Origin of the sequence: Bradyrhizobium sp. 35 (assembly GCF_023073215.1) — a bacterium.
Classification (GTDB): Bacteria; Pseudomonadota; Alphaproteobacteria; order Rhizobiales; family Xanthobacteraceae; genus Bradyrhizobium; species Bradyrhizobium canariense_D.
The window spans coordinates 1-226,064 of record NZ_JADPJC010000017.1 but is presented as its reverse complement, the minus strand read 5'-3'; the positions used below and the strand labels follow the sequence as shown (position 1 = coordinate 226,064).

The window sequence follows — 226,064 nt, the reverse complement described above, 5'->3', positions numbered from 1 at the left end:
CCATGTTCACGGCGGCGGTCGCAGGGCTCAGCCACGAGGCGCCGGTCAATGGCGGCGCGACCCGGCAGGCCTCGGTGCTCGCCGGTCTCGAAGCGCTCGCCAGGCACAAGCCCGACATTGTCCTGATCCACGACGCCGCGCGCCCCTTCGTTTCGGAAGGCGTGATCACCCGCGCGATCGATGCGGCCAGCCGCACCGGCGCGGCGATCCCCGTCGTTCCCGTCACCGACACCATCAAGATCACCGGCGAGAATGGCAATGTCGAGGACACGCCGGACCGGGCGCGGTTGCGAATTGCGCAGACGCCGCAATCCTTTCGTTTCGACGTCATCCTCGAAGCGCATCGTCGCGCGGCCAAGGACGGGCGCAGCGATTTCACCGACGATGCCGCGATTGCCGAATGGGCGGGATTGACGGTTGCAACCTTTGAAGGCGATGTTGCCAATATGAAGCTCACCACTCCCGAGGATTTCGTGCGCGAGGAAGCGCGGCTGGCAAGCCTGCTCGGCGACATCAGGACCGGCACGGGCTACGACGTCCACGCCTTCGGCGAGGGCGACCATCTCATGATATGCGGCGTGCGCGTGCCGCACACCAAAGGCTTCCTGGCCCATTCCGACGGCGATGTCGGCCTGCATGCGCTGGTCGACGCCATCCTGGGCGCGCTCGCTGACGGCGACATCGGATCGCACTTTCCGCCCAGCGACGCGAAGTGGAAAGGCGCCTCCTCCGACCAGTTTTTGCAATACGCCATCGAGCGCGTCACCCAGCGCCGCGGCCGCATCGCCAATCTCGAGGTGACCATGATCTGCGAGCGGCCGAAGATCGGCCCCTTGCGCGAGACCATGCGCGCGCGCATCGCCGAGATTTCCGGCGTCGACATCTCCCGCGTCGCGGTCAAGGCGACCACCAGCGAGCGGCTCGGCTTCACCGGCCGCGAGGAAGGCATCGCGGCCACCGCGAGCGCCACCATCCGTCTGCCCTGGAGTGTCTAGGCCATGGCCGGCAGCGACGCACGCGCCCTCTCCCGCTCGCTGCTCGATTTGTGCCGGATGCGCAAGCTGACGATCGCGACCGCGGAATCCTGCACCGGCGGCCTGGTGGCCGGTGCGCTGACCGACATCCCCGGCTCTTCCGACGTCATCGATCGCGGCTTCGTCACCTATTCCAACGACGCCAAGCGCGCGATGCTCGGCGTCGAGGTAAGCACGCTCACCAATTTCGGCGCCGTCAGCAGGGAGACGGCAACAGCCATGGCGGTCGGCGCGCTGGAGCGTGCCGGCGTCGATCTTGCAGTCGCTATCACCGGCATTGCCGGCCCCGGCGGCGCCACGCCCGGCAAGCCGGTTGGCCTCGTGCATTTCGCCGCCGCCGCGCGCGACGGACGCATCGTCCATCGCGAGCATCGCTTTGGCGCCATCGGTCGCACCGCCGTGCGTCAGCGCTCCGTGGTCGAGGCGCTGCGCATGCTGATGGATCTCGCCCGCGGCCCGCAAGTTACGGCCAAGCCGAAACGTGCCGCCGCAGTAACCCGCCTGCGCCCGCGCGTGACACGATCACCGCGCCGGCACGCGGTGAAGCGCAGGCCGCCGCGCTGACCGCGGGGGTGAGATCCCTCACGCAGCCGCGTTAAGCACTCACGTGATCGAGCACGCACTGCTTGATCGCGCTGTGATTGACGATGGCTGCGCCCCACACCAGCCCGTAGAGACTTGACCTTTCCCGCCATGCAGGTGACCTCGACGTCATTGCCGATGTGGAAGGGTCGAAACAGCAGCAGCATGACGCCGGCGGCGATGTTGGAGAGTGGGCCCTGTAATGCCAGACCAACGGTGAGAGATGCGCAACATTGCCCGTGCGATGACGCCGCTGGAGATCGAGCAGGCCGCTGCGTATTATGCCTCGCAGCCGCCGGATGTCGTGAAAGCGGTGGATTGAAATTCTGGCACGTTTGCCTTCCCATCGTCATTGCGAGCGCAGCGAAGCAATCCAGAGTCTCTCCGCAGAGGGATTCTGGATTGCTTCGTCGCAAGGGCTCCTCGCAATGACGGAGGAGAGAGCGTGCCCGTCCGCAACCACTACGACGACACCAGCTTCCGCCGTCCGTAGATCGCATCCGCCCGCTTCTCGAAGGCGATGGAAAATCGCGCGAACGCGGCGTCGAACATCGAGCCCATCAGGAGCGCCAGCATGCGGCTCTTGAACTCGTAGGCAAGGAAGAAGCCGACATCGCAAACGCTCTCGCCTTTGGGCTCGAACGTCCAACGGTTTTCCAGATTGCTGAAGGGACCTTGCAGATATTCGACCAGGATCTTCAAATTGGCGCGGTCGAGCGTCACGCGGCTGGTGAAGGATTCCCTGACCAGCTTGAACGACACCGTCATGTCCGCGACCAGCACCTCGGTGCCGTCGGGTTTCGCCATGCGCTGACGGACCTTCAGCGCACTGCACAGCGGCACGAATTCCGGGTAGCGCTCGACGTCAGCGACCAGATCAAACATCTCGGACGCGCTGTGATCGACACGACGCTTGCTCGAAAAATTGGGCATGGCGATTCAGCGGGCGCTTGCTGCCCGCGCGGCCTTCAGTTTCGCAAAATCCTCGCCGGCATGATGCGACGAACGGGTGAGCGGGCTCGCAGACACCATCAGGAAACCCTTGGTGTAGGCGACCTTCTCGTAGGACGAAAACTCGTCCGGCGGCACGTAGCGCATCACGGCGTGATGCTTGCGGGTCGGCTGGAGATATTGCCCGATGGTCAGGAAATCGACGTCAGCGGAACGCAGATCGTCCATCACCTGCTGCACCTCGTGGCGCTCCTCGCCGAGGCCGACCATGATGCCGGACTTGGTGAAGATGGTGGGATCGAGCTCCTTGACCCGCTGCAACAGCCGGATCGAATGGAAATAGCGCGCGCCCGGCCGCACCGTGAGATAGCACGACGGCACGGTCTCGAGATTGTGGTTGAACACGTCGGGCTTCGCCGCGACGACGACCTCCAGCGCCCCCTCCTTGCGCAGGAAGTCGGGCGTCAGGATCTCGATCGTGGTCGAGGGGCACGCGGCGCGGATCGCGCGGATGGTCTGGGCGAAATGCTCGGCGCCGCCGTCAGTGAGATCGTCGCGGTCCACGGAGGTGATGACGACATGGGCAAGGCCGAGCTTGGCCACAGCCTCGCCGACGTTCTGCGGCTCGGCCGCGTCAAGTGCATTCGGCATGCCGGTCTTGACGTTGCAGAAGGCACAGGCGCGGGTGCAGGTGTCGCCCATGATCATGAAGGTCGCGTGCTTCTTGTCCCAGCACTCGCCGATATTCGGGCAGCCCGCCTCCTCGCACACCGTATGCAGGCCGTTGGCGCGCACGATGTTGCGCGTGTCGGCATAGCCGCGGGTGTTGGGCGCGCGTACGCGGATCCAGTCCGGCTTCGGCGGCGAAGCGGAATCGGGCCGGTTCACCTTTTCGGGGTGACGTGGGCGCAGCGGGTTCGAGATGGTATCGACGATAACGACCATGGGGTGTCCGGTCTGACCAAGTCCTACCTAGTCGGTCTGGCCGGGCATCGCAACCCGGCTCGCACCGCTTCAGGGAACATGGCAGATATGGGCAATATCCTGCTCTGTTCTCTGGCGATTCTCACCTCGAATGGCTCCAGTCTCGAAGACCTCTACTCCTCGGCTCGGCAAAGCCCTGAAGCGTACCTTTTTCGCGCGCAGCGTCCACGAGGTCGCGCCCGATCTGATCGGTGCGACCATGCTGGTCAACGGCGTTGGCGGGATCATCGTCGAGGTCGAGGCCTATCATCATACCGAGCCGGCGGCGCACTCCTACAATGGCCCGACGCCGCGGAACCAGGTGATGTTCGGCCCGCCCGGCTTTGCCTATGTCTACCGCTCCTACGGCATCCACTGGTGTGTGAACTTCGTCTGCGAGGAAGAAGGCTCGGCCAGCGCCGTGCTGATCCGCGCGCTGGAGCCGACCCACGGAATCGCCGCGATGCGGCGGCGCCGCCATCTCCAGGATTTGCACACGTTGTGCTCGGGCCCGGGCAAGCTGACCGAAGCGCTCGGCATCACCATCGCGCACAATGCCTTGCCGCTCGACCGTCCGCCGATCGCGCTGCATGCGCGGACGGAGGACTTCGAGGTGGCGGCCGGCATCCGGATCGGCATCACCAAGGCGGTCGAGCTGCCCTGGCGCTATGGTGTCAGGGGCTCGAAATTCCTCAGCAAGCCGTTTCCGAAATAAGCTTACGACGCCTGCTTGAGCCGCTCCAGCGCCTCGAGCAGCTTGGCCTTGCGGGCGAGCGCGGCCTCGCGCTTCTCGCGCTCCTCCTCGACGACCTCCTCGGCCGCGTTGGCCACGAATTTCTCGTTGGCCAGTTTGGACTCGGCACGCTTGATGTCGGCGTCGGCCTTCCCGATCTCCTTGTCCAGACGCGTGCGCTCGGCGACGACGTCAATCACGCCCTTCAGCGGCAGCGCGGCCACCTCGCCGCGCACCAGGAGCTGGACCGCGCCGTCGGGCGCACGGTCGGCGAAGGAGATGTCCGACAGCCGCGCCATGCGCTTGATGACGTCGCTCCAGCGCGGCGCGCGCTCCTTCGTCTCGGCCGAGGCGCCTGCGAGCACCAGCGCCGTGAGGGTCGCCGGCGGGATGTTCATCTCGGCGCGCACCGAACGGATCTGCGTGACAAGGTCAATGACCCAGCCGATCTCGGCCTCGGCCGCGGGATCGGCGAAGTCGGCATGGTCGAAGATCGGCAGCACCCAAACCGGCGAGACGAGCGCGTCGGTCGGCCCCGTCGTCGCCGCGAGCATCGCAAGCTGCTCCGGCGTCGGCCCGGCCGGCTTCAGCGGCCACGGTGCCAGCGCGAGCAGACCGTCGCGCTTGGCCGTCACCTCCCACAGCTCCTCGGTGATGAAGGGCATGAAGGGGTGCAGCAGTTTCAGGATCTCGTCGCGCGCCCATGCCACCATGGCGCGGGTCTCGGCCTTGGCAGGGCTGTCGGGGCCGAGTAGCACGGGTTTTGCGAGCTCGAGATACCAGTCGCAATAGACGTTCCACACGAAGCGGTAGATGCTGCCGGCGGCGTCATTGAAGCGATAGGCCTCGATCGCCTCGGTCACCTCGCGCGTGGTGTGCGCACTCTCATGTGCGATCCAGCGGTTCAGCGTCTCTTTGACCTTCGCCGGCTCGAAGCCTTCGGGCACGGCGCAATGGTTCATCTCCGCAAAGCGCGACGCATTCCAGAGCTTGGTCGCGAAATTGCGATAGCCCTCGACACGGCTGGTGGCGAGCTTGATGTCGCGCCCCTGCGCGGCCATCGCGGCCAGCGTGAAGCGCAGCGCGTCCGCACCATATTGGTCGATCAGGCTGAGCGGATCGATGACGTTGCCCTTCGACTTCGACATCTTGGCGCCCTTCTCGTCGCGGACGAGGGCGTGGATGTAGATCGTCGAGAACGGCACCTCCTTCATGAAGTGCAGCCCCATCATCATCATGCGGGCGACCCAGAAGAAGATGATGTCGAAGCCCGTCACCAGTGCGTTGGTCGGGTAGTAGCGCTGCACTTCCGGCGCGTCTGCGGGCCAGCCGAGGGTCGAGAATGGCCACAGCGCCGAGGAGAACCAGGTGTCGAGCACGTCCTCGTCGCGCGTGATGAAGCCGTCCCGCTTGTTGCGGTCGAGCGCCATCTCGCGGCCCTGCTCGACCGTGATGACTTCCTGCTCGACGTAATAGCCGAGGGCGTGGCTGACGGCCTCCTCCTCGGTCTCGGCGACGAACACCTTGCCATCAGGACCGTACCAGGCCGGGATCTGGTGGCCCCACCAGAGCTGGCGCGAGATGCACCAGGGCTGGATGTTCTCCATCCACTCGAAATAGGTTTTTTCCCAGTTCTTTGGCACGAAGGTGGTTTCGCCCGAACGCACGGCGGCCATCGCGGGCTTCGCCAGCGTCTTGGCGTCGACATACCATTGGTCGGTCAGATAGGGCTCGATCACCGTGCCGGAGCGGTCGCCATGCGGCACCATGTGGGTGTGAGGTTCGATCCGCTCGACGAAACCGAACGATTCCAGTCGCTCGACGATGCGCTTGCGCGCTGCAAAGCGATCGAGCTTGTTGAACTCCTCGGCGAACTGCGAGGCACCTTCCGGCAGGTCGCGCAGATAATCCTCGTTGTCGAGGAGATCGAGGCAACCTTCCTTGTCGATGACGCTGATTCGGGCGAGGCCGTGGCGATTGCCGACCTCGAAATCGTTGAAGTCGTGCGCCGGCGTCACCTTGACCGCGCCCGAGCCCTTCTCCGGATCGGAATAATCGTCGGCGACGATCTGGATCTTGCGGCCGACCAGCGGCAGGATCACGTTCTTGCCGACCAGCTTCTGATAGCGCTCGTCGTCGGGATGCACGGCCACCCCGGTATCGCCGAGCATGGTCTCCGGGCGCGTGGTGGCAACGACGATGAAGCTCGAGGGATCCTCGGGGCTGAAGATCTTGCCCTCGATCGGATAGCGCAGGTACCAGAGGCTACCCTTGACCTCGGTCTGCTGCACTTCGAGATCGGAGATCGCGGTGAGCAGCTTGGTGTCCCAGTTCACCAGCCGCTTGTCCTTGTAGATCAGGCCGTCGCGGTGCAGCTCGACGAACACCTTGACCACGGCCTTGGACAGGCCCTCGTCCATGGTGAAGCGTTCGCGCGACCAGTCGCAGGAGGCGCCGAGCCGCTTGAGTTGGTTGATGATGGTGTCGCCGCTCTCGGCCTTCCACTGCCAGACCCGCTCCAGAAACTTCTCGCGGCCCATCTCGCGACGGCTGGGCTGCTGGCGCTCCATCAGCTGCCGCTCCACCACCATCTGGGTGGCGATGCCGGCATGGTCGGTGCCGGGCTGCCACAGCACGTCGCGACCGCGCATGCGCTCGAACCGGCACAGGATGTCCTGGAGCGTGTTGTTGAGGGCGTGGCCCATGTGCAGCGAGCCCGTCACGTTCGGCGGCGGGATCACGATGGTAAAGGGCACAGCGTCGCGGCGGTCTGGGCGGCCGGCCTTGAAGGCAAGGCTGTCCTCCCACACGACGGACATGCGGGCTTCGATATCGGCGGGCTGGTAATTTTTCTCGATCATGGCGCTGTTAGAAAGCCGCGCACGGGGTCCAAGTCAACGGACAAGTCAACGGAAAGCCAGGCGGCAACAGGGCTTTCCGGTCCGGTCGGGAAACAGAATATTACCCACAAGCAGGGCTTTATGAGGGCTCTGCGGCCCGATCTACCTGCCGCCGCGCGATACCCGCTCGATTTCGGCCTTCACGATGCGTTCGACCAGGCCCGGCAAATTGTCGTCCAGCCAGGATTTCAGCATCGGACGCAGCATCTCCTTGACCAGATCCTCCAGAGTTCGCGCATTGCTGCTGAGCACCGTGTGGGCCAGGGAATTGAAGGCGGATTCGACCGCGGAGACCGTCGATTGCGCCAGCATCGGCTGTTGGGGCGGCAGCGGCGGCGCATCGAAGTCCACGGGCGCATAGGATGCCGGCGTCGGACGCGGCGCCGGCGATTCGGCGAATTCGAGATCGTCGCGCGGCTCGACCTTGCGGAAGCTCGGCGGCGGCGGAGGCGGCGTCGGCTCCATCGCCAGCGCCATATCGTCGGTCAATTCCAGCACGTCGGGCTCAGGTTCGGGCTCCGGCTCGGGAGCACGGATTTCCGGCGCGGGCGTGGCTGCGTCGAGCCCCGCCAGCAGCGCGTCGATATCGTCCTGATTGTTGGATGCATCCACCTCGGGTGCGGCGGCCGGCGGCGCTGCCGGCTTTGCGGCCGGAGCCGGTGCCGGCTTTTCGGCGGCCGGTTTGGGCGGCGCGACCTTGGATGGCGGAATATCGTTGATCACCTGCGGCTTCGGTGACGCGGCGGGGGCGGCAGCTTTCTCGGGCTTAGCGGCATCCGCCGGCGGCGGCTTGGCCTCATCGTCGGCAATGATGCGCCGGATCGAGGCCAGAATCTCCTCCATCGAGGGTTCTGTGACCTTTGCAGGCTGCGTCATCTCCGACTCCACATCATCAACGCCCTCGCATGCGTTGTTTTACACCAAGCACGACAGGATTGGCCGGTTCCGGATGGGTGGCCCGACATTTTCGTCACGGCAGCCCGACTTGTCCCCAGATGACAGCTCAACGTGCAGCGGTGCGCCCCTGCCCTCGGCACTCATGCTTTACGCACACGGCATCGGATGCAGAGCGAATCGACCCGCATCCTTCTTGGCAAGGCTATGTCAGGGATTTTGCTGATTGCAAGCAAAGCACCGGTCGGCTTCGGCTATTTGCGAGGCCGACCGGATGATTACGGGACTCTAGCGTCCGTCTGGCGTGCGTACGCCGGCCCAGCTGTCGCGGACCTGATGGTAGTGCACGCTGGGATCGTAGACAGTGGTGTTGAGGCCGAGGACTTGCGGCGCGAGACGACCGACCGCGTTGAGCACCGAATAGGACGCCACCACGCGGTCATGCTGGGCAGTGACGAGCGCCACGCGCGCGTTGACCAGCGCCTGCTGCGCGTTGAGCACGTCCAGCGTGGTGCGCTGGCCGGCCTTGGCTTCCTCGCGCACACCGTTCAGCGCGATCTCGGAGGCCGTAACCTGCGCCTGCGCAGACTGCACCTGCGCCTTGCCGGCTTCCAACTGGCCCCAGGCCTGCACGACGTTGGCGCGGGTCTGATCGCGTGTGGTTTCAAGATTCAGGCGCTGCTGCGCCAAGTTCTCTTTCGATTGGCGGATCAGCGCATATTCAGCGCCGCCCTGATAGATCGGCACCGAGGCGGTCGCGATGGCGGAAGCGGTCGTCGTTCGGAAGACCGTCAGGGTCTGCTGGTACGACTGGGTGATGCCAGCCTGAACCGTGAGGGTCGGCAGCAGCGCGCCTTCGTTGATCTTGACCTGGAGATAATTGACGTCGATGCCGAACATCGATGCCGTGACGTTGGGGTTCTCCACCAGGCTGAGACCGACGGCGGAGGCGAGCGTCCCGGGCAGGAAACGATCGACCGGCGAGCCCGGCGCAAGGTTCGTCGGCTCGTTGCCGATGATCCGGCGGAAATTGGCACGCGTCGTCGTGAGATTCGATTCGGCCGTCAGGGCCTGGGTCCTGCCTGCCGCGAGCTGCGCTTCGGATTGCGCCACGTCCGTGCGCGTCACCTCGCCGACATTGAACCGATCGCGCGTTTGCTTGAGCGTCTGTTCGAGGACGCGCACATTGCTGCGCTGAACTTCGAGTGTGGCGGAGTCACGAAGATAATCCATGTAGCTGGTCGCAGCCTGCAGCAGGACCGTCTGCTCGAGCACACGCAACGCCTCGCGGGATCCCGAGACCTGGCTTTCCGCCACGCGCGTCCTGTTGGCGGTCTGATTGCCGTTATAGAGCGTCTGGTTGATGGTCAGGCTGGCGCTATTGGGCTGAAGGGGCGGGTCGCTATGGATCGGCACAGCCTTCTGCGTCTGCTGAATATCCTGATATTGATAGCCGGTGCTGAGATTGATCCCGACCTTGGGGCGATAGCCCGACAGCGCTTGCGGCACGTTCTCGTCAGTCGAGCGCACCTGGGCGCGCTGCGCGTTGAGCTGCGGATTGTTCTGATAAGCGCGCACCAGCGCAGCCTCGATCGTATCCGCCAAGGCAGGCGTCGGCGCGGCAAGCGCCAGCAGCAGGACCGAAACCGCTGCTCCGGTGAAGAGCTTCACCCCATGCATCCAAAAATTCCGTTCATTCTAACGCCCGGCTCGTGCCCGCGAGCTGGGTTACCGTCTACGAGTGGAGTCGTTGCCCCGCCGCAACATAGGACGCGGTCAAGCGCGACGGAACTACCTGAGGGGTGTTCTCGGTGGAAACTCTTCACGTGCAGCATCCCGGCCACACTTCTGATTCAGAACGGGATTTTAACGGGCCAAAGCCGTCAGAAGACGAAGGCGGCGGCCCGTTCCAGCCCCGGAAGGACCGGGGCTGCGGCATCGAACAGCGCCCGATGGCCGAATTCGCCGTGGGTATGGGTCACGATCATGGCTCGCGGCGGCCTGGATTCGGCCGAGACCCCCACCAGGCGCCCCCCCTCCTTGAGCTGCCCGAGCAGCCCTGCCGGGGTCACCTCGGTGGCGCCGTTGAGGACGATCACATCATAGGGACCTGCGGCGGCATCACCTTCGGTGCAGGCCGCGGCCTTGCAGGCCACGTTGGCCAACCCGAGGGCGGCGAAGGCGTCGTTGGCCTTTGCCGCCAGGCCCGAATCGCATTCCGTCGCGATGACTTTGCGCGCGAGCTTGGCGGTCAGCGCAGCGAGATAGCCCGTGGCGCAGCCGACGACCAGCACGTCGTCATCCTCGCCGATCTCGGCGGCCTGGAGCAGCTTGCCGGTCAGCTGCGGCTTGATCAGGAACCGCTTGGCGCCTCCCTCGCCGACGTCGAGATCGAGGTCGAGATACGCCAACGCCTGCCGGCTGGCGGGCACGAAAGCCTCGCGCGGAACCGTGAGCATGGCGTCGAGAACACGACGGTCGGTGACGTCACTGGTGCGCACCTGGCCATCGACCATTTTTAGGCGCGCCGTCGAGAAAACGGACATTTGCGGACCCTGCAAGGCGGACGATGCCGCGGACGAAAGTTGGCGGCATCTTTGGAACAGGCCCTGCGAAAACGCAACATGGCTTTGGCCCGCAAACCGGGCCCTTCCGCAACTCGCAACGTCGAGGGTGAGCCGCCTATTCGATCGTGACCGCGAGGCGGCCGATCAATGCGGCGACTTCGTCCAGCCGTGCCGAATCGTGGGTCTCGACCGCCCGCGCCAGACAGGCGAGGCATTCGTCGTCGCTGAGTTCGGGGATGTCCGCCGGCAGAATGGAGGGGGCCAGCGGGAAACGGTCGACCTGGATGTCTCGCATGGGAATCAGCTCCGTAAAGGACCGGCCTCTGGAAGCTCGATTTCAATTGAGTCGTTTTGGCGTCACCAGGGAGGATGCCGGCTCGCGACGGTACACATCTAATTGAGGATCTGCCGCAACGAGATCGCACGCCAGATCAGAGTCTGGGCCCAAGTTGCTGAAAATGAAGCGGAATTTGGCTCCCCGGGCTGGATTCGAACCAGCGACCATCCGATTAACAGTCGGATGCTCTACCGCTGAGCTACCGAGGAAAGGGCGAACCTGTCGTTCGCGCGCGGCTGCGTATAACAAAGCCGCTTGCGCTTGCAAAGGACGAATTCGCTATGTGGCACATTGCGGCGAGGAAGGGCACGCGGCCCCTCCTCCGCCTGGCCTCAGGTCAAGTTACTCGGCGACGAACGAAGTGGTCTTGGTGCCGGAATCGTAGCGCAGCCGGAGTGCCGTGAACTTGCAGAGGTTGACGTTCTTCCAGAGCACGGTCTCGTCATAGTTCTGCCAGTCGACGCGGACGTTCCAGACGCATCCTTCGTCGTCATCGTCGAACTCGACATAGGTGCTCGCCTGGTTCTGCAAAACCTTGTCCAGCTCGTTGTCCCATTCGTCCATGCCATCGTCCGGGGCGTTGAAGCCCAGGAATTTGATGGCATAGCCGGTCTCGTTGACGACAGTGACGTTGCGGGCGTCAGCCGCGTACGAAGGCGCGGCGGCAATCGATAGACCGACCGCGATCAGTGCAGACAGAAAATACTTCATATGAAATTCCCCCGATCGAAACGGGCTTTCGGTGCCTGACGTCGATCGGCGCAGGCGCCGCGGCAACCAATGGCGTTGCCTCGAAGGATTCGTCGGAGGCGCAATCGAAAGGTGCAAGACGCGATCGATCCGCCTCCGGCTCTCTGCACGACGCGAGACGCGCAGCGAGCCAATTCTTATTGATTCGAATTCTCCGCAGCAATGAACCGGCATTCATAGATCGCGGGGTTTGTTGTCTCCGGGGCGGGCGCCCGGCACCGCGCGAATATTCTTGTCGCAGACACAGCTTCGCGCCCTCGCGGCTTGGCTCGCCCGAGCTTTGCTTTGTTTCGTACACCCTCTTCGTCAGAGGGCGCAGGGAAGACCGGGTGCCGGCTGGCACCCACGGTCCACTGTGCGAAGGTTGAACTACAAGATTCTGCACAGCGGCATACAGGTGAAGCCCAACACACGGCCTTCCCTGCGCAGTGGTTTTACGGCTTATGCCGAGTTCTCCTCGGGGAGCGATGCACTATTGCCCCCGTCGCCTTGCGGATGGCTGATGCTGCGCGCCCGGTCGGGCAGCGACATCACCACAAGGCTTGACGCACAGACCCCGGGCGTCAGGACGACACGGTTTTGCCGTACGCTAATAGCACCGGTCGTGTGCGCGACGCCTTCGCTCACGGTTGCCCGCCCTGCAAAGCCCTTCGCGCCGATGTGACTAGCGTCCACCGCAGCTCACCCCGCGTTCGTGACGATCGCGATACGCCCCGCTGACAGGGATGAGGTGGCGACTGAATACGCCAAAGTCGAATTTCGGTAAAGTAGAATATTTTCGCGCGAGCGGATTGACCCGTCGTTTGGGTGTTTTGCCCGTCGGGCAACGCAAGGGCTTGTAGCCCGGATGAAGCGAAGCGTAATCCGGGGCCCTGTATCCGTTAAACGAATCCCGGATTGCGCTTCGCTCCATCCGGGCTACGGATCATCTCCTCACGGCCGGCGGCAGACCAGGTCGATCTCGATCAGCGCGTCGTAGGCAAGCCCGGTGACACCGACGCAGGTGCGGGCCGGCAGGCGGTCGGGCGGAAAGAACGCGCGATAAGTCTCGTTCATCGCGGTGTAGTCTTCCTTGAAACGCGTGAGATAGATGCGTGTCATCACGACGTGCTCGAAACCGAGATCGAGGCCCGCCAACACCACCTTCAAATTCTCCATCACCGCCCTCGTCTGCGCCACGATGCCCTCCGGCAGCACGCCCGGGATTTGCGGCGTGTCCGGCATCTGGCCGGTGACAAAGACAAAACCGTCGGTCTCCACCGCGTGGCTGAAGGGCGCGACCGGCTTGGGTCCGCCGCTGATCATGTGGAATTTCACTGGAGTATCCTTCGGTTTAAGGCGCGTCCAGAAACAGGCGCTTGCTGATGATCGCGTGCACGCCCCAATTGCCGTCGACCACCTGCGTGACGCCGAAGTCGACGGCGGCCGACATCAGCGCGATCGCCTCGTCCTCGCTCAACCCCTTCACGTTCATCAGGAAGCGTCGCATCTTGCGAAACGCATCTTTCATGGCGAGATCGAGCGAGGACTTTGCGTAAACCTCGCTCTGGCCCTGAGCGCCGAACTCGGCGAGGTAGTTGGGATGGCTGAATCCGGTCAGGACCCAATCAGATTCGGTTTCGATCAGGGGATAAGAGAGATCGGCGAAGGGTTGGCCGGAGAGGTCGGCCTTCTTGTGCAGGATCACCTCGAAGGTTCCGGTCATCGAGCATTCAATCGCGGTGCCGCTCAATTCGCCGTCGCCTTGCGTGGCATGGGGATCGCCGACCGATAACAATGCGCCGGGAACGGAGACCGGAAGATAGACGGTCGCCCCCTTCCCCAAGCGCCAATTGTCGAGATTGCCGCCGAAATAGGACGGCGGCACGGAGTCGATGAAATCGACCTCGCGCGGCGCCACCGCGATCACGCCGAAATGCGGGCGCAAGGGAATGCGGATGCCGTCGAGCACGGCGTGGCGGCGCTTCACGGTGCCGGGCAAGACCGGAACGCCGGGATAGTCGTAGGTGGCGTGCACCACGCCAAACAGGTCGGTCTGCGGCTCCCAGCGGTAGGAATACAGCGCGCGGGCATGCGGCGCATCGGTATCGTCCAGGATTTCGTAGATCGTCACGACCTCGCGCGGCTTCGGTCCTGAAAGAAATTCGTCGTAATGATAGCCCCACCAGGCCGCGACCGAGGAGCCGAACACGCGCCCTGAATGTTTCGGATGACGACTTGTGCGCGGTACGATGTCGAGGATCCGGACTTCCAGCACGTCGCCGGGCTGGGCGTCCTTCACCGACACGGGCCCCGTGCAGATGTGCACGCCAAAGCCTTCGCCGGCGCCGCGCCCGAATATGCTGGCATCCATCGGACCCGCGCCGCGGCGATCCACGTTCTTCCTCGCCTTGGTCCAACCGAATACACTTTCGGCGGCGGTATCGCCCGCGATCATCAGCTCAGGATCATCGGAGGCATGCTGCGTTAGCGTTTCGATCGTGATCGTATCACCCGAATTGATCTCGAGCTGCGGCTGTAACGCGCGACTGAAATATCCCCAATGAACACGGTGGGCTTCGATCGGAAGATGATGATGCTTGCGTTCGGCCGTTCTCGGCTCGTCGATGTCGGTTCGGGCGAGATTGCCGCGCGCCTCGGCGCTCGCCGGGTGCACGCGAAGCTGCGCCAGCGCATCCTGCGGCCAGCCGCGCTGACCGGCTATCCCCTGCTGGGTCGTCGCCCGCTCCGCTTCCTGCTGGCGAAACTCGCGCGGCGGCAGCCCGAAGCGATGGCGGAAGGCGCGGCTGAAATGCGCGGAATCGCCAAACCCATAGGCGTAGGCGATCTCCGAGATTGAGCGATGCGCCTCGGACGGATTGGACAGATCGGCCCAGGCGCGCTGCAGCCGCCGCTCGCGAACGTAATGAGTAAAGTTGTCGCCGACCGTCTCGAACAGCTTTTGCAGATAGCGCTCGGAAATCCCTTCGGCCTGCGCGACGCGCGCCGGCACCAGTCCGGGATCGTCGAGGCGGCGTTCGATGGTCTGGCAGATCCGGTGCAGGAGTGCCGACTGCGTCGCGCTCGATCCGGCGTCGGACGTCGAAGCCGCCAATTGATGGGCGAGTGTCAGCAGCAGATCGACGAGCGACTGCGTGACCGCATTCCATTCGGCATCGCTCAGCGTGTCGAGCGTGCGCGCGGTCGCGTCCATCAAGCGCGCGAAGACATCGGCAAAGCCGCTGGGCGGAACGACCCTGGGTTCGCCGAGCCGCGGCCTGCCCGAGAGGCGGCCGTGCAGCGCCTCCGAGGTCACCGACAGCACGACGGCGCGCATGTCGCGCTGGAATACGATGCTCCAGTCCCCGCTCCGCGGCAGCAGCACGAGATGGCCCACCGGAACGATGCGATGGCCGGCGGCGCTCTTGAGCACCATGCCGTCCTCGACCGGCATCAGCGCAATCGGCAGGTCTTCGTTGGCCTGCGGACGCGGACCGATGGTCTGGGCGCCGGCCGCCATGCGCGTCAGCGCAACGCCTGCGGCGTGGCGATGTGACGCCGTTGCGTGCCCATCCAGGAAGCAATGGCCTGCCGCCGGCTGCAGGCCGACCGCGGCGAGCACGTCCCGCCAGGCTTCGGGGCGGTCGTCTTGAGCGTAGGACTCGCTCGTGAAAGGACGGAAGCTCATCGGATCGACCCAGATTGCAGTGGATCGAAGCAACCTCTGTGCCAGACGAACGTGGTCATCCGTCGCAGCGAGGGGCCGCAAATGACGGTCTTTTGTCACGTCCTCATCCTGGAAATGAGCTGTTCTTCAAAGTGTTGGAGCGCGATGTCAACGTCGAGCACGATGTGTAGCCTGGATGGAGCGAAGCGTAATCCGGGGGCCTTTTGAGTCCGGCGTGACAAACCCGGATTGCGTTGCGCTCCATCCGGGCAACGGCCCATCAGTCGCACCGAAAGATGTTTTTGCGGATCGTGCCGTGAACTCCCCAATTGGCATCGACCACCTGGGTGACGCCGAAATCGGCGCCGACCGATAGCAGCGAAATCGCCTCGTCCTCGCTCAAACCGTGCACGGTCATCAGGAACCTCCTGAGCTTGCGGAACGCATCGCGCATCGCACGGTCGAGACTCGAGTGGTTGGCAATCTCGGTCTGTGCGTCGGCGCCGAGCGCGGCGAGGTAGTTCGGATAGGTGAAGCCGTAGAACGACCACGCCTGATCGGTCTCCAGCATCGGATGATCGAGACCTTCGAGGCTGGTGCCGGCGAGATCGGCCTTCTTGTGCAGGACGAACTCGAAATCGCCGGTCAGCGAGGTTTCGATCGCGGTGCCGCCAAGCTCGCTGTCGCCTTGCGCGGCGTGGGGATCGCCGACCGAGAAATAGGCGCCGGGGATCGCGACCGGATAGAACATCCGCGCCCCCTTGCCGATGCGCCAGTCGTCGATGTTGCCGCCGGTATAGCTCGGCGGGATCGAGCTGACGAAATCGGCCTCCGACGGCGCGAGCCCCATGGTGCCAAAATGCAGCCGTGCCGGCACCCTGACGCTTGTGAGGATGTTCTCGCGCTTCTTGATGGTGGCGTGATCGACGCGCACGCCGGGATAATCGATGGTCGGATGCACGATGCCGTCGGGGTCGGTCTGGGGCGTCCAGACGTAGTTGTAGACCGCTTTGGCGCAGGGCTCGCCTGACGTGTCGAGCTCGAAGATGGTGACGACCTCGCGCGGCTTCGGCTCCTCGATCAGATCGTGATAGTGAAAGCCCCAATTGGCGGCGATGTTGGAGCCGAAGCAGCGCCCGGCATGACAGGCGCTGCAGCTCGGCCGCGGCCGGATATCGAGGATGCGCACTTCGAGGATGTCGCCGGGTTCGGCGCCTTCGATCGCGACCGGACCGGTGAGGAGATGCACGCCGATCCCCTCGCCTGCTCCGCGGATGAACGGGCCTTCGGTCGGGCCCGAACCGCGCCGCCCGACGGCCTTGTGCTCGCGCGTCCATTGGAACACGCTCTCGGCGCCGGGATCACCCTGGATCATGCGCTCGTAGTCATCATTGGCGTGATGGGTCAGCGTCTCGATGGTGGCGCGATCCCCCGAGCGCAGGGTCAGGGCCGGCGCGACCTTCTTGGAGAAATAGCCCCAGTGGACGGTCTTCGGCGAAACCGGCAGCGTGACATGCTTCATGAGGTGGCCTCTTCTGGAAACGCGGTCTTGAACGGTGTGGGTGCGGCTCTCATCGCACCACCTCCGGAGTTTTGTCGGCTTCCATCACGCTGAGGAAACGCGCGGTCAGCGGATTGCGGGGGTTGGAGAGCACCTCGTGCGCGGGCCCCTCCTCGATGATCGTGCCGCCGCTCAGGAACGCGACGCGGTCGGCGACCTCGTCGGCGAAGCGGATCTGGTGCGTCGAGATGATCATGGTGAGGCCGTCATCGACGGCGAGCCGCCGGATCACCTCCAGCACCTCGCTGACGAGCTCGGGATCGAGCGCCGAGGTCGGCTCGTCCAGGAGCAGCACGCTGGGGTTCGGGGCGAGCGCTCGGGCGATCGCGACGCGCTGCTGCTGGCCGCCGGAGAGATGCCGCGGCAGCGCGTCGGCGCGGTGCGACAGCCCGACCCGCTCGAGCAGCTCGGCGGCGCGGCGATCGGCATCAATGCGGGTCATGCCGTGCACCCAGCGCAAGGGCCCGGCGATGTTCTCCTTGGCCGAGAGATGGGCAAACAAATTGAATTGCTGGAACACCATGCCGACGCCCACGCTTGCCCGCTCATTGGCGATCGCGCGGGGCGGCAGCAGCTTGCCGTCGTCGCCAAAACCGAGGCGGCGGCCGCCGACACGCACCGTGCCTCCGTCCCAGCTTTCGAGATGATTGATGCAGCGGAGCAGCGTGCTCTTGCCGGAGCCGCTGGGCCCGAGCAGCGCGACGACCTCGCCGACGCGTACGGTGAGATCGAGGCCGGCAAGCACCTTTTGCCCGCCGTAGCTCTTGGTGAGGTCCTTGGTCTCGACCGCGATGTTGTTGCGTGAAATCGTCGCCGCGCGCCGGGTGCGTTCCTCGCGGGTCAAGGCCAGCGGTGGCGTGTCGGTGAGCTCAGCCTGTGCAGGCACTTGGACGTCGACGATCGCTGCGGCAAGTTCGAGCTTGGTGGCGAGGTCGACGCGACGCCAGGGCAGGTAATCGGCGAGCCTGCGCTGGCGGCCCTTGGTACGATCGAGATCGAGCAACCATTCGACGAAAAGCTGGATGATGCTGATGGCAAAGGTCAGCACCAGGTATAGCAGGCCCGAGGCGAAGAAGATCGAGAAGAAGTCGAAGGTCGAGGACGCAAGCTGGGTCGAGCGCAGGGTCAGCTCCTGGACCGCGACCACGGAGGCGAGCGACGAATTCTTCAGCGCACTCACGGCCTCGTTGCCGAAGGCCGGGATCATGGTGCGGATCGCCTGGGGCGCGATCACCCGCCACATCAGGATCCGCGGCGTCATGCCGAGCGCCTGGCCGGCCGTCACCTGCCCGCGGTCGACACCGAGCACGCCGGCGCGCAGCATCTCGGCGATGAACGGCGCCTCGTTGCAGGCCAGCGCAAGGCCGGCGGCCAGCACCGCCGGCAGCTTGATCCCGATATGCGGCAACGCGTCGTAGGCGAACACCATTTGCAGGATCAGCGGCGTGCCGCGGAAGATCACGGTGTAGGCCCTGGCGATCGCCGCCAGCAGCCAGAAGCGGGAGAGCTGCATGCCGGCGAGGATCAATCCAAGGATCAATCCGCCGCCGAGCCCGAGGGCAGTCACCTCGAGGGTGAGCTCGATGCCCTCGAGCAGATACGGCATGCTCAGGTAATGGAGGAATAGCGACATCAGTCGGCCGTCAGAATGTCAGGCTCCTTGAAGTTGTTCACGTCGAGCCCATGCTTCTTCAGAAGCTCCATATGCGTGCCGGCCTTCTGCACCTCGATCAGGGCTGCGAGCACGGCGTCGCGGAATTTAGGCTTGTCCTTCGGGACGGCGATGCCGACCGAATACGGGATCGTCACCGCGGTCGCCTTCTCCAGCTTGTCCGGATAGGCCTTCACCGCGCTGTCGACGGTGTTGACGTCGTTGACATAGGTGTCGGCACGACCGGCGAGGATCGCCTGGATGCAGTTGGCGTTGTTGTCGTAGAGCTGGACGGTCGGCTCGGCCTTGCCGGCCTTCTTGCACTCAGGCATCAGCGTCTGGATCAGCGGCACCTCGACATAGCCGGTGTTTTCAGCGGCAGCGGCGCCGCACATCGACATGTTGATGCCGTTGATGCCCTTCGGATTGCCCTTGGCGACCAGCACGCCGTCGAACACTTTCGAATAGGTGATGAAGTCGGCGGCCTTGGCGCGCTCCTTGGTGGCGTAGATGTCGGAAATCACGATGTCGGCTTGTCCCGCGGCCAGCGTCGTCAGGAGCGCCGCGAACGTCACCGGCTTGTAGGTCAACTTGAAGCCGAGGCATTCGCCGATGGCTTCGCCGAGATCGATGTCGAAGCCGATATACTTGCTCGGATCCTTCGGATCGATGGTCTCATAGCCCGGCGTGTGCGGGTTGATGGCGTTGACGAGGGTCTTGCCCTTCCAGTCCGGATATTTGTCCTGGAGCGCGGCGCAGGCCGCAGGCGCCGCAGCCTGCGCGCTCAGGGGCGCGGCTGCCAGCGCGCCGAAAGTGACCGCGGCGCCGAGCGCGGCCTTGTGCCAAGACAGCGATGCACGTGCGTTCCCCCGCGCCTGGGGCAATACGGGTCTCTCCATCTCCAGCTCCTTCGAATTGTCATGGCAATGGCCATGTTCCAGATCGCGGAAGCGAGCCTAGGAGGAGAGCGGACCGGAAAGCTTGTCCGCGGGCGTACAAAAAATTGGATGGAGGGAGCCCGCCATTTGGGCAGGCAGCTGCTCAAAAACTGTTCGTGAATGCGGGACGCTGTAGCGCGCAATTGCGAATTCGGGGAAACCACATGATCTTGCGTGACGCCGCGATCTGCACGATCAGCGAATCATGCGGTGAGGTCATTTGACAGAGATGTGACAATCAAAGGACGCATCTGCGGCCGACATCCGAAGCACATCTCCCGCCGTCCCCAGCCTGTCCGCAGCATACCCACAGGTGTATCCACAGGACGACTATGCCGGATTCGCCTGCCCGCGCGAGCCACTTGCTGCGCACAAACCCACAGGGCCGGTATGTCAGCCGCCGGCCTGATCGAACACGATGCGGCAAGCCTCACTCAAGCTTGGCCTGTTACGGCGCAGGCAGGCCGTGATGGCGCGGACGTTGGGGATTTCGCCGGCGCAGAGCCGGTAGACGTCGGGGGTACAGGCCCGGCGCTGCTCGGGTGTTCCCTGCTGCGCATGGGCGGCGGAGGCAAACAGCGTCAGGAACAGCCCGACCGTCGAGGCCCGGCGCGCCCGGCTTTTCACGCCCGCAAATCGCAAGAACCGCGCCTTCATGACCAGTCTCCCGTCTGCTTTGCCCGACCGGCCTGTATTGGCCGGTGTGCAAAGGGGTAGGAGAAATAAACAGCGAAAGATGTGACATCCTTCACACTGCGGGCACCCCGGCAGGAACCTAAGTTTCCCAACGCGATTTCATCAATCGCTAACCAATCGGGACCCGATTGGCGGATCGTTAAAATGCGATCGATCGGCTCAACCGGGAAACAAACCGGCTTTGCGATATTGCGCCATCCGCGGTCCGGAGGGTGTGATGAGCGAAGCCGAATTCAACTTGCTGCTGGATGCCGTCCAGGACGCCATGGTCCATGAAGATCTGGCGTTCGTGCCGGGGGAGGATCTCGTGCCGCGCTCGTGGACGTATTACGCGAAGCCCAACGCCTCCGCGAAGCCCAAAGCCGCCAATGACAATGAGGGCGCCTGGCCCTTGGTGCCTTTCCCGGACGGCTGGTACGCGGCCTGCTGAAGCCAATTTCACCGTGAGCCGACGCGCCCGCGCTCCGCGGGCGTTTTGCTATGGCAGCTACGCGGTGAAAATCCCGCGTGATCGCGATCAGGTCTTGACCCGCTCTCCGCCGTCCTGCGGCGCCTGGTCGGGTGCGGCCGGCGGAAAGATGCTGTCATAGATCGCACGGGCCTCGCGGATGAGGCGGGCCCGCTCCAGCTCGGATTTCGGGACAAATCGGACGGTTTCGCTCACGTGCTCTCCAGCGCTCGATCGTTGGGATGCATCACTTCGCAGATGCGAAGACTATGCCAGCGGGCTGAATGGCGGGTTTCCGCCGGGCCCCGGGCAAACCCGGTGTGCGCGGCCAGCACGCATCGCCCGCGCGGGCCGATGGCAGCCGCGATACGATCGAATATTGCTGAAATATCAGGAGGTTGAGATGGAGGCCACGTCGGGACTCGAACCCGAGTAAACGGTTTTGCAGACCGGCGCGTAACCACTCCGCCACGTGGCCCCAACGAGGGCGGAGCAATATAGGGGATCACAGGTTTAGGCAACCCCGACCGGACCAGCTACGCCTTCGCGCCGCCGAGATATTGGCCGAGAATTTCATCGGTCGCGCCGGCGGCCACAATCCACCCCTCCTCCAGCAGGATCGCGCGGTTGCAGGTGCTCTTGATCAACTCGATGTCGTGCGAGGCGAGCACCAGAATGCCGGCGCGTACAACGATCTCGTCGAGCCGCTGCCGCGCCTTCTTGCGGAACTGCTGGTCGCCGACGCCGATCCATTCGTCGAGCAGCACGATCTCGCCCTCGACGGCGGTTGCGACTGCAAAGATCAGGCGCAGCATCATGCCGCTGGAATAGGTGCGCAGCGGCAGGTCGAGCCAGTCGCCCAGTTCGGTGAATGCGGCGATCTCCCCCCGCTTGGCGTCGATCTCGGAGCGCCGTGCGCCGATCACGAGGCCACGCCGCATGATGTTCTCGTAGCCGGTCGCTTCCTCGTCGAATCCGGCCGAGAGATCGAACAGCGGCAGACAGCGGCCCAGCACGTCCACGCTGCCCGACGTCGGATGGTAGATGCCGGCGAGCACCCGCAGCAGCGTGGTCTTGCCGGCGCCATTGGCGCCGATGATGGCGACGCGATCGCCGGCACGGATGTCGAGGTTGACGTCATTCAACGCGGAGACGATGTGCGGGGTCGCCGTGGTCCGCCGCAGTGTCATCGCGTTGACGAACCGGCTGCGCAGCGAGCGGTCGCGGAACGACAGCACCGGAAACCTTACCGAGACGTTGCGAAGCGCGATATGAGCTGCGGGGGTCATATCTCGTGCCTCACAGCCAATACGCCACACGATGGCGGTATTTCGCGTAGCAGCCGAGGCCGATGACGGCCACGACGGTCGCATAGATGACCCCGAGGAGCCATTGCTCCGCATCGGTCGACTGCGACAGTAGCGGCCTGCGCACCAGATCGAGCAGCGTCGCGAACGGATTGGCGCGGATCAGCCAATAAAACGCGGTGCCGCGCGCGCTGTCTTCGGTCCAGATGATCGGCGTCAGGAAGAAGACGAATTGCAGGCCGCTGACGATCGCCGAGCCGATGTCACGAAACCGCGCGCAGAGCATACCGAGCGCGACCGAGCCACCCAGCAGCACAGTGAGCAGGATCGCGAAGCCCGGTACCGCGAGCAGCATGCTCCCATGCAGCGGCCACGGCATCAGGAGATAGAGCAGGACGACGATCACCAGATGATGCGCGAAGATGAGGACGTTGCGCGCCATCATCTGGAGCACGTGCACGATCAGCGGCGCCGGCACCGCCTTGATCAAATGGCCTGATGCCACGAAGATGTGGGAACCTTCCTGGAGCGTCGTCGCGATCAGCGTCCAGACGATCAGGCCGACGGCAAAGTGCGGCAGAAAGCTCGTGATGTCCTGTCTGAACAGTGCCGCATAGACCGTGCCGACGCTGGCAATGGTCGCCGCGAGCGTCAGTGTGATCCAGAGCGGGCCGATCACGGTACGCCGATAGCGCAGCGAAACGTCCATCAGGGCAAGCGTGCCCCAACGATCGAACCGCGCCGCCTGGGCAAGGATCTCCTTGGCTGCAAGCTGAATGCGACGGCCCCTTCGTTTCCGGCGTTCCGATCGTGCGAGAGCATAGCAGATAGCGGCCTATTGGCCGACGGTCTCTATCCGCCCGCCTCTCGCGGGACAATCGGCCGTACGGATGATCCGGACCGGAGTCAGGCTCGCTTGACCCGCCGGACACCGCGCCGGCGGTCCTTCACCGGCGGCTTTGGCGCCAATTCGGGCATCTCGGTCTGGACCTCGCGGTAGCGGGTTAACATCCGTTCAAAGCTGGCATTCAGCGTCTCGGCGATGTCCGGGCGCTTCTCCAGAGCGGAGAGGATCGTCGCCGCAGCCTCGATGGTCGACAGTCCGTCCTTCCGAGGCTCCTTGCGCAGGCGCCCGTACCGCGATGGGGTGGTCGGGTTCAGGATGACGCGCTGGCATTTCAGCATCCACGGGTTGCGCCACCACAGGGCCTTGGCTTGGCTCCAGGTGCCGTCGAGCAGCACCACACCTTCGAGCTTGCCGAGGCGCGCGCGCTGGTTGTCCGCGACCTCGCTCTTGCGGTTGAGAGCCAGGATTTCGCCCTCGGCCTCGAGATCGGTGGCGTGCGCCGAGCCGAGATAGAGCACCGCCCAGTGCGAGGCGTTCTCGATGGGTTGCCCCAGCGCTTTCGACAGGCTCGGCCAGGACAGGCCGACCCGCAGCGTGGCACCGGCGAAATGCTTCGCAAGCAGCCGCGCAGTGCCGAGCGCCCTGTCCTGCTCCTGCGGATGCTGAAGGATCAGGAGCGAGAGCCGGTTCTTGATGGGCGTGACGCTGTCGCAGATGCACAACGGCATCGGCTTCTGGCAGTGCGGGCATTCGGGGATCGGATCGGCCGGCGCGGCGGCGGTGGGGTTCGACATAGTCGCCGCTATACGCTCTGCACGGCGGTTCAACAACCCGCCTATTCCGCCGGCGCGGCCAGCGGGCGCGGTTCGGAGCGGCGGCGCAGGCGGTCGACCAGCAGGTAGATCACGGGCGTGGTGTAGAGCGTCAGGATCTGCGAGACGAACAGCCCGCCGATGATGGTGATGCCGAGCGGACGGCGGAGTTCCGTGCCGGGCCCGGTCGCGACCACCAGCGGAATGCCGGCGAACAGCGCCGCCATCGTCGTCATCAGGATCGGCCGGAAGCGCGCCTGGCAGGCCTCGAAGATCGCCTCCGCCGACGACAGGCCGCGCTGGCGCTCGGCATCGAGCGCGAAATCCACCATCATGATGCCATTCTTCTTGACGATGCCGATCAACAGGATGATGCCAACGAAGGCGATCACGGTCAGTGGCGTGTTGGTGAGCTGCAAGGCCAGCAGCGCGCCAAGTCCCGCCGAGGGTAGCGTCGAGATGATCGTGAGCGGATGGGCGAGGCTCTCGTAGAGCACGCCGAGCACGATATACATCGCCACCAGCGCGCCGAGGATCAGGAGCGGCTGGCGGCCGCTGGTCTTGGCGAAATCGCCAGCATTGCCATCAAAACTGCCGCGAATGCCTTCCGGCATGTGCAGCTCCTCGACCGCGCGCTGGATGTTCTGCGTTGCGGCCTGGATCTGCACATCCGGCAACAGGTTGAACGACACCGTGGTCGATGGGAACGACTGCGAATGATAGACCGCGAGCGCGGCGAGCCCGCGCGTCGCATGCACCACGGCCGACAGCGGCACCTGCGCGTCGCCCGCGCCGGCGACATAGATGCGATCGAGGTTGGAGGGGTCGACCTGGAATTTCGGGTCGATCTCCAGCACGGTCATGTACTGGTTGCGCTGGGTGTAGATGATCCCGATCTGCCGCTGCGAGAACGCGTTGTTGAGCGCGTTGTCGATATCCTGGACGCGGACGCCGAGTGCGGAGGCCTTCTGGCGGTCGATCGACAAGGTCAATTGAAGCCCGCCGGGATCGCGGTCGCTGGAGATGTCGGTGATGCCTTCGACGCTCTCCATGCGCTTGGCCACGATCGGCGCCCACTTTTGCAACAGGCCGAGGTCGGTGCTGGTCAGCGTGTATTGGTAGTCGGAATCGCTCTGCCGTCCGCCGGCGCGCACGTCCTGGGCGGCGAACATGAACAGGCGGATGCCGGGCACCGGGTATAACGCCCGCCTGAGACGGTCGATCACCACCTGGGTCGAGACGTGGTCGCGCTCCTCCGGCGGCTTCAGGCTGATGAACATGGTGCCGCGATTGGAGGTCGCGCCGCCCGGTCCGCCGCCGCTGCCGACGGTGGAGCCGATGCCGGCCACTGCCGGATCCTGCATCACGATGTCGGCGAGCCGCTGCTGCAGGCTCAGCATCGACTGGAACGAGATGTCGGCCGAGGCGCGCGTCGCCCCGATGACGAAGCCGGAATCGTCGGTCGGGAAATAGCCCTTAGGGATCTTGATGTAGAGCGTAATTGTTAGGCCGATGGTGGCGAAGAACACCAGCAGCGTCAGCAGCGGATATTCCAGCACGGTGCGCAAGGTGCGGGTGTAGAACGCGACGATGCGCGACAGCGAGCCCTCGATGATCCGGTCGAACAGGGTCGCCGTGCCAGACGTGGTCTGGCGGATGTAATGGGCGCAGATCATCGGCGTCACCGTCAGCGACACCAGGGTCGAGACCAGGATGGCGAAGGTCAATGTCAGGGAGAACTCGCGCAGCAGCCGGCCGACGACGCCATCCATGAAGATCAGCGGCGTGAAGGCCGCGATCAGCGACAGGCTGATCGACACGACGGTGAAGCCGATCTGCCGGGCGCCGTCCAATGCCGCCTGGAGCGGGCGCATGCCGTGCTCGAGATTGCGGTACATGTTCTCGATCATGACGATGGCGTCGTCGACCACGAAGCCAACGGAGATCGCCAGCGCCATGAGCGAAAGATTGTCGATCGAGAAGCCCGCGACCCACATGCCGGCGCAGGTTCCGGCCAGCGCCAGCGGCACCGAGATTCCGGCTGCGATCGTCGGCGTGAGCCGTCGCAGGAATACGAACACGACGACCATCACGAGAATGGCAGTCGCGAGCAAGGTCCACTGCATGTCGAGCACGCTGGCGCGGATCGTACTGGTGCGGTCGACCAAGGTGGAGATATCGACCCCGGCCGGGATCCACTGCTTCAGCGCGGGGATCAGCGCCTTCACCCGGTCGACGGTATCGATGACGTTGGCATCGCCCTGCTTGGTGATCTGGATCAGCACAGCCGGCTGCTTGTTGAACCAGGCGATGGAACGGGCGTTACGGACGGAGTCCTCGATGTCGGCAACATCGGAGAGCCGGACGAAATTGCCCTTCGCGCTCTTGATGACGATGTCGCGGAACTCTTTCGCCGTCCGCATCTGCTTGTTGAGCGACAGCGTCTCGCTCTGGCGCTCGCCGTTGAAGATGCCGACCGGACCGAGCGGGTTGGCGTTGATAATCGCAGTTCGCACGTCGTCGGTGGCGATGCCGGCATTGGACAACGCGACAGGATTGAGCTGAATCCTGACCGCCGGCTGGTCGGCACCCGAGATCGTCACATTGCCCACCCCCGGCACCTGCGAGATGCGCTGCGCCAGCACGGTGTCGGCGACGTCGTAGACCGCGCTGGCGGACAGCGTCTTCGAGGTCAGCGCCAGCACGAAGACCGGCGCGCCTGCGGTGTTCGCCTTGCGGAAGCGCGGCAGCGTCGGCAAATCGCTCGGCAGGTCGACCAGCGACGCATTGATTGCCGCCTGCACGTCGCGGGCGGCTTTGTCGACGTTGCGGCCGATGTCGAACTGGAGCTGGATGCTGGTCGTGCCGAGTGACGAAGTCGAGGTGATCTGGCTGATGCCCGCGATCTCGCCGAGCCGCCGCTCCAGCGGCGAGGCAACCGTCGCCGCCATGACGGACGGGTCGGCGCCAGGACGGCTGGCCGAGACGAAGATGGCGGGAAAATCGATGTTCGGAACCGAGGCAACGGGGAGGAACTCGTAAGCCACGATACCCAGCAGGAACAACCCGATCGACAGCAGCGTGGTCGCGACCGGGCGGCGGATGAAGGGCTCCGAGATCGATGCCATCACTGCATCCCCTCGGTCGCGCCCGCGACGGGCGGACCGCCGGATTCGGCCGGCGGCAGCGCCTGCTCGAGGCGGCGGTTGATGCGGTCGAGGGCGAGATAGATCACCGGCGTGGTGTAGAGCGTGAGCAATTGGCTGAGCAGCAGGCCGCCGATAATGGAGATGCCGAGTGGGAAGCGCAGCTCGGCGCCGGTGCCGCTCTCGATCGCCAGCGGCAGCGCACCGAACAGGGCGGCCAGCGTCGTCATCATGATCGGACGGAAGCGCAGCAGACAAGCCTGTACGATCGCCTCGTTCGGCGACATCCCCTGCCCGCGCTCGGCCTCGAGCGCGAAGTCGATCATCATGATCGCGTTCTTCTTGACGATGCCCATCAACAGGATGATGCCGATCAGCCCGATCACCGAGAGATCCTGCCCGCACAGCATCAGCGCCAGGATCGCGCCGACGCCGGCGGACGGCAGCGTCGAGAGGATCGTGATCGGATGGATGTAGCTCTCGTAGAGCACGCCGAGCACGATATAGATCGTGATCACCGCGGCCAGCAGCAGCCAGGGCTGGCCGGCGAGTGCCTTGGCGAATTCGGCGGCGTCGCCGGCATAGACGCCGACGATGCTGTTGGGCATCTCGATCCGGGTCTCGATGGTCTTCACGGCCTCGACGGCATCGCCAAGCGCCGCGCCCGGCGCGAGGTTGAAGCTGAGCGAGATCGACGGGAATTGCGCCTGGTGCGAAATCGCGAGCGGCGCGGTGGTGCGCGTCAGCGTCGCCACGGCGGAGAGCGGCACCTGCGCGTTGGGCGCACCGGCGGTCGCGCTCGCCGCGCCCGGCAGATAAAGCTTCGACAGGATCGAGGGATCGCGCTGGTACATCGGCAGCGCTTCCAGCACCACGCGGTACTGGTTGGCCTGGCCGTAGATGGTCGAGATCTGGCGCTGCGCGAAGGCGTCGTTGAGCGTGTCGGTGATGCCCTGAAGGCTGACGCCGAGCTGGCCGGCGCGGGTGCGGTCGACCGTGAGCTGCGCCCGCAGACCGCCTTCCTGCGCTTCCGAGGAGACGTCGCGGAACAGCGGATCGCGCCGCATTTCGGCAACCAGCTTGCGCGCCCATTCCGACACCAAAGCGGCGTCGGTGCCGGTCAGCGTGTACTGGTATTGCGAACGGCTCGACTGGGTCGAGATCTGCACGTCCTGCACCGGCTGGAAATAGACGGTCATGCCGGGGATGGCGGCCACCCGCCCCTTCAGGCGGGTGATGACGACGCTGACATCGTCGCGCCGCTCGCCGCGAGGTTTCAGCGTCATGACAAGACGGCCGACATTGGTGGTCGGATTGACCGAGCCTGCACCGATCACCGAGACCACGCCGGTCACATCGGGATCGGCCTTGATGGCGTCGGCCGCCTCGGCCTGCCGCTTCTGCATCTCCGCAAACGAGACGTCGGGACCGGCTTCGGTCACCGCCGTGATCGAGGCGGTGTCCTGCAGCGGCAGGAAGCCCTTTGGCGCGACGACATAGAGCGCCAGGGTCGCGATCAGCGTGGCGAAAGTCACGACCAGTGTCGCGCGCTGGCGCTCCAGCACCCAGAGCAGCGTGCGGTGATAGAACCCGACGGTGCGGTCGATGAAGCGGCTGACCGCGGCAAGACCCGGCACTGCCAGCTCTTCATGGGCATGCTTCAGCAGGCGCGAGCACATCATCGGCGTCAGCGTCAGCGACACCACGGCGGAGGTCACGACCGCGATCGTCAGGGTCAGCGCGAATTCGCGGAACATGCGGCCCACAAGGCCCGACATGAACAACAGCGGGATGAACACCGCAATCAGCGATACCGTCAGCGAAATCACGGTGAAGCCGATCTCGCTGGCGCCCTTCAGCGAGGCCTCCATCGCGCTGTCGCCGTTTTCCATGTGGCGGACGATGTTCTCGATCATCACGATGGCGTCGTCCACGACGAAGCCGGTGCCGATGGTGAGCGCCATCAGCGACAGATTGTCGAGGCTGAAGCCGGCAAAATACATGATGCCGAAGCTCGTGATCAGCGACAGCGGCAGCGCCACGCCGGCGATCAGCGTGGCGCGTAGCGAACGCAGGAACAGCAGCACCACCAGCGTCACCAGCACGACGCTGAGGATCAGCGTGAACTGCACGTCGCGCACCGAGGCACGGATGGTGACGGTGCGGTCGGAGACGATGGTGAGGTTCACGCCGGCCGGAATAGCGCGCTGGACCTTTGGGATTTCCGCCCGGATCTGGCTGACGACGTCGATCACATTGGCGCCGGGCTGACGCTGGATGTCGATGATGACGGCGGGCGAGCCCTGGTACCAGCCGCCGGTGCGGTCGTTCTCGAGCCCATCGACGATCTGGGCGACGTCGGCGATCGTGACCGGCGAGCCGTTGCGGTAGGCGATGATGACAGGCTTGTAGGCGTCGGCGGCGGCGATCTGGTCGTTGGCGGCGATGATGTAGGATTGCTGCGCGCCGTCGAGCGAGCCTTTCGGCCCGGAGACGTTGGCACTGGCGATCGCGGTGCGCAGGTCTTCCATGGCTATGCCATAGGCGGCGAGCCGCGCGAGATCCGCCTGGATGCGGACGGCTGGCTTCAGTCCGCCGAGCACAGAGACGCGCCCGACGCCGGAAATCTGGCTCAGCCGCTGCGCCAGAAGCGTATCGGCGATGTCGCTCATCGCCCGCAACGAGATTGTGTCGGAGCGCAGCGCCAACGTCATCACCGGCGCATCGGCCGGGTTCACCTTGGCGTAGGTCGGCGGATAAGGCAGCGTCTTGGGCAGCACGCCGGCCGCCGCGTTGATCGCAGCCTGGACGTCCTGGGTGGCACCGTCGATGTCGCGGTTGAGATCGAACTGCAGCGAGATCTGGCTGACGCCGAACGAGCTCGTCGAGTTCATCGCCGACAGCGACGGGATCTGGCCGAGCTGCCGCTCCAAGGGCGCGGTGATCAGCGAGGCGATCACGTCGGGGCTCGCGCCGGGCAATTGCGTCGTCACCTGCACGGTCGGGAAATCGACCTGCGGCAGCGCGGACACCGGCAGCGCGAAATAGCCGAGCAGCCCGCCAATCAGAAGCGCGATGCCGAGCAATGAGGTCGCGATCGGACGGCGGATGAAGGGTTCGGAGACGCCCATGGGATGCGCCTGCCGCTCAGGCGGCTGTTGTCGGGATCATGGCTGCTTAGCTCCACTTCCCGATGCACCCGGACTTGACGGAGGCCCTGGTGCCGGTCCGGTCTGGCCCTTCTGGTCGCCTTCGCTGCTCTTGCGCTTGGCGCGGAACTCGCCGTCCTTGTCTTGTCCGTCCTTCTGGCCGTCTTTTGCGCCGTCCTTCTTTTGACCATCCGGCCCGCGCGAGCGCTTGCGCGGCGCGAGATCGGCCGACGGGGTCTGATCGTCGCGCCCGATGACCACCTTGGAGCCGTCGGACAGATTGGCAAAGCCCGTCGTGACGACCTTGTCGGTCGCCGACAGGCCACTGGCGATGACGGCGTCATGCTCGTTCTGCTGCGTCACCGTCACCGGCTTGGCCGAGACGATGTTATCCTCGCCGATGACATAGCTGAAGGTGCCGATCGGTCCGCGCTGCACGGCCGAGGTCGGCACCACCAGTGCCTGGGTCAGGGTCTCGACCTTGAGGCGGACATTGACGAACTGGCCCGGCCAGAGCTGGTAATTGGCGTTGGGGAATTCGGCCTTGAGCCTGAGCGTGCCGGTGGTCTGGTCGACCTGGTTGTCGATGCCGGTGAGCTTTCCGGTGTCGATCACTGTGAGGCCATCATTGCCGAACACGTCGACCGCGAGCGCGCCCTTCGACGCGGCGGCATTGACCCGCATGATCTGCTGCTGGGGCAAGCTGAACCACACCGCGATCGGCTGCAATTGCGTGATCACCACGAGGCCGGTGGTGTCGGAGGCGTGGATGATGTTGCCTTGATCGACCTGGCGCAGGCCGGCGCGGCCCGAGATCGGCGCCACGATCTTGGTGTAGCTCAGCGTCGCCGCCGCATTGTCGATCGCGGCCTGATCGGCCTTGACCAGCGCCTCGGTCTGCGCGACCAGCGCGCGCTGGGTGTCGGCCTGCTGCTTGGATCCGGCGTTGGACGCGGCGAGCTGCTCGTAGCGCGTGAGGTCGATACGCTGGTTGGCGAGCTGGGCCTGGTCCTGCGCCTTCTTGGCGACCGCCTGATCGTACGTCGCCTGATAGAGCGCCGGGTCGATCTCGCCGACCACGTCGCCTTTCTTGACGTCCTGTCCCTCGGTGAAATTGACCGCGATCAGCTTGCCGTCGACCTGCGAGCGGACGGTCACGGTGTTGAGCGCGCGGATCGCACCGACGCCGTCGAGATAGACGGGAACGTCCTGGATGCGGGGCGTCGCCGCCAGCACCGGCACCGGCAGATCCGGCCGTTGATTGCGGCCGTTCGCCTGCTGCGGCTGCTGGTGCCAGGTGGTCCAGCCGTAGTAGCCGAGCCCGCCGAGGATCGCCAGCGTGATCAGGGTCATGACGAAGCCGCGCCCGCGCGACTTCTTCGCCGTTCCCTCCTTCACGCCTTGCTTGGTATCCGGCTTAAAGAGCATTGACCGGTTTCTCCATCCTCGGCTCCCAGCCGCCGCCGAGCGCCTGATACAGGCTGACGATAGCAAGAAGGCGGGCAAGTTGCGCCTGCGACAGCGCGTCTTCCGCCTGGAACAGGGTCAGTTGCGTATTGAGCACGGTGACGATGTCGGCCGTGCCCGCGCGCAACTGCTGCTCGGAGAGATCGAATGCGCGGCGGGAGGCGTTGAGGACGTCACGCTGCAATTGCAGCCTGATCGTGGTCTGCTTGATCGAAAACAGCGCGTTGTCGACATCGGCAAAGGACTGGATGATGGTCTTGCGGTAAGTCTGGAGCAATTCGTCCTGCCGCGCCTTGGCAAATTCGAAATTGCCGAGGATCTTGCCACCGTCGAAGATCGGCTGCGTCGCGCTGCCGACGAGCTGGAAGAACGCCGCATGCGGCTGGAACAGCGAGACCAGGGCCGAGCTTTGATAGCCGCCATTGCCGGTGAGCTGGATGGTCGGAAAGAACTGCGCGCGGGCATTGCCGACGTTCGCTGTCGCGGAGGCGAGCTGGGCCTCCTGCCTGCGGATGTCGGGCCGTTGCGTCAGGAGCTCCGACGGCAGTCCCGGCGTCACGCGCGGAATCGCGATCCGGTTCAGCGAGCCGCCGAGCACGCGCACGCTCTCCGGCGGCCGCGACACCAGGACTGCAAGCGCATTGACGTTCTGGTCGAGCGTCTGGCGCAGCGGCGGCACCAGTGCCTTCTGGTTTGCGAGCACGCTCTCCTGCTCGGCGACGTCGAGGTCGGTGCCGGTGCCGGCCTTGCGCCGTTCCCTGACGGCATCGAGGATGCGTTGCGCGCTCGCGATGTTGCGCTGTGAGGTCCTGATGCGATCCTGCGAGGCCAGCACCTGGAAATAGGCGTTAGCGACGCCTGCAAGCGTGGTCAGCGCAACGACGTCGCGATCGAAGCGGTTGGCATTTGCCGTCTCTTCCGCCGTTTGCAGGGCGTCGCGATTTTGGCCCCAGAAATCGAGCTGGTAGCTCGCGCTCAGCGAAGCCTGGTAGTTGACGACCTCACGGCCGCCATTGGTTAGCCCCGAGGCGGAGGAACCGGAGGTGCGCGAATAGGCCTCCTGCCCGGTGCCGGACAGGCTCGGCAGCAGCGCCGCACCCGCCTGCCGCGCCTGAGCGTCGGCCTCGACGATGCGCGAAACGGCGGCGGCGATGTCGAGGTTGACGGTGTGCGCCTCTTCCATCAGCTGTGTCAGCTCCGCGGAGCGGAAGCTGCGCCACCAATCCAGCGACGGCGGCGCATCGGCCTTCCCGGCATATTTGTATTGCGTGGGAACGTCGAGCGCGGGATCAGGAAGATCCTGCGTCAGCACGCAGGCGCCCGAACCGGCGGCGAGGCAAGCGACCGCAAGCCAGCGCGCCGCACGTCGCGTCCGGGACGTCGCGCCTGGTGACCGCCGCACGGCGATCGCCGGAACACGTTGTGTCACATCCACCCCCCGCCGGGCAGATCGAACCGCCGCCGCGCGGCCGGATTAGCCGATTCGCAGCGCGGTCGTCGGGGGGCTTTGGACAACTCGTTCACAAGTGATGCTTTCGGCGAAATTGTGCGCCTCATACTAGCCGGACGCGGAACCGCGGGACAGTCCCGCAGTTGCGATGTGCCCCCCAAAGCGCGACGATCTTAGAGCTGAGAAAATACAAAAGGGTGCTGTCCTGCAGGTGTTTCTTGAATTTCAGGGCCGTTCCTGAGTGCGTTCGAGCTTACCAAGATTTCATGTGATACTGCCGCCACACCGACGCCAACCCCCTCCAATCCGCCTGCACCGCTCGCGATGCGGCTTCAGTCCGGCCGCGAAACCGGGCCTGGCCACTTTCGCGAGGTTGTCCATTATCGGAAAACGAATAAGCGTTCGTCGTGCCGATATCTTGACCGCCTCCCGCGTACTATCCGCACTCTTCGACGGCGACGGCTGACATCCAATGGAGGGTGCGCTGGCGACGACCCTTATCTTCCATGTTTTGGCAGAAGCCGGCCACATCCTCCTACCGATATCCCGCGGCGTAGCACAGCAGCAGCGGCGATCTCTCCTTCCAAATTTTCACTGCTTACGGGGATTTTCGCGGGTTTCGCCGCAGCGCAAAAGCCTTCCCCTTTGGCATTTCAAGCACTAGGTTCTGGCCAACCTAATCAACCCCTTGCCAGTGATTTCCCCTGACATGACCATCAAAAACGACGTTGTCGAAGCCATCGGCAACACCCCGCTGATCAAGCTCAAGCGCGCTTCCGAACTGACCGGCTGCACCATCCTGGGCAAGGCCGAATTCATGAATCCCGGCCAGTCGGTGAAGGATCGCGCCGGCAAATGGATGATCCTCGAGGCCGAGAAGCGCGGCCAGCTCAAGCCCGGCGGTCTCGTCGTGGAATCGACCGCCGGCAATACCGGCATCGGTCTTGCGGTCGTGGCCAGCGCCCGCGGCTACCGCACGCTGATCGTGATCCCGGAGACGCAGAGCCAGGAGAAGAAGGATTTTCTGAAGCTGTGCGGCGCCGAGCTGCTGGAATCGCCGGCCCTGCCCTATTCCAATCCGAACAATTACCAGCATGTCGGCCGCCGTCTTGCCGACGAGCTGCGCAAGACGGAGCCGAACGGCGTGCTGTTCGCCGACCAGTGGAACAACCTCGACAATGCGAAGGCGCATTACGAGTCCACAGGTCCCGAGATCTGGGAGCAGACCGGCGGCAAGATCGACGGCTTCGTCTGCTCCGTCGGCAGCGGCGGCACGCTGGCCGGCACCAGCCGCTTCCTGAAAGAGAAGAGCAAGGACGTCAGGATCGCCTGCGCCGACCCGCACGGCGCCGGCATGTATGAATATTTCAGAACGGGCGATGCCAAGGCGACGCCGGGCGGCTCGATCACCGAGGGCATCGGCCTCAACCGGGCGACCGCAATCGTCGAGAGCGCAAAGGTCGATGACGCCTATCTCATTCCCGATGCGGAAGCAGTCACGGTGATCTACGAACTGCTCCAGCACGAAGGCCTGTGCCTCGGCGGCTCGACCGGCATCAACGTTGCCGGCGCGATGCGTCTCGCAAAACAGCTCGGGCCCGGCAAGACGATCGTCACCGTGCTTTGCGATTCCGGCAGCCGTTACCAGTCGAAGCTGTTCAATGCGGACTTCATGCGCGCCAAGAGCCTTCCTGTGCCTGAATGGCTGGAGAAGCGCAGCAACATCAAGCTGCCGTTCGTCTAGAACGTTCCGGAAGCCGGCCGTCTAGCTCCAGTTCGAGCGAGACGATCCCTGCGACACCCGCGCGAGGCGCTCGTTCGATAGCGAAGGCTTGTTCGCGCGTGTGCGCGGCGGGAGGGGAGCGCCGTAGGAGCCCTCGCTGTCGCCGCTCGGCCAGAACATGAGCGCGAGCATCAGCGCGAGGTTGACGAGCGCGCCGACCGCCGTTGCCTGGTGCTCCTCCCCGATCGCCCAGGCCGGAAACCGGCCCGCGACGACATGGTCGACGATCATGAGCGCGAACCAGGCAGGCACCACGCAGACCGGATCCCAGCCGATGTCGCGGATGCGCATCGATTGCAGCGTGAGGGTCGCAACTCCGAAGAACACGATCGCGGCGATCATCGCCCAGCTCTTGGTGAGGTCTTCGGGTCGGATCGCGCCGGGCGAGGTGTTGTTCAGCACGGCCATTGCGATTGCAAAGCAGATCGCCGTCATCACGATCGCAAGCGCGACCGTCGCGAGGAAGAAATGCAATCGCCCGAGCCGGGCGTTCAAGCCGAAGACGAAACCGAGCATTGGCGCACCCTTTTGGCGCCACATGCCCAGAGATAGCTTTCGGAGCCATGAACCGGCACGGTCGCGCAGCGCCGCATGGTTTCCGGAGGACTAAGGTGGCCGGCGCAATTCGAGGCTACGCCCCAACCGGCAGGGTCAGGCGCCCCCGCTGCCTTCGACAGCCGCGGCACAATAGTCGCGCCAGAACTGGCGATAGCCCGCTTCGACCTTGCGCGTGTAGATTTCGACATTGCCGGCGGGAGACGCTGCGATCCGGGCCGGCAAGTCGCTGCGCAACCTCGCCAGATACGCCGGCTGCGCCGCATATTTGCAGGCGATCGCGGCATAGCCCTCGTCGTCCTCGGCGACCCAGTCGTCGAGACCGACCGCAGCCACGATCGAACCACCGGCACGCGACGAGGCGCCGTTGCCAAGCTTGGCCACGACCGGAACGCCCGCATAGAGCGATTCCCAGGTGCTGACGCCGCCGTTTTGCGGGAATGTGTCGAGCGATATGTCGACGTTCGCAAACGCCCGCAGGTGCTCGGGGCGCGGCGACGAGCCCAGGCAGGTGACATTCTCCTCGGCAACGCCCTGTGCCACGAACCGCGCGACCAGATTGTCGCGCAACATGGGATCGTCAAGCAGAGTATGCTTGATGATGATCTTCGAACCCGTCACCTCGCGCATCACTTTCGACCACACCCCGATGGCCTCGTCTGAGATCTTGTAGATGCGGTTGAACACGCCGAAGGTGACATGGCCGTTGCGGAGCATGGGCGGCTCCGATGCAGGTAGATCCAAAATGGGATCGATCGTGATCAGGCACGGCAGGTCGTAGACCTTTTCAGCCAGCAGATGGCGCGCCGATTGCGGAATGAAGACCGGATCCGCGAGCACGTAGTCCATGGTCTGAAGGCCCGTGCCCGTGGCGTGACCAAACCCGGAGACTTGGATCGGGGCCGGCTTGCGGGCGAAGACATGGAGCCTGTTGCCGGTCGTGTGCCCGGATACGTCGATCAGGATATCGACCTTGTCGGCCTGGATGCGATCGGCCAACTCGTCATCCGACATCTGCCAGGCGTCGACCCAGACATCCGCCGAGGACCTAAATGCGGCGGTCATCTCATCTCTTACCGGCGAGCACGAATAGCAGACGATCTCAAACCTGGCGTGATCATGATGGCGCAGCACCGGCAACAGAGCGAACGCCGCCGAGTGATGCCAAAACTCGGCAGCAACATAGCCGACCACGATCCGCCTGTCGGGATCAAGCTGCCGGGGGGCAAGAGTCCTTCGCGGCAACTTCGAGCCGATCGCGTCCCACCACTGCTTTCGTGCGGCCTGCTGAACCGCGAAATCGGCCTCGGAGAGATAGTCGAGGAAGAAGATCTTCCGGCCGATCAAGGATGCATCCGGCACAATGGCCAGCGCCGCATCGAGAAGCTCGATCGCCGACGCGATCTCTCCCTGATTTGCAAAACAAGCGCTCAGCAGCGCCATCGCGATCGCTGAGCTTGGATATTCCTCCAGCAACATGGTGCAGGCTAAAATCGCTTGCGCCGTGTTTCCCATGGCGAGCGCGACTTGTGCCTTCCCCTGCAAGGCCACCTCGAGCTTGGGCGCAAGCGCAAGGGCCGCGTCGAAATCCGCCGCCGCCTGTTCCAACCTCGACGTCTCAAGATTGAGCCGTCCACGGTTCGCCAGGATTTTCGCCGAGCCTGGCCTGATCGCGAGCGCCGCCTCCAGCGCGCCTTTGGCCTCGTCGAAGTTTTTGAGCTCGATATTGACCAAACCTTTGCCGACGAGCGCCTCGACGTTTCGCGGCTGAAACAACAGTGCGCGCTCGAAGCTCTGTTTGGCGCGATCAAGCTGGCGCAGCGCGAGCTCTGCCAGGCCGCGATTGCAAAGCGCATCGGCATGATCGGGCTTCAGCCCGATCGCGCGATCGTACATTTCGATAGCCTGCTCGACACGGTTTAGATGCAACAAGGTATTTCCGAGATTGGCCAAGGCCATCGGTAAGCTGGGCTTCAACGCGATGGCTCTCTCCAGGGACGTACGCGCGTCCTCATATTCCCCAAGTGCGAAATGCGTGGCTCCCAAATCGGAAAAAGCCTGTGCCGAGCGTGGGTCGACCGTCACGGCATGTTTGAGGGCCTGTTTCGCTGCCTCGAAGTGTCGGCTCGCGAACGCGCCCAAGCCAAGCAGGTGCAAGGCGCCGAAATGCTCCGGAAGTTCATTCAGGATCTGGCGGCAGAGCGCCTCGGTCTCCGCATACCGGCCCTGGCCATAGGCCGCATTCGCGGTCGAAATGATCGCGTCCGCCTGCTTCTTCAATTTCTTCTGCAATCGCGCGTTCTGGAACGCGCGCGCGCCGGCGCCGCTGCTCTGCAAGGATTCTCTCCGGAGGATGTCCGAGACGATTCTAGCTGATTCGCGGCCAGAGCCGCCGGTTTAGGCGGCCCGGCAATCCCCCGGAAGATGCCGGTGCCCAACCCGGGCCTCGCCTACGCAACGTCAGCGTTATCCGCGGCGGCGGCACAATAGTCGCGCCAGAACTTTCGGTAACCCGCCTCGAGCTCCCGCGTGTAGGTCTCGACATTTCCGGCGGGCGAAGCCGCGATCCGGGCGGGCAAATCCGCGCGCAATTTCGCCAGATAATCGGGCTGCGACGCAAACCTGCGAGCGATCTCGACATAACCATCGTCATCCTCGGCCACCCAGTCGCCGAGGCCGACGGCAGTCACGATAGAGGCGCCGGCACGCGAGGAGGCCCCGATGCCGAGCTTGGCCACGACGGGAACGCCCTTGTAGAGAGATTCCCAGGTGCTGATGCCGCCATTTTGCGGGAACGTGTCGAGGGACATATCGACCTGGGCGAAAGCCACCAGATGGTCGTCGCGCGAGGTGGTGCCGAGGCAGGTGATGTTCTCCTCGGTAACGCCCTGCGCCAGGAAGCGCGCGACCAGGCTAGCGCGCAGCAGGGGATCATCGAGCAGACCATGCTTGAGGACGATCTTCGATCCCGGCAGCTCCCGCATGATGCGCGACCACACACGGATCGCATCATCCGATATTTTGTAGATGCGGTTGAACACGCCGAAGGTGACGTAGCCGTTGCGGAGCATCGGCAGCTCCGAAGGCGCCAGATCCGAGACAGGCTCCATGGTGATCAGACACGGCAGATCGTAGATTTTCTCGGCAAACAGATTCCGAACCGACGGCGGAATGAAAATGGGATCCGCGAGCACGTAGTCCATAATCGGCATGCCTGTGCCCGTCGCGTGTCCGAAGCCAGTGGCCTGGATCGGGGCCGGCTTACGCGCAAAACACTGCAGCCTGTTACCGGTCGTGTGGCCCGAAACGTCGATCAGGATGTCGACATTGTCGGCTTGGATACGATCGGCGAGTTCGTCGTCCGAAAGCCCCCAGGCATCGACCCAGACGTCGGCCAATGATTTGAACATGGCGGTGTACTCGTCCGCGCCCGGCCATGAGTAGTAGCAGATGATTTCAAATTTAGTGTGATCATGATGGCGCAGCACTGGCAGCAGCGTGAGCCCCGCGGAGTGCTGCCGGAATTCGGCAGCGACATAGCCGACCACGATCCGCTTTTCCGGGTCCAGCGGCCGCTTCGGCAACTCCCTTCGCGGCTGCTTGGAGCCGATCTAGTCCCACCAGGATTTTCGCACCGCCTGCTGGACCACGAAATCGGCCTCGGCGCGGTAGTCCTCCAGGAAGATCTTTCCTCTGATCGCATCCCCATAGTCCGGCCGGACTGCCAGCGCGCGATCGAGATACTCGATCGCTGCGTCCATGTCCCCCTGGTTCGAATAAGAGAAGCCCATCAGCGCCAGCCCCACCTCGGAGCGCGGATTTTGCTCGATCAGGGCCGTTGCGGCTGCCATCGCCTGCGCGGTCTTTCCCATGACGAGGCAGGCCTGGGCCTTGCCGCGTAGCGCCAGCTCGAGCTTGGGCGAGATCGCAAGCGCCGCCTCGAAATCCGCAAGCGCGGGCTCCAGGCGCTGCAACTCGTAACTGAGCCGCCCGCGTTGGGCCACGATCCTCGGCGAGCCGGGCTTGATCGCCAGCGCCATGGCAAATTTGGCGGCCGCCTCGTCGTGGTGCCGCAGCTCCATGCTGACCATGCCGCTGCCGACGATAGCCTCGGCGTGACGGGGCTGAAACAGCAGGGCGCGGTCGAAGCTTTCCTTGGCGCGCATGATCTGTCCAAGCACAATCTCGACCATACCGCGATTGCAGAACGCGTCGGCATAATCCGGCTTGATCTTGATGGCGCGCTCATGCAGCTCGAGCGCCTGTTCGTACTGCCCCAGATGCATCAGCGTGTTGCCGAGGTTGGTCAGCGCGACCGCAAAATTCGGCTTTAGCGCGATGGCCCTCTCCTGGCACCGCCGCGCCTCTTCGTAATTGCCGAGATCGAAATGCACGGTCGCGAGGTTGTTATGGGCATCGTGCAGGCGCGGATCGAGCACAATCACGCGCTTGAGCAGCTGTTGCGCCTCCTCCAGGCGCCGGCCGTCATGCGCGCACATGCCGAGCAGGTGCAGAGCGTCGACATGATCGGGCAGCGCTTTAAGGATCTCCCGGCAGAGTGCGTCAGTCTCAGCATATCGGCCCTGGCCATAGGCGGTAGCCGCGGCGGAGAGGACGGCGTCCGCCTGCTTCATCAATTTCTTCTGCAATCGCGCGTTCTGGAATGCGCGCGCGCCGCCGCTGCTCTGCAAGGTGTCTCTCCGGAAGATGGCCCGGGGCAGAGTCTAACTGATTCGCAAGCCCGACCTGCCGGTCAGCTGGCACGGTGACACCCCCGGGATTTCCCGGGGCTCAGCGGCCCGGCGCTGCCGGTCCCCTACGCAACCTCGCTGCCTTCGACAGCCGCGGCACAATAGTCGCGCCAGAACTGGCGATAGCCCGCCTCGAGCTCCCGCGTGTAGATTTGGACATTGCCGGCGGGAGACGCTGCGATCCGGGCCGGCAGGTCGCTGCGCAACCTCGCCAGATACGCCGGCTGCGCCGCATATTTGCAGGCGATCGCGGCATAGCCCTCGTCGTCCTCGGCGACCCAGTCGTCGAGACCGACCGCAGCCACGATCGACCCACCGGCACGCGACGAGGCGCCGTTGCCAAGCTTGGCCACGACCGGAACGCCGGCATAGAGCGATTCCCAGGTGCTGACGCCGCCATTTTGCGGGAACGTGTCGAGCGATATGTCGACGTTCGCAAACGCCCGCAGGTGCTCGGGGCGCGGCGACGAGCCCAGGCAGGTGACATTCTCCTCGGCAACGCCCCGTGCCACGAACCGCGCGACCAGATTGTCGCGCAACATGGGATCGTCAAGCAGAGTATGCTTGATGATGATCTTCGAACCCGTCACCTCGCGCATCACTTTCGACCACACGCGGACGGCCTCGTCCGAGATCTTGTAGATGCGGTTGAACACGCCGAAGGTGACATGGCCGCTGCGGAGCATGGGCGGCTCCGATGCAGGTAGATCCAAAATGGGATCGATCGTGATCAGGCACGGCAGGTCGTAGACCTTTTCAGCCAGCAGATGGCGCGCCGATTGCGGAATGAAGACGGGATCCGCGAGCACGTAGTCCATGGTCTGAAGGCCCGTGCCCGTGGCGTGACCAAACCCGGAGACTTGGATCGGGGCCGGCTTGCGGGCGAAGACATGGAGCCTGTTGCCGGTCGTGTGCCCGGACACGTCGATCAGGATATCGACCTTGTCGGCCTGGATGCGATCGGCCAACTCGTCATCCGACATCTGCCAGGCGTCGACCCAGACATCCGCCGAGGACCTGAATGCGGCGGTCATCTCATCTCTTACCGGCGAGCACGAATAGCAGACGATCTCGAACCCGGCGTGATCATGACGGCGCAGCACCGGCAACAGAGCGAACGCTGCCGAGTGGTTCCTGAATTCGGAAGCGACATATCCGATCAAAATCCGCTTGTCCGGATCAAGCGTGCGGGGCGCCAACGCCCTTTGCGCCAATTTGGCGCCGATCGCGTCCCACCATTGCTTTCGCGCAGCCTGCTGAACCGAAAAATCGGCCTCCGGGAGATAGTCCAGGAAGAATATCTTGCGCCCGATCAAGTCCGCATAATCAGGCGTCATTGCCAGCCCGGCGTCGAGATGTTCGAGCGCCGTCGCGATGTCTCCCTGGCTCGCATAGCAGGAAGCCAGGAGCGCAATTCCGATGTCGGACCGCGGATTTTCCTCCAGCAAGGTCTCGACGGCCGCAATCGCCTCGGCCGTGTTGCCCTTGACAAGGTTGACTTGCGCCTTTCCCTGCAAGGCCACTTCGAGCCTCGGCGAAAGCGCCAGCGCCGCATCAAAGTCCGCGAGCGCCTGCTCCAGCCGCAACAGATCGAGATTGAGCCGTCCGCGCTGCGCCAGAATCTTCGGCGAATCCGGCTTGATCGCGAGCCCTGCCGCGATCGCCGCGGCCGCCTCTTCGTAGTGCCGGAGCTCGATGCATACCATGCCCCTGCCTGCGATCGCTTCCGCGTGACGCGGTTGAAACGCGAGGGCGCGATCGAAACTCTCCTTGGCGCGCTGGGACTGGCCTTCGATCAGCTCCGCCATGCCCCGATTGCAAAATGCATCGGCATAGTCCGGCTTCAGCCTGATAGCGCGATCGTGCAGCTCGATAGCCTGCTCGGCGAGGCCCATGTGCAGCAGCGTATTGCCGAGATTGGTCAAGGCGATCGGAGAATTCGGCTTCAGCGCAACGGCCTTCTCCTGGCATGCGCGAGCCTCCTGAAACTTCTGGAGGGTGAAATACACCGCCCCGAGATTACCATGGGCATCGGGCGAACGCGGATCGAGCACGGTCGCGCGCTCGAGCAGTTGTTGCGCCTCATCGAGCCGCCCGCCATCATACGCGCGCAGACCGAGCAAGTGCGCGGCGTCGAAATGATCCGGAACCTCCGTCAAAATCCGGCGGCAGAGTGTCTCGACCTCCGCGTATCTGCCCTGGCCGAGTGCCTGAACCGCGGCGGACATGAGTGCGTCCGCCTGCTTCTTCAATTTCTTTTGCAATCGCGCGTTCTGGAATGCGCGCGCGCCGGCGCTGCTCTGCAAAGTCTCTCTCCGGAGGATGGCCCGAAAAGAGCTTGGCCGATTCGCATGGTGCCAAGCTGGCGGGCCGGTTAGACCCGCGACGCCACCGGATTGCAGGTGCTCAGCGCAGGATCTGGCTCAGGAACAGTTTTGTTCGGGCGTGCTGTGGGGCCGCGAAGAACTCGTTGGGCGTGTTGGCTTCGATGATCTGGCCCGCGTCCATGAACACCACGCGGTTGGCGACCTCGCGGGCAAAGCCCATCTCGTGGGTGACCACCAGCATGGTCATGCCCTCCTCGGCAAGGTCGACCATGGTGTCCAGCACCTCCTTGACCATTTCGGGGTCGAGCGCCGAGGTCGGCTCGTCGAACAGCATCACCTTCGGGTTCATCGTCAGCGCGCGGGCGATCGCGACGCGCTGCTGCTGACCGCCGGACATCTGTCCCGGAAACTTGTTGGCCTGGTGCGGGATCTTGACCCGCTCCAGAAACTTCATCGCCGCAGCCTCGGCGTCCTTCTTGGGGATGTTGCGCACCCAGATCGGCGCCAGCGTGCAATTGTCCAGCACGGACAGGTGCGGAAACAGGTTGAAGCTCTGGAACACCATGCCGACTTCGCGCCGCACCGCATCGACGTGCTTGAGGTTCGGCCCGAGCTCGATGCCGTCAACGACGATCTCGCCTTCCTGAAACTCCTCGAGCGCGTTGATACAGCGGATCAGCGTCGACTTGCCCGAGCCGGAGGGGCCGCAGATCACGATGCGCTCGCCCTTCTCGACCGTAAGGTCGATGTCGCGCAGCACGTGAAACTCGCCGTACCATTTGTTCAGGCCGGAAATCTTGACGATGGGGTCGGACATGGTGACCTCGATCAGTTGCGGCGGTGAGCGTTGAGGCGGTGCTCGACGAAGAGCGAGTAGCGTGACATTCCAAAGCAGAAGATGAAGTAGATGATCCCGGCGAAGGCGAACCCGGTGAAAGCGGTCGATGGCGACGACCATTTCGGATCCGAGAACGACGCCCGAAGCGAGCCGAGGAGATCGAACAGCGCCACGATCGAGACCAGCGAAGTGTCCTTGAACAGCGAGATGAAGCTGTTGACGAGGTTCGGAATGACGTGGCGCAGCGCCTGCGGCAGCACGATCAGCGAGGTCGTCTTCCACCAGGACAGCCCCAATGCCGCGGCCGCCTCGCCCTGCCCGCGCGGGATCGCAGCCAGCCCGCCGCGGACGTTCTCCGCCTGATAGGCGCCCGTGAACAGAGAGATTCCAATCAGCGCACGCACGAGACCATCGACCGTGAAATTGCCCGGCAGAAACAGCGGCAGCATGTAGGTGGCAAAGAACAGCACGGTGATCAGCGGCACGCCGCGCCAGAACTCGATGAAGGCGATCGAGAAGATCCGGATCAACGGAATGGTCGAGCGGCGGCCAAGCGCCAGCGCAATGCCGATCGGCAGCGAGGTGACGATGCCGGTGACGGAGACCACCAGCGTCACCAGAAGTCCGCCCCACAGGTTCGTCTGCACGATCGGCAGTCCGCCGTGATCGAGCCCCATCAGCTTGATCACGATTGCGATGGCGGCGAAGGTGACGATGCTGGATGTGAGGGCCCGCCCCCCGGTGCGGAGGCCGCCGCCGAGAACGAAGGCGATCAGTGAGACGATCGCGGCAGTGATGGCGAAATCGGCCCAGACCGACTGGCCTGTCCCCTGCAACTGGTCACGCAGCCAGGTCAGCGGAAAGATCAGCCAGTAGATCGCGGTACCCACGAGCACGATGACATTGCCGACGACCCACAACAGCGGTGCGGCAGAGGAGGTCTTGCCGAGACCGAGCAGAGCCTGCCCGGCGCCGATGATGCTGTCGTCGAACAATTGCAGCAGGTCAGCGGTCCAGCTCAGGCCAAATCCCTTGATGCCGCCGCCATGCAGCAGAAAGAATGCGACCACCGGAAACGCAAGGAAGAACAGGCCAGCGTTCAATCCTTTCGACGGCAGTCGCGGAATGAGCAACGGCACCAACAGGACTACTGACAACACGAGCGTGAGGTTGACCCGCCAGCGTTCGGCTTCGGGGTAGAAGCCGTAGATCAGTTGCGGCAGCTTGGCCTGGATGTAGGGCCAGCAGGCGCCGACCGTAAAGCCGGCGTTCTCGGCGAGGCAGGCCGTGCGATCCTTGCCGGTCCAGACTGCATCGACCATCAGGAATTTGACGGAAGGAATGATGGTGAACCAGAGCAGCAAGGCGCCGACGATCGTGAGCAGGATGTTGGTCGGCGAGTTGAACAGGCGCGTCCGCACCAGGCCGACGAAGCCCGTGGTCTTCACCGGCGCGGGACGCTCATCCAGAAGATCCCGGCGAACGAAACTGGACGAGGTGATATCGCTCATGCGCCGAGACTCCGGCTGACGCGCCAACCGTAGACGCTCATGACGGCGCTGGTGATCAGCGAGATCAGGAGATACACGCCCATCGTCATGGCGATGATCTCGATGGCCTGCCCGGTCTGGCTCAGCGACGTGCCGGCGAACACGGAGACGAGGTCGGGATAGCCGATCGCGACGGCCAGCGACGAATTCTTGGTGAGATTGAGGTACTGGTTGGTCAGCGGCGGAACGATGACGCGCATCGCCTGCGGCACGACGACCAGGCGGAGCGTGGTGCCGCGGCTCAGGCCCAGCGACGATCCCGCCTCCATCTGTCCGCTGTGGACGGAGAGGATGCCCGCGCGCACGATCTCGGCAATGAAGGCGGCCGTATAGGTCGACAAGGCCAACGTGAGCGCCACGAACTCCGGGATGATCCGCGAGCCACCGGCGAAATTGAAACCCTTGAGCTGCGGCAGCTCGAAGCTGAAGGGCAGACCCGCTACCAGCATGGTGACGAGCGGCAGTCCGAACAGCAGGCCCAGCACATAGGGCCAGATCCGGATCACCTGACCCCGCTGGAACAGCGCCCGGCGCGCACGGATGCGCAACGCCACCGAAGCCACAATGCCGAGCGCCAGCACCACAAGAAAGGCCTCGAAGCCGCTCTCGCCGATCGGGCGGGGAATGACGAGACCGCGATTGCTGACGAAAGCTATGCCGAGCAGCGAAATGCTCTGTCGTGGATTGGGCAAGGCCGCGAGCACCGCCAGGTACCAGAACAGGATCTGGAATAGCAGCGGCAAGTTGCGGATGATCTCGACATAGATTTCGCCAATGCGCGCGAGCAGCCAGTTGGGCGACAGCCGGCACAGCGCGACGATGAAGCCGATCAAGGTGGCGAACACAATGCCCACCACCGAGACCACGAGCGTGTTGAGGAGCCCGACCAGGAATACGCGCAGGAACGTGTCCGAGCCGGTATACGAGATCAGCGTCTGATTGACGTCGAAACCGGCGTTGTTCGCGAGGAAGCCGAAGCCGGCGGCAATATGCTGGTTCTCGAGGTTGGCGCGGGCGTTGGAGACGATTTCATAGGCAATCCAGCCCAGGATCGCAGCGAAGGCAAACTGGACGGCGATGCCGTTCCAGCCTGTCTTGCCCCCCAGCACCCGCCTGATCTTCAGCGCGATCTGGGGCGGGGGTTTGCGAGCCTCGATGCTCATCGCCGCGAGCGCGGGTCAGGCCGGATCAGCGGATCGGCGGGGCGTATTGGAGACCGCCCTTGTTCCAGAGATTGTTGAGACCCCGATTGATACCGAGCGGCGAGCCTGCGCCGACATTGCGGTCGAACACTTCGCCGTAATTGCCGACGGCCTTCACGATGCGCACCACCCAATCCTTGCTTATGCCGAGCTGTTCACCGAAATTGCCATCGGTACCCAGAACGCGCTTCAGTTCAGGATTTTCCCCTTTCGCCTTTTCGTCGACGTTTTTCGCGGTCACGCCGAGCTCTTCGGCGGTGATCATGGCAAACAGCGTCCATTTCACGATGTCGAACCATTGGTCGTCGCCGTGGCGCACCATCGGACCGAGCGGCTCCTTCGAGATGATTTCCGGGAGCACCATGTGATCGCCGGGATTGGCAAGCTTCAGGCGGTTGGCGTACAGGCCCGACTGGTCGGTGGTGAAGACGTCGCAGCGCCCGGCCTCGTAGGCCTTGACCGTTTCGTCGTTGGTGCCGAACGCGATCACCTCGTACTTCATGTTGTTGGCCTTGAAGTAGTCGGCGAGATTCTGCTCGGTCGTGGTGCCGGTCTGGACGCAGACCGACGCGCTGTTGAGCTCGAGCGCCGAGTTCACCTTGAGCGACTTCTTCACCATGAAGCCCTGCCCGTCATAATAGGTCACGCCGGTGAAGTTGGCGCCGAGCGAGGTGTCGCGCGAGATGGTCCAGGTGGTGTTGCGCGACAGCACGTCGACTTCGCCGGATTGCAGCGCCGTGAAACGGTCCTTGGCGGAGAGCGGCACGTATTTGACCTTGGTCGGATCGTTGAAGATCGCCCCGGCGATCGCGCGGCAGACGTCGACATCAAGCCCGGTCCAGTTGCCCTTGTCGTCCGGCGAGGAGAAGCCGGGCAGGCCCTGGCTGACACCGCAGGACAGCATGCCGCGGTCCTTGACGGTCTTGAGCGTTTGCGCATCGGCGGCTTGGGCAGTCAGGCCGGCGGCGAGAGCGAGAGAGAGAGCCAGGGTTACGCGTTTCATGGGCTTTGGGCCTTTCAAAGTCGTCTCAAGGTCAGGAACGTTGTCTTTGCGATCGCCTCTGCCAGGGCTAGCCGTCTCAAGACCAGCCCCGCAAGAGTCATGCTGGAAATCCTTGCCGATCACCCGCCGATCCCGGGAGGCCCTGCCTTAATCCCCGCCGACAGGCGCCCGCCGTTACGGCTGTGGCGCTTGGTCCGGTCAGGCGATGGATCGAAGGTCGCGGCAGGCCCCTCAACATGCGGCGACTGAATAGCACCTGCGATAACAGAACGACTGGCCTGCCGGGTCAAGGGGTTGACGGGACTCTTCTGTGTTCTGTTATTAACGACAGCGGCCTTTCGGCCAGCCCGCGGGCGCAGCGTGCCTGGTGGAAACGCGCTTTTGAAAGCAGACGCATGGATTCCTCACCCCCCTCCGAACAGCACGCCGAGACCCGGCTGGTCACCTCCGGCCGCGACACCAAGGCGCAGAAGGGGTTTGTCAATCCTCCGGTGTTCCACGGCTCGACCGTGCTCTATCCGACCGCCGAGGACCTGCACGCCCATCGCGGCGAGTTCACCTATGGCCGCCATGGTTCCCCCACCACCAAGGCGTTCCAGGAGACGCTGATGACGCTAGAGGGGCCGCAATGCGCCGGCGTCGGCATCGTGCCGTCGGGTTTGTCGGCGATCTCGACCACCCTGCTCTCGGTGCTGAAGGCCGGCGACCACATCCTGGTCTGCGATAACGTCTATCGGCCCTCGCGCAATTTCTGCAACGGCATGCTCACCCGCTACGGCGTCGAGACCACCTATTTCGATCCGATGATCGGCGCCGGCATCGACAAGCTGTTCAGGCCCAACACAAGCGCTGTGCTGGTCGAGGCGCCAGGCTCGCAGTCGTTCGAGATGCCAGACATCCGCGCCATCGCCGAGGTCGCGCATGCCCGCGGCGCGATCGTCATCGACGACAACACCTGGGCGACGCCGCTCTATCACCGCTCGCTCGAACAGGGCGTCGACATCAGCATGCAGGCCGCCACCAAATATATCGGCGGTCATTCCGACATCATGTTCGGCACCATCTCGGCCAATGCCAGGGCATGGCCGCAGATCGCCGAAGGCATCCGCCTGCTCGGCGTCTGTGCCGGTCCCGATGACGTCTTCCTGGCACTGCGCGGCCTGCGTACGCTGTCGGTGCGGCTGGCGCAGCATCATCGCTCCGGGCTCGACATGGCGCGCTGGCTTGCGAGCCGTCCCGAGGTCGCGCGCGTGCTGCATCCGGGGCTCGAGACCGATCCGGGTCATGCGATCTGGAAGCGCGACTTCACCGGCGCTTCGGGCCTGTTCAGCATCGTCTTGAAGCCGGCGCCGCAGAAGGCGGTCGACACCATGCTCGATACGCTCAAACTGTTCGGCATGGGCTTTTCCTGGGGCGGCTTCGAGAGCTTGGCGATTCCCTTCGATTGCGACGCCTATCGCACCGCCACGACATGGTCGCCGGGCGGCCCGACGCTGCGTCTGCATATCGGGCTCGAAAGCGTCGACGACCTCAAGGCCGACCTCGATCGCGGCTTCGCTGCCCTCAAGGCAGCAATGTGAGCCTGCTCACAAGGCATCACGCCGTGGGAACGTGCAGAAGCCGCAAACGTTAACGCCGACGCGCCAACGAATGGTTTGAACCTCAAGCATTTGGCGCTAGCCTCACCAATCGACTCCAATCCGGACACGGAGCATGGGAACGTTGGTACTGCTCGATCTGATGGGCGGCGTGGCGCTGTTGCTGTGGGGCCTGCACATGGTCCACAGCGGGATTCTGCGCGCCTTTGGCCCGGACTTGCGACGGCTCCTCGGCAAGGCGCTTGGTAACCGCTTCAACGCGTTCGCCGCCGGTCTCGGCCTTACTGCCCTGCTCCAGAGCAGCACCGCGACCGCGCTGCTCACGAGTTCGTTCGCAGCCGAGGGCTTGCTCAGCCTGGTCACCGCGCTCGCCATCATGCTCGGCGCCAATGTCGGCACGACGTTGATCGTGCAGGTGCTGTCGTTCAACATCGCCGCCGTCGCGCCGGTCCTGTTCGTGCTCGGACTGGTCGCCTTCCGCGTGGGTCCACGCTCACGGATCAAGGACGTTGGCCGTGTCTTGATCGGCCTCGGGCTGATGCTGCTGTCGCTGCACATCCTGCTCGACACGCTGGCGCCGGCCGAGAACGCGCCGGGCGTCCGCATCGTGATGTCCTCCATCACGGGCGATCCCGTTCTGTGCATCGTGATCGCGGCGCTCGTCACCTGGGCGGTGCATTCGAGCGTCGCCAGCGTGCTGCTGATCATGTCGCTCGCCTATTCGCAGTTCATCTCGCCTTACGCGGCGCTCGCACTGGTGCTTGGCGCCAATCTCGGCAGCGCCATCAATCCCGTATTCGAAGGCGCCAAGCGTGACGATCCCGCCAGTTATCGCCTGCCGGTGGGCAATCTCGTCAACCGCGTGATCGGGATCGCCTTGGTCCTGCCCTTCCTGGGCCCGATCGCCGAGCACATGCACGCCTGGCAGCCCGATCTCGCCAGGATGACGGCGGCGTTTCATATCGCCTTCAACGTCGGCACGGCCATCATCTTCATCGGCCTGCTCGATACCGTGTCGCGCCTGTTGACCCGGCTCCTGCCCGATCGTGTTCAGGAGGCCGATCCGGCCCGGCCGCGCTATCTCGACGAAACCGCGCTGGAGTCGCCGTCGCTGGCGCTGGCCGATGCCGGCCGCGAAACCCTGCGCATGGGCGATCTCGTCGAGATCATGCTGCGCAAGGTGATGGCGGCGATGATGAGCGGCGACCGTGCGCTGGTCGACCAGGTCTCGAAGATGGACAACATCGTCGACGGCCTCGACGAAGCCATCAAGCTCTACGTGACTAAACTCATGCGCGGCAGCCTCGACGAGAGCGAGGGCCGGCGCGCGATGGAGATCATCTCCTTCGCCATCAATCTGGAACATATCGGCGATATCATCGACAAGAGCCTGAGCGAGCTCGCGACCAAGAAGATCAAGCGTCGCTTCCAGTTCTCGCCCGAGGGCGCCGAGGAGCTCGCCGCCTTCCACAAGCGCACGATGGATTCGCTGCGCATCGCCTTCGGCGTCTTCATGTCGGGCGACGCCAACGAGGCGCGCAAGCTGCTGGTGGAGAAGACTGCGCTGCGCAATACCGAGCTTGCCGCCGTCGAGCGCCACCTCGACCGCCTGCGCGAGGGCCGCCCCGAGACAATCGAAACCACGTCGCTGCATCTCGACGTGCTGCGGGACCTGCGCCGCATCCACTCGCATATCTGCTCGGTCGCCTATCCCGTGCTCGACGCGGCCGGGGAGCCCCATCGCAGGCACGAAGCGGAGACCGCCGCCCTGCCCGCGCCGGGCGCGGCGTCCGCGTTGCCGCGCTAGCCTGGATCAGCGCTCCAGCGTCTTTGACGCGCGGCCGCGGTTCTTCACAATCAACATGATGTTACGGATATAGATGATGGTCGCGAGCGCCTGGCCGAGGATGATGACAGGCTCGCGCTTGACGACGCCATAGACCAGCGTCATCAGCCCGCCGCCCATCGAGCAGAACCAGAACGCCATCGGCACCACGCTGTTGCCGGCGCGCTCGCTCGCGATCCACTGCACCAGGAAGCGTGCCGTGAAGAACAGCTGCGCGACGAGGCCGAACGCGAGCCAGAAGTCGAACTTGGCCACGAAGACATCGTAGAAATAATTGCTCAGCGCCTGACCGTATTGGATGATCATGCCGTCACCTCAGTCACATCCGGCGTCGGCTTCTTGCGGCGGATCAGCCACCAGACGCCCACGAGATCCATGATCCCGATCCACAGCCGGTCGAAGAAACCGTAGTTTGACACGCCGGAGCGGCGCGGACGGTCGATCACGTCGACATAGGCGATCTCGTAACCCTCGCGGCGCACCAGCGCCGGCAGGAAGCGGTGCAGCCCGTCGAAATAGGGCATCATCAGGAACACCTCGCGCCGGAACGCCTTCAGGCCGCAGCCGGTGTCGCGCGTACCGTCCTTCAGGATCGCGTTGCGGACGCCGTTGGCGACACGTGACTGGAATTTCTTGAAGCCGGTATCCTTGCGGCCGACGCGTTGTCCAGCCGCAAGTCCGACCTTGCTTCCGTTCTCGACAGCCGAAATCAGGTCCGGCAGGAAGGCCGGATTGTTCTGGCCGTCGCCGTCGAGCGTCGCCACGATCGCGCCGCGTGCCGCACGCACCCCGCTGCGCACGGCCGCGGATTGGCCGCCTGATCTGGCATGGCGCAGCTGGCGCAGATTGTCCCGCTGCTTCATGACCGCGCCAAGCCGTTCGCCGGTCGCGTCCGTCGAACCGTCATTGACGTAGATGATCTCATAGGCCCAGCGGCCGTCGAGCGCCGCGCCGATCTCCTCGATCAGCGGCACGATGTTGTCGGCTTCGTTGCGCACGGGAACGACGATGGAAACCGAGGGCTGGAAAACCGAAGGCTGGGACGACAAATCGAAGCTCGTGGTTGGAATTGGCTTGGCTCGGGAACCGGCGGTCCCAGCAGGCAGCCGCTTTTATGGGGCGGATGCCCCGTGGGCAACCCTTTTGAGGCGGCCTGAGACTGCCCCCGCAAGAGGCACAATGGTCCCGTCGGCACGGATGGCAAAGCCGAGCCTGCGGGCCGCGAACCAGTAGCGCACCGCCATCGCGCCGACCATGCCGACCAGGGCGCCGGCCACCACGTCACTCGGGTGGTGCGCAAGCAGCACCAGTCGCGTCAGCAGGATCACGATCGCGTAAGTGAACATGAACACGCGCAGGCGCGGCCACAGCGCCGAGACCGCAAACGCCAGGGCGAACGCCGTCACTGCATGCCCCGACGGCAAGCTGGCATAGGCCCCGGTCCCCTCGAACGGGATGAAGTTGAAGGGATTGGCCTTGCCGCCGACAAACGGACGTCCGCGGCCGATGAGATATTTCAGGATCTCGGCGACGAATATCGGCACGGCAACAGACAGAAACACGAACTGCAGCCGCGTGCCGAGGCCGAGCAGCAATGCGCGGCTTGTGCCGTGCAATCCCGCCGCAACCAGCACCAGCACCACCAGCACACCCCCGAGCACCGAGAGCACATACTCGTCCTTGCCGAAATCGGTGAGGATGCGGATCGGCCACAGGCCTGGCGTGCCACGCGGCGGCATCAGCTGGATCTCGGTCAGGTCGAACACGACCATCAGCGCGATGACCAGGGCTGCACCTGCAGCACTCAGCCAAAGCGAATGCCGCGCCAGCTTTCGCGCGGCCTCGGCGCGGCGCGAATGCGAGGGCGTGCGCACGAGCTGTGCCAGGGCGCGCCCCGAGAGCGTGAGCAATTGTGCGGGATAGCTCGCGCGCGGCGAGATGTCGGTTGGTGCCGACATCCTACTCGGTGCCTTCCGAGCGGAAGATCGAGATCGAGATCGCGCGCCCTTGCGAGAAATTGTAGCCGTCGATGCGGGTGCCAACCTTGTAGCGCAGCCCGATCGCCTCGGCGCGCTGCACGAAGCCGCGCTCCGAACGCTGCTCGATCAGCGCGAAACGGCAGCTCCCCTGCCGCAGGAAATCCGCCGCACCCGAACCGTCGGTGAGCAGCGTCTGCGTACCCGTCAGAAAGACCAGGCTCGGCTCGTGATAGCCGGCCGCGGCCGCCTTCGGGCCCACGCAGGTGACGTTGCGAAGGGCGCGTGCGATCTCGATGCTCGGAAACAGCGGCGTCAGCGACGGCAGCACGATGCCGTAGACCGTTAGCGCGAGCATCAGGGCTGCGACCAGCGCGTTGAGCAGCGAGCGCTCGGCGTGATTGTTGTCGTGAAGCCACCAGGCGAACAGGCCAAAGATCAGCGAGGCCGCGATGAACGGCCATGCCACGAAAGCAGGCTGCCGCGTCAGCATCACCGCGCCGACGACCGCGATGATCGAGCCGCCCACGGGGATTGCGAACCACCATGCCGAGCCGCGCATCAGCCAGGACCACGACAGCACCCGCCGCTCGAGCGCGCCCGCGGTGAGGATCGCGATCGCAGGATACAGCGGCAGCACGTAATGGGGCAGCTTGGTCAGCACCACCTCGAACACGATCCAGGACGGGACCAGCCAGGCCAGCAGGAATTGCGCGCCGGGCTCGCGCCGCGCGCGCCAGACCGCGGGCGCGGCCATCGCCGCGAGCGGCGCGCCGGGCCAGAACGTGATCCAGAACAGCACCAGATACAGTCCGGGCGGCGCGCCGTGGGATTCCTGCGCGCCCAACTTGCTCAACATGTCGCCGCCGACGGAATCGGCGAAGAAGGCATCGCCCGCGCGCCAGAAGATCGCGACGAACCAGGGCAGCACCAGCACCAGCATCCACATCAGGCCCCAGAGCGGGCGCAGCTTCCACAGCCAGGAGGCATCGCGGTCCTGGATCGCGAGCGCGATGATGGTCAGGCCTGCGAACATCAGGATCAGCGGGCCCTTGATCAGGATGCCGACAGCGAGAGCCGTCCAGAAGATCGCGGGCCAGCTCCAGGGCGGATGGGTCTCGTCCTCGGCGCGCTGCCACGACAGATACGCCCGTGCCATCGCGCCCATCGCGGCGACCACGCAGAACAGCAGCATGGCGTCGGTCTTCGCAAGCCGCGCCTCGACGCCGAGCAGCACGGAGGCGCACATCAGAAGTGCTGCAAGCACCGCGGCGCGCCGCGTGACGAAGCCGAGCGCCGTCCAATAGGTCATGAGCACGGCGCCTATCGCGCCGATCAGCGAGGGAAGCCGATAGACCCAGATGCGCAATTCGGCCCGCGGCAGACCGAGCGCCGATGCCGTCTCGACCGCGGCCGATTGCAGCCAGTAGATGCCGACGGGCTTCTTGTAGCGGACGTCTTCCTGGAAGCGGATGTCGACATAATCGCCGCTCTCGACCATCTGCTTGGTGGCCTGCGCAAAGCGCGCCTCGTCGCGATCAACCGGCGGAATCGTAAAGAAGCCCGGCAGGAATAGCAGCAGCGCGCACAGCAGCAGGAAGGCGACCGCGCGGACGTGGCTGGCCGTGGCGATGTCGAACATGGACACGAGCCGGCTGCCCGGATTCACCGGGGATTTCGGCTCGCGGGGAGCTCCAAAACGGGGTGTTGGATAGGTCTCGGCCATCGGTTCCGCTTACGCTGAAACCGCCATCGCCACAACCGCTTGAGGCAGGGTCACTGAATTCGAATGACAACTGTGTCCGCGGCGCCCGCGGCATCGATGACGGTCAGCCGCGCAAAGCCCGGACCGGGCGGATCGATCAGCCGCTGGCGCCGTCCGTCGATCTCGCCCTGCGCCGTTCCGTTAACCATGACGGTCATGGGCAGAACGCCGCCGGCGACCTTGACCGGCATGGCTGCGCCGCCCTCGCCACCTGAGCGATCGACGTCGATCCGCGAGCCGTTCAGCGGAAACTGGATGTGCAGGGCCTGCTCGCCCCCGGTCCGCACCAGATCCCCGACCGGGCGGAACCGCCTCAAGGGCAATGGCAGCTTGGCGTTGCTGGCCACGAGAGTTCCTTTCGGCGGCTTCGGCAACGGCAGGAGCGTCTTGCCGGTGCGGGCGAAGGCGTCGAACAGGATCGGCGCGGCGGCAACCCGACCGATCAGGCCCGGAACCGGCGCGCCATCGGGCCGGCCAACCCAGACCCCGATGGTCATGCGCCCGTCGAAGCCCATCGACCAGGCATCGCGGTAGCCGTAGGAGGTGCCGGTCTTGAAAGCGATGCGGTTATGAGCCGCGTTCTCCGGCGGCGGGGTACCGAGCAGCACATTGCCCACTTGCCAGGCCGCGACCTGATCGAGCAGCCGCAGCGGCTCGCGCTCGTCCCCGTCGCTCATGATCTCGCGCAGCGGCTTGGTGGTGCCGAGCCGGGCGAAGCCCGCATAGAGCTGGGCGAGGTCCTGCAGCGTCACGCCGACGCCGCCAAGGCCCATGGCAAGTCCCGGCGCCTCGTCTTTGGGCAGAACCAGATTGCCACCGGCCTGACGCAGCCGCGAGGCCAGCCGGCTCGCGCCGACGCGGTCGAGCAGCACGATCGCGGGCACGTTTAACGACAGCTGCAGCGCCTTCTTCACCGGCACCGTGCCCTGAAACGTCATGTCGAAATTTTCCGGCGCGTAGGAGCCGAAGCGCACGGGCCGATCGTCGATCAGACTGTCCGGATGAACAAAACCGTCCTCGAAGGCCAGCCCGTAGATGAAGGGTTTCAGCGTCGAGCCCGGCGAGCGGATGGCGCGGGTCATGTCGACCTGCCCTGCCCGGCGCTCGTCGAAATAATCGGCCGAGCCGACGCGCGCGAGCACGTCGCCGCTCTCATTGTCGACGACGATGATGCCGACCGAGATGTTCGGCCCCAACGCAATGGCACGATCGCGCGCTAGCGGCTCCAGCACCTTCTGGAGGGTGGCATCGAGCGTCAGCTTGATGACTGGCGCGTCCTTGACCGTCGCAAGCGCCGCATCGGAGGCGTGCGGCGCCAGGATCGGCATCGGCTTGCGCAGTTTCGGCACAGGAACGGCTTTCGCCTGCTTCGCATCGTCGAGGCTGATCTGTTGCTCCTCGACCATGCGGTCGAGCACGCGGTCACGCGCTTTGCGCGCCGCATCGGGATAGCGATCGAGCCTGCGGGTCTCCGGCGATTGAGGCAGCGCGACCAGCAACGCGGCTTCAGCCAGCGACAACCGCTTCGGCTCCTTGCCGAGATAGGCGATCGAGGCAGCGCGAATGCCCTCGAGATTGCCGCCGTAAGGCGCGAGCGCCAGATAGAGGTCGAGGATCTGCTCCTTGCTCAAGCTGCGCTCGATCTCGATCGCACGCACGATCTGCCGCAGCTTTGCATGGAGCGAGCGCTGCCGCCGAGGCTCCATCAGCCGCGCGAGCTGCATCGAGATGGTCGAGCCGCCCGAGACGATGTGGCCGCGCGTCGCAAGCTGAAACGCAGCGCGCCCCAGCGCCACCGGGTCGATGCCGTCATGTGCGTAAAAGCGCTGGTCCTCGTAGGCGAGCAGCAGCTTCAGATAGGTCGGATCGACGTTCGTTTTTGTCTCGACCGGCAGTCGCCAGCGTCCATCCGCCATCGCATAGGCGCGCAGCAGCTTGCCATTCCGATCGACGATGGTGGTGGAAACCTGGCGGGCGTCGTCGAAAGGCAGCGGACCGAGGGAGTAAACCCATGCGACGACGCCGACGATGGTGAGGATGAGCGAGAATGCCAGCGCGGAGAGGACACGCGGGCCCCTGCCCCTTGCTCCGTCATGGCCGGGCTTGTCCCGGCCATCCACGTTCTTGCCTCTCGCACCAAAGTCCGTGGATGCCCGGGACAAGCCCGGGCATGACGGCGGAGCATGTGGCTCCTTGTCGCTCATCCCATCACCACTCACTTCGCCGCCCGCACCTCGACCGTGCCGGTCCCGGTACGGCCGTAGCGCGAGGGATTGTACATGTCCTCGACATAGGCCTGCGGCAGCACGTATTTGCCGGGTGAGACCACACGCACGACGTAGGCCACCGTGAAGACCGCCTTGGAATCCGAGGCCCGATCGACGGCAGCCGTGAAACGATCGTCGCGGAACTCGGTATCTTCGGGCTCTTCGCCATCCTCGATCCAGCCCAGCGTGCCGCTGTCGCCCGACGACACCAGTTTTGGATTGTCGATTTCCAGGCCGGCCGGCAGATAGTCGGACACCATGATGTGGCCGTATTCGGGCTTGGCCTCGGTGATCTTCAGCACCACGGCGAAGCGGTCGTTCTGCTTGACCTTGCTGATATCGGCGGGCTTGCCGTCGAGCGTGAAGAAACTGCGCTCGATCTTGAAGCCGTTCGATGCCGCGGGCTCAGGCGTCACCGGCGACCCCGACACCGAGACCACCGCCTGCACCGGCGCGTCTCCGGTGTTGGTGATCTTCAGCGGCTTGCCTTCCAGAGTGGCGGCCTTGTAGCTGCGGTACAGCGCGGTCTTGACCGGCTGGCCGTCCACCTCCATCGACAGGTTCTCCTTGGCGAGCGCGCGCGCCGCCAGCACCAGCCACGCATTTTCCTGCGTGGAGGTGTAGGGCGTCAGCCCGCGCGCAGTCTCGACCCGCGACACCGCCTGCGTCAGCGTTGCCTTCGGCGCGTTGCCTTCACTGGCAAGCGACACCAGCGCTGCGGCATCGCGGAGCTGCGAGCCGTAGTCGGTGCGGCCGAACTCCAGCACCGGCTTTGGGGCGAGACTGTCGAGGGCTGCGCCATAGACCCGCTCCGCGCGGTTGCGGTCACCGACCAGCGCGAGCGCCGCGGCGAGCTGCGATTTCGCGATGGGAGTGGCGAGGTTGCTCAGCTTGGTGTCGGCGAGATAGCGGAGGTCGCCGATCGGCGCCGCGCCGTTGCGCGCCAGCACATAGAGGCCGTAGGCGAGATCGCGGCCGCCGTCCTTCTCCGGCTCGTTGCCGTTGACGACCGAGTTGCGGATGCGGTCGAGCGCGGTCTTGAACAGCACATCCGGCACCACAAAGCCCTTTTCGCGGGCGCGAGTCAGGAAGTCCGTCACATACGCGTCCAGCCAGGAATCGTCACCGCCTGCCGACCACAGCCCGAACGAGCCGTTCGAGCCCTGGCGGGCCAGCAGCCGCTCGATGGCGTCGCGGATGCGCTGGTCGACCTCGGTGTCCATGGCCAGGTGCGCACCGGCCGCGAGCTCGTTGACATAGAGCAACGGCATGGCGCGGCTGGTGATCTGCTCCGAGCAGCCATAGGGATAGCGGTCAAGTGCTTTGAGGATCGTCGCCGCATCGAGCGCAGTGGACAGGCTGGCCGAGACCGAGACGCTACCGGTGCCCGGCACGAGATCGGCGAACATATCCGAGGTCAACGTCAGGCTCTCACCCTTCGCCAGCGTCCGGATCGAGCGCCGCGCCAGCACTTGCGTCGCCGCCTTGACGTCGAGCGCATAATGGCGCGCCAGCGCCAGGCCATTCGGCCCCTTGATGTCGACGTCGAGTGTCGCCTGCCCCGCCGCCGTCGCGTCGATGGCGAGCGTGAACGAATTCCGCTGCTTGGCGGCAAGCTTGACCGTCGTCGCGGGATTGCCGGTCATTCTCACTGGCCCGCCGGTCTTCACGTTGATGACGTAATCGCCGGCCTGCCCCTCGACATTGTCGATCTCGAGATTGACCGTGCCGTGGTCGCCGTTGAGCAGGAAGCGCGGCAAGGTCGTGGTCAGCACGACAGGGTCGCGGATCACCACGTCCGTGTTGGCGCGACCGAGCTTGGTCGCGGTCCACGCCACCGCCATCACGCGCGCGGTGCCGGCGAACTCCGGAACGTCGAAGCTCACTTCGGCCGTGCCGTCGGCGGCAACGGTGACGATGCCCGAATAGAGCGCGAGCGGCTTTTGCGCGGGCGGCGAGCCCTGGAGCTCGGCGGCACCGGCGTCGCCGCCGGACTTGATCTGCCCGCGCGTGCCCGACATGCCGTCGATGAGTTGCCCATAGAGATCGCGGATCTCCGCGCTCAGGCGGCGCTGGCCGAGATAATAGTCGTCTGGCGCCGGCGGCTTGTAATTAGTGAGGTTGAGGATGCCGACGTCGACCGCGGCGATCACGATCTTGGCGTCCTCGCCCGGATTGAGCCCGTCGAGCTTGACGGGGATCTTCAGCAGCCCATTCGGCCGGATCAGAGCCGGCGGCGTCAGCTTCACCTGCAATGTACGGGTCTGCTTGTCGATACCGAACCATTTGAGTCCGATCGCCCGGCCCGGCATGCGTTGCGCGGCCGCATCGAGCGGACGGCGCAGCGTTGCTACAACATAGGCGCCGGTGCCCCAGTCCTTGCCGACCGGGAGCTTCACCTGGGCGGTGCCTTCCTTGACGTCGATGGTCTGCGTCGTCAGCAGGCGATCGCCGAGCACGTTGACCGTCAGTTTGCCGGCGCTGCGGACGTTGACCGACACGGTCATCGTGTCGCCCGAGGCGTATTGCGGCTTGTCGATCGAGGTCTCCAGGAGGTCCGGCGTGTCGGCGCTGCCGTCGGAATACCAGCCGACGTCGAACTGTACCGAGGTCACGGGCCCGTCGGCGTCGTTCGACTTCACGTCCAACCGGTAGCGGCCGGGCTGTGGGGTCAGCGAAATCCGCGATGGCTTGTCCGCGGCAACTGTCACGTCGCCGTCGGAGACGCGCGAGGTCGATTTGACCGGCTCGTACTCCCAGTAATTGCTCTGGCGATACCATTGGTAGCGCGACTCCATCTTCAGGAGCTCGTAGCGCAGGCCGTCGCGGCGAAGCCTCTCACCCTCGGGCGAGACGAACACAACATCGAACTCGGCCTTGTCGCCCTCGGCGACGTTCTTGTCGCCGAATAGCGGCTTGATGCCGATCATCGCGGCAGCAGGCGCGACCGGCAGCACGATCTTGCGCTCGACGGCGCGGCCGCCGGTCTCGACCACGCGGACGAAGATCTGCGCCTCCTGCGGCCGCGTCGAGGCCGGCTGCTTGTCGAGCGTGACCGGGAAGGTCGCAACGCCGTTGGCGTCGGCTTCCGGCAGGTTCTCCAGCGGCGTGCGCTCGTTCGAGGTGGTCTCCTCGTCGGCGACGCCGAACTGGTAACCGGCGAAGCCCGGCCGCTCGGACGCGGGCGCGACCAGCATGTCGCCTTCGAGCGCTAGCCCCGAGGCCGGCGCGCCATAGAGGAAATGACCGTCCGCCTTAAGCTCCACTGGAGCGTTAGCTTTGATCAGCTTGTCCTTGGCAGACAAGTCGAATTCGATCCGATCGGGGACGTAGTCCTCGACCATGAAAGTGGTCTCGCCGACCGAAGAGCCCTTCGGATCGGTGAAGGCGCGCACCCGCCAGGTCCCGGTCGGGACGGCCGAGTTGAGCGGCACCGACAAGGTGCGCCCGCCCGCGCCCTGGTCGGACAGAACGGCGCGGCGGAATTCGACGCCATCAGGACGCTCGATCACCAGGGTCATCGGCCCGCCGGTGACGGCGTTGCCCTGCCCGTCGCGCAACAGCGCGGTGAGATAGACGGTCTCGCTGGAGCGGTAGACGCCGCGCTCGGCATAGACGAAAGCGTCGGCGCCCGCAGGCACGGCCCTGCCCGAAACGCCGCGGTCCGACAGGTCGAAGGCGGAGGACTTGAGGCTGAGGAAGGCATAGTCGGCCTTCTCGCCGGTCACGGTGAGCATCGCCGGCGACAGGCCGCCCTCGCCGCGCGCAAGCCCCGCCTCGAACAGCACATGGCCGCTCTCATCGGTCTTGCGGGTGGCCAGGATCTCGTTGTTGCGCGCGACCAGCCGCACCTCGGCTTTGCCGACCGGATCGGTCGAGGCCAGCGAATTCACGAAGACATGGATGCCGTCATTGCCGGAATAGGCCGTGACGCCGAGATCGGAGACGATGAACCATTGGGTGGCGAGCTGATAGTCGTCGTCCGAGCCCGGCCCCTTGGCCGCGGCCGTCATCACATAGACGCCGGGCTGGAGTTCACCAAGCGCCTGGTCGACCGGGAATGCCGTGGTGACGTCCTGGTTGAGCGTCATCGCGGTGGCAAGCTCGCCGGTCCAGACTTTCACGCCGCGCTCGCCGCCGAGATCGCTGAGCTGGTATTTCGACAGGGTCTTCTGGAAATCGCTGTCGACCACCGTGTTGATCAAATTGCGGTCGCCGATCCGGAACACGTTGATGTTGACGGCTGGCGTGTTGACGCTGACGACGGGAATGCCGCGCTGGCCCGTCCTCGGCAGCACATAGGCGCGGCTGGTGAAGCGCACGAAGGGCTTGCGGTCGCGCACATAGACGTTGAACTCGGCCGATTTCGGAAGGCCTTCCTTCACGGTGGACGGCAGGCCGGCGCGCAGATTGATGTTGTAGCGCTCGCCATGCTTCAGCCCGTCGACGCAGAGCTGCTTGCCCTCGGCCGACAGCGCCGGCTTGTCCTGGCCCGCCAGCGCGAGGTACGGCGCGAAATCGGTGCGTTTTGCCAGCTCCTCCGAGAACTGGAAGCAGGCGCGCGGACTGGCGGAGTCCGAGTCCACGGTGTAGTCGAGCAGCCGAAAACCGTGCTCGTCGCGCATCTTCTCATATTGGCCACGGACGTCGGCGACCTCGCGCATCTCCAGCGACAGCCGCAGTGCATCGAGCGCCGGCCGCCACAGCTTGCGTTCGGACAGCGACTTGCCGAGCACCGCGAGCGCGTCGGCCTCCTCGCCCGCATTGCCGGCGCGCTGGTAGGCGATGTAGGCGGCAGTCGAGGCGCGCTCCAGCAGGAACGTCTGCTCGCTCGAGCTCTTCGGCGATATCTGGAAGATGACCTTTGCCAGCCGCAGCCAGTTGCCTGCGTCCTCCGGCGTGGTCGCCGCGATCTGGCCGAGCACCGACAGGCCGGTGCGATAGTCGTTGCGCCGGAAGGCAGCATCGGCGTCGGTGCGCAAGCTCGCGCCGGTCTTGGCGACCGGCCCCGCCTCGCCCTTGATCTGCGCCTCCAGCTTGATCGCGGAATCGGCGAGGTCGTCCCGCTTGAAGGCTTTGTCGGCGGCCTGCGCGACGCTAAGGCCGAACGCCAGCGTGGCGCAGAGTGTGACGGCGCGAACAAGACCGATCATGGATGGACTCCCGGAAATCGCGGACGAACGCCGCTTGTCGCATGAAATGCGCGGAAAGGTGACGGACTCAAGGCGATGGAACCAAAGGTGCAAACCGTCGCATTCGCCATGACAAGGCACGCCCAGAGGAGACCGATCAAGCTACCGCCGCGCACGCCGTCCTGATGGCGCAGCAATATCCGACCAGTCGTCCGGCGGCCGTGTCCCGGAAGCTGATCAGCGTTCCCGGCGATGTGATCCATCGTCCAGTCTGCTGCCGCTCAACCCGGCACCCTGACACCCCACCGTTCCGCTTTGTCGCGGCTTCGACGAAAACGGTTCGGTTCAGGCTTGGCGAAAGACGATATTTTTCATAATGGCATAGTAGATGAACAGCGGCCCCCAACCAGGGCGGCTCAAGACGGTCCCGTAGCTCAACTGGATAGAGCATCAGATTTCTACTCTGAGGGTTGCAGGTTCGATTCCTGCCGGGATCGCCAATTTCGGTCTCATCCGTTCATCGTGAGCCCGATCTACGGCGCCCACCTGCAGAATCCGTCCTTCACGAACGCGTGGGCCGCCTCGCTCCGGGCTTTGATTCAGGCAAACGAGCCCTATCTATCCGCCGGGCGACGCGCGACCAATAGGGACTTCGATGCCACTATCCGACTTGACGAGAATGGCTATCGCATCTGCGGTGGCGGTTGTGGCAATATCGTTCCTGGCAGTTGACGCGGGCGTCGTGAACTCCGGTGTGATCACAAAGCCCATCGCGACGGCGCAGGCTTCCATCGCGGACGCTGCGGCGAGTCAGCATCAACTTGCCTTTGCCGTTCAGGCATGGACGCGTCGCGGCCACCCGAAGCCTACCCTCGAAGAATGCCTGGCGATCGATTGAAACAGCGCAGTCGCCGCTCTCGTCTCGCGGATGTATGCGCAACGTAATAATCATGTTTGTTATAGGCCGTTATTCCCCCGGATGAAGATCGTCCAAATCCAGCCGAACAGTGCGCTCAAGGCGGCGACCGATGCGGCGATTGCCGCGGTCCGAGTCCACCAGATCTGCCGCTCGTGCCGTTCGATATCCGCCTCGGATTTTTGATTATCTTTCCAGTTCAGCCATTCCTGGGCGAACCCGATCGTCATGACGGGCGCGGTTCCGATCGCGATCGCTCCTGCGGATGCCGCGTCGGTCTGGGCTAGGCGCGCTCGGACGTTGGCTGCACCCGTCTTTTCAAGCACCGCAAGCCATTGCCGGGACTGTTCGTCTGAAACATGCCACGTGCATTCCCTGTAAGGAAACGCTTTCGGTCGCTCTGTCATGGCCTTGCACCGCACTCACCCTTCAGTGTCGCCTTGATGTCGCGCCCACCACCCGGCAATCGCCGCTGCTAGATCCTTCCACAACTCAGTCGGCAAATCCGGCACCGCCACCCGGACGCTGTACCGATCCGTCGTCGCGTCGTGAAACCACTCGGTCGCCGCGAAATCGAAACCAAAACTGCCGGCGTGGCGAATGGGGAAGCCTTTGCCGCTCAGGTCGCGGCTCATGTCCTCGGCGGCCTGCCGCGCGGTCGCCTCATCGAGGGCGCGCCTGCCGCGAAGCGTGACATAGAGGCCGTGGGTGAAATGCAGCTCGGCCGAGAGCGAAGCGAGCTCGGCGGCGAAATATCGCGCCGCGTGGCGACCGTTGCGCAGAATCGCAGCGACGCGCCTTCTCGTCAGGGCCCAATAGGCCACAGAGCCCACGAATGGCGGGAAGTGCGCCGGCAACGCCGCGCCACCGAGAAGCCGGACGGCATTGCGGGTTTCCGCCGCCAGGCTTTCGGACAGCAGCTGGCCCGCCTTGAGGTCCTTCCGGCTCCAATGCACGAACACGGCAGAGCCGAGCCGGCCGTATTCCACCCCGAGCGAATCCAGCTTGTTATGGCTTCGCACCAACACGACTGCAATGTCCCATCGCGCGGCCCATCTCAGGACGCGCCGGATGCGCCCCGATCTGCCAGCGAAACATGTCGTGTCGAAAATCAAGAGATCGAGCCCCGAACCGTCGCAACGCAGAGCCGCTTCGAACGCCCCGGCAGGGGCGCATGAATCGAGCAGGAGAAAGCGTGGCAAGGCTGCCGCAGCGAACGCTTCGCCCAGCGGGAGGCTGGCGGTGACAAGCCGCAAATGGGGGACGAGGCTCTCGATCAGCTCCAGTGTCTCGCCGTAAGTGCCCGGCAGCACCACGACGTCTGCCTTGCCGATGATCCGTGCGGACGCGAGCAGCAGCGCGGAGATCGCGGCCATGCCGGAGGCGGTATAGATCGCCTCGCTCCTGCAGCCCCGCTCGAGTTCATAGAACGAGGGACCACTCACCTTGAGGTCCGCGCGCTGATAGTCGTAGCTGAACACGAACGGACCGCTGCTGGGAGACGCCGCATGCGACCAGGCCGTCTCCGTCGCTCTCCAGTCCTGCAGCGCATGTTCCGCGCGTAGTGCGGCGGCGAGCTGAAACTTGGAGACCACAACCTCGTCGACCGATTGCGGCCGAGCCAAATGCAGCGGGCTCCTCAGGCAATCGTTCAGCAGCCCGATTTCCCTGTGCTTTCGATCGAGATAGGCCTCGGAGGTCTCCATGCGGATCTTGATGAGCGTCTTGATGCGGATCTTGGCAATTGCGACTGCCATTCAACGTTCGGCGAGCGCATTGGCTCCAACAGCCGGGCCCGCCTATCCTTGCAACGAAGACCGGTCCTCGCCGTTGACACGGCACAAGGAGAACATCATGAGCGAGATCAGAGAGCACATGAAGATCGTCGGCAAGGACGGCGCACATGTCGGCACCGTCGACCGCGTCGAGGGCAACCGTATCAAGCTGACGCGGAAGGACAACCCGGAAGGTCACAAGGACCATCATCATTACATCGACACGAAATATGTCGGTGCCGTCGAAGGCGATGTCGTCAAGCTTTCGGTCAATGCCGACGCGGTGCCGAAGTCGGAAGCTGCCTGACACAGTGCAGCCCGTCGGGGACTTTTTGTTTGTTCACGGTCCTGCTCCGCTTCGTTCCCCGAAACGAATCGCGATCGGAAAATCGTCGTCCGAACGAGTCTTAACGGAGCGTTTCGGCGGCTCGCGTCAGGCGTCGAGTGTCACGAGCATAGGCGCCGATGGCGGCGTTCTCGCGCGAAAAAATTGAAGGGGGCGCGGAACGAACTTGCGATCGGCGCGTTCGAAATCCAGTGGTGCCGATTTGCCAGCCCCGATCGGCTCTCGAGAACCCCGTGCTTGTCCCCCCCGAGCACGGGGTTTTTCTGTGAATACCAGTTCTCTCGTAACAGAGAGAGCTCAGTCCGTCCGCTCTTCGCGCCGGTCGCGGGCGAGTTGATGCCAGGCCAGGGCCAGCTCGATGAGACGTTGCCGGTCAGGACCTTCGGCCGCCACGGCGCGCTTCATCGCCGTCTCGGCTTCATGCTGTGGATCGTACTTGGTACACATGAAGCCAATTCTAGCCGGACGATCTGGACAAGCGCGTGGCAATTTCGTCCGTATGATTGCGGGGTAATGCCGTCCTCGCGGATTTGCGACGCAATCCAATTCACGCATCTGTCGAACGACCCGCCCCGATTGGGGGCTTGATGCGTACCGATCTGTGAAGTGCGTCACAGCCGGCGCACGGCGCCTCCGCTAAACAGTCCTCAGCGCTCCCAGAGAGCGAGAAGGCGGGAGATATTCCCGTCATGACGCAAGAAGCCGCAGCCGAAATTCCCGTCCCGACGCGAGGCGAAAGATCCGACCCGCTCGGCATCGCTTATCTTGCGACCATCGGCATCGTGATGCTGGCCTGGATCGCAGGCCTGGTCTGGGCCGCGATCGCGTTCTTCAGCTGGCTAGTGTCCTGACGCGCGGGGCGATCCCCTTGAATCAATTCCCGGCCAGCTGAGGGCCAGCGCCAAAACGAAAAGAGGCGGCTTTTCGCCGCCTCTTCGCTTCAGCCCTCGCCTGGCGTGCTCAGTAACAAGCCCGTGGATCAGCCTGCACGTACTGGCCGCTCGGATAGCGGTAGTAGCAGTTGCCTTGGGCCAGATAGTAGCCGGGGCGCGAAGCAGCCGTCGCGCCGGCGATCGCGCCGGTGGCACCGCCGATCACAGCGCCTGCGGCCGCACCCGAGGCGTTGCCCGAGATCAGGCCGCCCAGCACGCCGCCGACGATAGCGCCGCCAAGCGCGCTCGCGCCGGGATCGGCCGGTGGCGGCGGCGGCGGCGGTTCGTAGGCGACGGGCGGAGCATAGGCCACGGGGACGTCGTCGTAATAATCCTCCGAGATATAGGCCGGAGGCCCGTCCATCCGCTGCGGATAATAATACCGCGCGCCGCCCACATCCCACCACCAGCCAGAGCGGCCGTTGTGGACTTCGTGGCGCCAGCGTCCGCCATCCCAGGCGAGATGGCCGCGATAGGTGTGTCCGCCCCAGTCGCGCGCCGGTGCGGGACCCCTGGCGTAATTGCGTCCGGGCGGCGGACCGCCGGCATTGCGAGGGCCAGGACCTGGACTCGCGAGAGCAGGATTTGGACCCGGACCAGCATGACCAAGACCGCCGGCGTAGGGCTGGACGCCGGCCTGTGGCGCCGGCCGGGCAGCCTGCTGCGGCGGCGGCCCCTTTCGCATGTTCTGCGGCGGCGCGCCGGCGCCTGGCCCGGCCGATGGCTGGGCGGCGTCTCTCGGCGGTCTGGCGTCCTGAGCCTGCGCCGGGACGGCGAGCAATGACATCGCCGAAACCAAGGGAATGATGATCTTGATGCGACTGGACACACTCATGCGTGCTTGCCCCCTACTCTTTCGATTGCCGTCAACCGCCGTGATGCCTGGCGCGATAGACGATTCGGCTCGCGCTGAGCTGATGCCGGCTGACATGACTGACCTGCTTTGGTCGGCTAAGTCCCGTTACAAATGATTAAGATCACGACATTTTTTCGTCCGCGCGGGTCGCTCTGGCATGCCTCTAGTGGGCCGGCTCGATCACATTGCAGTTGCTTCGCCCGGACATCAGGCAGTCCTGCATCTTGCTCGCGGAGGTGAGATCGCGGGCGAGCCACCAGCCGACGCCGAGGATCAGGATCGCGATGATCAAGCCAGCGATGGCGCCGCGGCGGTTGTCACCGGATTGAGGTTTTGGAGTGGATTTCGGCTTCGCGCCCGGTTCGGGCTTAGCTTCGGAGTTGGCTTCGGAACTGGCTTCGGGCTTGGACATGGCTGACCGATCACGGGGGCGAGCGGGCTTTATCACCTCTGCGGCGTGGCGTCACATCCCGTCCGGCTTCTCCCGGTTAGCCTCGGGTCGGCCGGATCGCTTCCTTGCGGGAGGTTTCGGCCGCCGGGATCGCCTGCTGGACGCGCGGAGCGCAGGTCGTAAGCACAAACGCGTTCTGGGTGCATTCCCAATCCGTGCCCAGGACGGCACTTTCGATTGGTTGCGGACGGGCGAGCAGCAGCGCGGCAGTGGCCAAGGCTGCCACCACAACGGCGATTGCGAGCGCCTTCAGGCTCAGTCGTGAGATCGTCATACCCGTGCTCCGCGTCTCATACCCGGGCGGACGCTAGGCACCGCCCTGGTGCCCCCTTATGAGGGACATCACAATTCGGCAGTTTTTCGGGGCTACGAGAGATCGTCGGGGGCGGCGATTTTCGTCTACCTGATCGGCTGCGATTATAGGTGGCATCACGGCGCGCGCCGATGTACACGCATCTGCGTCGCGCGGCGCCCGCTATGCCCAGCCGACGTACCAACAGGCAGTGATGTAGGATCGAAAGCGAGGATGACAAGGTTCGCCGATGAGTGGATTTAGGGAACCAGGCTTCTCCGACCGGCAAAAGGCGGCACAGGAAGCACGCAAGAACCTTTTGAACAAATTCAAGTCGCAGCCGGGGCCGGATGATCCCGCGGTTGTGGCGAAGCGTGCGGAGCGCGAGGCCCTTGCGGCCAAGCGCGCCGAAGCAAAGGCTGCGCGCGACACGGAAAAGGCCGAGCAGAAGCGCCTTCAAGAAGAAGCTGCCGCGCTCGAGGCCGCGCGGATCGCCCGCGAGGCCGAAGAAGCCGTCGCGAAGGCGGCCGAAGCCGAGGCCGAGCAAAAAGCCAAGCGGGACGCCCGCTACGCCGCCCGCAAGGCGAAGCGCAAGTAACGTTTGCAAGTCTAACGCGCGCAAGTCACGTTCAATTGAATTTGGACTGAAACAAATGCTCTGGGGGCGGTCTACGTGACCGCCCCCGGATTTTTGGCGCGCGTCTGCCTGTCGCAAGCGCCTCCTCGACGTTGGAAGATCAGTGCTTCTTCATCATCCCGTCGTCTTTCTTCATCCCGTCCTTCGACATCGTGTCCTTCTTCATGCCGTCGTCCTTGGACATGGTGTCCTTCTTCATGCCGTCCTTGGACATCGTGTCCTTTTTCATCATGCCGTCATCCTTGCCCATCTTGTCCTGGGCAAAGGCGGCAGGCGACAGCGCGAGGCCGAGCGAGAGAACGGCCGCCGAAACGCCGAGCGCGATGCGGGTACGAATGGTCATGACTGGTCTTCCCTTCGAGATGGATGTTGGTCAGCGACGGACGCCGCTATCTGATCTCGACGGATTGCCACGGGGCGTTGTTACGCGGCCGCCGATAAATTTCCGCGAGCCCATCCTTGGTTCTGCGGATGTAGGAGATCGGGAGTGTGCAATGCAGCATCACCGACGCTTGCCGCGGCATTCGGTCTCGAACTATCAGACTAGAGAACATTGTCTGAAAGACCGGCTAGGATGGGCCTCAGCGCGGTCTCCAAGACCGGCCGAAAATCACGGCAAAGCAAACAAGAACCTTCCAAGAACCGTCCAAGGGAATCACGCCATGTTCACGCGCCGCCACCTGATCGCGACCGCCGTCGCCGCACCCGCCATTCTCCGTTTCAGCACCGGCACCGCGCATGCCGCGACCACGCTGAAGATCTCGCATCAATTCCCGGGCGGCACCGTCGACAAGGGCGATTTCCGCGACCGGCTCTGTCGCGTGTTCGCCGCCGAAGTCAGCAAGCGCAGCAACGGCGACATCGCCGCCGAGATCTATCCGAACTCCTCGCTGATCAAGACCAACGCGCAGTTCTCCGCGATGCGCAAGGGCGCGCTCGACATCAGCCTCTATCCGATGCCCTATGCCGGCGGCGAATTGCCGGAAACCAATATCGGCCTGATGCCGGGCCTCGTCACCACCTACGACCAGGGCATGCGCTGGAAGAAGGAGCCGGTCGGCAAGGCCTTGACCGACTTCCTCGCCGACAAGGGCATCATCCTGCTCAGCTGGGTGTGGCAGGCCGGCGGCGTCGCCAGCCGCTCCAAGCCGATCGTGGCCCCCGAAGATGCCAAGGGTCTCAAGGTGCGCGGCGGCTCGCGCGAGATGGACATGGTGCTGCAGACTGCCGGCGCATCCGTGCTGTCGGTGCCCTCGAACGAAATCTACGCAGCGATGCAGACGGGGGCGTGTGATGCCGGCATCACCTCCTCGACCAGCCTGATCTCGTTCCGGCTTGAGGAGGTCGCGAAATCGCTGACCTCGGGCGCAGGCGCGTCCTATTGGTTCATGCTCGAGCCGCTGATGATGTCGAAGGCGATCTTCGACAAGCTGCCGAAGAACCAGCAGGACGTCCTGCTCGCGGTCGGCACCGAGCTCGAAGCCTTCGGCCGCAAGGGCGCGCAGGACGACGATGTCGAGGTCGCCAAGGTCTACGAGAAGGCCGGCGCCAAGGTCTCGGCGCTCGATGCCGCGACCGTCGGCAAGTGGCGTGACATCGCCCGCGACACCGCATGGAAGGACTACGGCGCCAAGACCGCGACATCTGCCAACCTGCTCAAGCTCGCGACCGACGTCGCCGCATGAGCCACGGTCCGCTTCCGGATCGTGACGGCCAGGTAAACGCTGCCGCAAGGACCGGCCTTGCGGCAGCGATCGATCGCGGTCTCGCCATCCTCAACAACATCATCGTCGTGTTCGCCGCGATTGCGCTGATCGCCGCCTGCGCCATCCTGAGCTACAGCGTGCTCAGCCGCGCCTTGTTCAAGGCTGCCAATTACTGGCAGGACGAGGCCGCGGTGTTCCTGCTGGTCGGCGCGACCTTCATGACGGCCGCCTACGTGCAGCAGAACCGCGGTCACATCGGCATCGAGGCCTTCGTCGGCCTGCTCTCACCACTGGCGAACCGGATCAGGCTCTGGCTGGTCGATGCCGTGACGCTTCTGTTCTGCGCTTTCTTCGCCTGGAAGTCCTGGACACTGGCGCATGAAGCCTATGTCGATGGCCAGGTCTCGAACTCGATGTGGTCGCCGCCGCTGGCCATCCCCTATTCGCTAATGGCGTTCGGCATGAGTCTGCTCTGCGTCCAGATCCTCGTGCAGCTTGCGCTGCCTTTCGCTGGAGCCAGGCGTTCATGAGCGTTTTCGGTATCGGCCTGGCCTACGGGATCGCGACGCTTGTCGTGATGTTTTCGGGCATGCCGATCGCGTTCGCGCTCGGCGCGGTCGCAGTCGTGTTCATGGGCATCTACATGCCCGCCGCCTCTCTCGACACGGTGACGCAGAATGTCTACGAGGAAATGGCCTCGATCACGCTGCTGTCGATCCCGCTCTTCATCCTGAAGGGCGCCGCGATCGGCAAGTCGCGCGCCGGCCAGGATCTCTACTCGGCCCTGCACGCTTGGCTGCACCGCGTCCCCGGCGGGCTCGGCGTCGCCAATGTGTTCGCCTGCGCGCTGTTTGCGGCGATGGCGGGCTCCTCGCCCGCGACCTGCTCGGCAATCGGCTCGGCCGGCATCCCCGAGATGCGCAAGCGCGGCTATTCCGGCGGCTTTGCCGCGGGGATCATCGCCGCCGGCGGCACGCTCGGCATTCTGTTGCCGCCGTCGATCACCATGATCCTGTTTGCGGTCGCCGCCGAAAAATCGCTAGGACGGCTGTTCCTCGCCGGTATCGGGCCCGGCCTGCTGCTGGTCTCGCTGTTCGGCGTTTACGCCGTGATTCGCTTCCGCCAGGAATACGCCGCGGCCGAAGCGATCTACAAGAACGGCGGCCCGGAAGCTGCGATCCTCGCCCGCGACGAGTACACGCTCGCGGAACGCTTCAGCGTACTGCCGCGCGTGATCCCGTTCGTGCTGCTGCTCACCGGCGTCATGATCGCCCTCTATGGCGGTTACGCCACGCCATCAGAGACTGCCGGCCTCGGCGGCCTCTTGGCGCTGGCATTGATCGCGGCGATCTACAGCGTGTGGCGGCCGAGCGACCTTGCCCCGATCCTGAAATCGACGATCCGGGAATCGACCATGCTGATGATGATCATCGGCATGTCGCTGCTCTATTCCTACGTGATGAGCTATCTGCACATCTCGCAATCGGCCGCCGAATCCGTCGTCGCGATGCATTTGCCCCGCTGGGGCCTCTTGTTCGCGATCCTCGTCATGGTCGTCGTGCTCGGTTTCTTCCTGCCGCCGGTCTCGATTATTCTCATGACCGCGCCAATCATCCTGCCGCCGCTCCGCGCCGCCAATTTCGACATCATCTGGTTCGGCGTCGTCATGACCATCGTGATGGAGATGGGACTGATCCATCCACCCGTCGGCCTCAACATCTTCGTCATCCGCAACGTCGCGCCGGATATTCCCCTGCGCGAGGTGATCTGGGGCACGCTGCCGTTCGTGCTTTTGATGATGCTCGCGGTGCTGCTGCTCTGCTTCGTGCCGGGCATCTCGACCGCACTGCCGGACCTGGTGATGGGGCCGGACGGGAGCAGGTAGCTGCGTCCACCATCATTGCTTCGCTGCGCTCGCAATAACGGAGAACTAGGAGCTGGCGCGCTTCCTCTTCGCGTTCAGTGCGGAGGCCACGCGGCTCACCGGCGGCTTGCCCAGCACGCCGCTCATCTCGTTGGTTGCCGCCAGCAACCGGTCCATATCGACACCCGTCCTAATCCCCATGCCACCGAGCATATAGACGACGTCCTCGGTCGCGACGTTGCCGGTCGCGCCCGGCGCGTAGGGGCAGCCGCCGAGGCCGCCGGCGGCGGCGTCGATGACGCGGACGCCTTCCTCCAGCCCCGCATAGAGATTGGCGAGCGCCTGGCCGTAGGTGTCGTGAAAATGCATCGCGAGATTGGCGGGAGGGATGTTGGCGCTGACCGCCCGCAGCATCTCTTTGGCTTTGGCAGGCGTACCGACACCGATCGTGTCGCCGAGCGAGATCTCGTAGCAGCCGAGCTCCCACAGCGTGGTGGCGAGATCGGCGACCGCTTTCGGCTGGATCTCACCGTCGAACGGACAGCCCAGCACGCAGGAGATATAGCCGCGGACCTTGACACCATCGTCCCTGGCGCGCGCCAGCACCGGCTTAAACCGTTCGATGGACTCCGCGACCGTGCAATTGATGTTGGCCCGCGAAAAGCCCTCGGAGGCCGCGGCGAACACCGAGACGATCTTTGCGCCGGCCGCGCACGCGGCGTCATAGCCCTTCTCGTTCGGCACTAGCACGTGGAATTCGGCACTGGTCAAATGGCTAACGCCGCGCAGCACGGCGTCCGAGCTCGCCATCTGCGGGATCGCCTTGGGCGAGACGAAGGCGCCGACCTCGACTGTATTGAGGCCGGCCGCGACCAGCGCCTCGATGAAGGCGATCCGGGCCTCGACACTGACCGCCGTTTTCTCGTTCTGGAGGCCGTCACGCGGCCCCATTTCGATGATGCGGACCTTATCGCTCATCTCATTCTCCGGAAGGCTCGACCACGGCGAGCTCGACGCCCTCCTGGACGATGTCGCCGACCTTGCATTTGATGGATTTCAGCACGCCGGCATAGGGCGCACGCAGCGTCTGCTCCATCTTCATCACTTCCAGGGTGAGGATCGGCGCGCCCTTCTCGAGCTTGGCGCCCTCCTCCGCCAGCACGGCGACGACGGTGCCCGGCAAGGGCGCTGCGATCTTGTCCGCGCCGGCCTGCTCCTCCATCTCGCCGCCGAACGGATCGACCCAATGCAGGTCGAATCGCCCGTTGCGCGTGCGCAAATACAGCTCATGGCCGTCGATCACGGCCGCGACGAACGATTTGACGCCGTCAAGCGTCACGTCGAAGCCGCCGTCCCGGGGCGCGATCGCAAATGCCAGCTCGCGTTCGCCGATCACCAGCGTCGCTGGTCCGCTGCCATAGTTCAGCGTGATCTTCTGCTCGGACCCATGACCAACACCATGACCCGCGCGAAACGCAAAATTGCGCTGGCGGCGGCCGACCGGCATCCAGCCAAAGGTCTGCCAGGGCGAATTCGCGTCCGCCTGTGCAGCCTGCCGCTCGTGGTTGATCACAGCGGCCACCGCGGCGCAGAGCTCGAGCTCGCCCGGCGCCGCCGGGGCCTGCGTCAGAACCGTCAGTTCGCGCTCGATGAAGCCGGTGTCGATCGCGTTCGCCCTCACCTTCGGATGCGTCATCAGCGCCGACAGGAACGGGATGTTGGTCACGATGCCGCGGACGTCGGACTCTTCCAGCCCGCGGTTCAGCCGCTCGATCGCGACATCCCGCGTCGGCGCCCAGGCGATCATTTTTGCCAGCATCGCATCGTAGTACGGCGAAACCGTATCGCCTTCCCGATAGCCGGAGTCGATGCGCAGCCCCCCCGTTTCAGCGGGCAGACGCCAGGTTGATATCTTGCCCACCGACGGCATGAAGTTCTTGGTCGGGTTCTCCGCGTAGACCCGCGCCTCCACGGCGTGGCCGTGAAGCTTGATCTCGTCTTGCTTCAGCGGCAACGCCTCGCCGAAAGCGACGCGCAACTGCCACTCGACCAAGTCGATCCCCGTGATCAGCTCGGTCACGGGATGCTCGACCTGGAGACGAGTGTTCATCTCGATGAAGAACACGTCCTTGCCGTCGGACACGAACTCGATGGTGCCGGCGCCGACATAGTTGACGGCGCCCGCGGCCTTTCGCGCGGCGGCACAGACCGTCTCGCGCTGGGCGGGATTGAGCGTCGGCGACGGCGCCTCCTCGATCACCTTCTGGTGGCGGCGCTGCAGGGTGCATTCGCGTTCGAACAGCGAGAGCAGATTGCCGTGGCTGTCGCCGATCACCTGCACCTCGATATGCCTCGGGTTATCGACATATTTTTCGATCAGCATGCGGTCGTCGCCGAACGCGGCCTTGGCCTCGCGCTTCGCGCTGACGATCGCAGGCGCAAGTTCATCCGCGGAGCGAACGATGCGCATACCACGGCCGCCGCCGCCAGCGGACGCCTTCACCAGAATCGGGAAACCGACCTTCTCGGCCGCCTTCGCCAACGTCGCATCGTCCTGCGCCTCGCCGTGATAGCCTGGCACCAGCGGGACGCCGGCCTTCTCCATAAGCGCCTTGGAGCCGGACTTCGAGCCCATGGCAGTCATCATTGGCGCTGTCGGGCCGACGAAGACCAGTCCGGCGTCGAAACACGCCTGGGCGAATTCGGCATTCTCCGACAGGAAGCCATAGCCGGGATGGATCGCCTCCGCGCCGGTCTTGCGCGCGGCCTCGATCAGCCGCTCGACATTAAGATAGCTGTCGCGGGCACGTGCGGGCCCGAGCAGCACGGCCTCGTCGGCGAGCGCGACATGCATCGCGTCGCGGTCCGCCTCGGAATAGACCGCGACCGTGCGCAGGCCCATGGCGCGCGCGGTGCGGATCACGCGGCAGGCGATCTCGCCGCGGTTGGCGATCAGGAGGGTGCGAAAACGGCGGTAGAGCTTTGAGCGGTCCATCGCATCACATCCTGAACAGGCCGAATTTCGTCGGTTCGATCGGCGCATTCGACGCCGCCGAGAGGCCGAGACCGAGCACCAGCCTTGTGTCGGCCGGGTCGATCACGCCGTCGTCCCACAGCCGCGCGGTCGCGTAATACGGGTGCCCCTGGCTCTCATATTGCGCGCGGATCGGTTCGCGGAATTTATCTTCGTCTTCTTTCGACCAGCTGTCGCCCTTGGCCTCGATATTGTCGCGGCGGACCTGGCTCAGCACCATCGAGGCCTGCTCGCCGCCCATCACCGAGATGCGCGCGTTAGGCCACATCCACAGGAAGCGCGGGGAGTAGGCGCGGCCGCACATGCCGTAATTGCCGGCGCCGTAGGACCCGCCGATCACCACGGTGAATTTCGGCACCGACGCGGTCGCGACCGCCGTCACCAGCTTGGCGCCGTCACGCGCAATGCCGCCGGCTTCGTATTTCTTGCCGACCATGAAGCCGGTGATGTTCTGCAGGAACACCAGCGGAATGCCGCGCTGGCAGCACAGCTCGATGAAATGCGCCCCCTTCAGCGAGCTCTCGCTGAACAGGATGCCGTTGTTGGCAATGATGCCGACCGGAAAACCCCAGATGTGGGCGAAGCCGCACACCAGCGTCGTGCCGTAGAGCTTCTTGAACTCGTCGAACTCGGAACCATCGACGACGCGCGCAATGATGTCGCGCACGTCGAACGGCTTGCGCCCGTCGACGGGCACCACGCCGTAGATCTCCTCCGCCACGAACAAGGGATCACGCGGCGGATGCATGTTGAGGTTTGGTCGTACCGACGGCTTCAGCGTGCCGACGATGCGGCGGGCGATGCCGATCGCGTGTGCGTCGTTCTGGGCATAATGATCGGTCACACCCGATTGCCGCGAATGCACGTCGGCGCCACCAAGCTCCTCCGCGGTCACCACTTCGCCTGTCGCGGCCTTCACCAGCGGCGGCCCGCCGAGGAAGATCGTGCCCTGGTTGCGCACGATGATGCTCTCGTCCGACATCGCGGGGACATAGGCGCCGCCGGCTGTGCAGGAACCCATCACGATGGCAATCTGCGGGATTCCTTGCGAGGACATCTGCGCCTGGTTGTAGAAGATGCGGCCGAAATGCCGCTCGTCGGGAAATATCTCGTCCTGCAGCGGCAGGAAGGCGCCGCCGGAATCGACCATATAGACGCAGGGAAGATTGTTCTGCCGCGCCACGTCCTGCGCGCGCAGATGCTTCTTCACGGTCATGGGATAATAGGTGCCGCCTTTGATGGTGGCGTCGTTGGCGACGATCACGCATTCGCGGCCCGCGATGCGCCCGACCCCGGTGACGACGCTCGCCGAATGCACGTCGCCGCCGTAAAGGCCATAGGCCGCGAGCGGCGACAGCTCCATGAACGCGGTGCCGGGATCGACCAGCAGGTCGACGCGCTCGCGCGCCAGCATCTTGCCACGCGAGGTGTGGCGGTTGCGCGAGACCTCGCCGCCGCCGCCCGCAACCTGGCTCAGCTTTTCGCGCAGATCCGCGACGAGGGTGCGCATGGCCTCGGAATTGCGCGCAAAGTCCGAAGAAGACGTATCGATGCTGGAATGGAGCGGCATGTTGGTTCCAATTGCGTGAAGGTTTTAAGCCGTCTCAGCCATCAATTCGCGACCGATCAGCATGCGCCGGACCTCCGAGGTGCCGGCGCCGATCTCGTAGAGCTTTGCATCGCGCCACAGGCGTCCGACCGGAAATTCGGAGGTGTAGCCGACCCCGCCAAGCGCCTGGATCGCCTCACCCGCCATCCACGTCGCTTTCTCGGCGGAATAGAGGATCGCAGCGGCGGCGTCCTTGCGCAAGCTGCGCGCGTGATCGGCGCGGTCGCAGGCACGCCCCACCGCATAGACATAGGCGCGCGTGGCCTGCCAGGTCGCGTACATGTCGGCGAGCTTGCCCTGCATGAGCTGGAAGTCGCCGATCGGCTGCCCGAACTGCTTGCGCTCGTGCATATAGGGCACCACCGCGTCCATGCAGGCCGCCATGATCCCGAGTGGTCCACCCGAGAGGACCGTACGCTCATAGTCGAGGCCGGACATCAGCACCTTGACGCCCTCGCCGACCTTGCCAAGCACGTTCTCCTCCGGCACCTCGCATTCGTCGAAGAACAGCGGATACGTGTTGGAGCCGCGCATGCCGAGCTTGTCGAGATGCTGGCCGTGGCTGAAGCCCTTCGTCCCCTTCTCGACCAGGAAGGCGGTCATGCCGCGCGGGCCCGCTTCCGGATCGGTCTTGGCATAGACCACCAGCACGTCGGCATCGCCGCCATTGGTGATCCACATCTTCGAGCCGTTGAGCACGTAGCGGTCGCCGCGTTTGTCGGCGCGCAGTTTCATCGAGACGACGTCTGAGCCGGCGCCGGGCTCGGACATCGCGAGCGCGCCGACATACTCGCCGGAGATCAACTTTGGCAGATAGCGCTCGCGCTGCGCATCATTGCCGTTGCGGCGGATCTGGTTGACGCAGAGATTTGAGTGGGCGCCATAGGAGAGGCCGACCGCGGCCGAGCCGCGCGAAATCTCCTCCATCGCGACGATATGGGCGAGATAGCCCATGTTGGAGCCGCCATATTGCTCCGGCGCGGTCATGCCGAGCAGGCCGAGGTCGCCAAGGCGCTTCCAGAGGTCCGCCGGGAATAGATTGGCCTTCTCGATATCGGCGGCACGCGGGGCGATCTCCGCCTCCACGAAGGCGCGCAGCGTGTCGCGCAGCATGCTGATGTCTTCGCCCAGATCGAAATCGATGCTCGGGATATTCAAGGCGATTCCTCCCTATTTTGGGGACCGAACCTAGCGGCATCGGGGCCCTTCTGCGGTCGAAAAGGTTGCATTTTCCGCCAAACTTGGCGAGGATTTTCCCAGAGGATTTTCCGATGCCTTTTCAAGTCGCAACCGCGATCCCGCGCCGTGCCGTGACCCCTGCCGCCTTCGTCCGCGGCGTCGTTGCCGCTTACGAACGCTACGGCCGCGATCCGACCGAGGCGCTGAGCCGGGGTCAGGTAACGCCGGACCTTGTCAATTCTCCGGATGGGCGGGTCACGGCCGGCCAGTTCGAGGCGCTGGCGGGCCATGCCATGCGCGAACTCGATGACGAGGCGCTCGGCTGGTTCTCGCGGCGGCTGCCCTTTGGCACCTACGGCATGCTGTGCCGCGCCTCGATCACCGCCCCGACGCTGGAGGTCGCGCTCAAGCGCTGGTGCCGGCACCATCGTCTGCTCACCGAGGACGTGCTGCTCGATCTCGCCGTCGGCGAGGAGACCGCGGTCGTGTCCATCCGCGAACTGGCCGACCTCGGACCTCTACGCGAATTCTGCCTGGTCACCCTGCTCCGCTATGTTCTCGGCTTCTCCTGCTGGGCGGTGGATTCGCAAATCGCGCTCCGCGCCGCGGAATTTCCGTACCCCGAGCCCGGCCACGTCTCGGTCTATCCGACCATCTTTTGCCGAAACATCCGCTTCGGTGCGGACCGCGCTTCCATCACCTTCGACAAGCATTACCTGTCGCTGCCGCTCACCCGGAGCGCGGCGGACCTCGACAACATGCTCAAGGGCGCGCTGCGGCTGACCGTACTGCCCTATCGGCGCGACCGGCTGCTGGTCGAGCGCGTTCGCCGCGTACTCCGCAATGCGCGCGGACGCAGTCTCGGCGCCGAGGATGTCGCAAGCGAGCTGGCACTCTCCACCCGAACCATGCATCGGCGCCTGCGCGATGAAGCGACCTCACTGCGGGATCTCAAGGAAGAGGCAAAATTCGAGCTCGCCAAGCAGGAGTTGATGCGCGGGCGCAGCCCGATCAAGCGGATCGCGGAGATCGCCGGCTTCCGCAACGAGAAGAGCTTTTCTCGCGCCTTCCGCACCTGGGCCGGCGCCTCCCCGCGCGAGTTTCGCGGCAGGTATCGCTGAAGCGCGGGTTGTCATGCTGTTCCGGCCTCCGAGATCCAACTTGGAGGCCGCAACATTTCCAAACGGTCTCGCTCAGTTCGAGTTGGTCTGCCCGCCCGGGCGCAGCTTGGTGCGCGAGTGCGTCTGCTTCGGCTGGAAGGCCAGCGCGTCGGCCGACGTCTTCGCGCCGCCGCTCTGTGAGCACGAGCCGCCGATGCCGCCGGCCGCGGCCCGGCAGGCCTCCATCGTCGGATAGCCGCAGCCATGCGCGGCCTGGGCACCATTGGTGATGCAGTAGTCTTCTGCCTGGGCAGCCGGCGCGGTCATCATGAGAAACGCAGATGCAAACAGCGTCGCAGCGGATGCGACGAACGTCTTCGAGATCGAGGTCATGTTGTCTTTTCCTGCTTCAGGGTCCCACAAAAGAGGCCTCGGCATGCGACGCAGGCTGAGGTTCACACCTCGCATGTAGGCCAGCACCAGGAACCGGCAATCACGCTTCGGCGCATTGCAGAACTTCGCAAATCACATGTCACAGTTAGGTGAGTTACTTATGTTTATATCCGCCTTATCCGAACCTGTATCCCGGTAAGGGAGTCACTCCCGCGCCTTCGGATGTTTGGACGTCGTTACGCGAGCTACGTTTTGGGACCCGTCGCCGCCGAACTATCCTGCCGCCGCGATCTCCTGCAATGGCAGCGGCACGTCCTTCGCCACGCCCAGCACCGGAAAGCTGCGGACGTTCTTCACGTTCGGCATCGCGGCGAAATGCAGGAGCTGCTGGCGCATGCTCTCGACGCTCGGCGCCACGCATTTGAGAAGATAGTCGGTGTCTCCCGAAATCCGCCAGCACTGCTGGATGCGCGGGATCGCGGCGATCGAGCTCTCGAATGCCGCCAGCACCGGCTGGGCTTGGCTGCCGAGCTGGATCGAGACGAACGACACCACCTCGTAGCCGAGCAGCCGCTCGTCGATAACGGCGCGCACCGCCCGGATCACGCCGCGGCTGAACAGCGATTTCAGCCGCCTCACGCAGTTGGGCCCGGACACCCCGACGCGCAGCGCCAGCTCGTTATTGCGAACCCGCCCGTCCTGCTGCAACTCGGAGAGTATTTTCAGATCGACGCCGTCGAGCTGGTCACGCCCCGCCATAGCCCACCTCGTCATGGTCGCATCATGCGAGACAGCGAAGCACGGGGCGGAATGGCTGCCAAGGGCAGGACGATGGGAAGAACCGGCGTGGTTGGCCGAGCTTGTCCCGGCCAACCGCGGGCTTTTTACGTGGACGCTAAAACGTGGATGCCCGGGACAAGCCCGGGCATGACGAGAGTTTCGTTGCCCGCCCTCAATGCGTCCACGGCTCGCCGCGGCGGAACGAGAAATTGTCCGCATAGGCGACCGGACGGCGCACCGATTCCTTTGGCTCGATCACCTGGTAGGCGATGCCCTTGCGCTCGCAATAGGCGACCGCCTCTTCCTTGCTGTGGAAGTGCAGCGTGATCTGCTGCTTCATGTCGCCGGACGAGGTCCAGCCCATCAGCGGCTCGACCGCGCGCGGCTGCTCGGGCTCGTAGTCGAGCTGCCATTCCTTGGTCTTCGACCGGCCGGATTGCATCGCGTTCTTGGCGGGCTTGAAAATGCGTGCGGTCATGGACGGTCCGGGCCTCTTGTTCGTCTTTTCGTTCGATTTCGATGCGTCACGGTAGCAGTTGGTGGAAACCGCGGGCATAGTATAGAGACACCTTTAGGGAACTGATCGGTGATTCCGGCCCCCCGGGATGGCTCGCCAATGGGTATAATCATTATGCTGCATCGTGACAATTGCGTACCCGCCTTCCGCGCCGGGGTCTCGCCCGGTGGCCCTGCTTCGTTGACATCTACCTGTCCGTCCCCTCCGAAAGCTCCCGTCGCATGTCCTTCCTGAACATCAACGCCACGCTCCCCGAGAAGGGCCGTGACCTCAGGCTCGACCTGTTTCGCGGCATTGCGAACTGGGCGATCTTCCTCGACCATATCCCCGACAACGTGGTGAACTGGATCACCACCCGCAACTACGGCTTTTCCGACGCCGCGGATTTGTTCGTCTTCATCTCCGGCTACACCGCCTCCTTCGTCTATGCGCGGATGATGCTCGAGCGCGGCTTCCTGGTCGGTGCTACGAGGCTGACCAAGCGGGTCTGGCAGCTCTACGTCGCCCACATCATCCTGTTCGTGATCTACATCGCCTCGATCAGCTATCTGGCGCTGCGCTTCGGCGATTCCGAGATGATCAACGAGTTCAACGTCGCCGGCCTGGTGGACAACGCCACCGAGACGCTGCGCCAGGGCCTGTTCCTGCGCTTCAAGCCGCTCAATCTCGACGTGCTGCCGCTCTACATCGTGCTGATGGGGCTGTTTCCGCCCGTGCTCTGGTTCATGCTGCGCAAGCCGGACCTGACGATGGCATTGTCCATCGTGCTGTGGCTGACCGCGCGCCATTTCGGCCTGAACCTGAACGCCTATCCGGCCGGACAGTGGTACTTCAACCCGTATTGCTGGCAGGTGCTGTTCGTGTTCGGCGCCTGGTGCGCCATGGGCGGCGCGCGGCGCTCGATGACGCTGATCAACGCACCGGTCACGCTGTGGCTCTGTCTTGGTTACATGCTGTTTGCGCTGGTCATGACCATGGCCGGCCGCTTCCCGACCCTCGGCGGCATGTTCCCGGAATGGCTGTTCTCGGCGTTCAACCCGAACGACAAGACCAACCTCGCGCCCTACCGCTTTATCCACTTCGTCGTGATCGTGATCCTGGTGATCCGCTTCGTTCCCAAGGACTGGCCGGGCCTGGAATGGAAAGGGTTCGACCCCATCATCGTGTGCGGCCAGCAGTCGCTCGCCGTGTTCTGCGTCGGCGTGTTCCTGTCCTTCGTCGGTCATTTCGAGCTGTCGATGAGCTCGGGCTCGCTGTTCGCGCAGATCTTCGTCAGCGTCGCCGGGATCGCGATCATGACGACGGTGGCCTATTACATCTCCTGGTCGAAGAAGCAGGACAAGCCGCTGAAGCCGCCGCCGCCCAAGACTGCGGCCGCAAAGGCCGCTTGAACGGGCAGCTCCGATCCCGCCGGACGACAGCGCCGCCGCTTCAGGCCGCCGCTTCGCTGTCGTACTCGGTAAACTTCTTGTAGATCCAGTCACGGCCGTCGTGGCGGCGCCAGACCTTGCCGTAAACGAGCTGCCCGTTGATCGAGCGGCGCGGCACGAACACGGTCCAGAGGTGCCAGATCTCGGTCCAGCTCGCCTGCGGACCGACGGTTCGGACGTTGCGATCGAGAGACATGATACAGAACTCACAGGATACGAGCGCTGCGACGAACTGTGATGTCGTGTGAGCACGAATTTCAGGCAGACCGTCGCAAGCCGAACCGATCTGATAACAGTCGCGAAGGCGCCCGCAACAACCGCTCGCTCTTAACCTAACCGATCAACCTTATCTCCTGTGAGCGCGTGGCGAGACCGGTTGAAAGCGGCCGCCGATTTTCCTAGACTGTGTGCGATTTGAGAATGAGTGCGTCGTTTTGAGGACGCGCGTTGATTTCCAGGCTGACGCGAATTTTTGAAAACGATTGATGGGCGGGGGCCACCACGATGAATTTGCAATGTGCATGTCTGCGCTTGGCGCTGCATTCGACGCCGCCTGCTCTGCCCGCGAAGACGCCGGAGCAGGAGCCGCGGAAGGTCGCCAACGACAATCAGCTGGCCTGGCCATTCCTGCCGTTTCCGTTCGGCTGGTACGCGACGAACTGATGGTTGGAAAAGCGTAACGCGCGCAAGCGGAATATCATCGCTTGGCGGCGTCCGTTAGGCATTGGGCGCTGAAATCCCCAACACCAATATGTCTAGGACGACGCCTAAAGGTTCGACAAAGTTTTACGCATTCCGCGCCGCCCGACCCGCCCCAATGCCTTGAAAAGTCGCGCGGAAAGTCGCGTTGCGCAGGGAATGAGCGCCGAGGGTTAGGAAGGCTTTGGCGGCTGCGGGCATCGGCATCGAACGCGCGCCATGCACGGCTGGAGCTGCGCTCGCCTGGCGCCTCGCCGATTGGCTATTGTTCTGAGGCGCGGGTCTGGCCCACCTCGGACTGGTCGGGGCAGCTGGATTCGAACCAACGACCTGCAGTACCCAAAACTGCCGCGCTACCAGGCTGCGCTATACCCCGAATGTCCGGCGAGCCCCGTCGATACACGGTTCCCAAAGCGCCAGCAAGCCTTCCAAAGGCGCGAGCAAGCTTCCCAAAAGACCGCCAGGACGGGGCAATAAGCCCTCCCGCCTACTTGCTGCCGAACAGCGGGTGGCCCACGCGGTCGCCGGCGCGGATGCCATATTTCTGCGCCGTGCCTGCCACCACCTCCAGAACAGCCCGCGCGGGCCCCCTGGATGAGATGATCTTTGTCGACATCGGCTCGGTATTTTCGGCGATGCGCAGAATTCGGCCGTCGGCGCGAATGAAGATCATGTCGAGCGAGACGTAGGTGTTCTTCATCCACATCGACACCTCCTGCTCGGGATTAAAGTCGAACAGCATGCCTTTGCCGTCCGCCAGTTCCTTACGGTACATCAGGCCAGTCTGCTTCTCTTCCTCCGTCGTCGCGACCTCGACCGAGAACACCTGCACGCCGTTCCTGGTGACGATCTCGAGGGGCTGGAAGCTGGCGGCGCGCACGGGTGCGCTCGCGACGGCACAGCCGGCGATGACAAGGATGGCGGCAAGCCAGCCCTTCGCAAGGGCGAAGACGGCCTTTCGATCGAAATTCATGGATGGCTCTCGAGGCGTGGGACTGGACCAGTCCTTACGTGGCGGTCACCGGAAAAGCCAGAGGCGCGCCGGCCAGCCAGCGCGCCTCTGCTCACGATCGCGGGAATGGAATTAGTGGGACGAAACCGGCGATCCCGTCTCGGGATGGATCTCGGCCGCCATCATGCCCTTGGAGCCGGGCCCGAACCGGACCAGGACATACTGGCCGGGCCGCAACTCGGTCATGCCGAAGCGGCGCAGCGTCTCCATGTGCACGAAGATGTCGGGGGTGCCCTCGCCGCAGGTCAGGAAACCGAAACCGCGCAGCCGGTTGAACCATTTGACCTGAGCCCGCTCCAGCCCGCTGGTCGCCGTCACCGTGACATGGGTGCGCGGCGGCAGCATCTGCGCCGGATGGATCGCAGTCGACTCGTCCATCGAGACCACGCGGAACGCCTGGTAGCCCTTGGCGCGCTGGATGCACTCGACGACGATGCGGGCGCCCTCGTAGGCGGTCTGGAAGCCGTCGCGCCTAAGCACGGTGACGTGCAGGAGCACGTCGGGCCAGCCATTGTCGGGAACGATGAAGCCGTAGCCTTTTGAGGCGTCGAACCATTTGATGACGCCGTGAACCTCGACGAGGTTGGCGCTGCTCTCACCAAGTCCGGTGAACGGACTGAGTGCACTGTCGCGACCGCCACCGCCGTGTTCGCCCACCGCGGGAACTCCGACCTTCTTGGACTCAAATCCGTCCGACGACCCCATAACCCCGGACCCCACACATGCCATGCAACCCGCCTGAATGGCGGCGCCGAATCACGCGTCTTTAGAGAATCTTCTCAACTCGACGCGACGCGAATCTTTCGACTCAAAAGATAACACTCCCGGTTGCGACGCATAGACAAAAAAGAGATTCGGCGGAACCTATGAACAGCTTGCACAGCCGCGAATCAAATTGCTGCCTCAATTACCGACAAAGGGCCCCAGCGTTTCGCCGATGTCGTGGCGGATCACGAGGTCGGCGATGTCGTCCTGCTCCGTCGGCTCGCGATTGACGATCACTAGGCGTGCACCCGATTCCTTCGCCATCATCGGAAAGCCCGCGGCCGGCCATACCACCAGCGAGGAACCGATCGCGATGAAGAGATCGCAGGCTTGCGACAGCGCCGTCGCGCGCTGCATCTCGTCCTCGGGCATTGTCTGGCCGAAGGAGATCGTGGCGGTCTTCACCGGCTCGTCGCACACGGTACAGTTGGGCGCGGCGCCCTCCTCGTCGAAGCGGCGCTTCACCCAATCAAGCGGATAGGCCTGCCCGCATCCAATGCAGCGCGCATACGTGGTGTTGCCGTGAAGTTCGATCACGTGATCGCTTGCGACGCCGGAGGCCTGATGCAGATTGTCGATGTTCTGGGTGATGATCGCGGGAACCTTGCCGGCGCGGTAGAGTGAGGCGAGCGCGCGATGGCCGCGGCCGGGCTTAGCCGCCGCAAAGACCTCCTCCATCGCGAAGCGCCGGCGCCAGGATTCGTCGCGCGCCTCCTGGCTGGCGACGAACTCGTCGAACGGGATCGGGCGGTTGCGCGTCCAAATTCCGCCCGGCGAGCGAAAGTCGGGGATGCCGCATTCGGTCGAGATGCCGGCGCCGGTGAACGGCACGATCCGTTTGGCTTCGGCGATCATGTCGCCAAGACGCTCGACGCCGCTGCGAAGATCCGATGCAATCAACGCCGCCTCCCGTTTTGCTGTTTTACTGATTTGTTTTTGCGCTAGCTGCAACATGCGCAAGCGACAAGATTATTGACGCTGTTCTCCACCGCCACGCAAGACATGGTCGGCAATTTTTTCCGACCCTCGCTTATCACAATCCTGCAATGCCTCCTCCCCATTGACGCCCCAATCAGAAGCGCCAATGCATGTGTTGACGCGACTCAACGTGATTGCGGCGGCAGTGCTTGGGTTCAGTAGGACACATACTCACGTGCAGAGGGGATTTAACATGACCGAGGACGAACAACGCAAAATCCGCGAACGCGAAGAGATCGCCGCCCGTGTCGCCGCCTTCCGTGCCACCCAGGAAAAATTCAAGCGCGAACGTGAAGAGTATTTCGTGTCGACGCTCGACAACGCGCGCAAGGCGGAACGGCCCTCGCTCTGGCCGTAACGACACCGGATCACCGAGCATGAAAAAAGCCCGGAGCATTGCTCCGGGCTTTTCGTTTGTTCAGCCGTTACCAGTGACGGTAATAATGGTGGCGGCGGTAGTATGGTCCATCACCGTAATAAGCGTAGGGACCAGGGCCGTAGGCATAAGCGGGGCCGCCGTAGTAGCCATACCGCGGGCCGTAGCCATAGCCGTAAGGATGCGACGCGGCGACGGCGCCCGCGGTGATGGCGCCGGCGGCAAGACCGAACGCGAGGCCCGGACCGATGCCGCGGCCGCGCGCCTCGGCAGGCGAAGGCGCCGCGACCGCGGTCACGCCAACGGCCGCGACGGTAGCCAGAACTGCCAGTGTCTTCCTCATCATGAATCTCCTCCTTCGTATCTCGCACAGACAACGCCGGCGCGTTGCTATGGTTGCGCGCAAGCCTGTGGAACCGAGTTCGGAATAAATCCGGCCACGCATGGAACGGGCACGCGTTCCGCGAATTGTTTGCTCAAGTGCGGAAGCCTCCGCCGTCCGGTTGAGGCAACAGCACGAAGACCCCGTCAGCATCACCGATGCTGGCGGGGTTTTCAGTTGCACGCACAGCATTGGCAATGCGCCACAATTGCTGCCAGCGGGGAGCCGAGGAGGATAAAGTGCCGATATCCAAATTGCTGGCCCGTATCCGCAGGCTCGTTCCCAGATCCGGAGATCAGCATTACGACGAGATCGTCCGCAGTTTCGGTGTCGGTACGCTGCGCCCGCCGCCGACCCCGATGAGCGACGGCGAACTGGCGCGGGCGATTGCCGAGTTCCTTAAGGAACAGCCGTCGAGCGAGTCCGTAGGCGCCCTCGGCCGGCGGCTCGACCCCACCACCCCACTTTGAGGCGCCGGTCCGCCTTTGTCCGGGAACATGCGCTTCGCGCGCACGTTGGCGTAGCCTTCAAGGAGAAAGGAGGCCGACATGCCCGTTTGGCTCGAAATCCTGCTCAACCTGTCCGGCTATGCCGGCTTCGTGGCGCTCGCCTCACACGGCACCGCGTGCCCAAGCAATTGCGCCGACCATCAGACCTCCACCGACGACCGTTAATTCGTGTGCGGTAGCTGGCCCGCCGTACGCATCAGCCTGTCGGCTTTGACCGCGACACGCGTGTCCTCGAGCTGTGGCCGCAGCGAGACGCTGATCACCACGAAAGCCAGACAAAAGAGCGTGCCGACGATGGCGATGCGCCGGTAGGTGTGGCGGTCGCCCTGATAAAAGGACGGTTCTGAAAAAGGTGTCATGAATTCGTTCTTGGCAAAATTGCTTGTTGGCCAAAGTCGCTTGTTGGCCAAAGTCGGATCGCGTCTTCGCCAGACACCTATCGCAAGTGGCGGCAAGTGCAACGCGATTGCGCTTTTAACCTAACCGAATAGGGTTATCGGCTTCGCGGCAAGCTTCCGTTAGGAGTTCGCCAAGCCTCTTCAGAACAAGCGTCTTCAGAACACGCGTCTTCAGAACTCGGCGAGCCGCTTCAGGCTCGCACGAAAACCGAGGCTGCGATGGCCTGCGACCAGCACGGTGCCGAACACCTCGGCCGTGTCGTCGCTGAACGTCCCGGAGAAGCCGCTCGTTGCCTCCACTCCGCCGAACAGCGGCCGGGCGAAGCCATCCGCAAACGGCGTGTGCTGGTTGGTGACAAGCTCGCCCTTCCAGGTCCCGTGTTTCGAAGGGCCGTTGTTCGAATTGCCGTTCCGTGTAGACGCCGCGCGACCAGAAATACGGCCCGCCGCCGAGCAGAACGCCGTCACGCAGGATCAGCACGCCGCTGTCGCGGCCCTTCAGGCCGTCGAGCATGTGGAGGTGGATGGAATAAAGTCCGTTCTTCATGTTGCGTCCGCCGCTGGAGCAACGATAGCGCCGGCGACGGAGAGCGTCGAGACGGTGAAGCGAAGCTTGTGGTGATCCGTCGTCCGGCTTTGTTCCAGCTTCGCCTGCCTTTCGTTCTCGGAGAACGAATCGGAATCGCAGAAATCGGCACGAAGCAAGCCTTAATATATCGTTCGCACGCAAACGACCGCAGTCGCGCCAACGATCGCGCGCTCACATCGCGTCTTCGGATTTCGACCGCGGTGGCACCGGCGGCACCGAGGGCCTGTCGTTGCGCAAGCGCGGGTGCCGGTCGTACCAAAACACTTTTGCGATCTCGGCGAACATCTCGAGCAACAGCACGCATCCATGTCGCGTCTCCCTCGCCTCACTCGTAGCGAGGACAGGCGAACGGGACTGTGCGAAGCATCACGCCGGCTTGGTCAGGAAAGGCGTGTCCCGCATCGACACAGAAGCCACGACTTGTTCTGCATCCGACTCCATTTCGTTCGCAAGGAACGAATCGGAGTCGAGAAATCCAGCGCAAAACGATCCCTAACGATCGGTGAAGGCGCGCGCGATTGCCTGTTGTCATCGAGATAGTGCGATGCTCATCACGCCGCTCGCTTCGCCGTGTCCTTCGATAGATCCTTCTCCGAAAAGCATTCGAGGATCTGGATGCGGAGTTCTTCCGCGGCCGGACCATCAAGCTTCCTGAGCTGATTCCAGAGCCTGATTACTTCCCGCTGTTTCTCGACAGTCATGGGCACCTCCAAAACAATGTCGCTGCCAAAAGAGATGCGTCACTAGAACAAAATAGGAACAACAAGTCCAGCCCCTCCCCGCGAAACTCGCCGGGCACAGCGCCTTGGGCCTTCCGCGCGCCGACGGTTGCTTTTTAGGTTTTCAACCTTAAGTTCGAGCCACGGCGCGGCGGCTAGGCGCTGAAATCCCTTCCCCGCCAGCCAAGAAGGCGCCGTGCGAAAGCGCGGGGTTTTTCTTTTGGGGAACGCGCCACCGCCCTCCCCGTTAGTCATGCCGGAGCGAGGGATCGTGACCAGAAAATACTACGCCGTCGAAGTGGTGCGTCAGATCGAAGAGACCGTGGAGATCATGGTCGAAGCGCCGGATCAGACCGCCGCACATGATGCAGCGCTCGCGCACCTGAAGGCGCGCGGCTCCGAATATCAGTGGCTCAATCCCAAATGCGATCTCATCGTCTGGCGCGAGCGCCAGGTCGATACGCCGGCAATCATCGACGTTTCCATGTCGCCGGACTAGCGGCCGGAACGAATTTTCCCGGCCCGCATTGTCAGGTCGAATTCAGTGGTGCTGGCGGCCTGTCGCGACGCGGCCGACCAGCTTGAAGAGCCCCGGTCCTCAAGACCGGGGTTTTTCTTTGAGGCGGCCGCACGGAGGCGACTTCATTCGAACGGGGACCGAACAGCAAAGCAGCCACCCGGGCGTTACGCCGAATGGCTGCTTTGAGAACTGTCGACGCTCGCCTCTGTCCGCCTCATGGACCAGCAAAGTCAGACCGGCAGATTGTCGGTCATCCCGGGCGGGACTTCGCCTTGCTCGGTCCGCTCGGCGAGAAGCTCCTTTTCGGCCTCGTACCAGAAGGTGTCCATCGTGCCTGCGGGCTCGCCAGCCTCCTTCCAGAGGTGATAGGCCCGATTTCGAATCTCTTCTTCGCTGAGACCAGTCATGTGATTTCTCCCTTTCGGAAGCAAAGCCTGACGACGCCCTAGAGTTCCTTAAGAGAGTTCCTTATTGGTTCAGCACAAGCAAGCAATCATTGCAGCGCTCCGCGAAAAGAAGCCTCCGCAACGAAAACGCGAGCCCTTAGACGGAGTCTTTGGCCACCTTCAGCGGCGAGGCCTTCACCGACTTGCTCGCCGGCTTCGCGGCGAACTGCATCGGCTCCTTGGTGAAGGGATTGACGCCCATGCGGGCTTCGGTCGCCGGCTTGTTCACCACCGACATCTTCACGAAGCCGGGAATGACGAACTCGCCGGACTCGTTGAGCTCCTTGTAGCCGACCGTCGCCATGTACTCGATGACCGACTTCACGTCGTTCTTCGACAGCTGCGTGCCCTCGGCAATTGCATCGATCAACTGAGTCTTCGTCATCTTCGCCATGTCTGAATTTCCTTCTGTGCGCGCGAGCAGGCTTTGCTCAGGACGCGGTCCGACCGCGCAACGCGCTTCTGTTTCATGCCAACTTTCATGAAGTGACGGGGCTTAGAACCCATCGACGCCCAAAACGCAAGCAGGGGTTCTGCGGAGGGCCGGACGCCCCGGCAAAGATGCCGCAGCTTCCGCCGTTTTCGCGTTGAACCATTTTCTCCCCGAGGCGTCTAACTCTTTGAAGTCCCCAAGCTTCACCCCCCATCAGAGAGCCCCGCTTCCCCCAGGCGGGGCTTTCGTCTTTGCCTGGACCCGGCCCCGCACTGCCGATCAGGCTGGCCCCCGAGGTCTGCGCCCGGCCACCCCGGTGACCGTCACAAGGCAGGTTCTCTTTTCCGGCCATCTCCTGCATAATGCGGCATGGCAAAAACAAAAGTGACCTTCAAAACCGTCCGCATTGCAGACAACGACTGGAAAATCCTGGCGGATTACCCGGACAGCGAACAGCGCGAAATCAAGGGCTTCACCAGCAAGGCAGACGCCGACGACTGGATCAATGGCGACCGCAAGATCGCGTGGCTCCGCTCCCAGGGATACGCCAAGTAAACCGCGCATGAGTCACGCGCGTATCGCGTGACGCCCGTATGGGTATGAGGCGCGCTTCGTCCCTCCCGCTCCATAGGTTCTTTCCGTGCCGGCGCCTTGCCGAGCAAGCGGCAACGCCCGCGCGTCCTATCGGCTGGACGGGAGCGCCTGGTCGATAAACCTTTGGCTGGGCATGCGCCGTTGAGACTTCGGTAACCTAACGCCTCCAAGCTCCTCTTAGTATCGTTGCGTTGGAGTACCCCACAGTGCTGGATTTTAACGAGCTGCGTGAACTCGCGGCCGATGTTCGCGTGTTCGTCGACATTGCCGAAGACAAGGCCGAAGCGCTTCGCGCCGTCATCACAGCCTATGACGTGGTGCTCGCGATCTTCCCGTCGGGAGAGGGCATGGGTCTCCACGTCATCAAGGGCGGCGAGATCCTGGACAGGATTGCAAACTCACGAACCAATACGAGCTACAGCCACACGGCCATTGCGGTTCCCGACCTGGAGCACGCGGAAGTGCTCAAGCACCTGACGGGCCCGGCCGATCAGCGGCTTGCGGCTTAGAGCGTTTTCAAGTTCGCGCGACGAAAACGCGTCACAACAATCTGGAGCGGTTCTGATTCAAGCAGAACCGACAACGCCTCGTTGCAGACGAGAATTTTTGCACTCCGGAACGCCTTGTTTTAGGAACACGGTTTCTGCGCTCCCGTTGGCCCACACAACCAACCAGGAGTTTGAGATGAAGAAGCTCGTCATTGCGACCGCCGCCCTCGGCCTCATGTGCGGCTCTGCCTTGGCCCAGACCCAGACCGGCCCCGCCGCGCAGTCCGACAACATGCAGAAGCCCGGCATGACCAACACGGACAAGGGCACGATGAGCAGCGGCACGACCGGCGTGAGCCATGACGGCATGAGCAAGGGCGGAATGGTGAGGCCCGACGCCTCCGGCCAGGGCGGCTCCGGCCCGGGCAGCGACCAGGGCGGTACCAAGACCCGCAGCAACAAGAAGTAAGCCGGTTTCCTGTACGGCTCGCTTCCCGGCCGCGTCGCTTCCACAAGCGGCGCGGCCATTTCATGAGAAGGGTCTTTGGAACCTGTCGAATGCACTCCTCACAATCGTGCGCGCACCGGAACGGTCAGGTCTTGCCGCGAGTTGCCCCATCTCCAGCAAGGAGATCGTCATGAGCGTTGAAGGTAAAGTGAAGGAAGGCGCCGGATTCATCAAAGAAGAGATGAACGAACACGGCAAGTCCCCCGAGAGCCAGAAGAAGGCCCAGGAAGGTCGCGACTTGCGCAACGAAGGCCGGATCGAAGACGGCAAGCCGCCGAAGACGACGAAGCCGGGCACCGGTCACTAGATCGCGTTCGAAACCCCGTTTGGTGAAAGCCGCCCCTGGTCATGTCAGGGGCGGTTTTTCACGTTCATGACCAGCCGATACGTGCCCATGCGATCTTCCGAAGCTGTGATCCTCCGAAGGTGCAGTCCTACAAAAATAGCCGGAGGCTCGAAGCATGCAGGGCGATGGCTGGTAGAACGCTCCGGCTGTTGTATGGTCGAACGTTTCTTGTGAGGGGCTGATGAAGATTGCCATTGTTGTCGCCGGCTTGATCGTTGTTGTTGCCGCCGTTCTCGTGGCGGTACAGCCCGGCTTTCTAAAGCCTGCGTCTATGGCACTCGTGAAGAAGTCCGACATCCTCGGCTTTTCGCCAGGGATGACATTCGACGAAACCAACAAGCTCGTCACGCAACGTCGCTACCGCTGCCGTCAGATTCGCGATTCCTACGTCCTGGAGTGCGCAGTCGACGGCGCCAAGGTCACGATCTTTGCCGACGACGTTGACCCTGGGAATCCTGATCCCAAACATCCCATCTGGCGCGTCATTGCGGAGTTGAACAATCCGGGTCCCCAAGACGCTGCCGTCAAATCGATCTCCGACCAGTTCAACGCCCAGCCAACCAGGGACGCCCGGGACGGATGGATATGGACTGTCGGCCGTGGGCTCAAGCTGAGCTACGACGGCGCCGCCTTGAAGCTGGTGGACGAGGCTGAGGAAATCAGGCGTGGCAAGCAGGAAGCAAAGCGCTAGGGAGCGCGACGCCGGGTGCCCTTCAGTGACGAAACCGGTTGACGGCCAACAGCGGCAGCCATGATCCCAGCACCATGCAGATCGCAATGGCTGCGACTAGGACGTATTTCAGGGGATGTTGCGAGGACGCGAGCGAACCTTCGAGGTGAAGGTATGGCAGCATCGCCTCCACGGCCATCCCGATCAGGGCAACCGCAACCAGCCCGCCAACCGCCGAAGCGAACAGGTTGACGATCCATCCGATCGCGCCGCGCTCGTTCGACCAAGCCTCGTAGATCGCGACAGCCAGCATCACGAGCACAAAGACCAGCATGAAGCTCATCGAGCCGCCGACGCTCGCCTTCGACCCGAAGATTTCTACCAGCAGCATGGCCGCCACCGCGAGCAGTGTGATCGCCTTCACGACTTTCCTCTTTGGTGTCTCAGCACATAGGCCGCGAAGCCAATTCCGATGCCGAGCAGGCTTTGCAGCATGGCGGTTGGTCGCGCCGGGCTTCGCCGGGGTTCAACAAATTGCACTCGGAGAACTGCAGGACCGCCGCGCAGTGACGACCGAAGGCCGGGGACCGATCTATGCAGCTTGCCTATTGGAAAGCCGCTCGAACGCCGTGATGGCCCGGTTGGCCAGCATGAGGCGTCTGTGCTCGCCCTTGCGGACCATCTCTTCGACGGCGGCCGAGAGAAAGCGGCTGGTGAACGGCGCGTCGCTGACTTGTCCGGTGCGCTCCAGATAATCCCAGGCGATCTGCACGGAATGTTCGATGAGATGGGACAGGTTCTCGCTCATGCAGAACCTACGCTTGGCGGGAGCGCTTGTTCCGCGCTGGCCAGTAGGTCGGTTCTTCATGGCAGATCTCGAGACGTTCAATTTCCGCACGTTTTCGACTGACGAACAAATGAGGAACGACAAGCGCGCGCCGACGTTAGGTGGAAAAGGAGAGATCGCGATGGCTGACAAGACAGCTGACAACACCGGGGACAACACACAAAAGGATCCGAAGGATTGGGTTTCCGGCGACGACCCGATGACCGGCGCCCAGGAATCCTACCTCAAGACCCTCGCCGAGCAGGCGCACAAGCCCCTCCCCAAGAAGGATCTGACCAAGGCAGAGGCGTCAGAGCTGATCGACACGATGCGGCAAAAGGCCGGGCTCGAGAAGTAGACAGCGGGCATGTACGCCCCGCCCCTGCGAGACGGAAGAACATGACTCACCGATGATCAGAAGTGTCGCGGGAAGGTTGCAGGCGTTCGGCCAACGCTGCATTCACAAACGTTGAGCGCGCTGCATTTCGTCGGGCACAGACAGCGTCGATTGAGCGCACGATCCCGCAATGTCGATTCCACAACTTCAATGCCGGGATTGCGGCCTGTCGCTTTGCGAGCCGGGCACTCATCCTGCTTTGCCTTGCTTCACGTCATGTACGATGTCACCGATGGTGCTTCCCACGACAATCGCGGCAACAACAGGCCAACCGGCGGCTACCATAAGGATGGCCCCGTAGCGCATGTCTTCGCCGGGCCGTTTATAACTGTCTCGGCCCGAGAACAGGAGCACCGCGATCAGGCAGCCAACTGCGTATCGTCTAAACCATTTCACGACGAGAGACCTTCGTTTACGGGCATTCGTCGCCTCGAACTCCGTCGTGGTTCATGATGTCGGCCGTCCGGCCGCTCGCCGGCAGGCGAAATTTCAGACGATCATGCAAGGCGCGTCAGGCGCCTTGCATGACCTGCTGCCGCTCATTTTCTTGAGCGCGCTGAGCATCGGCTCCGCGCCGAGCTCAGTTCTGTCACTTCGGCAGATCGCGGATTGCCAGCTTGATGACTGTAAGGACAACGAAAGCGGGCGCCCCGTAAACGATGGCGTTCACGGCCCAAGTGATGGCGACGCCCAAGAAAACGGAACTGCCGACAGCTCCCCAGAAAAGGTAAGCTGCGGATATACCCGGCATCTCCCATGCCATCACAGGGGTGGAGTAGTCGGTTAGCTGCTCCATGACGAGCAGCACCGTCGAGACGAGGGCCCCGATTGCCAGTGCGACGGTGAGAACGGATTTCATTGTCTTCAAAGGCCCAACAGCGCCATCACGATCGGAATCATAAAAAAGGCTGCCAGGCCGAGGAGGCCTCCTACGGCAATCTTCACCCAACGCCGTTGAATTTTCGGCTCGAGCCATGTCGCCAGTTTGACCCAGAGCGCATACGCCCATCCGGCAACAATCGAGCGGATAAGTGCAAACAGAAGCTTGCCTAGAATATTGGCCATAGCGGTTAGTCGCGTCAGTTCCGCGGGGAGTTCATCTGCCAACGGCTAAACAACCCCGTGTCCCCCGTGAGTGAGGTGGCCCAGTTCTGCGATTTGCGTCACGTTCTGAGGACCCGGTTAGCGCTGTGGGGCTTCGTGAAGGGCTCGTTTTCTAGCGCTTGAGCAATGCCATCGCCATTCACGGCGCGCTCGGCGCGGCATCGTGACTGCTGACATCAGGGTGGCAGCAGCGGTGTGCGACGAGCCCCGCGATGCCGCTCAACTCTGCGGTCAACCAAAGGACATGCCATGAAGTTCGCCTCCACTCGCCTGATCGCTACTGACATCAAAATCATGGTTTCGTTCTACGAAATGGTGACCGGATGTTCCGCCGAATGGCTCGCGCCGGTGTTCGCCAAGATCGTGACGCCGGGCGCCAACCTCGCAATCGGCGCAGCCGAGACGGTCGCGCTCTGGAAAGAAAACAGTGCCGAGCCCGGCGCCAACCGCACTGCCGTGATCGAGTTTCAGGTTGAAGACATCGATGCGGATTATCAGCGCCTGAAAGACAAGGTTACGCTGGTGCACGAGTTGAAAACGATGCCATGGGGCAACAGGACGTTCCAGTTTCGCGACCCCGAAGGCACCGCGGTATCGCTCTTCATGCCGCCGATCGAGCAGGCCGGAAAGCGCCTCGCGGCGCAATAGGTCGCGGCAGCAGACTGGCCCGGGCGATATTGCAAGTGGCGCGTGTGCGGCACTGGGATTGCGGTGAATGTGCATTGAAATTCGCCGGCTGATTTACTTCATCAGCCGGCTTCGCCCTCATGCACATGTGCACCCGCCCCTGCCCCTCCCCGGATTTTCCTGCTATCTCCTACCCCCGCCGTCCCGGCCCAAAGCAAAACCCCATCCGTTCAAGGGAGCAACAATCATGCGATACCTTCACACTATGCTGCGCGTGCGCAATCTCGATGTCGCGTTGAAGTTTTACCAGGACGCGCTGGGGCTGAAGGAGGTGCGGCGGATCGAGAACGACAAGGGGCGTTTCACGCTGGTGTTCCTGTGCTCGTCGGACGATCTCGAGGCACTCAAGGAGCAGCCGCAGACGCGCGGCGCGCCGCTGGTGGAGCTCACCTGGAATTGGGACGAGGAAAAATACGGTGAGGATCGCTTCTTCGGCCATCTCGCCTATGAAGTCGACGACATCTACGCCACCTGCGAGAAGCTGATGAAGGCCGGCGTCACCATCAACCGTCCGCCGCGCGACGGCAACATGGCCTTCGTCCGCTCGCCGGATTTGCACTCGATCGAGCTGTTGCAGAAGGGCGATCCGAAGCCACCGCAGGAGCCGTGGTCGTCGATGCCCAACATCGGCCATTGGTAGGCCTTTTTGCCGGAACCAGCCCCTGCCCTAAGCGTTCTCTCTTCGACAATGCAATTGGAGGAGGACGCGATGGGACGCGGAATTTTGTTGTGGATGCTGGGTGTGCCGATCCCGGTGATCATCTTGCTGTGGCTGTTCTTCGGCCGCTGATCGCCTGACCAGGCTTTGCCTTGCAATGAAAGCTCCGCCTCGGGCGGAGCTTTTTGCATGCGGACCTTTTGCATGAGAGGATCGGCGCAATCGCCCGTCGCTCGCCGCAGTGAATTCCGCTATTACCCGCGCCGAAAGAAGCGCCGCGGGAGGATGATGTGCCGGACCAAAAACTGACGATCTGGGGCCGCGCCAATTCGGTCAACGTGCAAAAGGTGCTGTGGTGCCTCACCGAGCTCGGCTTGGCTTACGAGCGCATCGACGCCGGCATGGCGTTCGGCAAGACCCGCGACGCCGACTATCTCGCGATGAATCCCAATGCGCGGATCCCGACGCTGGTCGAGGGCGACTTCACGCTGTGGGAATCCAATTCGATCATGCGCTATCTCTGCCTCGCGCATGGGCGCGGCACGCCGATCTATCCTGAGGCGCCGAGGCTGCGCGCCAGCGTCGACCGCTGGCTCGACTGGACGCTGTCGATGGTGCAGCCGGTCGACCGCCCGGTGTTCTGGGGCATCGTGCGCACGCCGCCCGCCGAGCGCGACATGATCCAGGTGCAAAAGGATGCCGATGCCGCCGCCGAGGTCTGGGCCATCGCGGACCGCCTGCTCTCCACGCGTCCGTTCATGGACGGCGATGCGTTCACGCTCGCCGACATCGCGGTTGGCGCCTATGCGCGGCGCTGGCTCGGCGTCGAGGGCATCACCCGGCCCGCGCAGCCGCATCTGACGCGCTGGCTCGCCGAACTCGGCAAACGGCCCGGTTTTGCGCAATTTGTGGCACCGCCGATGTCGTGAGCGGTGGCGCGGCTTAAAGTCCGTTACGAGCACGATGAATCGGCATTTTGCCGCGCGGCGCCGGGAGATGGCGGCTACTGTGCATGGGGTTGTTTTCGCGTTTTTTTGTTAAGGCCAGCCGCGCTCGAACAGCAGTACGCAGAAAATCAGCACGAGCGTGACCGCCGCAGTGGCGAGCCGCGCGGTCCAGCTCAGGCCGCGGCCGACCCACCACAGCAGCGCGCAATACATCACGAACGGGACGATGATCTCGGGCCGCATGATGTCCGGCGGCATGGGGGCTCAGCGCCTGACCGTGGTCTCGACGCTGATCGAGCCGCCGATCTTGACGCAGGTGCCGGTGCTCTCGACCAGATGGAAGCCGCGGCCATAGGCGGCGCAGGAGCCCGCTTTCGCGCTCCCGCCGGCACCCTTCAGCGGCAAGGCCTTGCCAGCCTGTGGGCGCTCCGGAGGCGGCAGACGCAAGGCTTCCGCCGCGGCCGCGGACGTCGTCAGCAACGAGATCAGGATGAGGAGCGGCGCACGCATGCAGGCCGTTCTAGCCCGGACCGGCGTCGCGCGCCATCGGGGTCGCTTTGCCCGGGGATCAGATGAACTTGATGCCGGCCGATTTGCCGCGGCGCCACACCACCTGGCAGCTCCGCCCGGTCCGCGCATCGCGCGCGAACGCCATCCGGATCACGCCCGGGAGCTGGCTCGCATCCTCGTCCAGCGTGATCTTGGCGCCCGTGGCGGAGATGTCCTGGACCAGGCATTGCCGCGCTGCGAATCCGCCGTCGAGCGTGATCCAGGCATGCTGCGACAGCGACTTGCGGGCTGCGCGCTTCTTGGGCGGTGGCATCGGCTTAAATTCTCCCAGTCCAGCGCTAGCTCAGGGAACCTAAGAAACCGTTGAATTCGGCCGACCGATCCTTGGGTGGGATGCTATCCACCGGTGCCAAAAGACCGTTCCCGAACGGCTTGCCCAGGGCGCCAAAGGCCATTATAGGTTCGCCCGCTGCAGCCGCCGGGCATGACTCGGGCGGCCAGCGGCCGTGCCGCGAAAAGCGGCGGGGCCCTGGGTTTGCTCCCTTCGTCTATCGGTTAGGACGCCACCCTTTCACGGTGGAGAGAGCGGTTCGATTCCGCTAGGGAGCGCCATCATCCGCCGTTGGATGACAGGGCGAATCTGCCGCCCCGCATGAACCTCCCTGCCCCTCGCCTCCGACCAATGTCCAGACTGAACCGGATGCAGGCCGATGGCGCAGCACAAATCTCCCTCGGACGACCAGGCCGGGATTGCCTCGCCGGCGCTGCCGCCATGGATCCACCGCACGGCAGCCTACGTGCCGGAGCGGCGCGCCAGAATGCTGGAGCACATGGCGCGCGCCAGGTCGCTGCCTCGGGCAACGCCTGCGTTGGAGCCGTCGCATACGGCCGGCACGAACATTCTCGGGGACGCCTGCGGCTACGCCGTCCTGTTCGGCATCATCGCGCTGCTGTTTCAGTCGCGCGTTCCTCTCTACCTCGGCGCCTTTCTCTTCTTCACCGATGGCGAGCGCATCGAACTCGCTCTTGCAAAGATCGGCATCCGTCTCGAGCTTGGTACGATCGGGCCCGACATCATCAAGGGCTTCGTATCCCTGTTCGGATGGTTCGCGCTGCTGGCATCGCTGAAAGCGTCCGTCCCCGCCTGGCTCGCGACATGGATGCTTCCAGACACATCGTGGTCCTTGCTCGCCGGAATCGCTCTTTTGTTCGCCATCGTCGAAGCATTCGCAACGCGCGCGATGCAGCATGCATTGCCGTGGTTCGGATTTGAGAGGCGACCGAGCGGCCTGGCCTGCGCGACGATCAAGCTCGCTATGGCCCTTGGCGTGCTGGCTCTGCTGGTGCTGCTCGGATGACGCGATCGTGAGGTCACGGGCCTGACAATCGCGGCGCTATGCCGCCCGCCCCGATCTGCGCATTTACCGGAAATTTACCCCTGCTCGTGAGCGCCGGTATCATTTGCTTAGAATTTGATTGCTACCGTGGAATTACGGAAAACCTCCGAAACACGATTGGCGCCCATGTCCGTCGCAGAGTTCCTCAGACAGCGTGCCGTGCATGTCACCGTGAGTGGCAGCTACTCGCTGCCGCGTTGGTACGATTGCGAGGGCAAGCTCCGTACCTTCGCCTGCCGCACCAGCCGCGTTTCACCGTTCCGCATGATGGTCGACGTTCCCGTAGTCGGAAAGGTCGGCGAGCGCGTGACCTCCTACTTCCAGGATTTTGGCGAATTCCAATGCACCATCAGCGCGACGCTGAAATCGGGCTTCCTGATGGAGCTCGACATGACGCGGGCCCGGCGCGCCTGGATGTCGGAAAAGCTGACCTGGCTCGAGAAGAAGCAAAAGGACGCCAGCGTCCAGGAGCTGCGGAATGACGCGCGCTTCGTTCCGCAGGTCGCGCACACCTTCCTGACGCTCGCCGACGGCAGCACCCATGCCTGCTTCATCATCGACGTCTCCACGGCCGGTGTCGCGATATCCTGCGAATACGATCCGCCAGTGGGAACCCCGCTTGCGGTCGGCGCTTGCGTCGGGCGCGTGATCCGCAAATTCGAAAACGGCTTTGCTGTCAAATTCGCCGAAAAGCAGTCGCGGGACGACGTCGTCCGGCTGATCGTCCGCACGGCCATGCTGCAATCGGCCTGATCCTCCGGCCGCGCTGCCCTATCGCAGCCCTATTTCGAGATAAGCTTTTGAAGGTCCGCGCCTCGTTCCGGACGTCATTTGCAGACTTGCGATCGGGGGACCGAATGGCAGTCGAGAAAATTACAGTCGATAAGGTCAGAGTCGACAAGATCACCTGGGACAGGGTCGGCCGGGTCACCGAGCCCGGACGCTACATGTACACGTTCGGCTGGCTCACCATCACCGCCGACGATCTCGATATCTGGAAGCAATACCCGCAGGCCGCGTTCACGCTGATGGCGCAGCATTCCGAGCCGGACGCGTCCACCGGCGAGGAGTTCCATCTCGGCGCCTTCGACGTCGCGCCCGACGCGCCGCCGCCGCTCACCACGCATTGAGACAGTCAAAGCGGGCTACGATCGGCAGCCAGCCGCCGCGGCAGGGCGCGTGGCGGGAACGCGTGGCACGCCCGTTGCTTTATCATTGCCATGACTCACATCCCCGCCTTCGATCAGGCCTTTCTGCTGTTGCTCATCGTGCTCTGCCTTGGTACGTGCCTTATCCGCGCCTTCTGGGAGGTGGAGCAACTCCGGGGCCGCCGCACCGCGTCCCCATCCCGCGCGATCAAGCGTGACTAGACCGGCTCGGCCGGCCGTGCGTAGCCCGGACGGGGCAATCCCGGCTCTGGACTTGCCGCGGCGACACGTGCATCGTCAATCGAAGAAACCTGCACATTGCCTTGATCTGACTTACCAATCGCGATCCGATGACGGGCGCGCGACCGTTGTCATGGGATGACGAGGTGGTTCTGTCATGCAATTGATTGCGCTCGTTATTCTGCACCTCGGCGACTGTCCTGATGAACGCAGGCTGTCACGCTTGTTAAGAGACGCGACAGCAAGCGCATGACACAAGGTCGCATCAGGGAATGTAGATAAGCGGATCAAGGGAACCTATTTTCGGCGCCGATGTACCTGATTGAAGCGTTACCCACCGTCATCGGAACGGCCGCCATTGCCCCGGCGCTGCTGATGCTGTGGCTCGTCATTGCCGCCGAGGAACGCCCCGGACCGCCGGCCCAGGTCTGGACCGCTTTCCTGCTCGGCGCGGCCAGCATTTCGCTGCTGGGCCTGGCCCGCGCCCCTTTCGCCAAGATGGTTGCGGCCCCGGACAACCCGTGGGCGGCACTGGCCATGCATTCGATCTTCGGCGTCGCGCTGCCGGAGGAAGCGGTCAAGGTGATCGCGATCGTGCTGGTCGCCTCGACCAAGCGGCGGACCTTCGCCAATCCGATGGACACCGTGGTCTATGGCGCCGCGGTTGGCCTGGGCTTCGCCGCCTACGAGAACCTCGCCTATCTCGTCCAGCACGCCGAGATGTGGCGCTCGCTGGCCGCCTTGCGCAGCGTGCTGACCGTGCCGTTCCACGGCGCGCTCGGCATCATCGCCGGCGCCTATCTGACCATCGCGCGCGCCGGCACGGCGCTGGGTGCCAACCGCCATCATCGCGACTGGGCTCGTCTCTCCAGCCGGCTGCTCATCTTCGCAGGTCCGCTCGCCCTGCATTCGGCCTTCGACTTCCCCCTGCTCACGCTTCAGCGCATGCCGGATCTCGATCCGGCGCTGCGGATGTGGTTGGGCGGCGCGAGCCTGCTGATCGGCTTCAGCTCGATCGCCTTCGCTATCCGCCTGGTACGGCGCGTCGCGCGCCATCACGCGCCCCGAACCGACGTCGCGCGCGAGCGCCTCAGCCAGCTCCGCCGGATGTGGGCGCTGCTGCTTGCCGGTGGCGGCGTCGGCTTTCTCGGGCTCGCCTTCGTGCTGACCTCGATCCATCACTGGCTCATCAATCCCGAGCGCAATCTGACGCTGGCCCTGATCCCGATCGGCCTGGTCTCGATCCTGCTCGGCCTCGCACTTCTGATCGTCACGACCGCGATCTATGTTCTCGGCCGCAACCGCATCCGCACCAGCGGCGAAGGTTTTTCGTCGGCGCACGGCGGCGGCTGAGCCGCGGGATGGCAAGCGCGGTGTGCACGTACTAGACTAGATTGAGGACACACCTCTCGATCCGGAGCCTGCCCATGACATCACCTGAGGATTTTTCCCGGCTGCAATCCGCCATGAGCGGGACGGTCAAGGCACATTGGAAGGCCTTTCTGTTCGAAGGCATCCTGCTTGCGGTGCTTGGCGTCGCCGCGCTGATCCTGCCGCCGCTCGCAAGCCTTGCGATTGCGATCTTCCTCGGCTGGATGTTCCTGATCAGCGGCATCGGCGGATTGATCGCCACCTATTGGGCGCGCAGCACGCCGGGCTTCTGGTGGTCGCTGATCTCGGCCGCGCTGGCCGTGCTTGCAGGCATGCTGCTGCTGGCGCGGCCGATCCAGGCCGTGCTGACGCTGACCATCGTGCTCGGCGCCTATTTCCTCGCCGAGGGCGTCGCCACCATCATGTACGCGCTGGAGCATCGCCGCGAGCCGGGCGGCCGCTGGTCGTGGCTCCTGATCTCGGGCCTCGTCGACATCGCGATCTCGTTCATGGTGATCACGGGACTGCCGAGCTCGGCGGAATGGGCGATCGGTATCCTCGTTGGCATCAACCTGCTGTTCGGCGGCGCCACCCTGATCGGCATGGCGCTGGCGGCACGCAAAAGCAACAGTTGAGGCGCCGCGTGGCCGTCACGTCTATTGGGGGGTGACAAGCCGCCGATCGCACGCTATATGACGGGCCATGATCACCCTCGTCACCAGCTATTTTTGGTACTTTAGCTACGACAGCTCGCTGGCGGCAGGAGGATCGCGCTCAATCTGAAACATTGCAGCAAACGTCCGAACAAGCCGCCAGACCTGGCGGCTTTTTTATTGGCCGGCAGGGTCTCAAAATGACAGGAGCCCGCCGTGCTGAGCACGACCGACGATCTTCGTATCCGCGAACTGAAAGAGCTGAGCACGCCCGAAGAGGTGATGCGGGAAGTCCCGCGCACGCTCACCGCGACGCGCGTGGTGATGGCCGCACGCAACGCCATCCATGCGATTCTCAATGGCCAGGACGACCGGCTTCTGGTCGTGGTCGGCCCCTGCTCGGTGCATGATCCCAGGGCCGCGCTCGAATACGCCGAGCGCCTCGCGAGCTTGCGCGAAGAGCTTGCCGACCAACTCGAGATCGTGATGCGGGTCTATTTCGAGAAGCCGCGCACCACGGTCGGCTGGAAGGGCCTGATCAACGATCCTGATCTGGACGGCAGCTTCGACATCAACAAGGGCCTGCGGCTGGCGCGCAACGTGCTCTCGGCGGTGAATAATCTCGGCCTGCCCGCCGGCACCGAATTCCTCGACATGACGACGCCGCAATACATTGCGGACCTCGTGTCCTGGGCCGCGATCGGCGCGCGCACGACCGAAAGCCAGATCCATCGCGAGCTGGCCTCGGGGCTGTCCTGCCCGGTCGGCTTCAAGAACGGCACCGACGGCAATGTGCGGATTGCGGCGGACGCGGTGAAGTCGGCCTCAAATCCCCATCATTTCATGGCGGTGACTAAGCTCGGCCGCTCGGCGATCGCCTCAACCGCGGGCAACGAGGATTGTCACATCATCCTGCGCGGCGGCAGCACGCCGAACTACGATGCGGCAAGCGTCGCAGCGGCCTGCAACGATCTGGCGAAAGCAAGCGTCGCACCGCTCGTGATGGTCGATGCGAGCCACGCTAATTCGAGCAAGAAGCCGGAAAACCAGCCGCTCGTGACAGCCGACATCGCCGGGCAGATTTCTGGCGGCGAGAACCGCATCATGGGGGTGATGGTCGAGAGCAATCTCGTCGCCGGACGCCAGGACGTGGTGCCGGGCAAGCCGCTCACCTATGGCCAGAGCATCACTGACGGCTGCATCGACTGGGCGACCACGGCAACCGTGCTCAAGCAACTCGCTGACGCGGTCGAGATCCGGCGCAACAGCAAGCGCGCAGGGCTGCACGAGCGCTCCGCCTGACCGAACGATCGCGGGCGGGGTGACGCTGTCGCACCCTGCCCGCTGCTCCGGCGCCTAGCAGCCGCGGCAGATGCTCTTGATCTTCTTGTCGAGCGCCTGATTTTCCTTGCTGAGGGGATCGTTCGGGTCGCTCAGGTTCTTTTCGCTGGGCACATCGGCGACACGCGGCTGGCGATGGCCCACGGGTGCCAACGGCGTCGATCCTGAGGTCGCGCCCCCGGCTGTCGATCCCTTAGGGTTGCCGGTCTGCGCAACCGCCGCGCCGCCGAGCAAGACCACGAGCGATACTGCCACCATGATCTTCTTCATGTCTCTCCCTCCATTCCTCAAGCCAACATCTCCATCACGACCATTCAAGTCTCGGGCGGATAGAGGTGAACGTCGCCGCAATAATCCACGATACGATAGCGCGTTTCTTGATCTGCATCACGCGCATCAGGTGCGGTATTTTGCATCGGCAACACGTAATTCGGTCCCACCGGCGACTTGCCGGCGCCGCCGGGAATGTCGATGACATAGTCGGGCTGACACAGTCCGGACACCCTTCCGCGCAGCTGCCGCATCAAATCCTGCCCATCGGCGAGTGTCGTTCGCAGATGCGCCGTGCCCGGCGCGAGATCACCGTGATGCAGATAATAGGGCTTGATCCGGCATTCGACGAAAGCTCGCATCAAATCCGACAGAGCGGTCAAATTGTCATTGACGCCGCGCAAAAGCACGGACTGGCTTACCATGGGAATTCCGGCATCGACCAGCCGCGCGCAGGCGGCACGCGCCGGCCCCGTCAGTTCGCGCGCATGGTTGGCATGCAGCGCCACCCAGGTGGTCGCGCCCACGACCTTGAGCGCCGCCACCATCTCGTCGCTGATGCGCGCGGGATCGGCCGCCGGCACGCGGGTGTGAAGGCGGATGATCTTGACGTGATCGATTCCGGCCAGATCGGCCATGATCTCGCCCATCCGCCGCGGCGACAACATCAGGGGATCGCCCCCGGTCAGGATCACCTCCCAGATCTCGCTGTGCGCGCGGATGTAGTCGATCGCCGCGCGATAGGCGGCGTCCGAGAGCGCGTTCTCCTTGCCGGGTCCGACCATCTCGCGGCGGAAGCAGAAGCGGCAATAGACCGCGCAGACGTGAACGAGCTTGAACAGCACGCGGTCGGGATAACGATGCACGATCCCGGGAACCGGCGAGTGCGCATGATCGCCGATCGGATCTGCATTCTCGCCCGGCTGCATCTCCAGCTCTGCGGCAGTCGGAACGAATTGGCGCGCAATGGGATCGTCGGGATCGGACCTGTCGATCAGATCGACCAGCGCCGGCGTGATCGCAACCGCATAGCGTGCGGCAATGCGATCGAGCACCGGCAGCGCTGTGGCTGACACCAGCTGCTCGGCCACAAGTTCGGCCGGCTCGCGCAATGTGCGCGCAAGATTGCTCTTCATCATGTCTCGCTCAACGTTTCATTTGCAGGCGGCGTCCACACCACCTGATCAATTCGCGATGCGCCGCTCGCCAGCATTACCAGGCGGTCGAATCCGAGCGCGACGCCGCTCGCCTCCGGCATCGCCGCGACCGCGGCCAGAAAGTCCTCGTCCAGCGGATAGGCTTCGCAGTAGCGGCGTTGCTTCTCTGCCATGGATTGCGTGAAGCGCTTGCGCTGCTCCTCGGCGTCGGTCAGTTCGCCAAAACCGTTGGCGAGCTCGACACCGCAGGCATAGACCTCGAACCGCTCGGCGACTCGGGGATCGCCCGCCTTCACGCGCGCCAGTGCCGCCTCTGGAGATGGGTATTCGAACAGAATGGTCAAACGGCCCTGCCCCAGATGCGGCTCGACATGCTCGACCAGAACCTTGCTGAAGATGTCGGACCAGGTGTCATCCTCGGCCACGCGGACCTTGCCGGCAGCTGACCGCGCGAGCGCGGCGCGGTCGCCCTCGCCGCCGGAAATGGTCGCAAGCAGGTCGATTCCCGCAAACTGCTCGAAGGCGCTGGCAACCGTCACAAGCTCCGGCTCGGCGAAAGGATCTGCGGTCCGGCCGCGGAAGGTGAAGGCGCCGATACCGGTCGCCTGGGCCGCGCGGGCGATGAGGACGACGCAGTCGGCCATGATGGCGTCATAGGGCGCGCCTGCCCGGTACCATTCCAGCATGGTGAATTCGGGCAAATGCAGGTCGCCGCGCTCACGGTCCCGGAACACCCGGGCGAACTCGAAAATCCGGGTCTCCCCGGCCGCCAGCAGCTTCTTGCAGGCGAATTCCGGCGAGGTCCGCAAATATCGGCTCACACGGCTGCCGTCGGGCCGCATGATCTCGGTCCGGGGGGCGTGCAGGTGGGTCTCGTTGCCCGGGGAGACCTGGAGAACGGAGGTTTCGACCTCGACGAAGCCCTGCTCGACGAAAAATCCCCGTAGAGCCCCAGTGATGGCTCCCCTGGCCTGCAAGAAGGGCCGGCGGTCGAGATGCCGCGAGGGGGACCAGAACGGCGACATCGGCTTGTCCCCAGCCATTAACCGGCTGTCCCGCAAGCCAGCAAAATGCTGGCATCCAACGGCAAAACCAGTATGTTGCGGCCCGAAACGGGTGCCGCGGTCTGATTTGGGGCCCCAGGTCCCCCATCAATTTGACCACGTCCTGGCCCGAGCCGGGCCAAGCAAGCAGGAAATACAGCTTTGAGAGTCATCGCCAGTTCTATTCGCAAGGGCAACGTGATCGAGCAAGACGGCAAGCTATATGTCGTCGTGACCGCCGAGAACATCCATCCCGGCAAGGGCACCCCGGTCAGCCAGATCGAAATGCGCCGAATCTCGGACGGGGTAAAGATCTCCGAGCGCTACAAGACCACCGATCAGGTCGAGAAGGCCACAATCGAAGAGCGCAACTACACCTTCCTGTATGAAGATGGTGACGGCTATCACTTCATGAACCCGGAGACCTATGACCAGGTCCAGGTGTCCAAGGATGTGATCGGCGATGCGGCGGCCTATCTTCAGGAGAGCATGACGGTCAAGCTATCGCTGCACGGTTCCAACCCGGTATCGATCGCCCTGCCGCAGCGCGTGACGCTGGAAGTGATCGAGACCGAGCCCGTGACCAAGGGGCAGACCGCCTCCTCGTCCTACAAGCCCGCCGTGCTCTCGAATGGCGTTCGCACCACGGTGCCGCCGCACATCGCCGTCGGCACCCGAATCGTCGTGATGACCGAAGACGGCTCCTACTCCGAGCGTGCCAAGGACTGACGGGACCAAAGCGAGCGCAACAGGTGCCGCCGGGGGGCGAGACAGTGGTTGGGAAAAGTTTCCGCTTCGTCTCGCAACTTCTGGCGTCGCTTTCGCTCCTCATTGCCTCTCCACTTGCTGCGGATGAGTTCCGCAGCCCCTCACTCACGGCGCTGCGCGTCGATTGGCGCGCGGCGCTTGACCAGCTCCGCACCGAAATCAACGTCCATCCCCGGGCCGCGGAAGACTTCATCTTCGCACCCCGTCGTTCGGTGCCGCGCTACGATCCGCGCGCGATGCCGGCGCTGGTGCAGCTCAACGCGATCTCCTCGCAATTCTTCACCGGCATCGCCCGCAGCTCCGTGCCCGTGCTGCTGCCGTTCGACGCTGCCGCGTATCTCGAAGCTCGGCGCAATGGCGCGCCGGCGACCGTCGCGCTGTCGCGCTACCAGGCTGACTTCAATTCCGTCGACCTGTTCGATGCAGGTCCCGCCGGCTACAGCGCGACCTTTTCGTTCGAGCCTGGTACCGGAGACGGCATGCCGAGCCGGGTCTTCGCAAGGCCGGTCGAGGTGCAGATCACGGGCTCGGCGCTGGTCTATGACATTGCCGATCCCTCGGGCGGCAAGGGCGAGCCGGTCAAACCGCTCGCGGCGCTCTACCCGGACCTGCGCAAGTTCATCCGGGAAGGCTATATGCGCTACGCTTTCACCCGTTTCGGCGTCGCCTATGTGGTGTCGATCCAATGCCTCGACAGCGTTGCCAAGCCGCGGCGGCTTGCCTGCAAGGAGGCCTATCCGATCGCCGAGCGCTTCCTGAAGGCGCTGCGCGTGGCGGGCGGCCAGCGCATGCGGCCGCTCACGGACATCGCTTCCAACATTCTCGATCGTCCCACGGTACGCTCCCCGGACTTCACCTACAGGCCGAGCGGCGACATCATCCCGAACACCGGCTATCGCAAGCAGGGCGGCCATCCCGACGTGATGGCCTACGCACAGATCCGGTTTCCTCTCGAGAAGGCGCCCGCGTTCGTGCACTCGCAATCCTATGCCAAGCGCGACAAGATCGAGAGCACGACCGCCTATCCCTGGCGCGACAATTTCTGCGAATCCCGGAGTTTCGAGGTCTGGCAATGCGGCGGCGGCTATGGCCATCAGGGCGAGGACATCCGCGCGGCCGAGTGCCCACCGCCTGGTGAAGGCCGCCAAGCCTGTGATCCCAAGCAGCGCGCCGTCGTCGCCGTGCGGGATGCGAGGGTTATACGCGCTTCCAAGGACCAGGCTGTGACGCTGCAAATCAACAGCCGGAGCGAGCACATTCGCTTCCGCTACATGCATATGAACCCGCAGGCGCTGAACGCCGATGGCCTGCTCAATGGCCGCATCGTATCGGAGGGCGAGAAGATCGGCGTGGTCTCGAACTATCTCGACCATCCCGCCGGCACCTCGATGCACCTGCATTTCGACGTGCAAGTGTTCACCCGCGACGGCTGGATCTGGGTCAGTCCTTACGTCACGCTGGTCTCCGCCTATGAGCGCCTGATCCACGCCCGCGGCCGCGAGGTCGGCCCGGAGATCGCCGGCACGCCACAGCCTGTGGCGCATGCGCTGCCGGAGGACGTGCTCAAGCCGGACCTGCGCGAGGGATCGGGCGGCGACGAGAACTAACGGCTTGCTCCTTCCATTGCCAGGCAGTGCAAAAGCGTGTTGTCGCACACACCGCCCGATGGAAGGCCGAAGGAACTGGGTTGATGAGTGTCGGACTGATTGGTCTTCTCGACGATATCGCAGCGATCGCAAAGGTGGCGGCAGCCTCGCTCGACGATGTCGCGGGCCAAACGGCCAAGGCGGGAGCAAAGGCGGCTGGCGTGGTCATCGATGACGCAGCCGTCACGCCGAACTACGTGATCGGCTTTGCCTCGAAACGCGAACTGCCGATCGTAGGCAAGATTGCGGTTGGGTCGCTGCGCAATAAATTGCTGATCCTGCTGCCCATTGCCCTGTTGCTTGGTTATTTCCTTCCCGCCGCGGTCACGCCGCTGCTCATGCTGGGCGGCGCCTTTCTGTGCTATGAGGGCACCGAGAAGGTGCTCGAAGCCGCGATGCCGCATGATGCGCGCCACCACGAAGCCCAGCCCCAGCCAATTGCATTGAACGCGCGGTCGGTCGAGGACAAGAAAGTCGCAAGCGCCATCAAAACGGATTTCATCCTGTCGGCGGAGATCATGGCGATCACGCTGGCGGCCGTCCCGGCGGGCAGCATCTGGACCCGGGCGCTCGTGCTCGCACTCGTCGCCATTTTCATCACTGTTGGAGTCTACGGCGTGGTCGCCTTGATCGTGAAGGCGGACGATGTCGGCCTGGCCCTTGCGCGGTATGACGGCGCCTCGCTTGTTGGCGGCGCAATCCGATTGCTTGGACGTGCGCTGGTCCGCGGCATGCCTGTCTTCCTGGCGGTGCTGAGCACCATCGGCACCGCCGCGATGATCTGGGTCGGTGGCGGCATCATCCTGCACGGCATCGAACAATACGGCCCACCGGTAGTCGGCCATACGGTTCATGCCGCGACCGAGGCTGCCGCGCACCGCCTTCCCTCCATTGCCGGCACCGTCGGATGGGCGGTCGAGGCAGCCATTTCAGGCGTTATTGGGCTCCTTGTCGGCGCAGTTGCGATACCGGCCGTCACATACGGTCTTTCACCGCTATGGAAACGTCTGAAGCGATCGCAGCCGACCTGAACAAAAGCGGCTGCAGATTGCGGGTGCCGGCTACTCCAGCAACGTCGTGAGTTGCGCGCCCTCGTCCGCCACGAACACGGCAATCAATTCCGCCGGCTCCGTGGTGCTGGCATTGGCCGAGACCAGATGCGTCGAGCCGGGCGGCTCGAAGAAGGACTGGCCGACGCCGAACGTCTCGACCGGGCCGCCGCCGAGCTGGGAGCGGATCTTGCCCTTGGTTATGTAGGCGGTGACGGATCCTGCGTGACGATGCGGCCGCGAGAACCCGCCAGGGCCGTAGAACACGCGCACGATGGTGACGCGCTTGCCCGGCACGTTCGGCAGCGCGTAGGAGTCGATCGGCTCGACCTTGTCCAGCGGCGAGCTTTCGGCGGCGGTGGCGCAGAGCGGCGCGAGTGCGCCGGAAATGGTGTCCATCGTCACCGGCAACGCCTTGCCGATCGCAAGCGCGCACGCAAGCCCGCCGACGACGGCGATCGCCATCGAACGCGATGGCGCCAATGTGGTGGGCAAACTTACTACCGTCATCACGATCTCCCTTCGTTGCAATCAGGATGCCGCCGCATTCGCTGCGACCGGTCGCTTCGCCGGTGTCCAGCGAAACGCCGCACCGAAACGATTCCAGACGTTGATCGAGGCAACCGCAGAGGTCAGGTACGTCAGTTCGGTCTCGGAGAATTCACGGCTCGCCTCGGCATACACGCCCTCGCCGACTCCGTCGGGCAGGCAGGTCAGCGCCTCGGTCCAGGCCAGCGCGGCACGTTCGCGCGCGGAAAAGATCGGCGCCTCGCGCCAGACCACGACCAAATTGAGCTTGTCGACGGGCACGCCGATCCGCTCCGAAAGCAGGATGTGATGCTGCACGCAGAAGGCGCAGCCGTTGATCTGCGATGCCCGGAGCTTGACCAGTTCGAGAAGCTGCTTGTCGAGACCGGCCTTGGCCGCCACCTGGCCGAGCGCCAGCACCAGCTCATACGCATCCGGCGCGATCTTCTTGAAATCCTCGTATTCGCTGCGGGCGTGTGACATTGCCGTTCACCTCGTGGTATTGTAAGACCGCTTACATCTTATAAGAGCACTTACATGTTGCGCAAGTCGCCCAGTATCACGAGATCGAAATCCCGGCGCAAGACTGCCAAGCCTGACGCCGTGCGCGTGCCAGCCCCAGGGGAAGGCAAGCGCGGCGAGCAAGGCTATCTCGGCTATCTCTTGCGCCAGGCCCACGCCGCAGTCCGTCTGACGATGGAGCGGTCGCTCGCCGATCTCGGTGTCACCTCACCGCAATTCGCGGTGCTGACCATGCTCAACGCCTATCCGGGCCTCTCGGGCGCCGACGTTGCCCGCCTCACCTTTCTGACGCCCCAGACCGTCGGCGTCATCATCCGCAATCTCGAGCGTGACGGCGCGATTGTGATGACGCCGCATCCCGTCCACGGCCGCATCCAGCAATGGACGCTGACGCCGCGCGGCACGGCGCTTTTGAAAGCGTGCCGGGAAAGGGTGATTGCGTTGGAGAAGCGGCTGGCCGCCGGGCTCGATGTCAAGGCCGAGGCAAGCATTCGCCGCTGGCTCGCAGGCATCGCGGCCGATTTGCAGGAGGACTAGGCGAAGCGCGCTTGCCGCTGGCGGGACCTAGTCGCCGCCTCCGCCGTCGCCACCGTCCGAATCCGGGAAGTCACTGACGGCGCCGTGGCCTTGAATACCGCGCCCAAAGTTCTCCGCGAGGATCATCAGGACGACGACGAACAACCCGGCGCCGAACGGCCAGGGATTGGCGCGGATGATGTCGAACAGCTCCTGCATTCACGCATTGTGCGCAGACGGAAGCGAATCGACCGTAAAGTGACAGGCTCAAAATTGGGGATATCCGACCCGTTGCAGGCGCGCCCTACCCGCCCTTCAACACTTTCTTAACCTCGCCATCGGACCAGGTCTCGCCCGCTGCGATCACCCGCACGCGGCTTTGATCGGCGTCGTTCACCAGCTCATGCGAACTCACCCGCTCGCCGCTTCGCTCCAGGTGCAGATCGGTTTCGGGCTTCCAGCTCAGTGTGGTGGCGAGATCGCCAGGGAAAATCTGCCATTGTGATCCGTCGTCGAGCTCGACGACGTGGCTCTCTGCATGCGCGCGTATCTTCATTCGACCCCGAATTCTCGACGGAAGGCGGGCCCCGACCATCGGCCGGGGCCCCGCTCCGTTAGTCGTTGTCGTGATGAATCACGGTCTTTTCGCGGTTACCGAATTCATCTTCCTTCTTGATGACGGTGGTGCGGTCGGCAGGCTCGCGCTCCTTGATCACGGTGGTGCGATCACGATCGCGGTCACGCTCTCGATATTCCGGGGACTGTCCGACGGTCACGCCGGCGCCGACCGGACCAACATGAACACCGACTTCGTCGGCGAATGCGGGGGCTGCGATAGCGGTGACCATGGCGGCCGCAAACAGATATTTCCTCATCTCGTCCTCCTCGATTGCATGCGGAGGGAATGCGTGAGTGCGACAATTTGTTCCGGAAGGAACAGGACGGACGTCCCGTTCCCGACCCTCCAGGAACCGACTCACAGGAGCCGCATTTCCCGCTACAATAAGTCGATGAAACACGCTGATTCCTCGATCCATCATACCCGCCGCGCCTTCACGATCGGCGCCGCCACCCTGCTCGCTTTCCCGACGCATGTCTTCGCCGCACCTCCAGGCTTCGACGAATGGCGTGAGGGTTTTCGCGCTCGTGCCATGGCCAAGGGCATCTCGGCTGCGACATGGCAGCGTGCGATGGCGCGGGTCGAGCCCGACATGAGCGTGTTCAAGCAGATGCGGAACCAGCCCGAATTTCATGAGCAGGTCTGGCAATACATCAACCGTCGCGTCTCCGACTGGCGCATCATCAACGGCAAGATCGCGCTGAAGAACAACGAGGCGCTGCTCGCGCGCATCGAGCGCGATTTCGGCGTCGAGCGCGGCACGCTGCTGGCGCTGTGGGGCGTCGAGTCCGCCTATGGCGATCCGCTGGTGCAGCAGAACCACATGACGCCGGTGTTTCCCTCGCTCGCCGCCCTCGCCTGGAACGAACCGCGACGCAAGGCCTATTGGGAGACCGAGTTGATCAACGCGCTACGCATCGTCGACAAGGGCTGGAGCACGCCGGAGCAGATGCAGGGCTCCTGGGCCGGCGCGATGGGGCATTCGCAATGGATGCCGGAGGTCTGGCTCAATGTCGGCATCGACTATGATGGCGACGGCAAGGTGTCGCCGTTCGGCAAGCCCGACGACGCGCTGGGCTCGACGGCAAAATATCTCGTCAATCGCGGCAAGTGGCACCGCGGCGAGCATTGGGGCTACGAGGTGCGCACGCCCGGTGAGATGAGCGGCAGCCGGACCTATGCGGCTTGGCAGGCGGCCGGCGTCACCCGCGCCGACGGCCAGCCATTCCCGCAAGCCTCCGCATCCGCGCAGATGTGGACGCCGGTTGCGGGCGGGCCGACGTTTCTGCTGGGACCGAATTTCAACGCGGTGAAGAGCTACAATCCCTCGATGAACTATGCCCTGGCGATCTGCCATCTCGGCGACCGCTGCCTCGGCGCCCCGCCTTTCATCCAGCCGTTCCCCGGCTCCGAGCGCGCGCTGACACTCGCCGAGGTGCAGGAGATGCAGACGCGCCTGACCAAGGCGGGCTTCGACACCGGCGGCACCGACGGCCGCGTCGGCAACGACACGATGAAGGCAATCAAGGATTTTCAGCAGAGGGCCGGTATCGTGCCTGCGGACGGCTATGGCGGGCTGAAGGTGCTGGCGAAGCTACGCCAGGGGTCTTAGGCCGGCTCAATGCCGGTATTGCGGCTCCTCCGCATCGAGCTGCCGCCGGATCGCCGCAAGATGCAGCCGTGCAGATTCGGAATCGCCCTCGCGCATCTGCCTGTAGGTCTCGGCTGCAATCGCGGGATCGACCGGCAGCACCTGTCGCCCGGTCGACATCGCCAGCACCTGCACCTCGGCGGCGCGTTCGAGATAGTAGAGATCGTCCCAGGCCTCCGCGATGGTCGGTGCCAGCACCATCACGCCGTGATGCTTCATGAAGATGATATCGGCATCCCCAACGGCGGATGCGATGCGCGCACCTTCGCGGTTGTCGAGCGCAAGGCCATTGTAGTCGCGGTCCACGGCCGTGCGACCATAGAACTTCAGCGCGGTCTGGCCGGCCCAGATCAGCGGATCGCCTTCGGTCATCGACAGCGCCGTGGCGTAGGGCATGTGGGTGTGGAAGGCGACCTTGGCGCGCGGCAGGCGCTTGTGCATCTCGGCATGGATGTAGAACGCGGTCGCCTCGGGTACGCCCTCGCCGTCGAGCACGCTGCCGTGGAAATCGCAGATCAGCAGCTTTGACGCGGTCAGCTCGCGGAAGGCGTAGCCGTAAGGGTTGACCAGGAACAGATCGTCATGGCCCGGCACCACGGCCGAGAAGTGGTTGCAGATGCCCTCCTCAAAGCCGTTGCGCGCAGCCATCCGAAAGCAGGCGGCAAGATCCTCGCGCGCGCTGCGGATCGCGTCGGTGACGAGGTCCGGACGGTTCGAGCGGAACGTTGCCGGCGTGGAGGACGAAGAGTGAAGGCTGTGCGCCATGGCGGAAGGACACCTCTGTCGTTCGGAAGACGCCCGCGTTGTACAGGTCCGACGCCTGCGCGTCAGCCCCCGCGCGCGCACCCTGCCCTTCGCAGCCCGCGAGGCGGTCTATTGCCGCCGCGGCACGCCGCCGGCATTCATGCCGCCGTCGATGACGAGCTCGCTGCCGGTGACGTAGCGCGAGGCATCGGAGGCCAGATACAGCACGCCGGAGGCAATTTCAGAAGCATGGCCGGCGCGGCCGAGCGGCGTGACGAGGCGCGCACGCTCCTCGGGATCGATCGGTGCATTGCCCTGGTTGCCGGTCGCGCCGGTCGGGATCTTGCCCCAGATCGGGGTGTCGATGATGCCGGGATGGACGGAGTTGACGCGGATGCCGTCGCCGGCGGCCGCGCACTCCATCGCGATCGACTTCGCGAACAGCCGCACGCCGCCCTTGGTCGCCGAATAGGCCGACAGCCCAGGCGCGCCGCGCAGGCCCGCGAGCGAGGACATCATGACGATCGAGCCGCCGCCGGTCTTGCGCATCAAGGGCAGGCAATGCTTGACCGAGAGGAAGACGCCGTCGAGGTTGATCGCGTTCTGCTTGCGCCAGTCGCTGAGCGTCATGTCGACGATCGAGGGCACGGCGATGCCGATGCCGGCGTTGGAGACGAGAATATCAAGCCGGCCAAAGCGCTTCGCGATCTCGGCTGTGATCTCGATCCAGCGCTCTTCGCTGGTGACGTCCTGCTCCAGGAAAATCGCCTTGCCGTCGGCCTTGGTGATGCGATTGGCGAGCTCGGGGCCGCGCAGCTCGTCGATGTCGGTGGCAATGACGGTGGCGCCCTCGCGCGCGAATAGCTCGACGACGGCTTCGCCGATGCCGGAGGCGCCGCCCGTCACCAGCGCCACTTTACCCTCAACCTGCCCTGCCATGTTCACTCCCAGTTTTGCTGTTAGCTTTTTTGTTGTTTGCCGGGCCTATCTAATCATGGATGGTCCCTGATCGGGTAGCGCGACGTCGATGACGCGGAATTGCACACGCTCGGCGCCCTGATAGCGATCGACCGACAATGATCCCGCGACATGCAATTGCTGGCCGCGATTGGCAACGAGCGCGTTGCCGAGCTTCTGTCCGATCGAACGGAACGCGATGCCGTTGACGATGGCGCCGTCGCCCGACTTGAAGCGTAGCCTCAAATGTGCCTGTCCCACCTCGTCGGCATAGACGAGCTGGTGCGCCGGCAGCGCCAACACGACTTCCGGATTGCCGCTGCCGAAGGGACCCGCGCGGTTGAGCGTCGCTGCAAGCTCGGTCGTCACCGCGCGCGCGGAGACCGCGCCGTCGATGTAGAGCTCGTTGACGTGGCGCGCCTCGGCAACGTCGCGCCCCAACGCATTCTCGAGGTAGGCGCGAAACTCGGCGAGTTTTTCCTTCCGTAGCGTGACCCCCGCAGCCATCGCGTGGCCGCCCCCCTTCAGCAGAATGCCATCGGCGACCGCCTGCCGCACGGCCTTGCCGATATCGACGCCGGCAATCGAACGGCCGGAGCCGGTGCCGATGCCGCCGGGCTCCAGCGCGATCGCAAAGGCGGGCCGCGAGAACTTCTCCTTCAACCGGGACGCAACGAGACCGACCACGCCGGGATGCCAGCCTTCGGAGGCCGTGACGATCACGCCGATCTTGTCCTCGAGCCCGATCGAGGCGAGCGCCTCGGCTTCGGCCTGCGCTTCGGCCGCCTGCTCGATGACCCGGCGCTCGCTGTTGAGGCGGTCGAGTTCGGCGGCGATCCGCGCGGCCTCGACGCTGTCACCCTCCAAAAGCAGGCGCACGCCGAGATCGGCGCGGCCGATGCGACCGCCGGCATTGATGCGCGGCCCCAGCATGAAGCCGAGATGCCAGGCCTCCGGCGGGCCGTTGAGCCGCGCCACGTCCATCAGCGCTGTGTGGCCGACATGGTCGCGCCGCCGCATCGCGATCAGGCCCTTGGCGACGAACGCGCGGTTGAGACCGATTAGCGGCGCGACATCAGCAACCGTGCCGAGCGCGACGTGATGCAGCATGCCGAGCAGATCCGGCTCGGGCATCTCCGCATTCCAGAAGCCGCGCTGGCGTAATTCACGATTGACCGCGACCAGCGTCACCAGGACGAGGCCGACGGCGGCGAGATGGCCGAGGCCGGAGAGATCGTCGAGCCGGTTCGGATTGACCAGCGCGTCGACCTCCGGCAGCTCCGTGCCGGCCTGATGATGGTCGATCACGACGACGGACATGCCGATACGTTTTGCTTCGGCGAGCGGCTCGATGCTGGTGGTGCCGCAATCGACGGTGACGAGCAGCGTGGCGCCCTTTTCGGCCAGCGCGCGCACGGCTTCCGTGTTGGGCCCGTAGCCCTCGAAGATGCGGTCGGGAATGTGGATCAGCGGATCGAGCCCGCAATGCCGCAGATGCCAGGTCAGCAGCGCCGCCGAGGTCGCGCCGTCGACATCGTAGTCTCCGAAGATCGCGACCTTCTCGCCGTTCGCTGCGGCATCCGCGATCCGCTTCGCGGCGGCCTCCATCTCCGTCACCGTGAACGGGTCCGGCAGAAGCTTGCGGATGGTGGGATCGAGGAAATCTGCGACGGCGTCGCTGTCGACGCCGCGGCCTGCCAGCACCCGCGCCAGGAGCTCGGGCAGTTGCTGGCGCTGCACGATGGCAAGCGCTTTCGCCGCCCCGCGGGCATCCAGCCGGTCGCGCCAAAGCTTGTCGGTGAGCGAGCGCGCCACTCCCAGGAACGCCTGGGGCGCTTCAACGGGCAAGGCGGTAGCGGGCGGCGTCATGAACAGCTGTCGGTTTGAGGAACCTGGGAGCCGGAGGGATTGCATCGCCCGGCCGACGGACGATTGGCCCGCAATCCCTCGGGATTTGCAACGTCTGCGCGGTACAAAGCGGTGGATTGCCGCTTTGCTACCCGGACTGACTATCATTTGAGCATTCCGCAAAACAGCAAATTAAGCAGGCGTTAGGCGGAATCTCCGAAAAAGAATCGTATTCGATCTGTCAGTGATTGTTCCGGGTTCGTTGCAGATCAGACCTCATTGCCAAGGGAAGCCCCCGATGTCTGCTGCGCTGGGTTTCAAAGCCAAGCCGATCGCCAATGAACCCGCTGATGATGATTCCGACATCTCCGCGCTGATCAACCGCCTCACGGCGGAGGTCAACCAGATCGCGGTCGACAAGACCAAGGCGATCCAGCAGATCACCAACCAGATGAAGATGCTGGCGCTGAACGCGTTGATCGAAAGCTCGCGCGCCGGCGCGCAGGGCGCGGGCTTCGCCGTGGTGGCGCAGGAGGTCCGCGGCGTCGGCCAGCAGGTCGAGACTATCGCCCGCGAACTCGAAAGCCAGCTGACCAAGCGCACCGGCGACCTCGTCGCCTCGATCGACCGCATGAGCCAGCGCTCGCGCGGCGAGCGCATGGTCGACCTCTCGCTCAACGCCATCGAGCTGATCGACCGCAACCTCTATGAACGGACCTGCGACGTGCGCTGGTGGGCGACCGATTCCGCGCTGGTCGGTTGCGCGGCCTCGCCCGACGCCGCGGCCGTGTCCCATGCCTCGCAGCGTCTCGGTGTGATCCTAGGAGCCTACACCGTCTATCTCGACCTCTGGCTCTGCGATCTCGACGGCAACGTCATCGCCAACGGCCGCGCCGACCGCTTTCGCGCTGTCGGCCAGAACGTCGCCCACACCAAATGGTTTCGCGAGGCCAAGACCCTGCGCTCCGGCGACGACTATGTCGCCGGCGACGTCGAGAAGCACCGCTGCTCGGCAATGCCCAGGTCGCGACCTATTGCGCCAGCGTCCGCGCCGGCGGCCAGGCCAACGGCGCGCCGATCGGGGTGCTCGCCATCCATTTCGACTGGGAGGCGCAGGCCCGCGCCATCGTGCAAGGCGTGCGCGTTGGCGACAGCGACAAGGCGCGCGTGCTGCTGGTCGACTCCAATCTTCGCGTGATCGCCGCTTCCGACGGACAAGGCATTCTCAGCGAACGCATCTCGCTGTCGCTCAACGGCCAGCGTTCCGGCTTCTACCAGGACGGCTCGGGCACGCTGGTCGCGTTCCATGCGACGCCCGGCTACGAGACCTATCGCGGCCTGGGCTGGTACGGCGTGATCGTCTGCGGGGCCTGAAGCTGCAGGCGGCTCGCCTATCCAACTCAAAACCGTGAAAACAACCCCATGCACAGTAGCCATCTCGTTGTTTTGATGACGGTTTTTTCGCCGTTTGACGCGGGCAAAACACTGGCATGCATGCGATCATGGCGTCGTTCGCGGTCCAGCCTCAGAGCGCTAGGCTCTGGTGATATCGTCTTCGACGGCCCGCAGCGACGTAATTCCGAGCGTTTGCGACGGACGCTCTCCGAACATTGCCAGGTAGTATTGCGAGAACCGGCCGAGTTCGTAAAAGCCCTGCTGCATGGCGACCGCTGTCACGGTGGTCGAGCCGGGTGCGCTCTGGTGCAGGATCGAATGAACAGCGCAAAGACGCTTGTGCCTGAGGAAGCTGACCGGGCCGAGACCGAATACCTCCTGAAACGCGCGGTGGAGGGTGCGCCGCGATACGCCGAGCGCCGCGCAGATTTCCGACACGTGCACCGGACGGGTGCCGGCGTCGTCGAGAAACTCCTCGACCTTGCGGATCAGCCGTCGCGCGGAAGGGAGCCAGCCATTGCCGTCGGGTGGCAGCGACGACGCGACGTTGGTAGCCATGCATTCGGCGATCGATCGTTTCCAGAAATCGGCTGTTGATGGCGTCAGTCCGTATTTGTTGTCGCGCAGGTGCGACATGATCCGGACCAGGCGGCGCGAGGCGATTGCGCCGCTCTCGATGTCCGCGCGGAAATGACCGCGGCTGCGCCAGGTGTCAGGATCACTCAGCCGTGCTTTTCCGGCGAACAGCGTCGCGACCTCGTTGAGGTCGAACCGCATGGCGGCGTAAGCGGAGCCGCCGTGAAAAACCCCGTCATGTTCGAGCAGCGGCGGAATGACGAGCACATCGTTGAGCTGCATGTCGAACGACCAGTGGGCGACGCGCTCTTCAGCCGCGAGCAGCATGCCGATGATCAGTCTGTCGTCGCTGGAAACCCGCTGCGTGCGCATGCCGACGTTGAATGCACCGATGCTGAGCGAGAAGTCGCCGATGCCGACATGGGACAACGTTCCGCGCAACCGACCGCGGCCGAGTTGCATCACATCGACATGCGAGCCATGGACGGCCTGCTGAAGTCCTTCGAAACCGTCCAGCTTGCGCGAATCAACCAGGAGGACTTGCCCCATGGCTGTACCCTGTTACTGAAGCGCGACAATTCTGCGGCAGGCGAGGCCTCACCAACTCCCCCGCAGACTGGCACAAACTGCACATCACAGCCGTCCAGTCTTCGGGTACCGTTTGCAACCTTAGCGATATTGAGCGGACGCGCTTTGGGGATGGCAGAGCGCACGCGGCATGGATTTGCCGCGTGGTCGAAAACGTGCGTGCAAAAGAAAGAGATGTTGACGCAGCGTCCTCCTCTCCCCGAGTGCCAAAAAAATGGGGCTAGACAATGCGTCTAATGGGCCGGGCAGAGAGCTATCGTCGAAGTCTGCCAGAGTTGGCGCAGTAGCATCAGGTGGACTACGAGCATCGGAGCTTCCACCATGTTGCGAGCAGATCTGGATCACTGCGAGTGGTTGCCGGATGATTTGAAGACCGGCGAGATGGTCTTCATTCCCGGCGGAACCTTTCGCATGGGATCCGACCATCACTATCCCGAGGAAGCGCCGAGCCATCGCGTCGCTGTCGACGGCTTCTGCATTGACCGCACGCCCGTGACCAACCGGCAGTTCAAGCAGTTCGTCACCGCAACCGGCCATGTCACCGAGGCGCAGATCGTTCCCGATCCGAAGGACTATCCGGGCGCGCTGGCAGAGATGCTCTACGCGGGATCGCGGGGTGTTCTCACCGCTGCCGCGCATCACCGATCTCACCGACTGGAGCCAGTGGTGGACTTTCCTGCGCGGCGCCAACTGGCGCCATCCGCATGGTCCCGGCAGCAACATCAAGGATCTCGACGACCATCCTGTCGTTCACGTCTCCTTTAGCGATGCGGCAGCCTATGCCCACTGGGCCGGCAAGGACTTGCCGACGGAGGCGGAATGGGAATTTGCGGCGCGCGGCGGCTTCGAGGCGGAGGAATACGCCTGGGGCGATGCGCTGATGCCAGGCGGCAAGCACATGGCCAATATCTGGCAGGGCAACTTCCCCGTCCAGAATCTCGGCGAGGATGGGTACGAGCGTACCTCGCCGGTCATGGCCTTCCCGCGGAACGGCTACGGTCTCTACGACATGATCGGCAATGTCTGGGAGTGGACCTCCGACTGGTGGGCGTCAAAACACGTCGCCGACGCTGCCAAACCTTGCTGCATCCCCAAAAATCCCCGCGGCGGCGGTGAGCACACAAGCTACGACCCTCGCCTCCCCGACATCCAGATTCCGCGCAAGGTCCTCAAGGGCGGCTCGCACCTCTGCCCGCCAAACTATTGCCGGCGATATCGTCCGGCCGCGCGGCACGCCGAGCCGATCGATACCTCGACCAGCCATGTCGGGTTCCGCTGCGTGGTGCGAATGCCGTCTATAACCGAACGCCGAAACGAAGGACGTGCTGCAATCTAGCGAGCGCCGCTGGTGAGAGGCTGGCGCCAGCGGTGCGCTCCGCGCGTCGGACTGTTTCGATATGCAACTTTCGGCGATCGATAAACATCTTCAGCATTTTTGGACAAGGCAGGCCGGTTACAGGCAAGAGCCTGCCCCATTTCCCCGGTAAGAGTCGCCTCATCGCATCGCGACGCGCGCTCCGTCGACCCTGAAACGCTCGCGCCCGCAACGTGCCGAGGAGATAGGCCATGAAGATCGTCGTGATCGGCGGGACCGGATTGATTGGATCCAAGCTGGTGGCGAAGCTCAAGCAGCAAGGCCACGACGCGGTCGCGGCTTCGCCGAAGTCGGGCGTGAACGCGGTGACCGGGGAAGGTCTCGCAGCAGTGCTGGCGGGCACCGATGTCGTCGTCGACGTTGCCAACGCGCCGTCCTGGGAGCCTGCCGCCGTGCTCGAATTCTTCCAGCGTTCGAGCAAGAATCTCGTCGCGGCCGAGGCCGCAGCGGCGGTGAAGCATCATGTGGCGCTCTCGATCGTCGGAACCGAGCGCTCGCCCGATAACTCCTATTTTCGCGCCAAGCTGGCGCAGGAGACTATCATCAAGTCTTCGTCGGTCCCCTACTCGATCGTCCGCGCCACCCAGTTCTTCGAATTCCTCAGCGCCATTGCCGAGATGGGTGCGGCCGAGGGTGGGATCGTTGTTCCCTCGGCATTGTTTCAGCCCATCGCGGCCGAGGACGTGGCCGATCGCCTCGCAGAAATCGCGATGAGCCCGCCGCTCAACGGCACGATCGATATCGCAGGACCTGAGAAGGCGCCCTTTAATGAATTCATCGCACGCCGCCTGAAGGCGTCCGGCGACCCCCGACCGGTGGTGGGAGACCCAAAGGCGCCGTACTACGGCGCTCCCATCGACGACACATCGCTGAACCCTCTCGGCGAGGCGCGGCTTGGCAAAACGCCGCTCGCAACATGGCTCGCGAGACTTTGAGGAGACCCCCATGCGCAGATTGCTGATCGCAACCGCTGTTTATGCCGCATCATTCCTGACGGCCCATGCCGCCGAGACGGCGACGCCCACGGCCAAGGTGACGCTCGTGTTCGACCAGGCGCTGCCCAATGTCCCGGGCAAGAGCATGAAGGGCGTACTGGTCGAGTATGGTCCCGGAGGCTCCTCGCCGGCCCACATCCACGCGCCCTCGGCTTTCATCTACGCCACCGCCCTGGAAGGAGCGATCCGCAGTCAGGTCAATGACGGCCCGGTCAAGGTCTTTCACAAGGGCGAGAACTTCTCCGAAAAGCCCGGCGACCGCCATGCCGTCAGCGCCAATGCCAGCGAGACCGAACCCGCAAAATTGCTGGCCGTCTTCGTGGTGGATACGGCCGACAAGGAGCTGACGATGCCGATCCCGAAATAGCGCACAATCGGCGAGCGGCATTGCCACCTCGAGGCGTTGGTTTCATCCGGGGCTGCCTACGAATGCCACCGGCGTGCCTTTCGAGACACGCCCGGCGACGCGCTCGGCATCCCAATTGGTCAGACGCACGCAGCCGTGAGATTCCGCCTTGGAAATCTTCTCCGGCGAGGGCGTGCCGTGAATGCCGTAGCCCTCGGCAGACAGGTTGATCCAGACCGTGCCGACCGGATTGTTCGGGCCGGGCTTGATGGTGAAGGGCTTGCGGGAATGGACGCCCTTGAAGCGATAAGCGGGATTGTAGCGATAGTACGGATTTCGGCTGACTTCCGTGACCTTGAGCGTGCCTGAGGGCGACGGCTTCTCTTCGCTGCCGACGGTCGCGGGATAAAATCCGATCAGCGCATTCGTTTTGTCGAACAGTTTTACGGTCTGCCTGACCTTGTCGACCTCGATCCTCTCGGCCTTGGTGGGGATGCCCTCGCCTGCGCCTGATGTGTCCACCACGACGATGGTGTCGCCGGCGCGATCGAAATGGCGTCCGGAGTTGAGCGCGGCCAGGAGCTGCTCGCTCATGTGAAATTTCTCGGCCAGGGCCTCGCGCGCACTGGTGAAGCCGAGCTTTGTAAGCTCCTTCATGTCCTCCATCTTCGACGGCAGCTTTTTCAGGAAAGGACCCGCCACGTCCTGCTCGGTGATGGCATAGGTCATCGTCACCGGCCGGTCGTCCGCCCGTAACGCGGTCCAGACATCGTCCGTCACGGTGTCCGAAACCGGCAGCTGCCGTGCTTCGGCATAGGCCCGCAACGCCTTTTTAGCGTTCTCGCCGAACCTGCCGTCGATCGCGCCGGGCGAGAAGTGCGCGCGGTCCAGCAGGACCTGCAACCGGACCCCGGCCGCGGTCGGCTTATCGTTCGACAGGGTTTTCTTCGACGGCTCGGCGACGTTGATGGCAGCGGCGTCGATCTCCGCGGCGAACGCCGGCGGCGCAGCCAGAGCGAAGACCAGAAAGATGCAAATCTGCCCCGCTTTTCCGAGCGACATCGCCGGGTCCTTTCACGTTTCCGACGGTTCAGTGATCAACTCCCGAGCCGCGGCGCTAGCGAGCTTGCGGTATTGGTGTTCGTACTGCCTTGCCATTCGGCTCGCAGAGAAGCGCTCCTCGAAGCGGGCGCGCACCTTCCTTCGATCCAGTTTTCCCAGTTCGCCGATCGCCTTGACGGCCTGCTCCTCGTTCTCGACGATGAAGCCGGTCAATCCATGCTCGACGACTTCGGGGACGGAGCCGGAGCGATAGGCGATCACGGGCGTTCCGCATGCCATCGCTTCGATCATGACCAGCCCAAACGGCTCCGGCCAATCGATCGGAAACAGCAGAGCAGCGGCTTCGGCAAGGAAGGGCTGTTTCTTTGCGTCATCGACTTCACCAACAAGCCGGATATCCTTGCCGTCGACGTTCGGCTCGATGTGGTTCCTGAAGTAGGCCGTCTCGGCGCGCGGGACCTTCGCGGCGATATGGAGGGGCATCTGGACTGCGCGCGCGATACGGATGGCGTCCTGCGGACCCTTGTCTGCGGTGAGCCGCCCTAGAAACGCCAAATAGGACCCCTGTTCGTAGGACGGCCGAAACAGATCGGGCGGCAGTCCGTGCTGGATGGTTCCGATCCATTTCGCATCCGGAAGCGGCAGCCGCTGATGATCGGAAATCGACACGAAACATGCTTCAGGGAAGTGCCTGACGACGTCGGGTAGTCCGGGCAAGTCGAGGCGACCGTGCATGGTCGTGAGGAACGGCACGCCGAGACGACTGAGCAACGGCAGGGACAGCCAGTCGACATGCGCGTGGATTACGTCGAATTCTTTCGCACGCCTTGCGATTGCCTCCATCAGCATCGCGCTTGCGGCGGTCGGGTCCGCCCCCTTCTGTCCGAGCCGCAGCGCGCGGGGCCAGACCGGATGAAGCGCACCATTCGTCCTGGAATCGCCGCTCGCAAACAGCGTGACTTCGTGGCCGAGCTCGACCAGCCCATCCACCAGCCAGGCCACCACCCGCTCGGTGCCCCCGTAGAGCTTCGGAGGGACGCTTTCGGCCAGGGGAGCAAGCTGAGCGATGCGCATGGCAGGCTACCGTCAAGCCGCCGCACGCACGATCAGCACGATCGCGGCGGACAGAAGGTTCGAAATCGCGAGCAGCGTCCAATTCGGCCTGGCACTTGCGGCCGCGACCCGGCAGACGAGCCCTTCCACGAGCCTTAACATTCGTCCTCGGGAAGCCGATCGAGGTAGGCAATCCCGAATCCCGTGAGTTCTTCGGCATCGCTCCCGCGCGCTTCCCATCTCCCTTGCAGATGACGCTCGAGCAGGCAGCGACGGCAATCTGCGGCATCGACGTGGCGATGCCGGGCGCGGTAAACGGACCAAGCAATATCCACCGCCGTTCGCAGCGGGTCGTCGTCTACCATGTTCCAACTCCGAGATGGAGACGTTCATGGGACAGCAACTCGTTACGACGGCGGAAGTTTCCACTTTTTCCCGGTGGGGTCCGAAGCTGCGCACGGCCACCGCGGGCACAAGCAGGCGCCCTCGGAGAAATCAGGCGACGCGACGAGCCGCCATCTCTCCGGCTAGCAGCAGCGCGGCGCGGCTGGCCCCGATTGATGCAATGCCCTGCCCGGCAATGTCGTACGCGGTGCCGTGCGCGGGCGTGCAGATCGGGAACGGGAAGCCGCCAAGCAAAGTCACGCCACGATCAAAACCCATCAGCTTCATCGCGATCTGGCCCTGGTCGTGATACATCGTCAGCACCGCATCGAAGGCGCCGCCCTTGGCGCGCAGGAATACGGTGTCAGCGGGAAATGGCCCTTCCGCGGCAATACCATCGCGCTGGCCGGCGGCGACCACGGGCGCAATGATGTCGATCTCTTCGCGGCCGAAATTGCCGCCGTCACCGGCATGCGGATTGAGACCGGCGACCGCGATGCGCGGCCGTGCGAAGCCGGCGTTGCGCATGCAGGCATCGGTCAGCTTCAGCGCGCTATGGATGCGTTCGCCGGACAGTCGCGCGGCGACGTCCTTGAGCGGGATGTGGGACGTCACGCGGGCGTTCCACAGCCGGTCCAGCACATTGAACTCGCTTGCGGGGGTTTTGAGTCCGACCACTTCGGCGGAGAATGCGATCTCGTCGTCATACTCGGCGCGGGCCAGCCGCATCGCCTGCTTGTTGAACGGCGTGAAGCAGACGGCATCGACCCGGCCGTCGCGGCCGAGCTCGAGCGCGTGCTTGTAGTTGGCAAGCGCGAACCTGCCGCCGGCAAGGCTCGCGATCCCCTGCTGGATGTCGCCGGGATCGAGATGGCCGAGGTCGACGAACAGAGTCTCGCCCTCCGCCGCGCGCAGATCGGCCCCCTGCTCCACTGTTGTCAGCTCCGGCTCGACGCCGGCAACGCGCGCGCCCGCGTCGAAGATGCGGCGGTCGCCGATCACGACAATCTGGCTGCGGGCGCGGATATCGTCCTGCACCACGAGCTTTGCGGTCAATTCCGGGCTGATGCCGGCGGGATCTCCCATTGCCAATGCAATGAGCGGCTTTGCGGTCATATGATCACTTTCTCCCGAGCGGTCTCTTGAGCGGTCTCTTGAGCGGTCTCTTGAGCTCTCTCTTGCGTTCTCTCTTGGGCTGTCGTCTCGTCGGTGGACGGCGCAGGCTTGCGCAGCAGGCGCGCAAGCTGCAGCACGAGCGGAAGCAGCAAAAGTGCGATGCCGGCCACGATCAGGCATGTCACCAGCTTGTTGGCGAAGAAGATCCCGAGCGATCCCTTGGACATCAGCATCGACTGCCGGAACGCGTCCTCGGCCTTGTCCCCGATGACGATCGCGAGCACGAGCGGCGCCAGCGGATAGAACAGCTTCTTGAAGAGATAGCCGACGATGCCGAAGCCGAGCATCATGACGACATCGAGATAGGAGTTCGATACCGAATAGGCGCCGACGACGCAGATGATCACGATCAGCGGCGCGATGATCACGAAGGGAATCCGCATCAGGGCCGCGAAGACCGGAACGGTCAGCAGCACGAGTGCGACGGCGACGATGTTGCCGACATACATCGAGGCAATCAGGCCCCAGACAAAGTCCTTCTGGTCGACGAACAGCATCGGCCCGGGATTGAGGCCCCAGATCATCAGCCCGCCCATCATGACGGCCGCAGTGGCCGAGCCAGGAATGCCGAGCGACAGCATGGGCAGAAGCGCGCTAGTGCCAGCCGCATGATCGGCCGTCTCCGGCGAGATGATGCCTTCAAGCTCCCCGGTGCCGAAATATCGGCCACGGCGCGAGAAGCGCCGGGCGATGCCGTAGCTCATGAACGACGCCGCAGTCGGGCCACCGGGCGTGATCCCCATCCAGCATCCGATCGCCGCGCTGCGCAACAGCGCAACGCTATGCCGCGGCAGGCGACCGATCGCGCGAAACACCTCGCGCCACTCTATCTTCGACGAGACCGCGCGGGCATGAAACTCCTCTTCGACGGCCACGAGCAGCTCGCCGATGCCGAACAGGCCCATCACCGCGACGACGAAGTTGACGCCCTTGACCAGCTCGTCGACGCCCATGGTGAGGCGCACGCTGCCGGAGACGGTGTCGATGCCGATGGCGGCGATGGCAAAGCCGATCGCCAGCGCGACGACAGTCTTGATCGGAGCAGCCCCGCCCATGCCGACGAAGCTGGCGAAGGCAAGAAAATAGACCGCAAAATATTCCGCCGGCCCGAAGGCGAGTGCGACTTGCGCCACCCATGATGCGAGGAAGGTGATCAGGATGACGCCGATCAGCGCGCCGAATGCCGCCGAGCCGAAGGCGGTGGCGAGCGCCGTCGTCGGCCGTCCATCGCGCGCCATCGGGTAGCCGTCGAAGGTGGTGGCGACAGACGACGGCTCGCCCGGGATGTTGAACAGGATCGAGGTCACGGATCCCCCGAACAACGCGCCCCAATACATGCTGGAGAGCAGGATGATGGCAGAGACCGGCTGCATGCCGAAGGTCAGCGGCAGCAGCAGCGACACCCCGTTCGGAGCACCCAGCCCAGGCAGCACGCCGACGAGAATGCCGAGCAGCACGCCGATCACCATCAGCGCCAGATGCGGCAGCGTGATCGCGATGCTGAAGCCGTGAAGGAGTTCTCCGAGATTGTCCATCGGCCTCTCCGTCAGAAGCCGAACGCCGCGGCGAGCGCGCCGTGCGGCAAGCTCACCTGGAACAGGCGCTCGAACACGACGTAGAGCGCAAGCGCTGTCGCCGCCGCCATGCCAAGCGCGCGCGGCACGGATTGTTGTCGGGGGATCGCCAGCACCGCGAAGATGTACAGGGCCGAGGCGACGTACATCCCGGCCAACGGGATCGCAGCCACGAAAATCGCGGCCGGCACGAACAGGCCGGCAAGCCGGCGCAGCTCGATCGATGTGATGGCAATTGGGACGCTGGCGAGCGTCGCGGCCGGCATGACACCTCGAAACAGGTTGTAGAGGCTCCCGAGCACGATGATGATCCCGGTCAGGAACGGAAACGTCCCGGCGTCCACGCCCGCGCTCGACCAGCCGATGCCGTTATCGAGGCTGGAAATGACGACCGCCACACCGAAGCTTCCGGTGAGAACGGCTGTCGCAAGTTCGAGAGCGCGGCGCGATATCATCGAGGGCTCCGGTCAGGCCACGTACAGTGTCCGATTATGGCGCACGTGTTTTCCCAGCGTTCGCTGTCGTTCCGGCGGAGGGGTTTGAGGCGTGCGCCGCCTCACTTGACCAACCAACCCTGCTCGCTCGCAACCAGCCTGACGCGCTCGAGATCCTCCTTGATGAACTTGTCGAACTGGGCACCGGTCAGGAACGTGTCGACCTGGGAGGTTTTCTCGATGTAGTCCTTCCAGTCCGGCGTCGCCTGCACCTTCTTCATCAGGTCAACATAGAACGCGGCCTGGTCCGGCGTGACCTTGCCGGGGAGCCACACTGTGCGCGGCTGCTCATACTGCTTGATGTCGAGGCCCTGCTCGACGCAGGTCGGAACATCACCCCAGCCTTCGGTCGCGGTGACCTTGGCGCCCTGCGGCAGCCGCTTCGGGCTGAAGACGCAAAGCGGGCGCTGGGTGGCGCCACGCCATTGCCCGAGACTCTCGCTGGGATTGTTGACGTGAGAGTCCAGGTGTCCGCCGGCGAGTTGCACGGCCGTCTCGGCGCCGCTCTTGAAGGGAATATAGGTCAGCTTGATGTGGCCGGCCTTCTCGATCATGCGGGTAAGCACCTCGTCGGTATCCTTTGACTGCGCGCCGCCCATCTTGAACTCGCCTGATGCGGCCGCCTTCAGATAATCGCCCGCCGTCTTGTAGGGCGCGTCCTGCTTGACCCAGAGCAGGAACTCGTCCTGCGCCATCGCCGCGATCGGGGTGAGATCGGTGTAGTTGAAAGCGACCTTGGAGACGAGCGGCTGCTGCCAGGCATTCGACGTGCCGAAGATCACCTTGTAGGGATCGCCGGCGGACGCCTTGCCGTAGACATAGCCTTCCGCGCCGCTGCCGCCGCCCTTGTTGACGACGACGATCGGCTGCTCCACCAGCTTGTGCTTGGTGATGATGTTCTGCACGGCGCGCGCGAGATTGTCCGTGCCGCCGCCGGGCCCGGCGGTCGCCACGAACTCGATCGGCTTTTGCGGCTGCCAGGCCGAGAGCGCCGGCGTCGTGCCGGCGAGCACAATTACGGCTGCGGAGAGCAGAAGTTTTGATGTCTGACCCATGATGTCCTCCAGCTTATTTTTGTCTCTTGTTCTTGTTGTTTTCGACGTCCGGTCAGGCGACCCGTTCCTCGCCTCTTCCCGATGCCAACACGATTGCGCCTTCTTGTTCGAGCGCGTCGATCTGCTTCCGGTCGAACCCATGCTCGGCCAGCACCTCGCTTGTATGCTCACCGTAGACCGGCGCGCCCGTGCGCACTTTGCCTGGGGTCTCCGAAAACTTGACCGGCAAGCCGATCGTCTTCACGGGCCCGAGCGTGGAATGCTCGACCTCGACAACCATCTCGCGCGCCAGCGTCTGCGGATCGCTGAGCGCCTCCAGCATGTCGTGCACGGGGCCGCACGGCACGCCCTTCTCGTCCAGTGCCGCCAGCCAGTGCGCGCGCGTGCGGGTGCGGAAGCGCTCGCTCAGAACAGCTTCGAGTTCCTTCAAATTGGCCATGCGGTCGGCGCCGGTGACGAAGCGTGGATCGGCTGCGAGCTCGCTTGCGCCGAGCGCCTCCAGCATCAACAGCCAATGCTTCTTGTTGGCGCCGCCGACCACCAACCAGCCGTCCGAGGCCTCGAACGCCTGATATGGCGCGTTGAGCGGATGCGCCGAACCCATGGCCCGCGGCGCGGTGCCCGCGGCCAGCGCGATGGTCGACTGCCAGTAGGTCTGCACCAGCGCGGCCTCATAGAGCGAGGTCTCGACCCACTGCCCTTCGCCGGTCTTGAGACGGTGCGTGTAGGCCGCGAGGATGCCCATGCTCGCCAGCAGGCCGGCGGTGATGTCGGACAGCGGCGGGCCGCATTTCACGGGCGGACCATCGGGACGTTCGCCGGTAAAGCTCATGATTCCGCTCATGGCCTGGGCGACCAGATCGAAGCCGCGGCGATGCTTGTAGGGTCCGGTGCGGCCGAAGCCAGACAGCGAGCAATAGATCAGCGTTGGATGCTGCTTGTGCAGGTCGTCATAGCCGAAGCCGAGGCGCTCCATGGCGCCCGGCGCAAAATTCTCGACCAGCACGTCGGCGCCCGCGATCAGCCGCCGCAACACCTGCTTGCCGCCATCGGTCTTCAGATCCAGCACGATGCCGCGCTTGTTGCGGTTCATCATCAGGAAGGAGGCCGCCTCGTCGCCGATCTTCGGCGGCACCGAATGGCGGGTGTCGTCACCGTTCGGCGATTTCTCGATCTTGATGACGTCGGCGCCCATATCGGCCAGCATCAAGGTGCAGGTCGGCCCTGCCATGACATGGGTGAGATCGATGACCTTGAGGCCGGCAAGCGGCCCCGAACGGCCGGAGGTTGATTGCGAGCGATCGCTTTGCATCGGGGCGTCCTATTGGCCGCGCCATTGCGGCGCGCGCTTGGTGAGGAAAGCATCGAGCCCTTCGCGAAAATCCTGGCTCGTGTAGCACATCAGGATGAGGTCTTCGCCCTCGTCGGGCGTCAGGCGCCTTTGCAGGCGCGCCACGGCCTGCTTGGTCGCATTCAGCGTCAGCGGCGCGTGGCTGGCGAGCAATTTGGCAACCTCGTCCGCGCGCCTTTCGAGCGCGGCGATATCCTCGACGACCTCGCCGAGCAGCCCGACACTGGCAGCCTCGGTCGCGTCGACGAGCCGCGCCGTGAAGATCAGATCCTTGACGCGGGCGGCGCCGATCAGCGCGGTGAGACGACTGACATTGGACATCGACAGGCAGTTGCCGAGCGTGCGGGCAATGGGAAAGCCGATTTTCGCGCTTTGGGTGCCGATACGGAGGTCACATGCCGCGGCAATGCCCGCGCCGCCGCCGGTGCAGAACCCGTTGATCGCCGCGATCGTCGGCACGCGGCACTGTTCGAGCGTGGTCAGCACCCGATCGATGCGGTTCTCGTAGTCGATCGCGTCCTGCGGCGACTTGAAATCGCGGAACTGATTGATGTCGGTGCCCGCGGCAAACGCCTTGTCGCCGGCCCCGCGCAGCACCAGTACCTTGATCGCGTGATCGTTGTTGATCTCCTCGCAGATCGCGGCGAGCCGCTCATACATCGCGAAAGTGAAGGCGTTGCGCGCCTGCGGGCGGTTGAAGGTGATCCGCCCGATCCCGTCCTGGCGCTCGAAAACGAGGTCTTCCGCCTTCACCTGCTGGTCCATTTCCTCGATGTCCTTCTGCTTTTCTACATTTTTGAATGCAAAATGATCGATTTACAAGCCGGAACTTGCATTAATGCGTATATAGCTCCATTTTTGCATTCAAATGGACTTCAGACCCATGCTTCATGAGGAAGTCGTCGGCCGCATCCGGGCCATCCTGCTCGACGGCGAGATCCCGCCGGGCGCGCGGATTCCCGAGCGCGAACTGTGCGAGCGGCTGCAGATATCGCGCACGCCGCTCCGCGAGGCGCTCAAGGTGCTCGCCGCCGAAGGTCTCGTGCAACTCCTGCCGCATCGCGGCTCGCGTGCGGCAAAACTGACCGACAAGGATATGCGCGACCTGTTCGAGGTCTGCCAGGGCCTCGAGGCGCTCGCCGGCGAACTCGCCTGCGAACGCATCACCGATGCCGAGATCGACGCGATCGCTGCCGCGCACGCGGACATGGTGCGGCATTATCGCGAACGCGATCTGATCCAGTACTATCGCGGCAACCGCGCCATTCACGAAGCCATCGTCGTTGCGGCCGGAAACCCGGTGCTCGCGGGGCTGTATACGTCCGTGACCGCGCGCATCCGCCGCGCGCGCTATGTCACGCCGATGACGCCCGAACGCTGGGCGGTCGCCGTGAAGGAGCACGATGCCATCCTGAACGCACTGCAGAGGCGCGACGGCGTCGGCCTCGCCCATATCCTGCGAGCGCATTTGCGCCACAAGCGCGAAGAGGTTTTGCAGGCGGGCTTTGCCGAAACGGAAGGGAGCGAGCTCGCGCCGAGAATTGCGTGAGCCATAGGTCGCGGCGTACAAAGAATCTTGCGGTCACGCCGTATCGGGCGGCCAGCAGACACAATCACGACACAATCATTGATTGCTTTTGGCCGTACTGGCACGGATCGTGCTGACGAGGCTCGTCGGCAACGGACGTCTTTTGTCGCGCGCCGGAATTGCGCATCCAACTTCGACAAACCGAGATCATCGCCAAATCAATTCCACTTGCTCGCCTGCCTGAACCGGCGCAGCATTCGACCATCGGCGCGGGCCGAATGTAACGCGCAAGCAATTGCGCAAAACAAAAGACAAAAGCGGAGGAAACGCATGACAATCGATGTCTCACGTCGGTCCTTGTTGACCCTCGGGGCTGGCCTTGGTGCCAGCGCAATACTCGGCGGCAGCGCCTTGGCGCGCGCTCCCAAGCTCGGCACGCAGACGCCCTACTGGCACCGCTTCGTTCTCGGCGACGCCGAAGTCACCGTCGTGTCCGACGGACCGCTTCCCCTGGGCGATCCCTCGGGCACCTTCACCGGTGTTTCCAAGGAAGAGGTGAAGAAGATGCTCGTCGACAATTTCCTGTCGCCGGACAATGTCGTGCTCGAGCAGAACTCGCCGATCGTCAACACCGGCGACAAGCTCATCCTGTTCGATACCGGCATGGGCTCATCCAAGATGTTCGGCGCCACCACCGGTCGGCAGCAGAAGAGCATGACCGAGGCCGGCATCAAGCCCGGCGACATCGACGCCGTGGTTTGCTCGCATGCCCATATCGACCACATCGGCGGCATCGTGGACGACGGCGGCAAGCCGCTGTTTCCCAACGCGCAGATCTACATCTCGCAGACCGATTTCGACTTCTGGACCGACGAAGGCAAGCTCGGTAGCGCGGCCAAGGATTTCGTCGTTCACGCCCGCAAGAACCTGCTGCCGGTCCGCGACCGCATCGTGTTCTTCAAGGACGGCCAGGAATTTCTGCCTGGCGTGCAGGCAATCGCAGCGCCCGGTCATACCGTCGGCCACACCATCTTCATGGTCTCGTCGGCCGGCAAGTCCTTCGCCTTCCTTGGTGACCTGTCGCATCATCCCGTCCTGCTGCTCGAGCGGCCGCGGATGGAATTCTCCTACGACACCGACCCGAAGCAGGCGGCCGAGTCACGCGTAAAACTGCTGACCATGCTTGCTGCGAACAAGACGCCCGTGATGTCCTATCACTTCGCCTGGCCGGGCTATGGCCATGTCGCCAAGGCGGGTGAAGGATTCCACTATTATCCCGAACCGATGCAGATGACTTTGTAATCGCCGGATCTGGTCCGGGCGACGCACGCGCCGCCCGGACCATCCGAACGATCACCGCCGTCCGACTGGCCGGTAAAGAACTTCAAATTCGTGATGCCTCCGGCGGAGTTGGCAAACATTACTTCCTGTTGCAAGTTAAGTTCATTTCGCTCAATTGCGTTTGGGAGCGTCAATGTCCCGCGAGAACGATGGTTTTGTCTTCCATCGCGACCTTCTCCAATGGGTCCCGGATGTTATCTATCGGGCCGTCAACTTCTTTGTCACATGGGACAAACTGCCGACCCTGCTCGGAGCCGCCAATCTCTCGGCGTTCCGCGACCGGCTGCGGGAGCGCAATCTGCACCATACCGGCTACGGCACGACATCGCCTCGCTGGAACACGGGCAATGACCGGTGGCGTTCCGCCGACGGCTCGTTCAACAGCCTCGACCATCCGCGCATGGGGATGGCTGGCGCCCGGTTCGGACGCAATTTCGCGCTGTCCGAATGCGTACCGGACAGCCTAGACGACCTGCTCGAACCCAGTCCGCGCGTGATCTCGGAGGAATTGCTGGCGCGCCACGAATTTATTCCGGCGACCAGCCTCAATCTGCTGGCCGCCGCCTGGATCCAGTTCGAAACGCATAATTGGTTCAGCCATGGGGCCCCTAAGTCGGGAAACGAGTTCAAAATTCCGCTGACGCCAAACGACGAATGGCCTGCGGATGAGCGGATCGACGGCTGCATGAAGATCCGTCGGACCGTTTGCGACGGGACGCCACGTGAACCATGGCTCGGCGCGACCCCCACGTTCCGCAACCTCAACTCGCACTGGTGGGACGCCGGACAAATCTACGGCAGCGACCGCGCAAGGCAGATGCAGATCCGTTCCGGGGCAGATGGGAAGATCGCGGTCGGCGATGATGGGATGCTTCCAGCCGATCCGGTGCATCCCGGCGCCGATCTCACCGGCTTCAACGATAATTGGTGGGTGGGGCTCAGCCTGCTGCACAATCTCTTTGCACGCGAGCACAATGTCATCTGCGACGGCTTGAAGGCGCGGTATCCGACCTGGAAGGACGAGGAGCTATTCCAGCATGCGCGCCTGATCAACGCGGCCCTGATCGCCAAGATCCACACCGTCGAATGGACGCCAGGCATCCTCGGCCATCCCGCACTGGACTTCAGCATGCACGCCAACTGGTCGGGGATCCCGTGCCGGGTGCTGCGCGCCGTGCTCGGCAAGAACAGCGAAGCCGCCTTTGGCATCATCGGCTCTCCGACGGATCAGCACAGCGCGCCCTACGCGATGACCGAGGAATTCACCGCCGTGTACCGCCTGCACCCGTTGATCCCGGAAAACCTTGATGTACGGCGGCTCGATAGCACAGAGATTACCGCTAGCGACTTGGTCAAAATGCAGGGCCCCGCCTCCCGCAAGTTCATGCAGACTCACGGCTTCGCCAACCTGCTGTACTCGTTCGGCACCGCTCATCCCGGCGCCATTCGCCTCCACAATTTTCCCAACTTCATGCGCCGGTTCACGAAAGACGGCCAGCCGCTGCTCGACGTGGCCGCGATCGACATCATGCGTGATCGCGAGCGCGGCGTGCCGCGCTACAACCGGTTTCGCGAGCTGGTCGGCAAGAAGCGGGTCAACACATTCGAGGAAATCACCAGCATCCCCGGTGCCGCCAGGAAGATGCGCGCGATCTACAAGGGCGACGTCGATCGCGTTGATCTGATGGTCGGATTATTGGCCGAAGACCTGCCGGACGGTTTCGGCTTCAGCGATACCGCCTTCCGCATTTTCATCCTGATGGCATCGCGGCGCCTGAAGAGCGACCGGTTCTTCACCGATGACTACCGGGCGGAAGTCTACACCAACTTCGGTCTGGACTGGATCCACAACAACGGAATGAAATCGGTGCTGCTGCGGCATATGCCGCAACTCGGACCGGCGCTCGAGGGCGTCAACAACGCCTTCGCCCCGTGGAACGTCCTGCGAGGCTGAGCCTTGGCCCATATGTTCAGCATTCCGGGCCTCGTCCGCCTCGGATGAGCGTCGGCCGCCCTAGCACCCGAGCTTGTCGGCGATCCCACCAAAATCCTTGGCGACGATGTCCCAATTGCCGGTGGCCTCGAAATCGACCTTCTGAAGCGGACCGTATTCGGTCGGCCGCGCCACGAAGGCCGTCTTCAGCCCGTTCTTCTGCGCGGCGGCGAGATCGCCGTTGTGGGCCGCGACCATCATCACCTGCTCCGGCTTGAGGCCGAGCAGGCGCGCGGCGCCGAGATAGGTTTCGGGATCGGGCTTGTAGTGCTCGAACAGCTCGGCCGACATGATGAGGTCCCAGGGAAGCCCTGCGAACTTCGCCATGTTGGTGAGCAGCGCGACATTGCCGTTCGACAGCGGCGAGATCACGAATTTCGTCTTCAGTCGGGTCAGGCCGGCGACGCTGTCGGGCCACGGGTGCAAGCGGTGCCACCCCTTGGTGAGGTGATCGAGATCGGCCTCGGTCAGGCCTGGAATCGAAAATTGCGCGACCAGTTTTTCGAGCGAGCGGCGATGCAGATCATCGAGCATGACGTAGCCGCGCTCGGGATGTTTGCGCACGTCATCCATCGAAGCCATGTACATGCCGCGCCAGCCGTCGACCAAGGCGGTCCAGTCGGCGCTGATGCCGCGGCCCTTCGCCCACCAGATGAAGTCGGTGATCAGGCTGGTGCGCCAGTCGACGACGGTGCCGAACACGTCGAAGACCAGGGCTTTGACGGCGGAGAGGTCGGACATGTGCGCTTCCTCTTTTTGTTGTTCGTCATTCGGGGACTCTCGTCAGAGCGGCCCCAGAATCCAGAGGTTATTGGCACGAGATTCCGGCCTCGACGCTGTCGCGCCGTCCTGAATGACGGCAGTCGTCAGTCGAGGTGGAATTTCGCCAGCTCGCGGTGCTCGGCCTTGATGTAGCGCACGGTGCCGGTGACGGAGCGCATCACCACCGTCTCGGTCTCGATCACGCCGTCCTTGCGGAATTTGACGCCCGACAGCAGCGAGCCCGTGGTGACGCCGGTGGCTGCGAACAGGCAGTCGCCGCGCGCCATGTCCTCGATGCCGTAGATCATCTTGGGATCGCTGACGCCCATCTTGGCGGCGCGCTCGCGCTTCTCGTCGGAGTCGAGGATGAGACGGCACTGCATCTGGCCGCCGATGCAGCGCAGCGCCACGGCCGCGAGCACGCCTTCCGGCGCGCCGCCGGTGCCGAGATACATGTCGACGCCGGTATTGTCGGGGTCGGCGCAGTGGATCACGCCGGCGACGTCGCCGTCGGTGATCAGGCGCACGGCGGCGCCAGTCGATCGCACGCTCTCGATGATGCTGGCATGGCGTGGCCGGTCGAGCACGAGAACGGTGATGCCGTCGGGCTTGACGCCCTTGGCCTTGGCGAGCCGGCGGACGTTTTCGGCCGGTGTCGCATCGAGCTCGACGACGCCCTTGTCGTAACCGGGACCGATCGCGAGCTTCTGCATGTAGACGTCGGGGGCGTGCAGCAGAGTACCGCCGTCGGCCATCGCCATGGTGGCGATCGAGCCCGGCATGTTCTTGGCGCACAGCGTGGTGCCTTCGAGCGGGTCGACCGCGATGTCGACCTGCGGGCCGGCGTTCATGCCGACCTTCTCGCCGATGAAGAGCATCGGCGCCTCGTCGCGTTCGCCCTCGCCGATGACGATGGTGCCCTCGATCGGGAGCTTGTTGAGCTCGCGCCGCATCGCGTCCACCGCGGCCTGGTCGGCCGCCTTCTCGTTGCCGTGCCCGCGCAGACGCGCCGAAGACACCGCCGCCCGCTCCGTCACACGCACGATCTCCAGCGTGAGAATGCGCTCGAGCAATGCTTGCGGCGGGACTGAAATATGGGTCGACATCGGCTCACTCCTTCGAAACAGTTTTGGACGGACATCTCCGCCGCATCAACTCGTAACACCCACAGTTCGTTCGAACCGTGTCAGTTCTTCTCGATCCTGATAACCTGCGGCCGTCCGCTGATCACCTTGTCCTTCTGCACGGCCGCGAGCGCACGGCGCACGGCGTCCTCATGCGTGGCATAGGTGATGAGAATGACAGGCACCGGGACCGCCTTGCCGTCTGCCGGCGCAGCGCCGCCATTGGGATGGCGCTGCACGATCGACTCGATTGAAATCTTCTGCTCGGCGAGCCGGGTCGCGATCGCAGCCGCGGTGCCCGGGAAATCGCGTGCCAGAAGGCGGATGTAGTAGCCGCCCTCGTGGCGCTCCATCGGCGCCTTCTTGGTGTCGCGCAGCTGCGAAATCGGCCGGCCGAACGGATTGGCGCGAATGCCGCGCGCAACGTCGGCGATGTCGGCGACGACGGCGGATGCGGTCGCGGCGCCACCGGCACCGGGGCCGACCAGCGTGATCGGCGGGATGCCCTCGCCATCGATCGTGACCGCGTTGGTGACACCCATCACCTGCGCTATCGAGGAGGATTTCGGAACCATGGTCGGATGCACGCGCTGCTCGATGCCCGTGGCGGTGCGAACCGCGACGCCGAGCAGCTTGAGCCGGTAACCGAGATCGTCAGCGGCACGGAGATCTTCCGGCGCGATGGAAGAGATACCTTCGACATACACCGCGCTTTGAGCAACTTTCGTGCCGAAAGCGAGGCTGGCGAGAATGGCGAGCTTTTGCGCGGTATCGTGGCCGTCGACGTCGAATGACGGATCGGCCTCGGCATAGCCGAGCCGTTGCGCGTCCTTCAGGCATTCGGCGAAGGACAGGCCCTCCTGCTCCATCCGGGTCAGGATGTAATTGCAGGTGCCGTTGAGGATGCCGTAGACCCGGTTGATGCCGGTTCCGGCAAGACCTTCGCGTAACGTCTTGATGACAGGGATCGCAGCGCCGACGGCTGCTTCGAAATTCAGCGCGCCGCCGTGCTTTTCGGCGGCCTTTGCCAGCTTGAGGCCGTGCTTTGCCAGCAACGCCTTGTTGGCGGTAACGACGGACTTGCCGGCGGCGAGCGCGGCCTCGACCGCCGCCAGCGCGGGATCGCCCGCGCCGCCCATCAGCTCGACGAAGCAGTCGATGCCCGGATGCGTGGCGAGGGCAAGCGGATCCTTGACCCATTCGATGCCGCGCAGATCGACGCCGCGCTTCTTCGCCTTCGAGCGTGCGGTGACGGCGACGACACGGATGCCACGGCCGCTGCGGCCGGCAAGCACCCGCGCCTGCGTTTCGATCAGACGGACAACTTCGGCGCCCACGGTGCCGAGCCCCGCTATGCCCACTTTCAGGGGTGCAACCATGATGCCTTGGAAAACCTGCGGAAGAGAACTTAACGCCGAGTGGCGAGCGGAACGACGTTGTGCAACGTTTCGATGCCGCTTTCAAGGAAGCGGCGCACGCCACGCGCGGCCTGCCTGATCCGTTGCTCGTTTTCCACCATGGCGATGCGGACATATCCTTCGCCATGCTCGCCGAAGCCGACGCCGGGCGAGACCGCGACACCGGATTTCTCCACCATCAGGGTCGCGAACTGCATGCTGCCGACGCTGCGGAAGGCTTCCGGCAGCGGCACCCAGGCGAACATCGATGCTTCCGGCGGCGGGATCTCCCAGCCGGCACGGCCGAACGATTCCACCAGCGCGTCGCGCCGCTTGCGGTAGGTGTCGCGCATCTCCTTGATGCAATCGTCCGGTCCGTTCAGCGCGGCGGTCGCTGCGACCTGGATCGGCGTGAACGCACCGTAGTCGAGATAGGATTTGACGCGGCCGAGTGCCGCAATCACGCGCTCGTTGCCGACCGCGAAACCCATGCGCCAGCCAGCCATCGAATAGGTCTTCGACATCGAGGTGAACTCGACGGCAACGTCCATCGCGCCCGGCACCTGGAGCACCGAGGGCGGCGGGTTGCTTTCGTCGAAATAAACCTCGGCATAAGCGAGATCCGACAGGATCAGGATCTCGTGCTTCTTCGCGAACGCGACCAGGTCCTTGTAGAAGTCGAGGCTCGCGACATAGGCGGTCGGGTTCGAAGGATAGCAGACCACGAGCGCCAGCGGCTTCGGGATCGAATGCACGATCGCCCGCTCGACAGCCTCGAAGAATTGCGGCGTCGGCTCCGAGGGCACCGAACGGATCACGCCGCCCGCCATCAAGAAGCCGAAGGCGTGAATCGGGTAGCTCGGATTGGGACAAAGGATGACGTCGCCGGGCGCGGTGATCGCCTGCGCCACGTTGGCAAAGCCCTCCTTGGAGCCGAGCGTCGCCACCACCTGGGTGTCGGGGTTGAGCTTCACGCCGAAGCGGCGGGCGTAGTAGCCGGCCTGGGCCCGGCGCAGCCCGGGGATGCCGCGGGAGGCCGAGTAGCGGTCGGTGCGCGGCTTGCCCAGCGTCTCCTTCAGCTTCTCCAGCACGTGCGCTGGCGCCGGCAGGTCCGGATTGCCCATGCCGAGGTCGATGATGTCGGCGCCGGCGTTCCGCGCAGCTGCCTTGGCCCGGTTGACCTGTTCGAACACGTAGGGCGGAAGGCGGCGGATGCGGTAAAATTCTTCCATGGCTCTCTCGGCTCCGGGCAACCGGTCAGGACAGAATCGACAGGCCATAAAGACCAGGCGGAAGGCGCCCGCATCTCTCGCGAAAATTACTCAAGATCAAATACTTAGAGCAATCATCGACGATATTGACTGAAGTCGTTCGCCCTGACTCTCGGCTGAACTAAGGTCTTTTAGCACGGCGAGGCGAAGGCGCCAGCGATTACCTTGCGGCGCCCTATTTCGCGTCCTTGGTGGCAACCGCCTGACGGTCGCGCGCGGCAGCAAGCTCGGCCTCGATCTTGGCGCGTTGGTCCGGCGGCATGACGGCCTGATCGCGATCCGGCGGCAGATCGTGCACCGGCAGATAGCTACCGGCCTCTCTGGGATGCGCTTGAGCATCGGAAGGCGTCATATCCGCGAGCTGGCTCGAGCAGCCGCCCAGGGCGAGCGTCGCCATCAGCAGCGCGCCACAGATCCGCCGCGACTTTTGCAGGTCCCTCAACGCCAACACTAGGGAAATCCCCACTTCGTCCCAAAGCACGGCCCCGGGCAACCTTACCCAAGTCCGCGCCCAAGCTCAAACCATTGCTGCCCAAATGGTGCGAGCGAGAAAATAGCCCCAGTCCAAGCCGAGCGGTGCGGCTCGATTGTGACGGAACCAAGAAAATTTGTCGCACTGCAACACATCTTCGAGAGTGTTTAACGCCAAACATGCGAGCTTCGCGGTGACGAATACGGAATGAATCGTTACTGTTCTCCTCATGAGTATGGCCACCACCGATACGCCCAAACCCGAGACGAAGTTCGATGCGGAAGCCTTCGCGATGAATGTCGCGCGGGCGATGGAAAGCGGCGGCAAGGCGCTTGCCGCGTACCTGAAGCCGCGCGAGAGCGGCGAGGTGCAGGAACGTCCGCCGGCGGAGCTTACCGAGGTCATCAAGACCTTCACCGCCGTCGCCGAATACTGGCTGTCGGATACGCCGCGGGCCTCCGCACTCCAGACCAAGCTCGCCAAGGACTATCTTGACCTCTGGGGCTCGGCGGCGCGCCGCATGGCCGGTCAGGACGCACCGCCCGCGATCGCACCCTCGCCGCGCGACAAGCGCTTTGCCGATCCGGAATGGAAGTCGAACCAGTTCTTCGATTTCATGATGCAGCTCTATCTGCTCACGACCAAATTTGCGCAGGAGCTTGTGCGCGAAGCCGAGGGCCTCGATCCGCAGACCCGCCGCAAGGCCGAGTTCTACGTCCAGCAGGTCACCAACGCGATATCGCCCTCCAACTTCGTGCTGACCAATCCGGAAGTGCTGCGCGCGACGGTGGCCAGCAGCGGCGAAAATCTCGCGCGCGGCCTGAAGATGCTGGCCGAGGACATCGCCGCCGGCAAGGGCACGCTGAAGATCCGTCAGTCCGATCCGGACAATCTCGTCGTCGGCGTGAACATGGCGACGACGCCGGGCAAGGTGATCTACCAGAACGAGATGATGCAGCTGATCCAGTATGCGCCGGCGACGGAGAAGGTGCTGCGCACGCCGCTCCTGATCATCCCGCCCTGGATCAACAAATTCTACATCCTCGATCTCAAGCCGGAGAAATCCTACATCAAATGGTGCGTCGATCAGGGCATCACCGTGTTCGTGATCTCATGGGTCAATCCCGACAAACGCCTCGGAGCCAAGAGCTGGGAAGACTACATGAAGGAAGGCCCGCTCACGGCGATGGACGTGATCGAGAAGGTCACCGGCGAGATGAAGGTGCACACCGCGGGCTATTGCGTCGGCGGCACCATGCTCGCGACCACGCTGGCCTGGCTCGCCGAGAAGCGCCGCCAGCGCGTGGCGTCCGCGACGTTCTTCGCGGCACAGGTCGACTTCACCCATGCCGGTGATTTGCTCGTGTTCGTCGACGAGGAGCAGATCGCATCCCTCGAGCAGGACATGAAGGCGGCGGGCGTGCTCGAAGGCTCGAAGATGGCGATGGCCTTCAACATGCTGCGCTCCAACGATTTGATCTGGTCCTATGTCGTCAGCAATTACCTCAAAGGCCAGCAGCCGAGCGCGTTCGACCTGCTGCACTGGAATTCGGACGCGACCCGCATGACCGCGTCGAACCATTCGTACTACCTGCGCAATTGCTACCTTGAGAACCGGCTCTCGACCGGCACGTTGGTGCTGGACAACACCTTGCTCGATCTCTCCAAGGTCATGGTGCCGATCTACAATCTCGCAACCCGCGAGGACCATATCGCGCCGGCTGAATCGGTGCTGTACGGCTCCCAGTTCTTCGGCGGCCCGGTGAAATACGTGCTGTCCGGCTCGGGCCACATCGCCGGCGTGGTCAATCCGCCCGCCTCGAACAAATACCAGTACTGGACCAACGACAACGTGAAGTCCGCCCACGTCGCCGAGTGGATGAAGGGCGCGGTCGAGCACAAGGGCTCGTGGTGGCCGGACTGGCGGCAATGGCTGGGCGCACTCGATCCCGAGGAAGTCCGGGCCCGCACGGTCGGCAGCGAGGCGTTTCCCCCGATCGAGGACGCGCCCGGCAGCTATGTCAGGGTTCGCGCATAGCAGAATCTTCCGCGCTTTCGTATAAGCTCCATGCCTGCAGCAGAAATTGATGAGGGGACCGGGTTATGACGCGTGAATTGTTCTGGCTGACACTGACGGTGGTCCTGACCGGAATCCTCTGGATTCCCTACACCATCAACCGCTGCCAGATTCGCGGTCTTGGTGGCGCGATGGCCAATCCCTCGCGCACCGACAAGCCGCAGTCGGAATGGGCGAACCGCCTGATGTTCGCGCATGACAACGCCGTCGAGAACCTCGTGCTGTTCGCGCCGCTGGTGCTGATCCTGAACGCGATCGACTACTCCTCGAAGTGGACGGTGCTTGCCTGCGCCGTCTATTTCTGGTCGCGCGTTGCGCATCTGATCGTCTATGCGATGGGTATTCCCGTCTTCCGCACCCTCGCCTTCACCGTCGGCTTTCTCGCCCAAGCCGTGCTGGCGCTAGCGATCTTCAAGGTACTCTGATCGGCCCCGGATGGGTTGGCGCCCGCAACGAACGGGTGAAATCTCAAAGGCCTATCGCGGCTGCCGGTGTTGCCGAATGACGACAGTGCGTAAAAAAGCAGCAATGCCCTCTTGGGCTGACGCGATGGATCGCACATCCAGAGGTATATTCGCCCATCGCAATTGATTGATTCGGGGCAGACATGAATTGGAAGATTGCATCCGCCGTCGGCGCGTTGTCGCTCGTTGCCGTCGCGACCCAGGCTAACGCCGCAGATCTCGCCGCCCGTCCCTACACCAAGGCGCCGCCGATGATCGCCGCGATCTATGATTGGAGCGGCTTCTACATCGGCGCCAACGGCGGATATGGCTCGTCACGCAATTGCTGGGACCAGACGGTTGGTTTCGCGGCCGGCGTTGCGGAAGGCTGCCATGACGCGACGGGCGCCGTCGCCGGCGGCCAGATCGGTTATCGCTGGCAGAGCAGCGCCTTCGTATTCGGCCTCGAAGCGCAGGGCGACTGGGCGGACCTCTCCGGCCGGAACGCCAGCACCGTGCTCGGCGTCGCGAACCGCACCCGTGTCGATGCTTTCGGCCTGTTCACCGGCCAGATCGGCTACGCCTGGAACAGCGCACTGCTTTACGCGAAGGGCGGCGCCGCCGTCACCCGCAATCGCTACCGCGGCATCGGAACCGGCGGTCTGGCCGGAGCCGAGTTCGACGGTGCCGACGACACCCGCTGGGGCGGCACGGTCGGCGTCGGCATCGAATACGGCTTTGCGCCGAACTGGTCGGTCGGCCTCGAATACGACCATCTGTTCATGGGCCGGCGCGACGTTACCCTCACGGCAAACGGCGTGCTGGCACCCGTCGGCACGTTCTCACGTACCGACCGCATTGGCCAGGACGTCGACTTGATCACGGCCCGCATCAACTACAGGTTCGGCGGCCCGATCATCGCGAAGTACTGAGAAGCGCCCCTCGCGGCCGTCATGCCCGGGACAAGCCCGGTCATGACGAGCAGCGAATGTTGCTCCTACGCCTCCGGCAATCCCAGCATTAGTCGCATGTTCTGCACGGCCGCGCCGGACGCGCCCTTGCCGAGATTGTCGAGCCGCGCGACCAGCACCGCCTGATGGTACTTGTCGCTGGCGAAGACGTAGAGTTCGAGCGTGTTGGTCTCGTTGAGCCCTTCCGGCTCGAGCTTGCCACCCTTGGTCGTCTCGTTCTGCAGCGGCATCACCGAGACGTATTTCGAGCCGGCGTAACGCTTTGCCAGCGCGGCCTGGAGATCGGCGCCGCTGGGCTTGCCGGGCAGCGTGTCGAGCTGGAGCGGCACCGACACCAGCATGCCCTGCCGGTAGTTGCCGACCGACGGGATGAAGATCGGCCGCCGCGTCAGGTTCGAATAGAGCTGCATCTCCGGCAGATGCTTGTGCTCGAAGCCGAGGCCGTAGAGTTCGAAGGACGGCGCGCTGCCGTCCTCGAAACTCGCGATCATCGACTTGCCGCCGCCGGAATAGCCGCTCACCGCATTGATGGTGACGGGATAGTCGCGCGGCAGCAGGCCGGCATCGACGATCGGTCGCAGCAGCGCGATCGCGCCGGTCGGATAGCAGCCGGGATTGGACACCTTCTTCGCAGCCTTGATCTTGCCAGCCTGATCCGGCGTCAGTTCCGGAAAGCCATAGGCCCAGTCGGGCGCGACCCGGTACGCGGTCGAGGCATCCAGCACCTTCGGGCCCGACGGCCCCATGCTGTCGATGAGCGCAACCGTTTCCCTGGCAGCATCGTCGGGCAGACAGAGGATGACCAGATCAACCTTCTCCATCAGCGCCTTCTTGGCCGCGGGATCCTTGCGCTTGTCGTCGGCAATCGTCTTCACGACCACGTCGCTCTGCAGCTTCAGCCGCTCGTTGATGCCAAGCCCGGTGGTGCCGGAGCCGCCGTCGACGAAGACGGTGGCCGGCTTTGTCGCAGCGCCAGTGGTCGGTGCTTTCGTCGTTTCAGTGAGGCTCATGGCGCGCTCCTTTCGAGCATGTTGGTTTCGGATGCGAAGGCCTCCGGCCTTACGTCCTGCATCAGTTGCGCGATCTCCCTGGCGTCGGCATGGGCTTGCGCGCCAAGCGCATTGGCGATCGCCATATAATCGGCGTCGGACTTGTGCTGGTTGAGCTTGAAGCTGGCTTCGACCTCCTCAACCGTCATGACCAGACCCACGATCGCCTTCTTCATCGCCTCGAGCCGCCCGGCCGTCATCTTGCCCGACGTCCACGGCTTCTTCGGCAACAGCCAGTTCTCGAACTTGTTGCTGAGCGTATCGATTTGCACGGCCAGTTCACCATCCGACAACAACCGCACCGGCCCGGTCAGATGGACCGACTGGTACAGCCAGGTCGGCACCTGATCCGGCGAGACGTACCAATCCGGCGACACGTAGGCATCGGGGCCGTTGACCGCGCCAGGAGGTCGTCCCATCCGCAAGCTTTAGCAGCGGATTGTGACGGGCGACATGAAACGCGGCCTGCGGCCTGCCGTCCGCGGCATAGGTCAAATAGAACGGCAGCGGCGAGGCGATCGGCTTGTGGCCGTCGAAGGCGCACATGGTGCCGAAGCCGCGCGTGTCGGCGAATTTCAGGCTCGCGGCGCGGTCCTGCTTGAAAAAGGGTGGCGTATACATCGTAGTCTCCTGCTGGCCTCCTTGGTGGCCGCCGGATCAGATCGCACTGACAGGAGAGAGAATGCCGCGGATCGGATCCAGCGGCAAAGACGATGATCTCAAACGCGATCGACCGCCCAAACCGCTAAAGAGCGGCGGCGGCGACGGGCGAACAGGATGGTCGCGGCGTTGATCATGGCGCGGTGCTATAAGGCCAGTTGCGGTCGCCGTCAAGGTTCCGACGTCACACCACGCCCCAGATCCATTCCATGATCTTGGCGATCACATCTCCGAACAGCAGCAGCGCCGCCGACCAGATCAGTGCCGAGACGAAATTGGCGGCCTGGAAGCTCCAATAGGGCATCTCGAAAATGCCGGCTGCAAGCGGCACGGAGGCACGCAAGGGGCCGAAGAAGCGGCCGATGAAGATGCTCGGCACGCCCCAGCTGCGCACGAAGGCCTCGCCTCTGGGCAGGAGTTCCGGATAACGCGAGAGCGGCCACATCTGCGCGACCTGCTCCTTGTAGCGATAGCCGAACCAGTAAGAGACCCAGTCGCCCAGCGCCGCCCCGATGCCACCGGCGATCCAGACCGGATAGAAGCTGATGCCACTCGCGCCGATCAGCGCGCCGATAGCGACCAACGCGCCCCAGGCCGGGATCAGCAGCGAGATGAAGGCGAGCGACTCCCCGAAGGCGAGCACGAACACGATGGGAGCTGCCCACGTCTGGTGAGCGCGCACGAAATCGGCGAGCCCGTGCGCAAACTGCTCCATTCAAAAATAGCCTTTCCGTCCTGCCCGAAGGTGCTGCTCGATGAAAAGGACTGGTAAGCCAATGACTTGTGTGACATCAAGTCACAAAGCCAGGTCCAGCCGGACCGGACCGTCACATTGCCGGGAATTGATGGGATGCGGCGTAAAATCGCCGGGATTGGCTCCCAACCACACCGCCCGGCCCGCCCCGCGATAACCTTTCCAAGTCAGAAGTGGCATAGTCGGCCCAACCGATTCGCCGCTCATGCGGCCCTCAAAACGCATAAAGATATATGTCCAAGCAGTTGAAGCCCAAAGCAAAAGACGATTTTTTCGGCGGCGATGAGCCCAAGCCCCGCGCCGCCAAGGCCGCCCCGCGCGCGGGCGGTGCCGAGGCCGACTACACCGCAGCCGACATCGAGGTCCTCGAAGGTCTGGAACCGGTGCGCCGCCGGCCCGGCATGTATATCGGCGGCACCGACGAGAAGGCGCTGCATCACCTCTTCGCCGAAGTCATCGACAACTCGATGGACGAGGCGCTCGCGGGGCATGCGACCTTCATCGGAGTCGAATTGAGCGCGGACGGCTTTTTGACCGTCACGGACAACGGCCGCGGCATCCCGGTCGATCCGCATCCAAAATTCCCGAAGAAGTCGGCGCTCGAAGTCATCATGTGCACGCTGCACTCGGGCGGCAAGTTCGACTCCAAGGTCTACGAGACCTCGGGCGGCCTGCACGGCGTCGGCATCTCCGTGGTGAACGCCCTCTCCTCGCTGCTCGAGGTCGAGGTCGCGCGCAGCCAGAAACTCTATCGCATGACGTTCGAGCGCGGCCACCCAAAGGGCAAGCTCGAGGATCTCGGCAAGATCAACAACCGCCGCGGAACCCGCGTGCGCTTCAAGCCGGACACCGACATCTTCGGTGCCAAGGCAGCGTTCAAGCCGCAGCGCCTGTTCAAGATGACGCGTTCGAAGGCGTATCTGTTCGGCGGCGTCGAGATCCGCTGGAATTGCGCGCCCGAACTGCTTAAGGGCGTCGACGACGTGCCGGCGGAAGCGACGTTCCACTTCCCCGGTGGCCTCAAGGACTATCTGGCCGCCGCGATCCATGCCGACACGCTGGTGCATCCCGACATCTTCTCCGGCAAGTCGGGCCGCAACGGCGCGCATGGCGCCTGCGAATGGGCGGTGGCCTGGACCGCGGATGCCGACGGCTTCCTGTCGTCCTACACCAACACCGTGCCGACGCCCGACGGCGGCACGCACGAATCCGGCCTGCGCAGCGCGCTGCTGCGCGGCCTCAAGGACCACGCCGAACGCGTCGGCCAGGGCAAGCGGGCGTCGTCCATTACGTCTGAAGACGTGATGGTGGGCGCAGCCGTGATGCTCTCGGTGTTCGTGCGCGAGCCCGAATTCCAGGGTCAGACCAAGGACCGTCTCGCCACTGCCGAAGCGCAGCGCATCGTCGAACAGGCGATGAAGGACCCGTTCGACCATTGGCTGTCGGGCAATCCGAACCAGGCCAACAGGCTGCTCGACTTCGTGGTCGACCGCGCCGAGGAGCGGCTGCGCCGCCGCCAGGAGAAGGAGACCGCGCGCAAGACCGCCGGCAAGAAGCTGCGCCTCCCCGGCAAGCTCGCCGATTGCAGCGATGCAGGCTTGGAAGGCTCAGAACTCTTCATCGTCGAGGGTGACTCGGCCGGCGGCAGCGCCAAGCAGGCGCGTGACCGCAAGACCCAGGCCGTGCTGCCGCTGCGCGGCAAGATCCTCAATGTCGCGTCCGCCGGCAAGGACAAGCTGACGGCGAACACGCAGCTCGCCGACCTCGTGCAGGCGATCGGCTGCGGCATGCTCGCACAGTATCGCGAAGAGGATCTGCGCTACCAGCGCATCATCATCATGACCGACGCCGATGTCGACGGCGCCCACATCGCGTCGCTGCTGATCACCTTCTTCTACAGGCAGATGCCGCGGCTGATCGACGAAGGCCATCTCTTCCTCGCCGTGCCGCCGCTCTACAAGCTGACCAACGGCACGAAGTCGGTCTACGCCCGCGATGACGCGCACAAGGCGGCGCTGATCAAGAGCGAGTTCAACGCTAACGCCAAGGTCGAGGTCAATCGCTTCAAAGGCCTCGGCGAAATGATGCCGGCGCAGCTCAAGGAAACCACCATGGATCCGGCCAAGCGGACCATGCTGAAGGTGGTTCTGCTCGCCGACGACCGCGACACCACGGCGGATTCGGTGGAACGCCTGATGGGCACCAAGGCCGAAGCCCGCTTCGCCTTCATCTCGGACAAGGCCGAATTCGCCAATGACGACCTGCTGGACGTCTGATCCGCAGGCGCTGCCCGGTCGTATCCATCCAGAGCCCCGGCATGATGCCCGGGGCTCTTTTGTTTTTTGGGAGATGACAACCGCTCTTTCCCGCCAATCCCGCCAACGTCCGCCTCGATTTCGTTGATTCCCGGCCTCATCGCGCCGCGACTCGGCCAACGACTCACCGAGCCATGACTGATGCAGGACTGCCTCCATTTCGGACAAAGCCGGATTCGCTAACGAGAATCTACCAAAACGCAAATCGCAAAATTCGACGTACTGCATTGATAATGCGTACTTATTTCACATTTCCACGACGGCACCCAGAATCCCTGCCGTGCGGCGTTTCCCGGCGACTGTGCCTGCTCTGCAACAGCATTTCGGAGAGAAGCAGGTATAGTCCAGGACATCAGATCACACGGACTTCAGTGCGCTCGCGCCTGCCAGACAGACCAAAGCTTGGGGATTTTTAAGATGAAGAAGATTTTGCTCGCACTGACCGCGGTTGCTGCCATGACCGCTTCGGCTTCGGCCGCTGACCTTGGCGCCCGTCCCTACGCGAAGGCCCCGATGGCGGCTCCCGTCGCCAACTGGACCGGCTTCTACATCTTCGGCGGCGCCGGCGGCGGCCTCTCGGCCTCTGACCAGCGCGTCCAGACCACGGTTGGCGCAGTTCCCCTGACGATCGATCAGCGCCAGGGTGGCTCGGGCTGGTTCGGCACCGTCGGTCTCGGCTACGACTGGCAGTTCAGTGGCACCTGGGTCGCCGGCGTGTTCGCTGACGGTCAGTTCGGCAGCATCCGTGCTACCATTCAAGATCCCCTGCTCGGCATCACCGGCAACCAGAAGCTGGAAGACTCCTGGGCCGCTGGTGTGCGCCTCGGCTGGCTGGTCGCTCCGAACGTTCTCTCCTACGTCAACGGCGGTTACTCCGGCGCCCACTTCGGCAGCACCAACTTCATGACCTTGGCTGGCGCTCCGGCCGGCGTTCACCTCAACGGCTACAACCGCAATGGCTGGTTCATCGGCGGCGGCGTTGAGAACAACCTGAACATCTTCGGCATCCAGTCGCCCGGCTGGTTCATGAAGACCGAGTACCGTTCGGCCTTCTACAATGCCAAGACCCAGGACATCCTGTTCGATGCCGGTAACCTCCCGGTCGGTCAGAGCATTCGCGCCAACAGCTGGAACCAGACGATCTCGACTTCGCTGGTTTACCGCTTCAACTGGACCGGTCCGGTCGTCGCGAAGTACTGATCCGAACGCAAGTTCAGACGTCAAAGCCCCGGCATCGTCCGGGGCTTTTTCGTTGTACGGTGCTTCAGCGGACCTTGCGTATGGACATGCATCCGCCCTGCGGCCTGCATCAGCGGCCATTGTATCCCGACCACGGCTACGGCTAGTCTCCCGGCAAGTTTTCGGGCCGCGGCAATCGTCATGTCGCGTCACGACAGAAGCAAACCGCCGGGGAGGAATGCATGCGCAGATTTCTGCTGATAGCAGGCCTGTTTGCCCTTGCCGTCGGGCTGCTCTGGATCGGACAGGGTACGGGCACCGTCGCGTGGCCGCGATCGAGCTTCATGGTCAACCAGCTGCAATGGGCCGGCTATGGCGCAGCCATGGCCGGCTTCGGGCTGGTGCTGATCTGGCAGAGCAACCAATAGAAGAACCAGGGAATAGCAGCATGACAACCAGTCGGTTCGATCTCCGCGGCAAGGTCGCGATTGTCACGGGAGGCAATGGCGGCATCGGGCTCGGAATGGCCCGTGGCCTCGCCGATGCCGGCGCCAACATCGCCGTGGTCGGGCGCAACGAAACCAAATCCGCCGCCGCCGTCGCTGATCTCAGCCAGCGCGGCGTGAAGGCGATCAGTGTTGCCACCGACGTCACCGACAAGGCGGCCATCGCCGCGATGATCGATCGCGTCGTCAGGGATTTCGGCCGGATCGACATCCTCATCAACAATGCCGGCATGAGCATCCGCAAGCCGCCGCACGAGCTCGAGCTCGACGAGTGGAACACGGTGATCAACACCAATCTCACCAGCGCCTTCCTGTGCTCGAAGCTGGCTTATCCGGCGCTGAAGGCGTCCGGCAACGGCAAGGTGATCAACATCGGCTCGATGATGTCGATCTTCGGCGCGAGCTTCGCGACGGCCTATGCGGCGAGCAAGGGCGGCATCGTTCAGTACACGCGCGCCTGCGCCAATGCGTGGGCGCCCGACAACATCCAGGTCAATGCCATCCTGCCGGGCTGGATCGACACCGACCTGACCCGCGGTGCGCGGCAGCAGGTATCGGGATTGCACGAGCGGGTGCTGGCACGCACGCCTGCGGGGCGGTGGGGCGACATCGACGACTTCGCCGGCATCACCGTGTTCCTCGCCTCATCCGCCTCCAACTTCGTCACCGGCACCGCGATCCCCGTCGATGGCGGGTTCTCGGTGATGGCGTAGGCCGCACCAATAAATCTGCACACAAAAAAGAAGCCCCGGACAATGCCGGGGCTTTTGAATTTGGGCAGTGATCGTCTTTATGGCTGCTTGGTCGTTCGTTGACCCACTTAGTAGCGGGCGATGACCGGCGCGTCGAACTTGTAGCTGGCGCGCACGACGGCCCACTGCAGGTCGCGCGGCTTGGCATCGAAGCTGTAATTGCCGGAGGTGCCGCCGAGTTGATAGGTCTGGCTGGCGAAGGCTGCGTAGTTGTACTCGAGGCCGACGATCCAGTTGCGGGTGATGCCGTATTCCCAGCCGGCACCGACGGTCCAGCCGTTGGCCCAATGGGTCTGACCGCCGGAACCGGTGGCCGGACCGACCGTATCGGTGACCGACAGACGGTTGTTCACGCCGGCATAGCCGCCCTTGATGTAGAACAGGTTGTTCTGCACGGCGAAGCCCGCGCGACCGACGACGGTGGCAAGCACATTGGTGCGCCAGGAGAACACGTCGTCACCCGCGCCGAACGCGGTGTTCAAGAACGAGCCCTTGTTGTCGAGGCCCGAGATCGTGCCTTCCATACCGAACACGTAGTTGTTGGCCTGCCAATTGTAGCCGATCTGGGCGCCGCCCAGGATGCCGGAGTTGCGCTGACGGTAGCCCTGCCCCGGGGTCAGATCGCCAAACGGTGCGCCGGTCCCGTTGTTGATGAACTGCTCGTTGGTCCATGCACCGCCGATGTGGCCGCCGACATAGAAGCCGGTCCAGTTGAACATCGACTCCATATAGGCCGGCGCCTTTGTGTAGGGCCGAGCACCGAGATCGGCGGCGGAAGCGGCGCCGGTCGAAATCAGAGCGGTCGTGCAGGCGAAGGCGGCAATCAACTTGTTACGCATGGTACACCCCGTGTCCTTTGATGGGTGCACGCTCACACGCAGGTCTTACTCAAATTTGAATCAAGACAGTTAAGACGTCGGATTGGCAAGCAGCGCGCCTTCAATCCGTTTGCGCTGTTGCACGCAGGCAACGCGTCGAGCGCGATTTAACGCCGCGTTATCCCTACCGGGCCCTTGCGCTACCGTGCCGGCGTAGCCTTCGACTGCACGTGCTCGGGCCGGACGCCAAGCGCGAGCAGGCGCGCCGGAATGCCCTGGAGCCACGGCAGCGCGGTGATGAGGCGCAGGACCAGCGGCACTTTCAGCGGCCGGTCGCCGCCCTGCAAGGCGCCGCTGATGATGTTGTTCTGCACGATCATCTGCATCCGCTGCGTCATCTTCACCGGGAATTCGCGGCGACGGCGCACGGCATCGAGTTCGTCCTCCGACGGGCAGCCGCGCTGCAGCTCGTCCGCCAGCAGGTTTGCGGTCGCGACCGCATCCTGGACGGCGAGATTGACGCCGACACCGCCGACCGGCGACATCGCATGTGCGGCGTCGCCGATCAGAAGCAGGCCCGGCCGCGTCCAGCGCGGCAGGCGGTTGATCGCGACGGTGAGCAGCTTGACATCGTCGAAGTTCTTCACCTCGGCTATGCCGCTCTTCAGGACCGGCGCCATGCGAACGACGTCGTCGAGCAGCGCCTGCAATCCCCTCGCCTTCACCGCGTCGTATTGTCCCTTGGCGATGACATAGGCGCACTGCCAATAGTCGCCGCGGTCGAAGGTGATCATCATCTTGCCGGGCTCGACGCGCGCGAACAGGTTCTCGGTCTCGTTCGCCTTGCGTCCGACGCGGAACCACAGCACGTCCATTGGCGCGCCGATCTCCTCGACCTCGAGGCCGGAATGCTGGCGCACGGTCGAATGCCGGCCGTCACATGCGATGGTGAGATCAGCTTCGATGTCCACGATACCGTCAGGCGTATTCGCCCGCACGCCGGCGATGGTCTCGCCGCGGCGGATCAGATCGACGGCCTCCGTGTTCATCATCACCTGCAGCGAGGCGAAGCGCTGGCCGGCCTCGCGCAGGAAATTCAGGAAATCCCATTGCGGCATGAAGGCGATGAAGGGGTACTTGGTGCGGAGGCGGCTGAGATCGGCGATGCGAACGGGGGTACTGCCGAACAGGCCGTCCAGCTTTTGCAAGCGCTGATGCGGCAGCTTCAGGAATCCGTCGATCAGGCCGAGCTCGTCCATCACCTGGAGCGTCGAAGGATGCACGGTGTCGCCGCGGAAGTCGCGGAAGAAATCCGCATGCTTCTCCAGCACCACGACATCGATGCCGGCGCGCCCGAGGAGATAGCCGAGCATCATGCCCGCCGGTCCGCCGCCGACGATGCAACACCGCACCTTCAGCGGGGAGCCCTGGGGACGCTGCAACGTATCGGGTTTCACGGTCGGGTCCTCCCTCACGAGCCAAGCATTCTGTGCAGTGCAGCAAGCAAGATTCATTTGCTGCGGTTGTGAATGGCCGTTAGCCTTGCCTCCAATTCCGACTCATTCGGGAAATTGCAGTGCAGACAATCCTCATACTGCTCGGCGTCTGGATCCTGATCAACGTGCTTTTCGTCTTGATCATGATCGCACCGCGCAGGCCGCCGCTTGCGCCGGTGCGCATCGAACAGAACGGTTATCCGTACGAGGAGTAGGTCAAGCTCCTGCCGCGCCAAGTCATCATCTCGATCGCGATGGGCGCTTTCTTCCCGCTGACCCCGTCCTTGATCGAGGCCCTCAAACGCTTCATCCGGAAGCGCCGCGAATAGCTACGCGGCCTGCTCGACACCTCAGTTGTTGCTGCGGTTCGCGCTGCGGAAGCTCTTGATCTCCGACACGCTGCCGTCGCGATAGGTCAGCTCCACCGAGATGAACTGCGTTGCCGGCGCGAGCTTCATGGAGAGCGGCATGCCGGCGCTGATCGCACTGGGATCGCGCATGTCGCAGCCCGGCATCTTCAACACCTGGTTCGGAACGGCGGTATCGATGCCGATGCGCACCTCGCGGATGGCGCAGCGGTAGGACACGAGGTGCGTGTAGTAGACCAGCAGCCCGTTGAACTCGCGGAATGACAGCCAGCTCGTCGCGGTCATGTCCAGGATCTTGCGCTGGTCACGGATCAGCGCGGCTTCGGGATCGAACCTGATCGGGAACGGCCCCTGCATGTCACCGGATTGGTCGACATAGCGAACCTCGATGGTGCCGGCCTGCGCGTCCGGCGGCAATTCGATCGACGGGTTCGGCATCCTCTTGCGCGTGCGCGGGTCGAGCGTATCGATGAAGCCGGTTTCGCGGAAGTCGCCGTTGCCGGCCATGCGCCAGGAAACGCCGAGGGTCGGATCGGCAAAGGAGAACACCACGCTCCAGCCGCCATTGTGACGCGAGAAGCTCGCGATCGGCGCGTTGGTGGTCTCCTCCTTCGGCACGCGCGGCACCGACACCGGTGGCAGCGCCGCGAGCTTCTGCGCCGGCGGATCGGCCGGGCGCGCGGCGGCATCCTTGGCGATGCCGCTGAGGAAGACGTCATCGACCATCTGATCGAAATAGACCGGCACCTGCCTGTGCTTGACAGTGTCGGCCATCTCGCTCACGAGACGGCGCGTACGCTGCGCCACTTGCACCAGGTTCTCACCGGGCTGGAGCAGCTCCTTGGCGAAGGTGCGCGTGAACACCGAATTGGGATTGGCGTCATCGTTGGAGAGGCGATCGAGCGCGGTCTGGCGCGGGCCCGCCGAGAAGACCGAGAACACGCCTTCGGGCAGCTGTACCATCGGGGCAAGCCCGCCGCCACCGGAGACGGCGCGGGTACCCTTGCGCTCGAACGGGTTGTTGCGGCAGGCATCGAACACCAGGATCGAGGTTCGCGCCTTCTTGTTCTGGAGGCGCTCGACGATGCGATCGGCCAGAATTGAGGCGTCACGCACCAGCTCTTCCTGCCCTTCCGTCGCCGCCGGCACGTCCGTGGGCAGCAGATAGTTCTGGCCTGCGATTTCGAAGCCGTGGCCGGCATAGAAGAAGAACGCGGTGTCGCCGGGCTCGATCGTCCGATCGAACGCGAGCAGCGTCTCCGAAAACTGCTGCCGGCTCTGGTTTTCGGCGACCATCACCGAGAATCCGAGCTGCTTCAGCGTATCGCCCATGGTGCGGGCGTCGTTGACCGCCTTGAGCAGCTTCGGAACGTTCCTGTAGTCGTTGTTGCCGACGACGAGCGCGACGCGCTTCTCGGCACAGGCGGGAAGCGCGAAACCGCTAAGGCTGGCCGCGAGGCCAAGCGCTGCCAGGACCCTGAAAAGCCGACGCGTCATCGAAAATCCCTCAAGAACGGCCAATGCCGGTTCCTTCGAACAGCGGTTCATGGGAACCGCGTCGTTGATGTGATAGTCGGCCCAGCCACATCGCTGGTTCAACAGCCCTGAGGACTCAGGTCTGTCGTCTAGCCTATGGTAGATGCCACCGGAATTTGCTTTTTCTCGGTCAATTCTTGTGGGCAATTCCGCTGGAGTGGGGGCCGCCGTGTATCGCTGGTGCACCGACGAGGTCGAGCCGCACGACCGATTCGACTTTTGGCGCGAGGTGCGCGCCAAGGGCCTGTTCGGCATCACCGTCGAACTCGAGCGCGAACGCCGCGCGGACTTCTTCGGCGAATTCTCGCTGCGCCAGCTCGGCGGAGCCGGCTTCGTCGAGCTGAAGGCCTCCCATTACACGGTCGAGCGCAGCGTGACCGACATCGCAGACGCGCCGGGCGACAGCCTCTGCGTCTACCAGCAGCTCGGCAGCGGCGGCTGGTTCGGCGGCATGCGCGGCAGCGAATTCACGATCGCCAATGGCAGCTTCGCCACCAGCCATACCGACCAGCCCTATCGCGCCGCGCCGCTGAGCACGGGGGGCTTCCACCTGCGGATCCTGAAAGTCCCGCTGAGCGGCCTCTCCACGCAGGACAAGCGCATGCGCGAGCTTGCGCCCCGGACGTTCGACGATCCCGGCTTGAAGCCCCTGCTCGACGCCTGCTTCGCCGATCTCGGTACGGTTGCCCCGGGTGATGACGGCGCCGCCGATGCCGCTACCCTCGTCCAGGCGTTAGCCCATCTGGCGCTGGTCGAGCGCGGCATCCTGCGGCCCGGCAGCCGCCTCGGGCAGGCAGCGTTGCGGACCGCCCGGCTCTCGCAGGCACGGCGCCTGATCGCGCGTCACCTGCAAGACCCAAATCTCGCGCCAACCATGGTGGCCGACCTGCTCGGCGTCTCCGTGCGTCACCTGCATATGCTGTTCGAAAGTACCGCCAGGAGTTTCTCGCAAACCGTGACGGACGAACGCCTGAACCAGAGCCGCCGCCTGATGCGCGAAGCCCCGGACCGGTTGATCGCCGACATCGCGGCCGCCTGCGGTTTCGACAGCCTCGCGACCTATTACCGGGTCTTCAACGCCGCCTACGGGATGGCCCCCGGCGACTTTCGCGCCCGAGGGCCGGACGGGCGTTAGCCGGCGTTTGAGCAGCTCCGGCCGATCACCTGATTGGGCGGAAAACCGCAGCCGCGCCCGCTATTTGGGCGAAAACCTCAGGTTTTTTAGGGCCTTCCCGCGCCCGCTCCATTGACTTTGGCCGATTCCCGCCTATGTTCCGGGTCGACGCGGCTCGGTATCGAAGAGCGATTCCTGAGCTTGGCGCTTTGTTCGCGTGAGTCAGCACCCCCAGCTTCTTTGAGAGCGCGCCGTTTTGGGGTGGAACGCGACAGCCTTATTACCCTCGAATCCGAACGGCGGTTTCGACCAGAGGCTCAATGTCTTTTACCCATCTCGGACTATCCGAAAAAGTCCTCGCCGCAGTGGCGGCCACCGGTTACACCACCCCCACCCCCATTCAGGAACAGGCGATCCCTCACGTCCTCGCTCGCAAGGACGTGCTCGGCATCGCCCAGACCGGCACCGGCAAGACCGCGGCCTTCGTGCTGCCGATGCTTACCATCCTTGAAATGGGTCGCGCCCGGGCGCGCATGCCGCGCACCCTGATCCTTGAGCCGACCCGCGAACTCGCGGCGCAGGTGAAGGAAAACTTCGACCGCTACGGCGCGGGTCAGAAACTCAACGTCGCCCTCCTGATCGGCGGCGTTTCCTTCGGCGACCAGGATGCCAAGCTGACGCGCGGCGTCGACGTGCTGATCGCCACTCCCGGCCGCCTGCTCGACCACACGGAGCGCGGCGGCCTGCTGCTCACCGGCGTCGAGCTGCTCGTCATCGACGAAGCCGACCGCATGCTGGACATGGGCTTCATTCCCGACATCGAGCGCGTCTGCAAGCTCGTCCCGTTCACGCGGCAGACCCTGTTCTTCACCGCGACCATGCCGCCGGAGATCCGGCGCATCACCGAAACCTTCCTGCACAATCCGCAGAAGATCGAGGTATCGAAGCCCGCCACCACCGCTGTCACCGTTACGCAGTGTCAGGTCCCGGCCGGGCGCGAGGCGCACGAGAAGCGCGAGCTGCTTCGCCGATTGCTGCGCGAGGCCAAGGATCTCCAGAACGCGATCATCTTCTGCAATCGCAAGCGCGAGGTCGCCGTCGTTCACAAATCGCTGCAAAAGCACGGCTTCAGCGTCGGCGCGCTGCACGGCGACATGGACCAGTCGGCCCGCACGGCGGCACTCGAGCAGTTCCGCAAGGGCGAGCTGCCCCTGCTGGTCGCATCCGACGTCGCCGCCCGCGGCCTCGACATCCCCGAGGTCAGCCACGTCTTCAATTTCGACGTTCCTCACCATCCCGACGATTATGTCCACCGCGTCGGCCGCACCGGTCGCGCAGGTCGGTCCGGCATGGCGATCTCGCTCGTCACGCCGCTCGACCAGAAGTCGATGGTGGCGATCGAGAAGCTGATCGGCCAGAGCATTCCACGCGCCGAAGGCGATTTCGAAGTCCGCACCGATGCTTCCGACGCGAGCGAGCGTCCGCGCGAGCAGCGCGGCCGTGAACGGTCACGCGGCGGACGCGGCAAGCCGCAGCGCGGCCGCGATCGTGAGCGCAGCCACGAGCCGCGCGAACCGCGTGGCGAGGCACAGCCTTCGGCCGAAGCAAGGCCCGCTTCCGAAGCAAGGCCCGCGCGCGAGGCAAGGCCCGCGCGCGAGGCAAGGCCTCCGCGTGAAGCAAGGCCTTCGCGTGAAGCAAGACCACCGCGTGAAGCAAGCGCCCCGCGTGAAGCCAGGCCATCATCCGAGCCGCGTGACGGTGCGCGCCAGCAGGCCAATCCGTCGCATGTGCCGTCGATCGGCCGTCCCGAGCCGCGCCGCCAACGCGAAGCCGACAGCGAGCCGGGTGACCACTCGCATCTGCCGGCATTTCTGCTGCGTCCGGTTCGCTCCCCCGCCGGCGCCTGAAGCACGATGCGCGCCCGGCTTTGGTTGAAACCAAGCCGGCGCGCACTTTTTCGGATGCATTCGTGGACGTATATTTACGGGGCGTTCACGATCGTCCGTTAGCCTACGAACATAATTTAAGTATTGCTGCGGTCGTCGGCACGCCGATCGCTGTGGGGTATGTTCCGTGGTCAAGGTGCTCGACGAACACGAACGCACGATGGCGTTCGCCCAGGTAGCGCTCGGTCAGATCCGATCGCTACGGCAGCCGGCAATTCCCCGCAATTACGAGATCTGGTACGTCTACGCCACCGGCTACAACGCCCCGCTCAACAAGATCATCAACGAGACGCTGGCGCGAAGCGGCAAGCTGACCGAAGCCGATCTCGATCACATCTACGAGACCTACCTCTCCCACATCAAGACCACCGAGCGCATCGACAAGGTCGGCGCGCGCGTCATCGGCGAGATCGACGACGTCATAAAGGTTCTCGGCGACGCGCTCGCGATGACCGGCTCCTACGATGCGAGCCTGTCGGACGCGACCAAAAAGCTGTCATCGGCCGAAAGCCGCGAGCAGATCAAGTCGATCGTCGAGACGCTGCTGCATTCGACCAGCGAGATGCGCGAGACCAACAAGGCGCTGGAAGACCGGCTGACGCTCTCGAGGAGCGAGATCAGCAACCTCCAGCAGAGCCTGGAGGCGATCCGCGCCGAGAGCCTGACCGATCCGCTGACGGGGCTCGGCAACCGCAAATATTTCGATCGCATGATCGACATGGCCGTGCAAGGCGCGCTCGCCTCCGGCGAGCCGCTGTCGCTGCTGCTGGTCGACATCGATCATTTCAAGTCGTTCAACGATTCCTACGGCCATCTCACCGGCGACCAGGTGCTGCGGCTGGTCGGCCTGTCGCTGAAGCAGACCATCAAGGGCCAGGACATCACCGCCCGCTATGGCGGCGAGGAATTCGCGGTCGTGCTGCCCAACACCGCGCTGCGCCAGGCCCTCACGGTGGCCGATCACATCCGCCGCGCGGTGATGGCGAAGGAACTAAAGAAGAAGTCCACCGGCGAAATCCTTGGCCGGGTCACCATCTCCGTCGGCGTCTCCATGCTCAAGCAGGGTGACGACACCGATGCGCTGATCGAACGCGCGGATGCCTGCCTGTACGCCGCCAAACGCAACGGCCGCAACCGCGTGATCTGCGAGGCCGATCCGGAATTCACGGTCGAGACCCATAACCGGGTGGCGTGACGCCGAAGCCGCGCACCGCCAGCGCTTGACATTCTGACCCGACGAACGACATCTCCCTCGCCGTCTTGAGGCGTCCGACTGCGAAGATCCGGAGGACTTGTCGTCTTGCCCAATCCGCATGATTTTCACTCACCGCAACCGTCCTACACCAGGGACGAGCTGCTGAGATCGAGCGAGGGCGGCTATTTCGGGCCGGGCAATGCGCAATTGCCAGCGCCGCCGATGCTGATGATGGACCGCATCACGGAGATCAGCCTGGATGGCGGAGAGTTCGGCAAGGGCCATATCGTCGGCGAGCTCGACATCGCGCCGGGCCATTGGTTCTTCGATTGCCACTATCACGGCGATGCCACGATGCCAGCGTCTCTGGGTTTGGATGCCATGTGGCAGATGGTCGGCTACTGGCTGGGATGGTCGGGCTCGCCGGGCAAGGGCCGCGCCATCGGCGTCGGCGAAGTCGCGTGCACGGGCGAGGTCACACCGAACGCGCAACGCGTGCGCTACGAGGTCTCCATGAGGATGGTCCGGCGCGGCAAGCTGGTGCTCGGAATTGCCGACGGTCGCGTGCTGGCCGACGGCGTCTGCGTCTTCACCGCCAGGGACATGCGGGTTGGTCTGACCAAGGCCGTGGAGTGAAGTCCCATCGGGTGGGCAAAGGCGCTCAGCGCCATGCCCATCATCTCCCACACCAGCACCTCAGCGGAGGGCACGCTTCGCTTTGCCCGCCCTGCGCATTGTTTTCTTCTTGGTCGGCCGCTTCGTTGCAACGGGCTTCTTCGCAACCTTCTTCGCCGCCTTCTTCACCTTGGGCGGCTTCTTCACCTTGGCGCGCTGGGCAGCAGCAAGCGCGGCCCTCGCCCATTGCGCGAGTTCCGCGGAATCGTCGAACAGGCGGGCCGGCAGCTCCCAATAGGAGTTCACCACCACGGTCTTGGCGCGGGTCGAGTATTGGAACGGCTTCGAGCCTTCCGCCTCAAAATCCGGGATGGTCATCTCGTCAGCGCGAAAAAACAGGCCGGCGCGCAAGGCCAGCGCGAAGTTGACGCCGTCGGCGGAGATGCCGTAGCCGGAGAACATTTTCCGGATGGCGACGGGGCCGAAATCGGCGAACAGGTCGATCAGAAATTCGCGGTCCATGGCTGAACTATTTCCGCACGGTCGTCCTGGCGAAAGCCAGGACATTCCACGGGAGGGAGTTTAGCGAAGACTGCCAGTCGTGCCAGCGTCGGTATTGGCACCGACGATCACCGCGAGATCACGCGGTATGGATCCTGGCCTTCGCCAGGACGACAGCGGAGTGATTTGCGAGAAACGGACTACCCGTCGATCTGCGCCGGACGCAGCTCGACCGACTCGCCACAGCCGCAGGCGGAGATCTGGTTGGGGTTATTGAAAACGAACTGGGCCTGCATCTTGTCGGCCTTGTAGTCCATCTCGGTGCCGAGCAGGAACAGCACGGCCTTGGGATCGACCAGGATCTTGACGCCCTTGTCCTCGACGACCTCGTCGGTCGGCCGGACATCATGGGCGTATTCGACGGTGTAGGACTGTCCGGCACAGCCGCCGTTCTTGACGCCGACGCGCAGGCCAACGATCTCGGAATCGGCCCGCTGGGTCAGCTCGCTGATGCGCTGGGCGGCAGCGTCCGTCAGCCGCATGACCTGCGGGCGGGGCCGCCTCGGCTTTGGAGTGGATGCTGGTGTCGAGCCCGACGATATCTGTGTCATGTCAATGATGTGGTCCGTTGCCGAGCGAATTCAATGCCAAGGATCTAACAAGGATCTAAAGCCGAGGTTACGCGTCACCACATGTTGAGCACGAGGCGGGCCTCGTCGCTCATGCGTTCCGGCGTCCAGGCCGGCTCCCAGACCACCTTGACGTCGACCACGCCGACGCCGGGGACGCTGGCGACCGCGTTCTCGACCATGGTCGGCAGCTCGCCGGCGGCCGGGCAATTCGGTGTCGTCAGCGTCATTTGCACATCGACGGAACGATCGTCCTTGATCTCGACCTTGTAGATCAGGCCGAGCTCGTAGATATCAGCCGGGATTTCCGGGTCGAACACGGTCTTGAGCCCGGCGATGATCTCGGTGGTGAGACGCTCGGTCTCCTCAGGCGGCAGCGCCGACTGGGTTTCCATCGGATTGGCTTTGATTTCGGCCGTGTCACTCATGCGAACAAATCCCGCGCCTTCAACAGCGCCTGTGCCAGATGATCGACTTCTTCCCGCGTATTATACATGCCGAACGACGCCCGGCACGTGGCTGTGACGTTGAACCGCTCTAAAAGCGGCATCACGCAATGGGTGCCGGCGCGCACCGCGATGCCCTGGCGGTCGATCACGGTGGCGACGTCGTGGGCGTGCGCGCCCTTGAGTTCGAAGGAGATCACCGGGCCCTTGCCCCGCGCCGTGCCGATCAGCCGCAGCGAGTTGATCTCGCGCAGCTTATCCTGGGCGTAGGTGACGAGATCGTGCTCGTGCGCGGCGATGCGCTCCTTGCCGATCGAATTGACGTAGTCGATCGCGGCGCCGAGCCCGACGGCCTCGACGATCGCCGGCGTGCCGGCCTCGAATTTGTGCGGGGGATCGCCGTAGGTGACGATGTCGCGCGAGACCTCGCGGATCATTTCGCCGCCGCCGTTATAGGGGCGCATCGCGACCAGGTGGTCGTACTTGGCCCAGAGCACGCCGATGCCGGTCGGCCCGTAGACCTTGTGGCCGGTGAAGACATAGAAGTCGCAGCCGAGGTCCTGGACGTCGACTGGGATATGCACCGCGCCCTGGCTGCCGTCGACCAGCACGGGAATGCCGCGGGCGTGGGCGATCTTCACAACGTCCTTGACCGGGACGATGGTGCCAAGCGCGTTCGACATCTGCGTGATCGCGACCAGCTTGGTCTTCGACGTCAGCAGCTTTTCGAATTCGTCGATGAGGAAATTGCCCTCGTCGTCGACCGGCGCCCATTTGATCACGGCACCATGGCGTTCCCTGAGGAAATGCCAGGGCACGATGTTGGAGTGGTGCTCCATGATCGAAATGACGATCTCGTCGCCTGCTTTGATGTTCGGCTCGCCCCAGGACGAGGCGACGAGGTTGATCGCCTCGGTCGCGTTGCGGGTGAAGATCACTTCCTCGGTCCGCGGCGCGTTGATGAACTGCGCCACCTTGGTGCGGCCGCCCTCATAGGCTTCGGTCGCGGCGTTGGCGAGATAATGCAGGCCGCGGTGCACGTTGGCATATTCGGAGGTGTAGGCCTGCGTCATGCGATCGAGCACGGCGCTCGGCTTCTGCGCAGATGCGGCGTTGTCGAGATAGACCAGCGGCTTGCCGTAGATCTGCATGGCCAGCGCCGGAAAATCCTGGCGCACGCGCGCAACGTCGTAAGAGCCGTTCTTGACTGCCGGATGCGTGCTCATTGGCGCCGCTCCAGCCAGCGCTCGGCAATGCCGATCACGTGCTCGCGCAGATCATCGTCGGCGATCTGCTCGATCGCCTCGCCGACGAAGGCCTGGATCAGCAGCGCCTGGGCCTGCTTCTCCGGCAGGCCGCGCGCCTTCAGATAGAACAGCAGACTGTCGTCCAGCGCACCGGCGGTGGCGCCGTGACCGCAGGAGACGTCGTCCGCAAAGATCTCGAGCTCGGGCTTGTTGTCGGCTTCCGCCTCATCCGAGAGCAGCAGCGCGCGGATCATCATCTTGCCGTCGGTCTTCTGCGCATCGGGACGAACGATGATGCGGCCCTGGAACACCGAATGGGCGCGATCGTCGATCACGGCGCGGAAAACTTCTCGGCTGACGCAGTTCGGCACGGCATGGTCGACCACCAGCGTGGTGTCGCCGTGTTCGGTCTTCTGCAACAGGTTCACGCCGTTGACCGAGAGCTCGCTGCCCTCGCCTGCCAGCGTGATGAAGCCTTGCAGGCGGCTGACTGCCGCGCCGGTCGTCATGTTGAAGAAGTTGAGCTTTGTATTCGCACCGACCGTGACGAACTGCGAGGTGATGTTCACCGCATCCGGCGAATCGTCCATCAGACGGATATGCGCGATGTCGGCATTATCGCCAACCGAGAGGATGACGGCATCGTTGACCTGGTAAGCCTTGGCGCCGGCCGCGACAAAGCTCTCGATGATGGTGGCACGAGCGCCCTTCCCGACCGCAACCTGCGAGCGGGTGAAAGCCGACGCGGAAGATGCAACCGCGATGTGGATGATCTGGATCGGCGCGGACAGCTGCGTGCCGTCGGCGATATCAAGCACGACACCGTCGGTCGCCATCGCCGCGTTCAGCGCGATCACCGCATCGATGGCCGCGGTCCTTAACAGACCGGAATCCTTCTCCAGCGTCTCCCGCAACGTCTTAAAGCTCGCCTCGGAGGCGAGCGCCTTGACGTCGGAGAGATCGGGAGCGAACACACCGTCGACCAGCACCAGCTTGCGGGCGCCGGCGATCGCATGTGCTTTCACCGCGTCCGCGGCGCGCTTCAACGCAGTCGCATCGGGCGCAGCCGCGAGCGGCAGTACCTCGCCGACCAGCGCGCGCAGATCGGTGTACTTCCACTCCTCGATCCGGCGGTGCGGCAGGCCGAGACGCTCATAGGTCTCGAACGCCTCGCGGCGTACCGCGATCACGGAAGGCGAACCTGGCAGCCGGCTTTCGGCGCTGGCGAAGAGATCGCTCACCGCGCGGCCGTTTCCGGTCTTTGCCACAGCAACGTTCATCTCAAAATTCCTTACGCGGCGTCCTCGAACTGGGCGTAGCCGGACGCTTCCAGCTCCAGCGCCAGTTCCTTGCCACCGCTCTTCACGACACGGCCTTTTGACATCACGTGCACGACGTCAGGCACGATATAGTTCAGCAGCCGCTGATAATGGGTGATGACGACCATCGCGCGCTTGGGCGAATGCAGCGCGTTGACGCCGTCGGCTGCAATGCGCAGCGCGTCGATGTCGAGGCCGGAATCCATCTCGTCGAGGATGCACAGGCTCGGCTCGAACAGCGCCATCTGCAGCACCTCATTGCGCTTCTTCTCGCCGCCGGAGAAGCCGACATTGACACCGCGCTTGAGCATGTCCTGCGGGATGTTCAGCGACTTCGAGACTTCGCGGACTTTCTTCAAAAAGTCGGGCGTCGAATATTCGCCCTCGCCGCGCGCCTTGCGCTGCGCGTTCAGCGCGGTGCGCAGGAAATTCATGGTGGAGACGCCGGGGATCTCGACCGGATACTGGAACGCCAGGAACACGCCCTTGGCGGCCCGTTCGTTGGGCGCCATCGCGAGCAGGTCTTCGCCCTTGAACAGGATCTCGCCGTCGGTGACCTCGTAACCAGGCTTGCCGGCGATGACGTGGGACAGCGTCGATTTGCCGGAGCCGTTCGGCCCCATGATCGCGTGGATCTCGCCCTCGTTCACGGTCAGCGTCAACCCATGGAGGATCTCACGCTCCTCGACACGAACCTTGAGGTCTTTCACTTCAAGCAAAGCCATCTTGGTGTCCAGTTTATTCAAATGATGCATAGGGCGCGCGACGCGCGCCGCGAGGGCCGGCGCTAGCCGACCGATCCTTCAAGCGAGATCGAGATCAGCTTCTGCGCTTCCACCGCGAATTCCATCGGCAGTTGCTGCAGCACGTCCTTGACGAAGCCGTTGACGACGAGGCCGACCGCCTCCTCCTGCGTGAGGCCGCGCTGGATGCAGTAGAACAGCACGTCCTCGGAGATCTTGGACGTGGTGGCCTCGTGCTCGAACGTCGCCGACGAGTTCTTGGCTTCGATGTAGGGCACGGTGTGCGCGCCGCATTTGTCGCCGATCAACAGCGAATCGCAGGCGGTGAAGTTGCGCGCGCCGGTCGCCTTGCGATGCGCCGTCACGAGGCCGCGATAGGTGTTCTGCGATCTGCCGGCGGCGATGCCCTTGGAGATGATACGGCTCGACGTGTTCTTGCCGAGATGGATCATCTTGGTGCCGCTGTCGACCTGCTGATAGCCATTCGAGATCGCGATCGAATAGAATTCACCACGCGAATTGTCGCCCCGCAGGATGCAGCTCGGATACTTCCAGGTGATCGCCGAACCTGTCTCGACCTGGGTCCAGGAGATCTTGGAATTGTTGCCGCGGCAGTCACCACGCTTGGTGACGAAATTGTAGATGCCGCCTTTGCCTTCCGAATTGCCGGGATACCAGTTCTGCACCGTCGAATATTTGATCTCGGCGTCGTCGTGCGTGACGAGTTCGACCACGGCCGCGTGCAGCTGGTTCTCGTCGCGCTGCGGCGCGGTGCAGCCCTCGAGATAAGAGACGTAGGAGCCCTTGTCGGCAATGATCAGCGTGCGCTCGAACTGGCCAGTGTTGCGCTCGTTGATGCGGAAGTAGGTGGACAGTTCCATCGGGCAGCGCACGCCCGGCGGCACGTAAACGAACGAGCCGTCCGAGAACACCGCCGAGTTCAGCGTTGCGTAGAAATTGTCCGACGTCGGCACCACGGATCCCAGATATTTCTGCACCAGCTCGGGATGCTCGCGGATCGCCTCCGAGATCGGCATGAAGATCACGCCGGCCTTCTTCAGCTCGGCCTTGAAGGTGGTCGCAACCGAGACCGAATCGAACACCGCGTCGACCGCGATCTTGCGCCTGTTGGGGTCTTCCTCGCCGGGCTTCGGCTCGACGCCTTCGAGCATGGCGACTTCCCGCAAGGGGATGCCGAGCTTTTCGTAGGTCTTGAGGATCTCCGGATCGATCTCGTCGAGCGAGGTGATCGTCTTCTTCGGCTTCGGGGCCGAATAATAATAAAGGTCCTGGAAGTCGATCTTGGGATAGTCGACGCGGGCCCAGGTCGGTTCGGTCATGGTCAGCCAGCGCCGATAGGCCTCGAGCCGCCACTGGAGCATCCAGGCGGGTTCGTTTTTCTTCTCGGAGATGAACTTGACGGTCTCTTCCGACAGCCCCTTGGGGGCCTTGTCGGACTCGATCAGGGTCTCAAACCCATAACGATACTGATCGACGTCGATGCGCTTCACGCGCTCGACCGTCTCTTGCACGGCTGGCATTCTATCCTCCGCTCGCGGTTTCAAGGACCGCGGTGGATCATCAAACTCGGACGACTATTACGATGTTTCTTGGCGGGACGCACGCGCTTAGAACCGTTCAAGGCGTGTTTCATCGCTTATCCCTTAAGTAGGGTATTACCGAGCTTTCGCCAAGCCTCTAACGCCCTGTTGATGTCATCCGGCTCCGTGGACCAGCCCAGACTGAGACGCACCGCTCCTTGGGCGACGGTCGGATCATACCCCATTGCCGACAACACGTGGGACGGCTGCACCTTGCCCGAGGAACAGGCAGATCCCGAGGACACCGCGACACCTTCGAGGTCGAAACCGATCACCGCCGTCTCGGCTTTCAACCCGGGAGCCGTGAAAAGAACGGTGTTAGGTAACCGCCCAACATCACTTGAGAAGACCGTTGCACCCGCCATGGAGCGAATGCCATTTTCCAAGCGATCTCTTAGGCTTGCCATCCGCTCCGCATCCTCGGGCAAAGCCTGAAGGGCGACCCGCACCGCTGCGCCGAAGCCGGCAATACCGGCGACATTCTCGGTTCCGGCGCGCCGGTTGAGCTCCTGCCCGCCGCCTCGGAGCAACGGCTCAAGTCCGGCCACGCCCTCGGCCACGACCAGCGCGCCGACCCCCTTGGGGCCGCCGATCTTGTGTGCAGAAAAGGTCGCAAGGTCTGCGCCGATCACTTTGATATCAAATGAGATTTTTCCAAACGCCTGGATTGCGTCGACGTGCAGCAGGCCGCCAGCCCCGTGAACGATTCCCGCGGCCTCGGCGATGGGCTGCAGCGCGCCCGTCTCGTTGTTGGCCGCCATGATGGAGACCAGCGCCGGCGGGCCGTCGCCGAGCAGCGCCTTCAAATGGTCGAGGTCGATCACGCCGGAGCGCGTGACCCTGATCTGACCGATCTGATCGGTCGGGAACCGGCCGCCCGCCAGCACCGAAGCATGCTCGACGGCCGAGACCAGAAGCCGCTCGACAGGCCCGCCAGAGGGCCCTCGAAGGCCCGGTGACAGCGCCAGCGCGTTGGCTTCGGTTCCCGTGGAGGTAAAAACCGCGTTCCGCGGCAGCGCGCCGACGGAGGTCGCAAGCAGGGCCCGCGCGTCCTCGACAAGGCGCCGCGCCTCGCGCCCCTCGGCATGAACCGAGGACGGATTGCCGATGAGCTCGGAGGCTGCGAGCATCGCGCTTCGGGCCTCGGCGCGAAGCGGCGTGGTCGCATTCCAGTCGAGATAGATGCGGCTCGGCATGACGTGTTATGTTACCATTCGGACCAGGCTGCTTCGCCCGCACTGGTACCCGACATGGGCCCCCGGGCAGCGCTTGGCAATCTCGATTCCCAATCGCCTTCGCGCGATGACGGCCATGACACGCTAACGTCTTGAGCCGATTGCGGGATGTTCAAGATGCTTGCTTTTTGACCCTCGCCTCATGTTAGAACGCGCGCGTCAGTTCGCCGCGCGCCGCTCGCGCATCATCCGAGGGCGCCGCTCCACCCTTCCAATCGCGGTTTGATCGGCCCAGCAGCCGAAGAAATCCGCACAATCGGTTGATTGTTGAAGAGCGTCTTCAAGGGATCAATCAAGAGATCATCATGCCTGAAGTTATTTTCACCGGCCCCGCCGGCCGTCTCGAAGGCCGCTACCATCCGGCCAAGCAGAAGAACGCGCCGATCGCGATGGTCCTGCATCCGCATCCGCAGTTCCACGGCACGATGAATCATCAGATCATCTACCAGTGCTACTATGCGTTCGCGCATCGCGGCTTCTCGGTGCTGCGGTTCAATTTCCGCGGCGTCGGCCGCAGCCAGGGCTCGTTCGACCACGGCACTGGCGAATTGTCGGACGCGGCCGCGGCGCTCGATTGGGCGCAGACCATCAATCCCGAAGCGCGCGCCTGCTGGGTTGCCGGCTTCTCCTTCGGCGCCTGGATCGGCATGCAGCTGCTGATGCGCCGCCCCGAAGTCGAGGGCTTCATCTCGATCGCGCCGCCCGCCAACCTCTACGACTTCTCGTTCCTCGCGCCCTGCCCGTCCTCGGGGCTGATCGTGCATGGCGAGAAGGACGCGGTGGTGCCGCCCAAGGACGTCAACACGCTGGTCGAGAAGCTGAAGACCCAGAAGGGCATCGTGATCGACCAGCAGGTCATCCCGGGCGCCAACCACTTCTTCGACGCCAAGCTCGAGCCGCTGATGGAAACCATTACCGCCTATCTCGACATGCGCCTCGCCAACGTGCGCTGAGCTTTCCGTGGGCGCGTTCATCGCATTGTTGCGTGCCGTGAATGTCGGCGGCACCGGCAAATTGCCGATGAGCGAACTGAAGGCCATGTGCGAGGAGCTCGGCTACGCCGCCGTGCGCACCTATATTGCAAGCGGCAACGTCGTCTTCACAAGCCGCAAGTCGCAATCTGCGATCAAGACCGCACTCGAAAAGCGGTTGCACGCCTATGCCGGCGCGCCGGTCGGCGTGCTCGTGCGCAGCGCCGCCGAGATGGCGCAGGTCTTGGCCGATAATCCGTTTCCAAAGGCCGCGCCCAACCGTACCGTCGCGATCTTCCTCGACAAGGCGCCGCCAGCGGATGCGCTTGCCGGCATTCGCGGCCAGAACAAGGAGGAGGTCCGCCTCGGCGGCCGCGAGATCTACGTGCATTACGGCGACGGCATGGGCACGTCGAAGCTGGTCATCCCCGCCGCCAAGACCGGCACCGCGCGCAACATGAAAACGATCGCGACGCTCGCGAAAATGGCCGCAGAGCTCTAGGCCAGCTTGAGCGCCGCGATCCCCGTCAGCACCAGCACGATCCCCGCGATCTTCATCGCGCTCAGCGCCTCGCCGAACAGCACCACTCCCATGACGAAGGTGCCGGCGGCGCCGATGCCGGTCCAGACCGAATAGGCGACGCCGACCTCGAGCACCTTCAAGGCACGCCCGAGCAGGACAACGAAGGCGACGAGCAGCACGAGCGAAACGACGCTCCAGCCAGCGCGCGTGTAGCCTTCCGCATATTTCATCGAGATCGCCCAACCGACATCGAGTGCGCCTGCGATCACCAGCATCAGCCAGGCCATGGATTGCGACATCGGCGTGGGCTCAGGCCGCAAGCTTGAGCAGATGCGCGTCGTGGCGCACGAGGAAGGCGCGCAGCAATTGCGGATAGTCCGCGCCCACCGCAGTACGGACGCTCGGACGCTTCGCCAGTTCGGCGCGCCATGCGCGGACCTTCGGCACATCGCGGAAAATGCCGTGGTCGGTCAGCTCGTCGAACAGATCGAAGTAGCGGAAGACGGGGGCGAACACGGCGTCGACGAGACTGAACGCTTCGCCAGCAAAATAAGGACCGGCACCGAGCGCCGCTTCGACCCGGGCGAACTTCACCATCAGCGCCTGGCGCTTGCTCTCGAACGTCGCCGCATCGGTCGTGGTCTCCAGGCCCCAGAGATCGGCGAGCACTGCTGAACCGAACTCCATCCACGCCCGGTGCTCGGCACGCTCCAAGTCATCCGCCGGATGCAGTCTCACGCCGCCTTGCGTCTCCTCGATGTACTCGCAGATCACGTTGCTCTCGAACAGCGCGACCTCGCCCTTCTCGCTCGTCACGACCAGCACCGGCACCTTGCCGAGCGGCGACAGTTTGAGAAACCAGTCGGGCTTATTGGCGAGATCGATGTCGACCCGCTCGAACGGCACGCCCTTCTCGTTGAGCGCGATCACCGCGCGCTGCACATAGGGGCAAAGCTTGTGGCTGATCAGTTTCAGTGAAGCGGTCATGGCGAGAATCCCGACGGTTAGATGCAACTGCATCAAAGATAGATGCATGTGCATCTACCTGTCAAGATCAATGCATCTGCATCATCCCGCCTATGATCTCAAGGCCGCGCGATCACCCCGCCCGTCATCGGCATCGGCACGCCCGTGGTCCCGGGATACGACAGCGGCAGGCCCTTCAGGCCGCGCGCGGCGAGGAAGCCGAAGGCCTGCGCCTCGATGGCGTCGGAGGCCCAGCCGACTGCCTCCGCGGCCTCGACAGTGGCGGACCCAACGCGCTCCCGCAGCATCTGGAGCATGGTCCGGTTGCGGGCGCCGCCGCCGCAGACGATCCAGCTCCGCGGCCTGCGTGGCAGCAGCGGGATGACGCGGGCGATGGCCGCCGCGGTGAAGGCGGTCAGCGTTGCGGCGCCGTCGGCCGGCAGGACATCGCCGAGCTTCAGCGCGGCAAAATCGTTGCGGTCGAGCGATTTCGGCGGCGGGCTTGCGAAGAACGGCAGCTGCAGCGCCCGCGCGATCCAGGCCTCGTCCGCCTTGCCGAGGGCTGCGAGCTTTCCGTCCGCGTCGAACGCCTGATTCATGGTGCGGTACATGAAATCGTCGAGCAACGCGTTGCCGGGTCCGGTGTCGCAGGCGATCAGCGTGTCGTTGCCGTCGATATAGGTGATGTTGGAGACGCCGCCGATATTGACCACGATGATCGGCCCTTCGCGCTCCAGCGAATGGGCGAGCGCGCGGTGATAAACCGGCACTAATGGCGCGCCCTGCCCGCCGGCCTCGACGTCGGCGGCGCGAAAATCATGCATCACGGGGATATGGATCGCCCTGGCCAGCGCCGGTGCGTCGCCGATCTGCACCGTCAGCCGCTTCTCGGGGCGGTGCAGCACGGTCTGGCCGTGGAAGCCGACGATGTCGATGTCTTCCGGCTTCATCCGGTTCTGGGCGACGAAGGCGGCCACCGCCTCGGCATGCGCGAGCGTCACTGCGCGTTCGGCCTCGGCCAGAACTCCCGGCCTAGCATCGCGTTGGGCCAGGTGCACGGCCTCGCTCAGCGCCTGACGCAGCAGGTTGCGCTCCGCCGGGCTATACGGCCGGTAGCCGGACGGCCCGAATGCCTTCACCTGCTTTCCGTCGGTTTCGATCAGCGCAACATCCACCCCGTCCAGCGAGGTGCCGCTCATCAAACCGAGTGTCGTCAACATCATGGATCAGCGTCCTCAAGAGACCCTTCCGGCATGCCGATCTTGTGCCAGAGGGACACATCTTATAATGCCACAGGCCAAAGTAGCGGGCAGCAACCGAGTTCCCACGGATGACCCTTAAATTGCTCCCAAAACAGTAAACCAAGAATTGTCAGGCGCGCCGACAAATGACTGCATTCAAATCGGATTTCCTCAACACGCTGCAGGAACGTGGATTCATCCACCAATGCTCCGATTTCGAGGGGCTGGACGCCCTCGCCGCCAAGGGCGAGGCGACGGCTTATGTCGGTTACGATTGCACCGCCCGCTCGCTGCACATCGGCAACTACCTGACCATGATGATGCTGCACTGGCTGCAGCAGTCCGGCAACAAGCCGATCACGCTGATGGGCGGCGGCACAACCATGGTCGGCGATCCCTCCGGAAAGGACGAGACGCGCGCGATCCGCACCGTCGCCGAGATCGAGGCCAACAAGGAATCGATCCGCGGCGTGTTCGCAAAGGTGCTGCGCTATGGCGGGGGCAAGAGCGACGCCATCATGCTCGACAATGCCGAGTGGCTGACAAAGCTCAACTACATCGAGATGCTGCGCGACGTCGGGCGGCATTTCTCGGTCAACCGCATGCTGACGATGGACTCCGTGCGCCTGCGCCTCGAGCGCGAGCAGGAGATGAGCTTCATCGAGTTCAACTACATGATCTGCCAGGCCTACGACTTCGTCGAGCTCGCCAGGCGGACCGGCTGCAACTTGCAGATGGGCGGCTCCGACCAGTGGGGCAACATCATCATGGGCGTCGATCTCGGCCGCCGCATGGGCACGCATCAGCTGTTCGCCCTGACGACGCCGCTGCTGACGACGGCGTCGGGGGCCAAGATGGGCAAGACCGCTCAGGGCGCGGTCTGGCTCAACGCCGACCAGTTCTCGCCGTATGATTTCTGGCAGTACTGGCGCAACACCGAAGACGCCGACGTCGGCAAGTTCCTCAAGCTGTTCACGACGCTGCCAATGACCGAGATCAGGAAGCTCGAGGCGCTCGGAGGCTCCGAGATCAACGAGGCCAAGAAGGTGCTCGCCACCGAGGCGGCCGCGCTCCTGCATGGCCGCGACGCAGCGAACGAGGCGGCCGAGACCGCGCGCCGCACCTTCGAGGAAGGCGCGCTGGCCGAGAGCCTGCCGACCGTGGAAATTCCGCGCGGCGAGTTCGACGCCGGCCTCGGCGTGCTCAACGCCTTCGTCAAGGCGGGCCTCGTTGCCTCCAACGGCGAAGCACGGCGCCAGATCAAGGGCGGCGGCCTGCGCGTCAATGACGAGCCCGTCACCGACGAGAAGATGGCGTTGTCGGCGGCCGACCTGACGCCGGAAGGCGTGGTCAAGCTGTCGTTCGGCAAGAAGAAGCACATCCTCCTGAGGCCTGCATAGGCGTATGAGCTTTTCGCTGCTTGTCAGGGCGCGCTGAAGCGCGCTCCCTGATCGGCAATGGACCAGAACACGCTAGAGGAACAGTCCAAGCAAGCGACCAGGGAACGCGTCACGGCGACGCCGCAGGGCGTCGTGCGCACCGCGCTGGTGGTGCTCGCGCTCTGCTTCACACTCGCCGTGCTCGGCCGCGGCCTCAGCGAAAGCTTCACCGTCTTCCTGAAGCCGATCTCGGAAAACTTTGGCTGGGATCGCGCCCAAGTGGTCTCGATCTATTCGCTGACGTGGCTCGTCAGCGGACTGACGGCGCCGTTGGTCGGGCGCCTGTTCGATCATTCCGGACCGCGCATCGTCTATGCACTGGGCCTTTTGCTGCTCGGCTCGGCCTTCCTGATCGCAAGCCACGCGCAGTCACTCTGGCAGTTCCAGCTCTCGATCGGACTCTGCGTCGGCATTGGCGTCGCCTTCATCGGCAATGTGCCGAACTCGATCCTGCTGGGCCGCTGGTTCGGCCCAAAACTCCCGACCGCGATGGCGGTGGTCTACTCGGCCATGGGTGGCGGCGTGCTGGCGCTGCTGCCGGCCTCGCAGCTTTTGATCGATCATCTGGGGTGGCGCGAAACCTACCAGCTGTTCGGCTTCGCCGCGCTCGGCCTGCTGGTGCCGCTCATGCTGCTGCCATGGCGGCTGTTCGCCTCGGGCTCGCCGCAGATCGCGAAGAAGACCGATCCGGATTTCGTCGATCACGGCTGGACCCTTCCGAGCGCGATGCGCCATCACGCCTTCTGGGCGCTGTTCTCGACATTCTTCTTCACCGCGGTCGGCATGTATGCGATCGCCGCCCAGATCGTGGCCTATTTGATCGATGCCGGCTTTCCACCGCTGCAGGCCGCCACGGCCTGGGGCTTCTCCGGCATCGTGCTGGTGTTTGGCATGCTAGGCGTGTCCGCGCTCGACGGCCTGATCGGTCGCCGGCCGTCGGTGCTGCTCAGCTACGCGATCTCGATCCTCGGCATCTTCCTGCTGTGGCTGTTGCAATACTCCGCCAATTTCCTCCTGCTCACCGGATTCGTGGTCTGCTTCGGCAGCATGATGGGCTCACGTGGACCGCTGATCACGGCGACCGCGATGAAGATCTTTGGGGGCAAGCGCGTCGGCACCATCTACGGCACCATCTCGATCGGCAGCGGGCTCGGCTCGGCTTTCGGCACCTGGAGCGGCGGCCTGATCCATGACGCGACCCATGGCTACAACGCGCTGCTCGCCTTCGCACTCGCGAGCGTGGTGCTCGGGATGATCCCGTTCCTGGTCGTGCCCGCCTTGCGGCGGTAGGTCTCCTGAAGGTAACTTGAGCGCATTCGCGTCACCGGGAAATTACGGATGGGCACGACGCGAACAGCTACGAAGATGTGGATCGCACGCGGCTGAAAGTCCTTCCTGCGGTGTTTTGTCCGACATGACAAAAATGTCAGCGCAAATTGCCCTTGGGCGGCTTGCAGGGCGGAACTGAATGCGGTCCTAGTCGCAGCATTGGATGGAGGGCACAAACCAATGAACTTTCCCTATCTCGTTCGCTTTCAACCGGTTCTCTTGAGCCTGTTTCGCTTCATCACCGGCCTGCTGCTGTTCCAGTACGGTGTCGCCAAGCTGTTCAAGTTTCCGGTGCTTCCCTACTTCGCAAACATCCCGCCGATCATCTACGCAGCCGGTACGCTTGAGCTCGTGCTTGGCGCGTTGCTGATGATCGGCCTGTTTACCCGCCTCGCGGCATTCATCCTCTCGGGTGAGATGGCCTTCGCCTATTTCATGGGGCACATGTTCAAGGGCGAAACGCCGGTGTTCCTGCCGCTGCTCAATGGTGGCACCGCGGCGATCCTGTTCTGCTTCGCCTGCCTCTACCTCTCGGCAGCCGGCGGCGGCTCGGTCAGCGCCGATGCGGCGATGGGCAAGGACTAGCGGCGCGTTCGCGCGGCGCTGAGGCGTCAGCGATTGATTCGCGAATGAAGAGATGGCATCCGTATGTTCACGGGTGCCATCTCAGCGCGAGCCCAGCACGTTCCAGACCAGGACGAGGACCGCGACCAGCAGCATCGACATGATGAGGCGGTGAACGAATCGGTTCATTGCCGCTCCCAACGGATTAGGTCGCGACTAAAGACCCACACGATTTTTCTCCGAGTTGACGCGCCATGCGCCCGAGAAGCGCATGACGACCTGCATGTTTGCGCACGCGGCTGCGCACGCAGCTTGCGCAGCAGCCGTCGCACGCGTCCATTCATGATTGGTAAGAATTTCATGCTACCGACGCGAGCAACAATAACCATTCCGTCGAGGCCGTGATGAAGCTGCTGAGTCACCTCAAGATCCGCACCAAGCTCGCCAGCATGGTCTGTCTTTCGGCACTCACGGTCACGGCCATCATCGGGGTGTCGTCCGTGCTCAGCAAGAGCCGCATGCTGGAGGATCGCGTTCAGCAGATGCGGACCGCGGTCGACATGCTCCACAACCTCGCCCAATCACTCGAAGAGGAGGTCGGCGCCGGCAAGCTGACGCAGGCCGAAGCGAAAATCCAGTTCCATCTGCGCGGCCGCCGCATGAGCTTCAATGGCGGCCAAGGCTATCCGGTGGTCTATAACGCCGATACCTCGATCCTGATCAATGGCGCGAACCAGCAGCTCGAAGGCAAGATCACGGGCGCCAAGGACTCCAACGGTGTCCTCATCGCAGATGCGATCGTAACGGCCGGCAACCAGGCTGCTCAGGGCGGCGTAACCTCATATCTCTACCCCCGCCCCGGCCAGACGGAGCCCGTCCGCAAGACCGTTTTCGCGCGCAAATTCGCGCCCTGGAACGCGACGATCAGCTACGGCCTCTATGTCGACGACATCGACGCCGACGTGCGAGCCTTGACGCTGGAGCTGGGGGCGATTGGCATCGGCTTGATGCTGCTGATGGCGACACTGTCCTGGCTGATCGCCCGCGACGTGCTCGGCGCGCTCGATCGCCAGAAGAACCGCATGCAGGCCATTTCCGAAGGCGCCATCGACACGGCGGTCGAGGAGACCGGTCGCGGCGACGAGATCGGCCGCATGGCCGAGACCCTCGAAGTGCTCAGGCAGACCGCGCTGACGGCCCGCAAGCTGGAGGCGGAGCAGGTCGCCACCAAGACCCGCAGCGAACAGGAGAAGCGCGACGCGCTGATCTCGCTTGCCGACCGGTTCGATGCCTCCGTCGGCCAGCTCGTCGGCCTGATGGCCTCGGGCTCCGGCGAGCTGGAGGTCACCGCCAAGTCGATGTCGTCGACCGCGGAAGGCACCAACCGCCGCGCCGCCGTCGTCGGCTCGGCCGCCACCGAAGCCAGCCAGCGCGTCCAGACGGTCGCGGCCGCGGCCGAGGAGCTCTCCTCCTCCATCACCGAGATCAGCCGTCAGGTCGCGCAGTCCGCCGTGGTCACCGGCCGCGCCGTGGACAGCGCCCGCCGCACCGACACCATCGTGCGCGCCCTCTCGGACGGCGCCCAGCAGATCGAGCACGTCGCCGAGCTGATTTCCAGCATCGCGGCGCAGACCAATCTGCTCGCGCTCAATGCCACCATCGAGGCCGCACGCGCCGGTGAAGCCGGCCGCGGCTTTGCTGTCGTCGCTTCGGAGGTGAAGTCGCTGGCGAGCCAGACTGCAGAAGCCACCCGCGAGATCGGCGACAAGATCGCCCAGATCCAGGGCGCGACCAAGGAAGCGGTGGACGCCATCGGCGGCATCACCGCCACCATCGAGGAGGTCAGCCGGATCGCGACCTCGATCGGCGCCGCGATCGAGGAGCAAGGCGCCGCCACGGCCGAGATCGCCCGCAGCGTCTCCCAGACGGCCGAGGCAACCCAGGAAGTCACCACCAATATCGGGGGCGTCAGTACGGCAGCGAACGAGACCGGCAATGCCGCAGGCATGGTGCTCGCAGCAGCCTCAAACCTCTCCAAGCAGGCCGAGCAGCTCTCTGGCGAAGTCGGGACTTTCCTGGCGGGCGTGCGCGCGGCGTAAGGCGGCGCGGAAACCAAGGTGTAGCCTCGCCACTAACGTCGCGCGAGGGTGCAGCCGCTCGATAGCTGGCGCGTCGATCCGGTCGAGCCATCGTTCGACTGCGACGGGAATTCCTCGAACGGCGAGTTCTGTTTGCCGGTGTTGAATTCGAAGATCTTGCGGAACAGACCGGGGGCCATCGCCGAAATCGGGTTGACGCGCATTACGGGCGCTGCCGGCGTGCCGACGACCTCGTAGGTCACGCCGATCAATCCTTCATTGTTGCCGCCGCCGAGGAAGATGCCGAACAACGGGATCTGGCCGAAGATGTTGTTGACGCCGTACATCGGGACGAAGGTGCCGCTCATACAAACCTGGTTGCCGGGAAAGTCGATTGAGCCCTCGATGGTGGCGCCGATCATCGGCCCCTTGACCACGCCGTCGCGGATCGTGAGCGCGCCGTTCTGCCGCGTGAACTCCGCGCGCATCGCCGTGAAGGCTACGCCGTTCTGGGCGCCGTTGGGAGCCCCCGCCGCGACGCGATCGAGTTGCTCCATTCCCTTGACCGAGAAGTCACGCACATTGATCAGTCCTTCCCGTGTCGTAGGCTCGGACGTCGGCGGCTCCATCGCCACCACCATCTGGCCGCCGAAGACCTTGTTGGTGGTGTCTGTGAAGCGCAGGAAGTTGCCGGCATCGCTGGTCTGGAGATAGATGACCTCGCGGTTGCCCTGGGCGCGGCCGCCGCGCAGGTCGGCTGCCACGGGCGTGTCTTTTCCGATCCTGCCGCTCAGCGTGAAGGCTTTGACCGCACCATTGCGCCGCGACATCTTGGCGTCGACGCTGCGCATCGCCTCGCCGTTGAAACCCATGACGGCGCCGAGCTTCACGTCGATGTCGAAATCGAGGTTCTTCGTCTTGCTCTTGGCATCGTCCTTGGAATTGCCTGAGATCGCCGACTTCAGGAAGCCGCGGCCGTCGAATACGTCGCCGCGCATCGTACCCTTGAGCACGCCGTCCTGGCTGCGCTCCACTTTCAGTGAGGCCTTGTCGCCGTCGGATGGCGCGTAGGTCGGGAAGTTCGCGTTCATGAGCTCGCCGTTGGCATCGACCTCGAGCGCCCCCTTGATCGAGGCGCCGCCGCCTTCGATGACGATGTCCTCCAGACGCGTCGATTGCGCCGTCGGCACCACCTTGAAGCTGGCCTTGCCCGCTCTGCCCGGCAGCTTGACCCAGCCGGGCAGGATGTTGTCGAGCTTGACCGAGGTCAGGTCGGCCTCGATGCCGAGCTTCGTCGTCTGGTCGGGTCCCCCGGCGATCTTGCCCGACAGCCTGATCGGCACCGATCCGCTGACGGCGGGACCCAGATCGAATCCGAGGCGCGCGCGGCTCGCATCGTCCAGCGTGGTCTGCAGTTTGACGTCCGCATCGCCCTCGGCCGGCTTGCGGTAATCGAGCGAGGCCGCCTGCCCGTTGATCTTGACGTCGCCCTTGACCTGATAGCCCTGGTTGCTCGCGACGATCTTGAGGTTGTTGGCCTCCAGCTTTTGGTTCATCACCAGCTTGTCGGCACCAAAACCGTTGAGATCGGCCGTAACGCTGTAGGTGGTGTCGGCTTTGGTCAGCTCGCCCTTGACCGGCAGCCCAAGCTGGACGTTCGCCGAGAACGTCCCCTTGCTAGTATTGGGATCGATGACGGTCGACGACAGATCGCTCAAGCGATCGTTGGAAAGCATTTCGGCGGCCGCAGGCACCGGACCTTCGACACGAAACCTCGTCCGCGACGGCGACGGCTTGGGCGCCATATCGGGCACCTCGAAAACAAAGTCGGAAATCGTGACCTTGCGCCCCGCCGGCGTATCGGCAATGCCCTGCCCGATATTCACCGTCGCGGTGCGGCCGGTCACGCGCGCCTTCAAATCGGCATCGTGCACCACGGGCAGGCCATCGACGGGGCGAACCGTGACACCGCTCGCCACGATATTGACCGACAAGCCGTCGTCGGGAATGGGTGGGCCCTTGCGCGGAAGATTCTTCGTCGGCGAATTAACGCCGATCTCGATGCGCTGGAGCGTTCCACGCTCGATCCGCTCGATCACCCATTCGCGCAACTCGGGAACGACAAGGGTCGGCCACATCCGCTTGAGCGCGGAGGCCGACATCGGCGTTCCCGCGAAACCCAATGTCAGCCGCGGCTCGCCCGAATAGTCGATGGCACCGGTGCCGGCGACGCCGATCTCTCCGTTGGAGATATCGGCCTGCGTCAACAGCAGCCTCTTGTGGTCGGTGTCGAAGCGGAAGCCGATCGCAATACGGTTGAAGACCAGCGGCGGCTCGTTGTCGATGCCGCCGAGCAGGATCGAACCGCCGCTGAAACCGAGCTGCCAGTCATTCACGGTGCCGTTGGGCGGCTCGACATGAGCCAGAAGCGTCAGACGGTTCGCGCCCGAGAGGACCTTGAACGGAGCGACCAGCACCCGCCGATTGGCGTCCCACTCGACATTGATCTCGGCCGAGTCGATCGCCATCGGATAATCGGGCGTATCGGTGTCGATGATGTTGCCCGCACCGACCGTGATCTTGCCGCGAAAGAAAGTCGGCACGCCGTCGCGGCCGAGCTCGCCCTTGAGCTCGCCGGTCAGCGGCAGGTCGGCGGTGTAGGTGAGGTCCTTCACCCGCAGCGCCAGCAGGATGTTGGCGGTCGAGACCTTGTCGGCGCGGATATCGACCGAGCGCACGCCGTTCTCGGTGGGGCCGATCGTGGCACGCAACGACCACGGACGCGCGCCCTCTTCACCGAGGCTGAGCGCGACGCCGCCACGGCTCGGTCGGCGCAGGCTGAGCGTGATGTTCTCAAACGTCCATTTGCTGCCGCGCTGCTGGTCGTCGACGATCAGATTGCCGTTCTTCAGGCCGATCTCGTTGAGATTCTGGCCGTCGAGGCCGGTCATGCTCAGACTGTCGAGCCAGTCGAGGCCCTGAAGAATGCCAGTCGGGGACGTGGCCTGGGGCGCGGCTTGCGGTGCGTCGGAGGTCGCAGGCTCGGTGGCGAATGGCGGCGGTGGCACACCGTTGCGCGGGAAAGTCGGCGGCAGTCCCGCGTCCCTTTTGGAGGCGACGCCGGTTGCGAGCGGCTTTGCGGTGTCGCCGGCCGATACCGTGACGGTGCCGTCAGGCGCGATCCGGATTGCGAGCTCGGCATCGACGAGGTTGAGGCTTTCGGCGCGCAGATGCCCCATCAGCAGGCCCGCACCCGACAGCTTCACCTCGGCCTTCGGCGCGGTGGCGACAATGACGTGATCGTGGTCGCGCACGACGATATCACGGATGCGCACGGCGATGCGGATCCGCCCGGCCCGCTCGATCTGCGTGCCGCCGACCTCCACGGTGTTGCCGTGACCGATATTGTCCTCGATCGCGGCCGCGAGCCACGGCGTCGCAATGTCGAGATTGATGGGACCGGCGCCGAGCCGCCACCACAGCGCGCCGAAACAGCCGACGAAGATGACGACCAGGACACCGACGACCACGGCCACGCGCTTCAGCCAGCGACCGCCGCCCAACCAGCGGCGCAACGGCCCAAACCCGTCAGCGAAGCGATGGAAGCCCGAATTGGAACGCGACAACAGCCGGCGCGCCCGATGGCCCGCCGCCGCTTCCTGATCCGGATCCCAGTCGGCGTCGTCCCATTGCTGCTGCTCTGGTTGGCTGCCGCGCCGATCCAAATCCCGATTGTAATCCTGGGGCGACGTATTCCTTGCCATTGCCTCTCGATACAGGCGCCCGTCGTGGGATTGAGCGCCGCCGGGGCCGCAGCCGTCGACGGGAAGCGAAGCTTCCCGCGCCGGCATTGCCGCCATACCTCGAATATTCCTTCTGTTCGTCATGTCGCCCCGGGAGCGCGTTCAACGAGCAGTGGGGTGGTGCGTGGAATTCCTTGTAACCAGACTCCGGCGTCGTCAGACTCGCCCCGCCGAGGGCACGATTCCGGCATAGCGGAAAAGGGCTGCAATACCGCTTTGGTTGACCCGCCGAAAGCGACGAAAGGAAGGCGTATGTCCAAGAAATCCCGAAAGAAATCGTCCAAAACGCCCTCCGTCACTCCGACGGCTAAAAAGACGCCCGTGAAAGCGCGGGCTGCGACTCAAACCAAGCTCGCGAAAACACAGCGGACACCGGCGAGCAAATCAACTGGGACCATAGCAAAGACAACATCGCATAAGGCCGCATCGAAACGGTTAAATTCTTCCAAATCGGCATCCGCGCCTGAAACGGCGGCGAAGGCCGGCTTGGCTGAGGGGCAGAAGGCTCCCGCCTTCCGCCTGCCCCGCGACGGCGGCGGCGTCGTCGCGCTGTCGGATTATGCCGGCCAGAAGCTGGTCCTGTTCTTCTATCCCCGCGCCGACACGCCAGGCTGCACCAGGAAGGCCATCGATTTCACCCGGCTCACCGGCGCCTTCGCCAAGGCTGGCACCGCCGTGCTCGGCATTTCCGCCGATCCGGTCAAGGCTCAGGACAAGTTCCGCGACAAGCACGGTCTCGGCGTGCCCCTCGTCTCGGATGAGACGCACGAGATGCTGGAGGCCTACGGCGCCTGGGGCGAAAAGTCCATATATGGCAAGAGCTTCCTGGGAATTCTTCGCACCACGATGCTGCTTGGCGCCGACGGCAAGATCGCCCGGATCTGGCGCAATGTCCGGGTCGACGGCCACGCCGACGAGGTGCTGGAAGCCGCAAGGAGCCTTTAACCAATCATTTAAATTCAAGGGGTTCCGTTTCCGGAAAATTAACCATGACCGGCCCAGATTGCCGCGGCAATTAGGCCGCACGGACTCATCCGATCGGCGCGGGAGTGCCGATGTCGAAAAGTTCTGCCCAACTCTCGCAGTACCCCCAACATCACCCGCACGACCATGGACGGGCCTTTCATCGCCGTGCCGCCGCAGTGGCAACCGCGCTTCCCCTTCCGGACACCGACGACGCCTACACCATCGTGCATCACGGCAAGCAGGTTCGCCTGGGACCTGTGGTGTTCTGGATCGTGGTCGGCACTGTCGTGTTGCTCGGGCTCTGGTCGGCCGCAACCGCGACCTATTTCGCCTTCCGCGACGACGTCCTCACCCGGCTGATCGCCCGGCAGGCCGAGATGCAATACGCCTATGAGGACCGCATTGCCGAGCTCCGCGCCAAGGTCGACCGCACCACCAGCCGGCAGCTGCTCGACCAGGAGCAGTTTGACCAGAAGCTCGACCAGATCATGAAGCGCCAGACGGCGCTGGAGTCCCGTGCCACAGCGCTCGGGTCCATGCCGGACGTGACCGGATCAATTCCCCGCTCCACCCCGCAGCGTGGCGATGCCAGCCAGACGACGCAGGGCACGCCAAAGCCCTCGCCGATCAGCGACACCGTGATCTTCGTGGCGCCGCCGGATCGGGAAGCGCGGCTCGAGTCGCGCGCGCCGACCCTCGCAGCTCCGCCCGTCAATCAATTCGCCAAGAACCAGGGGTTCGACAACGTCGTCGTTCGGCTCACGACCTCGCTGGACCAGGTCGAGCGTCGCCAGATGGCGGCGCTCAACGCCGTCGAGGAAGGCATGGATTCGCGCATGCGCCGGATGCGCGGCGTCGTCAGCGATCTCGGCCTGAACCTCGCAAATCTCGAAGCCGCCGTGCCGCGCACCGCGATGGGCGGGCCGTTCGTGCCTGTTAAAATCACCGCCAGTTCGGGGCCGTTCGAGAAGCAGCTCTATCGCATCAACAACACCCGAGCCGAGATGGACCGGCTCAATCGCACGCTCGCGCTCGTGCCCTATCGCAAGCCCGTCATCGGCGAGGTCGAGTTCACCTCCGGCTTCGGCGTGCGCAGCGATCCGTTCCTCGGCCGGCCTGCGATGCATACCGGGCTCGACTTCCGCGCCGCGAGCGGCGATCCCGTTCGCGTCACCGCCAACGGCAAGGTCGTCTCGGCCGGCTGGTCCGGCGGCTACGGCCGCATGATCGAGGTCGATCACGGCAATGGCCTTGCGACGCGCTATGGCCATCTCTCCGAGATCAATGTCCGGGTCGGCGAGATCGTGAGAATCGGCCAGGTCGTTGGTCTCGTCGGGTCGACCGGCCGTTCCACCGGGCCGCATCTGCACTATGAAACCCGGATCGACGGCGAAGCGGTCGATCCGCAGAAGTTCTTGCGCGCCGGCGTGCGACTCAGCGCGGGCTAGGCTCGTTGAGAGCGCGCTCGTCTCGTCCCAGGTTTACATGGCGGAACTTCGGAGTTCCCTTCGCGTTAGGTCGCAGGTCCTCAATGGCGCGATCTTCTGATGCAACAGATCCATACGAAAGCTCGTCCGGCCAAGGGCAAAGCGGACCAGCCACGTAACAACGCGGCTCAACTCTTCAGCGATATTGCTAACCGAACATCTCAAGCGGCCGGGCGAGCGCTGACATTCATGATTGCAGCCGGCATCATCCTGGTTTGGGCGGTCACCGGTCCCATCTTCCATTACTCCGACACATGGCAGTTGGTGATCAACACCGGCACCACCATCGTGACATTCCTGATGGTCTTCCTGATTCAGAATTCCCAGAATCGCGATAGCGCGGCCATTCAGGTGAAGCTCGACGAACTGATCCGGGTGAGCGCGGTGCAAAATTCCTTCGTGGGAATTGAGCATTTGACCGACGACGAGCTCGACGAGATCCGCACCAAATGTGAGCTTCGCGCCAAGGCCGAAAAGGTCGGAGACGAGACAGTCAAGAATACCGGCAAGAAGGCGAAACGCGCCGCCGATCTCGTCACCGAATAAGCGGACGGATGCCGGGAACGACGAGGTGCGCAGCTTCGTTCGCAATCGCAACGCTTCGGCAGGCTCGCCCCGTCTTCATCACACCAGGCAACTGGCCCGCCGCGGAGCCAGCCCTGACTATTGGCCGCGCTCGTGGCCGACCTCACCGGTGATGACGTCGCCGAACAACTCCCAAGCCTGGCCGTTGAAGCGCATCAGCTGCATCTGCTCGATCGGAAAATAATCGTCGGCCGAAGTGTTGACCATGATCCCGGGCAGCATCAGGTCGGTGTGAAAATCCTTCAGGCTGGTGGCCTGCTTCATCACGTTGTCACGGGTGAGATTGTCGCCGCACTGCCTCAGCACCTGCGCCATCGCCTCCGCCTGGACGTAGCCATAAAGGTTGTTGGCGTTGGTCTTGTCCCCTTCGGGATAGTACTTATCCATGAAGGTGCGCCACGCGACGACCGCCGGATCCTTGTCCCAGGTCGGGTCGGTCGGATCCTTCAAATATGCTGTCGAGATGATATCCTTGGCATAGTCGAGCCCGGCGGGCTTGAGCACCGAGGCGATCGAGGTAGCCGTATTGGCGAGGAAGAATTTTGGCTTCCAGCCGAGCTCGCCGACCTTCCGGATCGCCTGTGCCGAGCCTTTCGGCGCGGCCCATGAGAAGAAGATGTCGGCGCCGGAATCGTGAAGCGCAACGATCTGCGAGTCGATCGAGGGATCGCTGACCTCATAGGATTTGTCGGCGATGATCATGCCAGCCTTGTCGCCGAGCCCGTCCTTCAGGCCCTTGAACTGGTCCTTGCCGGCGTCGTCGTTTTGCCAAAGAACGGCGATCTTGCTGTTCGGAAAGTTGTCGCGAATATATTTCGCGTAGATGCGCCCCTCGCTCTGGTAGTTCGGCTGGAAGCCCATGGTCCAAGGGAAATTCTTGGGGTCCCCGAACTTGGTGCCACCGGAGGCGACGAAAAGCTGCGGCACCTTCTTGGCATTCATGTATTTCATGATCGCGGAGTTCGAGGGCGTTCCGAGCGGCTGGAAGATCAGCAACACCTCGTCGCTCTCGACCAGCTTGCGCGCCTGCTCAATCGCCTTTGGCGGCGAATAGGCGTCGTCATAGCTGATGAAATTGATCTTGCGACCGTTGATGCCGCCCTGGTCGTTGATCATCTTGAAGAACGCGGCCTCGGTCTTGCCGATCACGCCATAGGACGACGCCGGCCCGCTATAGGGCATGATATTGCCAAGCTTGATTTCGGTGTCGGTGGCGCCGGGGTCGTATTTTTTCTGCGCCAGGGCCGGTGTCGTGACGAGCGCGCCGGCAGCTAGAATGGCGAGGGCAGCAAGGCTATTGCGACGACCCGGCATCGTTCTCTCCCCTGTGTTTTATAGTCTTGTTTTGCCGAGAGTGTCGCAAGGTGGCTCTCTGCTGGCAAGCGCCACGATTTTCCGTGAGATGAAACGAGCGTTCCAGAACTATGTGCCGCGCCGCAGCAGGTTCAGAACGCGCCCCATCGATCACCAGTAATGCGCTGCCGATCACGATCGCTCCCGCGATCTCGCGCATGGAGATCGGCTCGCCCAGCACCAGCCATCCCAGAAGAATGGCGGTGACGGGAATGAGAAGCGTCACTAGCATCACATTGGTCGCGCCCGAGCGCCGCAGGATCTGGAAGAAGACGATATAGGCGAGCGCCGTCGACAACCCGGCAAGGCCAAGCACCGCCAGCCAAATCGTCACGCCCGGCATCGGGAAACGCCACGGCTGCTCCATTGCGCCAGCGACGATCGCCATCATCACCGTGGAAGCCATCAGTTGAAACGCGGCCGTCCCCAGCGGGGCTGCGTCCTTCAACAACCGCCGCGCCGCCAGCGCGGCAAAGCCATAGCTCAAGGCGCCACCGAGACAGAGCAGGATGCCGAGCCCCTGCCCCGCCCGTGTCTCGACGCCCCATCCGCGCAGGATGATCACGCCGGCGAGACCCAGTGCCACGCCGACGACGCGCCGCAGCCGCAAAGCCTCTTCGCCCGCCGCGGCCATCACGATCACCGTGAACAGCGGCGTGGTGGCATTCAGGACCGACGCCAGCCCGCTTGGAATGAAAGTCTGGCCGATCACGATCAGCGAGAACGGGATGACGTTGTTGAGGAGCCCCATCGCGACGAATGGTTTCCAGCCGGCGATGCCCTTGGGAAAGGCGATGCCCTGAAAACGGAGCAGCGGCAGCAGAAGGGCTGAACCAAGTGCAACGCGCATAAACACCAGCGTGAGCGGCGGCAATTCCCGCAGCGCCGCGCCGTTGAAGAAGAACGAGCCGCCCCAGAGCGCCGAGAGCACAGCGAGCAGCGACCAGTCGCGCGCGTCGATACGGTTGTCGATCGGGGACATGGCGTCTCACAGCGATGGTCCGACCTGCTAGGACTGCGCGACCAGAATTGCCACCCGATTTCCGGGTAAAAGGCGAGATTCAGGATCGATCGCGACTTCGCGCGTCAACCGCGATATCCGCAACCACCGCCCCAACGACCAGAACACCGCCAACAAGGGCGTGGACGGCAGGTACCTCCCGAAAGGCAATCCAGATCCAGAACGGCATCAGCGGCGTTTCCAGCGTCGCAATCAGGGAAGCCTGGCTCGACGGCAGGAGGCGCGAGCCGAGCATGTAGAATGTCAGCCCCAGCGCCACCTGAAAGCAGCCGAACATCGCGAGGATCGCGAGGTTGGCGCTGTCGATATGGACGAGGTCGTGCGCAAACGGAAGGCTGACGAGGCTTCCCAGGAAATTCGACAACGCCGCCGCTGCCACCATCGATGTCTCCCGGTAGCGTCGGATCACAACCGTCATCGCCGAGATGGCGAGTACCATGAGGCAGCTCAGCGCCACGCCTCCAACATCAGCCCCGGCTTCGATGCCTCCGACCGTGATGGCGACGCCGCCAAAGGCAACGAGGCTCGCGATCAGGGTACGCCATGTTACGGCTTCGCCAAGCCACAGCCACGCCAGCGCCGCGGCCACGAACGGCTGCGTGGAGATCAGCACAGCCACATTCATCACCTTGGTCATCTGGAGCGCGGGGATGAAGGAAACCATGCCGAGCGTGGACAATGAGGCGACGAGCAAGCCGCCGCGTCCCGGCGCCACCAATTGCCGCAGCGCGCCGCGTCCCTGCATCACGACGAGAAACACCGAGATCAGACTGCCGCCGAACACGCCGCGCCAGAACAGAATGGTCCAGGGATCGAACGGCAACAGACGTGTGAAGAACGGCGCCGTGCTCCAGGCAATCGCAGCTGATATGACGAGGGCAATGCCGAGACAGCGTTCCGAACGAGGCTGCCCCATGTCGATGCGGCCGCTAGGACGGTTTCTTCGGCCGCGACACCAGTTCGATCATCTTGCCTTCGTCTTCGTCAGGCATCGCGGCCTTCGCTTGCGCGTAGGCTTCCACCGCGGCGCGCGCGACCAGCGGCTTGTCGGCCAGCAGGCTCTCGGCGAGCTTCACCGCGTAGGCGGCATCCTTGTGCCGCAGCGCTGCCGTGAATGTCGCGCCGGAGAAATCGCGGGAGACCATGCGCTTGGAATGACGCTGCACCTGCGGGCTCGCGGCCACGCCAGCCTGAATCGACTCCAGCACGAGGTTCATGTCGAGCCCGGCCTGCTCGGCAATGGCAAGCCCCTCGGCGAGGCCGGCGATCTGGATCGCGCCCATCAGATTGTTGATCAGCTTGTAGACCGTGCCGGAGCCGACCGCGCCGAAATGGCGGATGCTCGAGCCGATCGGCGTCAGATAAGGCCGCGCGCGTTCGAGATCGGCGGCATCGGCACCAACGAGCAACGTCAGCCTTCCGCTCGCGGCCGCATCCGGCAATCCCGTCACGGGGCAATCGATATAGATCAGCCCGCGAGCGTTCATCTCGCGGCCCATCTCGCGCGCATGGTCATAGGAGACGGTGGAGCATTCGATCGCAATGGTGCCGGCCTTCGCGGTCTTGGCTGCGCCCTCGGGCCCGAGCCAGACCGCACGCGAGGCCTCATCATCGGCGACCATGGTCACGACGGCGTCGGCGTCGATCGCCGCGTCCTCAGGCGAGGTCGCCCAGAGCGCGCCGCGCGCGATCAGGTCTTCCGCTTTTGTTTTACTGCGATTCCACAGCGTCACCGTGAAGCCAGCATCGAGATAGCGGCCGGCCATGCCATGGCCCATCCGCCCAAGCCCGATGAAGGCGATCCGGGGCATCAGTCGACGTCCTCGATGTCGGCGCCGGGAGTGCCGAAGGCGCGCTGCGCCAGGGTCGCGGCCATGAAGTCGTCGAGATCGCCACCGAGCACGCCTGATGTGTCGGAGGTCTGCACACCCGTGCGCAGGTCCTTCACCATCTGGTAGGGCTGGAGCACGTAGGAGCGGATCTGGTGGCCCCAGCCGATGTCGGTTTTGGCGGCCTGGTCGGCGGCGGCCTTCTCTTCGCGCCGCTTCAGCTCGATCTGGTAAAGCCGCGCGCGGAGCATGTCCCACGCCTGCGCCTTGTTCTTGTGCTGCGAGCGGCCGGCCTGGCAGACCACGGCGACACCGGTCGGGATATGCGTCAGCCGCACCGCGGACTCGGTCTTGTTGACGTGCTGGCCGCCGGCACCACCGGAGCGCATGGTGTCGACGCGGACGTCGGATTCCTTGATGTCGATCTTGATGGTGTCGTCGATCACCGGAAACACAGCGACGGACGAGAACGAGGTGTGCCGCCGCGCGTTGGAATCGAACGGCGAGATCCGCACCAGGCGGTGCACGCCCGCCTCGGTCTTCAGCCAGCCATAGGCATTGTGGCCGGAGACCTGGATGGTCGCGGACTTGATGCCGGCCTCTTCGCCCTCGGACTCTTCCAGCACCTCGACCTTGAAGCCGTGGGTTTCGGCCCAGCGCGAGTACATGCGAAGCAGCATCTGGGCCCAGTCCTGGCTTTCGGTGCCACCGGCGCCGGCATGCACTTCGAGATAGGAATCGAAACTATCCGCCTCGCCCGACAGCAACGCCTCGAGCTCGCGCCGGGCGACTTCCTTCTTGAGGGTCTTGAGCGCGGCTTCGGCTTCCTTGACAACGCCCTCATCGCCCTCGGCTTCGCCGAGCTCGATCATGCCGATGTCGTCTTCGAGCTCCTGCTCGACCTTGCCGATGCCGGAGAGCGCATCCTCAAGCGAGGTGCGCTCCTGCATCAATTTCTGGGCTTTCTGGGGATCGTTCCAGAGATTGGGATCTTCTGCGAGCTTGTTCAGCTCAGCGAGGCGCGCCGTCGATTTCTCGACGTCAAAGATGCCTCCTCAGCAGCCCGACAGACTGCTTGATCTCTTCTACCAACCGTTCGATTTCGGCGCGCATGTGGTTCTCTGGTCTCGCGGAATTTTTCCGCGTCTAATGACAACGGGATGTAGCGGCGGCGGCTGCAAAGCGCAACCGCCGCGGCGACGAACGTCTGTCTTGTCCTAAGCCTTAGTACAGCCCGCCGGTGCCCGGCCGCATGAAGAAACCGGAATCCGGCTGCTGCTGCTGCGACGCCGGCACGCCGCCTCGCCCATCGGCATCGGCAACGCCGATGACGGAGTAGTTATCCGGCGGCGCCGTGCCCGGCTTGAAGGCTTCGAGAATGGTTCCGCCGGTCTCGCCCGGACCGGCGCGCATGCCGGACTTGGCGACGACCCGCACCAGCTTGATGCCGGCCGGCACCTTGAACGGGACCGCGGGCTTGTCGGCGAGCGCGAGCTGGAGGAAGTCGCGTGCGATGGGAGCTGCGAGATGGCCGCCGGTCGCGGCGTTGCCCTTGCCGAGCGGACGCGGTTTGTCATAGCCCATATAGATGGCAACGGCGACGTCGGGCGAGAAGCCGACGAACCAGGCGTCCTTGGCCTCGTTGGTGGTGCCGGTCTTGCCGGCGATCGGCTTGCCGACCTGCTTGACCACGGTCGCGGTACCGGCCTGGACCACGCCTTCCATCAGCTCGGTGATCTGATAGGCGGTCATGGAATCCAGCACCTGCTCGCGGCGGTCGATCAGCTGCGGCTCGTTCTGGTTCTTCCAGCCGCCGGGCGCGTCACAGCCACGGCATTCGCGCTGGTCGTGCTTGAAGATGGTGTGGCCGTAGCGATCCTGGATGCGGTCGATCAGGGTCGGCTTCACCCGGCGGCCGCCATTGGCGAGCATCGAATAGGCCGTGACCATGCGCATCGCCGTGGTCTCGCCGGCGCCGAGCGCGTAGGACAGATAGTTCGGCAGTTCGTCATAGACACCGAAGCGGCGGGCATATTCGCCGATCAAGGGCATGCCGATGTCCTGGGCGAGGCGCACCGTCACCGTGTTGAGCGACTGCCGCAATGCGTTGCGCAGCGTCACCGGCCCCTGGAATTTGCCCGAGGAGAAGTTTTCAGGCCGCCACACGCCCGCGCCCTGGCCTTGATCGATTTCGATCGGGGCGTCGAGCACGACAGTCGAAGGCGTATAGCCGTTGTCGAGCGCAGCCGAATAGACGATCGGCTTGAACGACGAACCGGGCTGCCGATAGGCCTGCGTGGCGCGGTTGAACTGGCTCTGGTCGAACGAGAAGCCGCCGACCATCGCCAGCACGCGACCGGTCCAGGGGTCCATCACCACCATCGCGCCGGACACTTCCGGGATCTGGCGCAGCCGGTACTGCCCTTCGACAGGCTGGGCGTCCTTGTACAGCGGATCGGCGTAGATCACGTCGCCGGGCTGGAGCACCTGCGACACCGCACTCGCCGCCCTGCCCTTCGCAGCCCCCGAGGCCGCTCTTGCCCATTTGATACCGTCCAGCGTGATGAGGCCGGTCTCGCGCTGCTTGCTCACGGCGCCGCCGAGTTCGCGGCTCGGCTGGAAGCCGATGCGCGCCGACTGGTCGCTGGTCTCCAGCACCACCGCCATGCGCCACGGCGAAATATCGGACAGAGACTTGATTTCGGCGAGCTTCACGCCCCAGTCGCCCGAAATGTCGAGCTTGCTGATTGCGCCGCGATAGCCCTGCTGCTCGTCATAGTTGACGAGACCGGCGACCATGGTCTTGCGCGCCATGACCTGAATCTTGGGATCGAGCGTGGTGCGGACCGAAAGGCCGCCCTCATACAGCTTCTTCTCGCCATAGCGCTCGAAGATGTCGCGGCGCACTTCCTCGGCGAAATATTCGCCGGCGAAGGTGTGGGCGCCGTTGGAACGGCTGGTAACGGCCAGCGGCTCCTTCCGCGCCTTGTCGGCGTCGGCCTGCTTGACCCAGCCGTTCTCAACCAGACGATCGATCACGTAGTTGCGGCGCTCGATGGCGCGGTCGCGGTTGCGGACAGGATGCAGCGTCGCGGGCATCTTCGGCAGCGCCGCGAGATAGGACGCTTCCGCGACCGTCAGCTCATTCACCGACTTGTCGAAATAAACCAGCGACGCAGCCGCGATTCCGTAGGCACCTAAGCCCAGATAGATTTCATTCAGATACAGCTCGAGGATCTTGTCCTTCGAGTAGGTCTTCTCGATCCGCATCGCCAGCAAGGCTTCCTTGATCTTGCGCGCGAAGGAGACCTCGTTGGTCAGAAGGAAGTTCTTGGCGACCTGCTGGGTGATCGTGGAAGCGCCCTGCGGACGGCGGTTGGAGCCGTAGTTCTGGATGTAGACCACGCCGGCGCGCGCCATGCCGGTGTAGTCGATGCCACCATGCTCGTAGAAATTCTTGTCCTCGGCCGCGAGGAAGGCGTTGATCACGAGTTTCGGCACCGCCTGGATCGGCAGGTACAGCCGCCGCTCCTTGGCGTATTCGCCGAGCAGCGAGCCGTCGGTCGCGTGCACGCGGGTCATCACCGGCGGCTCGTAATCCTGAAGCTGAGAGTAGTCGGGCAAGTCCTTGGAGAAATGCCAGATCAGGCCTGCGATGGCACCGACCCCCACAAGGAACAACACCGTTCCCGCGGCGAACAGGAAGCCCATGAACCGCACCAGCAAGCGCATTATCTGTTTATCCGTTCAAACTCTGGATCAGCCCAAAGATCAGCCCTGGCACCAGAAACAGGCACCAAACCATCGCGAATTCACCGGCTTTACTCAATACTATTAGTGCCGGACTCAAGGCGCTTGCCGAGCGGGATTCTCGCCGATTCCGGAACCCCCTGCGGCGTTTTTATAAAGCGCCCGCTGTGGCCAAACTAGGGCTTTTGCGGCGGGACGGAAAATCACTCTCAATTCGACGATCCCCGGGTCGTCAATATGACGATCCCCCGGTCGTCAATTCGACGATCCGGCCGTGGCCATCCGTTTGGCCAAAAATCCATCGATCGCCTGCGCCATCGAGCCCACGGCACGCGACCGCCATCCCTCGGAGACCAGATGCTCGAGGTCGCCCTTGTTGGAGACATAGCCGATCTCCACCAGGACCGACGGCACGTCGGGGGCCTTCAGCACCCGGAAGCCGGCTGACTTCAGGGGATGCTTGTGCATCCGCACCGTCGACTTCATTTCGCCCATCAACAGGCGGGCAAAACGGCTTGAAAAGGTACGGGTTTCCCGCTGGGTGAGATCGATCAGGATGTCGGCGACATCGGTCGGCTCCTCCGCGAGGTTGAAGCCGGCGATGGCGTCCGCCCGGTTTTCCGCATCCGCCAGCCGCTGCGCCTCGGCGTCGGAGGCCTTGTCGGACAACGTGTAGATGGTCGCGCCCTGCGCATCGCCCTCGGCGCGCGGCAGCGCGTCGGCATGGATCGAGACGAACAACGCCGCCTTGAGGTTGCGGGCGACTTTGACCCGGTCGTTGAGCGGGATGAAGGTGTCGTCGTCACGTGTCATCACCACGCGATATTTGCCGGTCTTTTCCAGCCGTTCGCGCAGCGCCAGGCCAAAGGCCAGCACCAGATTCTTCTCGCTCTCGCCGCTCGACTGCGTGCCGTTGTCGATGCCGCCATGGCCGGGATCGATGACGACCACCGCGCGGCCATCGGCCTTCTGGCCGGCTTCAGGGTGGGCAGATGCGGGAACCGTCGCGGGCGGCGGATCGGCAATAGCCGGCCGCAGCTCAGGACGGTTTTCCGGAGCCAGCGACGGCACGAAGGCGGTGCGCTCGACCTCCTCCATTTCGAGCACCAGCCGCGCCGGCTGGCCGTTGGCAGCCTCCACCACGTAGGAATTGGCGATCTTGGCCGGGCCCGTCAGGTCGAACACGATTCGGGAGCCGCCGGGCATCACCAGCCCATAGCGGAAGGCCTTGACCAGTCCGCGTCCGCCGGACCCGGTCCCGGCGGGAAGTTGAAAATTGACCTGGGGAACGTCAACCACCACCCGATACGGGTCGGCCAGAGTGACTGCGCGGAAGCTAACGGTCTGATCGATGTCGAGGACAAAGCGAGTCTGCCTGCCGTCCCCGGCCAGTCGGGCGGCCGAGGCCGTTGGGAAATTCGCTGATGCAACAGGGAGTTGAGGCTGACTTTCCGCGGCCTTCAGGCGCGAGGAATCAGCACACGGCAATGCCGCCGCGCAGAGCAGCACGCATCCCAGCAGGATCCTTTGATTTGCGCGGCTCGCCACCGATTCCGTGCCTCCGAGCAGCCTCTTTAACGCAATAGAACCACAGGGTTAAACGATCCTTAATGACGGACACGCGAAACTCGCTGACTGTGACCGCCGTGCGACGCTCCTTGCACGGATGGCCCAATCCACGTATGTACGGAATGCTGACGGCCGATATTTCCGGTTGTGTCGCATTCAGCCTCCCGGTGCAGCGCCGGAACTCTCAAGGTTTGGGAATTCCAGCGTTTTTCCGTTCCCCTCTAAGTCCAGCGCGGTGCGCGGCAGCAAGGTGGAGCGGGGCAAGCCCCGGCGGCGGAACGGTCCTCGGTTACCAACACGTTTCCGGGACGGTTCTGACAGCGGCGCAACCCGTTACCCGGTCCCTTAATCCCAAGGGAGCGGTTCGTAATACCCCAAGGCGAGCGCGCTCGCGCCATGCCTGGCCAACAGCAACTGATTGAGGGGCGGCCCCGCCGCCCAATGTTTCATACGGGCCGACGCTTGATGCGCCAGACTGTGCCGACCAATTCTGAAGGACCATTCGCGACGCTGCGGAGTGACAATTCCGCGCGCCGCTTCGGTCCTCCGGCTTTCGGTTCGGCAAGGCGCGAGAGACGGTGTTTCGGCCTTCCCCTCACCCCCGAATCAGGTGGACCGTCGCGTCACCCGGCAGCGCTGATGGCGCCCACGGTGAATCGCGCCCGCCGCCGCCAAGAGTTAAGACATGCCCAACAAGATGTTGATCGATGCCACCCACCCGGAAGAGACCCGGGTCGTCGTGGTCCGCGGCAATCGCGTCGAAGAGTTTGATTTCGAGACCGCGCAACGCAAGCAACTGCGCGGGAATATCTACCTCGCCAAGGTCACAAGGGTCGAACCCTCGCTCCAGGCCGCTTTCGTCGAATATGGCGGCAACCGCCACGGCTTCCTCGCCTTCAGCGAAATCCATCCCGACTACTACCAGATCCCGGTTGCCGACCGGCAGGCGCTGATCGAAGCCGAGGAGCAGGCCCATCGCGAGGCCGAGGAAGAGAGCGAGAACCGCTCCCAGGGCCGCCGCCGCTCCCGCCACCGCAATTCCCGCCGCCGTAGCCATGGCGAGCGCGTCCGCAGCGAGGTCGTCGAAGGCGATCCCGCGGCCCGGCAGGTCCAGGGCGAGGCCCTGCCTGAGGGCGCTTCGCACGAGGGCGAGCACCTGCACGCCGACGCAGAGCATCACGGCGAGCACGAAGGCCACGATCATCACGGCCACGAAGCACATGACCACGAGGGGCATGACCACGACGACCATCATCATGCCCATGGTGACGATCATCACGTGCACGAACATCACGACCACGATCATGATGGCGAGCACGATCATCACGACCATGATCATGCCGACGAGACACCGGCGCCTGTCGCAGCGATCGGCGCCGAGCCCGCGGTCGCCACCGAGGCCGTTGCCGAGCCGCAGGAGTTTGCCTCCGACGCACACGCCGACGATCTTGCCGAGGCCGTGACATCGGCTGCTGAGCCTGCCGACGCCGTGTACGCCGCGGGCGAGAGTGCGCAGGCTCCGCATCACGACTCCGAAGCGACGGCCGAGGATGACGACGAAGACGAGGACGACGAGGAAGCCGAAGAGGACGTCGTTGAATCCGTCGGCGGCGACGATGTGCTGGAGGAAGTGCCGGAGCGCACCTTCCGTCCCCGCCGCCAGTACAAGATCCAGGAAGTCATCAAGCGTCGCCAGGTGATGCTGGTGCAGGTCGTCAAGGAAGAGCGCGGCAACAAGGGCGCGGCGCTGACGACCTACCTCTCACTCGCCGGCCGTTATGCCGTCTTGATGCCGAACACCGCGCGCGGCGGCGGCATCAGCCGCAAGATCACGAGCGCGCAGGACCGTTCGCGCCTGAAGGAAGTGGTGCAGGATCTCGACGTGCCCGAGGGCATGGGGATCATTCTGCGCACGGCGGGTGCCGCCCGCACCAAGCCCGAGATCAAGCGCGATTTCGAGTACCTGATCCGCATGTGGGAGACGGTGCGCGACATGACGCTGAAGTCGCAGGCCCCGACCCTCGTCTACGAGGAAGGCTCGCTGATCAAGCGCTCGCTGCGCGACCTCTACAACAAGGAGATCGACGAGATCCAGGTGGCGGGCGATGCCGGCTACCGCGAAGCGCGCGACTTCATGAAGATGCTGATGCCCGCCAATGTGAGCGCGGTGAGACAGTATCGCGACGGCCAGCCGCTGTTCTCGCGGATGGGCGTCGAAAGCCAGCTGGATGCGATGTTCTCGCCGACCGTACAGTTGCGCTCCGGCGGCTACATCGTGATCAACCAGACCGAAGCGCTGGTCTCGATCGACGTCAACTCCGGCCGTTCGACGCGCGAGCATCATATCGAAGATACCGCGCTCAAGACCAATCTCGAGGCCTCCGAGGAGGTTGCGCGTCAGCTTCGGTTGCGCGACCTCGCCGGCCTGATCGTCATCGACTTCATCGACATGGACGAGAAGCGCAACAACCGCGCGGTCGAACGCAAGCTGTCCGATTGCCTCCGGCAGGACCGCGCGCGGATCCAGGTCGGACGCATCTCGCATTTCGGCCTGCTCGAGATGTCACGCCAGCGCATCCGCGCTAGCGTGCTGGAATCCTCGACCGATCCCTGCACGCATTGCGGTGGCACCGGCCATGTCCGCTCGGTGTCCTCGGTTGCGCTCCAATTGCTGCGCGGCCTCGAAGAGATCCTGATGAAGGGCGCAACCCACAACCTCGTGGTCCGCACCCGCACCGACGTCGCGCTCTATGTGCTGAACCACAAGCGCGGCCATCTGCGCGACCTTGAGAACGGCTTCAAGGTCACGCTGTCGGTCATCGCCGACCCGAGCGTCAGCGGACCGCAGGCCTATGTCATCGACCGCGGCGAGCAGGTGCATACGCTGGAAGCCGCCAAGGCTCTGCTGGCGGCGCAGGCGGCCGCAAGCCCGCCGCCCCTGGTCGAAGAGGCCTATGACGACGAGGAGTTCGATCCGGAGACCGAATCCGAGGTCGAGACCGAGGAGACTGAAGGTCTCGCCGAGGAGCAGACCGCAGGCGACGCCGTTACCGAGCAGGACGGCCAGCGCCGCAAGCGTCGCCGTCGCCGCCGCGGTCGCGGTGGCCCGCGCGACGAGGAGACGCGCGAGGATGGCGCTCCCGTTATTGCCGAGACGGCCATGGCAGCCGGCGAAGGCGAAGAGGATGCCGAGGCCGAGCCGGACGGCGAGGAAGGCGAGGAACAGGCAGCCCGTGGCGAGCAGCAGGGCAGCGCCGACCGCCGTCGCCGGCGTGGTCGCCGTGGCGGACGCCGCCGTCGCGGTCCTGGAGAGGAAGGTCTCGCCGGCTCCATCAGCGACGAGCTCGCTGCCAATGCACCGTCGGAAGCGACCGACGCAGTCGCCGATTTCGACGGTTTTGGCAGCGAGGCTGCGCCCTCGATCGCGCAGGCCGAGCACACCTCTGAACCCCAGGTCAACCAGCCTGAGCCGCGCGCCGAGGCAAAGATCGAGGCAGCGGCCCAGCCTGAGCCGCCTCCTGCTGCCGCGGACGAAGAGCACGCCGACGACAAGGCCGCACGACGCCGCTCGACGGTTCGGGAAAAGGTGAGCTTCCTGTCGAGCAGCCAGAGTGAACCGACACCGATTGCACAGGCGGCCGAGCCGGTTGCCCCACCCGCCCCCGCTCCGGAGCCCGCGCCCGCAGCGGCAAGCGAAACCTCGCCCGCACCGCGTCGTGCCGGCTGGTGGTCCCGCCGCTTCGGCGGCGGCGAATAGAGCAACAAGATAGTTGAAACCGCCCGGCCAAACCGGGCGGTTTTGATTTGGCGAGGTCAGTTCAATGCAAAGCGCGATCGTCCTCGGCGGCGGCATGATCGGCGTCAGCGCGGCGCTGCACCTGCAGCAGCGTGGCTGGTCCGTCACGCTGATCGACCGCAGAGAGCCGGGCCGAGAGACCAGCTACGGCAATGCCGGCATGATCCAGGCGGAAGCGGTGCGCCCCTACCCGATGCCGCGCGACCTCGCCACGCTCCTGAAGATCGCGACCGGCCGCACCAACGACGTGCGTTACAGCCTGTCTTCGCTTCATCTCCATATCGAGCCCCTGCTTCGCTATTGGTGGCATTCGGCGCCGAAGCGGCATCGTGAGGCGATCGACGCCTGGGCGCGGCTGATCGCCTACGCGACGGCGGAGCACGACATCCTCATTCGCGAAGCCCACGCCGACAATCTGATCCGCCGCGCGGGATACCGGCACCTGCATCGCGACGCAGCTTCGTTCGATCTCGCCGTCAAGGCGGCGGAAGAAGACCAGCGCGAATTCGGCGTGAGGTTTCGTGCGCTCTCGGGCGCCGAGCTCGCCAAGGCCGAACCTGTCCTGCGCGACGACCTGCCCGGCGCGATCCATTGGCTCGACACCTGGACCGTGTCCGATCCCGGCGCGCTGGTCACGGCCTATGCCGATCTGTTCGAGCGCCTCGGCGGCACCATCGTGCTCGGTGATGCCCAAAGCCTTCATCAGACCGCCACCGGCTGGTCGGTCAAGACAGACCATGGGCGCGTCGACGCCGCCCACGCCGTCGTGACGCTCGGGCCGTGGTCGCCCGATCTCCTGCTCAAATTCGGCTATCGCATCCCGCTGGTGCGCAAGCGCGGCTACCACATGCATTACAGCGGCGGCGCCTCGCTCGATCTGCCGCTGGTCGACAAGGCCGGTGGCTACGCCATGGGTCCGATGGCGAAGGGTATCCGCATCACCACCGGCGCGGAGCTGACCGGCCTGGACGCGCTCGCAACGCCCGTGCAGCTCGCCAGCGCGGAAGCTTCCGCGCGCGAGCTGATCGACCTCGGCAAGCGGGTCGAGCCCGACCCATGGTTCGGCACCCGCCCCTGCACGCCCGACATGCTGCCGGTGCTCGGCCCTGCCCCACGCCATGCCGGCCTCTGGATGAACTTCGGCCACGGCCACCAGGGCTTTACGCTTGGACCCGCGACCGGCCGCCTGCTCGCGGAGATGATGAGCGGCAAAACGCCCGCGATCGATCCCACGCCGTACCGGCCGGAGCGGTTCTAAGCCCTCGCAGCGAAAGAAAAAGGGCTGATCGAGGATCTCGACCAGCCCTATTATTTCAACATCTGACGGCGCTCGGCACCGTCACATGCAGATCAATCCGTCGTGACCGCCGTTTCCATGTCGGTCGGATCGATCTGCCGGGCGAGGTTGGCGTTGAGCTTGTCGCGATCGAGCTCGCCCTCCCACCAGGCGACGATCACGCAGGCAACGCCATTGCCGCACAGATTGGTCAGCGCGCGGCACTCGCTCATGAACTTGTCGATGCCGAGCACGATCGCCATGCCCGGCACGAGGCGCGGATCGACCACGGCGAGCGTCGCCGCCAGCGTGATGAAGCCCGCGCCCGTGATGCCGGAGGCGCCCTTCGAGGTCAGCATCGCCACCACCAGGATGGTGAGCTGCTGGCCGAAGGTGAGATCGAAGCCCAGCGCCTGCGCGATGAACAGCGTCGCCAGCGTCATGTAGATGTTGGTGCCGTCAAGATTGAACGAATAGCCCGTGGGCACCACGAGGCCGACCACCGACTTGGAGCAGCCGAGGCGCTCGAGCTTTTCCATCAAGGACGGCAACGCGCTTTCCGAGGACGAGGTGCCGAGCACAATCAGCAGCTCGTCCTTGATGTAGGCGAGGAACTTAAAGATGGAGAAGCCGGCGAAGCGCGCGATGATTCCGAGCACGACGAATACGAACAGCGCCGCGGTCAGGTAGAACGTCGCGATCAGGCCGACCAGGTTGAGGATCGCCCCGGTGCCGAACTTGCCGATGGTGTAGGCCATCGCGCCGAAGGCACCGATCGGGGCTGCGCGCATCACGATGGAGATGACGCCGAACACCGCATGCGCGGCGTCGTCGATGAACGAGCGGATGGTGTGGCCGCGTTCACCGAGCCCCATGATGGCGAAGCCGAACAGCACCGAAAACAGCAGCACCTGCAGGATCTCGCCTTGCGCGAAGGCGCCGACGACGGTGTCCGGAATTATGTGCAGCACGAAGTCGACCGACTTCTGGCCTTCGGCCTGCTTGGCGTAGTTGGCGACGGCCTGCGCATTGGCGGCGGCACCGCCGAAGCCCGCACCCGGCTTCACCAGATTGCCGATGACTAGGCCGATCACCAGTGCGAAGGTCGAGACGATCTCGAAATAGACCAGCGCCTTGACGCCGATGCGGCCGACCTTCTTGGCGTCCTGGATATGGGCGATGCCCGAGACAACGGTGCAGAAGATGATCGGCGCGATCACCATCTTGATCAGCTTGATGAAGCCGTCGCCGAGTGCCTTGATCCACTCATTGGTGGCGACCGACGGCCAGAGCCAGCCGACGATGGCGCCGAGCACGATCGCGATCAGCACCTGGATATAAAGTACCTTGTACCACGGCTTGGCGGCGGGCGGCGCGACCGGCGCCCCCACCATCGTTGTCGTCGTCATTGTTTCACTCCCCCTCAAAACGCCAGGCCAGCCAAGATCAACTTGGCCGGCCCTGTCAATCGGAACTGCTCGATATTGCGCGCTTTACCCGCGATCGACCACCCGGCGTATCGCCGGCATCAACGTCGCGCCCAGCGCGTTCTTGACCAGCGACGCCGCAACGAACGGCATCAGGCCGACCTGCCACGCCTTTGCGGCACCCAGGCCGAGACCGAAGGCCAGCCAGCGAAAGCCCGCGGCCAGAATGAGGATGTGGCCGGCCGCCATGGCCGCAAACAGCAGCGTTACGCTGCGATCCCAGCCGCGCTCGGCGAGCCAGCCGGTGACGAAGGCGGCGCCAATGAAGCCGAACAGATAGCCCGCGGTCGGGCCCACCAGCGGTGCAATTCCACCGACAGGGCCGGCGAACACCGGCAGGCCCATTGCACCCTCGGCGAGGTAGGCGATCATGGTTGCGCTGCCAAGCCGCCAGCCATAGGCGGCGCCGATCATCAACACGACCAGCGTCTGCAATGTCATGGGCACGTAAGGCAGCGGCAGGTTCACCTTGGCTGACAGCGCCATTAAGGCGGTGCCGAGCGCAATCAGCACGACAGCGCGCAAGGCGCCGACGGTTTCACCCGGCCGGATCGGCCACATCAATGCGGCGAGAGGAGAATGCGTGGCGGTAGAGGGGACGGAACGGTCAGACAAGTTGCACTCCAGAAGGCTGGCGAAAACTGGCGGCTATTTAAGCCAGTGGGCGATCCGGTCAACTGCTTCCCGCATCTCCGCAGCCGAACGCGCATAAGAGAGCCGTATGAATGAACGACCATGGATGGGATCGAAGTCGAGGCCCGGCGTGACCGCGACATGGGCCTGTTCGAGCATCTGCTTGGCGAACTCGAAACTGTCGGAGGTGAAATCCGAGACGTCCGCATAGAGATAGAACGCGCCGTCGGCCGGCAGAAATCTGGTCAGGCCGGCCTTGGGCAATCCCTCGATCAGGATGCGCCGGTTTTCCTGATAGCCGTGCTTGATCTCCTCCATCTCGGCCGCGCCGTCGAAGGCCGCTTCGGCCGCGATCTGCGACAGCGACGGCACCGAGATCGACAGGTTCTGCTGCAGCCGCTCGATCGGCCGCACCAGAATCTCGGGCACGACCATCCAGCCGACGCGCCAGCCCGTCATGCAGAAATACTTCGAGAACGAGTTGATCACGAGCGCGTGGTCCGACAGCGCCGCAGCCGTCACGGCGGGAAACGCGTAGTCGAGCCCATGATAGATCTCGTCCGAGATGAAACGGATGCCGGCGTCTTCCGCCGCAGCGATCAGGCCGGCGAGCGCCTCGCGGGACATCATCGTCCCGGTCGGATTGGCGGGACTGCCGACCAGCACGCCCTTCAGCGGCGCCTTGCGATGGGCGGCCAGCAGCGCCTCGCCCGTCAGCGCATGGCGGGTCTCGTTCGTGGTCTCGATCAGCACCGGCTCGCAGCCGAGCGCGGTAAGGATATGACGGTACGGCGGATAACCCGGCACCGTCACGGCAACGCGGTCGCCCGGCTCAAACATCGCCAGGAAAGCCAGAATGAACCCGCCGGAGGAGCCGGTGGTCACTACGACCCGCTCGGGGCTGACGTCACAGCCATAGGCATCGCGATAATGCCGCGCGATGCGCTCGCGCAAGGAGGGGATGCCGAGCGCTGAGGTATAGTCGATCCGCCCGGCCTCGAGCGCCACATGGGCGGCTGCAATCGCGGTCTTAGGCGCGCCGGCGGCGGGCTGGCCAACCTCCATGTGGATGACATGGCCCCCGGCCGCCTCGATTCGGGCCGCCGCGGCCATCACGTCCATCACCATGAACGGGGGAACATCGCTGCGGCGGGAGGGCGCGAGCCACTGCCCCAACCGGTTCCTCAAGGTCGCATCGTGCATCGATTTCTGCTATTCGCTGGCGGGGCCGATCCGTCCGACCCGGGAAAAACGGGGTGCTTGCGCCCCAGACTGGCCGCATTGTACGGCTCATAAGGGGAACGGCTCAAAAGGGCATATCGCGTATCCGGTCCGCCGCCAATCGCCAAAACCAATCACGAAACTGCTCGATCAAGACTGCTCGACCAAGAATGCTTGACCAGCCTGCTGATAAGACCGTTTGACCCAGACCGCTTGATGTTGTTCCAGATCGCATTGCGCAAGAAGGCCACCGCCCTCATCTCCCTCCTCGCGGCGGCTGCGATCGCGCTGACGCCGTTCTCGGCCGCGCATGCGCAGGCCAAGGGGCCGCCGGTCCTGCGCGACACCGAAACCGAGCAGCTGCTGCGCGAATACACCCGCCCGATCCTGCGCGTCGCCGGCCTGGAGAAGCAGAACATCCAGATGGTGATCGTCAACGAGGGCTCGTTCAACGCGTTCGTCGCCGATGGCCGCCGCATCTTCGTCAATTACGGCGCGATCCTCCAGTCGGAAACGCCAAACCAGATCATCGGCGTGCTCGCGCACGAGACCGGGCATCTGGCCGGCGGCCATTTGTCCAAGCTGCGCGAGCAGCTCGCCAACGCGCAGACGCAGATGATCATCGCCATGCTGCTCGGCGCCGGCGCGATGGCCGTGGGCAGCACCCGCGGCAGCGGCAGCGCCGGTAACAATGGCCTTGCCAATGCAGGAGCCGCCGCCCTCGCCGGCCCGCAGGAGATGATCCGCCGGACGCTGCTGTCCTATCAGCGCCAGCAGGAGGAGAACGCCGACCGCGCCGGCGTGAAATTCCTGACAGCGACCCAGCAGTCGCCCAGGGGCATGTACGAAACCTTCAAGCGCTTCACCAGCGAGAGCCTGTTCGCGGCGCGCGGCGCCGATCCCTATCTCCAGTCGCACCCGATGCCCGCCGAGCGCGTCGCTTCACTGCAGGAGTTCGCCAGCGCCAGCCCTTATTGGGACAAAAAGGACGATCCCGCGCTCCAGCTGCGCCACGACATGGTGCGCGCCAAGATCTCCGCCTTCATGGAGCGGCCGGAAACGGTGTACCGCCGCTATCCCCTGACCAACGACAGCATGCCGGCGCGCTATGCCCGCGCCATCAGCACCTATCTGCACGGGGATTTGCGCAGCGCGCTCACCCAGATCGACGCGCTGATCCAGGTCCAGCCCAACAACGCGTATTTTTACGAGGTGCGCGGCCAGGCGCTGCTGGAGGGCGGCAAGCCGGCGGAGGCGATCCCGGCCCTGCGCAAGGCTGTCGCACTTTCGAACAACGCGCCCCTCATCGAGATGTTACTTGGGCAGGCTCTGGTTGGGTCCGATAATAAGGCCTACACCGATGACGCCGTTCGGATTCTCCGGGCCGCGGTCGCACGGGAACCGGAGGCCGTGCTCGGCTACATGCAGCTCGCGATGGCGTATGGCCGGAAAGGCGACTATGCCGAGGCGGATCTGGCGTCGGCGCAGGCCGCCTATCTGCGCGGCGACAACAAGACCGCCCGCGAGCTTGCGACGCGCGCGAAAACCCGTTTCGCCGTCGGCACGCCCGGATGGGTCAAGGCCGACGACATCGTGGCGTCGAAACCGCCGCGCAACTGACAAGACCAAGACGATCTTACAAGACGACGCCTTACGCCACGACGCCTTACGAAACGACGTCACGACACCGAGCTTAAGTCCGCCGGGACTTTTTCCGAAACCTGCTTTGGATAAGAGGATTTGCCTATGCCTTCGCTGCGCCTGCTTGCTCCCGCGCTGTTTGCGCTCGCCATGTTCGGCGCAGCCGCGCCCGCGTCGGCCGACAGCTTCTCCGATGCCCAGCGCACGGACATCGAGGCGATCATCAAGAACTATCTCGTCACCCATCCCGAGGTGCTCGAGGAAGCGATGACCGAGCTCACCAAGCGCCAGGCCGCGGCGGAGACGCAAAAACACGAGGCCAGCGTCGCGCAGAATTCCGATGCGATCTTCAACTCACCGCGCCAGGTCGTGCTCGGCAACAAGGACGGCGACGTCACCTTCGTCGAGTTCTTCGACTACAATTGCGGCTACTGCAAGCGCGCGATGGACGACATGCTCACCCTCATGAAGGCCGATCCGAAGCTGAAGGTGGTGCTGAAGGAGTTTCCGGTACTGAGCCAGGGCTCGGTCGAAGCGGCCCAGGTCGCCGTCGCGGTGCGCATGCAGGATCCCTCCGGCAAGAAGTACCTCGACTTCCACCAGAAGCTGCTCGGCGGTCGTGGCGCGGCCGACAAGGCGCGCGCACTTCAGGCGGCCAAGGAAGCTGGCCTCGACACCGCTCGAATCGAGAAGGACATCGGCAGCGCCGAGGTGCGCAGCACCATCGAGGAGAACTTCAAGCTCGCCGAAGCAATGGGCATGAACGGCACGCCGAGCTACGTGATCGGCAAGCAGATCGTTGTCGGCGCCGTCGGCGTCGATAGCCTGAAGGAAAAGATCGCTGTGGCCCGCTGCGGCAAGGCGACCTGTTAAAAAGGCGACCTGCTAACAAGGCGACTTGCTAACAAGGCGACTTGCTGATCAGCGATCTGACTGATCAGCGATCTGCTCTACAACTTCACGCATGCAAAAGGCCGGCTGAAAAGCCGGCCTTTTCATTGCGCCGAAATTTGGCGCGCGCATTCATCTGGCATTCAACAAACAAAAGCCTCGGAACCACCGAAGTTCCGGAACAACTCAAATCTCCTTTCGTTGTCGGCGCGGGCAATGACGCAAATGAACCCGTGAGGAGAATTCCATGTCTAACCGCTTTATGATCTCGGTTGCCACACTCGCGCTCGTCGCGGGCACCGGTCTGGCGAACGCACAGGGCACCATGAACCGCGACAGCGGTGGCGGCGCCGGTGGTGCGCAGACGCAGCATTCGCAGCCCTCCGGCGGCGCCGCCGAACGCGGCGGCTCGATGGGTAAGGAATCCGCCCATGAGAAGGGCACCGTCGGCCAGGCCGGCGGCTCCAGCAGCATGAAGTCCGGCACGTCCGCCGAGGACAAATCCTCCGGCGCAACAAAGGACGAGCACTCCGGCCGCGAGATGAACAAGAACGCGGCTGAGGACAAATCCGGCGCCACCAAGGGCCAGCACACCGACGAACGCGCGCAGGGTCAGCAGGACAAGTCCAAGAGCATGAGCCAGGACACGAGCAAGTCCGGCGCCAAGGACCAGAAGGACATGAAGGCTGAGGGCGCCAAGAGCGGCACCAGCAGCACCAACAATGCCGAGAACCAGAAGGGTACCGAGACGCGCACCAACCAGAACGCTCAGGGCCAGACCGGCACCAGCACCAACCAGAACGCGCAGGGTCAGACCGGCACCAGCTCCAACCAGAACGCGCAGGGTCAGAGCAACACCAACACGACGGTCGGTCAGGCCGGCGCGGGCGCCAAGCTCTCGACCGAGCAACGCACGCAGATCACCTCGGTGATCCGCAAGGAGCACGTGCGTCCGGTGACCAACGTGAACTTCTCGATCTCGGTCGGCACCCGCATTCCGCGCGAGGGTATTGAGCTGCACACCCTGCCGTCCCGCGTCGTGACGATCTATCCGGAATGGCGGACCTATCGCTACGTCCTGGTCAAGGATGAGATCGTGATCGTGAATCCGGACACCTATGAGATCGTGGCTGTCCTGAACACGTAAGACGATACCCGGCAACCATCGGGGGCGGGCAGCAATGCCCGCCCCTTTGCCGTTCGGCCGGCCGCCATGCTTCGGACTGGTTAACAAGCAATTTCCGTAGCTTCCACACAGATTTTTGCACCCCGGATGAGGTATCTGAAGCCACCTCGAAGGTCCTTCAAGGCTTCCCCTCACGCGCTTTGTTACCTATAACCCCCGCCACGCTGAAGCAGCTCTTGCGGGATTGGAATGGCCGAACCAGCAACCGACACGATCCTTGTCCTGAACGGGCCGAACCTCAACATGTTGGGGACGCGCGAGCCCGAGAAGTACGGGCATGCGTCGCTGGCCGACGTCGAGGCGCTGTGCCGGGAGACGGCGGCGACGTTCGGCCTCAAGGCCGACTGCCGGCAGTCCAACCGCGAAGGCGAGCTGATCGACTTCATCCACGAGGCACACGCCCGCAAGATGAAGGGCATCATCATCAATGCCGGCGGCTATTCGCACACGTCGATCGCGCTGCACGACGCGCTGCTCGCGGTGCAGATCCCGACGGTCGAAGTGCACGTCACCAACATCCACGCCCGCGAGAATTTCCGTCATCACTCCTACACCGCGCGCGCGGCCTTCGCCTCCCTCTGCGGTTTCGGCGTCGAGGGCTATCGCCTCGCCATCCAGGGCCTTGCCGCCAAGCTCGGCCTCAAGCCCAAAGCCTGACGCTCCCCTTCACACAGAACATTCGGATCAAACAACATGGCGCGCCAGCCAGACGACAAAGCAGCCGCAAAGTTTTCCAGCGAGGATTCTGCCCTCGTCCGCGAGCTCGCCTTGCTGCTCGATGAGACCAGCCTCACCGAAATCGAGATCGAGCGTGCCGGCCTGCGCCTGCGCGTCGCCCGCAATATCAGCGTCGCCGCGACCATGCCGATGCAGATGCCAGCTGCCCCCGCCGCGCTCCCGGCGGCCGCAGCTGCCGCCGCGCCTGCCGCTGCCGACCTGTCGAAGCATCCCGGCGCCGTGACCTCGCCGATGGTCGGCACCGCCTATTGGGCGCCGGAGCCCGGCGCCAAGCCGTTCATCGAGGTCGGCAGCAAGGTCTCGGTCGGCCAGACGCTGCTGATCATCGAAGCCATGAAGACCATGAACCAGATCCCCTCGCCGCGCGCCGGCACGGTGACGCAGATCGTGATCGAGGACGGCCAGCCGGTCGAGTACGGCGAGCCGCTCGTGATCATTGAGTGACGTTCGAGGGCGGTCTCATCGCCCTCGCCGCTTTCCGCGCGTCAGTCCAATAAGGACACCATGTTCGACAAGATCCTCATAGCCAATCGCGGCGAGATCGCCCTTCGCATCCTCAGGGCCTGCAAGGAGCTCGGGATCGCGACCGTCGCCGTGCATTCAACCGCCGACGCCGACGCCATGCATGTGCGCCTGTCGGACGAGAGCGTGTGCATCGGGCCGCCGGCCTCCAAGGACAGCTATCTCAACGTGCCCGCGCTGCTCGCGGCCTGCGAGATCACCGGGGCCGATGCCGTGCATCCCGGCTACGGCTTCCTGTCGGAGAACGCGCGCTTCGCCGAAATCCTCGCTGAGCATAATCTGCATTTCATCGGCCCGAAGGCCGAGCACATCCGCCTGATGGGCGACAAAATCGAGGCCAAGAGGACCGCCAAGAAGCTCGGCATTCCCGTGGTGCCCGGCTCCGACGGAGGGGTCGGCCCCAACGACGACGCGATGGCGATCGCCAGGAAGATCGGCTTCCCCGTGCTGGTCAAAGCCGCGGCGGGCGGCGGCGGCCGCGGCATGAAGGTGGCCGAGAGCGAGGCCGATCTTCAGGTCGCGCTGTCGACGGCCGCCAACGAGGCCAAATCCGCCTTCGGCGATGCTTCCGTCTACCTCGAGAAATATCTGCAGAAGCCGCGTCACATCGAGATCCAGATCCTCGGCGACGGCCGCGGCGGCGCGATTCATCTTGGCGAACGCGACTGCTCGCTGCAGCGACGCCACCAGAAGGTCTGGGAGGAAGGCCCCTCGCCCGTGCTGACCGCGGCTGCGCGCGCCAAGATCGGCGAGACCTGCGCCAAGGCGATGCGCGAGATGAAATATCTCGGCGTCGGCACGATCGAGTTCCTGTTCGAGGACGGCGAGTTCTACTTCATCGAGATGAACACCCGCATCCAGGTCGAGCATCCCGTCACCGAGAGCATCACCGACATCGACCTCGTGCTGGAGCAGATCCGCATCGCCGCCGGCGGCGACCTGCCGGCGAGGCAGGACGAGGTCCAGGTCATCGGCCACGCGATCGAGTGCCGCATCAACGCCGAGAATCCGCAGACCTTTCGTCCTTCGCCCGGCCGCATCACGCAATATCACCCGCCCGGGGGGCTCGGCGTGCGGATCGATTCCGCAGTCTATCAGGGCTATACGATCCCGCCTTATTACGACTCGCTGGTCGGCAAGCTGATCGTGCACGGCAAGACCCGCGGCGAGTGCCTGATGCGGCTGCGCCGGGCGCTGGACGAGATGGTGGTCGAGGGCATCGAGACGACCCTGCCGCTGTTCCGCGCTCTGGTGCGCGAAGACGACATCATCAACGGCGACTATCACATCCACTGGCTGGAACAATATCTCGCCAACAAGGCGGAACCCGCCCCGAAGTAGCCGTCCTTTCCCGTGGAACCCTTTGGCCCTAATCGCGTTTGGCACGATGGGGACAGTTCCGAGGGGGCGTTTTGAAGTCCGGCAAGCCTGATCGAGCGAGACCGTCGTGATCGCTGACGCGCAGCGGCGGCGTAGATTCTGGCAGATCCTGCTGTTCGCGGCCGGTCTCCTGGTGCTGACCGTGATCAGCGCCGGCTCCGTCTACCTCGTCAACAAGGCGAGAGACGACAGCAAATGGGTGATTCACACCATCGAGGCGGAGAACCAGATCAACGCCCTCCTGCTGGAAATCCGCCGCGCCGAGAGCACCGCCCGGGGTTACCTTCTGACACAAGGCGAGGATTTCAAGGTCGACCATGACAAGGCCGTGGCGGCCATCGTCCCGGCTCTCGACAGGCTCACGCGCCTGATCGGCGACAATCCGGAGCAACGCCAAAGCATCGAGAAGCTGAGCGCGGCGATCGAGACTAGGCTCGGCCAGTTCGTGCAGGAGATGGACTTCATCCGGCGCGGCGAGCCGGAGAAGGCCGCAGCGCTGGTCCGCGAGATCGCCTCCACGGACACCACGGCCGCGATCGCCAATGTCGCGACCGGGATGATTCAGGAGGAGGAACGGCTATTCCGGCTGCGAACGGTCAATTCGGACCGCAGCCAGACCCTGGCCGCGTCGATGACCGGCATCGGCTCCGGCCTCGTCGTGCTGCTGGCCCTGATCTCGATCTGGCTGGTGCGGCGCTCGGCCCTTGCCCGCGACGATGCCGAGGCGCGCCTGCGCGATGCCAATGTCAATCTGGAGGGCGTGGTCGACGAACGCACGGCCGATCTGCGCGAAGCCAACAACGAGATCCAGCGCTTTGCCTATATCGTCAGCCACGATCTGCGCTCGCCACTCGTTAACATCATGGGCTTCACCAGTGAGCTCGAAGAGCTCGGCGGCGACATTTTCCGCCGTATCGGCAGCCTCACCCATGTCCCGGCCGACGGGCCGCCGTTGCCGGACGGCGAGATCGCACTCGAAGGTCCGGACAAGCAGCTGTCAGACGATTTTTCCGAAGCGCTGGGCTTCATCAAGTCGTCGATCGCCAAGATGGACCGCCTGATCTCGGCGATCCTCAATCTCACCCGCGAGGGCCGGCGCGAGTTCCAGCCGGAAAAGATCGACACGCGCGAGCTGATCGAAGCCATCGTGTCGACGCTGGCGCATCAGGCCGCCGAAGCGCAGGCCGAGATCCACATCGCCCCGCTGCCGGATCTCGTCAGCGACCGCCTGGCGCTGGAGCAGATCTTCTCCAATCTGATCGACAACGCCATCAAATATCTCAAGCCCGGCGTCCCCGGCGAGATCAGAATCCGCGGGCGCACCAAGCTCGGCTACGCTATCTTCGAGATCAGCGATAACGGCCGCGGCATCGACGCCAAGGACCACCAGCGGATCTTCGACCTGTTTCGCCGCGCCGGAACCCAGGACAAGCCCGGTCAGGGCATCGGTCTTGCGCATGTGCGTGCACTTGTGCGTCGCCTCGGCGGCACCATGTCGGTATCATCGGAAATGAATACGGGCAGCACGTTCACCATCACGCTGCCCATCACCTGGAACGCCAGCAACCGGAACGCGGATCAATGACTCAACCCGTCACCATCATCATGATCGAGGACGACGAGGGCCACGCGCGGCTGATCGAGCGGAACATCCGGAGGTCCGGCGTCAACAACGAGATCATCTCCTTTGCCAACGGCACTGAGGCGATGAAGCACCTGTTCGGGCCCGACGGCAGCGGGCTCGTGCAAAAAGGCAATGCGCTCCTGATCCTGCTCGATCTCAACCTCCCCGACATGACCGGGATCGACATTTTAAAGCAGATCAAGGAGAACAAATACCTGAAGGCCTCGCCCGTGGTGGTGCTGACCACCACCGACGATTCCCAGGAAATCAAACGCTGCTACGAGCTCGGCTGCAACGTCTACATCACCAAGCCCGTGAACTACGAGAATTTCGCCAATGCCATCCGGCAGCTCGGCTTGTTCTTCTCGGTCATCCAGGTCCCGCCCGCCGCCCCATGAATCAAGGTACGCCCACACTGCTCTACATCGACGATGACGGGGCGCTGGCGCGCTTGGTCGATCGCGGCCTGACACGGCGCGGCTACAAGGTCGTTCACGCCGCAAGCGGCGAGGAAGGCCTCGAGCACATCCGCCGCGCGGCCACGACCGGCGGTATCGACGTGGTGGCGCTCGACCAATACATGCCCGGCCTCGACGGACTGGAAACGCTGGAGCAGATCATGGCGATCCCGGGCGCGCCGCCGGTGGTCTTCGTCACGGCCTCGCAGGATTCCAGCATCGCGGTGACGGCGCTGAAGGCGGGCGCGGCCGATTATCTCGTCAAGGACGTCAAGGGCGACTTCATTCCCCTGCTTCACGTCGCGGCCGATGGCGCGCTGCGCCAAGCCGAATTGCAGAAGGCGCGCGAGGAAGCCGAAGCCGAGATCCATGCCTCGCGCGACCGCTACGCTGCTCTTGCAGCCGAACGCGAGCTGCTATTGCGCGAGGTCAACCACCGCGTCGGCAACTCGCTGCAGATCATCGCCTCCCTCCTGCACCTGCAGGCCAGCTCCGCCGCGCAGGACGAGGTCAAGGCTGCGTTGACCAATGCGATGGGCCGCGTGGCCGCAGTCGCGCAAGTGCACCGCCGCCTCTACACCTCGCAAGACCTGAAGAGCGTGGTCCTGAACCAGTATCTGGACTCGCTGCTCGAGGATCTGCGCCGCTCGGCCGAGGGCAACCGGATGTCGCGCCTGACGCTGAAGGCCGAACCGATCGAGATCGATCCGGACCGTGCAGTCGCCGTCGGCATCATCGTCAACGAGCTGGTGATGAACGCGGTAAAATACGCCTACCCTGACGGCGCCGGCCCGATCCATGTGGAGCTGACCTCGCAGGGCGACGATCTCCTGCTGTCGATCAGCGACGATGGCGTCGGCGACAACGTCAAGGCCGATCCGCGCTCCACCGGCATGGGCCAGCGTATCGTCGCAGCTATGGCCAGCAAGCTCGACGCTTCGGTCGAGCGCGACCCCAACCATTCCGGAACCCGCGTCATGTTGATGTTCCGCCGTGTCCCGGCTGCCGCCGGCAAGCCGGCTGCTGCCGCAGCGAACTGATCCGCACCGCCCATCGCAACCGCCTTGCGATCCTGCTATTATGGCGCGCCATGACTTCGCGCGACTCTGCCCCGTCTGAAATCACGCCAGCCGTGCTGCTGCGCGCCTATGCCTGCGGCATCTTTCCGATGGCTGAAAGCGCCGATGATCCGACCCTGTTCTGGGTCGAGCCGGAGTTGCGCGGGGTCATCCCGCTCGACGGATTTCGCGTGGCCTCGCGGCTCGCGCGCACCGTGCGTTCGGATTCATTCCGCGTCACCGTTAATACCGCCTTCAAGGCCACGATCGCCGGCTGCGCCGCACCCCAAGCCGGGCGCGAGGACACCTGGATCAACAAGCGCATCCGCGACCTCTATGGCGGGCTGTACGAGCTCGGCCATTGCCACAGCGTCGAGGCTTGGCAGGGCGAGGACCTCGTCGGCGGCCTTTACGGCGTCAGCCTGGGCCGGGCTTTTTTCGGCGAAAGCATGTTCCACACCGCACGCGATGCCTCCAAGGTCGCATTAGTGCATCTGGTCGCGCGGCTCATCCATGGCGGGTTCGAGCTGCTCGACACCCAATATGTCACCGAACACCTGAAGAGTTTTGGCGCGGCCGAGATTTCGCGGCGGCGCTACACCGCGCTGCTCGACAAGGCGCTCGCGGGCGAGCCTGGCGATTTCCTGAGGCTCTCGGCCGGCGAAGCGATCCCGGGCGCGCGCGCGCTCGAGATCATCGCTGCGCGGCAATAATCAGCAATTACCGGCCAAATCCGGGGAAACCGAACAGACCCGGCCGCTGCTCGGGCGGCGGAGGTGGTGGCGGCGGTGCCGGCTGCTGCTGCTGGATCGGCGGTAACGGCTGCGGCGGACGCTGCTGCACCTGCTTGGGCGCGGCCTTCTTCTGCGCGGGCGGCGGCGGTGCCGGCTTGGTGCCGGGATCCGGTGCCGCGGTCGCAATCGTTTGCTGCGGCTCTTTGCAGTCGGTGAGCCAGATATCGTAGATCGGGTGCTCGACGCCGTGCAGGCCCGGACTTGCCGCGTACATCCAGCCCGAGAAGATGCGCTTCACCTCACCCTGCAAGGTGATCTCGTCGACCTCGACGAAGGCGTCGGTGTTGGCGGCCTCGGTCGCCGGCCGCGTGTAGCAGGCGTCGGTTTTGACGCGCAGCGCCCCGAACTGCACGGTCTCGCCGATCTCCTCGTCGAAATTGATGATGCGCCCGGTGATCTTGTCGAGGCCGGAGAAGGTCGCTTTCTTGTTCACGATCTTCTGGGCCGGCGGCTCGGTGACGACTTCGTCGCCCGGCTGAAGGCTCGCCGGCGTCTGCGGGACAGCGCCGCCCGGTCCGCCCTTCTGCTGTGGCTGGCGCTGACCGGGCGCACCCGGGGCGCCTTGCGGATTGGGCGGAGCGACCGCGACGGGCGGCGGCTGGTTTGGCGGAGCAGCGCTAGAACCGGGCGGCGGCGCCAGAGGTTGGGTCTCGACCGGCCCTGGCATCACATTGCCCTGCCGGCCCGGCGGTGGCGCCATCGGACGCGACGGCAGCACACGGCCCTGCGGCGGCAGCTCCGGCACCTCTTCGTCGTCATCGGGGATCTGCGGCTGCGGCTGGGGCTGGCCACGCGGAATGGTGCCGGGCGGCCGCAGCGGCGGCGGATCGGAGAAGATTGTGCCGATCTGCGCCTGCGCCGGCGTCGCAGCCGTCAGTGCGGTGGCGGCCAGAAGCGCCGCAAGACCTGTCAGGGTAAATGTTCGAAACATATCTCGCGCGGCTTCAACAGCGAATCGGGCTTGCTGGAGGACATTCTACAGGGGATACCGCCGCTCGCAGGCCATCCGGTTAACACGGCGAATACGGCGGGGGAAGGGCGGCATCCCTGCCCTTCCCGGCCCGGTCTGGCCAGATCGGCCCCCGGATGGAATAGTCGAGCACCCTTCCCGGCGGCCGAGGCGGCGCCGCCCCCGAAAAGAACTCCAATGAATAACTGGAAACCCAGAGGTCGCTCCCCATGCCCGTTGTGCTCGATCCCGATGCCGCCGCCGTCTACAAGGCCTTCCAGGAGGCCGGCCGGCCCGCCTACGAGACCCTGACCGCACCGGAAGCGCGGGCCTATTACGCGCAGGCGCGCTTTGCGACCAATCCCGAGCCACCTGACCTCGCGCGCGTCACGCCGCTGTCGATCCCGGCACCGCACGGCGCCATTCCCGCGCGCCTCTATGTTCCGAAAGAGCCGCGCCGGTATGATGGCTTGTCCCCGGCGCTGGTGTTCTTCCACGGCGGCGGCTGGGTGATCGGCGATCTCGACTCCCATGACGTCGTCTGCCGCCAGCTCGCCGGCGCCGGCGCGCTGATCGTGATCTCCGTGGATTACCGCCTCGCGCCCGAGCACAAATTTCCCGCCGCTATCAATGACGCGATCGCCGCGACCAAATGGGTTGCCGCCAACGCGCGCGAGCTCGGCATCGACGCCTCCCGGCTTTCGATCGGTGGCGACAGCGCCGGCGGCAATCTTGCCGCAGTGGTCGCGCTCGCTGCGCGCGACGGCAATGGTCCGGCCATCGCGGGCCAGTTGCTGATCTACCCGGCGACCGATTTCGCCATGACGCACGGCTCTCACCGCGAACCCGAGACGAGCGTGCTGCTGACGCATTCGGTGATCCGCTGGTTCCGCGACCATTATCTCAACGGCGCCGCCGATATCCACGACTGGCGCGCCTCGCCGGCACGGGCGACAAACCTGGCCGGCCTGCCGCCGGCCTATGTGCTGACCGCCGGTGCCGATCCCCTGCGCGACGAAGGCGGCGAATATGCCGAGCGGCTGAAGCGGGCCGGCGTGCCCGTGGCCTACAAGCACTATCCCGGCCAGTTCCACGGCTTCATCACGATGGGAAAATTGCTGCGAGAGGCCAATGTCGCCGTGAGCGAGATCGGCGCGTGGCTGAAAGGATTGGCCTGAAACGCCGTTCCCGATGCCGCCCGTTCTTCAAAACATATTCGCCCTCCCCCTGCGCGGGCTGACATGGCTTGGCGGCCAGGGCACCCGCGCGGTGGCCGCCGTCGTGTTCATCGCGCTCGCGGTACCGCCGCTCGGGGCGTTGTTGCGCCCCTACGTCACTGAGGCGATCTTCGTTCTGCTTTGCATCTCCTTCATGCGGGTCGATCTCGCCGCGCTCACCGGCCATCTGCGCCGGCCGGCGCTGGTCGCGACCGCGACCGTCTGGACCATGATCGGCGTGCCTGTGATCATCGGGCTGATCGTCCATGTCACCGGGCTCACGGCGCGCGCGCCCGACCTTGCCCTGGCGTTGATGCTGCAGAGCATGGCCTCGCCGATGATGGCCGCACCGGCGCTGGCGGCGCTGATGGGCCTCGACGCCACGCTGGTGCTGGTCACGCTGGTGAGCGCGACGGCGCTGGTACCGTTCACGGCATCGCTGTTCGCAAGCCTGTTCCTCGACGGCATGCTCAGCATCTCGCCGCCTGCGCTGGGCTTGAAGCTGCTCGGCATCCTCGCCGCATCGCTGCTGGCCGCCACCGTGATCCGACAGATCTTCGGCGCGGCCGCGATCCAGCGCCACAGGCAGCCGATCGACGGCTTCAACATCGTCATCCTGCTGGTCTTCGCGACCGCAATCATGGGCGACGTCGCGAGCGATCTCGTCGCCCGGCCGGTCTCCACCATCGGCTTCGCAGCTCTCGCCTTCGCGATCTATTTCACGCTGCTCGCCGTCACCACGCTGCTGTTCCGCCGCATCGGCTATGAGCGCGCGCTGGCGCTCGGGCTGATGGTGTCACAGCGCAATCTGGGCCTGATGCTCGCCGCGACTGCCGGCGCGCTGCCGCCCACCACCTGGCTCTATTTCGCGATGACGCAGTTTCCCATTCACCTGGCGCCCTACATGCTGATGCCGATCGCGCGGCGCTTGACGGCGCGCGCGCAGGCCTCGGGCGCTGCGGCGACCGGCGGCAAGGCCGCATCGGGCTGAACCAATCCGCAAGCCTTGCCAACACGCAAGTCATGTCCGCTCTGCCATCGCGAGGCCGCTGGTGACCAGGCGAATGTCCCTCACGCAGCGCGCCAATGTCCCTTGTGAATATCAAACTTCACGGCGCCTTCGTCACGCATCTTCAACAGGAGCGATTGGCAGTCGTCCTGATTCTTGATGTTCACGCGCTTCATGACTTCGAAGGTCTTCAGAGGTTTTTCGCGAAGGGCAATCAGAATCTTTTCTCGATCGGTCATTGGGGTTCCTTGCATCGGATCGGCGACGGTACGTGTTGTACACATCGTCTACAACGGGTGCATTCGCTTGACGAGGTCCGTTCCGGCTCCAAAAGGGGAAATGCCGCGCAATATGCAAGTCTGCTCAAATATCCAAGTGTGCTCACCTGCTCAAGCGGGCTCTCCAACTCGATCAATTCTCCCTACCCGGCCCTTGCCGCGCGCCGCAGCGCTTGCGGCGGCTGGCCGAAGGCGCGGATGAAGGCGCGCCGCATGCGCTCGGGATCGCGGAAACCGGTTGTCTCCGCGACGAGTTCGATCGCCTCGCGCGAGGACTGCACGCGCTCGCGCGCGACCTCGATGCGCAAGCGCTCGATGGCCTTCGAGGGCGTCGTGCCGGTCTCGGCGGCAAAGGCGCGGGCAAAATGCCGCGCGCTCATGCCGGCACGGTCGGCGAGATCTTCGACAGTCAAGCGAGCGTCGAGGTTCTCGCGCGCCCAGGACAGCAGCGCACCGAAGCGGCCGTTCGGCGTCTTCAATTCCAGAAGTGACGAGAACTGCGACTGGCCGCCACTGCGGCGATGATAGAGCACGAGCTGCCGCGCAGTGTCCTGCGCGATCTGCTCGCCGTGGTCCTCGGTCACCATCGCGAGCGCAAGGTCGATGCCCGCCGTGATGCCTGCCGACGTCCACACATTGTCGTCGCGCGTGAAAATCTGGTCCGGCTCGAACTTCACCTTGGGATAGCGCGCGACGAAATCCCGCGTGCGTCCCCAATGGGTGGTGGCGCGGCGGCCGTCGAGCAGGCCTGCCTCGGCCAGCACATAGGCGCCCGAGCAGACGCTCGCGACCCGCACGCCGCGCCGCGCCAGCCGCTGCACGAAGGCGCGCGTGACCTCGCAGCGCGCGGCATCCGTTACGCCCGCGCCTCCCGCCACGACCAGCGTCGTGATCGCATTGGCCGATTTGAAGTTGCGCGCCATCATCTCCACGCCGGACGAACTGCGCACCGGCCCCGCGTTCACCGCCAGCACGCGGATCCCGGTCGTCGTCTTGCCCGTGCAGCGCGCCGCGATCTCGAACACGGAGATCGGGCCGGCCGCATCGAGCAACTGGAAGTCCGGGAAGATCAGGATGCCGATCATGGTCATGTCCGAAAGCGAGGGAAATACGCCATTTTGGACGGAAGGGCATCATGAGAGGCTGCTTCCGTCAAGCTCATAATTGGAGGCTCTCATGTCGTCCCCGCTCCAGATCGGTCTCTTGGTGTTTCCGCGCGTCACCCAGCTCGATTTCACGGGCCCCTTGCAGGTGTTCTCCTCCGTGCCCGGCGCAAAACTGCATTTAATCTGGAAACGGATCGAGCCCGTGCCGAGCGATTCCGTGCTGACGCTGACGCCGACCACGACATTCGCTGACTGCCCGCAGCTCGACGTGATCTGCGTGCCCGGCGGCGGCGGCACCAACGATCTGCTCAATGACGAGGAGGTGCTCGGTTTCCTGCGCCGGCAGGCCGAGGGTGCCAAATACGTCACCTCGGTCTGCACGGGATCGCTGGCGCTCGGCGCCGCCGGCCTCTTGAAGGGCTATCGCGCCGCCACGCATTGGAGCGCGATGGAGATGCTCGCTCAGTTCGGCGCGACGCCGACCAAGACGCGCGTCTGCGTCGACCGCAACCGCATCACCGGCGGCGGCGTCACCGCGGGAATCGATTTCGCGCTGACCCTGGTGTCGATCATGGTCGATCGCACCACCGCGGAGGCGATCCAGCTTCAGCTCGAATACAATCCGGCCCCGCCGTTCAATGCAGGCTCGCCGGATACCGCGCCGGCGGAGGTGCTGGCATTACTCAGGGAGCGCGGCGCAGCGAACCAGGCTCGCCGCCTCGAAGCGGTGAAGCGTGCGGCCGAGCGGATGACCTAGTCTCCACTCTCGTGTCCCGGACGCGCTGCAGCGCGTAGCGGTGCTGCGCAGCGTCCGGGGCACGCGAAATCCAGACGCCCGTCTACCAAAGAAAAAGGCCGCCCGGTTTCCCAAGCGGCCTTTCCTGTCTTACGGCGGCTGCACATTTCATCGGGCGATTTCGGAACTTCCAGACCGGGGGCCTATCTCCCGATCGAGTCCTGGTCGGCGGCCGCTGCATTTCGGGACAGTCGCGAACTGTTGCCCGAACCGAACGCGATGGTCTCCCATCTCCGTAAGATGCGACCATTGAGCCGCATCGCCCGCGTGGCTGCAACCCCGCGCAGGACTCATCCCCGCTGTTCCCGTTGTCCACAGCAAAGCGAGGCGGATGCGGGTGCATCCACCCCCACGACAAGGGTTGAGACGGGAATCGGAAGGCTAGCTCGGCGTCCAGGGCTGATAGTCGCCGGTCGCCTTCGGCCGCTTGCCGCTGGCGAGCGTCGAGCCCGCGGGACGGTAGGCGTTGGCCGTGCCGGTGAGATTGGGCTGGTGCGGCTTTTCCCATTCGCGCGGCTGGTAGTTGTCCTGCGTCGGCGGCACGTCGACGGTGTGATGCATCCAGCCGTGCCAGGACGGCGGGATACGGCTGGCCTCGGCGTAGCCGTTATAGACCACCCAGCGGCGCTCGAAGCCGAGCACCGGGTCGATCGCCCCGCCGCGGGTGCGATAATAGAGGTTGCCCTGCTCGTCCTGGCCGACCAGCTCGCCGTAGCGCTTGGTCCAGAGTTGGGTGCCAAACGTCTGGCCATTCCACCAGGTGAAAAACTTGAGGAAGAACTGTTTCATGCGGCAAGGGCCCTGCTTCGTCGGGTCCTGATGCCATCCGGACGGCGAAATGTCCAGTTCGGCGCGGGCGGCAATGCCCCGCTGCAGATGCGGTCCCCGGCACGGAACGCTGCCGCAAATCGGACGCGATCCGTTCATGCCGGATACAGCGTCGCCATGAGAACTTTTCGTCGCACGCAAACCCCCGTGATCCCAGGAACTCCGGCCCTTTCATGGGGTTTGCTTCCGGGAAAAGGAGTTTTGATCATGAAAAGTCTGAAAGTCTTGAGCACGGCTGCGGCAGTGGCATTGGTTATCCCGTTGGCGACGCCGAGCTTTGCCCAAAGTCGGGCCGCAGCGGTCGGCGGCGGCGGAGCACACTTTGGTGGCGGCGGCGGCGGAGCACACTTCGGTGGCGGCGGCGGCGGAGCACGCTTCGGTGGCGGCGGCGGCGGCGGGGCACATTTCGGTGGCGGCGGCGCCCGCATGGGCGGCGGCAACTTCGGCGGCAACTTCGGCGGCGCGCGGATCGGCGGCGGCGGCGGCAATTTCGCGGCCGGCGCAGCAGTACGTCCGGGCGGTGGCAGCTTCGCAGCCGGCACGGTGAGCCGACAGGCCTTCTCGCCGTCCTACAGCGGTACACGCAGCGTCGCGACTGCGGGCAACTGGCAGGGTGGTAGCGGCAATTGGAGTGGTCGTCACTGGCATCATCGTCACGGCGGCGGCTTTTGGCCCGGGTTCGCGGCCGGCGCTGCGATCGGCGGCCTCGGCTCGTACGCCTATTACGGCGGCGGGTATTACGACGACCCCTACTATTACGGCGACAGCTACTATGATGAACCGACAGTGGCCGTGGTCCCCGATGGCGGCGGCGACTCCGCGGCCTACTGCGCGCAGCGCTACAAGTCCTACGATCCGGCGTCCGGCACCTATCTGGGCTATGACGGCCAGCGTCATCCCTGCCCGTAACACGACCTGAAACACTTGAAGAAGAAGGCGTCGCAGCGATGCGGCGCCTTTTTCATTCAGGCGCCTCACCTGTTTCGCTCGCCTCGTATTCGTCATCGGCAAGTGTCGCGTACAATCGATGCGAGCGGACCTTTATTCACCGCACCGTGCATATCTACCCTCATCCAATCCCAAATTGACCCGACGCGCGATTCACCTGTATCAACTTGGCTGTGGGGACTTCGATGACTGGGAAGTGTCATGCCGCGCATTCTCGTGGTTGATGACGATCCGATGGTCGGCGCGACCATCGAGGTCCTCCTCCAACGTCAGGGCTTCGACGTCACGTTGACTGATGGCGGAGAAACGGGTTTGGCTGCGCTCGAAACACAGAATTTCGACGTGATGCTGGTTGACATCTTCATGCCGCATATGCGCGGCTTCGAGTCCATTCGCATCTTTCACGAGCGCGCGCCGGCGGTTCCGCTAATCGCGATGTCCGGCTACGCCTTCGCATCATCCGCCTCGCCCTCTCCCGACTTCCTCCGGATGGCGCTGGAGCTTGGCGCGACCCGCTGCCTGCGCAAGCCGTTCACGCCGGACGCGCTGCTGACCACGATCCGGGAATGCATCGCCGTGCCGGGCGATGGCTCGCAGCCGAAGGACAAGAAAGAAGTCCCTTGATCCCAACGCAGCGCGTCATTCTCGGTGCTGGACTTGCCATCCTCCTGATCATCACCGCGGCCTCGATCGGCCTCGACGTCAAGTCACGGTCCGATGCGGCCTGGGTCAATCACACCGTCGAGGTGCTGAAGAAGATCTCCGACCTGCGCGTGCTTATGCGCAGTGCCGAGAGCGCCGCACGTGGCTACGAGATCTATCGCAACCCGAGCTTCAGCGAAGAATTCCAGGCGGTGCACGCCCGGATCGCACCGGCACTCGCCGATCTCAAGCGCAGCGTGCGCGACACTCCCGAACATGTCGCGCTGCTCGAGGGCACCGAGCCGCTGGCGCTGCGCCGGATCGAGATCGCCGCCGAAGTAATGCGCCTGCGCGCCGGAAACGATCAGGCCGGCATTGCCGCAGTCCAGGGCAAGGGCGAGGGCCGTGGCCTCATGGACACGGTGATGGGCAATTTCGATCATTTGAGCGCAGAGGAAGAACGATTGCTTGCGGCGCGCTCCCAGGATTCGCGCCGCACCGGCATCGTGCTGCTCGGCATCGACGTCGCCGGCGCACTGGTGATCCTGCTGCTGGTCGTGATGATGATGCGCGAGAGCCGGCGCAGCGAGGGCGCACTCAAGAGCACGCTAATGGAGACCACGGCCGCCAAGCAGCAGCTCGAGGCCGCCGTGGCCGAGCGCACCGAGCATCTGGTCACCGCGCATGACGAGCTGCGCCTCTCGGTCAACGTGCTCCAGAGCACCTTTCACAGCATGGCGGAGGCGGTGCTGGTCATCGATGCCGAGGGCAATGTCCTTCTGTCCAATCCCGCCGCCGAGCGCATGCTGCTGCACCGGACCGGCATGAACCTGCGCAATCTGCGCGCGATGTCCACCGTGCTTCACGGCGACGGCCTCACCCCGCTCAAGCCCGACGAGCTGCCGTCGGCACGCGTGCTGCGCGGCGAGCCGTTCGAGAACATGGAGATGATCGTCCGCCCGCACAGCGGCAATGCTCCCCGTCATCTCATGATCAGCGGCCGGCCGATGCTGGACGGGAAAGGCAACGTCTCCGGCGCGGTGCTGGTCTATCACGACGCGACCACCTCGCGCGAGACCGAGCGGCAGTTGTACCAGTCGCAGAAGCTGGATGCCATCGGCAAGCTCACCGGCGGCGTCGCGCACGACTTCAACAACATGCTGACCGTGATCTCCGGCAATACCGAGACGCTGGTGGCAAGCCTGAAGCAGCAGCCCGAGCTCCAGCGCGTGGCGCGCCTGATCGACGAGGCCGCCGAACGCTGCGCCGAGCTGATCCAGCATCTGCTCGCCTTCGCGCGCAGGCAGCCGCTGCAGCCGCGCAACGTCGAGATCAACGCCGCGGTCGCGGACATCGCGAAACTCCTGCGCCCCACCCTCGGCGAGCAGATCGAGATCGAGACCGTGCTCGAACAGGGTCAGATGACCGCGCACATCGATCCGTCCCGCCTCACCAATGCCCTGCTCAACATGGCCATCAACGCCCGCGACGCCATGCCGAACGGCGGCAAGCTGCTGCTCGAGGCCCACCGCGTCGTGCTCGACCAGGCCTATGCGCAAAGCAATCCCGACGTGCGGCCCGGCCCTTACGTGATGCTCGCCGTCAGCGACACCGGCACCGGCATGCCGGCCGAGGTGCAACAGCAGGCGTTCGAGCCGTTCTTCACCACCAAGGAGGTCGGCAAGGGAAGCGGCCTCGGCCTTTCCATGGTCTACGGCTTCGTCAAGCAATCCGGCGGCCACATCAAGATCTACAGCGAGGAAGGCCACGGCACCACGATCAAGCTCTATCTGCCGCCGGGCGAAGGCATGACCGAGCCAGTCACCTCTGCCGCACCGCCGGCCGAGGGTGGCGCCGAGACCATTTTTGTGGTCGAGGATGATCCGCTGGTGCGCAACTTCGTCACCGTGCAGCTCCAGAGCCTCGGCTACCAGACCGTCGCCGCGCCCGACGGCAAGGCCGCGCTGGAGTTGATCCGGGCCGGCCAGCCGTTCGATCTACTGTTCACCGACGTCGTCATCCCCGGCGGCATGAGCGGACGCGACCTCGCCGACAAGGTTGCGACGATCCGCCCCGGCGTGAAGGTGCTCTACACTTCCGGCTATACCGACAACGCCATCGTCCACCACGGCAAGCTCGACGACGGCGTCATGCTGCTGACAAAACCCTACCGCCGCAACCAGCTCGCCGCGATGATCCGCAAGGCGCTCGGACACATGCCCACCGGCTAGCGTTTCTGCTTGGCGATATGTCCAATGGCGTTGCAGATGATCCGCGCTGCGCAGATCGCCCCAATATTCTGCAGATCACGCTCCGGCACCAATTCGACCAGATCAAGACCGACAATTCTGGCCTTCGAGGCGACGCCCGCGATCAGGTCTATGACGTCGAAATAGGACAAGCCGCCAGGTTGCGGCAGGAGCACGCCGGGAATGACGGACGGATCCAGGCCGTCGCAGTCGATCGTGATCAGGCAATTCGCGCTGTCCTCGATTGCACTCAGGACGGCTTGAACGCCCCGGCTTTTGAGCTCTCGTGCCGTAATAATCCTGGAGCCCCAATTCCGCGCGCAACTGAGCTCCTGCAGGCCCGAGCCGCCGATACCCCGTAAACCGACCTGCACAATGCGTTCGACCCAAGGCAACTCGCTGGCGCGCCGCATCGTGCTGGAAAACGTATGTGCTGAGCCGTCGCGCTGGTCCTTCCAATCCAGATGCGCGTCGATCTGCAGGATCGTCAGCTTGCCCATGTCTTCGAACGCCTCGAAGAACGGTATGGGGACAGAATCATCTCCGCCGAGCAGCATGGGTACCGCGCCGGACTTCAGGATCTTCCTGGTGGCGGACCTGATTGCATTCCGGTTTTGCTCGGGGGCCTCGGGTGACGTGGCAAGATCGCCGCCATCGACGACCCGGATTTGCTCCGGGTCGAGCAGGATTCCGTCTTGGTCGAAATCCCACCTGGCAAGGTCGGTCTGATAAACGCGCAAAGCATTGCGAATGGCCGCTGGGCCATTCGCGGCATGGCTGGTCCTGCCCTTCACATGCGGCGTGGCGTCGGCAGCTCCGAAGATGACGACGTCGGCTTCGCCAAGAGGCAGGGCAAGGTCGCACGCCGCGACGCCGAGGAATGTGTTGCGGTCGCTCGCCATAGCCGTCTCGCTGGAGGCACTCAGTCCGGCCGACAGAGCCAATCCGCAACGCCTCCGCGAGTTCCTGACCTGCTCTTGGCCTGCCGCCGAGCCGGGCGGTCGAAGCCGCTCTCGCGGAGGACGTGACCTCATAAACGTCGGCTTACCAAGGCAAAGCGGAAGCTCCCACCTTCGGCGTGGTCGGCGGCTTGTGACCACAGCGGACTCCAGCGCGTCGAGCTTCCCCTGAGGGAGTGGACGAGTGGGCGGGCCGCTTTCTTCTGGAACGAAATTAAATTGATTTAATTCAGTTATTGTGATTTAATTTGGGCTTATCTCTGGACGGAGAAACGCATGCCAGATCAGGACGACCGTCGCGAGTTCTTAAGAACCTGCGGAAAGTTCGCGGCGGTGACACCTCCAGCCATCACCCTACTCCTGTCGACATCCCTTACATCGGATGCGATCGCGAAGTCGGGCGCAGGCGCGGTCCACGACGACCATCACCACGGCAACAATGGCTGGGGCAACGGCGGCGGAGACGGCAGCCCCAACGGCAAGGACGATAGAGGCCGCTGAGACGACGACACACGGCCTCCGGAAGGAGACACAATGCAGACCAGGCGCCGCGACGTAGATTGGCATTTCGCCAGCTTCGTTGTTTCGATGATCTGGCTCGCGATTGTTGCTGCCGCTCTTCTTGCAGTGCTCTTCCGAGGGCACCCTTGAGGAGTTATGAAGTACATTTTCATCGCGGTCGGCTGCTGGCTGCTGCTGAACCTGCTCTTCGTTGTGTTAGTCACGCCGCCGCGTAGTCGCCGGCCGCGACAGCTTGCTCGCACGATTCATGCGGTCAAGAAATTCATTATGAGCAGACGGCAGCCCCCCACCTGATGAGGGCAGTGACGCGCTGCAAAAAAAACGACAGTAAGGCTGGCTGTTTATTTCCAGCGACGCCGCACCGCAGTTCGCTGTATCGTGCCGTTCCGTTTTTTTCCAACAGCGGATTCGATTGCCATGCACCACATCCAGAGTACGCATATTGCCGCGATACTGAAACTGACCGCCCAGCAGCTTGAAGCACTTCGCACCCGCCCAGAGATCCAAAAGGAATATTCCGAAATCCTCGTTTTGAGAGAGAAAATAAAACTGGCGACCGATCTGAAGAAGGCTCGCCGGCAGCTCCTTACTCGGTCCCTGCCAAGCGCCTGAAGGGAGAGAACTCCACCCGTGCCTTGCGCTGTGAGGCTCGAGCAAGGAGCTGCTCGTTGGCATTCCCGCTTGTGGACCCGAAGCGGACATCTTAGCAGCGCCGCACGGCATATCCCGTCGCTGTGGCAGCGCAAACAATACTTCCCGAATGCTGATAGCGCCTTGTCGGTTATCTCCCTCACAACCGATGTTTTGTTTTGCGAAAGCCCTCGATGTTCTTGCCAAATTCATCCGCGAGCGATTTCTTTTGGCTTCCGTACGCGGCAGCGATTTCCGGGTGTAAGCGCAAGTAGTCGCGAAACAGCAGGAAATCTCTCCAGCGTGGATTGCATTGCTCCATGATGTGAAGATGGTGTGTCCAGGGTCCAGGCATCCTCTTCCGAAAAAACAGTTCACCAGGTAACCATGCTTCGTACTCGGGGATGTAGGTGTATCCGAGTTGCGCGAATGGCCTCACAAACGTGGACTTCGCGCGCAACAAGTTCGGGAGGCCGACCAAGATGTCCATAATCGGTTTGGCCGAGAGGCCGGACACAGACGTACTGCCCATGTGTTCGATCTTGAGCGCCGGACCGACCACAAATCGCAAGCGACGGCACTCCTGCTGGAAACGAACCGGCCAGTCGGGGTCATAGTCACGCACCTCGATGGCGCCCCTCCATACTTCTCCATTCTGTCCCCTCGCTGGAAGCTACCCTTCTCAAACGGCCCTGTTGGAGCAGACCACCGTTTCTGCATGTGATCGGACTCACTGCAATGCGCGGCATCTCCCGATATACGGGTCAGCTTTTGGGGCTTCAGCGACGTCGTGGGCGCACCATATTGAGGTCCATCCAGCGAGGCATGGCGGAGTAGATTTGCTCAGGTTGAGTTCTTCGCACTTTGACCCATAAGCGACATGGGTGGATTGAAAATCCTTGCAGTGCAATAGGCCGTGCGGCATCGGATGGCTCGCGAGGACCGGGCGAAGCTGATAGATTGCCATCGTCAGGAGCTGATCGATGACATCCATTGACGAGCGTCTTCTCGAAAGCAAGATGACGCAGATCGAGCAGGCCCGCACTTGGAGCCCGCGCGTAATCTCCAAGTTCGAAACGCTGATTCGCAGTGGTGACGAGGTCAGCCTGTACCGCGCCAATCCGCTGGCGTTCGCCCGTGATCGCAGTGTGGCTGAGCCGGAGTCGATCGATCTGTTTCTCCATGCCGCTCGCGCCGGGCTGGTCGACATGCATTGGGACATTCTCTGCCCCCACTCGGGTCTGGTGCTGGAAAGCTTCGGGAGGCTCCGTGCGCTCCGGAGCCATTTCGTCTGCGGGCTTTGCGATATCGAGGGTCACACCGAACTCGACGACTTCATCGAAGTGTCCTTCTCCGTCTCGCCGCAAATTCGGCACCTCGCCTTGTATGACGTCGACAATCTCTCGATCGAAGATCTGCACTGGAAGCTCAAGTTCGCCAACAGCGGACGGCTGCCCGGCGGACAGACTCGATTTGTCGATGTCTTGCGCGGTTTCGTTCGCGGAATGACTTATCTGCCGTCCGGTCTGACAACGACGCTGCAGACCGATATTGGGCCGGGCGCGGTCTCAGGCGTCAACGTCCAGACCCAGGCGGGCTTTACGCTCCCGGTCGCGCTCGATCCCACTGCCGTGCAGATGCCGAATACTCCGACGATCGTTCGTGCCACCTATGACGGGCAGCGGTTCACGCCCGCCGTTTCGGCCGTGCCGTCGGGGCCTGTGATCTTCGAGATCAGCAACACCGGCCCTAAGCGCGGTTCGCTGCTCCTGATCAACTGGCCACCTGAAATCTTGGAAATGCCAGAGAAGCCGACCCTCGAATTCGATCCCTACGTCTCGGGCGGGATGCTGCTGACGCGTCAGACGTTCCGCAAGCTCTTCCGCTCAGAGCGCGTAGATGAGGAGGAGGGCCTCGGCGTTCGGCAGGTGACGTTCCTGTTCACGGACCTGAAGGGTTCGACCGCGCTCTACGAGCGCCTCGGGGATCTTAATGCCTATGCTCTCGTCCGCGAACATTTCGCTCTCCTCGACGCAATTGCCCATCGGCATGCCGGTGCCATCGTGAAGACCATCGGCGACGCCGTCATGGCTGCGTTTTTCCGGCCGGTGGATGCCGTGGAGGCAGCGCTGCACATTCTGCGGGACATCGGAGAGTTCAACTCCAAGCACGGCCAGCCCGCCGTCGTTCTCAAAATGGGGGCACATTGCGGTCCTTCCATCGCCGTGACCCTCAACGAGAATCTCGACTATTTCGGCCAGACCGTGAATATTGCCGCGCGGGTGCAATCATTCGCCGACGCCGGCGAAATCTGTCTCACTGAAGCACTCTACACCGCGCCCGCTGTTCGCCAGCTGCTGGCGGGCCACCATGTCGAGGAGTTCGAGGCGCCGCTGCGCGGCGTCGAAGGCGAGGCGCGAGTCTACCGGGTCACCGGCCGATTGTAGCCTAGGCTCTGCGGCAGTCCGCACTAGCGTAGTGATCGAAATGTATTTCCGACATCTGGCCGCCGCGAGGCGGCTTTTCTTGGACACGGCAAGAGCAAAGGAGTCTGTTCGTGTGAAGGGTTTCGGATGCCGGCCGCATGATTGACGGCGCGGCACATTCGGGCGGCCGGCGTCCGAAAGCCTCCAAGGGAGGAAACCGCGCATGGTGGG

At 64.1% G+C, this 226,064-nt stretch carries 213 protein-coding genes, 5 tRNA genes and 9 pseudogenes (1 of these 227 running past the window's edge); 94 read left to right on the top strand and 133 right to left on the bottom strand.

Translation table 11 applies throughout. The features are described from left to right. A protein-coding gene (locus IVB36_RS03435; RefSeq protein WP_247390625.1) for a bifunctional 2-C-methyl-D-erythritol 4-phosphate cytidylyltransferase/2-C-methyl-D-erythritol 2,4-cyclodiphosphate synthase crosses the window boundary here: on the top strand, positions 1–995 show its 3' portion. The gene continues 187 nt to the left of window position 1, outside the view; 995 of the gene's 1,182 nt are visible here — the last part of the coding sequence; the start codon falls outside the window, past its left edge; the stop codon is at positions 993–995. A 3-nt stretch (positions 996–998) separates the two neighbouring features. Next, complete coding sequence (locus tag IVB36_RS03430) at positions 999–1,598, top strand: CinA family protein (protein WP_018457822.1); 600 nt, start codon at positions 999–1,001, stop codon at positions 1,596–1,598. A 119-nt stretch (positions 1,599–1,717) separates the two neighbouring features. On the opposite strand, the pseudogene IVB36_RS40335 reads toward IVB36_RS03430, so the two are convergent. After that, positions 1,718–1,798: pseudogene (locus IVB36_RS40335) on the bottom strand (small-conductance mechanosensitive channel); the annotation flags it as partial. Positions 1,799–1,836: 38 nt separating this feature from the next. Between IVB36_RS40335 and IVB36_RS40330 the strand changes: the two are divergent. Then, positions 1,837–1,938: pseudogene (locus IVB36_RS40330) on the top strand (cytochrome c4); the annotation flags it as partial. A 140-nt stretch (positions 1,939–2,078) separates the two neighbouring features. On the opposite strand, the gene IVB36_RS03420 reads toward IVB36_RS40330, so the two are convergent. Together IVB36_RS03420 and lipA are read right to left on the bottom strand one after the other, a co-directional pair. Continuing rightward, positions 2,079–2,549, bottom strand: coding sequence for a type II toxin-antitoxin system RatA family toxin (locus tag IVB36_RS03420; RefSeq protein WP_018457820.1), 471 nt, complete (start codon positions 2,547–2,549; stop codon positions 2,079–2,081). 6 nt (positions 2,550–2,555) lie between these two features. Then, the gene (gene lipA, locus IVB36_RS03415; RefSeq protein WP_007591147.1) at positions 2,556–3,512 is read right to left on the bottom strand and encodes a lipoyl synthase; all 957 of its coding nucleotides are present in this window, start codon (positions 3,510–3,512) and stop codon (positions 2,556–2,558) included. Between the two features lie 130 nt (positions 3,513–3,642). Here lipA and IVB36_RS03410 point away from each other — a divergent pair, with 130 nt between their 5' ends. Beyond that, positions 3,643–4,245 carry a DNA-3-methyladenine glycosylase gene (locus IVB36_RS03410; RefSeq protein WP_204511178.1) on the top strand — a complete coding sequence of 201 codons (603 nt, stop codon included), beginning with the start codon at positions 3,643–3,645 and terminating at the stop codon, positions 4,243–4,245. A 2-nt stretch (positions 4,246–4,247) separates the two neighbouring features. Here the strand turns inward: IVB36_RS03410 and IVB36_RS03405 are convergent, their stop codons facing one another. From IVB36_RS03405 to IVB36_RS03345, 13 genes are all read right to left on the bottom strand, one after another. Beyond that, positions 4,248–7,124, bottom strand: coding sequence for a valine--tRNA ligase (locus tag IVB36_RS03405; RefSeq protein ID WP_247390620.1), 2,877 nt, complete (start codon positions 7,122–7,124; stop codon positions 4,248–4,250). 141 nt (positions 7,125–7,265) lie between these two features. Continuing rightward, complete coding sequence (locus IVB36_RS03400; protein ID WP_026233447.1) at positions 7,266–8,039, bottom strand: DUF2497 domain-containing protein; 774 nt, start codon at positions 8,037–8,039, stop codon at positions 7,266–7,268. Between the two features lie 306 nt (positions 8,040–8,345). Continuing rightward, on the bottom strand, positions 8,346–9,737 hold the full coding sequence (locus IVB36_RS03395) for a TolC family outer membrane protein (RefSeq protein WP_018457815.1): 1,392 nt from the start codon (positions 9,735–9,737) through the stop codon (positions 8,346–8,348). A 203-nt stretch (positions 9,738–9,940) separates the two neighbouring features. After that, complete coding sequence (locus IVB36_RS03390) at positions 9,941–10,603, bottom strand: protein-L-isoaspartate O-methyltransferase (protein ID WP_247390607.1); 663 nt, start codon at positions 10,601–10,603, stop codon at positions 9,941–9,943. Between the two features lie 136 nt (positions 10,604–10,739). Next, positions 10,740–10,919 (bottom strand): hypothetical protein, encoded by a 180-nt coding sequence (locus tag IVB36_RS03385; protein ID WP_026233446.1) that lies wholly within the window; start codon positions 10,917–10,919, stop codon positions 10,740–10,742. A gap of 176 nt (positions 10,920–11,095) precedes the next feature. Continuing rightward, positions 11,096–11,170 (bottom strand) — tRNA-Asn (locus tag IVB36_RS03380). Positions 11,171–11,303: 133 nt separating this feature from the next. Further along, a complete protein-coding gene (locus tag IVB36_RS03375) occupies positions 11,304–11,672 on the bottom strand; it encodes a hypothetical protein (RefSeq protein ID WP_085349822.1) in 369 nt (122 codons plus the stop codon). Positions 11,673–12,644: 972 nt separating this feature from the next. Further along, the gene (locus IVB36_RS03370) at positions 12,645–13,028 is read right to left on the bottom strand and encodes a RidA family protein (protein WP_026233445.1); all 384 of its coding nucleotides are present in this window, start codon (positions 13,026–13,028) and stop codon (positions 12,645–12,647) included. Positions 13,029–13,044: 16 nt separating this feature from the next. After that, positions 13,045–15,378 carry an acetamidase/formamidase family protein gene (locus IVB36_RS03365; protein ID WP_247390604.1) on the bottom strand — a complete coding sequence of 778 codons (2,334 nt, stop codon included), beginning with the start codon at positions 15,376–15,378 and terminating at the stop codon, positions 13,045–13,047. A 259-nt stretch (positions 15,379–15,637) separates the two neighbouring features. Continuing rightward, positions 15,638–16,879 (bottom strand): acetamidase/formamidase family protein, encoded by a 1,242-nt coding sequence (locus tag IVB36_RS03360; protein ID WP_018457809.1) that lies wholly within the window; start codon positions 16,877–16,879, stop codon positions 15,638–15,640. A 49-nt stretch (positions 16,880–16,928) separates the two neighbouring features. Beyond that, entirely contained in the window at positions 16,929–18,551 is a 1,623-nt protein-coding gene (locus IVB36_RS03355) for an amino acid ABC transporter permease/ATP-binding protein (RefSeq protein ID WP_018457808.1), read from the bottom strand. Next, the gene (locus IVB36_RS03350; RefSeq protein ID WP_026233444.1) at positions 18,551–19,468 is read right to left on the bottom strand and encodes an ABC transporter substrate-binding protein; all 918 of its coding nucleotides are present in this window, start codon (positions 19,466–19,468) and stop codon (positions 18,551–18,553) included. The genes IVB36_RS03355 and IVB36_RS03350 overlap by 1 nt, the downstream gene beginning before the upstream one ends. A gap of 432 nt (positions 19,469–19,900) precedes the next feature. Further along, complete coding sequence (locus IVB36_RS03345; protein WP_018457806.1) at positions 19,901–20,164, bottom strand: hypothetical protein; 264 nt, start codon at positions 20,162–20,164, stop codon at positions 19,901–19,903. 256 nt (positions 20,165–20,420) lie between these two features. Between IVB36_RS03345 and IVB36_RS03340 the strand changes: the two genes are divergently transcribed. After that, positions 20,421–20,633, top strand: a complete 213-nt coding sequence (locus IVB36_RS03340; RefSeq protein ID WP_018457805.1) for a hypothetical protein — start codon at positions 20,421–20,423, stop codon at positions 20,631–20,633. A gap of 87 nt (positions 20,634–20,720) precedes the next feature. On the opposite strand, the gene IVB36_RS03335 is transcribed toward IVB36_RS03340, so the two are convergent. The 9 genes from IVB36_RS03335 to IVB36_RS03295 all read right to left on the bottom strand — a co-directional run bounded on the left by IVB36_RS03335 (position 20,721) and on the right by IVB36_RS03295 (position 32,814). Beyond that, positions 20,721–20,867, bottom strand: a complete 147-nt coding sequence (locus tag IVB36_RS03335; protein WP_018457804.1) for a hypothetical protein — start codon at positions 20,865–20,867, stop codon at positions 20,721–20,723. A gap of 188 nt (positions 20,868–21,055) precedes the next feature. Next, positions 21,056–21,129, bottom strand: a tRNA-Cys gene (locus tag IVB36_RS03330). Between the two features lie 58 nt (positions 21,130–21,187). Further along, positions 21,188–21,940 carry an ABC transporter ATP-binding protein gene (locus IVB36_RS03325; RefSeq protein ID WP_247390600.1) on the bottom strand — a complete coding sequence of 251 codons (753 nt, stop codon included), beginning with the start codon at positions 21,938–21,940 and terminating at the stop codon, positions 21,188–21,190. 10 nt (positions 21,941–21,950) lie between these two features. Beyond that, positions 21,951–22,667 (bottom strand): ABC transporter permease, encoded by a 717-nt coding sequence (locus IVB36_RS03320; RefSeq protein ID WP_085385242.1) that lies wholly within the window; start codon positions 22,665–22,667, stop codon positions 21,951–21,953. A gap of 197 nt (positions 22,668–22,864) precedes the next feature. Continuing rightward, positions 22,865–23,599, bottom strand: coding sequence for a tRNA-uridine aminocarboxypropyltransferase (locus IVB36_RS03315; protein ID WP_018457801.1), 735 nt, complete (start codon positions 23,597–23,599; stop codon positions 22,865–22,867). Positions 23,600–23,640: 41 nt separating this feature from the next. Next, positions 23,641–26,745: an efflux RND transporter permease subunit gene (locus IVB36_RS03310; RefSeq protein WP_018457800.1), complete on the bottom strand. Its 3,105-nt coding sequence runs from the start codon at positions 26,743–26,745 to the stop codon at positions 23,641–23,643. Then, a complete protein-coding gene (locus IVB36_RS03305; RefSeq protein ID WP_018457799.1) occupies positions 26,745–29,894 on the bottom strand; it encodes an efflux RND transporter permease subunit in 3,150 nt (1,049 codons plus the stop codon). Before IVB36_RS03305 ends, IVB36_RS03310 begins: the two co-directional genes overlap by 1 nt. 36 nt (positions 29,895–29,930) lie before the next feature. Continuing rightward, a complete protein-coding gene (locus IVB36_RS03300) occupies positions 29,931–31,340 on the bottom strand; it encodes an efflux RND transporter periplasmic adaptor subunit (protein ID WP_247338011.1) in 1,410 nt (469 codons plus the stop codon). Further along, the gene (locus IVB36_RS03295) at positions 31,330–32,814 is read right to left on the bottom strand and encodes an efflux transporter outer membrane subunit (protein ID WP_247390598.1); all 1,485 of its coding nucleotides are present in this window, start codon (positions 32,812–32,814) and stop codon (positions 31,330–31,332) included. Before IVB36_RS03295 ends, IVB36_RS03300 begins: the two co-directional genes overlap by 11 nt. Before the next feature lie 724 nt (positions 32,815–33,538). On the opposite strand from IVB36_RS03295, the gene IVB36_RS03290 reads away from it, so the two are divergent. Further along, entirely contained in the window at positions 33,539–34,573 is a 1,035-nt protein-coding gene (locus tag IVB36_RS03290) for a cysteine synthase A (protein WP_204511168.1), read from the top strand. 21 nt (positions 34,574–34,594) lie between these two features. Here the strand turns inward: IVB36_RS03290 and IVB36_RS03285 are convergent, their stop codons facing one another. The 8 genes and pseudogenes from IVB36_RS03285 to IVB36_RS03250 form a co-directional block, all read right to left on the bottom strand. After that, on the bottom strand, positions 34,595–35,128 hold the full coding sequence (locus tag IVB36_RS03285; protein ID WP_018457795.1) for a DUF805 domain-containing protein: 534 nt from the start codon (positions 35,126–35,128) through the stop codon (positions 34,595–34,597). Positions 35,129–35,263: 135 nt separating this feature from the next. Then, on the bottom strand, positions 35,264–37,504 hold the full coding sequence (locus IVB36_RS03280; RefSeq protein ID WP_247390596.1) for a glycosyltransferase family 41 protein: 2,241 nt from the start codon (positions 37,502–37,504) through the stop codon (positions 35,264–35,266). A gap of 113 nt (positions 37,505–37,617) precedes the next feature. Next, positions 37,618–39,858 (bottom strand): annotated as a pseudogene (locus IVB36_RS03275) (tetratricopeptide repeat protein). A gap of 125 nt (positions 39,859–39,983) precedes the next feature. After that, positions 39,984–42,224: a tetratricopeptide repeat protein gene (locus IVB36_RS03270; protein WP_247390594.1), complete on the bottom strand. Its 2,241-nt coding sequence runs from the start codon at positions 42,222–42,224 to the stop codon at positions 39,984–39,986. A 100-nt stretch (positions 42,225–42,324) separates the two neighbouring features. Then, positions 42,325–43,062, bottom strand: coding sequence for an amino acid ABC transporter ATP-binding protein (locus IVB36_RS03265; protein WP_018457791.1), 738 nt, complete (start codon positions 43,060–43,062; stop codon positions 42,325–42,327). 11 nt (positions 43,063–43,073) lie between these two features. Further along, on the bottom strand, positions 43,074–44,594 hold the full coding sequence (locus tag IVB36_RS03260) for an amino acid ABC transporter permease (protein ID WP_018457790.1): 1,521 nt from the start codon (positions 44,592–44,594) through the stop codon (positions 43,074–43,076). Then, positions 44,591–45,796: an ABC transporter permease subunit gene (locus IVB36_RS03255; protein ID WP_085385247.1), complete on the bottom strand. Its 1,206-nt coding sequence runs from the start codon at positions 45,794–45,796 to the stop codon at positions 44,591–44,593. Before IVB36_RS03255 ends, IVB36_RS03260 begins: the two co-directional genes overlap by 4 nt. 25 nt (positions 45,797–45,821) lie before the next feature. After that, positions 45,822–46,838 carry an amino acid ABC transporter substrate-binding protein gene (locus IVB36_RS03250; RefSeq protein WP_018457788.1) on the bottom strand — a complete coding sequence of 339 codons (1,017 nt, stop codon included), beginning with the start codon at positions 46,836–46,838 and terminating at the stop codon, positions 45,822–45,824. Between the two features lie 395 nt (positions 46,839–47,233). Here IVB36_RS03250 and metC point away from each other — a divergent pair, with 395 nt between their 5' ends. Further along, a complete protein-coding gene (gene metC / locus IVB36_RS03245; RefSeq protein ID WP_018457787.1) occupies positions 47,234–48,418 on the top strand; it encodes a cystathionine beta-lyase in 1,185 nt (394 codons plus the stop codon). Between the two features lie 133 nt (positions 48,419–48,551). Then, positions 48,552–50,243, top strand: coding sequence for a Na/Pi cotransporter family protein (locus IVB36_RS03240; protein WP_018457786.1), 1,692 nt, complete (start codon positions 48,552–48,554; stop codon positions 50,241–50,243). A 6-nt stretch (positions 50,244–50,249) separates the two neighbouring features. On the opposite strand, the gene IVB36_RS03235 is transcribed toward IVB36_RS03240, so the two are convergent. The 6 genes from IVB36_RS03235 to IVB36_RS03210 all read right to left on the bottom strand — a co-directional run bounded on the left by IVB36_RS03235 (position 50,250) and on the right by IVB36_RS03210 (position 61,443). After that, complete coding sequence (locus IVB36_RS03235) at positions 50,250–50,588, bottom strand: lipid-A-disaccharide synthase N-terminal domain-containing protein (RefSeq protein WP_007591223.1); 339 nt, start codon at positions 50,586–50,588, stop codon at positions 50,250–50,252. Continuing rightward, a complete protein-coding gene (locus IVB36_RS03230) occupies positions 50,585–51,331 on the bottom strand; it encodes a glycosyltransferase family 2 protein (RefSeq protein WP_018457785.1) in 747 nt (248 codons plus the stop codon). Before IVB36_RS03230 ends, IVB36_RS03235 begins: the two co-directional genes overlap by 4 nt. 63 nt (positions 51,332–51,394) lie before the next feature. After that, positions 51,395–52,240, bottom strand: coding sequence for a phosphatase PAP2 family protein (locus IVB36_RS03225; protein WP_085385250.1), 846 nt, complete (start codon positions 52,238–52,240; stop codon positions 51,395–51,397). A 1-nt stretch (position 52,241) separates the two neighbouring features. Continuing rightward, positions 52,242–53,984, bottom strand: a complete 1,743-nt coding sequence (locus IVB36_RS03220; RefSeq protein WP_026233442.1) for a glycosyltransferase family 39 protein — start codon at positions 53,982–53,984, stop codon at positions 52,242–52,244. A gap of 50 nt (positions 53,985–54,034) precedes the next feature. Further along, positions 54,035–56,143: a penicillin-binding protein 1C gene (gene pbpC, locus IVB36_RS03215; RefSeq protein ID WP_247390590.1), complete on the bottom strand. Its 2,109-nt coding sequence runs from the start codon at positions 56,141–56,143 to the stop codon at positions 54,035–54,037. 95 nt (positions 56,144–56,238) lie between these two features. Then, positions 56,239–61,443: an alpha-2-macroglobulin gene (locus IVB36_RS03210; RefSeq protein WP_204511157.1), complete on the bottom strand. Its 5,205-nt coding sequence runs from the start codon at positions 61,441–61,443 to the stop codon at positions 56,239–56,241. Positions 61,444–61,845: 402 nt separating this feature from the next. Here IVB36_RS03210 and IVB36_RS03205 point away from each other — a divergent pair. Together IVB36_RS03205 and IVB36_RS03200 are read left to right on the top strand one after the other, a co-directional pair. Next, positions 61,846–61,922: transfer RNA gene (locus IVB36_RS03205), tRNA-Arg, on the top strand. A gap of 155 nt (positions 61,923–62,077) precedes the next feature. Further along, complete coding sequence (locus IVB36_RS03200) at positions 62,078–62,320, top strand: hypothetical protein (protein WP_346731035.1); 243 nt, start codon at positions 62,078–62,080, stop codon at positions 62,318–62,320. A gap of 59 nt (positions 62,321–62,379) precedes the next feature. Here the strand turns inward: IVB36_RS03200 and IVB36_RS03195 are convergent, their stop codons facing one another. Both IVB36_RS03195 and IVB36_RS03190 read right to left on the bottom strand, forming a co-directional pair. Next, complete coding sequence (locus IVB36_RS03195) at positions 62,380–62,745, bottom strand: hypothetical protein (protein WP_204511151.1); 366 nt, start codon at positions 62,743–62,745, stop codon at positions 62,380–62,382. Between the two features lie 15 nt (positions 62,746–62,760). Then, entirely contained in the window at positions 62,761–64,044 is a 1,284-nt protein-coding gene (locus IVB36_RS03190) for a hypothetical protein (RefSeq protein ID WP_204513933.1), read from the bottom strand. A 148-nt stretch (positions 64,045–64,192) separates the two neighbouring features. Between IVB36_RS03190 and IVB36_RS03185 the strand changes: the two genes are divergently transcribed. Then, positions 64,193–64,420 carry a DUF2171 domain-containing protein gene (locus IVB36_RS03185; RefSeq protein ID WP_018457777.1) on the top strand — a complete coding sequence of 76 codons (228 nt, stop codon included), beginning with the start codon at positions 64,193–64,195 and terminating at the stop codon, positions 64,418–64,420. Positions 64,421–64,756: 336 nt separating this feature from the next. Here IVB36_RS03185 and IVB36_RS03180 read toward each other — a convergent pair whose 3' ends face one another. After that, on the bottom strand, positions 64,757–64,906 hold the full coding sequence (locus IVB36_RS03180) for a hypothetical protein (RefSeq protein WP_018457776.1): 150 nt from the start codon (positions 64,904–64,906) through the stop codon (positions 64,757–64,759). A 242-nt stretch (positions 64,907–65,148) separates the two neighbouring features. On the opposite strand from IVB36_RS03180, the gene IVB36_RS03175 reads away from it, so the two are divergent. Then, positions 65,149–65,310: a hypothetical protein gene (locus tag IVB36_RS03175; RefSeq protein ID WP_085349841.1), complete on the top strand. Its 162-nt coding sequence runs from the start codon at positions 65,149–65,151 to the stop codon at positions 65,308–65,310. A 109-nt stretch (positions 65,311–65,419) separates the two neighbouring features. On the opposite strand, the gene IVB36_RS03170 is transcribed toward IVB36_RS03175, so the two are convergent. From IVB36_RS03170 to IVB36_RS03160, 3 genes are all read right to left on the bottom strand, one after another. Further along, positions 65,420–66,226 (bottom strand): hypothetical protein, encoded by an 807-nt coding sequence (locus tag IVB36_RS03170; protein ID WP_085385254.1) that lies wholly within the window; start codon positions 66,224–66,226, stop codon positions 65,420–65,422. 184 nt (positions 66,227–66,410) lie between these two features. Continuing rightward, complete coding sequence (locus tag IVB36_RS03165) at positions 66,411–66,659, bottom strand: hypothetical protein (protein ID WP_085385255.1); 249 nt, start codon at positions 66,657–66,659, stop codon at positions 66,411–66,413. A 76-nt stretch (positions 66,660–66,735) separates the two neighbouring features. After that, positions 66,736–66,972 (bottom strand): hypothetical protein, encoded by a 237-nt coding sequence (locus IVB36_RS03160; RefSeq protein ID WP_247390586.1) that lies wholly within the window; start codon positions 66,970–66,972, stop codon positions 66,736–66,738. Between the two features lie 268 nt (positions 66,973–67,240). Between IVB36_RS03160 and IVB36_RS03155 the strand changes: the two genes are divergently transcribed. Further along, complete coding sequence (locus IVB36_RS03155; RefSeq protein WP_018457771.1) at positions 67,241–67,588, top strand: DUF6481 family protein; 348 nt, start codon at positions 67,241–67,243, stop codon at positions 67,586–67,588. 139 nt (positions 67,589–67,727) lie between these two features. Here IVB36_RS03155 and IVB36_RS03150 read toward each other — a convergent pair whose 3' ends face one another. Then, a complete protein-coding gene (locus IVB36_RS03150; RefSeq protein ID WP_007591301.1) occupies positions 67,728–67,970 on the bottom strand; it encodes a pentapeptide MXKDX repeat protein in 243 nt (80 codons plus the stop codon). 319 nt (positions 67,971–68,289) lie between these two features. Here IVB36_RS03150 and dctP point away from each other — a divergent pair, with 319 nt between their 5' ends. From dctP to IVB36_RS03135, 3 genes are read left to right on the top strand one after another with little or no spacing between them, the layout of a single operon-like run. After that, complete coding sequence (gene dctP / locus IVB36_RS03145) at positions 68,290–69,312, top strand: TRAP transporter substrate-binding protein DctP (RefSeq protein WP_085349845.1); 1,023 nt, start codon at positions 68,290–68,292, stop codon at positions 69,310–69,312. Further along, positions 69,309–69,863 (top strand): TRAP transporter small permease, encoded by a 555-nt coding sequence (locus IVB36_RS03140; protein WP_247296812.1) that lies wholly within the window; start codon positions 69,309–69,311, stop codon positions 69,861–69,863. Before dctP ends, IVB36_RS03140 begins: the two co-directional genes overlap by 4 nt. Beyond that, complete coding sequence (locus tag IVB36_RS03135) at positions 69,860–71,218, top strand: TRAP transporter large permease (protein WP_007591317.1); 1,359 nt, start codon at positions 69,860–69,862, stop codon at positions 71,216–71,218. Before IVB36_RS03140 ends, IVB36_RS03135 begins: the two co-directional genes overlap by 4 nt. Positions 71,219–71,263: 45 nt before the next feature. Here the strand turns inward: IVB36_RS03135 and IVB36_RS03130 are convergent, their stop codons facing one another. The 4 genes from IVB36_RS03130 to IVB36_RS03115 are packed head-to-tail and all read right to left on the bottom strand — an operon-like array spanning position 71,264 to position 76,998. After that, positions 71,264–72,175, bottom strand: a complete 912-nt coding sequence (locus IVB36_RS03130) for a hydroxymethylglutaryl-CoA lyase (protein WP_018457768.1) — start codon at positions 72,173–72,175, stop codon at positions 71,264–71,266. Position 72,176: 1 nt separating this feature from the next. After that, complete coding sequence (locus IVB36_RS03125) at positions 72,177–74,192, bottom strand: acetyl/propionyl/methylcrotonyl-CoA carboxylase subunit alpha (RefSeq protein WP_162496461.1); 2,016 nt, start codon at positions 74,190–74,192, stop codon at positions 72,177–72,179. Between the two features lie 4 nt (positions 74,193–74,196). Then, complete coding sequence (locus tag IVB36_RS03120) at positions 74,197–75,801, bottom strand: carboxyl transferase domain-containing protein (protein WP_247390582.1); 1,605 nt, start codon at positions 75,799–75,801, stop codon at positions 74,197–74,199. Between the two features lie 24 nt (positions 75,802–75,825). Then, positions 75,826–76,998 carry an isovaleryl-CoA dehydrogenase gene (locus tag IVB36_RS03115; RefSeq protein ID WP_018457765.1) on the bottom strand — a complete coding sequence of 391 codons (1,173 nt, stop codon included), beginning with the start codon at positions 76,996–76,998 and terminating at the stop codon, positions 75,826–75,828. 113 nt (positions 76,999–77,111) lie between these two features. Between IVB36_RS03115 and IVB36_RS03110 the strand changes: the two genes are divergently transcribed. Further along, the gene (locus IVB36_RS03110; RefSeq protein ID WP_018457764.1) at positions 77,112–78,140 is read left to right on the top strand and encodes an AraC family transcriptional regulator; all 1,029 of its coding nucleotides are present in this window, start codon (positions 77,112–77,114) and stop codon (positions 78,138–78,140) included. Between the two features lie 72 nt (positions 78,141–78,212). Here the strand turns inward: IVB36_RS03110 and IVB36_RS03105 are convergent, their stop codons facing one another. From IVB36_RS03105 to IVB36_RS03095, 3 genes are all read right to left on the bottom strand, one after another. After that, on the bottom strand, positions 78,213–78,512 hold the full coding sequence (locus tag IVB36_RS03105; RefSeq protein WP_018457763.1) for a DUF3551 domain-containing protein: 300 nt from the start codon (positions 78,510–78,512) through the stop codon (positions 78,213–78,215). 273 nt (positions 78,513–78,785) lie between these two features. After that, positions 78,786–79,271, bottom strand: a complete 486-nt coding sequence (locus IVB36_RS03100; RefSeq protein WP_007591345.1) for an Lrp/AsnC family transcriptional regulator — start codon at positions 79,269–79,271, stop codon at positions 78,786–78,788. A 193-nt stretch (positions 79,272–79,464) separates the two neighbouring features. Next, complete coding sequence (locus tag IVB36_RS03095) at positions 79,465–79,770, bottom strand: ETC complex I subunit (protein ID WP_007591346.1); 306 nt, start codon at positions 79,768–79,770, stop codon at positions 79,465–79,467. 260 nt (positions 79,771–80,030) lie between these two features. Between IVB36_RS03095 and IVB36_RS03090 the strand changes: the two genes are divergently transcribed. Further along, positions 80,031–81,200, top strand: coding sequence for an OpgC domain-containing protein (locus IVB36_RS03090; protein WP_018457761.1), 1,170 nt, complete (start codon positions 80,031–80,033; stop codon positions 81,198–81,200). Between the two features lie 40 nt (positions 81,201–81,240). Here IVB36_RS03090 and IVB36_RS03085 read toward each other — a convergent pair whose 3' ends face one another. Next, positions 81,241–81,435: a hypothetical protein gene (locus tag IVB36_RS03085; protein WP_018457760.1), complete on the bottom strand. Its 195-nt coding sequence runs from the start codon at positions 81,433–81,435 to the stop codon at positions 81,241–81,243. A gap of 335 nt (positions 81,436–81,770) precedes the next feature. Between IVB36_RS03085 and IVB36_RS40090 the strand changes: the two genes are divergently transcribed. Next, positions 81,771–81,902, top strand: a complete 132-nt coding sequence (locus tag IVB36_RS40090) for a hypothetical protein (protein ID WP_256374433.1) — start codon at positions 81,771–81,773, stop codon at positions 81,900–81,902. 335 nt (positions 81,903–82,237) lie between these two features. Here IVB36_RS40090 and IVB36_RS03080 read toward each other — a convergent pair. The 4 genes from IVB36_RS03080 to IVB36_RS03065 form a co-directional block, all read right to left on the bottom strand. Continuing rightward, positions 82,238–82,314: transfer RNA gene (locus IVB36_RS03080), tRNA-Pro, on the bottom strand. Positions 82,315–82,425: 111 nt separating this feature from the next. Next, positions 82,426–82,911 (bottom strand): DUF192 domain-containing protein, encoded by a 486-nt coding sequence (locus IVB36_RS03075; RefSeq protein ID WP_018457758.1) that lies wholly within the window; start codon positions 82,909–82,911, stop codon positions 82,426–82,428. Between the two features lie 111 nt (positions 82,912–83,022). Continuing rightward, positions 83,023–83,655 (bottom strand): cold-shock protein, encoded by a 633-nt coding sequence (locus IVB36_RS03070; RefSeq protein WP_018457757.1) that lies wholly within the window; start codon positions 83,653–83,655, stop codon positions 83,023–83,025. A gap of 198 nt (positions 83,656–83,853) precedes the next feature. Continuing rightward, positions 83,854–84,615 carry an NAD-dependent protein deacetylase gene (locus tag IVB36_RS03065; RefSeq protein WP_247296832.1) on the bottom strand — a complete coding sequence of 254 codons (762 nt, stop codon included), beginning with the start codon at positions 84,613–84,615 and terminating at the stop codon, positions 83,854–83,856. A 271-nt stretch (positions 84,616–84,886) separates the two neighbouring features. Here IVB36_RS03065 and IVB36_RS03060 point away from each other — a divergent pair, with 271 nt between their 5' ends. Next, positions 84,887–85,051, top strand: coding sequence for a hypothetical protein (locus IVB36_RS03060; protein ID WP_018457755.1), 165 nt, complete (start codon positions 84,887–84,889; stop codon positions 85,049–85,051). A gap of 67 nt (positions 85,052–85,118) precedes the next feature. On the opposite strand, the gene IVB36_RS03055 is transcribed toward IVB36_RS03060, so the two are convergent. Continuing rightward, the gene (locus IVB36_RS03055; RefSeq protein WP_026233439.1) at positions 85,119–85,412 is read right to left on the bottom strand and encodes a hypothetical protein; all 294 of its coding nucleotides are present in this window, start codon (positions 85,410–85,412) and stop codon (positions 85,119–85,121) included. Between the two features lie 278 nt (positions 85,413–85,690). Between IVB36_RS03055 and IVB36_RS03050 the strand changes: the two genes are divergently transcribed. Continuing rightward, on the top strand, positions 85,691–85,921 hold the full coding sequence (locus IVB36_RS03050; protein ID WP_007610151.1) for a hypothetical protein: 231 nt from the start codon (positions 85,691–85,693) through the stop codon (positions 85,919–85,921). Positions 85,922–85,999: 78 nt separating this feature from the next. Further along, on the top strand, positions 86,000–86,125 hold the full coding sequence (locus IVB36_RS40085; RefSeq protein ID WP_256464728.1) for a hypothetical protein: 126 nt from the start codon (positions 86,000–86,002) through the stop codon (positions 86,123–86,125). On the opposite strand, the gene IVB36_RS03045 is transcribed toward IVB36_RS40085, so the two are convergent. The 4 genes and pseudogenes from IVB36_RS03045 to IVB36_RS03035 all read right to left on the bottom strand — a co-directional run bounded on the left by IVB36_RS03045 (position 86,122) and on the right by IVB36_RS03035 (position 87,648). Next, the gene (locus tag IVB36_RS03045) at positions 86,122–86,319 is read right to left on the bottom strand and encodes a hypothetical protein (protein WP_247296834.1); all 198 of its coding nucleotides are present in this window, start codon (positions 86,317–86,319) and stop codon (positions 86,122–86,124) included. The genes IVB36_RS40085 and IVB36_RS03045 overlap by 4 nt on opposite strands. A 210-nt stretch (positions 86,320–86,529) precedes the next feature. Next, positions 86,530–86,905: pseudogene (locus IVB36_RS03040) on the bottom strand (GrlR family regulatory protein). Positions 86,906–87,118: 213 nt separating this feature from the next. Continuing rightward, positions 87,119–87,247 carry a hypothetical protein gene (locus IVB36_RS40080; RefSeq protein WP_256467224.1) on the bottom strand — a complete coding sequence of 43 codons (129 nt, stop codon included), beginning with the start codon at positions 87,245–87,247 and terminating at the stop codon, positions 87,119–87,121. 251 nt (positions 87,248–87,498) lie between these two features. After that, a complete protein-coding gene (locus IVB36_RS03035; RefSeq protein WP_247297357.1) occupies positions 87,499–87,648 on the bottom strand; it encodes a hypothetical protein in 150 nt (49 codons plus the stop codon). Positions 87,649–87,937: 289 nt separating this feature from the next. Between IVB36_RS03035 and IVB36_RS03030 the strand changes: the two genes are divergently transcribed. Beyond that, positions 87,938–88,165: a hypothetical protein gene (locus IVB36_RS03030; RefSeq protein ID WP_247390580.1), complete on the top strand. Its 228-nt coding sequence runs from the start codon at positions 87,938–87,940 to the stop codon at positions 88,163–88,165. A 251-nt stretch (positions 88,166–88,416) separates the two neighbouring features. Here IVB36_RS03030 and IVB36_RS03025 read toward each other — a convergent pair whose 3' ends face one another. Continuing rightward, entirely contained in the window at positions 88,417–88,593 is a 177-nt protein-coding gene (locus IVB36_RS03025; protein ID WP_247390577.1) for a DUF2934 domain-containing protein, read from the bottom strand. A gap of 136 nt (positions 88,594–88,729) precedes the next feature. After that, the gene (locus IVB36_RS03020; RefSeq protein ID WP_007591377.1) at positions 88,730–89,026 is read right to left on the bottom strand and encodes an HU family DNA-binding protein; all 297 of its coding nucleotides are present in this window, start codon (positions 89,024–89,026) and stop codon (positions 88,730–88,732) included. Between the two features lie 408 nt (positions 89,027–89,434). On the opposite strand from IVB36_RS03020, the gene IVB36_RS03015 reads away from it, so the two are divergent. The 5 genes from IVB36_RS03015 (at position 89,435) to IVB36_RS02995 (ending at position 91,692) form a co-directional block, all read left to right on the top strand. Continuing rightward, positions 89,435–89,620: a hypothetical protein gene (locus IVB36_RS03015; protein ID WP_007591378.1), complete on the top strand. Its 186-nt coding sequence runs from the start codon at positions 89,435–89,437 to the stop codon at positions 89,618–89,620. A 245-nt stretch (positions 89,621–89,865) separates the two neighbouring features. Further along, a complete protein-coding gene (locus IVB36_RS03010; RefSeq protein WP_018454373.1) occupies positions 89,866–90,168 on the top strand; it encodes a hypothetical protein in 303 nt (100 codons plus the stop codon). 175 nt (positions 90,169–90,343) lie between these two features. Then, entirely contained in the window at positions 90,344–90,616 is a 273-nt protein-coding gene (locus IVB36_RS03005) for a hypothetical protein (RefSeq protein WP_247368482.1), read from the top strand. A gap of 169 nt (positions 90,617–90,785) precedes the next feature. Beyond that, positions 90,786–90,962, top strand: coding sequence for a hypothetical protein (locus IVB36_RS03000; protein ID WP_007610124.1), 177 nt, complete (start codon positions 90,786–90,788; stop codon positions 90,960–90,962). Between the two features lie 220 nt (positions 90,963–91,182). Next, entirely contained in the window at positions 91,183–91,692 is a 510-nt protein-coding gene (locus IVB36_RS02995) for a hypothetical protein (protein ID WP_247368484.1), read from the top strand. A gap of 22 nt (positions 91,693–91,714) precedes the next feature. Here IVB36_RS02995 and IVB36_RS02990 read toward each other — a convergent pair whose 3' ends face one another. Continuing rightward, positions 91,715–92,095: a hypothetical protein gene (locus tag IVB36_RS02990; protein ID WP_018454376.1), complete on the bottom strand. Its 381-nt coding sequence runs from the start codon at positions 92,093–92,095 to the stop codon at positions 91,715–91,717. 168 nt (positions 92,096–92,263) lie between these two features. Further along, the gene (locus IVB36_RS02985) at positions 92,264–92,479 is read right to left on the bottom strand and encodes a hypothetical protein (protein ID WP_018454377.1); all 216 of its coding nucleotides are present in this window, start codon (positions 92,477–92,479) and stop codon (positions 92,264–92,266) included. A 160-nt stretch (positions 92,480–92,639) separates the two neighbouring features. Here IVB36_RS02985 and IVB36_RS02980 point away from each other — a divergent pair, with 160 nt between their 5' ends. Next, positions 92,640–92,855 carry a DUF3072 domain-containing protein gene (locus tag IVB36_RS02980; RefSeq protein ID WP_026232720.1) on the top strand — a complete coding sequence of 72 codons (216 nt, stop codon included), beginning with the start codon at positions 92,640–92,642 and terminating at the stop codon, positions 92,853–92,855. 628 nt (positions 92,856–93,483) lie between these two features. On the opposite strand, the gene IVB36_RS02975 is transcribed toward IVB36_RS02980, so the two are convergent. Continuing rightward, positions 93,484–93,753, bottom strand: coding sequence for a hypothetical protein (locus tag IVB36_RS02975; RefSeq protein WP_018454380.1), 270 nt, complete (start codon positions 93,751–93,753; stop codon positions 93,484–93,486). A 5-nt stretch (positions 93,754–93,758) separates the two neighbouring features. Continuing rightward, positions 93,759–94,001 (bottom strand): hypothetical protein, encoded by a 243-nt coding sequence (locus IVB36_RS02970; protein WP_247390574.1) that lies wholly within the window; start codon positions 93,999–94,001, stop codon positions 93,759–93,761. Between the two features lie 246 nt (positions 94,002–94,247). Here IVB36_RS02970 and IVB36_RS02965 point away from each other — a divergent pair, with 246 nt between their 5' ends. The 3 genes from IVB36_RS02965 to IVB36_RS02955 all read left to right on the top strand — a co-directional run bounded on the left by IVB36_RS02965 (position 94,248) and on the right by IVB36_RS02955 (position 96,272). Continuing rightward, positions 94,248–94,646, top strand: a complete 399-nt coding sequence (locus tag IVB36_RS02965; RefSeq protein ID WP_204511130.1) for a VOC family protein — start codon at positions 94,248–94,250, stop codon at positions 94,644–94,646. Positions 94,647–94,872: 226 nt separating this feature from the next. Continuing rightward, on the top strand, positions 94,873–95,325 hold the full coding sequence (locus IVB36_RS02960) for a VOC family protein (RefSeq protein ID WP_204511128.1): 453 nt from the start codon (positions 94,873–94,875) through the stop codon (positions 95,323–95,325). 308 nt (positions 95,326–95,633) lie between these two features. Then, positions 95,634–96,272: a glutathione S-transferase gene (locus tag IVB36_RS02955; protein ID WP_247390571.1), complete on the top strand. Its 639-nt coding sequence runs from the start codon at positions 95,634–95,636 to the stop codon at positions 96,270–96,272. Positions 96,273–96,380: 108 nt separating this feature from the next. Here the strand turns inward: IVB36_RS02955 and IVB36_RS02950 are convergent, their stop codons facing one another. Genes IVB36_RS02950 through IVB36_RS02940 form a run of 3 tightly spaced genes read right to left on the bottom strand, consistent with a single transcriptional unit; the run spans position 96,381 to position 97,113 of the window. Continuing rightward, on the bottom strand, positions 96,381–96,548 hold the full coding sequence (locus tag IVB36_RS02950) for a hypothetical protein (RefSeq protein WP_007591410.1): 168 nt from the start codon (positions 96,546–96,548) through the stop codon (positions 96,381–96,383). Between the two features lie 6 nt (positions 96,549–96,554). Further along, the gene (locus IVB36_RS02945) at positions 96,555–96,800 is read right to left on the bottom strand and encodes a hypothetical protein (protein ID WP_204511122.1); all 246 of its coding nucleotides are present in this window, start codon (positions 96,798–96,800) and stop codon (positions 96,555–96,557) included. Positions 96,801–96,858: 58 nt separating this feature from the next. Next, the gene (locus tag IVB36_RS02940) at positions 96,859–97,113 is read right to left on the bottom strand and encodes a PilZ domain-containing protein (RefSeq protein ID WP_007591415.1); all 255 of its coding nucleotides are present in this window, start codon (positions 97,111–97,113) and stop codon (positions 96,859–96,861) included. Between the two features lie 224 nt (positions 97,114–97,337). Here IVB36_RS02940 and IVB36_RS02935 point away from each other — a divergent pair. From IVB36_RS02935 to IVB36_RS02905, 7 genes are all read left to right on the top strand, one after another. Beyond that, positions 97,338–97,412, top strand: a tRNA-Glu gene (locus IVB36_RS02935). A gap of 98 nt (positions 97,413–97,510) precedes the next feature. Continuing rightward, positions 97,511–98,158, top strand: coding sequence for a hypothetical protein (locus IVB36_RS02930; RefSeq protein WP_085353460.1), 648 nt, complete (start codon positions 97,511–97,513; stop codon positions 98,156–98,158). A gap of 165 nt (positions 98,159–98,323) precedes the next feature. Beyond that, entirely contained in the window at positions 98,324–98,950 is a 627-nt protein-coding gene (locus tag IVB36_RS02925; RefSeq protein ID WP_018454388.1) for a pilus assembly protein PilZ, read from the top strand. 104 nt (positions 98,951–99,054) lie between these two features. Further along, positions 99,055–99,327 carry a hypothetical protein gene (locus IVB36_RS02920; protein WP_018454389.1) on the top strand — a complete coding sequence of 91 codons (273 nt, stop codon included), beginning with the start codon at positions 99,055–99,057 and terminating at the stop codon, positions 99,325–99,327. A gap of 570 nt (positions 99,328–99,897) precedes the next feature. Continuing rightward, complete coding sequence (locus tag IVB36_RS02915) at positions 99,898–100,938, top strand: PrsW family glutamic-type intramembrane protease (protein ID WP_018454391.1); 1,041 nt, start codon at positions 99,898–99,900, stop codon at positions 100,936–100,938. 74 nt (positions 100,939–101,012) lie between these two features. Next, positions 101,013–101,591, top strand: a complete 579-nt coding sequence (locus IVB36_RS02910) for an HdeD family acid-resistance protein (protein WP_026232724.1) — start codon at positions 101,013–101,015, stop codon at positions 101,589–101,591. 234 nt (positions 101,592–101,825) lie between these two features. After that, positions 101,826–102,911 carry a 3-deoxy-7-phosphoheptulonate synthase gene (locus IVB36_RS02905; protein ID WP_346348209.1) on the top strand — a complete coding sequence of 362 codons (1,086 nt, stop codon included), beginning with the start codon at positions 101,826–101,828 and terminating at the stop codon, positions 102,909–102,911. A 54-nt stretch (positions 102,912–102,965) separates the two neighbouring features. Here the strand turns inward: IVB36_RS02905 and IVB36_RS02900 are convergent, their stop codons facing one another. Genes IVB36_RS02900 through epmA form a run of 3 tightly spaced genes read right to left on the bottom strand, consistent with a single transcriptional unit; the run spans position 102,966 to position 105,420 of the window. Then, positions 102,966–103,220: a hypothetical protein gene (locus IVB36_RS02900; RefSeq protein ID WP_247297373.1), complete on the bottom strand. Its 255-nt coding sequence runs from the start codon at positions 103,218–103,220 to the stop codon at positions 102,966–102,968. Positions 103,221–103,264: 44 nt separating this feature from the next. Beyond that, positions 103,265–104,359, bottom strand: coding sequence for a lysine-2,3-aminomutase-like protein (locus tag IVB36_RS02895; RefSeq protein ID WP_247297375.1), 1,095 nt, complete (start codon positions 104,357–104,359; stop codon positions 103,265–103,267). Beyond that, positions 104,356–105,420, bottom strand: coding sequence for an EF-P lysine aminoacylase EpmA (gene epmA / locus IVB36_RS02890; RefSeq protein ID WP_247390569.1), 1,065 nt, complete (start codon positions 105,418–105,420; stop codon positions 104,356–104,358). Before epmA ends, IVB36_RS02895 begins: the two co-directional genes overlap by 4 nt. A 162-nt stretch (positions 105,421–105,582) precedes the next feature. Between epmA and efp the strand changes: the two genes are divergently transcribed. From efp to IVB36_RS02875, 3 genes are all read left to right on the top strand, one after another. After that, positions 105,583–106,149, top strand: coding sequence for an elongation factor P (efp, locus tag IVB36_RS02885; RefSeq protein WP_026232726.1), 567 nt, complete (start codon positions 105,583–105,585; stop codon positions 106,147–106,149). Positions 106,150–106,172: 23 nt separating this feature from the next. Beyond that, positions 106,173–107,795 (top strand): peptidoglycan DD-metalloendopeptidase family protein, encoded by a 1,623-nt coding sequence (locus IVB36_RS02880; RefSeq protein WP_085353465.1) that lies wholly within the window; start codon positions 106,173–106,175, stop codon positions 107,793–107,795. Positions 107,796–107,878: 83 nt separating this feature from the next. Further along, a complete protein-coding gene (locus IVB36_RS02875; RefSeq protein ID WP_247390566.1) occupies positions 107,879–108,865 on the top strand; it encodes a DUF808 domain-containing protein in 987 nt (328 codons plus the stop codon). Between the two features lie 30 nt (positions 108,866–108,895). Here IVB36_RS02875 and IVB36_RS02870 read toward each other — a convergent pair whose 3' ends face one another. Next, positions 108,896–109,393: a cupin domain-containing protein gene (locus IVB36_RS02870; RefSeq protein ID WP_204511119.1), complete on the bottom strand. Its 498-nt coding sequence runs from the start codon at positions 109,391–109,393 to the stop codon at positions 108,896–108,898. A gap of 21 nt (positions 109,394–109,414) precedes the next feature. Next, positions 109,415–109,894, bottom strand: coding sequence for a carboxymuconolactone decarboxylase family protein (locus IVB36_RS02865; RefSeq protein ID WP_018454401.1), 480 nt, complete (start codon positions 109,892–109,894; stop codon positions 109,415–109,417). A 54-nt stretch (positions 109,895–109,948) separates the two neighbouring features. Here IVB36_RS02865 and IVB36_RS02860 point away from each other — a divergent pair, with 54 nt between their 5' ends. Beyond that, positions 109,949–110,470 carry a MarR family transcriptional regulator gene (locus IVB36_RS02860; RefSeq protein WP_018454402.1) on the top strand — a complete coding sequence of 174 codons (522 nt, stop codon included), beginning with the start codon at positions 109,949–109,951 and terminating at the stop codon, positions 110,468–110,470. 27 nt (positions 110,471–110,497) lie between these two features. Here IVB36_RS02860 and IVB36_RS02855 read toward each other — a convergent pair whose 3' ends face one another. The 3 genes from IVB36_RS02855 to IVB36_RS02845 all read right to left on the bottom strand — a co-directional run bounded on the left by IVB36_RS02855 (position 110,498) and on the right by IVB36_RS02845 (position 111,324). Next, a complete protein-coding gene (locus tag IVB36_RS02855; protein ID WP_018454403.1) occupies positions 110,498–110,668 on the bottom strand; it encodes a hypothetical protein in 171 nt (56 codons plus the stop codon). 85 nt (positions 110,669–110,753) lie between these two features. Beyond that, complete coding sequence (locus tag IVB36_RS02850; RefSeq protein WP_247390564.1) at positions 110,754–111,005, bottom strand: hypothetical protein; 252 nt, start codon at positions 111,003–111,005, stop codon at positions 110,754–110,756. Positions 111,006–111,063: 58 nt separating this feature from the next. Then, positions 111,064–111,324, bottom strand: coding sequence for a hypothetical protein (locus tag IVB36_RS02845; RefSeq protein ID WP_007591459.1), 261 nt, complete (start codon positions 111,322–111,324; stop codon positions 111,064–111,066). Between the two features lie 135 nt (positions 111,325–111,459). On the opposite strand from IVB36_RS02845, the gene IVB36_RS02840 reads away from it, so the two are divergent. Next, the gene (locus IVB36_RS02840) at positions 111,460–112,680 is read left to right on the top strand and encodes a lytic murein transglycosylase (protein WP_018454406.1); all 1,221 of its coding nucleotides are present in this window, start codon (positions 111,460–111,462) and stop codon (positions 112,678–112,680) included. A gap of 6 nt (positions 112,681–112,686) precedes the next feature. Here IVB36_RS02840 and IVB36_RS02835 read toward each other — a convergent pair whose 3' ends face one another. From IVB36_RS02835 to recJ, 3 genes are all read right to left on the bottom strand, one after another. After that, positions 112,687–113,484 (bottom strand): aldolase, encoded by a 798-nt coding sequence (locus tag IVB36_RS02835; protein ID WP_085385270.1) that lies wholly within the window; start codon positions 113,482–113,484, stop codon positions 112,687–112,689. A 108-nt stretch (positions 113,485–113,592) separates the two neighbouring features. Then, the gene (locus tag IVB36_RS02830) at positions 113,593–114,402 is read right to left on the bottom strand and encodes a glucose 1-dehydrogenase (protein WP_247390562.1); all 810 of its coding nucleotides are present in this window, start codon (positions 114,400–114,402) and stop codon (positions 113,593–113,595) included. A gap of 45 nt (positions 114,403–114,447) precedes the next feature. Continuing rightward, positions 114,448–116,289: a single-stranded-DNA-specific exonuclease RecJ gene (recJ, locus tag IVB36_RS02825; RefSeq protein ID WP_247390557.1), complete on the bottom strand. Its 1,842-nt coding sequence runs from the start codon at positions 116,287–116,289 to the stop codon at positions 114,448–114,450. Positions 116,290–116,566: 277 nt separating this feature from the next. On the opposite strand from recJ, the pseudogene IVB36_RS02820 reads away from it, so the two are divergent. After that, positions 116,567–117,642: pseudogene (locus tag IVB36_RS02820) on the top strand (methyl-accepting chemotaxis protein). A 159-nt stretch (positions 117,643–117,801) separates the two neighbouring features. Here IVB36_RS02820 and IVB36_RS02810 read toward each other — a convergent pair. After that, on the bottom strand, positions 117,802–118,788 hold the full coding sequence (locus IVB36_RS02810) for a helix-turn-helix domain-containing protein (protein ID WP_204511114.1): 987 nt from the start codon (positions 118,786–118,788) through the stop codon (positions 117,802–117,804). Between the two features lie 360 nt (positions 118,789–119,148). On the opposite strand from IVB36_RS02810, the pseudogene IVB36_RS02805 reads away from it, so the two are divergent. The 3 genes and pseudogenes from IVB36_RS02805 (at position 119,149) to IVB36_RS02795 (ending at position 121,564) form a co-directional block, all read left to right on the top strand. Continuing rightward, positions 119,149–120,163, top strand: a pseudogene (locus IVB36_RS02805) (formylglycine-generating enzyme family protein). 230 nt (positions 120,164–120,393) lie between these two features. Further along, the gene (locus tag IVB36_RS02800; RefSeq protein WP_247390548.1) at positions 120,394–121,137 is read left to right on the top strand and encodes an SDR family oxidoreductase; all 744 of its coding nucleotides are present in this window, start codon (positions 120,394–120,396) and stop codon (positions 121,135–121,137) included. A 10-nt stretch (positions 121,138–121,147) separates the two neighbouring features. Next, positions 121,148–121,564, top strand: coding sequence for a cupin domain-containing protein (locus IVB36_RS02795; RefSeq protein WP_247390546.1), 417 nt, complete (start codon positions 121,148–121,150; stop codon positions 121,562–121,564). Between the two features lie 42 nt (positions 121,565–121,606). On the opposite strand, the gene IVB36_RS02790 is transcribed toward IVB36_RS02795, so the two are convergent. The 9 genes from IVB36_RS02790 to IVB36_RS02750 form a co-directional block, all read right to left on the bottom strand. Continuing rightward, positions 121,607–122,605 (bottom strand): L,D-transpeptidase family protein, encoded by a 999-nt coding sequence (locus tag IVB36_RS02790; protein WP_247390543.1) that lies wholly within the window; start codon positions 122,603–122,605, stop codon positions 121,607–121,609. A 12-nt stretch (positions 122,606–122,617) separates the two neighbouring features. Beyond that, complete coding sequence (locus IVB36_RS02785) at positions 122,618–123,679, bottom strand: glycosyltransferase family 4 protein (protein WP_085353476.1); 1,062 nt, start codon at positions 123,677–123,679, stop codon at positions 122,618–122,620. Positions 123,680–123,813: 134 nt separating this feature from the next. After that, complete coding sequence (locus IVB36_RS02780) at positions 123,814–124,023, bottom strand: hypothetical protein (protein WP_083926364.1); 210 nt, start codon at positions 124,021–124,023, stop codon at positions 123,814–123,816. Between the two features lie 130 nt (positions 124,024–124,153). Then, positions 124,154–125,158 (bottom strand): 4-hydroxythreonine-4-phosphate dehydrogenase PdxA, encoded by a 1,005-nt coding sequence (locus tag IVB36_RS02775; RefSeq protein ID WP_247390541.1) that lies wholly within the window; start codon positions 125,156–125,158, stop codon positions 124,154–124,156. Continuing rightward, positions 125,155–126,753 carry a tripartite tricarboxylate transporter permease gene (locus IVB36_RS02770; protein ID WP_247390539.1) on the bottom strand — a complete coding sequence of 533 codons (1,599 nt, stop codon included), beginning with the start codon at positions 126,751–126,753 and terminating at the stop codon, positions 125,155–125,157. Before IVB36_RS02770 ends, IVB36_RS02775 begins: the two co-directional genes overlap by 4 nt. Positions 126,754–126,764: 11 nt before the next feature. Next, the gene (locus tag IVB36_RS02765; RefSeq protein ID WP_085353478.1) at positions 126,765–127,247 is read right to left on the bottom strand and encodes a tripartite tricarboxylate transporter TctB family protein; all 483 of its coding nucleotides are present in this window, start codon (positions 127,245–127,247) and stop codon (positions 126,765–126,767) included. A gap of 101 nt (positions 127,248–127,348) precedes the next feature. Further along, positions 127,349–128,341: a tripartite tricarboxylate transporter substrate-binding protein gene (locus tag IVB36_RS02760; RefSeq protein ID WP_247390534.1), complete on the bottom strand. Its 993-nt coding sequence runs from the start codon at positions 128,339–128,341 to the stop codon at positions 127,349–127,351. A gap of 52 nt (positions 128,342–128,393) precedes the next feature. Beyond that, entirely contained in the window at positions 128,394–129,653 is a 1,260-nt protein-coding gene (locus IVB36_RS02755) for a CoA transferase (RefSeq protein ID WP_204511108.1), read from the bottom strand. A 9-nt stretch (positions 129,654–129,662) separates the two neighbouring features. Beyond that, entirely contained in the window at positions 129,663–130,457 is a 795-nt protein-coding gene (locus IVB36_RS02750) for an enoyl-CoA hydratase/isomerase family protein (protein ID WP_247390532.1), read from the bottom strand. A 118-nt stretch (positions 130,458–130,575) separates the two neighbouring features. Here IVB36_RS02750 and IVB36_RS02745 point away from each other — a divergent pair, with 118 nt between their 5' ends. The 3 genes from IVB36_RS02745 to IVB36_RS02735 all read left to right on the top strand — a co-directional run bounded on the left by IVB36_RS02745 (position 130,576) and on the right by IVB36_RS02735 (position 134,515). After that, positions 130,576–131,241: a GntR family transcriptional regulator gene (locus IVB36_RS02745; protein WP_018454423.1), complete on the top strand. Its 666-nt coding sequence runs from the start codon at positions 130,576–130,578 to the stop codon at positions 131,239–131,241. A gap of 309 nt (positions 131,242–131,550) precedes the next feature. Beyond that, a complete protein-coding gene (locus tag IVB36_RS02740) occupies positions 131,551–132,522 on the top strand; it encodes an MBL fold metallo-hydrolase (RefSeq protein WP_247368512.1) in 972 nt (323 codons plus the stop codon). A 172-nt stretch (positions 132,523–132,694) separates the two neighbouring features. After that, positions 132,695–134,515 (top strand): peroxidase family protein, encoded by a 1,821-nt coding sequence (locus tag IVB36_RS02735; protein WP_247368515.1) that lies wholly within the window; start codon positions 132,695–132,697, stop codon positions 134,513–134,515. A 60-nt stretch (positions 134,516–134,575) separates the two neighbouring features. Here the strand turns inward: IVB36_RS02735 and IVB36_RS02730 are convergent, their stop codons facing one another. The 5 genes from IVB36_RS02730 to IVB36_RS02710 all read right to left on the bottom strand — a co-directional run bounded on the left by IVB36_RS02730 (position 134,576) and on the right by IVB36_RS02710 (position 139,559). Beyond that, positions 134,576–135,295 (bottom strand): haloacid dehalogenase type II, encoded by a 720-nt coding sequence (locus tag IVB36_RS02730; protein WP_247368519.1) that lies wholly within the window; start codon positions 135,293–135,295, stop codon positions 134,576–134,578. A 125-nt stretch (positions 135,296–135,420) separates the two neighbouring features. Next, on the bottom strand, positions 135,421–136,422 hold the full coding sequence (gene glpX / locus IVB36_RS02725; RefSeq protein WP_018454427.1) for a class II fructose-bisphosphatase: 1,002 nt from the start codon (positions 136,420–136,422) through the stop codon (positions 135,421–135,423). A gap of 80 nt (positions 136,423–136,502) precedes the next feature. Beyond that, positions 136,503–137,819, bottom strand: a complete 1,317-nt coding sequence (locus tag IVB36_RS02720) for a homoserine dehydrogenase (protein WP_085353485.1) — start codon at positions 137,817–137,819, stop codon at positions 136,503–136,505. A gap of 29 nt (positions 137,820–137,848) precedes the next feature. After that, a complete protein-coding gene (locus IVB36_RS02715) occupies positions 137,849–139,069 on the bottom strand; it encodes an LL-diaminopimelate aminotransferase (RefSeq protein ID WP_018454429.1) in 1,221 nt (406 codons plus the stop codon). A gap of 214 nt (positions 139,070–139,283) precedes the next feature. Further along, a complete protein-coding gene (locus IVB36_RS02710; protein ID WP_027517741.1) occupies positions 139,284–139,559 on the bottom strand; it encodes a hypothetical protein in 276 nt (91 codons plus the stop codon). A 250-nt stretch (positions 139,560–139,809) separates the two neighbouring features. On the opposite strand from IVB36_RS02710, the gene phaC reads away from it, so the two are divergent. From phaC to IVB36_RS02695, 3 genes are all read left to right on the top strand, one after another. Next, positions 139,810–141,618: a class I poly(R)-hydroxyalkanoic acid synthase gene (gene phaC / locus IVB36_RS02705; protein ID WP_247390530.1), complete on the top strand. Its 1,809-nt coding sequence runs from the start codon at positions 139,810–139,812 to the stop codon at positions 141,616–141,618. A 65-nt stretch (positions 141,619–141,683) separates the two neighbouring features. Next, positions 141,684–142,082, top strand: coding sequence for an MAPEG family protein (locus IVB36_RS02700; protein WP_018454432.1), 399 nt, complete (start codon positions 141,684–141,686; stop codon positions 142,080–142,082). Between the two features lie 182 nt (positions 142,083–142,264). Then, a complete protein-coding gene (locus IVB36_RS02695) occupies positions 142,265–143,032 on the top strand; it encodes an outer membrane beta-barrel protein (protein WP_018454433.1) in 768 nt (255 codons plus the stop codon). 65 nt (positions 143,033–143,097) lie between these two features. On the opposite strand, the gene argC is transcribed toward IVB36_RS02695, so the two are convergent. From argC to IVB36_RS02680, 3 genes and pseudogenes are all read right to left on the bottom strand, one after another. Beyond that, on the bottom strand, positions 143,098–144,081 hold the full coding sequence (gene argC, locus IVB36_RS02690; RefSeq protein ID WP_018454434.1) for an N-acetyl-gamma-glutamyl-phosphate reductase: 984 nt from the start codon (positions 144,079–144,081) through the stop codon (positions 143,098–143,100). Next, positions 144,078–144,741: pseudogene (locus IVB36_RS02685) on the bottom strand (FMN-binding negative transcriptional regulator). Before IVB36_RS02685 ends, argC begins: the two are co-directional and overlap by 4 nt. A gap of 223 nt (positions 144,742–144,964) precedes the next feature. After that, a complete protein-coding gene (locus IVB36_RS02680) occupies positions 144,965–145,495 on the bottom strand; it encodes a DedA family protein (RefSeq protein ID WP_018454436.1) in 531 nt (176 codons plus the stop codon). 272 nt (positions 145,496–145,767) lie between these two features. Between IVB36_RS02680 and parE the strand changes: the two genes are divergently transcribed. From parE to IVB36_RS02660, 4 genes are all read left to right on the top strand, one after another. Beyond that, positions 145,768–147,810 carry a DNA topoisomerase IV subunit B gene (parE, locus tag IVB36_RS02675; RefSeq protein ID WP_018454437.1) on the top strand — a complete coding sequence of 681 codons (2,043 nt, stop codon included), beginning with the start codon at positions 145,768–145,770 and terminating at the stop codon, positions 147,808–147,810. 456 nt (positions 147,811–148,266) lie between these two features. Next, complete coding sequence (locus IVB36_RS02670) at positions 148,267–149,049, top strand: outer membrane beta-barrel protein (RefSeq protein ID WP_018454438.1); 783 nt, start codon at positions 148,267–148,269, stop codon at positions 149,047–149,049. Positions 149,050–149,270: 221 nt separating this feature from the next. Beyond that, positions 149,271–149,456, top strand: coding sequence for a hypothetical protein (locus IVB36_RS02665; protein ID WP_007609848.1), 186 nt, complete (start codon positions 149,271–149,273; stop codon positions 149,454–149,456). 20 nt (positions 149,457–149,476) lie between these two features. Beyond that, a complete protein-coding gene (locus IVB36_RS02660; RefSeq protein ID WP_018454440.1) occupies positions 149,477–150,247 on the top strand; it encodes a glucose 1-dehydrogenase in 771 nt (256 codons plus the stop codon). A gap of 107 nt (positions 150,248–150,354) precedes the next feature. On the opposite strand, the gene IVB36_RS02655 is transcribed toward IVB36_RS02660, so the two are convergent. After that, positions 150,355–151,125, bottom strand: coding sequence for an outer membrane beta-barrel protein (locus tag IVB36_RS02655; RefSeq protein WP_204511099.1), 771 nt, complete (start codon positions 151,123–151,125; stop codon positions 150,355–150,357). A 179-nt stretch (positions 151,126–151,304) separates the two neighbouring features. Continuing rightward, complete coding sequence (locus IVB36_RS02650; protein WP_083926369.1) at positions 151,305–152,561, bottom strand: FAD-dependent oxidoreductase; 1,257 nt, start codon at positions 152,559–152,561, stop codon at positions 151,305–151,307. A 119-nt stretch (positions 152,562–152,680) separates the two neighbouring features. Between IVB36_RS02650 and IVB36_RS40075 the strand changes: the two genes are divergently transcribed. Continuing rightward, entirely contained in the window at positions 152,681–152,815 is a 135-nt protein-coding gene (locus IVB36_RS40075; protein ID WP_007591544.1) for a hypothetical protein, read from the top strand. Positions 152,816–152,950: 135 nt separating this feature from the next. Here IVB36_RS40075 and IVB36_RS02645 read toward each other — a convergent pair whose 3' ends face one another. Further along, positions 152,951–154,465: a caspase family protein gene (locus IVB36_RS02645; RefSeq protein WP_247390527.1), complete on the bottom strand. Its 1,515-nt coding sequence runs from the start codon at positions 154,463–154,465 to the stop codon at positions 152,951–152,953. 208 nt (positions 154,466–154,673) lie between these two features. Here IVB36_RS02645 and IVB36_RS02640 point away from each other — a divergent pair, with 208 nt between their 5' ends. The 4 genes from IVB36_RS02640 (at position 154,674) to fabA (ending at position 159,395) form a co-directional block, all read left to right on the top strand. Continuing rightward, positions 154,674–155,639: an AraC family transcriptional regulator gene (locus IVB36_RS02640; protein WP_247390740.1), complete on the top strand. Its 966-nt coding sequence runs from the start codon at positions 154,674–154,676 to the stop codon at positions 155,637–155,639. Between the two features lie 299 nt (positions 155,640–155,938). Beyond that, positions 155,939–157,525, top strand: coding sequence for a DEAD/DEAH box helicase (locus IVB36_RS02635; RefSeq protein WP_247390525.1), 1,587 nt, complete (start codon positions 155,939–155,941; stop codon positions 157,523–157,525). Between the two features lie 166 nt (positions 157,526–157,691). Next, on the top strand, positions 157,692–158,759 hold the full coding sequence (locus tag IVB36_RS02630; protein ID WP_247390523.1) for a GGDEF domain-containing protein: 1,068 nt from the start codon (positions 157,692–157,694) through the stop codon (positions 158,757–158,759). A 105-nt stretch (positions 158,760–158,864) separates the two neighbouring features. Continuing rightward, on the top strand, positions 158,865–159,395 hold the full coding sequence (gene fabA, locus IVB36_RS02625) for a bifunctional 3-hydroxydecanoyl-ACP dehydratase/trans-2-decenoyl-ACP isomerase (RefSeq protein WP_085353496.1): 531 nt from the start codon (positions 158,865–158,867) through the stop codon (positions 159,393–159,395). Between the two features lie 60 nt (positions 159,396–159,455). Here fabA and IVB36_RS02620 read toward each other — a convergent pair whose 3' ends face one another. The 8 genes from IVB36_RS02620 to IVB36_RS02585 all read right to left on the bottom strand — a co-directional run bounded on the left by IVB36_RS02620 (position 159,456) and on the right by IVB36_RS02585 (position 167,056). Further along, positions 159,456–159,896, bottom strand: coding sequence for a TfoX/Sxy family protein (locus IVB36_RS02620; protein WP_204511095.1), 441 nt, complete (start codon positions 159,894–159,896; stop codon positions 159,456–159,458). A 179-nt stretch (positions 159,897–160,075) separates the two neighbouring features. Next, complete coding sequence (locus IVB36_RS02615) at positions 160,076–160,486, bottom strand: iron-sulfur cluster assembly accessory protein (RefSeq protein ID WP_007609828.1); 411 nt, start codon at positions 160,484–160,486, stop codon at positions 160,076–160,078. A 74-nt stretch (positions 160,487–160,560) separates the two neighbouring features. Then, positions 160,561–160,932 carry an SUF system Fe-S cluster assembly protein gene (locus IVB36_RS02610; RefSeq protein WP_007591551.1) on the bottom strand — a complete coding sequence of 124 codons (372 nt, stop codon included), beginning with the start codon at positions 160,930–160,932 and terminating at the stop codon, positions 160,561–160,563. Then, positions 160,929–162,176, bottom strand: a complete 1,248-nt coding sequence (locus IVB36_RS02605; protein ID WP_018454451.1) for a cysteine desulfurase — start codon at positions 162,174–162,176, stop codon at positions 160,929–160,931. Before IVB36_RS02605 ends, IVB36_RS02610 begins: the two co-directional genes overlap by 4 nt. Continuing rightward, positions 162,173–163,477 (bottom strand): Fe-S cluster assembly protein SufD, encoded by a 1,305-nt coding sequence (sufD, locus tag IVB36_RS02600; RefSeq protein ID WP_018454452.1) that lies wholly within the window; start codon positions 163,475–163,477, stop codon positions 162,173–162,175. Before sufD ends, IVB36_RS02605 begins: the two co-directional genes overlap by 4 nt. A gap of 11 nt (positions 163,478–163,488) precedes the next feature. Further along, on the bottom strand, positions 163,489–164,241 hold the full coding sequence (sufC, locus tag IVB36_RS02595) for a Fe-S cluster assembly ATPase SufC (RefSeq protein WP_007609807.1): 753 nt from the start codon (positions 164,239–164,241) through the stop codon (positions 163,489–163,491). 62 nt (positions 164,242–164,303) lie between these two features. Further along, on the bottom strand, positions 164,304–165,800 hold the full coding sequence (gene sufB, locus IVB36_RS02590) for a Fe-S cluster assembly protein SufB (protein WP_007609805.1): 1,497 nt from the start codon (positions 165,798–165,800) through the stop codon (positions 164,304–164,306). 116 nt (positions 165,801–165,916) lie between these two features. Further along, the gene (locus IVB36_RS02585) at positions 165,917–167,056 is read right to left on the bottom strand and encodes a cysteine desulfurase family protein (protein ID WP_247390520.1); all 1,140 of its coding nucleotides are present in this window, start codon (positions 167,054–167,056) and stop codon (positions 165,917–165,919) included. 344 nt (positions 167,057–167,400) lie between these two features. Between IVB36_RS02585 and IVB36_RS02580 the strand changes: the two genes are divergently transcribed. Continuing rightward, positions 167,401–168,048 (top strand): alpha/beta hydrolase, encoded by a 648-nt coding sequence (locus tag IVB36_RS02580; protein ID WP_007591562.1) that lies wholly within the window; start codon positions 167,401–167,403, stop codon positions 168,046–168,048. Between the two features lie 7 nt (positions 168,049–168,055). Further along, positions 168,056–168,568, top strand: coding sequence for a DUF1697 domain-containing protein (locus IVB36_RS02575; protein ID WP_247390517.1), 513 nt, complete (start codon positions 168,056–168,058; stop codon positions 168,566–168,568). Here the strand turns inward: IVB36_RS02575 and IVB36_RS02570 are convergent. From IVB36_RS02570 to IVB36_RS02560, 3 genes are all read right to left on the bottom strand, one after another. Further along, positions 168,565–168,888: a multidrug efflux SMR transporter gene (locus tag IVB36_RS02570; protein WP_247390515.1), complete on the bottom strand. Its 324-nt coding sequence runs from the start codon at positions 168,886–168,888 to the stop codon at positions 168,565–168,567. The genes IVB36_RS02575 and IVB36_RS02570 overlap by 4 nt on opposite strands. Before the next feature lie 10 nt (positions 168,889–168,898). Further along, complete coding sequence (locus IVB36_RS02565) at positions 168,899–169,576, bottom strand: glutathione S-transferase family protein (RefSeq protein WP_247390512.1); 678 nt, start codon at positions 169,574–169,576, stop codon at positions 168,899–168,901. Between the two features lie 98 nt (positions 169,577–169,674). Further along, positions 169,675–170,778, bottom strand: a complete 1,104-nt coding sequence (locus tag IVB36_RS02560) for an anhydro-N-acetylmuramic acid kinase (protein ID WP_247390510.1) — start codon at positions 170,776–170,778, stop codon at positions 169,675–169,677. A 164-nt stretch (positions 170,779–170,942) separates the two neighbouring features. Here IVB36_RS02560 and tyrS point away from each other — a divergent pair, with 164 nt between their 5' ends. From tyrS to IVB36_RS02540, 4 genes are all read left to right on the top strand, one after another. Continuing rightward, complete coding sequence (tyrS, locus tag IVB36_RS02555; protein WP_247390508.1) at positions 170,943–172,196, top strand: tyrosine--tRNA ligase; 1,254 nt, start codon at positions 170,943–170,945, stop codon at positions 172,194–172,196. 57 nt (positions 172,197–172,253) lie between these two features. Further along, complete coding sequence (locus IVB36_RS02550; RefSeq protein WP_247390506.1) at positions 172,254–173,525, top strand: MFS transporter; 1,272 nt, start codon at positions 172,254–172,256, stop codon at positions 173,523–173,525. Positions 173,526–173,744: 219 nt separating this feature from the next. Then, positions 173,745–174,149: a DoxX family protein gene (locus IVB36_RS02545; protein ID WP_018454461.1), complete on the top strand. Its 405-nt coding sequence runs from the start codon at positions 173,745–173,747 to the stop codon at positions 174,147–174,149. 383 nt (positions 174,150–174,532) lie between these two features. After that, a complete protein-coding gene (locus tag IVB36_RS02540) occupies positions 174,533–176,227 on the top strand; it encodes a methyl-accepting chemotaxis protein (RefSeq protein ID WP_018454462.1) in 1,695 nt (564 codons plus the stop codon). Positions 176,228–176,259: 32 nt separating this feature from the next. On the opposite strand, the gene IVB36_RS02535 is transcribed toward IVB36_RS02540, so the two are convergent. Continuing rightward, positions 176,260–180,057, bottom strand: coding sequence for a DUF3971 domain-containing protein (locus IVB36_RS02535; protein WP_204513931.1), 3,798 nt, complete (start codon positions 180,055–180,057; stop codon positions 176,260–176,262). Between the two features lie 204 nt (positions 180,058–180,261). Between IVB36_RS02535 and IVB36_RS02530 the strand changes: the two genes are divergently transcribed. The 3 genes from IVB36_RS02530 (at position 180,262) to IVB36_RS02520 (ending at position 183,008) form a co-directional block, all read left to right on the top strand. Then, positions 180,262–180,954, top strand: coding sequence for a peroxiredoxin (locus IVB36_RS02530; RefSeq protein WP_247390503.1), 693 nt, complete (start codon positions 180,262–180,264; stop codon positions 180,952–180,954). Between the two features lie 110 nt (positions 180,955–181,064). After that, complete coding sequence (locus tag IVB36_RS02525; protein ID WP_198957644.1) at positions 181,065–182,423, top strand: M23 family metallopeptidase; 1,359 nt, start codon at positions 181,065–181,067, stop codon at positions 182,421–182,423. Positions 182,424–182,522: 99 nt separating this feature from the next. After that, positions 182,523–183,008, top strand: coding sequence for a low affinity iron permease family protein (locus tag IVB36_RS02520; protein ID WP_026232740.1), 486 nt, complete (start codon positions 182,523–182,525; stop codon positions 183,006–183,008). Positions 183,009–183,125: 117 nt separating this feature from the next. On the opposite strand, the gene IVB36_RS02515 is transcribed toward IVB36_RS02520, so the two are convergent. The 8 genes and pseudogenes from IVB36_RS02515 to IVB36_RS40325 all read right to left on the bottom strand — a co-directional run bounded on the left by IVB36_RS02515 (position 183,126) and on the right by IVB36_RS40325 (position 193,908). Further along, positions 183,126–184,361 carry an ABC transporter substrate-binding protein gene (locus tag IVB36_RS02515; protein ID WP_247390501.1) on the bottom strand — a complete coding sequence of 412 codons (1,236 nt, stop codon included), beginning with the start codon at positions 184,359–184,361 and terminating at the stop codon, positions 183,126–183,128. Positions 184,362–184,469: 108 nt separating this feature from the next. Beyond that, positions 184,470–185,382, bottom strand: a pseudogene (locus IVB36_RS02510) (DMT family transporter). A gap of 79 nt (positions 185,383–185,461) precedes the next feature. Continuing rightward, positions 185,462–186,337: a DMT family transporter gene (locus IVB36_RS02505; RefSeq protein WP_247390495.1), complete on the bottom strand. Its 876-nt coding sequence runs from the start codon at positions 186,335–186,337 to the stop codon at positions 185,462–185,464. 13 nt (positions 186,338–186,350) lie between these two features. Further along, positions 186,351–187,232, bottom strand: a complete 882-nt coding sequence (locus tag IVB36_RS02500; RefSeq protein WP_247390492.1) for an NAD(P)-dependent oxidoreductase — start codon at positions 187,230–187,232, stop codon at positions 186,351–186,353. After that, positions 187,232–188,363 (bottom strand): peptide chain release factor 2 gene (prfB, locus tag IVB36_RS02495; protein ID WP_143273426.1). Its coding sequence is split into 2 segments (ribosomal slippage): positions 187,232–188,293 and positions 188,295–188,363, totalling 1,131 coding nucleotides; the frame shifts between segments, so codons are not numbered across the junction. The genes IVB36_RS02500 and prfB overlap by 1 nt, the downstream gene beginning before the upstream one ends. Positions 188,364–188,474: 111 nt before the next feature. Continuing rightward, positions 188,475–190,982, bottom strand: a complete 2,508-nt coding sequence (locus tag IVB36_RS02490) for a penicillin-binding protein 1A (RefSeq protein ID WP_247390490.1) — start codon at positions 190,980–190,982, stop codon at positions 188,475–188,477. 273 nt (positions 190,983–191,255) lie between these two features. After that, complete coding sequence (locus tag IVB36_RS02485; RefSeq protein ID WP_204511084.1) at positions 191,256–192,548, bottom strand: N-acetylmuramoyl-L-alanine amidase; 1,293 nt, start codon at positions 192,546–192,548, stop codon at positions 191,256–191,258. Between the two features lie 616 nt (positions 192,549–193,164). Next, positions 193,165–193,908, bottom strand: a complete 744-nt coding sequence (locus IVB36_RS40325) for a hypothetical protein (RefSeq protein ID WP_346283658.1) — start codon at positions 193,906–193,908, stop codon at positions 193,165–193,167. On the opposite strand from IVB36_RS40325, the gene IVB36_RS02480 reads away from it, so the two are divergent. After that, on the top strand, positions 193,849–196,326 hold the full coding sequence (locus IVB36_RS02480; RefSeq protein ID WP_346731034.1) for a ribonuclease E/G: 2,478 nt from the start codon (positions 193,849–193,851) through the stop codon (positions 196,324–196,326). The genes IVB36_RS40325 and IVB36_RS02480 overlap by 60 nt on opposite strands. 64 nt (positions 196,327–196,390) lie before the next feature. Further along, positions 196,391–197,623, top strand: a complete 1,233-nt coding sequence (locus IVB36_RS02475) for an FAD-binding oxidoreductase (RefSeq protein ID WP_247297415.1) — start codon at positions 196,391–196,393, stop codon at positions 197,621–197,623. Between the two features lie 92 nt (positions 197,624–197,715). Here the strand turns inward: IVB36_RS02475 and IVB36_RS02470 are convergent, their stop codons facing one another. From IVB36_RS02470 to IVB36_RS02460, 3 genes are all read right to left on the bottom strand, one after another. Further along, on the bottom strand, positions 197,716–199,050 hold the full coding sequence (locus IVB36_RS02470) for a dicarboxylate/amino acid:cation symporter (protein ID WP_018454476.1): 1,335 nt from the start codon (positions 199,048–199,050) through the stop codon (positions 197,716–197,718). 84 nt (positions 199,051–199,134) lie between these two features. Then, entirely contained in the window at positions 199,135–199,689 is a 555-nt protein-coding gene (locus IVB36_RS02465) for a biotin transporter BioY (RefSeq protein ID WP_247390739.1), read from the bottom strand. Between the two features lie 87 nt (positions 199,690–199,776). Continuing rightward, positions 199,777–200,964 (bottom strand): aminotransferase class I/II-fold pyridoxal phosphate-dependent enzyme, encoded by a 1,188-nt coding sequence (locus tag IVB36_RS02460; protein WP_247390487.1) that lies wholly within the window; start codon positions 200,962–200,964, stop codon positions 199,777–199,779. Positions 200,965–201,198: 234 nt separating this feature from the next. Here IVB36_RS02460 and IVB36_RS02455 point away from each other — a divergent pair, with 234 nt between their 5' ends. The 10 genes from IVB36_RS02455 (at position 201,199) to aat (ending at position 211,193) form a co-directional block, all read left to right on the top strand. Continuing rightward, on the top strand, positions 201,199–202,602 hold the full coding sequence (locus tag IVB36_RS02455; RefSeq protein WP_247390484.1) for a M48 family metalloprotease: 1,404 nt from the start codon (positions 201,199–201,201) through the stop codon (positions 202,600–202,602). A gap of 126 nt (positions 202,603–202,728) precedes the next feature. After that, positions 202,729–203,496, top strand: coding sequence for a DsbA family protein (locus tag IVB36_RS02450; RefSeq protein WP_018454480.1), 768 nt, complete (start codon positions 202,729–202,731; stop codon positions 203,494–203,496). A 265-nt stretch (positions 203,497–203,761) separates the two neighbouring features. Next, positions 203,762–204,661 (top strand): DUF1236 domain-containing protein, encoded by a 900-nt coding sequence (locus tag IVB36_RS02445; protein WP_247390481.1) that lies wholly within the window; start codon positions 203,762–203,764, stop codon positions 204,659–204,661. A 228-nt stretch (positions 204,662–204,889) separates the two neighbouring features. Next, on the top strand, positions 204,890–205,357 hold the full coding sequence (gene aroQ / locus IVB36_RS02440; RefSeq protein ID WP_247297418.1) for a type II 3-dehydroquinate dehydratase: 468 nt from the start codon (positions 204,890–204,892) through the stop codon (positions 205,355–205,357). 36 nt (positions 205,358–205,393) lie between these two features. After that, the gene (gene accB, locus IVB36_RS02435; RefSeq protein ID WP_247371037.1) at positions 205,394–205,882 is read left to right on the top strand and encodes an acetyl-CoA carboxylase biotin carboxyl carrier protein; all 489 of its coding nucleotides are present in this window, start codon (positions 205,394–205,396) and stop codon (positions 205,880–205,882) included. Between the two features lie 60 nt (positions 205,883–205,942). Then, positions 205,943–207,301 (top strand): acetyl-CoA carboxylase biotin carboxylase subunit, encoded by a 1,359-nt coding sequence (gene accC / locus IVB36_RS02430; RefSeq protein WP_018454483.1) that lies wholly within the window; start codon positions 205,943–205,945, stop codon positions 207,299–207,301. A 106-nt stretch (positions 207,302–207,407) separates the two neighbouring features. Further along, the gene (locus IVB36_RS02425) at positions 207,408–208,925 is read left to right on the top strand and encodes a CHASE3 domain-containing protein (RefSeq protein WP_247390476.1); all 1,518 of its coding nucleotides are present in this window, start codon (positions 207,408–207,410) and stop codon (positions 208,923–208,925) included. Then, positions 208,922–209,362, top strand: a complete 441-nt coding sequence (locus IVB36_RS02420) for a response regulator (RefSeq protein WP_018454485.1) — start codon at positions 208,922–208,924, stop codon at positions 209,360–209,362. Before IVB36_RS02425 ends, IVB36_RS02420 begins: the two co-directional genes overlap by 4 nt. Beyond that, positions 209,359–210,462 (top strand): histidine kinase dimerization/phosphoacceptor domain -containing protein, encoded by a 1,104-nt coding sequence (locus IVB36_RS02415; RefSeq protein ID WP_247390474.1) that lies wholly within the window; start codon positions 209,359–209,361, stop codon positions 210,460–210,462. Before IVB36_RS02420 ends, IVB36_RS02415 begins: the two co-directional genes overlap by 4 nt. A gap of 50 nt (positions 210,463–210,512) precedes the next feature. Continuing rightward, entirely contained in the window at positions 210,513–211,193 is a 681-nt protein-coding gene (aat, locus tag IVB36_RS02410; RefSeq protein ID WP_026232743.1) for a leucyl/phenylalanyl-tRNA--protein transferase, read from the top strand. A 7-nt stretch (positions 211,194–211,200) separates the two neighbouring features. Here the strand turns inward: aat and IVB36_RS40260 are convergent. Continuing rightward, positions 211,201–212,249: pseudogene (locus IVB36_RS40260) on the bottom strand (DUF2155 domain-containing protein). A 204-nt stretch (positions 212,250–212,453) separates the two neighbouring features. Between IVB36_RS40260 and IVB36_RS02395 the strand changes: the two are divergent. Together IVB36_RS02395 and IVB36_RS02390 are read left to right on the top strand one after the other, a co-directional pair. Then, a complete protein-coding gene (locus tag IVB36_RS02395) occupies positions 212,454–213,401 on the top strand; it encodes an alpha/beta hydrolase (protein WP_247390472.1) in 948 nt (315 codons plus the stop codon). A gap of 13 nt (positions 213,402–213,414) precedes the next feature. Continuing rightward, positions 213,415–214,431: a Na+-dependent transporter gene (locus IVB36_RS02390; protein ID WP_247390470.1), complete on the top strand. Its 1,017-nt coding sequence runs from the start codon at positions 213,415–213,417 to the stop codon at positions 214,429–214,431. Between the two features lie 80 nt (positions 214,432–214,511). On the opposite strand, the gene IVB36_RS02385 is transcribed toward IVB36_RS02390, so the two are convergent. Both IVB36_RS02385 and IVB36_RS02380 read right to left on the bottom strand, forming a co-directional pair. Next, positions 214,512–214,688 (bottom strand): hypothetical protein, encoded by a 177-nt coding sequence (locus tag IVB36_RS02385; RefSeq protein ID WP_018454491.1) that lies wholly within the window; start codon positions 214,686–214,688, stop codon positions 214,512–214,514. 182 nt (positions 214,689–214,870) lie between these two features. Further along, entirely contained in the window at positions 214,871–215,812 is a 942-nt protein-coding gene (locus IVB36_RS02380) for a GlxA family transcriptional regulator (protein ID WP_247390467.1), read from the bottom strand. 91 nt (positions 215,813–215,903) lie between these two features. Between IVB36_RS02380 and IVB36_RS02375 the strand changes: the two genes are divergently transcribed. Then, positions 215,904–216,590: a DJ-1/PfpI family protein gene (locus tag IVB36_RS02375; RefSeq protein ID WP_018454493.1), complete on the top strand. Its 687-nt coding sequence runs from the start codon at positions 215,904–215,906 to the stop codon at positions 216,588–216,590. A gap of 420 nt (positions 216,591–217,010) precedes the next feature. Here IVB36_RS02375 and IVB36_RS02370 read toward each other — a convergent pair whose 3' ends face one another. Then, on the bottom strand, positions 217,011–217,418 hold the full coding sequence (locus IVB36_RS02370) for an NADH:ubiquinone oxidoreductase subunit NDUFA12 (protein ID WP_026232746.1): 408 nt from the start codon (positions 217,416–217,418) through the stop codon (positions 217,011–217,013). Positions 217,419–217,664: 246 nt separating this feature from the next. Between IVB36_RS02370 and IVB36_RS02365 the strand changes: the two genes are divergently transcribed. The 3 genes from IVB36_RS02365 to IVB36_RS02355 all read left to right on the top strand — a co-directional run bounded on the left by IVB36_RS02365 (position 217,665) and on the right by IVB36_RS02355 (position 221,278). After that, complete coding sequence (locus tag IVB36_RS02365) at positions 217,665–218,366, top strand: BA14K family protein (RefSeq protein ID WP_247390464.1); 702 nt, start codon at positions 217,665–217,667, stop codon at positions 218,364–218,366. A 240-nt stretch (positions 218,367–218,606) separates the two neighbouring features. Continuing rightward, the gene (locus IVB36_RS02360; protein WP_247390462.1) at positions 218,607–219,029 is read left to right on the top strand and encodes a response regulator; all 423 of its coding nucleotides are present in this window, start codon (positions 218,607–218,609) and stop codon (positions 219,027–219,029) included. Next, entirely contained in the window at positions 219,026–221,278 is a 2,253-nt protein-coding gene (locus tag IVB36_RS02355) for a CHASE3 domain-containing protein (protein ID WP_085353533.1), read from the top strand. Before IVB36_RS02360 ends, IVB36_RS02355 begins: the two co-directional genes overlap by 4 nt. On the opposite strand, the gene IVB36_RS02350 is transcribed toward IVB36_RS02355, so the two are convergent. Continuing rightward, positions 221,275–222,198 (bottom strand): arginase family protein, encoded by a 924-nt coding sequence (locus tag IVB36_RS02350; RefSeq protein WP_247390458.1) that lies wholly within the window; start codon positions 222,196–222,198, stop codon positions 221,275–221,277. The two genes, IVB36_RS02355 and IVB36_RS02350, sit on opposite strands and share 4 nt — an antisense overlap. Before the next feature lie 333 nt (positions 222,199–222,531). On the opposite strand from IVB36_RS02350, the gene IVB36_RS02345 reads away from it, so the two are divergent. The 3 genes from IVB36_RS02345 (at position 222,532) to IVB36_RS02335 (ending at position 223,389) form a co-directional block, all read left to right on the top strand. Further along, positions 222,532–222,756: a hypothetical protein gene (locus tag IVB36_RS02345; RefSeq protein WP_247390456.1), complete on the top strand. Its 225-nt coding sequence runs from the start codon at positions 222,532–222,534 to the stop codon at positions 222,754–222,756. Between the two features lie 156 nt (positions 222,757–222,912). Next, entirely contained in the window at positions 222,913–223,071 is a 159-nt protein-coding gene (locus IVB36_RS02340) for a hypothetical protein (protein WP_204511069.1), read from the top strand. A 123-nt stretch (positions 223,072–223,194) separates the two neighbouring features. Continuing rightward, positions 223,195–223,389: a hypothetical protein gene (locus tag IVB36_RS02335; RefSeq protein WP_018454499.1), complete on the top strand. Its 195-nt coding sequence runs from the start codon at positions 223,195–223,197 to the stop codon at positions 223,387–223,389. A 178-nt stretch (positions 223,390–223,567) separates the two neighbouring features. On the opposite strand, the gene IVB36_RS02330 is transcribed toward IVB36_RS02335, so the two are convergent. Then, a complete protein-coding gene (locus IVB36_RS02330; RefSeq protein ID WP_204511068.1) occupies positions 223,568–224,032 on the bottom strand; it encodes a GrpB family protein in 465 nt (154 codons plus the stop codon). Between the two features lie 358 nt (positions 224,033–224,390). Here IVB36_RS02330 and IVB36_RS02325 point away from each other — a divergent pair, with 358 nt between their 5' ends. Continuing rightward, positions 224,391–225,854, top strand: coding sequence for an adenylate/guanylate cyclase domain-containing protein (locus tag IVB36_RS02325; RefSeq protein ID WP_085353537.1), 1,464 nt, complete (start codon positions 224,391–224,393; stop codon positions 225,852–225,854). Positions 225,855–226,064: the final 210 nt, after the last annotated feature.

Coding starts and splice junctions, on each gene's coding strand:
- IVB36_RS02605 (WP_018454451.1), bottom strand. CDS start 162,176: ATGAGCACGCATCCGGCAGTCAAGAACGGCTCTTACGACGTTGCGCGC.
- IVB36_RS03345 (WP_018457806.1), bottom strand. CDS start 20,164: ATGAAGGCGCGGTTCTTGCGATTTGCGGGCGTGAAAAGCCGGGCGCGC.
- IVB36_RS02975 (WP_018454380.1), bottom strand. CDS start 93,753: ATGAAATCCGTTCTCACCGTCGCACTGGCAATCGGGGCCCTCGTCTCG.
- IVB36_RS02645 (WP_247390527.1), bottom strand. CDS start 154,465: ATGACGCGTCGGCTTTTCAGGGTCCTGGCAGCGCTTGGCCTCGCGGCC.
- IVB36_RS03105 (WP_018457763.1), bottom strand. CDS start 78,512: ATGACCTCGATCTCGAAGACGTTCGTCGCATCCGCTGCGACGCTGTTT.
- metC (WP_018457787.1), top strand. CDS start 47,234: ATGGATTCCTCACCCCCCTCCGAACAGCACGCCGAGACCCGGCTGGTC.
- IVB36_RS03290 (WP_204511168.1), top strand. CDS start 33,539: ATGACCATCAAAAACGACGTTGTCGAAGCCATCGGCAACACCCCGCTG.
- IVB36_RS03120 (WP_247390582.1), bottom strand. CDS start 75,801: ATGCCGCTCCATTCCAGCATCGATACGTCTTCTTCGGACTTTGCGCGC.
- IVB36_RS02720 (WP_085353485.1), bottom strand. CDS start 137,819: ATGGTTGCACCCCTGAAAGTGGGCATAGCGGGGCTCGGCACCGTGGGC.
- IVB36_RS03385 (WP_026233446.1), bottom strand. CDS start 10,919: ATGCGAGACATCCAGGTCGACCGTTTCCCGCTGGCCCCCTCCATTCTG.
- IVB36_RS03315 (WP_018457801.1), bottom strand. CDS start 23,599: ATGTCGAACCCCACCGCCGCCGCGCCGGCCGATCCGATCCCCGAATGC.
- IVB36_RS03250 (WP_018457788.1), bottom strand. CDS start 46,838: ATGAAACGCGTAACCCTGGCTCTCTCTCTCGCTCTCGCCGCCGGCCTG.
- IVB36_RS03350 (WP_026233444.1), bottom strand. CDS start 19,468: ATGGAGAGACCCGTATTGCCCCAGGCGCGGGGGAACGCACGTGCATCG.
- IVB36_RS02515 (WP_247390501.1), bottom strand. CDS start 184,361: ATGCCGGGTCGTCGCAATAGCCTTGCTGCCCTCGCCATTCTAGCTGCC.
- IVB36_RS03420 (WP_018457820.1), bottom strand. CDS start 2,549: ATGCCCAATTTTTCGAGCAAGCGTCGTGTCGATCACAGCGCGTCCGAG.
- IVB36_RS03430 (WP_018457822.1), top strand. CDS start 999: ATGGCCGGCAGCGACGCACGCGCCCTCTCCCGCTCGCTGCTCGATTTG.
- IVB36_RS02980 (WP_026232720.1), top strand. CDS start 92,640: ATGGCTGACAAGACAGCTGACAACACCGGGGACAACACACAAAAGGAT.
- IVB36_RS03310 (WP_018457800.1), bottom strand. CDS start 26,745: ATGGCATCGATCTCGGAGCCCTTCATCCGCCGCCCGGTCGCGACCACG.
- IVB36_RS02895 (WP_247297375.1), bottom strand. CDS start 104,359: ATGATGAAGAGCAATCTTGCGCGCACATTGCGCGAGCCGGCCGAACTT.
- glpX (WP_018454427.1), bottom strand. CDS start 136,422: ATGTCGACCCATATTTCAGTCCCGCCGCAAGCATTGCTCGAGCGCATT.
- IVB36_RS02445 (WP_247390481.1), top strand. CDS start 203,762: ATGTCTAACCGCTTTATGATCTCGGTTGCCACACTCGCGCTCGTCGCG.
- IVB36_RS02365 (WP_247390464.1), top strand. CDS start 217,665: ATGAAAAGTCTGAAAGTCTTGAGCACGGCTGCGGCAGTGGCATTGGTT.
- accB (WP_247371037.1), top strand. CDS start 205,394: ATGGCGCGCCAGCCAGACGACAAAGCAGCCGCAAAGTTTTCCAGCGAG.
- IVB36_RS03035 (WP_247297357.1), bottom strand. CDS start 87,648: ATGACTGTCGAGAAACAGCGGGAAGTAATCAGGCTCTGGAATCAGCTC.
- IVB36_RS03135 (WP_007591317.1), top strand. CDS start 69,860: ATGAGCGTTTTCGGTATCGGCCTGGCCTACGGGATCGCGACGCTTGTC.
- IVB36_RS02700 (WP_018454432.1), top strand. CDS start 141,684: ATGACGCGTGAATTGTTCTGGCTGACACTGACGGTGGTCCTGACCGGA.
- IVB36_RS02565 (WP_247390512.1), bottom strand. CDS start 169,576: ATGACCGCTTCACTGAAACTGATCAGCCACAAGCTTTGCCCCTATGTG.
- IVB36_RS03340 (WP_018457805.1), top strand. CDS start 20,421: ATGAGCGAAGCCGAATTCAACTTGCTGCTGGATGCCGTCCAGGACGCC.
- dctP (WP_085349845.1), top strand. CDS start 68,290: ATGTTCACGCGCCGCCACCTGATCGCGACCGCCGTCGCCGCACCCGCC.
- accC (WP_018454483.1), top strand. CDS start 205,943: ATGTTCGACAAGATCCTCATAGCCAATCGCGGCGAGATCGCCCTTCGC.
- IVB36_RS02665 (WP_007609848.1), top strand. CDS start 149,271: ATGCGCAGATTTCTGCTGATAGCAGGCCTGTTTGCCCTTGCCGTCGGG.
- IVB36_RS02615 (WP_007609828.1), bottom strand. CDS start 160,486: ATGACACAGATATCGTCGGGCTCGACACCAGCATCCACTCCAAAGCCG.
- IVB36_RS02910 (WP_026232724.1), top strand. CDS start 101,013: ATGACATCACCTGAGGATTTTTCCCGGCTGCAATCCGCCATGAGCGGG.
- IVB36_RS02460 (WP_247390487.1), bottom strand. CDS start 200,964: ATGCACGATGCGACCTTGAGGAACCGGTTGGGGCAGTGGCTCGCGCCC.
- IVB36_RS03265 (WP_018457791.1), bottom strand. CDS start 43,062: ATGTCCGACCCCATCGTCAAGATTTCCGGCCTGAACAAATGGTACGGC.
- IVB36_RS03305 (WP_018457799.1), bottom strand. CDS start 29,894: ATGGGCGTCTCCGAACCCTTCATCCGCCGTCCGATCGCGACCTCATTG.
- IVB36_RS03210 (WP_204511157.1), bottom strand. CDS start 61,443: ATGATCGGTCTTGTTCGCGCCGTCACACTCTGCGCCACGCTGGCGTTC.
- IVB36_RS03150 (WP_007591301.1), bottom strand. CDS start 67,970: ATGACCATTCGTACCCGCATCGCGCTCGGCGTTTCGGCGGCCGTTCTC.
- IVB36_RS02850 (WP_247390564.1), bottom strand. CDS start 111,005: ATGAAGATACGCGCGCATGCAGAGAGCCACGTCGTCGAGCTCGACGAC.
- IVB36_RS02920 (WP_018454389.1), top strand. CDS start 99,055: ATGGCAGTCGAGAAAATTACAGTCGATAAGGTCAGAGTCGACAAGATC.
- IVB36_RS02570 (WP_247390515.1), bottom strand. CDS start 168,888: ATGTCGCAATCCATGGCCTGGCTGATGCTGGTGATCGCAGGCGCACTC.
- IVB36_RS02960 (WP_204511128.1), top strand. CDS start 94,873: ATGCGATACCTTCACACTATGCTGCGCGTGCGCAATCTCGATGTCGCG.
- IVB36_RS02760 (WP_247390534.1), bottom strand. CDS start 128,341: ATGGGTCAGACATCAAAACTTCTGCTCTCCGCAGCCGTAATTGTGCTC.
- IVB36_RS03200 (WP_346731035.1), top strand. CDS start 62,078: ATGCCACTATCCGACTTGACGAGAATGGCTATCGCATCTGCGGTGGCG.
- IVB36_RS02940 (WP_007591415.1), bottom strand. CDS start 97,113: ATGCCACCGCCCAAGAAGCGCGCAGCCCGCAAGTCGCTGTCGCAGCAT.
- IVB36_RS03005 (WP_247368482.1), top strand. CDS start 90,344: ATGAAGAAGCTCGTCATTGCGACCGCCGCCCTCGGCCTCATGTGCGGC.
- IVB36_RS02395 (WP_247390472.1), top strand. CDS start 212,454: ATGCCCGTTGTGCTCGATCCCGATGCCGCCGCCGTCTACAAGGCCTTC.
- IVB36_RS03070 (WP_018457757.1), bottom strand. CDS start 83,655: ATGGGGTCGTCGGACGGATTTGAGTCCAAGAAGGTCGGAGTTCCCGCG.
- IVB36_RS02695 (WP_018454433.1), top strand. CDS start 142,265: ATGAATTGGAAGATTGCATCCGCCGTCGGCGCGTTGTCGCTCGTTGCC.
- IVB36_RS03060 (WP_018457755.1), top strand. CDS start 84,887: ATGACCGAGGACGAACAACGCAAAATCCGCGAACGCGAAGAGATCGCC.
- sufB (WP_007609805.1), bottom strand. CDS start 165,800: ATGCCAGCCGTGCAAGAGACGGTCGAGCGCGTGAAGCGCATCGACGTC.
- IVB36_RS02465 (WP_247390739.1), bottom strand. CDS start 199,689: ATGTGGCCGATCCGGCCGGGTGAAACCGTCGGCGCCTTGCGCGCTGTC.
- IVB36_RS03390 (WP_247390607.1), bottom strand. CDS start 10,603: ATGTCCGTTTTCTCGACGGCGCGCCTAAAAATGGTCGATGGCCAGGTG.
- IVB36_RS03020 (WP_007591377.1), bottom strand. CDS start 89,026: ATGGCGAAGATGACGAAGACTCAGTTGATCGATGCAATTGCCGAGGGC.
- parE (WP_018454437.1), top strand. CDS start 145,768: ATGTCCAAGCAGTTGAAGCCCAAAGCAAAAGACGATTTTTTCGGCGGC.
- IVB36_RS02965 (WP_204511130.1), top strand. CDS start 94,248: ATGAAGTTCGCCTCCACTCGCCTGATCGCTACTGACATCAAAATCATG.
- IVB36_RS02335 (WP_018454499.1), top strand. CDS start 223,195: ATGCACCACATCCAGAGTACGCATATTGCCGCGATACTGAAACTGACC.
- epmA (WP_247390569.1), bottom strand. CDS start 105,420: ATGGCTGGGGACAAGCCGATGTCGCCGTTCTGGTCCCCCTCGCGGCAT.
- tyrS (WP_247390508.1), top strand. CDS start 170,943: ATGACTGCATTCAAATCGGATTTCCTCAACACGCTGCAGGAACGTGGA.
- IVB36_RS03225 (WP_085385250.1), bottom strand. CDS start 52,240: ATGTCGGCACCAACCGACATCTCGCCGCGCGCGAGCTATCCCGCACAA.
- IVB36_RS02845 (WP_007591459.1), bottom strand. CDS start 111,324: ATGAGGAAATATCTGTTTGCGGCCGCCATGGTCACCGCTATCGCAGCC.
- IVB36_RS03180 (WP_018457776.1), bottom strand. CDS start 64,906: ATGTGTACCAAGTACGATCCACAGCATGAAGCCGAGACGGCGATGAAG.
- IVB36_RS40325 (WP_346283658.1), bottom strand. CDS start 193,908: ATGATCATGGTCGTGATGATCGTGCTCGCCATCATGATCGTGGTCGTG.
- IVB36_RS03365 (WP_247390604.1), bottom strand. CDS start 15,378: ATGAGCTTCCGTCCTTTCACGAGCGAGTCCTACGCTCAAGACGACCGC.
- IVB36_RS02545 (WP_018454461.1), top strand. CDS start 173,745: ATGAACTTTCCCTATCTCGTTCGCTTTCAACCGGTTCTCTTGAGCCTG.
- IVB36_RS02780 (WP_083926364.1), bottom strand. CDS start 124,023: ATGGTAGACGACGACCCGCTGCGAACGGCGGTGGATATTGCTTGGTCC.
- IVB36_RS03175 (WP_085349841.1), top strand. CDS start 65,149: ATGACGCAAGAAGCCGCAGCCGAAATTCCCGTCCCGACGCGAGGCGAA.
- IVB36_RS02670 (WP_018454438.1), top strand. CDS start 148,267: ATGAAGAAGATTTTGCTCGCACTGACCGCGGTTGCTGCCATGACCGCT.
- IVB36_RS02785 (WP_085353476.1), bottom strand. CDS start 123,679: ATGCGCATCGCTCAGCTTGCTCCCCTGGCCGAAAGCGTCCCTCCGAAG.
- IVB36_RS02620 (WP_204511095.1), bottom strand. CDS start 159,896: ATGGACCGCGAATTTCTGATCGACCTGTTCGCCGATTTCGGCCCCGTC.
- IVB36_RS03355 (WP_018457808.1), bottom strand. CDS start 18,551: ATGTCGCTATTCCTCCATTACCTGAGCATGCCGTATCTGCTCGAGGGC.
- IVB36_RS03285 (WP_018457795.1), bottom strand. CDS start 35,128: ATGCTCGGTTTCGTCTTCGGCTTGAACGCCCGGCTCGGGCGATTGCAT.
- IVB36_RS02985 (WP_018454377.1), bottom strand. CDS start 92,479: ATGAGCGAGAACCTGTCCCATCTCATCGAACATTCCGTGCAGATCGCC.
- IVB36_RS03100 (WP_007591345.1), bottom strand. CDS start 79,271: ATGGCGGGGCGTGACCAGCTCGACGGCGTCGATCTGAAAATACTCTCC.
- IVB36_RS02370 (WP_026232746.1), bottom strand. CDS start 217,418: ATGAAACAGTTCTTCCTCAAGTTTTTCACCTGGTGGAATGGCCAGACG.
- IVB36_RS02775 (WP_247390541.1), bottom strand. CDS start 125,158: ATGACCGCAAAGCCGCTCATTGCATTGGCAATGGGAGATCCCGCCGGC.
- IVB36_RS03160 (WP_247390586.1), bottom strand. CDS start 66,972: ATGACGATCTCACGACTGAGCCTGAAGGCGCTCGCAATCGCCGTTGTG.
- IVB36_RS02995 (WP_247368484.1), top strand. CDS start 91,183: ATGAAGATTGCCATTGTTGTCGCCGGCTTGATCGTTGTTGTTGCCGCC.
- IVB36_RS02915 (WP_018454391.1), top strand. CDS start 99,898: ATGTACCTGATTGAAGCGTTACCCACCGTCATCGGAACGGCCGCCATT.
- IVB36_RS03320 (WP_085385242.1), bottom strand. CDS start 22,667: ATGGACGTTTCGCTGCGCTATCGGCGTACCGTGATCGGCCCGCTCTGG.
- IVB36_RS02610 (WP_007591551.1), bottom strand. CDS start 160,932: ATGAGTGACACGGCCGAAATCAAAGCCAATCCGATGGAAACCCAGTCG.
- IVB36_RS02730 (WP_247368519.1), bottom strand. CDS start 135,295: ATGTCCGACCTCTCCGCCGTCAAAGCCCTGGTCTTCGACGTGTTCGGC.
- IVB36_RS02795 (WP_247390546.1), top strand. CDS start 121,148: ATGCGCAGATTGCTGATCGCAACCGCTGTTTATGCCGCATCATTCCTG.
- IVB36_RS02530 (WP_247390503.1), top strand. CDS start 180,262: ATGTCCAAGAAATCCCGAAAGAAATCGTCCAAAACGCCCTCCGTCACT.
- IVB36_RS03155 (WP_018457771.1), top strand. CDS start 67,241: ATGAGTGGATTTAGGGAACCAGGCTTCTCCGACCGGCAAAAGGCGGCA.
- IVB36_RS02740 (WP_247368512.1), top strand. CDS start 131,551: ATGACAATCGATGTCTCACGTCGGTCCTTGTTGACCCTCGGGGCTGGC.
- IVB36_RS02540 (WP_018454462.1), top strand. CDS start 174,533: ATGAAGCTGCTGAGTCACCTCAAGATCCGCACCAAGCTCGCCAGCATG.
- IVB36_RS02380 (WP_247390467.1), bottom strand. CDS start 215,812: ATGATCGGCATCCTGATCTTCCCGGACTTCCAGTTGCTCGATGCGGCC.
- IVB36_RS03260 (WP_018457790.1), bottom strand. CDS start 44,594: ATGAGCGATATCACCTCGTCCAGTTTCGTTCGCCGGGATCTTCTGGAT.
- IVB36_RS03255 (WP_085385247.1), bottom strand. CDS start 45,796: ATGAGCATCGAGGCTCGCAAACCCCCGCCCCAGATCGCGCTGAAGATC.
- IVB36_RS02945 (WP_204511122.1), bottom strand. CDS start 96,800: ATGCGTGCGCCGCTCCTCATCCTGATCTCGTTGCTGACGACGTCCGCG.
- IVB36_RS03125 (WP_162496461.1), bottom strand. CDS start 74,192: ATGGACCGCTCAAAGCTCTACCGCCGTTTTCGCACCCTCCTGATCGCC.
- IVB36_RS03235 (WP_007591223.1), bottom strand. CDS start 50,588: ATGATCATCCAATACGGTCAGGCGCTGAGCAATTATTTCTACGATGTC.
- IVB36_RS03325 (WP_247390600.1), bottom strand. CDS start 21,940: ATGACCCCCGCAGCTCATATCGCGCTTCGCAACGTCTCGGTAAGGTTT.
- IVB36_RS03220 (WP_026233442.1), bottom strand. CDS start 53,984: ATGGCCGAGACCTATCCAACACCCCGTTTTGGAGCTCCCCGCGAGCCG.
- IVB36_RS02755 (WP_204511108.1), bottom strand. CDS start 129,653: ATGCAAAGCGATCGCTCGCAATCAACCTCCGGCCGTTCGGGGCCGCTT.
- IVB36_RS03045 (WP_247296834.1), bottom strand. CDS start 86,319: ATGACACCTTTTTCAGAACCGTCCTTTTATCAGGGCGACCGCCACACC.
- IVB36_RS02490 (WP_247390490.1), bottom strand. CDS start 190,982: ATGCGCTTGCTGGTGCGGTTCATGGGCTTCCTGTTCGCCGCGGGAACG.
- IVB36_RS02770 (WP_247390539.1), bottom strand. CDS start 126,753: ATGGACAATCTCGGAGAACTCCTTCACGGCTTCAGCATCGCGATCACG.
- IVB36_RS02580 (WP_007591562.1), top strand. CDS start 167,401: ATGCCTGAAGTTATTTTCACCGGCCCCGCCGGCCGTCTCGAAGGCCGC.
- IVB36_RS03185 (WP_018457777.1), top strand. CDS start 64,193: ATGAGCGAGATCAGAGAGCACATGAAGATCGTCGGCAAGGACGGCGCA.
- IVB36_RS03190 (WP_204513933.1), bottom strand. CDS start 64,044: ATGGAGACCTCCGAGGCCTATCTCGATCGAAAGCACAGGGAAATCGGG.
- IVB36_RS02745 (WP_018454423.1), top strand. CDS start 130,576: ATGCTTCATGAGGAAGTCGTCGGCCGCATCCGGGCCATCCTGCTCGAC.
- IVB36_RS02950 (WP_007591410.1), bottom strand. CDS start 96,548: ATGCCGCCGGACATCATGCGGCCCGAGATCATCGTCCCGTTCGTGATG.
- IVB36_RS02735 (WP_247368515.1), top strand. CDS start 132,695: ATGTCCCGCGAGAACGATGGTTTTGTCTTCCATCGCGACCTTCTCCAA.
- IVB36_RS03165 (WP_085385255.1), bottom strand. CDS start 66,659: ATGTCCAAGCCCGAAGCCAGTTCCGAAGCCAACTCCGAAGCTAAGCCC.
- IVB36_RS02325 (WP_085353537.1), top strand. CDS start 224,391: ATGACATCCATTGACGAGCGTCTTCTCGAAAGCAAGATGACGCAGATC.
- IVB36_RS02655 (WP_204511099.1), bottom strand. CDS start 151,125: ATGCGTAACAAGTTGATTGCCGCCTTCGCCTGCACGACCGCTCTGATT.
- IVB36_RS03410 (WP_204511178.1), top strand. CDS start 3,643: ATGGCTCCAGTCTCGAAGACCTCTACTCCTCGGCTCGGCAAAGCCCTG.
- IVB36_RS02340 (WP_204511069.1), top strand. CDS start 222,913: ATGAAGTACATTTTCATCGCGGTCGGCTGCTGGCTGCTGCTGAACCTG.
- IVB36_RS03075 (WP_018457758.1), bottom strand. CDS start 82,911: ATGAATTTCGATCGAAAGGCCGTCTTCGCCCTTGCGAAGGGCTGGCTT.
- IVB36_RS02390 (WP_247390470.1), top strand. CDS start 213,415: ATGCCGCCCGTTCTTCAAAACATATTCGCCCTCCCCCTGCGCGGGCTG.
- IVB36_RS03375 (WP_085349822.1), bottom strand. CDS start 11,672: ATGAAGTATTTTCTGTCTGCACTGATCGCGGTCGGTCTATCGATTGCC.
- IVB36_RS02870 (WP_204511119.1), bottom strand. CDS start 109,393: ATGACGGTAGTAAGTTTGCCCACCACATTGGCGCCATCGCGTTCGATG.
- IVB36_RS02860 (WP_018454402.1), top strand. CDS start 109,949: ATGTTGCGCAAGTCGCCCAGTATCACGAGATCGAAATCCCGGCGCAAG.
- IVB36_RS40085 (WP_256464728.1), top strand. CDS start 86,000: ATGCCCGTTTGGCTCGAAATCCTGCTCAACCTGTCCGGCTATGCCGGC.
- IVB36_RS03195 (WP_204511151.1), bottom strand. CDS start 62,745: ATGACAGAGCGACCGAAAGCGTTTCCTTACAGGGAATGCACGTGGCAT.
- IVB36_RS03360 (WP_018457809.1), bottom strand. CDS start 16,879: ATGAAGCATGTCACGCTGCCGGTTTCGCCGAAGACCGTCCACTGGGGC.
- IVB36_RS03300 (WP_247338011.1), bottom strand. CDS start 31,340: ATGCTCTTTAAGCCGGATACCAAGCAAGGCGTGAAGGAGGGAACGGCG.
- sufD (WP_018454452.1), bottom strand. CDS start 163,477: ATGAACGTTGCTGTGGCAAAGACCGGAAACGGCCGCGCGGTGAGCGAT.
- IVB36_RS02680 (WP_018454436.1), bottom strand. CDS start 145,495: ATGGAGCAGTTTGCGCACGGGCTCGCCGATTTCGTGCGCGCTCACCAG.
- IVB36_RS02900 (WP_247297373.1), bottom strand. CDS start 103,220: ATGAAGAAGATCATGGTGGCAGTATCGCTCGTGGTCTTGCTCGGCGGC.
- IVB36_RS02475 (WP_247297415.1), top strand. CDS start 196,391: ATGCAAAGCGCGATCGTCCTCGGCGGCGGCATGATCGGCGTCAGCGCG.
- IVB36_RS02420 (WP_018454485.1), top strand. CDS start 208,922: ATGACTCAACCCGTCACCATCATCATGATCGAGGACGACGAGGGCCAC.
- IVB36_RS02525 (WP_198957644.1), top strand. CDS start 181,065: ATGTCGAAAAGTTCTGCCCAACTCTCGCAGTACCCCCAACATCACCCG.
- IVB36_RS02455 (WP_247390484.1), top strand. CDS start 201,199: ATGTTGTTCCAGATCGCATTGCGCAAGAAGGCCACCGCCCTCATCTCC.
- IVB36_RS03400 (WP_026233447.1), bottom strand. CDS start 8,039: ATGACGCAGCCTGCAAAGGTCACAGAACCCTCGATGGAGGAGATTCTG.
- IVB36_RS02800 (WP_247390548.1), top strand. CDS start 120,394: ATGAAGATCGTCGTGATCGGCGGGACCGGATTGATTGGATCCAAGCTG.
- lipA (WP_007591147.1), bottom strand. CDS start 3,512: ATGGTCGTTATCGTCGATACCATCTCGAACCCGCTGCGCCCACGTCAC.
- IVB36_RS03015 (WP_007591378.1), top strand. CDS start 89,435: ATGGCAAAAACAAAAGTGACCTTCAAAACCGTCCGCATTGCAGACAAC.
- IVB36_RS02360 (WP_247390462.1), top strand. CDS start 218,607: ATGCCGCGCATTCTCGTGGTTGATGACGATCCGATGGTCGGCGCGACC.
- IVB36_RS03140 (WP_247296812.1), top strand. CDS start 69,309: ATGAGCCACGGTCCGCTTCCGGATCGTGACGGCCAGGTAAACGCTGCC.
- IVB36_RS03000 (WP_007610124.1), top strand. CDS start 90,786: ATGAGCGTTGAAGGTAAAGTGAAGGAAGGCGCCGGATTCATCAAAGAA.
- IVB36_RS02345 (WP_247390456.1), top strand. CDS start 222,532: ATGCCAGATCAGGACGACCGTCGCGAGTTCTTAAGAACCTGCGGAAAG.
- IVB36_RS02925 (WP_018454388.1), top strand. CDS start 98,324: ATGTCCGTCGCAGAGTTCCTCAGACAGCGTGCCGTGCATGTCACCGTG.
- IVB36_RS02875 (WP_247390566.1), top strand. CDS start 107,879: ATGAGTGTCGGACTGATTGGTCTTCTCGACGATATCGCAGCGATCGCA.
- IVB36_RS02350 (WP_247390458.1), bottom strand. CDS start 222,198: ATGGCGAGCGACCGCAACACATTCCTCGGCGTCGCGGCGTGCGACCTT.
- IVB36_RS02865 (WP_018454401.1), bottom strand. CDS start 109,894: ATGTCACACGCCCGCAGCGAATACGAGGATTTCAAGAAGATCGCGCCG.
- IVB36_RS02660 (WP_018454440.1), top strand. CDS start 149,477: ATGACAACCAGTCGGTTCGATCTCCGCGGCAAGGTCGCGATTGTCACG.
- IVB36_RS02715 (WP_018454429.1), bottom strand. CDS start 139,069: ATGGAAGAATTTTACCGCATCCGCCGCCTTCCGCCCTACGTGTTCGAA.
- IVB36_RS03405 (WP_247390620.1), bottom strand. CDS start 7,124: ATGATCGAGAAAAATTACCAGCCCGCCGATATCGAAGCCCGCATGTCC.
- IVB36_RS02750 (WP_247390532.1), bottom strand. CDS start 130,457: ATGGACCAGCAGGTGAAGGCGGAAGACCTCGTTTTCGAGCGCCAGGAC.
- argC (WP_018454434.1), bottom strand. CDS start 144,081: ATGAGCCTCACTGAAACGACGAAAGCACCGACCACTGGCGCTGCGACA.
- IVB36_RS03130 (WP_018457768.1), bottom strand. CDS start 72,175: ATGAGCGATAAGGTCCGCATCATCGAAATGGGGCCGCGTGACGGCCTC.
- IVB36_RS03025 (WP_247390577.1), bottom strand. CDS start 88,593: ATGACTGGTCTCAGCGAAGAAGAGATTCGAAATCGGGCCTATCACCTC.
- IVB36_RS02375 (WP_018454493.1), top strand. CDS start 215,904: ATGTCGTCCCCGCTCCAGATCGGTCTCTTGGTGTTTCCGCGCGTCACC.
- IVB36_RS03095 (WP_007591346.1), bottom strand. CDS start 79,770: ATGACCGCACGCATTTTCAAGCCCGCCAAGAACGCGATGCAATCCGGC.
- IVB36_RS03085 (WP_018457760.1), bottom strand. CDS start 81,435: ATGTCTCTCGATCGCAACGTCCGAACCGTCGGTCCGCAGGCGAGCTGG.
- IVB36_RS02585 (WP_247390520.1), bottom strand. CDS start 167,056: ATGCCGAGCCGCATCTATCTCGACTGGAATGCGACCACGCCGCTTCGC.
- IVB36_RS02450 (WP_018454480.1), top strand. CDS start 202,729: ATGCCTTCGCTGCGCCTGCTTGCTCCCGCGCTGTTTGCGCTCGCCATG.
- IVB36_RS02810 (WP_204511114.1), bottom strand. CDS start 118,788: ATGGGGCAAGTCCTCCTGGTTGATTCGCGCAAGCTGGACGGTTTCGAA.
- IVB36_RS02840 (WP_018454406.1), top strand. CDS start 111,460: ATGAAACACGCTGATTCCTCGATCCATCATACCCGCCGCGCCTTCACG.
- IVB36_RS02470 (WP_018454476.1), bottom strand. CDS start 199,050: ATGACGACGACAACGATGGTGGGGGCGCCGGTCGCGCCGCCCGCCGCC.
- sufC (WP_007609807.1), bottom strand. CDS start 164,241: ATGGCTTTGCTTGAAGTGAAAGACCTCAAGGTTCGTGTCGAGGAGCGT.
- IVB36_RS03240 (WP_018457786.1), top strand. CDS start 48,552: ATGGGAACGTTGGTACTGCTCGATCTGATGGGCGGCGTGGCGCTGTTG.
- aat (WP_026232743.1), top strand. CDS start 210,513: ATGACTTCGCGCGACTCTGCCCCGTCTGAAATCACGCCAGCCGTGCTG.
- IVB36_RS03055 (WP_026233439.1), bottom strand. CDS start 85,412: ATGAGGAAGACACTGGCAGTTCTGGCTACCGTCGCGGCCGTTGGCGTG.
- IVB36_RS03170 (WP_085385254.1), bottom strand. CDS start 66,226: ATGAGTGTGTCCAGTCGCATCAAGATCATCATTCCCTTGGTTTCGGCG.
- IVB36_RS02790 (WP_247390543.1), bottom strand. CDS start 122,605: ATGTCGCTCGGAAAAGCGGGGCAGATTTGCATCTTTCTGGTCTTCGCT.
- IVB36_RS02520 (WP_026232740.1), top strand. CDS start 182,523: ATGCAACAGATCCATACGAAAGCTCGTCCGGCCAAGGGCAAAGCGGAC.
- IVB36_RS02855 (WP_018454403.1), bottom strand. CDS start 110,668: ATGCAGGAGCTGTTCGACATCATCCGCGCCAATCCCTGGCCGTTCGGC.
- IVB36_RS02500 (WP_247390492.1), bottom strand. CDS start 187,232: ATGCCCCGGATCGCCTTCATCGGGCTTGGGCGGATGGGCCATGGCATG.
- IVB36_RS02415 (WP_247390474.1), top strand. CDS start 209,359: ATGAATCAAGGTACGCCCACACTGCTCTACATCGACGATGACGGGGCG.
- IVB36_RS02930 (WP_085353460.1), top strand. CDS start 97,511: ATGGCGCAGCACAAATCTCCCTCGGACGACCAGGCCGGGATTGCCTCG.
- IVB36_RS02635 (WP_247390525.1), top strand. CDS start 155,939: ATGTCTTTTACCCATCTCGGACTATCCGAAAAAGTCCTCGCCGCAGTG.
- IVB36_RS03090 (WP_018457761.1), top strand. CDS start 80,031: ATGTCCTTCCTGAACATCAACGCCACGCTCCCCGAGAAGGGCCGTGAC.
- IVB36_RS02385 (WP_018454491.1), bottom strand. CDS start 214,688: ATGACCGATCGAGAAAAGATTCTGATTGCCCTTCGCGAAAAACCTCTG.
- IVB36_RS02830 (WP_247390562.1), bottom strand. CDS start 114,402: ATGGCAGGGCAGGTTGAGGGTAAAGTGGCGCTGGTGACGGGCGGCGCC.
- recJ (WP_247390557.1), bottom strand. CDS start 116,289: ATGACGCCGCCCGCTACCGCCTTGCCCGTTGAAGCGCCCCAGGCGTTC.
- IVB36_RS02765 (WP_085353478.1), bottom strand. CDS start 127,247: ATGATATCGCGCCGCGCTCTCGAACTTGCGACAGCCGTTCTCACCGGA.
- IVB36_RS02505 (WP_247390495.1), bottom strand. CDS start 186,337: ATGGGGCAGCCTCGTTCGGAACGCTGTCTCGGCATTGCCCTCGTCATA.
- aroQ (WP_247297418.1), top strand. CDS start 204,890: ATGGCCGAACCAGCAACCGACACGATCCTTGTCCTGAACGGGCCGAAC.
- IVB36_RS02535 (WP_204513931.1), bottom strand. CDS start 180,057: ATGCCGGCGCGGGAAGCTTCGCTTCCCGTCGACGGCTGCGGCCCCGGC.
- IVB36_RS02550 (WP_247390506.1), top strand. CDS start 172,254: ATGGACCAGAACACGCTAGAGGAACAGTCCAAGCAAGCGACCAGGGAA.
- IVB36_RS03395 (WP_018457815.1), bottom strand. CDS start 9,737: ATGCATGGGGTGAAGCTCTTCACCGGAGCAGCGGTTTCGGTCCTGCTG.
- IVB36_RS02835 (WP_085385270.1), bottom strand. CDS start 113,484: ATGGCGCACAGCCTTCACTCTTCGTCCTCCACGCCGGCAACGTTCCGC.
- IVB36_RS02560 (WP_247390510.1), bottom strand. CDS start 170,778: ATGATGTTGACGACACTCGGTTTGATGAGCGGCACCTCGCTGGACGGG.
- phaC (WP_247390530.1), top strand. CDS start 139,810: ATGAGTATGGCCACCACCGATACGCCCAAACCCGAGACGAAGTTCGAT.
- IVB36_RS03110 (WP_018457764.1), top strand. CDS start 77,112: ATGCCTTTTCAAGTCGCAACCGCGATCCCGCGCCGTGCCGTGACCCCT.